Here is a 228,610-nt window from a genome sequence, read left to right as displayed (position 1 = left end):
TGGCCGCCCAGAACAGGAGTACTGATGCCGCAGATCACCGTCGACTATTCCGCCGACCTCGCCGGCGACTTCGACCGGCCCGGTTTCGCGAAGGCGCTGCACGAGGCGACGGTCGAGATCGCGGCCGCCAAACCGGCGGCGTGCAAGAGCCGGTTCCGTCCGACCGAGGACATCGTGGTCGGCCCCGAGACCGAGGGGCACGCTCATGTGCACGTCCACATCGCGCTCCTCGCCGGCCGTACCGACGAGACCAAGGCCCGGCTCACCCAGGCCGCGCTGGAGCTGCTGCGGACCCACCTCAAGCCCGCCGAGGGGCTCGCGCTGCACGCCTCCGCCGAGGTCCGCGACCTGGACCCGTCGTACGCCAAGTTCGAGAGCTGAGTCCGCTCACCCCGCCAGGGCGATGAGCCGGCCGGCCAGATGCGCGAACGGGCCGTCGGCCGGCTCGTCCTTGACGATGCCGCGCAGCAGCGCGGCCATCTCCTCGTCATAGGCGGCACTGACCGCGGCGAGGGCCGCGAAGTCGTTGACGAGCTGGGGCTCCAGCTCCTCGCGCGGGATGCGCCGGCCGTCCAGCCAGATCAGCGCCGTGGACTCGGCGAGCGAGATCCAGGAACGGACGACCAGTTCGAGGCGCGCGGGCGGATCGGTCACGCCCAGGTGCGAAAGGATCTGGACATACGCGGCCTGCCGTACGGAGTCGACGAGCGCGTTGGTCGTCGAGGAGCCGACCGCCGGACCGCCGCGCATCAGGGCGGAGAAACCGGGCCCGTGCTCGTCCACGAAGTCGAAGTAGCGGTGCATCACGCGCAGCAGCCGCGCTCCCAGCGGACCCTCGCGCGGCTCCACGAACCGGGCCGCCAGATCGTCCGAGGCCCGCTGCAACGCGGCCTCGTACAGGCTGAGTTTGCCGGGGAAGTAGTGGTAGACCAACGGGCGTGAAATGCCCGCGGCCGACGCTATCTCGTCGATGGAGACCTCGTCGGGCGAGCGGCGGCTGAACAGTTCGAGGGCGACGCCGATCAACTGCTGCCGCCGCTCCTCGACTCCCATTCTGCGGCGAACCCCGATAGTCATACGAACACCTTACCGATCGATTCCGGCCTCGAACGGGCCGGATCGATCACGGGGTCTTCCCCGGCCTCACCTCGCGGGCCCGGAAACCGCCCGCGTCAGCGCAGTCCGCGCAGCGAACGCCCGTCCTTCAGGGTGCCCTTGAGCTGAGCCTGCGCTCCCTGCTCGGCCGGCACGGTCAGCAGACTGCTCTGCGCGACCCCGTCCACGCCGCCCGTCGCCCGGATCGACGCGGTCTCCCGGCCTCCCGCGGCCAGCAGGTACCAGTCGCCGGCCTTCGACTTCCACAGCACCCCGGCCAGCACATGCGGGTCACGCGCCCCGCACGCCGGGACGTTCTCGGCCTTCGCAGCCGCCGCCCCGTACGCCCCGCCCGGCGTGTGGAACTGCGCCAGCACCCGCGCCCCGCCGCCCCGCCAGGTCTCGGCCCGCGTGCACACCCACGCCGCCGAGCCGCTCGCGTCGGGCAGCGGCTGCTCGTTGAACGCCCAGGCGTTGACACTCCGCACCCCCGCCGAGCGCACCGTGCCCAGCGAGCAGGCGAACGGCTGCCAGGTGCGCAGCGCCGCGGCGCCGGACACCTCACGCGGGGAGCCCGGCCGTCCGGTGGTGAGCCGCGCCGGGACGAGCTCGCCGAGGTCGGTCAGCAGCCGCGTCCTTGCGCCGTCGGTCAGCTGCAGCACGTTCCACGAGGTGCAGGGGCCGGACCGCAGGGCCGGGCTGGCCAGGGGCGCGGTCACACCGTCGGTGAGCGTGAGGTCCATCGCGCCGGAGCCCGGCTTCATCAGGTCCCGCTCACCGGCCTTCTTCACCCAAGGGGCCGTCAGATAGCGGACGTTGCCGTCGGAGCGGCCCAGGACCACCGCGCCCGCCTCGGCCCGGCCGGCCCCGTCGACCCGGGCGAAGTCGAGGGCGGCGCCCTGCGTGCCGTCCTTCGGCTCGGCGTACCGGACGATGCGCAGACCGTCGTAGAGGATCACCACGCGCGCCGCGTCGACCGCCCCCGCGTACAGCAGCTGGGGCGGTCCGGCCGGGCCGCCGGAGAGGGTGCCGGGGGTCACCGACACCTGGACCGTCTCGCCCGGGCGGGCCCACACGGCCAGGGCGCGGCGCAGCAGGGCCTTGTCGCCGGTGAGGTCGCCGCGGGCCGGCCACACGGAGAAGTCGGTGCGTGCCGAGTTGCGCCAGACGGCCGGGGGCATCAGGGTCAGCTTCGAGGGGTCCAGGGCGGCCTGCGCGGCAGGGTTCTGCGCGTACGGTGGTGCCGCGGCACCGTCGGGGCCCCAGCCCTCACCGGGCAGGCCGAGCAGCGCCCCGCACACCAGCAGGGCGGCACCGGCGGCCAGCGCGGCTTTCAGGTGCTGGCGGCGGCGCATCAGGTCGGTGGGGCGGGCCTGGAGCGAGCAGGGGTCGAATTCGGTGGAGTCGAGCAGCCCGTACTCGGCGGGGATCCCGTCGGCCTCCAGCACCGCGCCCTCCGGGTCGGCGACGCCCACCGCGGCGAGGACCTTGCACACCCCGTCGTCCGTGAGCCGCTCCAGACCGCGCAGCGCGTAGGCGGCCCGGGCCGGTCCCGACAGGGTGGACAGCCGCTGGTCCAGAGCGAGTTCGTCGGCGCCGCCGGAGCGCGGGAACAGCTTCAGGCCCCACACGTGCGGCAGCAGCGGCGGCAGCTGGGCCCTCTTGGGCCAGGCCTTCGCCGTCAGCGGCAGCCCCGCCTCCAGCGCCGCGCGCAGCACCTGGAGACGGACCAGGGCATAGCCCGGGTCACCGTCCCGGCCGGTGGACTGGGCGGGGATCACCGGGGCCGGTGTGCGGTTGCGGGGGAGGGCCCGCTGGGTGAGGGCGTGTGCGGTCAGGACGCGGCGGCTGCGGCCCAGCCGGGGCGGCAGCACCAGGTAGGCCAGCCGGACGAGCCGCGGATAGTGCTCGACGAGCGCGGCCTCGGCCTGCTCGACGTCCACGACCGGACCGGCGGGGGAGAGAGGTGCGGGGCGCTGGGCGACATCCTGTGACTGCACGTTCAGCAGAACGAGCGAATCGGTGGATGGTCACCTGGGAGCGGAGCGTCACGCCCCCGGGTGCTGCCCGGGCTCGGGCTCCACGAGCAGCCGGGCGTAGTTCGCCATCGACCGCTGGTAGCGCGGCAGATGCGGGGCCAGGGCGCCCAAGGCCAGCGCCAGGGCCTCCCGGTCGCGGCCGAGGCTCGACAGACACAGGGCGAGACAGGCGCGTACGGCGTCGTCCAGCTCGTCGGACGGCGCGAGAAGCTCGGGCGTCAGCAGGGCCACGCCCTCCTCGGCCCGGCCGACGTTCCGCAGCGAGCTGGCCAGCTGGATCTTCGTCCGGCGGGCCTTGTAGGGGCTCACGTCGGCCAGGCCCAGCCCCAGCGCCTCCTGGTACAGGGGGACCGCCTTGTCGGAGCGGCCCGTGGAGTCCCAGGCGCAGGCCTGCTCGAAGGGGCCGTGCGGACTGCCCTCCGGCAGCTCGGCGACGAGGGCGTCGACGTCGGAGCGGAAGCGGGCCTCGTCCTCCTCCGTCTCGGCGTAGTCGTCGAAACGGTCCCAGAGGGCGGCCACACGGTCTTCCCAGTCCTGATCCACCCGGACACCCTCGCACACGCGTGCACACCGGGGCAGCGGGATTTTGAGCACGGCGGACGCCGCAGCCGTATCGAAGGCGAGAGCCTCTTGCCGGGGCTCCGTGCGGCATGCGTCCGGATCGTGCCGTGGCAGGACCGTGCCGACGAGGACCGGAGGAACAGATGAGGGTGACCCGACCGATGCTCGCACTGAGCGGCGCGGTGGCGATACTGGCGCTGACCGGCTGCGGCGGATCCGGCGGCAAGGACGAGGCGGCCGTTCCGAAGGAGGTGAGCGGCAGCCTGGAGCACATCGCGGCCGAGGCCGACTGCAAGCCGAACATGCAGACCGACGCGGACACCATCCGCCAGGCGCTGTGCAAGAAGGGCAAGGAGAAGTACGTCCTCGCCACCTTCGCCACCGACCGCGGCCAGCGCGAGTGGATCAACACGGCCAAGGACTACGGCGGTTTCTACCTGGTCGGGCGCAAGTGGGTGGCCGTCGGCCACGAGGACGTGCTGCAGACGTTGCGCGGCACGCTGGGCGGCACGGTGGAGGTGGGGCTCAACCACGCGAGTCACGCCCCCGGCGGTGGCAAGAAGAACGAGCCGGCGCACTCCGGTCACCACGACAACTGACCGCTTCGCTTCGGCGGACACGCGAAAGCCGGCGGTGGGATCTCCCACCGCCGGCTTTTCTAGCGGACCGTTACTTGCAGTCCTGGCCGCTATTGATGCACTGAACCACCTTGTTCATCAGGTTCTCGTCCATGACGTTGATGAAGTCGTTGTGGTCGGTGATCGGCTTGTGCAGCTGCTCCGGGAAGCCGTCCACGGCGTACGGGCTCTTGACCTGACCGTTCTCGATGGTCGGGGCGGGAACGTCGTACACCAGGCGGACCTGGAGCTGCGGGATCGCCTTGAAGCCGTTCGCGCAGCTGCCGTCCTGCTGGACGAAGGCCACGTGGTCACGGTGGTTGGCGCTGTCGATGTTCTGTCCGTCCCAGCAGCTCTGGAAGTTGGACGTCCGCACCACCTGGCTGCCCTCGGGGCAGATCACGTACTTGTCCGTCACCTGCCGGTCCTCGAAGCCGGTGCAGCTGAACGAGGTGTTGGCGTTGGCGAGACCGTTGGTGAAGGCCTTGGCGTCACCGGTGATGATGCGCAGGAACTTCGGCATCGCGACGACGTCGCTCGCCTTGTTGCCGACGAACTTCATATCGGCCTGGCTGGCCTTGAGGATCTTGCCGACGTTGCCCTCGGCGCCACCTCCCAGGTCACCCGCGTCGAACTCCTGCGTACCGTCCTGCAGACGCAGCACCGGCCAGTAGTAGGTGGACTTGTCGCCCTGGTTCTGGCACGAGGTGGCGGCGTTGGCCAGGTCCTCGTCGCTGGAGAACGCGTCGTTGTCCTGGTTGCCGACGTAGTCGTGCGTGTGGTGCGCGCCGTTGTCGACACCCGGGGCGACGATCAGGTTGTCACTGTTGAACAGGTTGTTCTCGTTGACACCGCACTCCGCGGTGAACGAGCCGGTGGATCCGGAGTCCCCGTTCGCGGCGAGACCGTTCGGGAGGTTGCGGGAGTTGGGCTGGACGTCGTTGATGTTCACGAAGTCGGCAGCCACCGGACCCGCGGCCCCGTTGCCGTTGTCGCCGGCCTGGCCGCCGCCCTGGCCGCCGCCCTGGTCCTGGCCGCCGCCCTGGTTCTGGTCGCCGCCCTGGTCCTGACCGCCCTGGTTCTGGTCGCCGTTGTTCTGACCACCGCCGTTGCCGTCGTTGGTCTCCGGCTGCTCGGCCCCCATGCCCTTGCACTCGGCGAGCTGTTCGAGGTTGCCCGGGGCGTTGCCGCCCACCCGCCGGATGTTGATCCCGATCCGGTCGATGGCGGCGACGCGCTTGGACTTCAGCGGGCCGAGAATCGCGTTGTTGACGAAGCCCGCGTCACCGGCCTGTGCCTGACGCGTGGAGGCGAGCCGGGTGTACGCCTCGGTGATCTGCTTGTCGAGGTTGGCCAGCTCCTTGTCCACCCCCTGGCGAGCACCGTCCGGCACGTCGGTCAGCTTCTGCCCGACGTCGGGGCACTGGATCGTGGCGATCTGCGCGCCCGCGGACTTCGTCTGGTTCGCCGAGTTCTCCTCGTGCGCCGAGGCATAGAAGTTCGCCCAGATCAGCCCGCCCCCACCGAGCGCTAGGGCCGCCGATGCGGCAATGGCCTTGGTGGCCAGCGGCGTACGGCGTTTTCTTGTGTTGCGTCCCATGGAACTCCTCTGACTTCCTTTTTCGGGGGCATCGAGGCGCCCGACAGGAGTGAAGCGGCTCCCTTCCATACGGAGGGCGTCCCAGGGGTGTTCAGAGGTCTCGGAAATTGATGCGAGATTCGTGAGGACTCTGTGCCCTCAACAGCCCCTTCGGCACCGGGAGTTGTGGATCATCCACAGTGGGTGAGGCGGCCCGTCCGGTTTCACCGCCCGTGGTCGAGATACGCGAGAACCGCCAGCACGCGCCGGTTGTCGTCGTCCGAGACCTCAAGCCCCAGTTTGGCGAAGATGTTGGCGGTGTGCTTGGCGATCGCCCGTTCCGTCACGACCAGCTTCCCGGCGATCGCCGCGTTGGACCGGCCCTGCGCCATCAGCTCCAGCACCTCCCGTTCCCGGGGCGTCAGCCGCGCCAGCGGCCGGTCGTCGCCCGAACGGCGGGCCAGCAGCTGCTGGATGACCTGCGGGTCCATCGCCGTGCCCCCGGCGGCGACACGCCGTACGGCGTCCACGAACTGCTCGGCGTCGAACACCCGGTCCTTCAGCAGGTAACCGACGCCGCCGGTGCCGTCGGCGAGCAGCTCACGCGCGTACAGCTGCTCCACGTGCTGGGAGAGCACCAGCACCGGCAGCCCGGGCCGCTGCCTGCGGGCGCCGAGCGCGCACTGCAGGCCCTCGTCGGTGTGCGTGGGCGGCAGGCGGACATCGACCACGGCGACGTCCGGGTCCAGTTCGGCCAGCGCGGCGGCCAGTTCGGGCCCGGACTCGACGGCCGCCGCGATCTCGAAGCCGTGCGCCTGCAGCAGCCGGACGAGCCCGTCGCGCAGCAGGAAGAGGTCTTCGGCCAGGACTACGCGCAAGGGATCTCCATGGTGACCATGGTGGGGCCGCCCGCGGGACTGCTGACGGCCAGGACGCCGTCGAATGTACCCAGTCGCCGCTCGACCCCGGCCAGTCCCGAACCGGCCCCGATCACCGCGCCGCCCTTGCCGTTGTCGGTGACGGTCGCCCGCAGCATGCCGTCCGCCCGGTGCAGGTCGATCCAGATCCGGTCGGCGCCCGAGTGCTTCACGGCGTTGGCGAGCACCTCGCTCACGGCGAAGTACGCGGCCGACTCCACCGGCGCCTGAGCCCGCCCGGGCAGGTCCACGCTCACCTCGGTGGCCACCGGCAGCCGCAGCGCCAGCGCCCGTACCGCGTCGCCGAGGCCCCGCTCGGCGAGGACCGGCGGGTGAATGCCCCGTACCAGCTCGCGCAGCTCGGACAGCGCCTCCACCGAGGACTTCCGCGCCTGCGCGATCAACTCCTTGGCCTGGGCCGGGTCCTTGTCGAGGAGCGCCTCGATGGTGCCCAGGTCCATGCCGACCGCGACCAGCCGGGCCTGGGCCCCGTCGTGCAGGTCCCGCTCGATGCGACGCAGTTCGGCCGCTGAGGCGTCGACCGCGTCCCGCCGGGTCTCGGTCAGGAACCGCACCCGCTCGGCCAGTTCCCGCTGGTTGCTGCCGAGCACGGCCCGGGTGAGCCGGAAGTGGAAGCCCAGCAGCCGCGGGGTGAGGAAGTGCGCGAGGAACAGCAGCACCGCACCCAGGGCCGCCGCACCGAACGCGGACGCCTGCCCGGTGACCGGCACGAACCCGTACCAGTACCCGTCGGGGAAGACCCGCCACAGCCCGATCGCGAGCGCGAACCCCTCCAGCGGATAGAGGAGCAGAGCCGCCGGCAGCAGTGCCGTGACGAACCCGGCGGTCATGTCGACCGGCAGCCACCGCAGGTCCCGCCAGGTCGCCGGGTCGCGCAGCATCCCGAAGGTGCGCGCCCACGGGTTGGCGTCCTTCGGCAGCGGCCGGTACGCCGGAGTGATCCGCACCCCGCCCCACTCCGCCGCGAGCACCCGCCGTGAGTTCGCGAACGCCCGCACCCCCGTCAGCACGTACGGCGTCGTGACGATACCGATGCCGATGGGTATGAGCGCGATCGAGACCAGAGACAGGCAGAAGCACAGCACCGCCCCCGGCAGGGAGACGAGGGCCAGTGCCAGCCCCCGCATCGCGGCGAGCCCGATGCCCCGCCCTGTCGTCCGCCCGTTGCCGTTCATCGTGTCCGTGGTCATGGCGTCAGTCTCGTCGAGCGCGCGTGCCGGGTCACGGGGCCGGGACACCCGGTCGGGGGGTGGTGCTACGTACACCTCGGGTGGGGAGCTCAGGCACCGGCGCCGGCCGCGAGCACCTTCGCCTCCACCTCCGGGTCGAGGCCCTTGCCGGTCCGGTCCGGGCGTTGCGGCGCCACGCCCCCTAGGTCCTGGAGCCACCGCCAGGTGTCCGCCACGGTCTCCTCGACGGGCCGGCAGACCAGCCCGGCCCCGACCGCCCGGGAGACGTCCGCGCTGTGCAGGGCGTCGTACAGGTCGCTGCCCGGCGGCACCCACACCGGCAGCTCCGTCCACGGCTCGATGCCCGCCTCCAGGATCACCCCGGGCTCGGTCCAGCGGAGTTCGGCGACGCCGCCGGCGACCCGCGCGCAAGCTTCGAGCAACGTGCCCATGGTGGCGTGGCCCTGCGGACTGACCAGGTTGTACGGCCCGCTCAGCTCCCGCTCCACCGCGCCGACGATCCACTCCGACAGGTCCCGGACGTCGATGTACTGCAGGGGGAGGCCCCGCGGCCCCGGCGCCAGGACCGGGCCGCCGCGGGACATCCGGGTCAGCCACCACGGGAGGCGGCCGACGTTCTCGTACGGACCGAGGATCAGCCCGGCCCGGACGAGCAGCGAGCGGTCCGAGCCGAAGGACGCGACGGCGGCCAGCTCGCCGCCCCGCTTGTCCCGGGCGTAGTCGGTCTGCTCCGCGTCGGCCGACGCCCCCTCCACCAGGGGCGCGTCCTCGTCGAACCGGGCGGGCCCCCATGCGTACACCGAGCGGCTCGACACGTAGACGTACCGGCCGGCGCGGCCCCGCAGCAGCCGCGCCGTGTCCCGCACCGCGCTCGGCGCCGCCGACCACGTGTCGACGACGACGTCCCACTCGCCCGGGTCGTCGGCCAGGGCGGACAGCCCGCCGGGCGCGGTGCGGTCGCCGAGCAGCGACCGCGCTCCCGGCGGTGCCTCGTGCCGCCCCCGGTGGAAGACGGTCACGTCCCAGCCTCGCCCCAGCGCCGCCTCCACGACGGCCCGCCCCACGAACTCCGTACCACCCAGCATCAGAAGCCTCATGCCGGTGACTCTGCCCGCTCGGGCGAGGGGGCGGAACAGGATCTGCTGTCAGCAGACGCAGCGCCCCAGTCGCCCGGGACGTCAGTGTCCCGTCGGGGGCACGTACGTGTAGCCGACGCGGCGCACCGTCCGGATCGTGTCGCGGTGCTCCGCACCCAGCTTGCGGCGCAGGCGGGCGATGTGGACGTCGACCGTGCGGCCGTCACCCACGTGCCCGTAGCCCCACACCGTGCCGACCAGCTGGTCGCGGGTGTGCACCCGGCCCGGGTGCGCCACCAGGTGCGCCAGCAGCTCGAACTCCAGATACGTGAGGTCGAGGGGCCGCCCGGCCACCTGGGCGGTGCGCTGCACGGTGTCGACGCGGATCAGCGGCTCGCCGCCCGGCTCGGCAGCGGTCTCCGGCCCGGCGGCCCGCGGCGGGTCCGGCACCGCCGCCGGGAACGGCGGCTGCTGGTCGGCCGGGACGAGTACCAGGTAGCCGACCATCGGCGGCTGCCCCGGCAGCGTGGGCAGGGTGTGCGGCGGCGCCGGCAGCCAGGTGGCACCCGGCAGCAGGTCCGCGACGGTCACCACCTCGTCCCGCTCGACGGCACGCAGCCGGTGCCGGGGGCCGTGCGGCGCGGGGGCGTTGAGAGGGGCGGCGGGGGACAGGGAACGAGTGGTCGCCATGAGAGGTCAGCTCTTTCGCGCGAGGGGTTCGTCGGGGAGATCGACGGCCGCGTTTCGTGATCGGGCTCGCCGAGAGACGTACGCGGTTCGCGCTGGCCGAAGGCCGGGGTGTACGGCTTTAGAGGGCCGGCGCGTTCATCGCGCGGCAACACACCCGGTCGAAGTCGTGATCCTGGCGGGACGGCCAGAAGGGCTCCAGGTCATGACGACCCGTCGCGATGCACTTCTGGTAGCCGGCCATGGCTCCATTGAAGCAGAGCTGATCCCGCACCGGGACCCTTCTCTCACTGCTTGGACACCCGCGCCCCGTCAGGGGGCGCGGGGAACTGCGCGCCGAGCCATGACGGAGCGGCAGACGAAAGGGGGCGCCCACCGCGAACGGTGAGCGCCCCCTTGGGAGCTTGCGGGGACGGATCAGACCTGGCCGGCCTTCTCCAGTGCCGAGCAGCAGGTGTCGACGAGCAGGCGGGTCACCACGTACGGGTCGACGTTGGCGTTCGGACGGCGGTCCTCGATGTAGCCCTTGCCGTCCTTCTCGACCTGCCACGGGATACGGACCGAGGCGCCGCGGTCGGAGACGCCGTAGGAGTACTTGTCCCACGGGGCGGTCTCGTGCAGGCCGGTGAGGCGGTCGTCGATGCCGGCGCCGTAGTTCTTGACGTGGTCGAGCGGCTTGGAGCCCTCGCCGAGCGACTCGGCCGCGGTGATGATCGCGTCGTAGCCCTCGCGCATCGCCTTGGTGGAGAAGTTGGTGTGCGCGCCGGCGCCGTTCCAGTCGCCCTTGACCGGCTTGGGGTCGAGGGTGGCGGCGATGTCGAAGTCCTCGGCGGTGCGGTAGAGCAGCCAGCGGGCCACCCACAGGTGGTCGGAGACCTCCAGCGGGGAGACCGGACCGACCTGGAACTCCCACTGGCCGGGCATGACCTCGGCGTTGATGCCGGAGATGGCGAGACCGGCCTTCAGGCAGTTGTCCAGGTGCGCCTCGACGACGTCACGGCCGAAGATCTCGTCCGCGCCGACACCGCAGTAGTAGCCGCCCTGCGGGGCCGGGAAGCCGCCCTTGGGGAAGCCGAGCGGGTAGCCGTCCTTGAAGAACGTGTACTCCTGCTCGATGCCGAAGATCGGCTCCTGTGCCGCGAACTTCTCCGCGACCTCGGCCAGCGCCGCACGGGTGTTGGTGGCGTGCGGGGTGAGGTCGATGTTCAGGACCTCGCACAGCACCAGGATGTCGTCGCCGCCGCGGATCGGGTCCGGGCAGGAGAAGACCGGCTTGAGGACGCAGTCCGAGGAGTGCCCCTCGGCCTGGTTGGTGGAGGACCCGTCGAAGCCCCAGATCGGCAGCGCGTCCAGACCGGCGGGCGAGCCCGCGATGATCTTGGTCTTGGAACGCAGTTTGGCCGTCGGCTCGGTGCCGTCGATCCAGATGTACTCAGCCTTGAAGGTCACGGGCCACATCCTCGGGTGTGTCTGGGCGCGTATCGCGGGTGCTTGCGGCGCTGCGGCACTGGGGCGCCGCGTCTGCTGCCCGGCAGCCTGGCAACAGGCGATTTCCCGGCCATTGCTCGCATGTGAACCCCGTGTTACCGGGTGACGCTGTGCCGTACTTCACGCCGAGAGGCGCTCTGCGCGGCGCGGCGGCGGTCACCGGCTTCCCTCCGTCAAGCCGGTGACCGGCGCCGCGGGCCCGCACGCGCCGGTCCTGCCGCCCCTGGCCGGGGGCAGCAGGACCGGTGACACGTACGAGGTGGGCGGCCGAGGGGGTGGCCGCCGCCTCATCGGTTCACTGGGTCGTACGGCGTCACCCCACCTTCTCGATCAGGGCCCGGCGGATCAGGAACTTGCCGGGCTCACGGACCTGTTCGAAGGCCGCGTTGTTGAGCAGCGCACAGCTGCCGGAGACCGAAGTGACCTCCACCGTCGTGGACTTGTTGTTGTCCAGGTTGGTGACCTTCAGCTTCGTGCCGGCCGGGAACTGGTTGCTGGACGCGGCAGGCGCACCGCCCTCGCCGGAGAGCGTGACCGTGGAGCCGTTGCACACCTGCTGCCCGGAGGCAGCGGCACCGCCGCCGGTGTTCCCCGCGGGGGCGGACGCGGCGGGTTGCGACGGCTGGGTCGATGCCGCGGGCGGCTGTGCCGACTCGGCGGGCTGCGACGGCTGCGCGGTCTGGGAGTCCTGAGCCGACTCCCCGACGGCGCACCCGGACGCCTCCTGCTTCCGCTCGATCTCCGCGACGACCGCCTCGCGGTTGGCGATCCGCGCCTCGGACTGGGCGTCCGGGTTGGCCCGCTGGTCCGCGATGAACTTCTGGTTGTTGCCGAGGGCGGTGGCGAGACCCAGGCAGACCGTCGACTCCGACGCCGACTTGGGGGTCGGCGCGGCGTTCGACGTGCTCGCCATGACGAAGGCCCCGCCTCCCGCCACCGTCGCCGCGCTCACCAGCAGCGCGATCTTCTTCTTCGTGCCGAGAGTTCTCCTGCGCGACATGCGCGCCTCCTGAAGAGGTAGGGGAGCGTACGCCGCTATGTACGAGATACCGAACGAGGTTACTCAGCGGTTACAGGAGTCACTCAAGTGACCTGCGCCACACGGGCAAGGGTGGCCGGTCAGCGGGACAGGGCGTCCCGTACCGCCTCGTCGGTGCGGCCGACCACCGCCGTCCCGTCGTCCGCGGTGATGATCGGGCGCTGGATCAGCTTCGGGTGCTCCGCGAGCGCCGTGATCCAGCGGCCGCGCGAACCGGCGTCCCGCGGCCACTCCTTGAGCCCGAGCTCCTTGGCGTCCGCCTCCTGGGTGCGGGTGATGTCCCAGGGTTCGAGACCGAGGCGCTCCAGCACGCCCCGGATCTCGTCCTCGCTCGGCACGTCCTCCAGGTAGCGGCGGACGGTGTAGTCGGCGCCCTCGGCGTCGAGCAGCGTCAGGGCGCTGCGGCACTTCGAACACGCGGGGTTGATCCAGATCTCCATGCGCTCACGGTACGCGCCGACCCTCTTGTTCGATTTCCTGACGCCTCACCAGCACCTCGCGGACCTCCTGTGATGCGACGCCAATTCCCTACTCTACCTGGGAGTTTGCCGCTCCTTGCGGACTCCCCGTTGTCAGTGCCGGGCGGTAAACTGTAAGCAGTGTTCGAGGGTGGCGCCGGGATGCCGACGTCTTCGGTGAGCCGCCCTACCGCGACAGGAGGATGCCTGTGCCCGCTGCCGCCCTGAAGTCGAAGCCGTTGCCCACCCAGTCCACCGCGAAGCGTCCCGTCCTGCTCGACCTGCCGTACGCGCCCGTGGAGAAGCGGCCGCTGCCGCCGGGCCGGCCCCGCCAGTGGTACGTGACGCACAACCGCCGCCTCAAGGCGATGCGCCTGGCCATCGCCCTGCTCGACTCGGGCGTCTACATGCCGAACCAGGCCCGCAACGCGACGATCCGCGACACGGCGGAGCAGATCGGCGTCCACCCGCCGTCGGACACGACGTGCCACATGGTGCGGGCGTTCATGCGGTACGCCCGCTGACCCGTTCCGCTGCGAGCGCCGGGCGCCCCGGACGACGGGGCGCCCGGCGCTCGTTCACGCCGCCCGGCCGGGTGCGGGGATCACCGGCGGGTTACGGAAACGCGCGCGTGACGGGCGGGGAGGCGCGGCAAGAAGCCCTGCCTCAGCCCGCCGTCAGCTCCTTCTCCAGCGGTGTGCGGAAGCGCGGTGTGATCCTGGTCGTCCCCACCCACCCGCTGAGCCGCTCCGCCTCCGCCTCGATCGCAGCGAGGGCCTCCCGGCCGACGCCCTCCTCGTCGAGGATCCGCCAGGTGATCTCCCCGTCGGGCCGCTGCGCCCAGCCGCCGACCACCCGCCCGTCCCACCACACCGTCGGCCCGACGTTGCCGCTGCCGTCGAACAACCGGGGCCGCAGCTCCGGCGCGAGATACCAGTCGCGCTGCTGCCACCCCATCGCCGTCGGGTCGAGGCCGGGCAGCAGCGCGGCCCAAGGCTCCTCCGGGCCGGGGACCGGGTCGGCGTCGCTCCCGGCCACATACCCCGTGCCCTCGTCCAGCGCCACCGGCTCCGCTCCGATCGCGGACAGGGCCCTGCGGACCTCCGTCACGCGCCACCCCGTCCACCACTTCAGGTCGGCCTCGGTGGCAGGGCCGCACGCGTCGAGCCACCGTCTCAGAAGCTCCGCCTGCGCCTCGGCCGTGTCCAGATCGGCATGCGCGGGCGCCACGGCCCAGCGGAACCGGCTGGATGTCCAGGAGCCGAGCGGCCGGCCGCGTACGACCCTCCCCTCGACGCCCAGCACCCGCAGCAGCCGGGTCGAGACGGTGTGCATCCCCTCGTAGCTCTTGCCGGCCGCGTACACGAACTGCTCGCGCAGGCGCGGCTCGTCCTGGGCGAGTTCGGCAGCCGTCGCCTGCCCGCGCCGGGCGAGCGCCGCCAGCGCCGACTCCTCGACCTCCTTCAGCCAGGCCGCGTCCGGTGCCCCGGCCGTCGCCATGTGCTGGAGCAGCGCGGCCCTCTCCCGGGCGGCGACCGCGAGCCCCGTCGAGGCGTGCACCACGGCGGTCAGAGCCGTGGGGAACACGAACACCGTGTGCCGCATGCCGTGCATCCGCACCAGGGAACGGTCCTCGTACAGGGCCCTCCCGGTCTCCTCGACGGTCCTGGCGGGGTCCGCGAGCCGGGCGCCCACGGCCAGGTACACCGTCGCCGGGTCCGTGCCGTGCAGCGCGACCAGCGCACCGGCGACCTCCTCGGGCGTCCCCGCCCTGGCCCGCCCGGCCAGCCGCTGGCGCAGCGCGAGCCGGGCCCGCCGCTCGTCCGCGCCGATGTACCGCTGTGCACCCATGCCGGCCTCCACTCGTCGCGTCCCCCGACCCGACCGCATCATCGCGGACACCACCGACAGTCGGCCCCGACCGGCCCGCCGCCTCAGGCGTACCGCTCCATCAGCCCCTCCACATACGCCTCCAGCCGCTCGCCCAGCACCTGCGGCGTCAGATCGGTCCGGCCCAGCTCCCGCCACGGCCCCGCCAGCTTCGCCGCGTCGGGGACGTAGGCCAGGGCGTCGAGCAGCCGCCAGTACAGATGCTCGGGGCCGTCGGCCAGGCGCAGCCCGCCCAGGGCCTCGTAGCGCTCCCGGAAACCGAGGCCGTACTCGGGGCCGAACAGCAGCGCCAGTGCCGTCGAGCAGTGGGCGACGTCAAGGTCGGCGGGCCCCCACGACGTCTCCACCCAGTCGACGACACCACTGATCCGCATATCGGCCCCCGAACCCGTGAACAGGACGTTCCCGGGGTGGAAGTCCCGGTGCAGGAAGCAGCCCTCGTACGGCGGGGGATCGCGGCGGATGACGTCCACGGCCCGCTCCCACCCCGCCGGGACCGCCGCCGGCGACGTCCACGCCTGGTACGCACGCGGACGCTCCCGGGGGACGATCCGGTGGATCCGGGCCAGCTGACCCGCCAGCAGGTCCACCCGCGGGCCGACGTCCTCCTCGTCGACCCGGACCCGCCCCGGCAGCACCGACATCAACAGGGACGGATGGTCGCAGTGCTCACCGGTCGCGTCGACACCGGTCAGCTCGGCGGCCGGTACGCCCTCCTGCTCCGCCAGCAGCGTGAGGATCTCCGCCTCGCGGGCCAGCAGCCCGGGCGCGTGCCGCCGGAAGAAGGGCTTCACGAAGGTCCGCAGCGCCAGCTCGGTGCCGTCGTCGAGGGTGAGCCGCCGCATCTGGGCGCTCCAGCCGCCGGTCAGAAAAGCCGACTTGTCGATGGTGCGGCCCTCCGGGAGTTGCTTGGCCACCCATGCGCGGGTCGCCGTCCAGCCCTGCTCGCCGAGCCCGGTCAGCACAGCGGTGACGAACTCCCGGCGGTCCTCGGGGTGGTCGCGGAACCACGGTCCCAACCGGTGCCCGGCGTGCGGGAGTTCCCAGTGGGTGAACTGGGCGCGCCGGGCCAGCGCCTCGGAGAACGCCTCCGTCACGGCGGGCGGGATCACCTCGTCCGTGCCCGGCACCACGAGCACCGCCCGTCCCTCGAAAGCCCGCAGCACGTCGAGCGCCGGGGCCGCGCGCCAGCTCCCCGGCCTGCGGATGATCTCGCTGAACCGCCCGTCGCCGGCGCCGAACGGCACGTCCCACGCCTCGGCCGCGTACACCGCCGGCGCGCACAGCCCCAGGGCCGCCACCCGGTCCCCGTACCGCCGCACGAGATCCGCCACCGTCTGGCCGCTCATGCTGAACCCGACCAGGACCAGCGGCGCGTCCCCGCACCCATGGGCGTCGATGACGGAGACGGCCTGTTCGAAGCGGCGGCGCAGGCTCAGCTCCGTCAGCAGGCCCGTGCTCTCTCCGTGCCCCGAGAAGTCGAAGGCGAGGGAGTGACAGCCGTGGGCGGCGAACTCCGACAGCAGCGGCACCAGCCGCTCCTTGCTTCCGTTGCCGGCGCCGTGCAGCAGGACGACCGTGGCCCGGGCCGGCCGGCCACCGCCGGTGACCAGCCCGCTGAGCCGTTCGCCGCCGACGACGTGATGGAAAGGGATCAGCTCACTCATCCGGCCATTCACTCACGCCGCCCCGGCCCCCGAGGGGCGCTCACAGCCCTGGCGCCCCCCACACCGGGAACCAGCGGCCCAGGTCCGGCTCCAGACGCAGATCGCCGGAGAGCGCGGCCCGCACCTGGAGTTCGAGCGGGTTGTCCCGCCGCTCCGTGCCGTCCGGCAGGGGCGCGAAGGGGTAGAACGTGCCGCGTTTGTAGAGGTAGACCAGCGCGAGCCGCCGGCCGGAGCGGTCCTCGAACCCGGCCAGGGAGCACAGCAGCTGGGGACCGAACCCGTTGACCTCCAGCTGGCTGTTCACGGCGTGCAGATCGTTCACGAGCGCGGAGAGCTGGTCGGGGGAGCGGCGCGAGACCAGCCACGAGTAGCCGTAGTCGTCCTGCCGCAGCTCCACCGGCCTGCCGTCGCGGTCGGTGTCGGCGTCCAGCAGGGCCTGCACCTCGCGGTGGGACTGCTCGAAGGCCGCGCCCTCGACGGTGGCGAAGCACACCGCGCCCTGCCCGGTCGGTGTGAAGCCCGCGGCGGCCTCCAGCGTCACGGCCGCCGAGGGCAGCGCGAAGAGCCGGTCGAGATCCGCCCCGACCGGTTTCGTCCGGCCGAGCAGGATGTCCAGGAGTCCCATACGCCGGTCACATCCCTCCGGGTGGCGCCGCCTCGCCCAGCTCGGCGGAGATCCGGCCCAACTGGTCGAGCCGCTGCTCCAGGCTCGGGTGGGTCGAGAAGAGCCGCGCGATCCCGGGCTCGCGGCCCAGCGCCGGCGTGAAGTAGAAGGCGTTGAAGGCCTGGGCCGTGCGCAGGTCCCTGGCCGGGATGCGGGCGATGTCGCCGGAGACCTTGGTGAGCGCGGAGGCCAGCGCCGAGGGCCGGCCGGTGAGCAGCGCGGCCGCCCGGTCCGCGGCCAGTTCCCGGTACCGGGACAGGGCCCGGATCAGCAGGAAGCTGATCGCGTAGACGGCCGCCGACACACCCATCACCGCGGCGAAGACGGCCGCCGTGTTCTGGTCCCTGCGGCCTCCGCCGAACAGCTGCGAGTAGAAGGCGAACCGCACGATCAGCCCCGCGATCACCCCGAGGAACGACGCGACGGTGATCACGGCGACGTCCTTGTGCGCCACGTGCGACAGCTCGTGCGCGAGCACGCCCTCCAGCTCGGCCGGCTCCAGCCGCCGCAGCAGCCCGGTCGTCACACACACCACCGCGTGATCCGGATTCCGCCCCGTCGCGAACGCGTTCGGCATGTCCATCGCCGACACGGCGACCACCGGCGCCGGCATGTCGGCCAGCGCGCACAGCCGGTCGATCACCGCGTACAGCTCGGGATACTCCTCCCGCTGCACGACCCGCCCGCGCATGGCGTACAGCGCGATCCGGTCGGAGAACCAGTACTGAGCGCCGAGCAGCGCCGCCGCGATCACCACGACCAGCACCCACGATCTCAGCAGCACCATCAACGCGGCGACGAACCCCACGTACAACAATCCGAGCAGGAACAGCGTGATCCCCATACGGGTGGTCAACCGCCGATCGCTCCGGAAGCGGCTGTGCATCTGCCTCACCCCGCAATCACGCACTCGTCCCACCGCCAGTGTGCACCCGGGCCCTGCCATGAGGGGGTCGTGATCGCTCCCAGGACCGGCAAAGCCGTCAGCCGCCGGCGGTCACCGCGTAGCCGGGCACGGACGGCCACCGCACCGTCAGCACGACCGACTCCTCCTCCGCACGCCACGAGTGATCGACGCCACGCCCTCACACCACGTAGTCCCCCTGCCGCTCCAGCAGCACGCTCCGCCCGGGCAGCTCGACCCGGAAACGCCCGCTGACCAGGACCAGGAGCGCGGTCCGTTCCTCCCCCTTCACCCACTGCGAGCGCTCGTCACCGCGCGGGTGCACACCCCACTTGATCTCCACCGCCTCGCTGTGCCGCGGATCCCCGGCGTCCTTGAAGTGCCCGAGGATCCATCCCCGGTCCAGCGCCGCGTCCTGGCCGGCGTTACCCACGTACACGCTGTCGCTCACGGGGCCGGACGGTAGCAGCCGCGCCCGCGAACGACCCGGAGCCGCCCGGCTCAGCCCCGCGCATCCGCCAGCCGGCGCGCGGCGATCCGCACATGCCGGGGCCGCTCCGCCGAGAGGCGCTCGGCAAGCCACGCCTCCGGCAGCAGCGCCGCGGACGGCAACAAGGCAGCCGTGACCTCGCGTACGACGCAGGGCGCGGAGTCTTCGAGCAGGGGCCGCAGTTCTTCCACGACCGTCACGTCCAGCGTGTGCAGGCCTGCCACCGCCCGGGCCCGTACCGTCGGCACGCGGTGGGTGAGCAGCGGCCGTAGCAACGCGGCGTCTTCTCGCTCACCGCACTCCGCCAGTCCGATGACCGCGCCGGGCTGCAGCGCCGGGTCTGTCGCCTGTGCGCATCGTTGCCGGTACCAGGGCAGGGGATCTGTCCCGCATTGCCGTACGACATACCGCGCACAGGCCCGCACCAGTGCCGACCGGTCGGCCAGGAACTCCAGTCCCCGCTCGGGCTGCCCGGCCCGCCGCAGTGCCGTGACGCCCGCAGACCGGGCACGCGGGTTGCGGGCGGCGAGCAGCGGTTCGAGCACGTCGTCGAAGTCGCCGTCCTCGCGCACGGCGGCCAGTGCCGCCTCGGCACACAGGTCCTGCACGACGATGTCGTCGTCCCAGGCGGCGGTACGGGCGAGCCGGGCGGGGGAGAGCAGCGACTCCTCGGCGGCCAGCCGGTACGCGAACCGTCGTACGGTGCGGTCGGGGTGGATGAAAAGGGTGGAGAGCGGTCCGTGCGGCGCCCGGCGCAGCAGCGCGCCGAGCAGTTCCACGCCGTGCGCTCCTCGCTCGCGACGGCCGATGCGCAGGATGAGGGGCGCGAGCGCGACACCGGTGGACGCGTCCAGGCTCGCCCGCAGCAGGTCTCGGGCCCTGTCCCGTACCGGTGCGGCCCAGTCCGCGGCCCGCACGACGACCAGGGACATCAGAGCGGGGTGGTCCCCGGCCAGGGCGAGGGCCGCTTCGCGGGTCCGGCCGTCCGGGTGGCAGAGCGCCACCGCGAGCCGGGGTTCGATGGAGGGCGCGTCGACGGGCTCAGGCCGCCACCGGGACGACCGGAAGACCCAGCGCCCGTTTCCGATCCGCCGCGGCGGGCCGGTCGCCCCGCCCAGCCCGTCCACCCACGCCCTGTCCGGCAGGTCGGCCCCGTGACAGCCCCACGCCCGCACACCTGCGTCCAGTCCGGTCCAAGCGGCCGGATCCGCGACGTCGAGCACCTCGTCGAGAGGCGCCCCCTGGGCCAGCCGCGCCGCGGCCGCTTCTCCGCTCCGGATGTCCTCGTTCACGCCCGTCCTCGCCCGACTTTCTGTTTCGGGGGATCGTAGGCGTAGCGACAGCGACCGGCTCGCGGATTATCGCGGGGTGCCTAGTACGGCGCCCGGAAGTTGATGTACCCCAGGAGCACGATCACCGCCGCCACGCAGCCCAGCACCACAGCGGTCGAGATCCACGAGGAGCGGCGGCTGGAGCCGACGTGCTCCGGGTCGGGCCGGAAGGGCACGGGCCCGGGCGGGTTGTGCTTCCAGCGGGCGGCGAGCATACGGGCCCGGGCCGAGGGCTCCTTGTGCTCGGCTCCGTCCGCCCATCTGAGATCGAACTCGCGCTCGTGCTCGTCCCGCTCGGACATCCCGTTACCTCTCTCGAACAACAGTGTCAGCGTCAATGATCCCGCCTCCGCGCCCCGTCTGTGAAGCCGGATTCTTCGGAATCACCGCCTCCGCCGCCCAGTTCCCGCCGGACTTCACGCCAGGCCCGGATGATGTGCGGCAGCCTCGACAACACGTCGCTGACCTGAGCCAGCAGGAGTGAGACGGTTCCGAAGAACGCCAAGATCAAGAGGACGATGTCGTCCCAGGACATCAGTGACTCTCCGTTTCCAGAGACTGCGCCGACGTACGGCGCCCGGTGGAAGCCCGAGCGTCGGGACGGTTCGCCGGCAGTACCCGGTCGAGCCACTTCGGAGGAGAGCCGAGATGCCTCAGCGTGGTTCGGGCATCGGAGCCGTACACGGCGTGTCCGTGGCGGAAGCGCAGTTGCAGGCCGCCGAGGGGCTGATCGCGGTGCGTCAGGTGGAAGGTGCACTGGCGGAGGTAGAAGCGATCGTCCGGGTCCCTGAGCGCGTCGCAGGAGCAGTGACAGCGATCGACACGCAGCGCCGGCCCCCATATCGGGTCCAGAAGTCTGTTCAGAAAGTCGTCGTGTCCGGGTGGGGCATCGAGAACCGTGTCCAACTCGAAGATCCATTCGTCACCCGTGATCCATGAGCGGGTGGAGTACGCGGAGCCCGACGTGTGGAAGAGCGCGATGCGGCGCAGCAGAGCGGATCCGATCCAATCGAGGTCCCGCTCGGCCCTCCATGACTCTCCGTAGCTGCTGATGTGGGCCTTTTCGTACTCCGTGAGCGAGCCGCTTCGCCACAGTGGTGGGAACCCCGCTTCCTCGTAGCGGTGCCACCGTTCGTCGAGCAGCTCTTCCCATCGCGTGCCGGGAATGCCGCGCAGGACGATGCGGGAGAAATCGCCGCTCAGGGTGAGGTGGAGGTCTGCTCCCTCGATGCCGGCCACCCGGAGACCGACGATACCGGTCACCTGGACACCTGGCTCCGCGCAGGGAAGGAGCTTGTCCAGCGCATGGGCACTGCGCGGGTACAGCGTTCCGCTGCTGAACGTGGTGTGACCGTCGAGTTCGACGAGAGCCGAGCCGCAGCCCGGACGGACACGGGCGATGCCGAGAGGGTGGGACCACCACTGTCCGCCACCACCCAGTTTGGCCAGGACTTCCGCTTCGAGGCGCGCCTGAGTCCCGGTGGCCCCCGGGATCGGGTGCCGGTTGTCTCCGCCACGCAGAGCATGCCGAGACATCTGAAATGGCTCACCGGTGTACATCTGCCGCGTACGGGCCAGCCTGGTGAGACGTCCACCCGTGGTCATGCGAGATCCGTCCCCGAACGCCGCCGCCCCTCGGCATTCGACAACTGATCTGCGCGCCCATGACGTGGGCGCCGGCGGACAGTGTCATCCAGCGACAGGTGGGGCTATGGCTCCTTCATCCGCAAGGACCCTGCACAGGGGCGGCGCAGGACCGGGATCGGCCGCCTGACGGCCGTCCCTCATTTTGCCCGACAAAAGGAGCTGCCAACAAGAAGGAGCCACCGAGGATCACCGACTAAGCGGGTGGCCGGACAGACGAGGAACATCGAGGCTCATGCCCCGAAGCTCGCTACCGGGTGGCCCAGGTGCATGCCGAGTGGCTGTGCGGCACGACCCTGATGCGGGCGTCTTCCAGCCGGATGCTGGTCTTCTGCCTGGCGGCGGGGTTCCAGAAGTCGACCCGGTCACCGGTCTGCCCGAAGATCACCACCGGGCTGCCAGGGGGAGGCGGAGCCCCGTAGTACGGGACTTCGCGGGAGATCGTCTCCACGCAGGCGTACTCGGCACTGACGCCGAAGTACTCCGGGATGTCCCGGCCTGCCGCAGCGAGCGCGCGGTTCTGGGTGCCGCTGCTCGCCGCCGTGTGGAGGATGAGCAGGCTGAACGCCATGCCCAGCCCTATGCCCATGCTCATCGCCGGCGCCCAGGACAGCCACGGGCCCCTGACGCGCAGGGAGGGAGCGAGAAATCGCATCCACCCCAGGTACGCCACGGGCAGCAGAGCGCCGGCGACGAACACACACAGCATCCACAGCCCTGCTTGAACGGCACCCAGCCCGTCACTCCCGGGTGCGGGGCGCAGCCCGAAGGGGGACAGATACGCCCGCTGGACCAGCGCCCCGAGCCAGGGCACCAAGGGAACGGCGAGAGGGATGGCCAGCGGGACGAGCCACGGGAGGGCACGATGCGTGGGGGTGCGCCGCACTGCCAGAAGCGTTCCGCCCAACAGGTAGCTCCCGGTGAGGACGATGAGCGGAGCACCGACTCGGGGGCTGTCCGCACCGACCGCGGGCCAGAGCCCGGCGCCGAGCAGGCTGATCACGGTCGCGGTGAAGACGAAGGCCAGAAAGGCCAGTACGTGCCCGCCCCGGGACGCCGAAGGCTTGCCGACCTCGTGAATCTGCGGGTCGAGCCGGCGCAGCGGCAACGAGTGGTGGGCAAACTCGGCCCGAGCGGCGCGCCGGGTACGTGCCAGCCGCCGCGGCCGGGGTTCGTCGAGCTCGGTCGGTACCCGGACCAGCCGGACCGTGCCCGCGTGCGGATCGTGATCACCGGTCCGGGCGGCCATGTGGAGGGTGTGGCGGATGCGGTGGCGCACCGTCTTGCGCCTGCCCCGCAGATGCCATTCGATCTGTGGCTGGTGCATGCGCTCGACGAGGGTGGCATCGCGACAGTACAGGGACAACTCGGCGTTCTGGGCCAGCGTGTCCAAGGTGGAGACCGCCTGCTCGACCGCTGTCTCGCGAACTCCGCGGATCCGCACCTCTATCGTGCGCAGCGTCCAGCCCGCGTCCGCGGTCACCGTGGTCTCGTCGGCCAATGGCTCGCGGATGGGCCACCCCATCGCCTCGCACACCTGCTGCAGCAGGTCCACCTCCTCGGGGCGGTCCAGGACTGCGGTGACGACGTGGACGCGGCGGTTGAAGGGAAGCCCGGCCGGGCCGGCGGGCCCCGGGTCCGGCTGCGAGGGGGAACTCTGCCGGGTCGGGCCCGGTGCGGAACTCGGCGTGCTCATAGCTGAATTCTGCCGTCATGGCCTACGCAACCAGCGAGGGCCGCCACCCCATCGGGGTAGCGGCCCTCGTGACGCTGCGTATGGTCGGAGTGTGCTCACGGGCCTGGGCCCATGACATCCGACTCCGCTTCCTAGACGTCGAAGTACAGCTCGAACTCGTGCGGGTGCGGACGCAGCTGAAGCGGCGCGATCTCGTTCGTGCGCTTGTAGTCGATCCACGTCTCGATCAGGTCCGGGGTGAACACGTCACCCTGGAGCAGGAACTCGTGGTCGGCCTCCAGGCGGTCGAGGACGGCCGGGAGGGAGGTCGGCACCTGCGCGACGCTCGCGTGCTCCTCGGGAGCCAGCTCGTAGAGGTCCTTGTCGATCGGCTCGGCCGGCTCGATCTTGTTCTTGATGCCGTCGAGGCCCGCGAGGAGGAGGGCCGAGAAGGCGAGGTACGGGTTGCCGGAGGAGTCGGGCGCGCGGAACTCGACGCGCTTTGCCTTCGGGTTGGAGCCCGTGATCGGGATACGCATGGCCGCGGAGCGGTTGCGCTGGGAGTACACCAGGTTGATCGGCGCCTCGAAGCCCGGGACCAGACGGTGGTAGGAGTTCACCGTCGGGTTGGTGAAGGCCAGCAGCGACGGGGCGTGCTTGAGGATGCCGCCGATGTAGTAGCGGGCGGTGTCCGACAGACCCGCGTAGCCGGCCTCGTCGTAGAAGAGCGGCTGGCCGCCGGTCCACAGCGACTGGTGCACGTGCATGCCCGAGCCGTTGTCACCGAAGATCGGCTTCGGCATGAAGGTCGCGGTCTTGCCGTTCTGCCAGGCCACGTTCTTCACGATGTACTTGAAGAGCTGGAGGTCGTCGGCCGCGGCGAGCAGCGTGTTGAACTTGTAGTTGATCTCCGCCTGGCCGGCGGTGCCCACCTCGTGGTGCTGGCGCTCGACCTGGAGGCCGGAGGCGGCCAGCTGGAGGGAGATCTCGGCACGCAGGTCGGCGAAGTGGTCGACCGGCGGGGTCGGGAAGTAGCCGCCCTTGTAGCGGACCTTGTAACCACGGTTGTTCTCGACCGCACCGGTGTTCCAGGCGCCGGCCTCGGAGTCGATGTGGTAGAAGCTCTCGTTCGCCGAGGTGGAGAAGCGGACCGAGTCGAAGACGTAGAACTCGGCCTCGGGGCCGAAGTACGCGGTGTCCGCGATACCGGTCGACGCGAGGTAGGCCTCGGCCTTCTTCGCCACGTTGCGCGGGTCACGGGAGTACTGCTCGCCCGTGATCGGGTCGTGGATGAAGAAGTTCATGTTGACGGTCTTGTCGCGGCGGAACGGGTCGACCCGGGCGGTCGACAGGTCCGCGCGGAGCGCCATGTCGGACTCGTGGATGGCCTGGAAGCCGCGGATCGAGGAGCCGTCGAAGGCGAGCTCCTCGGCCGGGTCGAAGGCCTCGGCAGGGATCGTGAAGTGCTGCATCACGCCCGGCAGGTCGCAGAAGCGGACGTCGATGAACTTGACGTCCTCGTCCGCGATGTACTTCTTGGCCTCGTCGGCGTTCTGGAACATCCAGCTCCTCCTACTCCCGACCGTCCCGCCGGGGTGGTAGTTCGTTCGTGCGGCCAGTGCGGGTGGCACACGCTGACCTCGACCCTAGGGACGGGTGGTTTCTCGGGCGTGACTCATTTGTTTCGCACAAGTTAACCGGCTCACCCTCCACCGTAGCCCGGACACACCCCGCCGTGCCCTGGTCATTTGGGGGCGCAGTACCGTGGACGGGTGGACAACAGGCAAGCACTCGGATCGTGGCTTTCCGGGCCCCGCGCGGCCGCGGAAGAGGCCGGTGTCGACTTCGGATACCGGGGTGAACAGCTCGGTCTGCCCGAGGAGGGACCCGGCTCGATCGCCCGTCCGGGCCGCCGGCTCGGCGCCCTCGCGGTCGACTGGGGTCTGTGCCTCCTGATCGCATACGGTCTCATCACCCAGAGCTACAACGAGGCGGCCCAGATCTGGGCGCCGCTCATCATGTTCGCGCTGATGGTCCTCACGGTCGGTACGGTCGGCTTCACTCCGGGCAAGCGCCTGCTCGGCCTGCGGGTGCTCGCCCTGGACACCGGCCGGGTCAGCCCGTGGCGCGCCGCACTGCGCACGGTCCTGCTCTTCCTCGCGATTCCCGCCCTGATCTGGGACCGCGACGGCCGCGGCCTGCACGACCGCCTGGCCGGCACGGTCGAGGTCCGCATCTGACCCGGGGAACGAACCGACCGACATGAACGAGGGGCGCCCGGTCACACCGGGCGCCCCTCGTTCATGTCGTGTGCGGGGTGTCAGCGAGCCTTCGGCCCGCCCTTCGGCAGCCGCATGCCCTTCGGCATCGGCCCCTTCGGCAGCGGCATGTTGCTCATCAGGTCACCGAGGGCGCGCAGCCGGTCGTTGGTGGCCGTGACCTGCGGGCCGGTCAGCACGCGCGGGAGCTTCAGCATGGTCGTCCGCAGCTTCTTCAGCTCGACCTGGCCCTCGCCCGTGCCCACGACCAGGTCGTGCACGGGGACGTCCGCGACGATGCGGTTCATCTTCCGCTTCTCGGCGGCCAGCAGGGTCTTCACCCGGTTCGGGTTGCCCTCGGCGACCAGCACGATGCCGGCCTTGCCGACCGCGCGGTGCACCACGTCCTGATTGCGGTTCATCGCCACCGCGGGGGTCGTCGCCCAGCCCCGGCCGATGTTGTCGAGCACCGCCGCCGCGGCGCCGGGCTGTCCCTCCATCTGCCCGAAGGCGGCCCGCTCGGCCCGGCGCCCGAACACGATCGCCGACGCGAGGAAGGCGAGCAGGAGGCCCAGGATGCCGAGATAGATGGGGTGACCGATCAGGAAACCGATCGCGAGGAAGACACCGAAGGTGACGATTCCGACTGCCGCGAGTACAAGACCGATCTTCTTGTCGGCCTTGCGGGTCATCTTGTAGGTCAGGGCGATCTGCTTCAGTCGCCCGGGGTTCGCAGCGTCCGCTGCAGGTTCCTTCCTCGCCATGCCCCGAAGTCTACGTGGCCCCACAAGCGCCGACGACGGCAGTGCCCGCCGGGGGCCCTTTGAGGGAGGGCCGGGGTCAGGGACGGACGGACAGGGACTGCTCGATGACGCGCTGCGTCTCGACCCGGTCCTTGGCCCGACGGCGGTCCTCCAGCACGGAGGTCCAGGCGTTGCGGCGGGCGGTGCGCTGACCGCTGCTCATCAGCAGCGACTCGACGGCACGCAGTGCGGTCGTGAAGGACGGGATGGCGGTGGCGCGGACGGGCGGCGCGGCCTGCATGGGTGAGGTCCCCCCTCAAGTGATGGGTGTACGTGCTGTGAGTTCAGCGTCACTGATTGGTGTTACCAGGGCGTGACCGGCCGGTCAAACACCCATGAAGCGCCGGCGGGGAGTGGTGGAACGCCGACGCGGTCCTGACATGTGCCCTCATCTGCGAGGACGGTCAGGACCGCGTCGAATCGGTCACTACCGGCGAGTAGCCTCTTGTGCGCGAATTCACACGCTTGTCCGCCCCGGGGTGGACAGTGAAGGTGACGGCGTGTCAGACGGCCTGCGCCGCGACGTACCCGTCGCGCTTCTCCACGGCCATCCGGTAGAGCCGTCCGGCACGGTACGAGGAGCGCACCAGCGGCCCGGACATCACGCCGGAGAAGCCGATCTGCTCGGCCTCCTCCTTCAGCTCCACGAACTCGTGCGGCTTCACCCAGCGCTCGACGGGGTGGTGGCGCACCGAGGGCCGCAGGTACTGCGTGATGGTGACCAGCTCGCAGCCCGCCTCGTGCAGCTGCTTCAGCGCGTCACTGACCTCCTCGCGGGTCTCACCCATGCCGAGGATGAGGTTCGACTTGGTGACCAGGCCGTAGTCGCGCGCCTCGGTGATGACCTTCAGGGAGCGCTCGTAGCGGAAGCCGGGGCGGATGCGCTTGAAGATCCGCGGGACCGTCTCGACGTTGTGCGCGAAGACCTCGGGCCGGGAGGAGAAGACCTCCTCCAGCTGCTCCGGGACGGCGTTGAAGTCCGGGGCGAGCAGCTCGACCTTGGTGCGTCCGGCCTCGCGTCCGGAGGTCTGCTGGTGGATCTGGCGCACGGTCTCGGCGTACAGCCAGGCGCCGCCGTCCTCCAGGTCGTCGCGGGCGACGCCGGTGATCGTGGCGTAGTTCAGGTCCATGGTGACCACGGACTCGCCGACCCGGCGGGGCTCGTCACGGTCGAGCGCCTCGGGCTTGCCGGTGTCGATCTGGCAGAAGTCGCAGCGCCGGGTGCACTGGTCGCCGCCGATCAGGAAGGTCGCCTCGCGGTCCTCCCAGCACTCGTAGATGTTCGGGCAGCCGGCTTCCTGGCAGACCGTGTGCAGACCCTCGCTCTTCACGAGCTTCTGCATCGCGGTGTACTCGGGGCCCATTTTCGCCCGGGTCTTGATCCACTCGGGCTTGCGCTCGATGGGGGTCTGGCTGTTGCGGACCTCCAGGCGCAGCATCTTGCGTCCGTCGGGTGCGACTGCGGACACGACCGGCTCCCTAGCGATTGATTCTTCGGCGTCCTCAAGGGTACGCCCGTTGATTTGAATGCCTGTGTGGGCGCTACCCCTCCAGCTCCGCCACGGGCCGATTTATGCCGCCGGCGTCTTCTCGATCTCCCGCGGCTTCAGCTCCGCGTTCGCCAGGACGTCCCGCAGATGGCGCTCGACGACCGGCAGGACCTCCTCGATCGTCACGTCCCGGCCCAGCTCGCCGGCCAGCGACGCGACGCCCGCGTCCCGGATGCCGCACGGGATGATCCGGTCGAACCACTTGTTGTCGGGGTTCACGTTGAGCGCGAAACCGTGCATGGTGACGCCCTTGGCCACGCGGATTCCGATCGCGGCGATCTTGCGGTCCTCCCGGCGCTGGCCCGCGTTGGACGGCGCGTACTCCGGGCCGTTCATGCGCGGGTCGAACTCCTCGTCGTGCAGCCGGGGGGCGAAGTCCAGCGAGAGGCCGCCCGGCGCGGGGCGCTGCTCGACCGGGTCGCCCAGGATCCACACGCCGCTGCGACCCTCGACCCGGCTGGTCTCCAGGCCGAAGTCCGCGCAGGTACGGATCAGGGCCTCTTCGAGGCGGCGTACGTGCGCCACGACGTCCACCGGGCGCGGGAGCTTCTGGATCGGGTAGCCCACCAGCTGGCCAGGGCCGTGCCAGGTGATCTTGCCGCCGCGGTCGACGTCGATGACGGGCGTGCCGTCGAGGGGCCGCTCGTTGTCCGCCGTGCGCCGTCCGGCCGTGTAGACCGGGGGGTGTTCCAGGAGCAGCACGGTGTCGGGGATCTCGTCGGCGAAGCGCGCGGCGTGCACCCGGCGCTGTTCGTCCCACGCCTCCTGGTACTCGACGGCCTCGTCACCGAACCCCATGCGGACGAACCGCAACTCACTCACGGCAAGCGCCTCCCTCGGACGGGTGTATCAGGCACGTAGCGCGCCCAAGCCACTGTACGTCCGGCCCGGACACGTCAGTCCCGGAGCCAATCCTCACACGATCGGATGAATGTCCGGGAAAATGTGTGATGGGGTGCTTACTCTCCGCTACATTCGCGCCGTCCAGCAAGCCAAAAGGCCTGCTCACAGGCAATCCGGCACGTCACCAACACCGGAAGGCAGGAGACCGCACCGCACCATGACGGAACGACCCGCGCAGCGCACCCCCAACCGACAGCTCGCCGCGCTCATCGCAGAAGCGGGGTTCTCCAACGCGGGACTCGCCCGTCGCGTGGACCAGCTCGGTCTCGAACACGGGCTTGATCTGAGATACGACAAGACCTCCGTCACCCGGTGGCTGCGCGGTCAGCAGCCCAGGGGCACCACGCCCGCCCTGATCGCCGAGGTCTTCACCCGGCGCCTCGGCCGCCGCCTCACCGCCCAGGACCTCGGCCTGGACGCCTGCGCCCCGGTCTACGCCGGGCTGGAGTTCGCCGCCACCCCCGAGGAGGCCGTCGACATCGTCAGCGGGCTGTGGCGCAAGGACTCCGGCAGCCACGCCGAGCTCCGCAAGATCGCCTTCACCCCGGCGGGGCTCGTCGTGCCCAGCCGCGACTGGCTGATCGGCCGGGCCGACGAGAAGGTCGCCCGGGGCGAACCGGCCGCCGCCCGCATCCCGGTCCAGGGCCGCCCGGCCCTGCGCCCCACGGCCACGCCCGAGCAGGGCGTGCCGTCCCTGCCCCGCCAGCGCGGCCAGGCCGAACGCGGACCCGGCCAGAAGGTCACCGCCGGCGACATCGCCGCCCTGCGCTCGGTCGGCGAGCTGTTCCGCACCCTCGACGACGCCTACGGCGGCGGTCACGCCCGCCAGGCCCTCGTGCGCTACCTGGAGCACGAGTGCGAGCCCATGCTGCGCGGCACCTACGGCGAGCAGACCGGCCGCCGGCTGTTCGCGGCCGCCGCGGACCTGACCCGGCTCGCGGGCTGGACGTCGTACGACATCGCCGCGCACGGACTCGCCCAGCGCTACTTCGTGCAGGCGCTGCGGCTCGCACAGGCGGCCGGAGACCGGACGTACGGGTCCTACGTGCTGGTCACCATGAGCCGCCAGGCCGTCTACCTCGGGCACGGGCGGGAGGCCGTCCAGCTCGCCCGGGTGGCGCAGCAGGGCGTCGGCACATCCGGGCCCCCCGTCGTCCAGGCCCTGTTGCACGCCTCGGAGGCGCGCGGGCACGGGGTGCTCGGCGAGGTCCGGGCCTGCACCGCCGCCCTGGTCCGCGCGGAACGCGCCCTGGAGACGGCCCGGCCCGGGGACGACGTCCCGCACTGGGCGAAGTTCTTCGACGAGGCCCAGCTCGCCGACGAGTTCGGCCACTGTCACCGCGACCTGCAGCAGTTCCGCGCCGCCGCCCAGCATGCGGAACGCTCACTCCAGCTGCGGGCCCCCTCCTTCGCCCGCAGCCGCCTCTTCTGCCGCGTGGTCCTCGCCACCGCCCGCCTGGGCCTCGGCGAACTCGACCAGGCCTGCCAGCTGGCCGCGGAGGCGGCGGGCCAGGCCGCGGAGATGCGCTCGGTGCGGGCGGTGGAGTACGTGAGGGACTTCGAGCGACGCCTGGAGCCGTACAAGGACGCGGCGCCGGTGCGTACCTACCGCGACAAGGTAGCGGCGTTGGGGTGAGGTTCTCGGGGGCACGGGGCTGTGTCGGTGTGCGGCTCCGCCGCGTGGGCGCGAAACACCCCCACGCGCCCGCACCCGACGAACCGCCTACGCAGCCCGTGGCACAGTCGGCAGCGGATCGGCGACATGCATCGACCGCCCCGCCCCCAAGTCCGCCAAGATCGCCGCCGACGCCCGATGCCCGGAGTGCAAAGCGCCCTGGACCGTACTGGTGTCCCGGTGATCCCCACACACATACAGGCCCGCGAGCAACCGCACCGGCCGCCGCAGATCATGCGGCGGCCGCATCGCCGGCACCGCCTCCACCGTCTGGTGCACGGCCAGCGTCTCCCACCGCGCCGTCGGCACCCCGTACAACCGCGCCAGATGCATCCGCACCGCGGTGTCGACATCGCCCGGCGGCCGTCCCAGCACCGTCGACGACACCAGCGCCCGCCCCGCCGGCGCCCGGGTCGGATCGACGAGACTGACCACCGCCGTGTGCGCGACCGGCCCGCCCAGATCGGCGTCGAGCAGCAGCGACGCCCCCGTCCCCGGCGGCTCGTCGGTCGTGTGGTGCACCACCGTCACCGGATGGAAGTCCGGCACCCGCAAGCCGGGCAGCAGCTCGGCCGCGGCCCGCGCGCCCGTCGCCACCAGGACCGCCCGGCACCGGATCTCACCGTGCTCCGCGGTGGTCACCGAGGTCGTCGAAACGGAGGTGACACGGACGCCGGTGTGCACCGTGCCCGGCGGCAGTGTGCGCGCCAGCGATTCCGGCAGGGCGTCGGCGCCGCCCTCCGGCAGACACAGCCGCCCCCGGGCGAAGGCGCGCAGCGCGAGGTCCGCGCACCGGCTGGACGTCGTCAGACCCGGGTCGCACAGCAGCGCGGCGAGCAGCGGGCGCAGGAAACCGTCGATCGTTCGGGCGGGCAGCCCGCGTGCCGCAAGGGCCTCACCGGCGGGCAACTCCGGGCGGGACAGCAGCCGTTCGGCCGGGGTCCCCGCCAGGCGGGACAGGGCGGCACCCAGCCGGGCCTGGTCGACGGCCGTGCCGAGCGGGGCGCCGGACCGGCTGCGGGGGACGGAGACCTGCCGGCCGGGCACGGCCACCGGCCTCCTGGGCGGCCTCGGTGCGGACGGCGGCCGGGGAGCACTCGCCAGCGTGCGTACCGCGTGCAGTGCGCCCCGTGCGCCCCCTGCGCCCGGCTGGACGCCGGCGCGGTGATGGCGTCCGTCGCCGTGCAGCAGGACACCGGGCGTGAAGGGCCGCAGCACCAGCCCGTCCAGACCGGGTGTCAGCCGTAGTTCGGGATACGCCGTGGACAGCAACTGGCCGATCCGGTCGAGCCGGAAGCCGTCGACCTTCTCCGTCGCCATGCGGCCGCCGACCCCGTGGGCGGCCTCCAGGACCATGGTCGTCACTCCTGCGCTGGTCAGCCGGTGCGCGGCCGAGAGTCCGGCGACCCCGGCCCCCACGACGACCACGTCCGCCTGGTACGCGGGCTCAAGCACGTGCCCCTCCTCGAGGTTGCGCGGGCGCTGGAGACGTCATGCCCTCAACAGGCCGCAGGGATACGCGAGTTCTGGTCGAGGGTAGGACCGTGATCGGTCAGCGGGAGTCGCGCATCGGCAGGGCACGGTCGCACGGTGGTCGCATACGGATGCCTTGTGGGCATGAAGTGGTCGCAGGAGGCTGGTGTGCGGCGCGGACGAGCTGTCTCGGAAAGGCCGGTCGGATCCCGGACAGACGGCCGGTCCGTACCGCTGCCGTCGCCGACCCGTACCCCGAGGCGCCCGCCGGGGCCCGGCCCCGCAGGCCGGGGAGCCGTCACAGCGCGGCCCGGATCGCTCCCTCGATCTCCGGGAAGGCGAACCGGAAGCCCGACTCCAGCAGCCGCGTCGGCAGCACCCGGACGCTGCCGAGGACGTCCCCGGCCATCTCGCCGAGCACCGTCCGCAGCACGGCCGCGGGCACCGGGAACAGCGTCGGGCGGTGCAGCACCCGCCCCATCGCCGCCGTGATCTCACGGTTCGTCACGGGGTTCGGGGCGGTGACGTTGAACGGCCCGGACAGACCGTCGGTGTCGATCAGGTGCCGGATCGCGGCGACCTCGTCGTGCAGCGCGACGAACGACCAGTACTGCCTGCCGTCGCCCATCCGCCCGCCGGCCCCCGCCCGGAACAGCGGGAACAGCCGGGCCCAGGCGCCGCCCTCGCGGGACACGACAAGACCGGTCCGGGTGAACACCGTGCGGACACCGGCCTTTTGGGCCGGCGCGGTGGCCCCCTCCCACTCCACGCACAGCTCGGGCAGGAAACCCTCCCCCGCGGGCGTGCTCTCGTCGGCCGGCCGCTCACCGGTCTCGCCGTAGTAGCCGATGCCGCTGCCGTTGACGAAGACGCGCGGCCGTTCCTTCGCGTCCAGCGACGCCACCGCCCCGGCCAGGGCCGCCGTGCCGTTCACGCGACTGTCGCGGATCCGCTGCTTGTAGGCGTCCGTCCAGCGCCGGTCGCCGACGCCGGCCCCCGCCAGATTGACCACCGCGTGGCACCCGGCGAGCCCGGCCGCGTCCACCCGCCCGCCCTCGGGGTCCCAGCGGATCTCTCCGGCCGCCCGGGGCGTGCCGCGCACCAGACGGCGCACCTCGTGGCCGTCGGCGGTCAGGGACCGCACCAGAGCACCGCCGATGAGACCGGACGCACCCGCCACCGCGATTCTCGAACGCTCCATGAACCCATCCTGCCGCTCGGCTCCGCAAAACCCCTGCAAGGTCGTGATCCGCTCGCCGTAGGGTGACGCCCATGCCCGAGCTCCCCGGACCGCACATCCGTACCGCCCGGCCCGACGACGACGGCGAGCTGGCCCTGCTCGACCGGATCGCCTGGTCGCACCTGCACGCGGTCACTCCCGAGCCCCAGCCGCCCTACGCGCCCTTCTTCAGCGAGCGGCACGCCCCCGAGAACTGCCTCGTCGCCGAACTCGACGGCCGTCTCGCGGGCTACGTCCACCTCGGTTTCCCCACACCGCTCGACTCGAACCGGCACGTCCGCCAGATCCAGGGCCTCGCCGTCGCCGAGGAGGCGCGCGGCCGTGGGGTCGGCCGGGCGCTGGTCCGGGCCGCCGTCGACGCGTCCCGCCGGCGCGGCGCCCGCCGCATCACCCTGCGGGTCCTCGGGCACAACATCCCGGCCCGGGCGCTCTACGAGGCCGAGGGGTTCGTGGTCGAGGGGGTCCTGCCCGGGGAGTTCCTGCTCGACGGGGCGTACGTCGACGACGTGTTCATGGGGCGGTTCCTGTGAGCCGGAGCTACGACGCTGCCAGCTCGCCCGTGTCCACCGGTGCCGTCGCGGCCGCGCCGTCGCGCGCGTCTGAGGCGACCTCGTCCGCCGTCAGGACGTAACCCGTCTCGGCGTCCGTGGTGGAGCGGGCGAAGACCACGCCGAACACCCGGCCGTCCGTGGTGAGCAGCGGGCCGCCGGAGTTGCCCGGGCGGACGGTGGAGCGGATCGAGTAGATCTCCCGTGTGGCCGTCCCGTCGTTGTAGATGTTCTGGCCCGTCGCCCGCACCCGGTTCGCGACCGTCGCCGCCTGGAGGTTCAGGTCGCCGTCCTCCGGATAGCCCGCGACCACCGCCGAGTCGCCCCGCCCGGCGTCGTCGTCGAAGCGCAGCACGGGCGCCTTCAGACCCGGCACGTACAGCACGGCCACGTCCTTCTGCGGGTCGAAGAGCACCACCCGCGCCTCGTACGTCCGCCCGACCCCGCCGATCTGCACGGTCGGCTCGTCGATGCCCGCCACCACATGGGCGTTGGTCATCACGCGCTCGCGCGCGTAGACGAACCCGCTGCCCTCACGGCCCTGTGTGCCCGCCACCCCCTCGACCTTCACCGTGCTCCGCTTGGCGGCGTCGGTCGCGGCGGCCGTGACGCTGTCGCCGGTGGGCTTGGCGACCTCGGCCGTCGACTCGTTCTCGAAGGGGTTGAAGACCTGTGGGAAGCCCGCCTGCGTCAATGCGGACGTGGCCTCCGAGAACCAGCCCGGTGTCGTGTCCGGCATCGTCCGCTGCACGGCGCCGAGCAGGCGTGAGTCCCGGATGGCCGAGGTGACCAGGGGCGACGAGGACGCGCCCAGGACGCTCGCGGCCACCCACGCCACGATCAGCACGGCCACCGCGTTGGCCACGGCCCCGCCGATCCCGTCCGCCACTCTGAGCGGCCCCCGGTCCAGCTCCCGCCGCAGCCGCAGCGCGAGGCGCCCCGCCAGCTCGTGCCCCACGACCGCCGGGAGCAGCACCGTGAACACCGCCGCCAGCGTCGCCCGCGTCGTCCCCGGCTCCACCAGGTCCATCACCCACGGCAGGACCCACACGCCGACGACCGCACCGCCCACGAAGCCCGTCAGCGACACACAGCCGGCCACCAGCCCACGCCGGTACCCGGACGCAGCGTAGGCCAGAACGACCAGCAACAGCAGGATGTCGAGCAGGTCCACGCACGCCGCCTTTCTCTCGGAACCCCTTAATACGCGGGGGGAGGGCCCGGTGATCAGTCACACGCGCGCGCGATGATCGGAATCGGCCACGCGGGCGTGCATTCGGAAAAACGTCGCGGACCGTGACGATGGTTCCACCGGGTGGCACATCACACATCGCGGACGGACCGCATCAGGCCGACAGTGGGACCATGCGTGTCTTCCGAAGACGGCGGGGCAGACGCAGGCACTCCGCCCACGGGACACCCGGCACAGCCGGTCCGCCGCGCGCGGCCCGGGTCCTCCTCGGCTGCCTGCCGGGCGTTGCCGCCTTCGTGGCGCTGGTCCTGTGCGCCCACGGCGTCGAGAACGCCGCCGAGACCGGCTCCCGCGCCGCCCGGCCCCGCTCCGAAGCCACGCCCTACAGCGCCCCGCGCCCGCCCGTCGTGCCGAGGGCGCACTGGCTGGGCGACGCCGCCCGCCCGCAGCCCCGCCCGCGCTACGACGACCGGGTCGCCGCCGTCTTCGTCCACCACACCGACTCGCCCAACGGCTACGCCTGCGCCGACGCGCCCCGCATCATCCGGGACCTCTACACCGGCCAGACCGGCACCCGCGACTGGGACGACATCGGCTACAACTTCGTCGTCGACCGCTGCGGCACCATCTACGAGGGCCGCGCCGGGGGCGTGGAGCGCGCCGTCACCGGCGCCCACACCCAGGGCTTCAACCACCGCACCTCGGGCATCGCCGCCCTCGGCACCTTCACGGAGGGCATGCCCGTGCCACAGCCCATGATCCGCGCGATCGCCGCGCTGTCCGCCTGGAAACTGGGCCTGACCGGCACCGACCCGCGCGCGGACGTCCGCCTGGTCTCCAGCAACGGCCTGAGCCGGTACGCGGCCGGCTCCACCGCCCGGCTGCCCGCCCTCGCCGGCCACAACGACGGCTACATGACCAGCTGCCCGGGCGCCGCCCTGCACGCCCGCCTGCCCGAGATCAGACAGCTCGCGGCCCGGCTCCAGGGCCGCCCGGACGGTCCACAGCGAGGCCACAGCGAACGCGCAGCGTCCTGAGATCCCGGTCTCCTACGGTCGTCCGCACAGGCAGCCGACCGGAGGTGGGGACCATGAACAACGGTCGTACGAAGACCCCGGGGGAGACGCATGTGCGGACGGGGAGCACCCGCGGCCCCTGGGCGGTGCTCTGCGCGGTCGTGGCCGTGGTCCTGGGCCCGGCCGCGGTCACCGCGTCCGCCCTCGACCAGGCCAACGCCGCGCCGATGCGCCACACGGTGCGGGCCGAGCAGGCGCACGCGGACCCGCCGTCCGACACGAACCGCCGCCGCGTCGCCTGATCAGCCCCTGAAGCGCTCCCACAGCCGGGGGTAGCGCTCCGCGAGCAGGCCCTCGTTCTCGAAGTCGAGCGGGGTGCCCTCGGGTTCCGGGGGCGCGGGCGGAATCCCCAGATCGGGGGCGACCGTACCGGTGAGCTGCTCGTAGGCCTCGTCCGCCGCGTAGCCGAGCTCCTCGCCGTCGCCGTCGATCTCCTCGTCGAAGTCGCCCAGCAGCTCGGCGAGCGAGTCCGGATCGTGCACGGCGCCCTCGAAGACATGGCGGCCCTGGCCGATGAGCCAGCACCGGAAGAAGTCGAAGGCGTCGTCGCTCGCCCCGTCGAGCAGCACCCAGGCGGCGCCCCACAGGTCCCAGCGGTAGGCCCGGTTGTAGCGCGACTCGAAGTGCCGGGCGAAGTCCAGGACCGAGTCCGGGTCCAGCTGGGCGAGCCGGTCCACGAGCAGGTCGGCCTGCTCCTCCGGGTCGCCTTCGGCGGCCTCCCGGGCGTCGTCGACCAGCTCCCAGAACTCCGTCTCGTCCATCACGGGTCAAGCATCGGCCCTGGGGCACGGGGTCGCACCCGGAGTGCGCGGGATCGTTATGCGCCGTCCCGGGGCCGGTAGAGCCGGGCCAGCCGCGCCGCGTCCGCGGCGAACCGCTCGCGCAGGCCCGCCGGCGCCAGCACCTCCACCTCCGGGCCCAGGGCCGCCAGCTGCGTGTGGGCGACCTCCTCGGACTCCACCGGCAGCGCGACGGTCACCCAGCCGTCGCCGTCGGGGGCCTCCGCGTCCGCCAGCGCCTCCCGGGCGGTCAGCGCGTCCAGGGCGTACGGCAGTGCGCGCACGCCGTCGGGGGAAAGTCGCACCACGACCCGCGCCCGCAGGATGGACCGCGCGAACTGCTCCGCCCGCTCCTCCCAGAACGCGGGCAGATCGAACTCCGGCTCCCGCTCGAAGCGCTCGGCGCCCGGCTCCACGGCCGTGAACCGGTCGATCCGGTACACCCGGAAGGAGCCCCCGGCCACCCGCGCGCACAGGTACCAGACGCCCGCCTTCAGCACGAGCCCGTACGGTTCCAGCTCCCGGACGACCTCGTCCTCCTCGCGCCGGTAGCGGGCGCTGATCCGCCGGTCGTCCCAGACCGCGTCCGCGACGGCCGGCAGCAGCGCGGGCGTCTTCGGCTCCTTGAACCAGTTCGGCGCGTCCAGGTGGAACCGCTGGGCCGCCGTCCTGGACGCGTCCCGCAGGGACGGCAACAGCGCCGCCGACACCTTCAGCTGCGCCGCCGAGGCCGCGTCCTCCAGGCCCATCTCGCGCAGCGCCCCCGGCACCCCGGACAGGAACAGTGCCTCGGCCTCGCCGCGGTGCAGCCCGGTCAGCCGCGTCCGGTACCCGCCGACCAGCCGGTAGCCACCGGCCCGGCCCCGGTCCGCGTACACCGGCACGCCCGCCTCCGACAGCGCCTGGGCGTCCCGGGTGACCGTCCGCTCCGACACCTCCAGTTCACGGGCGAGCTCGGCGGCCGTCATGGAGGGCCGGGACTGGAGCAGCAGCACCATCTTGATCAGCCGGGCAGCACGCATGACCGCCATTGTGCCGGGCGTGCCACCTGCCTGGGTGTACACCCGGTGTGATCATGCCGTCACCGCTGTTAGCGTCGGTCGCAGTTCAGGTTGCAGAGGTTCGGTGGATCAATCGGAACGTCCCTCGACGAGGACACACATGGCGAAACAGCCTCGCGAACAATGGGCCACACGCACGGGATTCCTGCTGGCGGCGATCGGCTCCGCCATCGGGCTCGGCAACATCTGGCGCTTTCCCGCCGTCGCCTACGAGAACGGCGGCGGCGCCTTCCTCTTCCCCTATCTCATCGCCCTGCTCACCGCCGGTATCCCGCTGCTGATCATGGAATACGCGATCGGGCGCAGATACCGGACGTCTCCCCCGGCGGCGCTGCGGCAGATGGCGCGCCCGGCGGAGGTGATCGGGTGGTGGCAGGTGGCGATCTCCTTCGTGATCGCCACGTACTACGCGGTCATCATCGCCTGGGCGGTCCGTTACATCGGCTTCTCCGCCGACCAGGCCTGGGGCGACGACCCGGAGGGCTTCCTCTTCGGCAGCTTCCTCAAGGCGTCCGAGGAACCGGGCTTCGTCTCCGGCTATGTCTCCGGGGTGCTGTGGCCGCTCATCGCCGTCTGGGTGGCGGTGCTGGGCATCCTGGCGTTCGGCATCCGGCGCGGCATCGAGAAGGCCAACAAGATCTTCATCCCGCTGCTGGTGGTCTTCTTCGTCGCCCTGGTGATCCGGGCCCTCACCCTGGACGGTGCGGCGCAGGGGCTGGACGCCTTCTTCCGGCCCGACTGGTCGGAGCTCACCAACGGCAGCGTCTGGGTGGCCGCCTACGGCCAGATCTTCTTCTCGCTGTCGATCGGCTTCGGCATCATGATCACCTACGCGTCCTACCTGCGACGCCGCGCCGATCTCACCGGCTCCGCCCTGGTCGCCGGGTTCGCCAACAGCTCCTTCGAGATCCTCGCCGGCATCGGCGTGTTCGCCACGCTGGGCTTCATGGCGCAGGCCGCGGGGGTGCCCGTCGGCGACGTGGCGACCGCGGGGCTCGGGCTGGCGTTCGTCGCCTTCCCGACGATCATCTCCGAGATGTGGCTGGGCGGTGCCTTCGGGGTGCTGTTCTTCGTGTCCCTGGTGATCGCGGGTCTGTCCTCGCTGATCTCGATCGTCCAGGTGGTGGTCTCCGCGGTACAGGACCGCACCGGCATGCACCGCATCCCCGCCGTGTTCGGCGTGGGCGGCGCCGTGGCGGTGGCCTCGATCCTGCTGTTCCCGACCAACGAGGGCGTCTTCCTGCTCGACGCCTCCGACCACTTCATCAACCAGTACGGCATCGCGATGGCCGCGCTGGTCGGCGTGATCGCGGTGGCCTGGTTCATGCGCAAGCTGCCCGAACTGCAACGGGACGCCGACGCGACCTCCGCCGTGCGGCTCGGCCACTGGTGGCGCATCTGCCTCGGCATCATCACCCCGGTGGTGCTGGGCTGGATGATGATCGACAGCTTGCGTTCCGAGTTCGACGAGAACTACGAGGGCTACTCCACCGACTTCCTGCTGGGAGCGGGCTGGAGCGTGGCGATCGCGGCGCTGGTGGTCGGTGTGTTGCTCTCCCTCATCCCGTGGAAGGCGGCCGAGGGCGGACTGAGCGACCTGGACATGGAGTCCCCCGACGAGGCCGAGGCCCACCGCAAGCGGCACGGAAAGGAGGACCGCTGATGTCCGGCGGCGCCGTCATCATGATGATCATCGCGATCCTCATCGTCTGGGGCGGTCTGGGACTGGCCATCGTCCAGCTCCGCCGCCACCCCGACCCGGGACCGTCCGCGGAGGAGGCGACGCACCCGCACGCCGAGTAGCGTCCGGGTACCACACAAGCGGCCGCCGGCTCCCGGACAACTGGAGGCGGCGACCGCTTCGTCGTCCCTGCAGAGTCCCTACAGACCGTACTTCGCGCGCGCTTCCTTCACGGCCGTCGCCTGCACCTCGCCGCGCTTGGCGAGCTGGGCCAGGGCCGCGACGACGATCGACTCGGCGTCCACGCCGAAGTGGCGGCGGGCCGCCTCACGGGTGTCCGACAGACCGAACCCGTCGGCGCCCAGCGAGGACCAGTCCTGCTCGACCCACTGCGCGATCTGGTCCGGGACCTGGCGCATGTAGTCGGAGACCGCCAGCACCGGGCCCTCGGCACCCTGGAGCGCCTGCCGCACGAACGGCACCCGCTCCTCGCCGCGCAGCAGCGCCTCGTCCGCCTCCAGGGCGTCCCGGCGCAGCTCGCTCCAGGACGTCGCGGACCACACGTCGGCCGCCACGCCCCACTCCTCGGCGAGCAGCCGCTGGGCCTTGAGCGCCCAGTGGATCGCCGTACCGGAGCCGAGCAGCTGGATCCGCGGGGCGTTGGCCGGGGGCGTGATGCCCGCGGACTCCGCCGTGTTGAAGCGGTACAGGCCCTTGACGATGCCCTCGTCGACACCGGGGACGGACGGCTTCGCGGGCTGCGGCATCGGCTCGTTGTAGACGGTCAGGTAGTAGAAGACGTCCTGGTCCTCGCCCGGGGCCGCCTCGCCGTACATCCGGCGCAGACCCTCCTTGACGATGGCCGCGACCTCGTACGCGAACGCCGGGTCGTACGACAGCGCCGCCGGGTTGGTCGCCGCGATCACGGGGGAGTGGCCGTCGGCGTGCTGCAGGCCCTCGCCCGTCAGCGTCGTACGGCCGGCCGTGGCGCCGACGAGGAAGCCGCGGCCGAGCTGGTCGCCGAGCTGCCACATCTGGTCGGCCGTGCGCTGCCAGCCGAACATCGAGTAGAAGATGTAGAACGGGATCATCGTCTCGCCGTGCGTCGCGTACGACGTCGAGGCGGCGATGAAGTCGGCCATCGAACCGGCCTCGGTGATCCCCTCGTTTAGGATCTGGCCGTTCTTGGCCTCCTTGTAGTACATCAGCTGGTCGCGGTCGACCGGCTCGTACGTCTGGCCCTTCGGCGAGTAGATGCCGAGCGAGGGGAACAGCGACTCCATACCGAAGGTGCGCGCCTCGTCCGGGACGATCGGCACCCAGCGCTTGCCGGTCTCCTTGTCGCGGACCAGGTCCTTCACCAGGCGGACGAACGCCATCGTCGTCGCCACGTTCTGCGCACCGGAGCCCTTGTCGAAGGACGCGAACGCCTTCTCCGCCGGGGCGGGCAGCGGCGCGACCGGGTGCACGCGACGGGCCGGGGCCGGACCGCCGAGGGCGGCACGCCGCTCCTGGAGGTAGCGGACCTCGGGGGAGTCGGCGCCCGGGTGGCCGTAGGGGACCACGCCGTCGACGAAGTCGCTGTCCTTGATCGGCAGCTCCAGCAGGTCGCGCATGTTCTTGAACTCGTCCACCGAGAGCTTCTTCATCTGGTGGTTGGCGTTCTTCGACGCGAAGCCCTCACCGAGGGTGTGGCCCTTGACCGTCTGGGCCAGGATCACGGTCGGCGCGCCCTTGTGCTCGACGGCCGCCTTGTACGCGGCGAACACCTTGCGGGCCTCGTGACCACCGCGCGAGAGGTGGAAGCACTCCAGGATCTTGTCGTCGCTCAGCAGCTTCGCCATCTCCACGAGCGCCGGGTCCCCGCCGAAGAAGTCCTGGCGGATATAGGCGGCGTCGCGGGTCTGGTACGTCTGGATCTGCGCGTCCGGTACCTGACGCAGACGGCGTACGAGCGCGCCCGTGGTGTCCAGCTGGAACAGCTCGTCCCAGGCCGTGCCCCACAGCGTCTTGATCACGTTCCAGCCGGCGCCGCGGAACTGGGCCTCCAGCTCCTGCACGATCTTGAAGTTGGCGCGGACCGGGCCGTCGAGGCGCTGGAGGTTGCAGTTGATGACGAACGTGAGGTTGTCCAGCTCCTCACGGGCCGCCAGCGCGAGGGCCGCCGTCGACTCGGGCTCGTCCATCTCGCCGTCACCGAGGAACGCCCACACGTGCGAACCGGCGGTGTCCTTGATGCCGCGGTTGGCCAGGTAGCGGTTGAAGCGGGCCTGGTAGATCGCCGACAGCGGGCCGAGACCCATGGAGACCGTCGGGAACTCCCACAGCCAGGGCAGCCGCCGCGGGTGCGGGTAGGAAGGCAGGCCGTTGCCGCCCGACTCGCGGCGGAAGTTGTCGAGCTGCTCCTCGTTCAGACGGCCGTCGAGGAACGCGCGGGCGTAGATGCCGGGGGAGGCGTGGCCCTGGATGTAGAGCTGGTCGCCGGAGCCGTCGGTCTCTTTGCCCTTGAAGAAGTGGTTGAAGCCCGTCTCGTACAGCCAGGCGGCGGAGGCGAAGGTGGCGATGTGGCCGCCGACGCCGTACTTGCTGCCCCGGGTCACCATCGCGGCCGCGTTCCAGCGGTTCCACGCGGTGATCCGCTGCTCCATCGCCTCGTCCCCGGGCACGGCCGGCTCGGCGGAGGTGGGGATGGAGTTGACGTAGTCGGTTTCGAGGAGCTTCGGCAGCGCGATGCCGGCGCCCTCGGCGCGCTCCAGCGTGCGGCGCATCAGGTATGCGGCACGGTGCGGCCCGGCAGCCTTGGTGACCGCGTCCAGGGAGGCCTGCCATTCGGCGGTCTCCTCAGGGTCCCGGTCGGGGAGCTGGTCGAGCTCGCTCGGCTGGATGGCGTTGGGGTCGGTCATGTCGCCGCCTTCCTCAGTCGAAGGGGGGTCCCTCACATAAGGGGATCGGGGGTGCCCTTTGTCTTTGGCAGGACAGGGCGTGAGGCTCTGGTGGAAGCCCGTCGGCGACTGTAACCCGCTGATCGATGATCGATCAAAGGGTTGAGGGGCAAAACCTCTTGATCACGAGAAAATAGGCACGGGGTGCCTTCGGCGGTGGCACGCGGTGACTGGCCTTTGAGCGGTTTTCGCAGGTCGGAGGCGTTTGAGCGAGGGTGTGCTCGGGTGTCACGCCCGGGGCGCGCAGCCCAGCACGTGGGCCTTCACGAGCTCGGCGATACGGGGGTCGCGGCGCTTGAACGCGGCGACGAGCTCCTCGTGCTCCTCCGCGTACGACTGCTGCTGGGTGCCCAGCCAGCGGATCGACAGGGCCGTGAACACCTCGATGCCGAGGCCTTCCCAGGTGTGCAGCAGGACGGAGTTGCCCGCGGCGCGCACGAGTTCGCGGTGGAAGGCGACGGTGTGGCGGACCTGGGCCGTGCCGTCGGAGACGCGGTCGGCCTCGTACAGGGCGCTGACGTGGGGCTCCAGGGCCGAGCAGTCCTCCGCGAGGCCCTGGGCGGCCAGCTCGGCGGCGATGGCCTCCAGACCGGCCCGGACCGGGTAGCTCTCCTCCAGGTCGGCGGCCGTGAGGTTGCGGACGCGCACGCCCTTGTTCGGAGCGGACTCGATCAGGCGCAGCGACTCCAGCTCGCGCAGGGCCTCGCGGACCGGGGTCTGGCTGACCTCCAGCTCGGTGGCGATCCGGCGCTCGACGATCCGCTCGCCCGGCTGCCAGCGTCCGCTGATGATCCCCTCCAGGATGTGCTCGCGGATCTGCTCGCGGAGCGAGTGGATGACGGGCGCGGTCATGAGGGCTCCTTACGCGGGATTGACGTTTAGACAATACGGCCGGTTCGCTCCGCGGGCGGGGCGGGTGGGGGTGTCTTGGTGCAGGTGAGACGAGACTTACACGGGGGGTGTGGCTTGTCGTTCGGCTGACTGTTGTGTGGCCGCTCGCGCCCACGCGGCGGAGCCGCACATCGATACAGCCCCGTGCCCCCAAGCAAAGTGCCCCCGCTCGGAGATGATCCGAGCGGGGGCACCGTGCAGCCGTACCGGCGATGGAGGTCAGAGGCCGAGCTCGACCTCGAACTCGCCTGCCTCCAGGATGGCCTTGACCGCCGTCAGGTAACGGGCCGCGTCGGCGCCGTCCACCAGGCGGTGGTCGTAGGACAGGGTCAGGTACGTCATGTCGCGGACGCCGATGACCGTGCCCTCCTCCGTCTCGATGACGGCCGGGCGCTTGACCGTCGCGCCGATGCCGAGGATCGCGACCTGGCCCGGCGGCACGATGATCGTGTCGAAGAGCGCGCCGCGCGACCCGGTGTTGGAGATGGTGAAGGTCGCGCCGGACAGCTCGTCCGGGGTGATCTTGTTGGCGCGGACCTTGCCCGCCAGGTCGGCCGTGGCCTTGGCGATACCGGCGAGGTTGAGGTCACCGGCGTTCTTGATGACCGGGGTCATCAGGCCCTTCTCGGAGTCCACCGCGATACCGATGTTCTCGGTGTCGAAGTAGGTGATGGTCCCCTCGGCCTCGTTGATCTTGGCGTTGACCGGCGCGTGCGCCTTCAGCGCCTGGGCCGCGGCCTTGACGAAGAACGGCATCGGGGAGAGCTTGACGCCCTCACGCGACGCGAACGCGTCCTTGGCACGGGCGCGCAGCTTCATCAGACGCGTGACGTCGACCTCGACGACCGAGGACAGCTGGGCCTGCTCGTGCAGGGCCTTGACCATGTTGTCGCCGATGACCTTGCGGATCCGCGGCATCTTGATGGTCTGGCCACGCAGCGGGGAGGCCTCCAGTGCCGGGGCCTTCTTGCCGGCCGCCGGAGCGGCGGCCGCGGCCGGAGCCGGGGCGGCGGTGGCGGCCTTCGCGGCCTCGGCGGCGGCGATGACGTCCTGCTTGCGGATCCGGCCGCCGACGCCGGTGCCCTTGACGCCGGCCAGGTCGACGCCGTTCTCGGCGGCGAGCTTGCGCACCAGCGGGGTGACGTAGGCGCCGTCGTCGGCCGGCTTGGCGGCGGCCGGAGCGGCCGGGGCCTGGGCCGGAGCCGGGGCGGGAGCAGGAGCGGCCGGGGCCGGCTCGGGAGCCGGGGTGACCTGCTGCTGCGGGGCCGGGGCCGACGGGGCCTGCGGGGCCGGAGCGGCCTGCTGCGGCGCCGGAGCCTGGGCGGGCTCGGGCTGCGCCGGGGCGGCCGGGGCCTGGGCGGGCTCGGGCTGCGCCGGGGCCTCCTGCGCGGGGGCGGCGGCCGGAGCGGCGCCCGCCTCGCCGATGACGGCGAGCTTGGCGCCGACCTCGGCCGTCTCGTCCTCGCCGACCACGATCTCCAGCAGCGTGCCGGAGGTGGGGGCGGGGATCTCGGTGTCGACCTTGTCCGTCGACACCTCCAGCAGCGGCTCGTCGGCCTCGACGCTGTCACCGACCGACTTCAGCCAGCGGGTGACGGTGCCCTCGGTGACGGACTCGCCGAGCGCGGGCAGGACGACGTCCGTGCCCTCGGCGGAGCCGCCGCCGGCGGCGGCGTCGGCGGTGGGAGCGGGCGCCGGGGCGGCCTGCTCGGTGGACGGGGCGGCCGGAGCCGGCTCGGGGGCCGGCTCGGCGACCTGCTCCGCGGCGGGGGCCGGGGCGGCGGCGGGCGCGCCGCTGCCGTCGTCGATCAGGGCCAGCTCTGCGCCGACCTCGACCGTCTCGTCTTCGGCGACCTTGATGGAGGCCAGGACACCGGCGGCGGGCGAAGGAATCTCGGTGTCGACCTTGTCGGTCGACACCTCGAGCAGCGGCTCGTCGGCCTCGACGCGCTCGCCCTCGGCCTTCAGCCAGCGGGTGACAGTGCCCTCGGTGACGCTCTCGCCGAGCGCCGGAAGGGTTACGGAAACCGCCATGGTTTCGGTTGCTCCTTACGGAAAGTGCGGAAGTCTGTGTCGTCGCGTTCGTCGACCGAGGGGTCAGTCGTGCGCGTGGAGGGGCTTGCCGGCCAGGGCCAGGTGGGCCTCGCCGAGCGCCTCGCTCTGGGTCGGGTGGGCGTGGATGAGCTGCGCGACCTCGGCGGGCAGCGCCTCCCAGTTGTAGATCAGCTGGGCTTCGCCGACCTGCTCGCCCATGCGGTCGCCGACCATGTGGACGCCGACGACGGCACCGTCCTTGACCTGGACGAGCTTGATCTCGCCCGCGGTGTTCAGGATCTTGCTCCTGCCGTTGCCCGCGAGGTTGTACTTCAGAGCGACGACCTTGTCCGCGCCGTAGATCTCCTTGGCCTTGGCCTCGGTGATACCCACGGAGGCGACCTCCGGGTGGCAGTACGTCACCCGCGGGACACCGTCGTAGTCGATCGGAACGGTCTTCAGACCGGCCAGGCGCTCCGCCACCAGGATGCCCTCGGCGAAGCCGACGTGCGCGAGCTGGAGGGTCGGGACGAGGTCACCGACGGCGGAGATGGTCGGCACGTTCGTGCGCATGTACTCGTCGACCAGGACGTAGCCGCGGTCCATCGCGACGCCCTGCTCCTCGTAGCCCAGGCCCTGGGAGACCGGGCCGCGGCCGATGGCGACCAGCAGGACCTCGGCCTCGAACTCCTTGCCGTCGGCGAGGGTGACCTTGACGCCGTCCTGGGTGTACTCGGCCTTCTGGAAGAAGGTGCCCAGGTTGAACTTGATGCCGCGCTTGCGGAACGCGCGCTCCAGGAGCTTGGAGGAGTTCTCGTCCTCGACCGGGACGAGGTGCTTCAGGCCCTCGACGATCGTGACCTCGGTGCCGAAGGACTTCCACGCGGAGGCGAACTCGACGCCGATGACACCGCCGCCGAGGATGATCGCGGACTTCGGCACGCGGTCCAGGACGAGGGCGTGGTCGGAGGAGATGATCCGGTTGCCGTCGATGTCCAGGCCGGGCAGCGACTTCGGCACGGAGCCGGTCGCGAGCAGGATGTGGCGGCCCTCGACGCGGCGGCCGTTCACGTCGACGGACGTGGGGGAGGACAGCCGTCCCTCACCCTCGATGTACGTCACCTTCCGGGAGGCGACGAGCCCCTGCAGGCCCTTGTACAGGCCCGCGACCACGCCGTCCTTGTACTTGTGGACCCCGGCGATGTCGATGCCCTCGAAGGAGGCCTTCACACCGAACTGCTCGCTCTCGCGGGCCTGGTCGGCGATCTCGCCCGCGTGCAGCAGGGCCTTGGTGGGGATGCAGCCCCGGTGCAGGCAGGTGCCGCCGACCTTGTCCTTCTCGATCAGGGCGACGTCCAGGCCCAGCTGCGCCCCGCGCAGGGCCGCGGCGTAACCACCGCTGCCACCGCCGAGGATCACTAGGTCGAAAACGGTGCTGGCGTCGTTCGCCACGTCACGTCCTCCATGCATGTGCGCCGTGAGCCGGTCGTCAGAGACCGGCAGGCGGCTGGTGTCCGGCCGCTCGTTCTTCGGCCCTTCGGTGGGGCCCTGTCCTGCCGAGCCCCATCTTCGCACTTGTCGACACACAAAGAGACGCCGGGCTGCTGTGTGAGACGCCCCACGTTCAGATGAGCCACGTCCCCGAAGGGGCGGGTGTCCCGAAGGGGCGCGGGGAACTGCGCGAACAACCCCCACGCCCCCGCACTCGCCACCCAACCGGCGAGATCGAGCCAGGAGGCGGACTCAGCCGAGGTCACCCGCGGCGGTCAGCTCGGCCAGCCGCACCAGGGTCCGCACGGCCGTCCCCGTGCCACCCTTCGGCGTGTACCCGAACGGCCCGCCCTCGTTGAAGGCCGGGCCGGCGATGTCCAGGTGCGCCCAGGTGATGCCCTCGCCCACGAACTCGCGCAGGAAGAGACCGGCGACCAGGCCGCCGCCCATCCGCTCACCCATGTTCGCGATGTCGGCCGTGGGCGAGTCCATGCCCTTGCGCAGGTGCTCCGGCAGCGGCATCGGCCACGCCGGCTCCCCGACCTCCTCGGCGGCCTCGCACAGCGCGGCGCGGAACGCGTCGTCGTTGCCCATGATCCCGAACGTCCGGTTGCCCAGCGCCAGCACCATCGCCCCGGTCAGCGTCGCCACGTCCACGATCGCGTCCGGCTTCTCCTGCGACGCCGCCCACAGCGCGTCCGCGAGCACCAGCCGGCCCTCGGCGTCGGTGTTGAGCACCTCCACCGTCTTGCCGCTGTACATCCGCAGCACATCACCCGGACGGGTCGCCGAACCGGAGGGCATGTTCTCGGCCAGGGCGAGCCAGCCGGTGACGTTGACCTCCAGGCCGAGACGCGCGGCGGCGACGACCGCGGCGAACACCGAGGCGGCGCCGCTCATGTCGCACTTCATCGTCTCGTTGTGACCGGCCGGCTTCAGCGAGATGCCGCCCGAGTCGTAGGTGATGCCCTTGCCGACGAGGGCGAGGTGCTTCTTCGCCTTCGAGGAGGTGTAGGACAGCTTCACCAGGCGCGGTCCCGCCGCCGAGCCGGCCCCGACGCCGAGGATGCCGCCGTATCCGCCCTTGACCAGGGCCTTCTCGTCGAGCACCTGCACCTTGATGCCGTGCTCCTTGGCCGCGGCCTGGGCGATCGCGGCGAACGACTCGGGGTTCAGGTCGTTCGGCGGGGTGTTGACCAGGTCGCGGGCGCGGTTGAGCTCCTCGGACACGGCGACGGCACGTTCGACCGCGGCCTTGTACGCCTTGTCGCGGGGCTTGCCGCCGAGCAGGGCGACCTCGGCGAGGGGAGCCTTGCCGTTCTTCGCCCTGGGGTCCTTGCCGTTGTCCTTGTAGGCGTCGAAGGAGTACGCGCCGAGCAGCGCGCCCTCCCCGATCGCGCCGGCGTCGGCGGCGTCGCCCAGCGGCAGCGCGAAGGCGGCCTTCTTGGACCCGGCCAGGGCGCGGGCGGCGACACCGGCGGCCCTGCGCAGGGCCTCGGTGCCGTACTCGGCGTCCTTCTCCGGGACCGGGCCCAGGCCGACCGCCAGGACGAGCGGTGCCTTGAAGCCGGACGGCGCCGGCAGCTTCGTCACCTCGCCCTCGCCGCCGGAGGCGCCGAGCGTCTCCAGAACGCCGGCCAGCCTGCCGTCGTACGCCTTGTCCACGGCCTCGGCGCCCGGTGCGACGACCGGCCCCTTGGCACCCTTGGCGACACCGATCACGATCGCGTCGGCCCGCAGGCCGGGCGCCGCGGCGGTGCTGAGAGTGAGAGCAGTCACGGTGGTGAAATCTCGCTTCCGATGTGAAGTTGCTGTGGTCGAACGGTGTGGGTCGACCGGGCCCGACAGCCGACCCTATTCCGACCTCAGGGTCTGTGGTTCACGGGGCCTCCCCGGTGCGGCGAACACTCGACGACGAGACTACGCGCGTGGCCCCGTTCGCTCATTCCTGCGGGCGTTCACCTGTCGGTGGCGTAGTGGCCATTTCTTGATCCTCCATGTCGGTGAACTGAGTCACACTCGTCGCGATCAGGTGAGCGCCCTGCTCACCGCTTTGCATGATTTCCACGGGTCCTCCTCTGTTCGAACGCAAGAGGATTCCTGGGATCTTCTGGGGGAGGAACCATGGCGCAGCGTGCGCGCGGATGGAGAAGAACGGCCGCCGCGATGACGGCGGCAGGCATGATCACGGCGGGGGCGACAGCGCCCGGGGCGGCGGCCGCGGAGGCACCACGCATCGATCTGAAGGTGCTGGTGGTGGACAACGGCGACAGCCCCGTGAAGGCCGTCACCGCCCAGCTCAGGAGCACGGGCATCCCGTACACGACCCTCGACCTGAACGACTCCGGCCGGCCGAGGATCACGGCCGCGTTCCTCAGCGACACCGTGAACGGCCGGCCCCGCGCCAAGTACCAGGGCGTCGTCCTGCCCAACGAGGCCCCCTTCGGCGCGGACTCGGCCGAGCAGACCGCCCTGGAGACCTACGAACGGACGTACGGCATCCCGCAGGTCGACGCCTACACGTGGGCGCACCCGGGGGTAGGCCTCGACTACACCAGCGAGGGTGGCTGGGCAGGCACTCTTGACGGCCGCGAGGCATCCGTCACCGCGGCCGGGAAGGCCGGCTCGTTCGGCTATCTCGACGGCGCGTTCCGCTTCGAGGACGGCGCCCCGGCCGTGCAGGAGAGTTACGGCTACGCCGCCCGGCCCCGCACCGGCTTCACCAGCTACGTCGACATCCCCGTGCCCGGCGGCACCGGCCGCGGCAGCCTCGTCGGCGAGTACGCCCACGACGGCCGCCGCGAACTGGTGGTGACCTTCGCCTACAACAACAACCAGCAGCAGTTCCGGTTGCTGGCCCGCGGCATCGTCGAGTGGCTCACCCAGGGCGTGCACCTGGGCCGGACCCGCAACTCCTTCGCGGTGCACGTCGACGACGTGTTCGCCCCGGACAGCCGCTGGGACACCGAACGCAACTGCACCCCGGGCGACTTCGACTGCGCGGGCGGCGACGGCGAGGGCACCACGCCGATCCGTATGACCGCGGACGACGCCGCCTACGCCGCCCGGTGGCAGCGCGAGCACGGCTTCACCATGGACATGGTCTTCAACGCCGGCTCCGGCGAGGAGTGGAAGGCCGAGCACGGCGGCACCGACGCCCTCACCACCCGGCTGCTCGCCGACAAGGCGCAGTACCGCTGGGTCAACCACACCTACACGCACCCGTTCCTCGGCTGCGTGCAGGACACGTCCAGCGTGCCGTGGAGCTGCGCGAAGAACGCCGACGGCTCGACGAAGTACATGAGCCGCGCCGAGATCGCCGCGCAGATCCGCGACAACCACAACTGGGCCGTGAACAAAGGCCTGCCCGTCGACCGCACCGAGCTGGTCACCGGTGAGCACTCGGGCCTGAAGACCCTGCCGCAGCAGCCGGACGACAACCCCCATCTGGCCGGCGCCCTCGCCGACACCGGCGTCAAATGGATCGCCTCGGACAACTCGCGCGAGCCCGGACAGCGGGCGGTCGGCAACGCCCTGACCGTCCCGCGCCACCCGATGAACGTGTACTACAACGTGGGCACGGCGGCCGAGATGGCCGACGAGTACAACTGGGTCTACACCGCGCGCGGCGACGGCGGCAGCGGCGTCTGCGAGGACAACCCGACGTCGACGTGTCTCGACGAGCCGCTCGACCCGGCCACGGGTTACGCCGAGCACATCGTCCCGCAGGAGGCCCGCACCGCCCTCGGGCACGCCCTCGCGGGCGACCCCCGGCCGCACTACGCGCACCAGTCCAATCTCGCCGAGGACCGGTTGCTCTACCCGGTCATGGAGAAGGTGCTCGCCGACTACCGGGCCCTGTTCGCCGACAACACCCCGCTGGAGAACCCCCGGCACAGCGCGATCGGCACCGAGGTCCAGCGCCGCGCCGCCTGGCAGACGGCCCTGACGGACAACCGCGTGACGGCGTACCGGATCGGCGGCACCGTCACGGTCACCGCCCCGTCCGGGACGCAGATCCCGGTGACCGCTCCGGAGGGCACGAAGAAGCAACTCGTGCTGGGCACCTCCGCGTTCGGCACCCCGTACGCCGGAGCCCGCTCGGCCTGGACGACCCCGGCAGCACTCCAGTCGGCTCTGACACTGAAACTGCCCTAGAGGGAGCGCCCGAAGGGGCGCGGGGAACTGCGCGACCAGCCCGGACGAAGTCGCACCCGGCATCCGGGCCAGCAGTTCCCCGCCCACCATCCGCACCACAGGGGGAAACACCGCATGAGGCGAACAGGCCGTCATGTCACCATGCTCACGGAAGGCACCTACCCGCACGTCCACGGCGGCGTCAGCACCTGGTGCGACCAGCTCGTCAAGGGCATGCCCGAGGTCGACTTCCACATCGTCTCGATCACCGGCAACGGCAGAGAACCCGTCACCTGGGAGCTGCCGCCCAACGTCTGCGCGCACACCTCCGTCCCCACCTGGGGGCCCCGCCCCGGCCGCACGAGACCCCCGTACGGCAGGGCCCGCCGCCGCTTCACCGAGAGCTACGAGCGTTTCCTGCTCTCCTTCCTGGACCCCGGCTCGCACGCCGACTTCGGCGAATCCCTGGACGAACTCGCCGAACTCGCCCGGGACGGACTGCTGCCGGCGGCGCTGCGCACCGAGTCGGCGCTGCGGTCCCTGATGTGGATATGGACGATGCCGCATCTGCCGACGGCCGCCGCCCGCCCCACCGTGCACGACGCGCTGACCGCGACCGACCTGCTGGAACACGCCCTGCGCCCGCTGGGTGTCCGCATCCCCGAGGACTCCGTCGCGCACGCCGTCAGCAGCGGCCTCGCGACCCTGCCCGCGCTCGCCGCCCGCCACCTGGACGGCGTGCCGTTCCTGCTCACCGAGCACGGCATCTACCTGCGCGAGCGCTACCTCGGCTACCGCCAGGGCGCCCAGCGCTGGCCCGTGAAGGCCTTCATGCTGGGTTTCTACCGCGAGCTGAACTCCTACGGCTACCGGGCCGCCGACCTGATCACCCCCTGCAACCAGTACAACCGCCGCTGGGAGGAGCGCGGCGGCGCCGACGCCGGCAAGATCCGCACGGTCTACAACGGCGTCGACCCGGCCGCCTTCCCGCACGCGGGCCCCGAGCCCGAGGTCCCGACCCTGTCCTGGTGCGGCCGGATCGACCCCATCAAGGATTTGGAGACCCTGATCCGCGCCTACGCCATGGTGCGCGCCGAGATCCCGGCGGCCCGGCTGAGGCTCTTCGGCCCGGTCCCGCCCGGCGGCGAGGCCTACCGCACCCGCCTGGAGAAGCTCGCCGCCGAACTGGGCGTCACCGACGGCCTGACCTTCGAGGGCCGCATCACCGAGGTCTGGCGCGCCTACGCGGCCGGGCACCTCGTCATGCTGTCGTCGATCTCCGAGGGCTTCCCGTTCTCCATCATCGAGGCCATGTCCTGCGGCCGTACGACGGTGTCCACGGACGTCGGCGGGGTGCGTGAGGCCGTCGGTGACACGGGCCTGGTGGTCCCGCCGCGTGAGCCGGAGAAGATGGCCGCCGCCGCGCTGACCCTGCTCAAGGACGATCAACGGCGTCTCGAACTGGGTGAGTTGTCCCGTCAGCGCGTCATCGACCGGTTCACGCTGCGTCGCTCGGTGGACGCCTTCCGCACCATCTACAAGGAACTCGCGGGCGAGGACGAGGTGTACGAGCCGACCCTGGAGACCGTCGCCGACTGGACTCTGGAACTGCGCGACCCCTGGTACGCCGCCGTCGCGACGGACGGGGCCGGCTGGTGAGCGGAAGCGTCTGGCTGCCCCCGGGCTCCCGCCCGGACACCCTCCCCGGGATCCCCCGGCAGCGCACCCCCAGCTGGGCCCGGCCCGACCCGGTCGACGAACTCGCGGGTCGGCTGGAGGAGTTCATAGCCGCGGCCGTCCACCCCGACGAGATAGCCGCCCTGCTGGAGTCCGACGGCCTCTCCGACGACCAGATACGCGAGCGGTACGGCGTGAAGAACTCCTTCGCGCTCGCCGAGACCCTCTACGAACGCGTCGAACGCCGCTACCCCGAGCCCGACGGCCCCGTCCCCGACCCCTGGCGGACCGGCCTCCTCGGCTGCCTGCTGCGCGGCGTCGTCTTCGCCCTGCCCGGACTCGCCTACGTCCTCGGCGCGCCCCTGTTCACCGGCCCGGACGACCACGGACTCCCCGCGGGCACGGTCCCGTTGCTGGCGGGCGCCCTGTGCGGCTGGACCTGGAACCAGGGGCTCGCCCACCGGGCGTACGCGTGGCTGGGGCTCGGCGACCGGCCGGCCGCCCGGCGCGCCCTGCTGCTCGGCGCCCCGGCGGGCGCGCTGCTCGGTTCCCTGGTCGCCGTGTCGTTCGCCGGCGGCGCCGCTCCGGCGGTGGTCGCCTTCGCCGCCGGGCAGTCCTGCTACCTGGCCGCGGCGACCGTCCTGCTGGTGATGGGCCGTGAGCGGCTCCTGCTCCTGGCCCTCGCACCGATGGCGACGGGCGCGGTCCTGTCCCTCGCCGACCCGCTGCCCGAGACCGCGGGCCTGGCCCTGCTGCTGGGCTCGCTGGCGGCGGTCGCCGTGCTCGGACTGCGCGAGGTGGCGCCCGCCCTCAAGGACGAGCACGGCTGGACGGCAGGCCTCGTCGCCCTGCTCCCGTTCGGCGCGTTCGGTACCCTCCCCGCCCACCGCCGCCCCGCCGGACCCCGGCTCACGGGCTCCCTGCCGTACGCCCTGTTCGGGCTCGCCACCGGTGTGCTCGTGCTGTACGCGGCGCTCGGGGACGTCCTGGCCGGCGAGTCGGCCGGAGCGGTCGCCGCGCCCGCCGCCGTGGCGCTCACCCTCAGCATGGGGCCCGCCGAGTGGCTGCTGTACCGCTTCCGCAGCGGCAGCCTCGCCGGTCTGCGCTCCAGCAGTACCGCCCGGGACTTCCGGCGGACCGCGGTCCGGACGGTCGTGCGGTGCCTGGCCGCCTACCTCGCCGTCCTCCTGGCGCTGAGCCTCGCGGCCTCCGCCCTGTGGCCGCACGCCCCGGTACCGGGCGGTGTCCGCCCGGCCGGGCTGCTCCTGCTGGGCGTGGTCCTGTGGACGGGCCTGCTGCTCCAGTCGTTCGGCGCGGTGACCGGCGCCACGGCGGTGTGCTGCGCCGCGGCCCTCGTCCAGACCCTGCTCCTCGTCACCCGCACCGGTGATCCGCACGTGGCCGGAGCGGTCGTGTACGGCACGGCGGCCGCCGTCCAGGCCGCCCTGGTGTGCCATCTGCTGGGGAGGGCAACCGCCCACCGATGAGTACTCTCCTGGTCCCGTACTACGAGCACCCCTCCGTCCGCCCCGCCGAATGGGACGCGATCGTCGCGGCGGCGCCCCGCCTGTACGGGGTCGTCCTCAACCCGGCCAGCGGCCCCGGCGACCGCCCCGACCCGGCCTTCACCGAGGTCGCCGCCCGGCTGCGGGCCGAGGGCGTCAGGGTCCTCGGATACGCCGACACCGACTACGGCCGCCGCGCCGCCACCGACGTCGTCCGCGACCTCACCCGGCACCGCGACTGGTACGGCACCGACGGCGCCTTCCTCGACCAGGTGCCGTCCGGGCCCGAGGAGTTCGAGCACTACCAGAAGCTGGCGGTCGCGGCCTGGGGGGTCGGCTGCGCCACCCTCGTCCTCAACCACGGCACGGCACCGCACCCCTGCTACGCCCGCATCGCCGACGTCCTCGTCACCTTCGAGGGCCCCTGGGCCGCGTACCGCGCCCTGCCCCCGCAGCCCCGGCCCGGCGGCACGGACGTACGGCTGTGCCACCTCGTCTACGACGTGCCGCCCGACGCCGACCCGGAGGGCCTGGCCCGGGCGCGGGGCGCGGCGGTGCACTGTGCGGTGCCCGGCGCCGGAGATCATCCATGGGGCACGCTCCCGTACACCCTGCACAGGCCGGAGAACACCTCGTGAGACGCCCGTTCCCGCTCGTCGCCCTGCTGGTCCTCCTGCTGGCGGGCTGCACCCAGGAGCCCGACGACAAGCCCGGCCCCCGCTGGCAGCCCCGCCCCGGCACCGCATGGCAGTGGCAGCTGAGCGGACGCCTGGACACCTCCGTCGACGTGCCGGTCTACGACATCGACGGTTTCGACCACTCCGAGGACACGGTCGCCCGGCTGCACCGCGAGGACCGCAAGGTCATCTGCTACCTCTCCACCGGCGCCTGGGAGGAGTTCCGCCCGGACGCCGGGAAGTTCCCGAAGGCCGTGCTCGGGCGCGGCAACGGCTGGAAGGGCGAGCGCTGGCTCGACATCCGCCGCACCGACGTCCTGGAACCGCTCATGGCGGCCCGGATCGACATGTGCCGCGACAAGGGCTTCGACGCGGTGGAGCCGGACAACATGGACGGCTACCGCAACGACACCGGCTTCCCGCTCACGGCCACCGACCAGCTCCGCTACAACCGCCTCATCGCCCGGCTCGCCCACGACCGGGGCCTGGCCGTCGGTCTGAAGAACGATCTGGACCAGATCCCGGAACTGGTCGGGGACTTCGACTTCGCGGTCAACGAGCAGTGCGCCCAGTACGGCGAGTGTGCGGCCCTCAAGCCGTTCGTCGAGGCCGGCAAGGCCGTCTTCCACGTCGAGTACGAGGTCCCCACCGGCCGCTTCTGCGCCGACTCCCGCCGCCTGAAGCTCAGTTCTCTGCTCAAGAAGTACGAACTGGGGGCATGGCGACGGGCCTGCTGAACCCGATGCCGGTGACCGCCGTGCCCGCGACGCGGTCGGCGAGGGACCGGCGGCCGGGGGAGAGGACCGGCAGCGCGTTGATCAGGAACAGCACCACCGCGACCGCCCACACCAGGACCGACAGCACGATCTGCCCCTCGACCAGCAGCACACAGGCCACGGCGTACACGGCGACGTCCGCGGCGGTGGTGACCGCGGCCCGCCGCGCCGCCCTGACCCGGGGCGGGAGGTTCGGTGTGACCCTGAGCCCGGCCAGGGCCTTGCCGATCGTGCGCCCGGCCAGGGCGAGGCACGCCCACTGGTAGAGGAACACCGTCAGCACCAGCAGCCCGAAGGCCTGCTCGACGTACAGCACCGACTTGTCCCACAGCGAGAGCCCCAGGTCCTGGGAGGCGTCGAGCACGTCGCCGCGCGAGGTCAGCAGGTCGAAACCGCCACGGGTGGCCAGCTCGGGCACGTCGGTGACGAGTGCGGAGACCCGGTGGAAGGTGAGCACGGCGAGCGCCGAAGCCAGCGCCACCACCAGCGTGAAATCGACCAGCCAGGCCGTGGCTCGGCGCAGCTTCGGCATGAACGTCCCCCGATCACTTGTGTGTCGGGGCAGGAAGCTAGCGGCTGAGCGGCCCGTGCAGGAGAGGGACGGGAAGATCGTTTCAGCCCAGTGACAGAACGATGAGCGCCGTGGTCGCCGCCGTCTCCGCCAGGCCGCCGAAAACATCCCCCGTGACCCCGCCGAAGCGGCGCGTGCAGTGGCGCAGCAGCGCCTCGGCGGCGGCCAGGGCGAGGGCGACCGCGAGCACGGTGCGTACCGGGCCGTACGGCCCGAAGAAGACACCGGCCGCCGCCACGGCCCCCGCGACGGCCACGGCGGCGAGCACCGCCCCCCGCAGCGGCACCACCCCCGCGACGGCCGCCCCCAGCCCCTCCGGCCGCGCCGCAGGCACTCCCGCCCGGGCCGCCAGGGTCAGGGCCAGCCGGGCGAGGGTCGCCGAGACGACGGCGGCGCACGCGCCCCGGGCCCAGGAGGCGTCGTACGCCTGGGCGAGCGCGGCGACCTGCGCGAGCAGGGTGAGGACGAGGGCGATCACCCCGAAGGGCCCGATGTCCGACTGCTTCATGATCCGCAGGGCGTCCTCGGCGGGCTTCCCGCTGCCCAGCCCGTCGGCGGTGTCCGCGAGCCCGTCGAGATGCAGCCCCCGGGTCAGAACGGCCGGGACGGCGACGGTCGCCACGGCGGCCAGCGGCGCACCCGCGCCGAGGAACAGGAGCACCAGCCCGAGCCCGGCGGCGGCGGCGCCGACCGCCAGCCCGGCCAGCGGAGCGCACAGCATGCCGCCGCGGGCGGCCTCCCGGTCCCACCGCGTCACCCGGACCGGGATCACCGTGAGGGTGCCGAAGGCGAAGCGGAGACCGTCGAGGGGCGGGATTGCGGGCACCGGCGCAGGCTACCGGCCGGTCAGGAGAGCGGGAACTGCGGCCGAGGATAAAGTTCGCGTATGGGATGGTTCGAGCGGAACATCATGGAACCCGGCAAGCTGCCGTTGCTTCTCGCTCTCGTCTCCTTCGTCCTCACCTTCGTGATCACCCGGGGCATCACCCGTCTCATCCGGGCCGGCAAGGGCCCCTTCCGCAATATCAGCGGCAGCGGCGGTGTCCACGTCCACCACGTGGTTCCCGGCGTCATCCTGACGATCATCGGCGGCTTCGGCGCGGTCGCCGGCGGCCAGTACGGCTTCGGCTCGGCGCTGGCCGCGGTGATCTTCGGCATCGGCGCGGGCCTCGTCCTCGACGAGTTCGCCCTGGTCCTGCACCTCGCCGACGTCTACTGGACCCCGGACGGCCGCAAGAGCGTGGAGATGGTCGTCCTCACCGCCTCCCTCGTCGGTCTGCTCCTGATCGGCTTCTCGCCGCTGGGCGTCAACGACCTCGACGAGGACCAGCAGCAGAACCGCGCCGTCGTCCTTGCCAACGTCCTCGTCAACTTCGCGTTCGCCCTCATCGCCCTGTTCAAGGGCAAGGTCCGGATCGCCGTCCTGGGCTTGATCATCCCCCTCATCGCCCTGATCGGCGCCGTACGGCTGGCCCGCCCCACCTCCCTGTGGGCCAAGCGGTTCTACCGGAACCGCCCCCGCGCCCGTGCGAAAGCCGGTCTGCGGGCCTACCACCACGACCGCCGCTGGGCGGGCCCCCGGCGCGCTTTTCAGGACTGGATCGGCGGTGCGCCCGACTCCGAGCCGGCCCGGTCCCTGGAGCGCCGCTGACGCAACTCGCCGACCCCGCACAGCACCAGCACCGCCATGATCGCGGCGAGGTGCTCCTTGCCCGCGAGATTCTCCTTCAGCGCCACCTCGACCACCATCGCCGCGATCACCACCGAGGCCGTGACGTACGCGCGGTAGCGCCACCCGAGAAAGACGGCCAGCCCCACCACCGCCGCCGACGGCCCGGTGTCCACGACCCAGGCGTCCGAGGCGGGCAGGCCGAGCGGGGAGTGCGGGCCCAGCCAGATGCCCAGGCGTGCGTACAGCGTGCCCGCGAGCGTCGCCACGTAGGCGACGGCCGGCGTCCGCCACCGGCCCAGGCACAGCTCGGCGATGCCGAACACCAGCAGGATCTGCACGAGCGCGCCCCAGACAGGCAGGTCCAGAGCGGGCACGAAGAGCGACAGCGGTGTCCGCAGCAGGGACAGCCACAACGGGTCCACGGCCCGCACCCCGCCGACGTCCTGCACGAACTGATAGCCCCACGCCTGGCTGTGCACGAGGTGCAGCACGGCCGTGAGGCACACGGCCGTGACGGCCAACGGCACGGCCCGCCACCGCCGCTCGGCCAGCGGCCCGCGCACCGCGGCGTACAGCCGCCCCCATTCGGCACGGGCCCAGCGGGCGAGCGTGGTCATCCGGCGGTCGTCCTCGTCCGTGCGCGGCGGTGGCTGAGGGTGTCTGCGACTCAGTCAAACCGACACCACGGTGCAAGACCGACCGGAACGGGACGAAGTTGAGCCAGGCGTGAGTGACCTGGATCTCGGGGGTGCTACTGCCCGGTGGGCGACTCCGCCGACTCCGCCGACTCCGCCGCCTCCGGCTCGGCCGGCTCCTCGGACTCCTTCGGCTTCTCGGGCAGCTCCGCCGCCAGCGCGGCCGAGGCCTGCACGAGCGGCAGCGCCAGCAGGCCACCCGCACCCTCCCCGACGGTCACCCCGTGGGCCAGCAGCGGCTCCAGGGCCATCCGGTCCAGCGCCTTCGCCTGCCCGGGTTCCCCGCTGTCGTGCGCGGCCAGCCACCAGTCCGGCGCCCGGAACGCGATCCGCTGCCCGACCAGCGCGCACGCGGCCGTCACGACCCCGTCGAGCACCACCGGCAGCTTGCGCACGGCGCTCTGCAGCAGGAAGCCCGTCATCGCGGCGAGGTCGGCCCCGCCCACCGCCGCCAGCAGCTGCAACTGGTCCCCGAGCACCGGCCGGGCCCGGCGCAGCGCGTCGCGGATCGCCGCGCACTTGCGCATCCACGCCAGGTCGTCGATGGCCAGCCCGCCGCGCCCGGTGACGACCGACGCGTCGACCCCGCACAACGCCGCGACCAGCACGCTCGCGGCCGTGGTCCCGCCGACGCTCACATCGCCGAGCACCACGAGGTCCGTGCCCGAGTCGGCCTCCTCGTCGGCCACCGCGATCCCCGCCCGGAACGCCGCCTCGGCCTCCTCCGGGGTCAGCGCGTCCTCGATGTCGATCCGCCCGCTGCCGCGCCGCACCCGGTGCCGTACGACGTCCTCGGGCAGCGTCTCGGGGTCGCAGTCCAGGGCCATGTCGACGATCCGCACCGGCACGCCCAGCCGCCGGGCCAGCACCGACACGGGCCGGCCGCCCTCCAGCACCTCGCGCACCAACTCCCCGGCGCCGCCCGCCGGACGGGCCGAGACGCCGAGCTCGGCGATGCCGTGGTCACCGGCGAAGAGCACCACCCGCGGCCGTTCGACCGGCCGCACCGGCACGGCCGACTGCGCCGCCGCCAGCCACTCACCCAGTTCGTCGAGGCGGCCCAGCGATCCGGGCGGCACGATCTGTCGCTCCCGGCGCGCCTCGGCGTCACGGCGGATCCCGCCGTCCGGACGCTCGATCAGATCGGTGAAGTCGTCGAGATTAAGCGAGCTCATTCGCCGAACAGTACCGGCCCCGGTCGAACAGCACGGCGCCACATGACCACTCCGTCACGGCGCCACATGACCACTCCGTCACGGCGACGTCGTTGCACCCAAGATCGTCATCCCATACGTTCCGTTTTGCAGCGGATTGTCGTACGTGGCGCGTGCGACGTCCCCGCCGTACGTCCTTCCCGTACGCCGTCGCCCCCGGGAGCCGCCCATGCCCGCACATCCCGCCTCCTCAGCACCCCCCGCCCCCCAGACGACCGCACGGGTCCACGAACCGCGCCGGGAGGACTGCCCCTGGTGCGGCTCCGACCGGCTGCGGAACCGACTGCGCAGCGGCGACCTGCGGCAGTACAAGCCGGGTGGCTTCACCGTCGACGCCTGCCGGGACTGCGGCCACACCTTCCAGAACCCCCGCCTCACCCTGGAGGGCCTGGCCCTCTACCACCGGACCGCGCGCGGTGCGCCCAGGGACCCGGCGAGCGACGGCCTCCTCGCCCTGCGCGGCAGCCCGCGCCGCCACCGCTCGGCAGCGCGCGCCATGCTGCGCTGCGGCGAACCGGAGAGCTGGCTCGACGTCGGGACGGGCCACGCCCGCTTCCCCGCCACGGCCCGGCAGTTCTTCCCGTACACCGCCTTCGACGGCCTGGACCCCACCCCGCGCGTGGTCCGCGCCCGCACGGCCGACCGCGTCGAAGAGGCCCACGTCGGCCGACTGACGGACCCCGCGATCGCCGGCCCCCTGCGCGCCCGCTACGACGTGGTCAGCATGCTCCACCACCTGGAGGGCACCCCGGACCCCCGGGCGGAACTCCGGGCCGCCCTCGCCGTCCTGCGCCCGGGCGGCCACCTGCTCATCGAGACGCTCAGCCCCCGCAGCGTCTTCGCGGCCCTGCTGGGCCGCTGGTGGCTCCCCTACGACCAGCCGCGCCACCTCCATCTCCTGCCCCCGCAGAACGTCCGCGCGGAACTGGAGTCGGCCGGCTGCGCGATCCTGACGCTCGACCACCGCCCGGTCCACGTCCCCCACGACCTCGCGGGCGCCACGTCCCTGGCCCTCTCGCACGCCCTGCCGGCCCCCGACACCCCCTGGCGGGCCATCCCGCCGCCCCCCGGCCGGCGGCACGCCCGAACCGCCCTGCTCCGCGCCGGGCTGCCCCTGGTGGCCGTGGCCGCGCTGGCCGACCACCTCATCGCCCCGGTCGCCCGCCGCACGCGCTTCGCCAACACGTACCGGGTGATCGCCCGCAAAGCTCCGTAACCGGTGGCGGGGCAGCCGCACGGCGCTGTCAGCCCCGCAGCACCACGGCCTGCCCCGCCACCACCAGCAGCACGTGCTCGCACTCGTGCGCGAACCCCGCGTTCAGCCGACCGAGTTCGTCCCGGTAGCGCCGCCCCGACGCCGTCGACGGCACGATCCCCGACCCCACTTCGTTCGACACGGCGACCACGGTCCGCCGGGTGACCCGCACCGCCTCCGTGAGCTCCCGCACCCGCTCCCGCAGCACCTTCTCGCCCCGCTCCGCCCACACCGCGTCGTCCCACGCCCCGGCGGCGTCCATCGCGTCGGTCAGCCACAGCGACAGACAGTCGACGAGCAGGGGCGGCCCCTCCGCCTCCAGCAACGGCACCAGGTCGCAGGTCTCGACCGTCTGCCACGACCCCGGCCGCCGCTCCCGGTGGGCCGAGACCCGCGAGGACCACTCCGTGTCGCCGTTGCGCGACCCGCCCGTGGCCACGTACAGCACGTCCGGAAAGGCCTCCAGCCTCCGCTCGGCCTCCACCGACTTGCCCGACCGCGCCCCGCCCAGTACCAGCGTCCGCCGCGGCACGTCCGGCACGTCCTCGTACGCCCCCACCACCAGCGTCACCCCGTCCGGCACGGCCCGGGCCCCGGCCGCCGCGAGCCGCCGCCCCAGCTCCGGTCCCGGCGGCACGTCGTGGTCCAGGTGGACGGCGACCACATCGGTCGTCGGCCCGACCGACCCCACCGCCCGCAGCTTCGCCAGCGCGTCCGGCCGCCCCACGACGTCCGCCAGCACCATGTCGTACGACTCGTCCGGCCCCTCCAGGCCCGCCGGCGCCCCGCCCGGCGGCAGATACAGCAGCCGCTGCCCCTCCGGCCCGGTCACCGCGTACCCCGTGCCCGGCGCGTCCAGCGCCACCGCCCGCACCCGGTGCCCCGTCAGCAGCGTCAACTCCCGCCCGTCCGGCACCCGTCCGGGCTGCGGCAGCCCCGCGGGCACCTCGACCGCCGGCCCGTCGTGCGGATGCGACAGCAGCACCTGCCGGACGCCGGTCAGGGAACGGCCCGCCCGCGCCGCCGCGAACGCCGCGCCCGGCGTCAGGTCGAGCAGCAGCGCCCCGTCCAGGAGCAGCGCGGTGGCAGCCCGCGCGTCGGGGCCGAGGGCGGCCGCACAGGCCGCGCAGGGACAGTCGGGGCGGGGGAGGCCCGCGGGGGCGCCGGTGCCGAGCAGAGTGAGTTCCACGCCCCGATTCTCACCCGTGAGCATGGAACATGCGTGATGGAGACGCCCCCGAAGGGGCGCGGGGAACCGCGCGACCAGCCCACCACGACCCGCACACGCCCGATCACGCGTACTCCCGCAAGGCCTATAACGCCCCACCCAGCGGAGCGCTTACGCTCTCAGAGGGAGCCGGACCAAGATCCGGCTCTCGCTGTGCAGTGTGCTCACACACATGGGAGGCGTACATGGCGGCATGGACGTGGCGGTTCGAGAAGACCGACGGGACGGAGGTCCAGCCCGCGGTGCCGCCGGAGGAGTTCCCCACCCAGGGGGACGCCGAGTCCTGGATCGGGGAGCACTGGAAAGCCCTCCAGGAGGGCGGTGCCGATCAGGTCCGGCTGTTCGAGGACGCCACGGAGATCTACGGGCCGATGAGTCTGCACGCGGCCGAGGCGTGAGCCAGGGGCGGGGGCCGACGGCCCTCGCCCCCCTCGCGGGATGTCAGCCGCGCACGCCGCACAGATGCAGCAGCGCCGCCACCCCGCGGTACGGATCCGTCCGCCCGGCCTTCTCCTCCACCGCGAGCAGCGTCTCCGCGTCGGCCGGGACCTCCGCGCCGTCCGCCGCCGTGTCGGTGAACACCCGAACCCCGTACCAGGCGTGCAGCGGCGCCCCGATCCCCGCGAGCGTCGACGTCAGGTCCTTCAGCCGGTCGGCCCGCACGTCGAGGCCCAGCCGGTTGCGGTAGGCGGTCGTGTCGAAGGCCGCCAGCGCCCCGGACCAGTCACCGGACAGGCCCGGCCGGATCGCGAGCGCGTCGCCGTTGCGCACGAGCAGCGACAGCAGCCCGCCGTGCGCCAGCATCCGGGCGAGACCCGCCAGCAGCGGGTCGGGCTCCTCGACGTACATCAGGACGCCGTGGCACAGCACCACGTCGAAACTGCCCGGCAGGAAGTGCACACCGGTGTCCCGGCCGTCGCCCTCGATGATCCGCATCCGCTCCCGGATGCCCTCCGGTTCCCCGGCGAGGGACTCCCGGGCCACGGCGACCATCGTCGCGTCCTGCTCCAGACCGGTCACCTGGTGCCCGGCCCGGGCCAGCCGCAGCGCCTGCGTGCCCTGGCCCATCCCCACGTCGAGCACCCGCAGCCGCTTCCCGACCGGGAACCTGGCCACTATCTGCTCGTCCAGCTGGCGGGCCACCAGCTCCTGCCGGACGACATCGCGCAGCCCGCCCAGCCTGTCCAGCCAGGCATCCGCCGCACCCCCGGAGAACGGCGTCGTGGTCAGGGCCGTTCTCCGCGCTTGACCTGCGGCTTCGGCAGCCGGAGCCGGCGCATCTGGAGAGAGCGCATCAGGGCGTAGGCGACGGCGCCGCGCTTGTTCTCACCCGCGAAACGCTCGGCCAGCTGCTTCTTCAGACGGAAGCCCGTGACGAACGAGTCGAGCACGATCAGCACGATCACCACGAGCCACAGCAGCAGCGCGATGTTCTGCAGCGCCGCCACCCGCACCATGCTCAGCACGAGGATGACCACGGCCATCGGCAGGAAGAACTCCGCGATGTTGAACCGGGAGTCGATGAAGTCACGCGCGAACCGGCGGACCGGCCCCTTGTCACGGGCGGGCAGGTAGCGCTCGTCACCGCTGGCCAGCGCCTGGCGCTGCCGCTCCAGCGCGCTGCGGCGCTCCTCACGCTGCCGCTTGGCGGCCTCCTTGCGCGTCATCGACGTGTTGGCCACGCTGCGGCGCTGCGACTGGGCAGAGCTGCGCTTGGGCGTGGGGCGGCCCTTGGGGGCCTCGGGGTGACGGGGCTGACTGGAGTCGGTCACCGGCGCCTTGGCGGCGTCCTGGGCCTTCTCATCCTTCGCACGGCTACGGAACACAAAACCCAAGGGTAAGGGCTTCCGGGCATGGACCCCAGCCCGGTGGGGAACGATCCGGCAACACCAGTCGTCAGTAAGGGGACAGAGGGGACGTTGCGTACGCCTCCGGATGTTTCCCGGGGTGTACGGCTCCGGTAACCCCGGGGACCACCTACTCCCTACGCCGGAGCGGGAGCGCACGCAGTCGTCCTTGGGGATGAGCGCATCCGTCCCCGAACAGTGCGGTAATGGATGCAGGGCCCGTACTGTGGGTTCTGTCGCTGGAGCTGGAACCGGAGTCGGTCAGAAGGGGGCGCGCGAAGCCCATGAGCGGTGTCATGAAGCGTATGGGGATGATCTTCCGCGCGAAGGCGAACAAGGCCCTTGACCGGGCCGAGGACCCGCGCGAGACCCTCGATTACTCGTATCAGAAGCAGCTGGAGCTGCTGCAGAAGGTCCGCCGCGGCGTCGCCGACGTGGCGACCAGCCGCAAGCGCCTGGAACTCCAGCTGAACCAGTTGCAGTCACAGTCCGGCAAGCTGGAGGACCAGGGCCGCAAGGCGCTCGCGCTGGGCCGTGAGGACCTGGCCCGCGAAGCGCTCTCCCGCCGGGCCGCGCTCCAGCAGCAGGTGACCGACCTGGAGACCCAGCACGCGACGCTCCAGGGCGAGGAGGAGAAGCTCACCCTCGCGGCCCAGCGGCTCCAGGCCAAGGTCGACGCCTTCCGTACGAAGAAGGAGACGATCAAGGCGACGTACACGGCGGCCCAGGCGCAGACCCGGATCGGCGAGGCCTTCTCCGGCATCTCCGAGGAGATGGGCGACGTCGGCCTGGCGATCCAGCGGGCCGAGGACAAGACGGCCCAGCTCCAGGCCCGCGCCGGCGCCATCGACGAGCTGCTCGCCTCCGGTGCCCTGGAGGACCCCTCCGGCATGCACAAGGACGACCTCCAGGCCGAGCTGGACCGGCTCTCCGGTGGTACGGATGTAGAGCTGGAACTGCAGCGCATGAAGGCCGAACTGGCCGGAGGCTCGGCCGGCGGGCAGCAGGCCCTCGAAGGCGGCACGGGTCAGCAGCAGGACCGGCAGCAGCCGCAGGACACCCCGCGCTTCGACAAGCAGTAGGGGTCCACGAAGCAGGAGCGGTCCACGCCTAGGAGGGCGACATGATCGTACGGATCATGGGGGAGGGCCAGGTGATCCTGGCCGACGGCCACCTCGCCGAGCTGAACAAGCTGGACGACGAACTCCTGGCGGAAATGGAGAACGGCGACGGCCCCGGCTTCCGCCGCACCCTCCAGGCCCTCCTGACGAGGGTCCGCGAGCTGGGCGAACCCCTCCCGGACGACTCCCTGGAGCCGTCGGAACTGATCCTCCCGTCTCCCGACGCGACCTTGGAGGAAGTCCGGGAGTTCCTCAGCGACGACGGCTTGATCCCGGGCTGACGTGACCGCGGGCGTGCGTGCCCTCACGCCGAGCGCCTCACACAGCCACAGCCGACCCGGCTACCGTAAACAACCGTGAGCACCCTCGCGCGGGCCAGATGCCAGGCCAAAGCGCATCCCCTGGCCATGGACGCCGTCCTGGCCACCGCCGTCCTGGTCTGCATGGTCGCCGGTTCGTTCGTGGAACCCCGGCACCGGGACAGCGTCAGCTGGGTCCTGCGCACCCCCGACCCGCTGAGCCTCCTCCTCATGACCCTCGGCGCCGCGGCCCTGGTCTTCCGCCGCCGCGCCCCCATGACGGTCCTCGCCCTCACCGGCGCGCTCTCCGTCATCGAGTCCGTCACCGGCGACCCCCGCGCCCCCGTCGCGATGTCCGCCGTCATCGCGCTCTACACCGTCGCCTCCACCACCGACCGCCCCACCACCTGGCGCGTCGGCCTGCTCACCATGACCGTGCTGACCGGCGCCGCCATGGCCGCGGGCCCCCTGCCCTGGTACGCCCAGGAGAACCTCGGCATCTTCGCCTGGACCGGCATCGGCGCCACCGCCGGCGACGCCGTCCGCAGCCGCCGCGCCTTCGTCCAGGCGATCAGGGAACGCGCCGAGAAGGCGGAACGCACCCGCGAGGAGGAGGCCCGCCGCCGGGTCGCCGAGGAACGCCTGCGCATCGCCCGGGACCTGCACGACGTCGTCGCCCACCACATCGCCCTGGTCAACGTGCAGGCCGGGGTCGCCGCCCATGTCATGGACAAGCGCCCCGACCAGGCCAAGGAGGCCCTGGGGCACGTCCGCGAGGCCAGCCGCTCCGCGCTCAACGAGCTGCGCGCCACCGTCGGCCTGCTCCGGCAGTCCGGCGACCCGGAGGCCCCGACGGAACCGGCCCCGGGCCTTGACCGCCTCGACGAACTCACCGGCACCTTCCGCAGCGCCGGCCTGCACATCGAGGTGGCCCGCGCCGACCAGGGCACCAGCCTCCCGGCGGCGGTCGACCTGGCCGCCTACCGGATCATCCAGGAGGCACTCACCAACGTGCAGAAGCACGCCGGGCCCCAGGCCAAGGCGGAGGTCAGCGTCGTACGTGTCGGACCGAACATCGAGATCACCGTGCTCGACGACGGCAGCGGCGAGCACGAGACCCAGGACGGCGGCGGCCACGGACTGCTCGGCATGCGCGAGCGCGTCACCGCCCTGCGCGGCACCCTCACCACCGGTCCCCGCTACGGCGGCGGCTTCCGCGTCCATGCCATCCTGCCGGTCAAGAACCGCACACCGACCGGGGAGGACCCCGCATGACCATCCGTGTCCTGCTCGCCGACGACCAGGCGCTCCTGCGCAGCGCCTTTCGCGTGCTCGTCGACTCCGAGCCGGACATGGAGGTGATCGGCGAGGCCTCCGACGGCGCGGAAGCAGTCCGGCTGGCCAAGGAGCAGCGCGCCGACGTCGTGCTCATGGACATCCGCATGCCCGGCACCGACGGTCTCGCCGCGACCCGCATGATCAGCGCCGACCCCGATCTCGGCGACGTCCGGGTGGTCATCCTGACGACGTTCGAAGTCGACGACTACGTCGTGCAGTCGCTGCGCGCCGGCGCCTCCGGCTTCCTCGGCAAGGGCTCCGAACCCGATGAACTGCTGACCGCCATCCGTATCGCGGCCGGCGGCCAGGCCCTGCTCTCCCCGGCGGCCACCACGGGCCTGATCGCCCGGTTCCTCGCCACGGACGACCCGGCCGACGGCGACCGCGACCCGGCCCGCGGTGAACGGCTCGACTCGCTCACCGTCCGGGAGCGCGAGGTGCTGGTGCAGGTCGCCGGCGGCCACTCCAACGACGAGATCGCCGAGCGCCTCGAAGTCAGCCCGCTGACGGTGAAGACGCACGTCAACCGGGCCATGGCCAAGCTGGGCGCCCGGGACCGCGCCCAGCTCGTGGTGACCGCGTACGAGTCGGGTCTGGTCCGCCCGAGGGTGGAGTGAGCTCGACCCGGGTGTACTGCGGCCGGAGTATGCGCCGCATAAGGATGTGGACCTGGGGGCTACGGAACCCCCGTTCTCCATGGCTCAGGGTGTAGGGGCGGGCGCTCATCTGCGCGTCCGCTGCCGCTTCTGCCGCTCAACAGAAGAGAGACCCTCACCCATGTCCTGGCTGTCCAGGTTCAGCCTCGCGCAACGGGCCTTGATCGGGCTGATGTCGATCATCGCGCTCGTCTTCGGGGCGATCGCGATACCCCAGCTCAAGCAGCAGCTGCTGCCCACCATCGAACTGCCCATGGTGTCCGTGCTGGCGCCGTACCAGGGCGCGTCGCCGGACGTGGTCGAGAAGCAGGTCGTCGAACCCATCGAGGACAGTCTCGAAGGCGTCGACGGCATCAGCGGCGTCACCTCCACCGCCAGCGAGGGCAACGCCGTGATCATGGCGTCCTTCGACTACGGCAGCGGCACCGAGCAGCTGGTCGCCGACGTCCAGCAGGCCGTCAACCGGGCCCGCGTCCAACTCCCGGACGACGTCGACCCGCAGGTCGTCGCCGGTTCCACGGACGACATCCCGACCGTCGTCCTCGCCGTCACCTCCGGCCGTGACCAGCAGGCCCTGGCCGACCAGCTCGACAAGACCGTCGTGCCGGACCTCAAGAGCATCGACGGCGTCGGCCAGGTCACCGTCGACGGTGTGCGCGACCTCCAGGTCACCGTCACGCCCGACGACGCGAAGCTGGCGAAGGCCGGTCTGACCTCGCAGTCCCTCTCCCAGGCGCTCCAGGCGGGCGGCGCGACCGTCCCGGCCGGCTCCTTCGACGAGGACGGCGCCAACCGTACGGTCCAGGTCGGCGGCGGCTTCACCTCGACCGGGCAGATCAAGGACCTGATGGTCACGGGCGAACCCGGTAAGGGCAAGCCGGTGCGCCTCGGCGACGTCGCCACGGTGAAGCAGCAGGAGGCCACCGCCGACTCCATCACCCGCACCGACGGCAAGCCCAGCCTCTCCGTCGCCGTGACGATGGACCGCGACGGCAGCGCGGTCGCCATCTCCGACGCCGTCCAGGGCAAGCTCCCGGACCTGCGCAAGGACCTCGGCTCGGGTGCCGCCCTCACGGTCGTCAGCGACCAGGGCCCGGCGGTCTCGAAGTCCATCAAGGGCCTGACCACCGAGGGCGCGCTCGGTCTGCTCTTCGCGGTCCTGGTGATCCTGGTCTTCCTGGCCTCGATCCGCTCGACCCTCGTGACCGCGGTGTCCATCCCGCTGTCCGTGGTCCTCGCCCTGATCGTGCTGTGGACGCGCGACCTGTCGCTGAACGTCCTCACGCTGGGCGCCCTGACCATCGCCATCGGCCGGGTCGTCGACGACTCGATCGTGGTCCTGGAGAACATCAAGCGCCACCTCGGCTACGGCGAGGAGCGCCACTCGGCGATCCTCCAGGCCGTCCGCGAGGTCGCCGGAGCGGTGACGTCCTCGACGCTCACCACGGTCGCGGTGTTCCTGCCGATCGGCCTGGTCGGCGGCATGGTGGGCGAGCTGTTCGGCTCGTTCAGCCTGACCGTGACGGCCGCGCTGCTGGCGTCCCTCCTCGTCTCCCTGACGGTCGTACCGGTGCTGTCGTACTGGTTCCTGCGGCCCCCGAAGGGCACGCCCGAGGACGCGGACGAGGCGCGCCGGATCGCGGAGGAGAAGGAGGCCAGGAGCCGCCTCCAGCGCATCTACGTCCCGGTCCTGCGCTTCGCGACCCGCCGCCGCCTCACCAGCGTGGCCATCGCGGTCGTCGTCCTGGTCGGCACGTTCGGCATGGCGCCGCTGCTGAAGACCAACTTCTTCGACCAGGGCGAACAGGAAGTCCTCACCGTCAAGCAGGAGCTGAAGCCCGGCACCAGCCTGGCGGCCACCGACGCCCAGGCGAAGAAGGTCGAGCGGCTGCTCGCCGGCACCGAGGGCGTGAAGGACTACCAGGTCACGATCGGCTCGTCCGGTTTCATGGCGGCCTTCGGCGGCGGCACGGACAGCAACCAGGCCTCCTACCAGGTGATGCTGGACGACTCGGCGTCCCACGGGGACGTCCAGGACAGCATCGAGAAGGGCCTGGCCGGGCTGAAGGGCATCGGCACGACCACCGTCGCCGCCGGTGACGGCTTCGGCAGCCAGGACCTCAGCGTGGTCGTGAAGGCCGCCGACGCGGGCGTGCTGCGCACCGCGTCCGAGGAGGTCCGCAAGACGGTCGCCTCCCTCGACGACGTCACGGACGTCAGCAGCGACCTCGCGACCAGCGTGCCGCGCATCTCGGTCAAGGCCAACGACAAGGCGGCCGCGGCCGGTTTCAACGACCAGACGCTCGGAGCGGCCGTCGCCCAGGCCGTTCGCGGCACCACCGCGGCCAAGGCGGTCCTGGACGACACCGAGCGCGATGTCGTCATCCGCTCGGCGAAGCCCGCCACGACCCTGAAGCAGCTCCAGGACCTGCGTCTGGGCGGCAAGGTGAAGCTCGGCGACATCGCCACGGTGAAGCTGGTCGACGGCCCGGTCTCGATGACCCGCATCGACGGCCAGCGCGCCGCCACCATCACCGCGAAGCCGACCGGCGACAACACCGGCGCGGTCAGCACCCAGCTCCAGTCGAAGATCAACGCGCTGAAGCTCCCGGACGGCGCCACGGCGTCGATCGGCGGTGTCTCCGAGGACCAGGACGAGGCGTTCGCCAACCTGGGCCTGGCGATGCTGGCGGCCATCGCGATCGTGTTCATGCTGCTGGTCGGCACCTTCCGGTCCCTGGTCCAGCCGCTGATCCTGCTCGTCTCCATCCCGTTCGCGGCCACGGGCGCGATCGGCCTGCTGATCGCCACCGGCACCCCGATGGGCGTCCCGGCCATGATCGGCATGCTGATGCTGATCGGCATCGTGGTGACGAACGCGATCGTGCTGATCGACCTGATCAACCAGTACCGCAAGCAGGGTCACGGCGTCGTCGAGGCCGTGATCGAGGGCGGCCGGCACCGGCTGCGCCCGATCCTCATGACCGCCCTGGCGACGATCTTCGCCCTGCTGCCCATGGCCCTCGGCATCACCGGCGAGGGCGGCTTCATCGCCCAGCCGCTGGCCGTGGTCGTGATCGGCGGCCTGGTCACGTCGACCCTGCTGACGCTGCTGCTGGTCCCGACGCTGTACGCGATGTTCGAACTCCGCAAGGAGCGCCGGGCGAAGAAGCGCGCGGCGAAGAAGGGCCTCCCGGACCGGCGCACCGAGGCGGCGGAGCCGGAGCACGCGGGCGTGTGACGCCCTGACCCGGCGGCGGCCGGGCACCGGACCTGCACGTCCGGTGCCCGGCCGCCGCCCTGTCCCGTTACGTATCCTGTGGCGTCGAACGGCTTTACGGGGGAAGGGGATTCGGCTTGCCGCTGCACAGCGACGACCCGAAATCGGTCGGCGGCTACCGGCTGCTCGACCGGCTCGGGGCCGGGGGCATGGGCGTCGTCTACCGGGCCAGAGCGCGTTCGGGCCGTGACGTGGCCATCAAGGTCGTCCACGCCCAGTACGCCGCGGACACCGTCTTCCGCGCCCGGTTCCGGCAGGAGATCGCGGCCGTCCGCAAGGTCAGCGGAGCCTTCACGGCACCGGTCCTGGACGCGGACCCCGAGGCGGCCCGGCCCTGGATGGCCACCCAGTACGTACCCGGGCCCTCGCTCGCGGGGCGGATCCGTGACCGGGGCGCCCTGCCGGACGCCGACCTGCGCGGGCTGGCCCTGGGCCTGGTGGAGGCCCTGCGCGACATCCACCGGGCGGGGGTGGTGCACCGGGACCTGAAGCCGGCCAACGTCCTGCTGGCCGAAGACGGCCCGCGCGTCATCGACTTCGGCATCTCCCGCGCGGCGGAGAACCACCAGACGCTGACCGAGACCGGCCAGATGATCGGCACACCGCCCTTCATGTCCCCCGAACAGCTCGTCGACGCCCGCGCGGTCGGCCCGGCCTCGGACGTCTTCTCCCTCGGGGCACTGCTGGTGTACTCCGTCACCGGGCGCGGCCCCTTCGACGCGGACAGCCCCTATCTGACGGCGTACCGGGTGGTGCACGACGAACCCGTGCTGACGGGCGTCGACGGGCCGCTGCGCGGGCTGCTGGAGCGCTGCTTGTCCAAGGAGCCCGCGGACCGGCCCCGGCTCGACGAGCTGGCCCGGGAGCTGGCGGACGTCCTGCCCGACCCGGCGGACGGCGACCCGGCCACCATGTCCCTGCGCGCGAACAGGCTCCCGGCCGTCGAGCCGGTCCGTCCCACGACCGTGGCGGACCCGCCGGGCCCCGACCGCCCCCGCCGCCGTATCCGCCCGCTGTTCGCCGCGACGGGCACGATCGGCGCCGCCGTCCTCGGCCTGACGGCCTATCTGACACTCGGCCCCGGCTGGGTGCAGAACGCGGGCCGCCAGGGCGCGTCACCGCCCGCGAACTCCCGGTGGGCGGCACCGCCGGCCGGCTGGAAGCCCTGGCAGACGACCGTGTACGAGACGGCCGGGCGCGGTGTGCGCAAGACGCAGCAGCCGGATTCCGGCGGGCTGCGGGGCGGTCCGGAGTGCCGGACGTACGAGGGGGCCGTCTACTGCGCGGGCGACGGCATCCTCCCCGTCCGCCTGGACGGAAAGACGGGCGCCACGGTCTGGCGCGCCGGCCCGGCGGCGGCCGTCACCGGCGACGCGTTCTCCAGGTTCGTGATCCTCGGCGTGAGGGACGACACGGTCCTGGTGCAGCAGGAGCCCCCGGGCGAAGGGGCGACCCGGGTCTTCGCGTACGACACCGCGACGGGCGACCGGCTCTGGGACCGCGCGGTGAACGACGAGCGCGCGGAGGTGGCCTTCTCCGGCGGCATCGTCGTGATCCCGGAGGGCGACGGCACCTCGGTGACGGCCCGCTCGCCCCGCACCGGCGCCCCGCGCTGGACGGAGCGGCTGCCCGCGAAGCACTTCTGCGGGGTCAAGGACGCCGCCGGGAACCTGTGGCTGGAGTGCGGCTCGGAGGAGACACCGGAAGCCGGTCTCGTCACGGAGCTGCACCCGGCCGACGGCTCGGCACGCCGGCTGAGCGTGCCGAGCAAGGCCGGCCTGGTCGGCGCCCTCGACGGCCGGCTCCTGTTCCTGGACCTGACCCAGGACGAGAACGGGAACGTCCTGATGGGGGAGGACGCGCCGTATGCGGCCATCCGGCTGGTGGACCCGGGCACCGGCGCGCAGAACACGACGAAGCTGGCCGAGGAGTACGAGGGCAAGGTGACGCTGGCGGACGGCACCCTGTGGTTCGCCACCGCCAGCGGACGGGTCACCGCCGTGTCGGCCCGCACGGGCAGACCGCTGTGGCGGACCTCCACCAGCCTGGAACAGCCGGGCGAGGCGACGTACGACCCACGGACCCGGGCCGTGTACCTGGCCAGCGCCAGCGGCCGCGTCGGGGCGCTCGACACGAAGAAGGGCACGCTGCTCTGGGAGACGCCGCCCAGGGCCCAGAGCAACGCCACCGACTGGGGCGCCACTGCGGTGCGGCTCCTCGGAGGAGCCCTCGTCGCGACCACCCCCGGCGGCAGCGTCTTCAGCCTTGCCCCCGCGCACCCCGAGCGGAAACCGCGCTCGGGGTGACGACGGACGGGGCCGGGGTTACGGCAGGGCCAGCATCCGCTCCAGGGCCAGCTTCGCGAAGGCCTCCGTCTCCTTGTCCACCTCGATGCGGTTGACGAGGTTGCCCTCGGCCAGCGACTCCAGGGCCCAGACCAGGTGGGGGAGGTCGATGCGGTTCATGGTCGAGCAGAAGCAGACCGTCTTGTCGAGGAAGACGATCTCCTTGCCCTCCGGTGCGAAACGGTTCGCCAGGCGGCGGACCAGGTTCAGCTCCGTGCCGATGGCCCACTTGGAGCCGGCCGGCGCGGCCTCCAGGGCCTTGATGATGTACTCCGTCGAGCCGACGTAGTCCGCCGCGGCCACGACCTCGTGCTTGCACTCGGGGTGCACCAGGACGTTCACGCCGGGGATGCGCTCGCGCACGTCGTTCACCGACTCCAGGCTGAAGCGGCCGTGCACCGAGCAGTGGCCGCGCCACAGGATCATCTTCGCCGCGCGCAGCTCGTCCGCCGTCAGGCCGCCGTTCGGCCGGTGCGGGTTGTAGACGACGCAGTCCTCCAGGGACATGCCCATGTCGCGCACGGCGGTGTTGCGGCCCAGGTGCTGGTCGGGCAGGAAGAGTACCTTCTCGCCCTGCTCGAACGCCCAGTCCAGGGCCCGCTTGGCGTTGGACGAGGTGCAGATGGTGCCGCCGTGCTTGCCGGTGAACGCCTTGATGTCGGCGGAGGAGTTCATGTACGAGACGGGCACGACCTGCTCGGCTATGCCGGCCTCGGTCAGCACGTCCCAGCACTCGGCGACCTGCTCGGCCGTCGCCATGTCGGCCATCGAGCAGCCGGCGGCGAGGTCGGGCAGGACGACCTTCTGGTCGTCCGACGTCAGGATGTCCGCGGACTCCGCCATGAAGTGCACGCCGCAGAACACGATGTACTCGGCCTCCGGGCGGGCGGCCGCGTCGCGGGCCAGCTTGAACGAGTCACCCGTCACGTCGGCGAACTGGATGACCTCGTCGCGCTGGTAGTGGTGGCCGAGCACGAAGACCTTGTCCCCGAGCTTCTCCTTCGCCTTGCGGGCGCGCTCCACCAGGTCCGGGTCGGACGGCGAGGGCAGGTCGCCGGGACACTCCACACCGCGCTCGCTCTTCGGGTCGGCTTCACGGCCGAGGAGCAGCAGGGCGAGGGGCGTCGGCTGTACGTCGAGCTCCTGGGTCTGGGCGGTGGTCACGACACGCACCCTTTCTGTTTCTGCGACTTTTCGTCGATTTGACGCTATCTATCATAACCGCTTCACGTCACTTTGACGATGGCCATAGCGTCTGTGTGACGTGAATCCCGATGGGCCGCCGTTCATTCCCGGGAAGACCCGGAAAGAGCCGTTTTCCGGTTCCCGATGCGTGTGCGAGCATGAAAAGGAGCCGATATCGAGCGCCCGGCCCCGGAATGATTCCGAGGCCCCGCCGGTTGGAACCGTCGGCAAGCAGTCTCCGTACAACCCGGGAGAGATGTAGATGTCCGTATCGGACGAGACCAGCACCGTCACCGACGGCATCATCCTGACCGACGCCGCCGCGTCCAAGGTCAAGGCGCTGCTCGACCAGGAAGGCCGCGAGGACCTCGCGCTGCGCGTCGCCGTCCAGCCCGGCGGCTGCTCGGGCCTGCGCTACCAGCTCTTCTTCGACGAGCGCGCCCTCGACGGCGACGTCGAGAAGGACTTCGATGGTGTGAAGGTGGTCACCGACCGCATGAGCGCCCCGTACCTGGGCGGTGCCACGATCGACTTCGTGGACACCATCGAGAAGCAGGGCTTCACGATCGACAACCCGAACGCGACGGGCTCCTGCGCCTGCGGCGACTCCTTCAGCTGAGCCTGCCGAGCCGCTTCGGCGGCCGCGGACACGACGAAGGCGGCGGCCCCCTCCGACGGGGCCGCCGCCTTCGTGCCGTACGGCCGCTCCTACCGCTCCCTGGTGGGCGGAGCCGGCAGCCGCGCGCCCTCCTTGGCCAGCGGGATCGCCTTGCCGTCCGCGTTCACGACCGCCCGGTCACCGAGCGGCTCGTCCAGCTGCACGGTCTTCTGGAACTCCTTGGCGATCAGGATGCAGACCTTGTTCGGCCACGGGGTCGACGTCACCGTGACCGTCACCTCGTCGCCCTTCTCGCTCGCCTTCACGTCGTAGTCGGAGCACACCCCGCCCGTGAAGGTCACCGTCAGCTCCGAGCCCTCGGCCCGGTAGCCGTTCACCTTCACCTCGCGCGGACCCGGATCCGCCGTCGGCCGGTCACTCGGCTCGCTCGGCTCGGGGGAGGCCAGGAACTTCGGCTCCACCGCCGGGTACGTCACCGTGAACGGGTCCTTCGCGCCCGGCGCCGTCACCTCGAACAGCCAGGACGGCACCAGCGCCTGCCGCCCGTCCACGACATGCGCGGCCAGCCCGAACACCGCGTTCTCGACCGTGACCGTGTCCCGCTGGGGAGCGCCGCTCGACGGCTGCTCGCAGGGCTGCTCCAGCCGGTCCTTCAGCGGCACGGGACTGGCGCAGCCGCCGACACCCATCCGGTGATCGCTCTTCGGCTGCCCCTCCATCAGGTCCAGCGCCTTCTCCGCGCCGACCACGGGGTACGTGTCGCCCTTCACCGGTTCCTTCAGCTGGCCGCTGCCGCCGACGACCTCGCCGTCGGAGCCGACCGTGATCCCGGTCGTCCAGCCGTGCGTGGGCAGTCCACCGACCTCGGGGGAGGCGTTCACCACCCGCTGGGCGCCCGTGACCTGGCTCGCGTCGAGCTTCGCGTCGTCCTGACCCAACGCCTTCAGCACCGGCGCCGCGGCCTTCACCGCCGCGTCCTCGCCCACCGGTGTGCCGCCGGGCTGCGGGGCGGTGCAGGTGTCGGTGCCCTTGCAGTCGTCGGTGCCCGGGGCGTACCGGCTGAACGTCCAGGCACCCGGCGCCTGCCGGTTCACCTGGAGGCTGGGCCCCGAGCCGTCCTGGCCCCCGATCTTCCAGGCCTCGCCCTGCGCCACCGGCGACCCGTCGATCCCGAGGGCCTGCGCCAGCCGGGCCACCTCCGCCTTCGTGACCTCGCCCTGCGCCCGGTACACCGGAGCCTTGCCGGGGCCGTCGGGGAGGGTGCCGTCGACCCGGTAGGTGGCGCCGTAGGGGTTGGGCTCGCCGGGAGCGATGCCGTTGCCGCCGCCCGCCGTGGACTCCGAGTAGCCGTCGAGTGCGAGCGGCGGGGGAGTGTCGTCCCCTCCGGGCGCACCGGACGACGTCCCGCCGCCCGACCCGCTGGACGCGTTGGAGGCGAGCCAGGCCCCGCCACCGCCGATCAGCAGCACGGCGGCGGCGACGGAGGCGATGATCGCGGGCGTACGGGGGCGGCCGCCGCCGTGACGGACCAGGTCCTCTTCGTCCCGGGAGAGGTCACCCACCGGTACCGGGGCGGCATCGGGGCGGGCTTCTTCCTCGACGCTCCCGGCTTCCGGTGTGCCCGGCTCTTCGGCACCCGCAGCCGCCTCCCCCTCGCTGCCCCCGTCGGCCCGTGCGTCCTCATCCGGCGCTTGAGAGGCCTCGGGGGCCTGGGCCTCTTCGGCCTCGGGGGCCTCTTCGGCCTCGGCAGCTTCTTCGGCTTCAGAAGCCTTGGCGGTCTCAGTGACCTCGGAGGTCTCGTCCGAGTCCGCGGCACCCGGCGACACCTTGGCCTCGGCAGGCCCCCCGGCTTCTGCCGACGCCCCGGCCTCCGCCGAGGTTCCGGCATCCGCCGTACCCGGCTCCTCGACCTCCGGGGCGTCGGCGTCGGCGGTGGCGCCGGCCGCTTCCCTGGCGTCGTCGTCTTTGTCGGGTCGCTCGGTGTTCACCGCATCGCTCCTTCGGCTGCACAGCTGTCCCATGGGACCCGGCCCGTCACCTACGGGCCCGCTGGTGGGTCGTATCCCGCCTCCCCTTTACGGGGGACAGCGATGGGACGCAGCGGGGGAGCACACGGTTCCCGCGTGTGCGCCGTTCAGTCCCCGTAGTCCTCCATGGCGTCGAGCAGCCGCGCCGACGCGGGGGGTACGGACACGCCGTGAATCAGGGCCGGGGAGACCGGCCGCGAGGCGACCCGGTCGGGGACCGCCCAGTGCGGAGCCATCCGCGCCCCGTCCCCGGCCAGCGACGCCAGATCGCCTTCGAGATCGACCGGAACGGGTGCATGGACCTTGAGGTTCGTCATAGCGGCACCGTATGCACGGTCGAGCTCACGGAGAAAGATCTACTATCGGGTAGTTTCGATGCCTTCAGAGCCGCCCCGCCCACCCGATAGCGTGAACTGTCAAGGTCCGCCTCCCTCAGGAGAATCCACGCCGTGCGCATCGCAGTCACCGGCTCCATCGCCACCGACCACCTCATGACCTTCCCCGGCCGCTTCGCCGACCAGCTCGTAGCGGACCAGCTGCACACGGTCTCGCTGTCGTTCCTGGTCGACAAGCTCGACGTCCGCCGCGGCGGCGTCGCCGCCAACATCGCGTTCGGCATGGGGCAGCTCGGCACCCGCCCGATCCTGGTCGGCGCCGCGGGCGCGGACTTCGACGAGTACCGCGCCTGGCTGGAGCGGCACGGCGTCGACACCGACTCCGTCCGCATCTCCGACACGCTGCACACCGCCCGCTTCGTGTGCACGACCGACGCCGACCACAACCAGATCGGCTCCTTCTACACCGGCGCCATGAGCGAGGCCCGCCTCATCGAGCTGAAGACCGTCGCCGACCGCGTCGGCGGCCTCGACCTGGTCTCCATCGGCGCCGACGACCCCGAGGCCATGCTGCGCCACACCGAGGAGTGCCGCTCCCGGTCCATCCCGTTCGCCGCCGACTTCTCCCAGCAGATCGCCCGGATGGACGGCGAGGAGATCCGCATCCTGCTGGACGGGGCCACGTACCTCTTCTCCAACGAGTACGAGAAGGGTCTCATCGAGACCAAGACCGGCTGGAGCGACGAGGAGATCCTGTCCCGCGTCGGCCACCGCGTCACCACCCTGGGCGCGCGCGGTGTACGCATCGAGCGGGCCGGCGAGGACCCGATCGAGGTCGGCACGCCGGACGAGGAGCGCAAGGCCGACCCGACGGGCGTCGGTGACGCCTTCCGCGCGGGCTTCATGTCGGGCCTGGCCTGGGGCGTCTCCCTGGAGCGGGCCGCGCAGATCGGCTGCATGCTGGCCACCCTCGTCATCGAGACGGTGGGGACGCAGGAGTACCAGCTGCGCCGCGGGCACTTCATGGAGCGGTTCACGAAGGCGTACGGGGACGAGGCCGCGGAAGAGGTTCGGGGGCGTCTGGCCTGAGTTCGGCTGCGGGTGCGTGGGGGTGATGCGCGCAGCTCCCCGCGCCCCTGAGCCTTCTCAGCCCGCCCGGCGGATCAAGTACGCCGTTCCTTGGTCCGCCGGCTCCTCGCCCACGTACTCCTGGTTCCTCATCTCGCACCACGCCGGGATGTCCAGGCGAGCCGCCTCGTCGTCGGAGAGGACCCGCACCACGCCACCCACGGGTACGTCACCGATGACCTTCGCCAGCTCGATCACCGGGATCGGGCACCGCTTGCCGAGGGAGTCCACGACCAGGACGTCCTCCTCGCGGACGACCTCGGAGACGACCGGCGCGCCCAGCTTCTCCCGCACGGCCGACACCGCCCCGGGCAGGACGGCCAGGAACCTCTCCACATCCTCCTCGGTCACCCCCGGCGGCAGCGAAACCCGCACATTCCCTTCACTCAGCACGCCCATCGCCCGCAGGACGTGGCTCGGCGTCAGCGTGCTGCTCGTGCAGGACGATCCGGACGAGACCGAGAAGCCCTCCCGGTCCAGCTCGTGCAGCAGCGCCTCCCCGTCGACGTAGAGACAGGAGAAGGTGACGACCCCGGGCAGCCGGCGCACCGGGTCGCCGACGACCTCGACGTCGGGCACCAGCCGCGGCACACCGGCCCGGATCCGGTCCGTCAGCTCCCGCAGGCGCACGGCCTCCTCGGCGGCCTCGGCCCGCACGGCCCGGAGCGACGCGGCCGCCGCCACGATCGCCGGGATGTTCTCGAAACCGGGCGCCCGCCCCGACTCCCGCTCGTCCACCGGCCCTTGCGCCGCGAACCGCACGCCCTTGCGGACCACGAGCAGCCCGACACCGGACGGCCCGCCCCATTTGTGCGCACTGGCCGTCAGCAGCGACCAGCCCCCGTCCACCGGCCCCCACCCGAGCGACTGCGCCGCGTCCACCAGCAACGGCACCCCGGCCTCCCGGCACACCTCGGCCACCGCCCCGACCGGCTGCTCGGTCCCCACCTCGTGATTGGCGGACTGGAGGCACGCCAGCGCGGTGTCCCCGCGCAGGGCATCGCCGTAGGCGACCGGATCCACCGCTCCGCCCCGGTCGACGGGCACCTGGGTGACGGACCCGCCGCCCCTCTCGTGCGCCTCGGCCGAATGGAGTACAGAGGAGTGTTCGACGGCTGACACGATCAGGTGGCGTCCGGCCCGCCGCCGCCCGGCCAGCGCCCCCGCAACGCCCGTGTACACGGCACGGCTTCCGGACGAGGTGAACACCAGCTCGTCTGCCCGGCACCCCACGGCCTCGGCGGCGGCCTCCCGTGCCGCGTCGAGCAGCATCCGGGCCCGACGCCCCTCCCTGTACAGGCGCGCAGGATCTGCCCACCCTTCATCGAGGGAGGCCAGCAGAGCCTGCCGGGCAACAGGATGAAGGGGAGCACCGGAAGCAGCATCGAAGTAACCCACTCGCCAAACCTAAAACGCCCAGCAGGCAAACGTCCTCAAAGGGGCACGGGGAACTGCGCGAACCGGCACAACGAACGCCGCACCCGCCAATCAAGCGAACACCCCACTCCACTAGGCCCCCCTCCCGGAGAACCCCCGGAGGGCGTCGGCTAGGGTTTGGTCCGCATAAACATCCAAACCCCTGCCCGACGCAGGGCCGCGACCGACCAGCGAGAAGGCCAGGCCGCAGCCGATCCGCGCGGGCGAGACTCTCGGGAAGGCGCTACGTGAGTCCCAACGGCTCCGACCGCTCGCCGCGGCGCCCGATGCGGCGGAAGCTGCTGCAGGCACTGACCGCGGGCCTGGTCTTGGCGACAGCCACCGGTTGCTCGTACAACTGGGAAGACTTCCCCCGCCTTGGTATGCCCACCCCGACCACGGAAGAGGCTCCGCGGATCCTCTCCCTGTGGCAGGGTTCCTGGGCGGCTGCGCTCGCCGTCGGCGTGCTGGTGTGGGGTCTGATCCTGTGGAGTGCTTTCTTCCACCGGCGCAGCCGCACCAAGGTCGAAGTTCCTCCGCAGACCCGGTACAACATGCCCATCGAGGCGCTGTACACAGTGGTCCCGCTCATCATCGTCTCGGTGCTGTTCTACTTCACCGCCCGTGACGAGTCCGAGCTGCTCAGCCTCAAGAAGAAGCCCGACGTCACGGTCAACGTGGTCGGCTTCCAGTGGAGCTGGTGCTTCAACTACATCGAGCCGGTCGCCGGTTCCACCGGGGACGCCAAGACCTCGAAGGAACTGGACGCGATCCCGGACCGCTTCAAGAAGGACTTCCCGGCGAACGCCGGCGGCGTCTACGACTGCGGCACCCCCGGCACCCGGAACCCGCAGACCAACAACCCGGGCCCGACGCTCTGGCTGCCCAAGGGCAAGACGGTCCGCTTCGTGCTGACCTCGCGTGACGTCATCCACTCCTTCTGGGTGGTGCCGTTCCTGATGAAGCAGGACGTCATCCCGGGCCACACCAACGCCTTCGAAGTGACCCCCAACAAGGAGGGCACCTTCCTGGGCAAGTGCGCCGAGCTCTGCGGCGTCGACCACTCTCGGATGCTGTTCAACGTCAAGGTGGTCTCCCCCGAGCGCTACGAGCAGCACCTCAAGGACCTCGTGGACAAGCAGCAGAACGGTTACGTTCCTGCCGGCATCGCGCAGACGAGCCACGAGAAGAACCGGGAGACGAACAACCTGTGAGCATCCTCAACGAACCCCAGGGTGCCGCGGCAGCAGGGTCCCACTACCAGGACGAGCTGCCGGTCAGGCGCCAGAACCGCGGCAGTGTCGTGGTCAAGTGGCTGACGACGACGGACCACAAGACGATCGGCACGCTGTACCTGGCCACGTCGTTCGCGTTCTTCGTCATCGGCGGCGTGATGGCGCTGCTCATGCGCGCCGAGCTCGCCCGGCCTGGTCTGCAGATCATGTCGAACGAGCAGTTCAACCAGGCGTTCACGATGCACGGCACGATCATGCTGCTGATGTTCGCGACGCCGCTGTTCGCCGGCTTCGCGAACTGGATCATGCCGCTGCAGATCGGCGCGCCGGACGTGGCGTTCCCGCGGCTGAACATGTTCGCCTACTGGCTGTACCTGTTCGGCTCGCTCATCGCGGTGGGCGGCTTCCTCACCCCGCAGGGCGCGGCCGACTTCGGCTGGTTCGCCTACAGCCCGCTCTCGGACGCGGTCCGCTCCCCGGGCATCGGCGCCGACATGTGGATCATGGGTCTGGCCTTCTCCGGCTTCGGCACGATCCTCGGCTCGGTCAACTTCATCACCACGATCATCTGCATGCGCGCCCCGGGCATGACGATGTTCCGCATGCCGATCTTCACCTGGAACGTGCTGCTGACCGGTGTCCTGGTCCTGCTCGCCTTCCCGGTCCTGGCCGCGGCCCTGTTCGCCCTGGAGGCGGACCGCAAGTTCGGCGCCCACATCTTCGACTCCGCCAACGGCGGCGCCTTGCTGTGGCAACACCTCTTCTGGTTCTTCGGCCATCCAGAGGTGTACATCATCGCGTTGCCGTTCTTCGGCATCATCTCCGAGGTCATCCCGGTCTTCTCCCGTAAGCCGATGTTCGGTTACACCGGTCTGATCGGCGCGACGATCGCCATCGCGGGTCTGTCGGTGACGGTGTGGGCGCACCACATGTACGTCACCGGCGGTGTGCTGCTGCCGTTCTTCTCCTTCATGACGTTCCTCATCGCCGTCCCCACCGGTGTGAAGTTCTTCAACTGGATCGGAACGATGTGGAAGGGCTCGTTGTCCTTCGAGACACCGATGCTCTGGGCGACCGGCTTCCTGATCACCTTCACCTTCGGTGGTCTGACCGGTGTCATCCTGGCTTCGCCGCCGATGGACTTCCACGTCTCCGACTCGTACTTCGTGGTGGCCCACTTCCACTACGTCGTCTTCGGCACCGTGGTGTTCGCGATGTTCTCCGGCTTCCACTTCTGGTGGCCGAAGTGGACCGGCAAGATGCTGGACGAGCGCCTCGGCAAGATCACCTTCTGGACGCTGTTCATCGGCTTCCACGGCACGTTCCTGGTCCAGCACTGGCTGGGCGCCGAGGGCATGCCCCGCCGGTACGCGGACTACCTCGCGGCCGACGGCTTCACCGCGCTGAACACGATCTCGACGATCAGCTCGTTCCTGCTCGGCATGTCGATCCTGCCGTTCTTCTACAACGTGTGGAAGACGGCCAAGTACGGCAAGCCGGTCGGCGTCGACGACCCGTGGGGCTACGGCCGCTCCCTGGAGTGGGCGACCTCCTGCCCGCCGCCGCGGCACAACTTCATCACCATGCCGCGGATCCGCAGTGAATCCCCGGCGTTCGACCTGCACCACCCGGAGATCGCTGCTCTCGACCAGCTCGAGAACGTGGGCCACGGTGACAAGGCCCTCGCTGGCGGCAAGGAGGCCGGCAAGTGAAGATCCAGGGCAAGATGTTCATGTGGCTGAGCGTCTTCGTGCTCGTCATGGCGGTCGTCTATGGCGTGTGGTCGAAGGAGCCGGCCGGCACCACGGCCCTCTTCCTGACCTTCGGCCTGTGCATCATGATCGGCTTCTACCTCGGCTTCACGGCCAAGCGGGTCGATGTCGGTGCGCAGGACGACAAGGAGGCGGACGTCGCGGACGACGCCGGCGAGGTCGGGTTCTTCAGCCCGCACAGCTGGCAGCCGCTCTCCCTGGCCATCGGTGGTGCCCTCGCCTTCCTGTCGATCGCGATCGGCTGGTGGCTGATGTACTTCTCGCTGCCGATCATCCTGATCGGTGTCTGGGGCTGGGTGTTCGAGTACTACCGCGGTGAGAACCGCACCCAGTAACACGCGCCGAGCGCTTCAGGGGCCCGGACACTCCGCAAGGAGCGTCCGGGCCCCTGCTTTTGCCGTAATACGTGTCACTCGTCCGGGTCGCTCGGCGTGCCGCTGTTGACGTTGCTTCCTAGCGTGAGCTCATGAGCCAGACAGTGATATCCCGCCCCCGCACCGTCGTCGGCTGCACGCTGCTGGTGATCGCCCTCTGCGCGGGCGTCACCGCCTGCGGCTCGGACGGCAACCCGCTGGCCGCCCGCCCCTACGACGCGGCGGACCAGGTCTCCTTCAACGCCCCCTCGGAAGGCCGCAAAAAGGCCGACCCGGACAAGCCCCTGGAAGTCGTAGAGGACTCCGACGGGCGCATCACTGACGTCACCGCCCACGACGCCTCAGGACGCTACGTGGCGGGCGAACTCGCCGCCGACGGCAGCCGCTGGCACAGCACCTCCCCGCTCGCCGCAAACGCCAGCTACACGGTCCGTGTGAGCACCGAGGACGAGGACGGGGCACCCGGCCGCAAGGTCGTCACCTTCGACACCGGCAAGCCGACCACCAAGAAGCGCCTGGACGTCACCTTCGGGCCCAAGACGGGCACCTACGGAGTCGGCCAGCCCGTCACGGCCGAGCTGAGCCAGCCCGTCAAGGACAAGACCCAGCGAGCCGTCGTGGAACGCGCCCTCAAGGTCTCCTCGACGCCCTCCACGGACGGCGCGTGGCACTGGGTGGACGACAAGAAGCTCCACTACCGCCCGAAGGACTACTGGCCCGCCCAGGCCACCGTCCAGGTCCGCAGCAACCTGCAGGGCATCAAGATCGGCGACCGGATGTGGGGCGGCAAGGCCAAGCCGCTGACCTTCTCCACCGCCGACAAGCTCATAGCCGTCACGGACGCCGCCGCCCACCAGATGACCGTCTACAAGAACGACGAGATCGTCCGGCAGATACCGGTCACCACGGGCATGCCCGGCTACGACACCCGCAACGGGGTCAAGGTCGTCCTGGCCAAGGAGGGCACCGTCCGCATGACCAGCGCCAGCATCGGCGCCGCGGACTTCTACGACCTGATCGTGCACCACTCGGTCCGGGTCACCAACAGCGGCGAGTACGTCCACGCCGCCCCCTGGTCCGTCGGCTCCCAGGGCTACGCCAACGTCAGCCACGGCTGCACCGGCATGAGCACCGAGAACGCCGCCTGGTTCTACGACACCGTCCGCGAGGGCGACATCGTCAAGGTCATCAACTCCGGCGGCGACATGATGGCCCCCTTCGGCAACGGCTTCGGCGACTGGAACCTCGACTGGGCGAAGTGGCGCACCGGCAGCGCACTCGTGGGCGGCACCCCGGACGGCCCGACGGAGGCCGACAGGGCCCGTCTACGCCCTCAGAGCGTCTAGACGCCCTCAGGGCACGTCCCTCAGGGGCACGTCCCTCAGGGCGCGGGGCTATATCGGACATGCGGCTGCGGGCGCGTGGGCGCGAACAACCCCCACGCGCCCGCAGCCGCCGACGAACAAGGCGAACCGAGCCCCTAGCCGACGAACAAGGCGGACCGAGCCCCTAGGCGTTCAGAGCCGCCTTGTCCCGCAACAGAGAAGCCAGCGCGGAGGCGAACTCCACCGGCTCCACCGGCAGGGTCACCGCGGACTCGGCCCGGCTCCAGGTCGCCAGCCACGCGTCCTGGGGCCGCCCGATCAGCAGCAGCACCGGCGGGCAGTCGAACACCTCGTCCTTGATCTGCCGGCAGACGCCCATGCCCCCCCTCGGCACGGCCTCGCCGTCCAGCACACAGACGTCGATCCCGCCCCGGTCCAGTTCCCGCAGCACCGCGTCCGGAGTCGCACACTCCAGGAACTCGACCACGGGAACGTCCGGAGCAGGCCTCCGTCCCGTGGCGAGCCGCACCTGTTCGCGGGTGTTGGAGTCGTCGCTGTAGACCAGCACCGTGGCGGTCGGCTGCATTGTTCCTCCGTGACGTCAGCGTCGTAAGGACAGGCCCGTTGGGCCGGATGCTACTCCCTTGAACACCACGTCAACACCGGTACGACCGGCTTAGACACTCCGAACGGCACCCCCCGGAGTGAGGGCGGGATAAGCGACCGACATAATGTCGGTCGTGGCGACAGCAACGACAGTAGAAACCGGGCACGCGCACCCGTCGGTCAATCGGCCGAACCTCACCAGCGTCGGAACGATCATCTGGCTGAGTTCCGAGCTGATGTTCTTCGCGGCCCTCTTCGCGATGTACTTCACCCTGCGATCGGTGACGGGTCCCGATCACTGGAAGGAGATGGCTGCCCATCTCAACTTCCCGTTCTCGGCGACGAACACCACCATCCTGGTGCTCTCCTCGCTCACCTGCCAGCTCGGCGTCTTCGCCGCCGAGCGCGGTGACGTGAAGAAGCTGCGGATGTGGTTCATCGTCACCTTCGTAATGGGTGCGATCTTCATCGGCGGTCAGGTCTTCGAGTACACGGAGCTGGTCAAGGAGGCGGGCCTGTCCCTGTCCTCCGACCCGTACGGCTCGGTGTTCTACCTGACCACCGGCTTCCACGGACTGCACGTGACGGGCGGACTCATCGCCTTCCTGCTGGTCCTGGGCCGGACCTACGCGGCCCGGAGGTTCACCCACGAGCAGGCGACGGCCGCGATCGTCGTGTCCTACTACTGGCACTTCGTCGATGTCGTCTGGATCGGTCTCTTCGCCACGATCTACATGATCAAGTAGCAGGGCCCGCATCCGCGCGTGCTCGACGAAGCGCGCATCCCAGAAGCATCGACGCAGAAGATCCTGACACCGGGGTAATCCGTGAAAAAGCTCTCCGCACGACGACGCCACCCGCTGGCGGCGCTCGTCGTCCTACTCCTCGCGCTGGCATGCACCGGGGGGCTGTACGCCGTGTTCGCACCCGCGGACAAGGCGCAGGCCGACGAAACCGCCCAGTCCCTCACCATCGAGGAGGGCAAGAAGCTCTACGCCGTCGGCTGCGCCAGTTGCCACGGCACCGGCGGTCAGGGCACCTCCGACGGGCCGAGCCTGGTGGGTGTGGGCGCCGCGGCCGTCGACTTCCAGGTGGCCACCGGCCGTATGCCGGCCGCCACCTCCCAGGGCCCCCAGGTCCCGGAGAAGAAGAACATCTACTCGCAGGCCGAGATCGACCAGCTCGCGGCGTACATCGCCTCGCTGGGCGCCGGCCCGTCGATCCCGACGGAGGAGCAGTACGGCCCCGAGGGTGCCGACATCGCCAAGGGCGGTGAGCTGTTCCGCAACAACTGCGCGCAGTGCCACAACTTCACCGGCAAGGGCGGTGCGCTGACACACGGCAAGTACGCGCCGAGCCTCGAAGACGTCGCCCCGAAGCACATCTACGAGGCCATGCAGACCGGCCCGCAGAACATGCCGTCCTTCCCCGACACCACACTGTCGGAGAAGAACAAGAAGGACATCATCGCGTACCTCGACGCGGTCAACAGCGAAAAGACCGAGAGCCCCGGCGGCCTCGCACTGGGTGGCCTCGGGCCGGTCAGCGAGGGCCTGTTCGGCTGGATCTTCGGTCTCGGCGGTCTGATCGCCGTCGCCGTGTGGGTCGCCGCCCGGACCGCAAAGGCCAAGAAGTCATGAGTAGCCAAGACATTCCAGAAGAGAACCTGCCTGCCGCGCAGTCCGCAGGACATGACCAGCACGGGCACGACGCGGTGAGCGTCGCGGACGACAAGCACCCGTTCGCCGACCCGGGCCTGCCGCCCCACGAGCACCGGATCCAGGACGTCGACGAGCGGGCCGCCAAGCGGTCGGAGCGCTCGGTCGCCCTGATGTTCACGGTGTCGATGCTGGCCACGGTCGCCTTCATCGCCTCGTTCGTGGCGATCCCGGTCGACAAGGCGGTCTACATCTGGCCGCTCGGCCACATCAGCGCCCTGAACTTCGCGCTGGGCATGACGCTCGGCATCGCGCTGTTCTGCATCGGCGCGGGCGCCGTCCACTGGGCCCGGACCCTGATGTCGGACGTGGAGGTCGCCGACGAGCGGCACCCGATCGAGGCGACGCCCGAGGTCCGCGAGAAGGTCTTCGCGGACTTCAACCAGGGCGCCAAGGAGTCCGCGCTCGGCCGCCGCAAGCTGATCCGCAACACGATGCTCGGCGCGCTCACGCTGGTGCCGCTCTCCGGCGTCGTGCTGCTGCGCGACCTCGGTCCGCTGCCCGGCACGAAGCTCCGCCACACGCTCTGGTCCAAGGGCAAGCTGCTCGTCAACATGAACACGAACGAGCCGCTGCGTCCGTCCGATGTCGCGGTCGGTTCGCTGACCTTCGCCAAGCCCGAGGGCCTGGAGGAGCACGACCACGGGTTCCAGAACGAGATCGCCAAGGCCGCCCTGATGATCGTCCGGATCCAGCCGGAGGACATCAAGGACAAGCGCGAGCTCGAGTGGTCGCACGAGGGCATCGTCGCGTACTCGAAGATCTGCACCCACGTCGGTTGCCCGATCTCCCTGTACGAGCAGCAGACGCATCACGTGCTCTGCCCCTGCCACCAGTCCACCTTCGACCTCTCCGACGGTGCCCGAGTGATCTTCGGTCCCGCCGGTCACGCCCTGCCGCAGCTCCGCATCGGCGTGAACGACGAGGGCTATCTTGAGGCGCTCGGCGACTTCGACGAGCCCGTCGGCCCTGCTTTCTGGGAGCGCGGATGAGCACTGCACAAGAACGACGCAAGGCGCCCGCGGGTGAGCGGGTCGCCGACTGGGCCGACGGCCGCCTCGGGATCTACTCCCTGGCCAAGGCCAACATGCGCAAGATCTTCCCGGACCACTGGTCCTTCATGCTGGGTGAGATCTGCCTCTACAGCTTCATCATCATCATCCTCACGGGTGTGTACCTGACGCTGTTCTTCCACCCGTCGATGAACGAGGTGGAGTACCACGGCAGTTACGTCCCCATGCAGGGCGTGCTGATGAGTGAGGCGTTCGCCTCCACGCTGGACATCAGCTTCGACGTCCGCGGCGGTCTGCTCATCCGGCAGATCCACCACTGGGCGGCGATCATCTTCCTCGCCGGCATGTTCGTGCACATGATGCGCGTCTTCTTCACCGGCGCGTTCCGCAAGCCGCGTGAGATCAACTGGCTGTTCGGCTTCCTGCTGTTCGTCCTGGGCATGTTCACCGGTTTCACCGGCTACTCGCTCCCGGACGACCTGCTCTCCGGCACCGGTGTCCGCTTCACCCAGGGCGCGATCCTGTCCGTGCCGATCGTCGGCACGTACATCTCGATGTTCCTGTTCGGCGGGGAGTTCCCGGGCACCGACTTCATCGCCCGGTTCTACTCGATCCACATCCTGCTGCTGCCGGGCATCATGCTCGGGCTCGTGGTCGGCCACCTGATCCTGGTCTTCTACCACAAGCACACCCAGTTCGCGGGTCCCGGCCGGACCAACAAGAACGTCGTCGGCATGCCCCTGCTGCCGGTCTACATGGCCAAGGCCGGAGGCTTCTTCTTCCTGGTCTTCGGTTTCATCGCGGCCCTCTCCGCGATCGCGACGATCAACCCGATCTGGGTCCTGGGCCCGTACCGGCCCGACCAGGTGTCGACCGGCGCCCAGCCCGACTGGTACATGGGCTTCGCCGAAGGCCTGATCCGGGCGATGCCGGGCTGGGAGATCAACCTCTGGGGCCACACACTCGTCCTGGGCGTGTTCATCCCGCTGGTGCTCTTCGGTGTGTTCCTCGGGATCATCGCCCTCTACCCGTTCATCGAGTCGTGGGTCACCGGGGACAAGCGCGAGCACCACATCCTGGACCGGCCGCGCAACGCCCCGACCCGCACCGGTGTCGGTGTCGCGTGGGTCACCGGCTACGTCATCATGCTGATCGGCGGTGGCAACGACATCGTCGCCACCCACTTCCACCTGTCGATCAACGCGGTGACCTGGTTCGTCCGGATCGGGTTCTTCGTCGGACCGGTCCTCGCCTTCATCGTCACCAAGCGCATCTGCCTCGGCCTGCAGCGCCGGGACAAGGAGAAGGTGCTGCACGGCCGCGAGTCGGGCATCATCAAGCGCCTGCCGCACGGTGAGTTCATCGAGGTGCACGAGCCGCTCAGCCAGGAGCAGATGTACACGCTCACGGCGCACGAGCAGTACCAGCCGGCCGAGATCGGCCCGACGGTCGACGAGAACGGTGTCGAGCGCAAGGTGAAGGGCTCCGAGAAGCTGCGCGCCAAGCTCAGCGACGCCTACTACGGCGAGGGCGCCCAGATCCCGAAGCCCACCGCCGAGGAGTACCGGGAGATCACGAGCGGCCACGGCCACCACTGATCACTGCTTCGCCACGCCACACGAGGGGCCTCGTCCGATCGCCGGACGGGGCCCTTCGTCATGCCCGGGGCTGGATAGGGTGGACCTCGTTGAGACTCTCGTCCCGTAGTGCGGGACGCCTGACCCTGGAGCGGCTTATGAGCGCTGTGACCCCCGCTGGAGGCGACACCGCGGCGGGCCGCTCCTGGCCCCGGCTGCTGAACGGCCTGCTGGACGGCAGGCACCTGAGCGCGGACGACACCGCCTGGGCGATGGACCGGATCATGCGCGGCGAGGCGACCGAGGCGCAGATCGCCGGGTTCGTCGTCGCGCTGCGCGCCAAGGGCGAGACCGTCGAGGAGATCAACGGCCTGGTCCGCACGATGTACGAGCACGCCAACGTGATCGAGGTGCCCGGGGCGACGGTCGACATCGTCGGCACCGGCGGTGACGGCGCGAAGACGGTCAACATCTCCACGATGTCCTCGATCGTCGTCGCCGGGACGGGCGCGAAGGTCGTCAAGCACGGCAACCGGGCCGCCTCCTCGGCGTCCGGGGCCTCGGACGTGCTGGAGAAGCTCGGCGTCAACCTGGAGCTGCCGCTGCACCGCGTCGCACAGGTCGCCGACGAGGCCGGGATCACCTTCTGCTTCGCGGTGAAGTTCCATCCGGCGCTGCGGCACGCGGGCGCGGCCCGCGGCCAGTTGGGCATCCGCACGGTGTTCAACGCCCTCGGCCCGCTCACCAATCCGGCCCGGGTCCGTGCCCAGGCGGTCGGCGTGGCGGACCCGCGCATGGCGCCGATCGTCGCGGGAGTCTTCGCCGAGCGCGGCAACTCGTCCCTGGTCTTCCGGGGCGACGACGGCCTCGACGAGCTGACCACCACGGCCACCTCCCGGGTGTGGATCGTCCGGCACGGCCAGGTGACCGAGGAAGCCTTCGACCCGCGTGACGTGGGCCTGGAACTGGTTCCGGTCGAGGCGCTGCGCGGCGCCGACGCCTCCTACAACGCCGAGGTCGCCCGCCGCCTGCTGGACGGCGAGAGAGGCCCGGTCCGCGAGGCGGTCCTGCTGAACTCGGCGGCGGCACTGGTGGCCCTGGAGCCCACCGCCGCGCCGCTGGCCGAGCAGATCCGCGCCGGGATGGCGAAGGCGGCCGAGTCGATCGACTCGGGGGCGGCGAAGCGGACACTGGAGCGCTGGGTGGCCGCGAGCAACGCGTAGCGGATCCCGTTCTGCGAAAGGACCGGCGTCCCGCGATCCGGACTCGGGTTGCGGGACGCCGATCTTTTCGCGTACGTTCCTGATCAGGTCATGAGTGACAGTCATGAGGCCCCGGCCGACTGTCCGGCAACCCTCCGTCCGTGGCGGGGTGCCCCGGGTGAAGACCAGGCCGCAGGCAGCGAGGTCTGTGGCAAGCGCGGACCCCTCGAGATACCAGGGGTCCTGGTCGTCGAGGAGCCTCCCGTGAGCAAGCGAATGCGATAGGGCCGCAGAGCCCCGCCTCCGCACACCCTTCTTCTCTCACCCCCATGCTTCTCACGGGAGTTCCGCCATGTCCGTCCCCACCCTTGCCTCCGCCCCGTCTGTTTGTGCACCGTTGCCCGTTCTGGGACGGGATGTCACCGTGCCGCTCGTGACCGGCGGCGAGGTCACCTACGCCGCGCTCGACTACGCCGCCAGCGCCCCGGCCCTCCAGCGGGTCTGGGACGACGTCGCCGCCTACGCGCCGTACTACGGCAGTGTCCACCGCGGTGCCGGGTACCTCTCCCAGCTCTCCACCGACCTGTTCGAGAACGCCCGCCGGACCGTCGCCGAGTTCCTCGGCTGCCGCGAGGGCGACCAGGTCGTGTTCACGCGCTCGACCACCGACTCCCTCAACCTCCTCGCCGCCGCCCTCCCCGCCGACTGCCAGGTCTTCGTCTTCGAGACCGAGCACCACGCCGCCCTGCTGCCCTGGCGCAACGCTCGCGTCACCTGCCTCGACGCCCCGCGTACCCCCCGCGAGGCCGTCGAGACCCTGGAACGTGCCCTCGCCGACCGCACTGTGTCGATCGAGGGGGGCCACGGGCCGGCCCTGGTGTGCGTCACCGGCGCCTCGAACGTCACCGGCGAGCTGTGGCCCGTACGGGAACTCGCGGCGGCCGCGCACACCCACGGTGCGCGGATCGTGCTGGACGCCGCCCAACTGGCCCCGCACCACCCGGTGTCCGTCGCGGACCTCGACGTCGACTGGGTCGCCTTCTCCGGGCACAAGCTGTACGCGCCCTTCGGCTCGGGCGTCCTGGCCGGGCGGGCCGACTGGCTGCGCGCGGCCGAGCCGTACCTCGCGGGCGGCGGCGCCAGCCGCAAGGTCAGCCGGCGCCAGGACGGGGGAGTGGAGGTGGAGTGGCACGACAGCGCCGCCCGTCACGAGGCCGGGTCGCCCAACGTCATCGGCGCCTACGCCGTCGCCTCGGCCTGCAAGGCGTTGACCGAGGCCGGCTTCGACACCCTCGTCGCCCGTGAGCAGCACCTGGTCCGCGCCGTGCGGGAGGGGCTCGCCGACGTCCCGCAGGTGCGGTTCCTGTCCCTGTTCGGGGACGACGCGCCGCGCGTCGGCGTGCTCTCCTTCGTCGTCGAGGGCTGGAACAGCTCGCACTTCGCCGCCGCCCTGTCCGCCGAGTACGGCATCGGCGTACGGGACGGGCTGTTCTGCGCCCACCCGCTGGTGCGCACGCTGCTCGGCAGCGACCCGCAGGCGCAGGGCGAGTGCGGGTCGCCGGAGGCGGCGCCCGGGGAGAAGTCGCTCAACGCCATCCGGGTCAGCTTCGGCGCGGGCACGCCGGACGAGCACGTGGAGCGGTTCGTCCGGGCGGTGAAGGAGCTCGTGACGGACGGGGCGAAGTGGAACTACCGCACCGAGGACGGGCGCTGCGTGCCGGACACCTCCGCCTGAACCGGCAGCCGGGTGCCCAGGACGATCATCTTCAGGGCGCGTTCGGTGGCGTCCGTGAGGAGTTCGCTCGCGCGCAGCAGGGCCTCGGCCAACTCCATCGGGGCGGGCAGGATGCCGTGGCAGGCGTCCACGCCCGGCACCTCGCCCGCGCCCTCGCCGAGCGTGCCGGCCAGGGCCAGGACGGGCCGGCCGTAGAGCTTGGCGCGGCGGGCCACCTCGGCGGGGACCTTGCCGCGCGGCGTCTGGAGGTCCAGGGCACCCTCGGCGGTGACGACCAGGTCGGCGCGGGCCAGCCGGGCGTCCAGGTCGAGGTGGTCCAGCAGCACGTCGAAGCGGGGGAGCAGCCGGGCGCCCAGGGCGGCCAGACCCGCTCCCAGGCCGCCGGAGGCTCCCGTACCGGGCCCGGAGCGCAGGTCGCCGTCCGGCACGGCGGCATCACGGGTGAGCACGAACGCCCAGTTCTCCAGGGCCGCCGACAGCTCCTCCACCTGCGCGGGCGTCGCGCCCTTCTGCGGACCGAAGACCCGGGCCACGCCCCGCTCGCCGCACAGCACGTTGTACGGGTTGCAGGCGACGAGCAGCTCCACCTCCGTGAGCCGGGGGTCCAGGCCGATGAGGTCGATGCGGTGCAGGCGCGTCAGCTCCCGGCCCCCGTGGGGGAGTTCGCGCCCCTCGGCGTCCAGCAGCCGCGCCCCGAGTGCCTGGAGGGCGCCCGCGCCCCCGTCCGAGGTGCCCGAGTCGCCGCAGCCGACGAGGATCCGCCGGACGCCCGTGTCCAGGGCGGAGCGGATCAGCTCGCCGACGCCGTACGTGGTCGTGGCGCCCGGGTCGCGCAGGCCGTGCGGGACGAGGGAGAGGCCCGCGACCGCCGCCATCTCCACCACGGCGGTGTCCCCGCCGCCGAGGAGGGCGAAGTGCGCGGCGATGGTCTGCCCGACCGGGCCGGTCGCGGCCGTGGTGACGATCCGGCCCCCGGTCGCGGCGGCCAGGGCGAGAGCCGTGCCCTCGCCGCCGTCCACCAGGGGGACGAGGTCGATGTCGGCGCCGGGCAGGACCCGGCGTACGCCGGCCGCGATGGCGTCGGCGGCGGCCTCGGCCGACAGGGACTCCTTGAAGCCGCTGGGGGCTACGACGACACGGTTCAGCACGGAAGGCTCCTCAACGGGTGACGGACACGCCGAGCAGCGGCCACACCGCGACGGCGAAGAACAGGACGAGCACGGCGGTCAGCGGTGCCAGGACGACGGACAGCCGCAGCAGGTCGCGCGGGGTGTAGGTCGGGGTGCCGGGGATCTGTGCGAAGAGCGTGACCGGCTTGGCCGAGGCGGGCAGGGTGTGGCAGAAGCCCGCGGCGGCGGTCGAGGCGAGGGCGGCGGCGACCGGGTTGACCCCGACGCCGGCGGCGGCCGCCACGACCAGCGGCACCAGCACCGACGAGCGGGCCGAGCGGGACTGCAGAACCAGGTGCGCCGCCGTGCTGACGGTGATCACGATCGTCAGGAACACCATCGGGGACGCGCCGGCCGGCAGCCCGGAGACCAGCCACTTCGCCGCTCCCGAGTCGGCGAGCGCGACCCCCATTGCCATCGTCGCGGCCATGAACAGCAGCAGCGGCCAGGGGACGGTCTTCAGCGCGTCCTTCAGGCGCACGGTGCCCAGGGCGGGCGAGGCGGCGACGACCGCGCCGATCAGCGCGACCAGGGCCGGCGGCACGTGGTGCAGAGGCTCACTGCACCACAGGGCGATCACGGTGGCCAGCAGCAGGACGCAGCGCTTCTCGGCCTGGCTCCAGGGGCCGGTGACCGGCTGCTCGCTGTGCCGCTGGATCTGCTCGGGGGTGATGTGGACGGGGCCGGTGCGGTCCGCGCGCCGGGTCGTCGTCAGCAGCACCAGCTCCGCGGCCAGGTGCGAGGAGGCAATGGCCAGCGGCAGGCCCAGCAGCAGCCACTGCGTGAAGCCGATGTGCTGTCCGGTGGTCTCCCACAACACCGACACGGTGATCAGATGCGCACCCGCGCCGATCAGCGTCGCCACCGCCGACAGAAGGATCACGGTCGGAAACAGCAGGGCAAGCATCACGACCAGTCGCTTCCGGTCGGCCAGGACCTTGGCGAGGGCGAGGAACACCGGCAGCGCGAGCGCGGCCCGGCCGGAGGTGGCGGGCACCGCGAACGCCGTGACGACCAGGGCGGCCGTCGTCAGGTGCACCAGCTGCCGGACGGTACGCGCCCCGCTCACCAGGAACACCGCCGCCCGTCCCGCGAGCCCGGTCCGGCTCACCGCGGCCGCCAGTACGAACGCGCAGATCAGCAGCCACACCGTGGCGTCACCGAGTGTGCCGAACAGGGTGTCGCTGCTGATCACCCCGGTCACCGTGAGCGCGAGCCCGGCGCCGAGCGCGATGTACGTGTCGTCGATCGACGTCCCGATCCAGGCGCAGGTCGCGAGGACGAACACGACGAGCGTTACCCGGGCGTCACCACCGAGGCCCGGGAAGTTCGTGGAGACGGCCAGGAGCGCGCATAGGGACAGGGCGACACACAAGGTGGTGGTGGTTCGGAGGTTCAGCGTCACACCATCGAGGATTTTGCCTGGCGGTGAGTCGTCGATGAGGTCCACATGAAGGAACTTTCAGATGCGGTACCTCAGGGGCGCGGGGCTGTATCGATGTGCGGCTCCGCCGCGTGGGCGCGCCAAGCCACAGACAACCCGCACCCGGCAACGGCGCCCAAGCGGCACTACGGCAGCCGATACCCCATCCCCCGCACCGTCTCCACCCGCTCCGCCCCCAGCTTCTTCCGCAGCGTCCGCACGTACACGTCCACGATGTTGGACCCCGGATCGAAGTCGTAGCCCCACACGTGGGACAGGATCTGCTCCCGGGAGAGCACCTGCCCGGGATGCCGCAGGAAGAGTTCCAGCAGCACGAACTCACGAGCCGTCAGGTCGACTGTCCGCTCCCCGGAGCGGGCACGCCGCGTCCGCAGATCGAGGCTCAGGGAGCCCGACCTGAGCACCGTCACCTCCGGCGCCCGCGCAGCCGTCCGCAGTCGCAGCCGCACCCGGGCGAGCAGCTCCTCGAACCGGAACGGCTTGGTCATCCAGTCGTCGGCGCCGCCCTCCAGGCCGGCCACCGTGTCCCGTACGGAGTCCCGCGCGGTCAGCACGATCACCGGCACCGACACCCGGGCCTCGCGCAGCTCCCGCAGGATCGTGAAGCCGTCCCGGCCGGGCAGCCCGATGTCCAGGACGACGAGGTCGAAACCGCCGGTCAGGGCGTACTCGTAGCCCGCGTCGCCGTCGGTGACGACGGTCGTGGTGAAGCCGTTGGAGCGCAGGCCCTTCTCCACGAAGGAGGCGATGCGCTCCTCGTCCTCGACGATGAGGATGCGGTTCACGTGGGGTCCCCTTCCGGTGCCCGGGGTGCGTTCAGGACGAGGGCGAAGGTGGCGCCGCCCCCGGGTGTGCCGTGCAGCCGGACCCGGCCCCGGTGCCCCTCGGCGATCGCCTTGACGATGGACAGCCCGAGTCCGGCGCCGGAGCCCCGGGCACCCCGGCGGGCCGTGCCGCGCCGGAAGCGTTCGAAGATCACCTCGGCGTCCTGCGGCTGCACACCGGGCCCCGAGTCGGCCACGTACAGCTCCAGGTCCGGGCCGTCGGTGCGGGAGCCGATGCGGATGGTCTGCCCGGGCGTGGTGTGCTGCACGGCGTTCTGCGCGAGCTGCACCATGGCCTGGGTGATCCGCTGCGGATCCAGTTCGGCCTCCAGGTCGGCGACCCCGTCGAGCCGCCAGTCGCGTTCGCCCAGGGTGCGGGCCTTGACGTAGACGTCGGCGGTGAGTTCGGCGACCTGGAACGGCTCGGGGGAGACGAAGTCGGGGCGTTCGGCCTTGGCGAGCAGCAGCAGGTCCTCGACGATGCGGCTCATCCGGTCCAGCTCGTCGGTGACCAGCCGGACGGTCTCCTCACGTTCGGCCGGGTCGTCGCCCATGACCTCCAGGTGCCCGCGCACGATGGTGATGGGGGTGCGCAGTTCGTGGCCGGCGTCGTCGACGAACTCCCGCTGTGCGGCGAAGGCCCGCTCCAGCCGGTCGAGCATGCCGTTGAACGTCTCGGCGAGCGCCGCTATGTCGTCGTGGCCGTGCACCGGGATCCGGCGGGTGAGATCCTGCTCGGTCAGCTGCGCCGCCGCGGCGCGCACCACCCGCACCGGTTTGAGGATCCGTCCGGCGACCGCCCAGGCGATGCCGACGGTCAGCAGCAGGGCCACTCCGGAGATGACGAGCAGCGTGCGGAACACGCTGTTGACCCGGGCCTGCTCGCGCTCCGGGTGGAACGCCACGACGAACGCGGCGTCCGGCGCCCGGCCCGGCTGGGCCACGGTGACCTTCGCCCACCGGATCTCGCCCTGCGGCCGGTCGAGCACGCCGGAGGAGTCGGGCGAGCCGAAGATGCGGGCCCGGGCCCCGGGGTCCTCGTGCAGGGGCAGGGCGACGGGCAGGTCGTGCGGCTGGCGGATCTGCCGCGGGCCGGCGCCCGTCCGGCCGACCAGGCCGATCAGCTCCTCGTCCGCGTCGGGGTACTGCCGCTCCAGGAACACCGTCAGCAGCCGGTCCGCGTCGGTGAACGGGCGGCCGGTCCGCGGGTCCCCGCCGCGCTCCTCGAAGTTCGCGAACTCGCCGGTCTCCTGGGTGAGCAGGCGGTTGATGCGGTGGTCGACATCCCGCAGCAGGAACGAGCGGGTGGTCATGGCCACCGAGGCGAGCGCGAGAGCCATCACGAGCAGCAGCCACAGCAGGATCCGGACCCGGGCGGAGACCCGCCGGCGGCCGGTGTCAGCCGTCGGAGCCGGGGCCGTCGTCGTCGCCCGGTCCGTCGTCCGAGGTGCCCTGGCCGTGGTCGTCGTCGTCATCGTCACCCGCTGAGCTGTCGGTCACCGGAGGCCGTGAGACGACCTCGTCACCCGGTGTGACGCCGGGCGGTGTGGCCTTCTGGGAGGGGGGCCGGAGGGTGGAGGTGGGCGTGGGCGAGCCGTGGTCCAGCTCGACCTGCTGGGAGGGCACCCTGGGCGACTCGGGGCTGTCCGCGAGTGCGTAGCTGGTCGCGGCGATGCCCAGCGGGATCAGCACGACGGCGGACAGGGCCGCCATCCGGCGAGAGAAAACCATGGGCCCGATCCTGCGGACGGAATCCGGGGAGCGGGATGAAGCCCGGATGAAGAACTCCTCATCCGGGACCCGGCGGGCGGGACACGCCTGCTAGTTGTCCAGCCCGATCGCGAACGCCGCCTCCAGGTCGTGCTGGGAGTACGTGCGGAACGCCACGTGCGTGTCGGTCCCCTCCACCCCGGGGATCTTGCTGATCCGGCCCGGGATGACCTCGGCCAGGTCCTCGTGCTCCTTGACCCGGACCATCGCGATCAGGTCGTAGGTGCCCGTGACGGAGAAGACCTCGCTGACGCTGTCCAGCGCCGCGATCGACTCGGCGATCTCGGGGATCCGGTCCACGCTGGTCTTGATGAGGACGATCGCGGTGATCACGGCTGGTTCTCTCCCTCGGGGGCCGGAGCAGGGGCGGCCTTCACTCTAGTAGGGCTGGTGGGACGGCCGTAGCGGACCGACGCATAGCCGAAGCCCAGACCGAACCCGATCAGGTGGGCGAGATAGGCCACCCCCGGCCCGTCCGAGGCCCGCCCCGCCGCCAGCCACTGCAGTGCCGCCCAGAACGGCAGCACCACCCACGCCGGGAAGCGCACCGGCAGGAAGAAGAGGAACGGCAGGAGACTGGTCACCCGGGCACGGGGGAACAGGTACAGGAACGCACCGAGGACCGCGGAGATCGCCCCCGATGCACCGACCAGGGACTGCTCGGAGTCCGCGTTGGCGACGGCGTAACCCAGCAGGGCCAGGTAGCCGCAGCCGACGTAGAACAGGGTGAACTGCAGTCGGCCCATCCGCTCCTCGGTCATCGCCCCGAAGACGTAGAGGAAGAGCATGTTGCCGAGCAGGTGCACCCAGCTGCCGTGGACGAACAGCGCGGTGGCGGGGGTGAGGGCCGAACCCGCGGACCCTTCGAACAGTTCTGCGGGAATCACGCCCCAGCGCCGGAAGTAGGCCCGCTGCACGGCGAGCAGTTCGTCGCCCGTGGCGTACGCCGGATTCAGGCCCGAGGCGGGCCCGGCCAGGAAGGCCAGGCAGCACAGGGCGATCAGTGAGTATGTCACCGGCGCCGACGATCCCCGGGCCGCCCTGCCGGCCCGGACGAGCGACGCACTCCACTTGCGGATCATGAACACAGAGCATGACGTAACCGGACGCAACCACCCAGACCGCCTCGCCGCCGTGGACGCGCGGGCGGCGGGTACCCGCCAGGCCGTAGGGTTACGAGCCACACGCACCGGGGATGCCGGTCGCGTCGCGGACACTAGAAGGAAAGAGAACAGGTCACGATGACGGTTCCCCTGCCGACCGCTGAGACGCGGTGGCGCTGCACCCTCTGCGGCAACCTCACGAGGTTCGACGTGACCCGCTCGGCGAAGGTCGTCGAATACGTTCACCTCGACCTGGCCGGAGAGCCGAAGGTCGAGGAGCGTGAGGTGCTCAGTGAGACCATCGAGTCGGTGCGCTGTCGCTGGTGCAACGCGGTGGACCAGGTGGAACTCGTGGACAGGCCGGGCGCCGGCTCCTGACGGGAGCGGGCCCCGCTCAGACATTGGGGTGTGAAGGATGGTGGAGACCACGGGCGGGGGGCCGGACGACGGCGCCGCCGAGGTGCTCGACCGTCCGCTGCCCGACGGCGTGCGCCGCAGGGTGGTGCAGATCGTCTCCGACGGCTTCGGCGCGCTGACGGTCGGTGAGCTGCCCGCGCAGCTCCGGCAGTACGCCCGGTTCGCACCGAACCGCCGGGCGAAGTTCGCCGGCAACGCGATGGCGGCCGCGCTGGAGACCGATCCGCTGTTCCGGCAGCGCATCGGGGAGAAGCTCAGAGAGGCCCAGCCGGAACTGACCGGTGCCCTGGACTCAGGCTCCCCGCCCCCGGCCGCGGACCCGCTCGACGTGGCGGCCGCGGCCTACGTACTGCGGCCCGCCGGCTGGGTGAAGCAGGTGACCGCCGCCGGCGAGGAGGCCCAGCGGGTCGACGCCGAGCGCGCCGACGAGGAGGGCCGGGCCGAGCTGGAGCGGCTGCGCGCCGAACTGGACCGGGCCCGCGACCATACCCGGGCCGAGACCGAGCGGCTGCGCACGGAACTGGAATCGGCCAAGAAGGAAACCGAGTCGCTGCACCGCAAGCTGCGCGCCGCCCTCAGCGACGTCAAGCGTGGTGAGGCCGCCCTGCGCAAGGCGCAGGGCGAGATCGAGGCCGTCCGCGCCGAGGGGCACGCCCAGGTCTCCGCCGCCGAGAGCGAGACCCGGCGGCTCAAGTCCCGGCTGGGCGAGACCGAGGCCGCCCTGGAGGCCGCGCGCCGGGCCGCCCGCGAGGGCCGCAGCGTCGAGGACATGCGGGTCCGGCTGCTGCTGGACACTCTGCTGGACGCCACCCAGGGGCTCCGCCGCGAACTGGCCCTGCCCCCGGTGTCGGTGCGCCCCGCCGAGACCGTCGACGCCGTCGAGCCGGGCCGGATGTCCCCGAAGGACATCGCCGCCCGCGCCCTGTCCGAGCACGACCCGCAGGTCCTCGACCAGCTGCTGGCGCTGCCGCAGGCCCATCTCGTCGTCGACGGCTACAACGTCACCAAGACCGGCTATCCGCAGATGCCGCTGGAGAAGCAGCGCCTCAGGCTGCTCGGGCAGCTCTCCCAACTGGCCGCGCAGAGCGGCGCCGAGGTGACCTGCGTCTTCGACGGCGCAGAACTCGCCGCGCCGGTGCTGCTCGCGCCGCCGCGCGGCGTCCGGGTGCTCTTCTCGAAGCCGGGCGTCACCGCCGACGAGCTGATCCGCCAGCTGGTGCGTGCCGAACCCCCGGGCCGCCCGGTCATCGTGGCCTCCACCGACCGCGAGGTCGCCGACGGCGTCGCCCGCGCCGGTGCCCGCCCGGTGGCCTCGGCGATGCTCCTCAAGCGCCTTTCGCGGTCCTAGGAGACGTACGCCCCATACGTAACGTCCGGGCTTGATGCCTGAATTGATGTGACCTGTGGGCCACGGTGCGTCAAATGAGGCTCACCGCCCGTGAGTCCTGAGGAAAAGTTGGCCTACCGTGACGCGATTTTTCATCTGAGGATTTGAACTGATCACAGGAAGGTCACTAGGGTCGGGCCGAAACCTCCGCTCGGGTGATCACTCATCGGGAGAGACGGCGGAGGGGCTGAGAAGGAGCTTTTCACCCGTGGCGTCCCACCGTCGTCCCAAGCAGCCGAGCCGCGCACGTGTGACCGTGCTGACCACCGCCGCCGCCGCTGCCGTCGCCTTCAGCTCGCAGGCCGCCAACGCCGCCCCCAGCGAGAAGCCGAGCAAGGACGAGGTCAAGGCCAAGGTCGACAAGCTCTACGAAGAGGCGGAGCAGGCCACCGAGAAGTACAACGGGGCCAAGGAGAAGCAGGAGAAGCTCCAGAAGGAGATCTCCACCATCCAGGACAACGTGGCCCGCGGCCAGGAGGAGCTCAACGAGCTCCGCGACAGCCTGGGCCTCGCCGCCGCCTCGCAGTACCGCACCGGCTCCATCGACCCCTCCGTCCAGCTGTTCCTCTCCGCGAACCCGGAGGACTACCTGGACAAGGCCTCCACCCTCGACCAGCTGAGCAGCCAGCAGGTCGAGGCGCTGAAGAAGGTCCAGGAGAAGCAGCGCGAACTCGCCCAGGAGCGCGCCGAGGCCTCCGAGAAGCTCAAGGACCTCGCCTCCACCCGGACCGAACTCGGCAAGAAGAAGAAGGAAGTCCAGGGCAAGCTCTCCTCCGCGCAGAAGCTGCTCAACAGCCTCACCGCGGCCCAGAAGGCCGAACTGACCGCCGAGCAGAACCGCGCCAGCCGGACCGCCGAGCGCGACGCCCTCACCGCCGACGTCCCGCCCGGCTCGGGCCGCGCCGCCGCCGCCTTCGCCTTCGCCCAGAGCCAGCTCGGCAAGCCCTACGTCTACGGCGCCACCGGCATGAGCTCCTACGACTGCTCCGGCCTCACCTCCCGGGCGTACGCCGCGGCCGGCGTCCAGATCCCGCGCACCTCCGAGGCACAGACCGGGGCCGGCACCAAGATCTACTCGGTCAGCCAGCTCAAGGTCGGCGACTTGGTCTTCTTCTTCAACGACCTGCACCACGTGGGCCTCTACGCCGGCAACGGGCAGATCATCCACGCCCCGCGCACCGGCACGGTCGTCCGCTACGAGTCGATGAACACCATCGGCGGCCCGTTCATGTTCGGCGTCCGGGTCTGATCCCGGCCCCCGTCGCCGCCCCCCGGCGGCTCCCTACGTCCTCAAGATCAGGACACCGTGTCCGCCGTTCGGGCGAATCACGACAGCCCGAGTGAGCCCTCGCCCCGCCATTGACCTGCGTCAGCGGCGGGGCGCCGCGCTGGATACCCACGGATGGTCGTTGGCGGCCCCCTGTCGCGGGGCTACTGTCTGCCGCGTTCCAAGTCCGCCAGCGGAAGGAGAGCGGCTTCCCGTGGGGTCTCATCGCCGCCTTGCACCGTCCGGGTTCGACCGGGGCGCCGGTGCCGCGGTCGGCTTCCTGTCCGTCGCGGCCGCCGCCGTGGCCGTGGTACCGGCCGCCGCCACACCGTACGACGACACCCGGGCCACGGTGGACCGGCTCTACGAGCAGGCCGAGAAGGCGACCGAGGCGTACAACGCGGCCGACGAACGCGCCGACGAACTGCGCGACGAGGTCGGCATCGCCCGGGACCGCATCGCCCGCGGGCAGCAGCGCGTCAACACCCTGCGCGACTCCCTCGGTTCGCTGGCCGGCGCCCAGTACCGCGAGGGCGGCATCGACCCGTCCCTCGCCCTGCTGTTCTCCGACGACCCGGACGACTACCTCGACCACGCGTCCCGGCTCGACCGCCTCACCGCCCACCAGGCCGGTGAGCTGAGGGAACTCCGGCACGCCATGCGCGAACTCGCCCAGGACCGCGAGGAGGCCGCCGGGAAGCTCCGCGAACTGGACCGGAGCCGCAAGGCCGTCGCCGCGCACAAGAAGGCCGTCGAGCGGAAGCTCGCCACGGCCCGGCGGCTGCTCAACTCCCTGCCGGAGTCCGAGCGCGACGCCTACGGCCGGTCCTCCCGCTCCGGCCGCGGCGACCTGCCCGGCATCGGCAGCGCCACCGCCGCCTCGGGACGCGGGTCGGCCGCCGTCGCCGCCGCCCGCAGCGCGCTCGGCAAGCCCTACGTCTGGGGCGCCAACGGACCTTCCGGCTTCGACTGTTCGGGCCTGATGCAGTGGTCGTACGCGCAGGCCGGGGTCTCCCTGCCGCGCACCTCGCAGGCCCAGCGGTACGCCGGCCGGCAGATCCCGCTGTCCGAGGCGCGTCCCGGTGACCTGGTCGTCTACCGGGGCGACGCCAGCCACGTCGGGATGTACATGGGCAACGGCCAGGTCATCCACGCGCCCTACCCCGGCGCGCCCGTGCGCTACGACCCGGTCGGGATGATGCCCGTCTCGTCGGTCACCAGGGTCTGACCGGGGCGGCCCGGCGCCCGTACGATCGGGAACGTGGCTGGTCGAAGGTCGGGGTCCGTGCTCGTGGCGCTCGTCGTGCTGCTCGTCGCCCTGACCGGGTGCGGCGGGCGGCCTGCGGCCGACCGTGCCACCGCCGACGTCCAGCGGCTTCTGGACCGGCGGGCCGCAGCCGTCCTCGACCGCGACGAGCGGGCCTACGAACGGACGGGCAGGGGGACGGATTTCGCCAGACTGCGCGCGGTGCCCGTGGCCGCCTGGTCGTACCGGGTGACCGGACTGCGCCGCACCGGCGACACGGCCACCGCCGACGCCGAACTGCGCTACCGCGTCGCCGGATACGACCGGGCGCCGGTGACCTCCGGGCGCACCCTGCGGCTGAGCCGGGGCGCGGACGGGAAGTGGTCCGTCGACACCGACCGGCCCGCGAAGAAGTCCGCGCAGCAGCTCTGGGACCAGGGGGCGGTGCACCTCGTCCGGGGCCGGTACAGCCTCGTGCTCGGCGTCGGGCAGTCCGGCCGGGCGCTGCGGGACTTCGCGGACCTGGCCGACCGTGCCGTGCCCGCCGTGTCGGACGCCTGGGGCACGCAATGGAGCCGGCGGGTCGTCGTGCTCGTACCGAGGTCGCTGGAGGGGATGGCGGGGCTGCTCGGCTCGCCCGCCTCCTCCTACCGCGGGATCGCGGCGGTCACCACCGGCGAGACGGGTGCGCGGGACCGGGCGTCGGCGGACCGGATCGTCGTCAACCCGGACGCGTTCGCGCTCCTCGGCGGTCTCGGCGAGCAGGTCGTCGTCACCCACGAGACCACCCATGTCGCCACCCGCGCCCGCACCACGGCCGCCACGCCCTTGTGGCTGTCCGAGGGGTACGCCGACTGGGTCGGCTACCGCGACACCGGCCGCACCCCCGCCGAGGCCGCGCCCGAACTGTCCCGGGCGGTCGGTGCGGGCCGGGCCCCCAGCGCGCTCCCGGACGACGAGGACTTCGGCTTCACCGGCGACGCGAGCCGCCTGGCCCGCTCCTACGAGAGCGGCTGGACGGCGTGCCGGCTGATCGCCGACCACTGGGGCGAGGCCCGGCTGCGAGACTTCTACCGGGCCGTCGGGGAGCACCGGGAGCGGCCCGGGGCGGTGGAGGACGCGATGCGGAAGGTGCTGGGGACCACGCCCGAGGCCTTCACGGAGCAGTGGCGGGCCTATCTGCGGGATCAGCTGGGCTGACCCGGAGGTGCCGGTCGCCGTGGGCGGGGCCGCGGCGGTAAGGGCTGATCCTCGCCGTGCTGGCCGGGCTCGCCTGGATCGCCGGACTGCGCTCCCGGGACGGCGTCAAGCCGGTCTTCGTGTCCGCCGGCCACCGGGTGACGCTGGACCCGGACCGTCCGCGGCCTCACTCCGGCCGGTCGAGCAGCTCGATGGCCTCCCGCAGCCAGGCCCGTTCGGCCTCGCCCGTCGCCCGGGCCACGCGCAGCATGCCCTGGCGGAACAGGTCGTCCGCCTCCTCGGCGCGGACCGGCTTGCCGGAGTCGTAGAAGAAGCTCGTCGGCGTCTGAAGGAAGTCCAGCCGGCGGCGCAGCACCGCGGCCTGCTCGTGCCGGTCGGCCAGGTGGCGCAGGAAGGCGAGGACCGTGTTGAAGCGGACGTGGTCGGTGATCTCCGTCTGCTTCGGGTCGCGCAGACGTGCCAGCAGCTCCTCCCGGCCCTCGGCGGTGAGGGCGAGGATCCGGCGCGGGGCCGCGCTCGCGCCCGGCTCGGTGCGCTGGTCGAGCAGGCCCTTCGCGGTCAGCCGGGTGATCGCCGGGTAGAGCGCGCCGTCGCTGACCGGACGGACATGCCCGGTCAGCGCTGTGATGCGGTCCTTCAACTCGTAGCCGTGCAGAGGCTCCTCGGCCAGGAAGCCCAGGATCGACAGCTCCAGCATGGTCCTCCTTGCGGGCGGGTCAGAACGCATGCTACCTCTTACCGAGATACCTCGATCCGAGCTACATCGAATAGATGCGCTCGGATCGCGTCGGCGCGGACGAGGTATTGCCGCATCGCGGTTCATCAGGACTCAGGGGGACCGTCACCGTGAACGCCCACCGCGAACAGCTCATGCTGCTCGCCCGGCCCGTCTACTTCTCGCTCCTCGCCTCCGTCGCCGCCGGGATCATCAACACCGTCTGGGTCGCCCGGCTGGGCGGACCGGCCGTGGCCGCCGTCGCCGTGGCGACCACCACGGAGAACGTGCTGCTCGGTATCGCCCTGGTCTTCGGCTCCGGCACGACCGTCCTGGTCGCCCACGCCCGGGGTGCCCGCGACGCCGCCGCCGTACGGGCCGCGGTGCGCGGCGGATGGGCGCTGTGGGCGCTGGTGACACCGGTGGTGGTGGCCTGCGGCCTGCTGGGGCGCGAACCGCTCGCCCGGCTGGTGCTGGGCGGGGCCGACAGCGCCGCCCTCCCGCTCGCCGTCGCCTACTTCACGCTCTCCATGCCGGGCCTGGCCGTCTTCTTCGCCCAGCAGCTCGTCGACGGCATCCTCAAGGGCACCGGCGACACCCGCACCCCGATGCGCCTCGCCCTGCTGGCAGGCGGCCTGATCCTGGCCCTCGACCCGCTCTTCATCCACCTCTACGGCGTCCGGGGCGCCGCCGCCGCGACGGTGCTGTCCCGGTGTGCGGCGCTCGGAATCGGACTCGTCGCGCTGCGGCGCTCCACCCTCCTGCGCACGGCCCGCCGGGCCGAACCGGGCGAGTCCCTGGACGTCTCCCTGCGGCGCACGCTGCGGACCGGCCTGCCCATGTCCGCCGACTTCACCGTGCGCCAGACCGGCGCCCTGGTCCTGGTCGCGATCGTGGCGCGGCTCGGGGTGACGGCGGTGGCGGCCTACGCGATCGCCTACAAGGTCATGTACGTGGCGACCATGGCCTTCTACGCCGTCCGGCAGGCCGCCTCCATCCACACCGCGCACACGCGGGGCGCCGGCCAGGACGCCCGGCGGGAGATCGGGCGGCAGGCCGTGCTCCTCTCCGGCACCGTCGGACTCGCCGCGGCCGTGCTCCTGGCCGTCACCGCCCCCTGGATCATGGCCACCTTCGGCGCCGGGCCCCAGGTCGCGGGCGAGGGCGTGCTGTTCCTGCGCTGCGTCGGGCCCTACCTGGTGCTGCTGGGCTGTCTCATCGCGCTCGGCGGGGTCTTCGAGGGCAGTGGGCGGGCCCCGGTGCTGCTGCGGGTGACCGTGATCGGGACGGCCGTCCAGCTGGGACTGGCATACGCCCTCACGGGGCTCGGGCTGCCCGGAGTGTGTCTCGCGATGGCGCTCGCGGCGGCCGTGCAGGGTGCGTCGGCGGGGCTGCTGTTCCGGCGGGACCCGGCTCAGGAGGAGACGGGGGTCTCGTCGGTGCGGACGGGCTGAGCGGGCACGGGAGCGGGGAGGGTACGCGGCACCGCCGCACGCCACAGGGCACGGGCACCGAGCAGCGCGGCGGCCACCAGGAGGCCGTTGCGCAGGAACAGCAGGGTGAGGCCGAGGCCGTCGCTGGCGACGACGTTGGCGAAGTAGAACGGGAACTCCAGCACCGTCACGAAGCACGCCACCAGCACCAGGACGACCGGCAGCCGCATCCGGCTCCCGGGGAAGTACAGGCACACCGCCGCCAGCCCGACCAGCCACACCAAGTACTGCGGGCTGATCACCCGGCTGGTGGTGGTGAACATCAGCACCGCCACGAAGGCCGCGTCGGCGAGTGTGTGCTCCTCGAAGCGCCGGGCCAGCAGCCGCCACAGCACCAGCCAGCCGAAGGCCGCCCCGGTCAGGAACAGGGCGCCCGTGCTCACCTCGCTCACGTACGGCCCGAGGAACTCGATCGAGCCGTAGTTCAGCTTCACCTCGCCCTGCCAGCCGAAGTGCCGGGCGACATGGAAGACCAGCGCGCCCAGCGACTCCACCTCGGTGCCCCGGTCGCGCTGGAAGGTCAGGAAGGCGAACGCACCCGGCATGGCCACTGCGAACGCCCCCGTCACCACGATGCCCGTCACCAGGGCCGACACCAAGGCGCTGCGGCGCCGGGCGGCCAGCAGCAGCATCGCCGGCCAGACCTTCAGCAGGGCGCCGAACGCGGCCAGGGCCCCCAGCGCCTTCGGGTGCCGGGAGCCCGCGAGCAGCGCGGCCATCGCCACCGCCGTGACCATCACGTCGTAGCGGGCGTAGACCGTCGGGCCGAGCAGCGGTACGCCGATCACCCACACCCAGGAGCCGCGCAGCGAACGGCCCGGGCGGCGTCCGGCGTACGTCATCAGGGCCAGCACGGCCAGGTCGGTGACGCAGACCAGCACGAAGAACGCGGTCCCGTAGTCCAGGAAGGGCAGCAGGCCGGGGGAGAGGATCGCGAGTGCGGCGGCGGGCGGGTACTGCCAGGTGACGTCGCGCAGCGGGAACGTTCCGGTGCTGAGGACCTCGTACCAGCCCCGGTAGATCACGTGCACGTCGCTCGTGACGTCCGGGCCCGGGAAGACGTACACCTTCAGGACGAACAGCAGCAGCAACAGCCTCGTGAGACACCAGACCACCGGCAGCCATGCCAGGGACCGCCTCGTGCCCGTCGTCTTCACGTGATCCCTGCCCGTTCGTGCGCCGTGTTGATGGGGCCGTGATGGGCCCGTCAGCTGTGAGCGTGCCATACCTGCCGGCGCGTACGGCGGCGAGGGCCGTTGGGTAGGGTCGGCGGCGTGCGCAAGACCCTGATCGTGACCAACGACTTCCCGCCGCGGCCCGGGGGCATCCAGGCGTTCCTGCACAACATGGCGCTGCGGCTGGACCCGCAGCGGCTGGTCGTCCACGCCTCGACCTGGAAGCGGAGCCGGGAGGGCATCGAGGCGACCCGCGCGTTCGACGCCGAGCAGCCCTTCACCGTCGTACGGGACCGTACGACCATGCTGCTGCCCACGCCGGCTGCCACCCGGCGGGCCGTCGGTCTGCTGCGGGAGCACGGCTGCACCTCGGTGTGGTTCGGGGCGGCGGCCCCGCTCGGCCTGATGGCACCGGCCCTGCGAAGCGCGGGCGCCGAGCGGCTGGTCGCCACCACGCACGGCCACGAGGCCGGCTGGGCGCAGCTGCCCGCCGCCCGGCAGCTGCTGCGGAGGATCGGGGACTCCACCGACACGATCACCTACCTCGGCGAGTACACCCGCTCACGCATCGCCTCCGCCCTGACGCCCGAGGCGGCCGCACGGATGGCGCAGCTGCCGCCCGGGGTCGACGAGAAGACCTTCCACCCCGGTTCGGGCGGCGAGGAGGTGCGGGCGCGGCTGGGCCTGACGGACCGCCCGGTCGTGGTCTGCGTCTCCCGGCTCGTCCGCCGCAAGGGTCAGGACACGCTGATCCGGGCCTTGCCGCGCATCCTGGCGGCCGAGCCCGACACCGTCCTGCTGATCGTCGGCGGCGGCCCCTACGAGCAGGACCTGCGACGGCTCGCGCACGAGACCGGCGTCGCCTCCGCCGTACGCTTCACCGGCGCCGTGCCCTGGTCCGAGCTGGCCGCCCACTACGGCGCCGGCGACGTCTTCGCGATGCCCTGCCGCACCCGTCGCGGCGGCCTGGACGTCGAGGGCCTCGGCATCGTCTACCTGGAGGCCTCCGCGACGGGCCTCCCGGTCGTGGCCGGCGACTCGGGCGGCGCCCCGGACGCGGTCCTGGACGGCGAGACGGGCTGGGTGGTGAGGGGCGGAGACCCGGAGGAGACGGCCGACCGCATCACCGTCCTCCTCGGCGACGCCGAGCTGCGCCGCAGGATGGGGGAGCGGGGCAGGGAGTGGGTCGAGGAGAAGTGGCGCTGGGACCTGCTGGCGGAGCAACTGAGGGACTTGCTGTAGGTGCCCTCAGGGGCGCGGGGAACTGCGCGACCGGCCCCAGCGAACCCGCACCCGCCCACGACGAATACGCGGCACCCCACTAGGCGGAACCCCGAATACCGCCGATGCTGCGCCCATGACATCAAACCTGACGCATCGTCACCTGACAAGACGTCAAATCCTCGGCATGGCAGCCCTGCAAACGGCAGCCGCCCTCGGGTTCACCCGCATCGGCCTCCAAAGCGCCCGAGCCGCCCAGCCCGACGCAGTCGACAACGCCCCGGCGATCGTCGTCGGCTCCGGCTACGGCGGCGCCGTGGCCGCTCTCCGTCTCGGCCAGGCCGGCATCCGCACGATCGTCCTGGAGATGGGCCGCCTCTGGAACACCGACGGCCCCGACGGCAAGGTCTTCTGCACCACCAGCGCACCCGACCACCGCTCCATGTGGTTCCGCGACCGCACCGAGGCCCCCCTCGGCACCTTCCTCTGGCTGGACGTCGTCAACCGGGACATCGGCCGCTATCCGGGCGTCCTGGACCGCGTGCACTTCGAGCACATGTCCGTGTACGTCGGCCGGGGCGTCGGCGGCGGCTCCCTGGTCAACGGCAGCATGGCGGTCACCCCGCCCCGGCCGTACTTCACCGAACAGTTCCCGACCGTCGACGCCGGCGAGATGTACGGCACGTTCTTCCCGCGCGCCCGGGCCGCCCTCGGGGTGAACACCGTCGACCCGGCCTGGTTCGAGTCGACGGAGTGGTACCGCTTCACCCGCGTCTCCCGCAAGCACGCCGAGAAGACCGGCCTGCGGACCACCTTCGTGCCCAGCGTCTACGACTTCGGCCACATGCGGCGCGAGGCGGCCGGCACCGCCCCGAAGTCGGCGCTCGGCGGCGAGGTCATCTACGGCAACAACCACGGCAAGCGCAGCCTCGACAAAACGTACCTCGCCGGCGCGCTCGGCACCGGCAAGGTCACCGTCCACACCCTGGAGAGAGTGCGCGCGATCAGCCGCGCGCCGGACGGCACCTACGTCCTGACCGCCGACCGCATCGACGAGACCGGCCGCGTCGTCGAGACCAAGGAGTACGGCTGCACGTACCTCTTCCTCGGCGGCGGCAGCCTCGGCACCACCGAACTGCTGCTGCGCGCCCGGGAGACGGGCACCCTGCCAGCGCTCGACGCCAGTGTCGGGGCCGGCTGGGGCACCAACGGCAACGTGATGCTCGGCCGGGCCAACCACCTGTGGGACACGGTCGGCGCGAACCAGTCGACCATGCCGGTCATGGGCATCGACGACTGGGCGAACACCGCCAACCCGGTCTTCGCCGAGATCGCCCCGCTGCCGACGGGTCTGGAGCACTGGGTGAGCCTCTACCTGGCGATCACCAGGAACCCGGAACGGGCCTCCTTCTCCTACGACACCGGCTCGGACCGGCTCCGGCTAGGCTGGACGGCCGCCCACTCCGCGGTCTCCGTCGCCATGGCCAGGAGGCTCTTCGACCGGATCAACGCGGCCAACGCGACGATCTACCGGTACGACCTGTTCGGCTCGAAGAGCAAGGTCTTCGCCGACGACTTCACCTACCACCCGCTGGGCGGCTGCGTGCTGGGCCGGGCGACGGACGACTACGGGCGGGTCAAGGGATACTCCCGGCTGTACGTCACCGACGGCTCGCTCGTGCCCGGGTCGCTCGGGGTCAATCCCTTCGTGACCATCACCGCGCTCGCCGAACGCACGATGGCGCGGGTCCTCGCCGAGGACACCGCGCCATAGCCGACCCGGCCGTGGGTCACTTCGCGTAGATCGCCTCGACCTCGTGCGCGTAGTCCTTCGCCACCACGTTCCGCTTCAGCTTCAGCGAGGGCGTCAGGTGGCCCGAATCCTCCGTGAACTGGGAGGACAGAATGCGGAACTTCCGCACCGATTCCGCCTTCGACACCGCGGCGTTGCCGTCGTCGATCGCCGCCTGGATCGCGGCCAGCAGATCCGGGTCCTCGCTCAGCGACGCCGCGGTGGAACCGGCCGGCTTGCCGTGGTCGGAGCACCAACGGCCCAGGAACTCCTCGTCGATGGTGATGAGCGCGCCCACGAACGGCCGCCCGTCGCCCACCACCATGCACTCCGCGACCAGCGCGTGCGCCCGGATGCGGTCCTCGATCACGGCCGGGGCGACGTTCTTGCCGCCCGCGGTGACGATGATCTCCTTCTTGCGGCCGGTGATCCGAAGGTAGCCGTCCTCGTCGAGGGTCCCGATGTCACCGGTGTGGAACCAGCCGTCGGCCAGCGCCTCGGCGGTCGCGCCCGGGTTGTTCCAGTACTCCTTGAACAGATGCTCGCCGTGCAGCAGCACCTCGCCGTCGTCGGCGATCCGCACCACCGAGCCGGGCAGCGGCTGCCCGACCGTGCCGATCTTCTGCCGGTCCCACGGGTTGAAGGCGGTGGCCGCACAGGACTCGGTCAGGCCGTAGCCCTCCAGGACCGTGAAGCCGATGCCGCGGAAGAAGTGCCCGAGGCGCTCACCGAGCGGGGCGCCGCCGGAGATCGCGTACTCGCCCCGGCCGCCGAGGACCGCCCGGATCTTGCTGTAGACGAGCTTGTCGAACGTCTTGTGCTTGATCTTCAGGCCGAACGACGGGCCCGAGGGGGTGTCCAGTGCCTTGCTGTAGGCGATCGCGGTGTCGGCGGCCTTGTCGAAGATCTTGCCCTTGCCGTCGGCCTGGGCCTTGGCGCGCGCCGAGTTGTAGACCTTCTCGAAGACGCGCGGCACGCCGAGGATCAGCGTCGGTCGGAACGCGGCCAGCTCGTCGGTGAGGTCCTTGATGTCCGGGACCGTGCCCAGCTTGATCGGCGCCATCATCGGGGCGATCTGCACCAGCCGGCCGAAGACGTGCGCGAGCGGCAGGAAGAGCAGCACCGAGCACTCGCCGGTGCGGAACAGCGGACGCAGTCGCTCCACGATGTTGCCGCACTCCGCGAAGAAGCTGCGGTGGGTGAGCACACAGCCCTTGGGGCGGCCGGTGGTGCCGGAGGTGTAGACGATCGTCGCCGGGTCGTCGGCCTTGGCGAACGAGCCGCGCTCCTCGACCGTCTCGTCGGTGACGTCCTGGCCGAGCCGGCCCAGCTCGTCGATGCCGCCGCCGTCGATCTGCCACACGTGCTTGAGCGCCGGCAGCTTTTCGCGCACCGACTCGATCGCGGCCGAGTGGGCCTGCGACTCCACGACGCAGGCGGTCGCGCCCGAGTCGCCGAGGATCCACTGCACCTGCTCCGGCGAACTGGTCTCGTACACCGGCACGGTCACCGCGCCCGCGCTCCAGATCGCGAAGTCCAGCAGCGTCCACTCGTAACGGGTGCGGGACATCAGGCCCACCCGGTCGCCCGGCTGGACCCCGGCGGCGATCAGCCCCTTCGCCGCCGTGTGCACCTCGGCGAGGAAGGCGGTGGCGGTGACGTCCTGCCAGCTGCCGCCGATCTTGCGGGCGATGACGGCGACGTCCGGGTGCTGCGAGGCGTTTCTGCGGACGATGTCGGTCAGATTTCCGTCCGCAGGGACCTCGTACAAAGCCGGAAGGCTGAACTCGCGCAAGACTGCTGCTCCTCATAGGGCGCCGGCGCCACGACGGTGTGTGCTGCGACGGTGCGGTCCAAGGCTCGGGGAGGTGCTCGCGCATTCACTTGTTGAAATGCAGAGCACGACTGGACTGCCCGGACGTTACCCGCCGGTATGGCTTCTACGACAGGGGGTCCCGTCGAGATGTTCGCTGCGTCACACAGTTGGGTATTCCTTCGCGCACAGTAGTCCACGGCCTAACTGACTGGCCAGTAACCGCAGGTAGGGCCGCCACTGTTCACAAGGGCGGCGCTCGACCTACGCTTGATCGTCATGGCACCCACACCAGCCGGAAAGCAGCGGACGCGCGTCCACGTGGTCAGTGACGTGCACGGCAACGCCCGCGACCTGGCCAGGGCCGGCGAGGGCGCCGACGCCCTGGTATGCCTGGGCGACCTCGTCCTCTTCCTCGACTACGCCGACCACTCGCGCGGCATCTTCCCCGACCTCTTCGGCGTCGAGAACGCCGACCGCCTCGTCGCGCTGCGCACCGCCCGCCGCTTCGAGGAGGCCCGGGTGCTCGGGGCCGAGCTGTGGGCCGGCCTTCAGGAGAACCGCGCCACGGTGATCGAGAAGGCGGTGCGCAAGCAGTACGCCGAACTGTTCGCCGCGTTCCCCTCCCCTACGTACGCCACCTACGGCAACGTCGACATGCCGGCCCTGTGGCGGGAGTACGCGGGCCCCGGCACGACCGTCCTCGACGGCGAGCGCGTCGAGATCGGCGGCCGGGTCTTCGGCTTCGTCGGCGGCGGCCTGCGCACACCGATGCGGACGCCGTACGAGATCAGCGACGAGGAGTACGCGGCGAAGATCGAGGCGATCGGCGAGGTCGACGTGCTCTGCACGCACATCCCGCCCGAGGTCCCCGAGCTGGTCTACGACACCGTCGCCCGCCGCTTCGAGCGCGGCAGCCGGGCCCTGCTGGACGCCATCCGCCGCACCCGGCCCCGCTACTCCCTCTTCGGACACGTCCATCAGCCGCTGGTGAAAAGGATGCGGATCGGGGCGACGGAGTGCGTGAACGTGGGGCACTTCGCGTCGACCGGGACCCCGTGGGCGCTGGAGTGGTGAGGACGGCCCAGGTCGGGTGAGATCCGCGGGCCCCGTGCGCGGTAGCCTTCACGCTGCACACACGTGCGCAGGAAGACGTCTTACCGGCCCGCATCTGGAGGAGCCACGGAGATGGCGGAACACACCAGCTCGAGCATCACCATCGAGGCCGCCCCGGCCGACGTCATGGCGGTCATCTCCGACTTCGCCCGCTACCCGGACTGGACCGGCGAGGTGAAGGAGGCGGAAGTCCTCAAGACCGACGCCCAGGGCCGCGCCGAGCAGGTCCGCCTCGTCATGGACGCGGGCGCGATCAAGGACGACCAGGTCCTCGGGTACACCTGGACCGGCGAGAACGAGGTGTCCTGGACGCTGGTGAAGTCCCAGATGCTGCGCTCCCTCGACGGCTCGTACATCCTCAAGCCGTCCGGCGCGGGCGGCACGGAGGTCACGTACGTCCTGACCGTGGACGTCAAGATCCCCATGCTCGGCATGATCAAGCGCAAGGCGGAGAAGGTCATCATCGACCGGGCGCTGGCGGGGCTGAAGAAGCGGGTGGAAGCGGGCAAGTAGCCCGGCCGCGCAGCCACCCGGCGGCAGCACCGGGCGCTCCGGGGACTCCCGGTACCGTTCAACCCCATGCGCACCATCCTGATCACCGGCCCCGGCGGCAGCGGTCGTACCACCCTCGCGGCCGCGACCGCCCTGGCCGCGGCGGCCGAGGGCACCCGCACCCTCGTCCTCGGCACCGACCGCACGGACACCCTCGGTGCCGCCCTGGGGGTGCCGACCGGCCCGGCCCCGGTCCAGGCCGCCCCCCGGCTCACCGCCTGGCGTCCCGACGCCGCCCAGGACTTCCGCAAGGACCTCACCGCACTCCAGGACCGCGCCTCCACCGCTCTGGACCTCCTCGGCGCCTCCCGCCTCGACCCCGAGGAACTCACCCCCCTGCCCGGCGCCGAGGAACTCGTCCTGCTGCGCGCCCTGCGCGACGCCGCGCTGTCGGAGGAGTACGACACCCTCGTCGTCGATCTCCCCCCGGCCCCGCAAGCCGTCGCCCTCCTCGCCCTGCCCGAGGAACTCCGCCGCTACCTGCGCCGCCTGCTCCCGGCCGAACGGCAGGCCGCCCGCGCCCTGCGTCCCGTCCTCGGGCGCCTCGCCGGCGTCCCCATGCCCGCCGAGTGGCTCTACGAGACGGCCGGCCGCTGGGACCTGGAACTGGCCGCCGTCGAAGCGGTCGTCGCCGACCGCGACACCGTCGTACGCCTGGTCGCCGAGCCCGGCCCGGCCGGTGCCGAAGCGCTGCGCACCGCCGGCCTCGGCCTCGCCCTGCGCGGTCTGCGCACCGACCTCGTGATCGCCAACCGCGTCCTGCCCGAGGCGTCCCCCGACACCTGGCTCGCCGGCCCCGTCGCCCAGCAGCGCAAGACGCTGGAGGAGTGGCGGGAGTCGTACGACGTCCGTACCGCGGCCCACCTCGGACACGACCCGCGCGGCACGGACGACCTCACCGCGCTCGCCGTGCCCGGCGTGCAGCCGGCGCCCCCCGCGGCCGACTGGCCCGTGACCGACCGGCTCGGCGAGGACGGCGTCCTCGTCTGGCGGATCCCGCTGCCCGGCGCCATACGCGAGGAACTGGACCTCGTCCGGCGCGGTGACGAACTCGTCGTCACGGCGGGGCGGTTCCGCCGGATCGTCCCGCTGCCCTCCGCGCTGCGCCGCTGCACCGTCGACGGAGCCGCCCTGCGCGGGGGCGAGCTGCGGATCCGCTTCGTACCCGACCCCGGGCTGTGGCCGCAGAGCCGGTGACCCGGCGGGTGACGGACCGGGAGGAACGGCCGGCCCCGGCCCGTGAACGCGGTACGCCCGTTCGGGTAACGTCGTAAGGACGAACCGTAGTCAGGAGTCCGTCATGAGCGAAGAGCCCTCCCCGTCCGGCGCCCCCCGCGAAGAGGCCGCGGACGAGGTGCGGGCGAGCGACGCCGACGCCTGGGCCACCGCGTGCGCCGAGGACCTCCAGGCGGAGAAGGCCCGCCGCCGCACCGAGTACGGCACGCCCCCGGGCTCCGCGGCCGACGAGCTGAAGAAGCTCGTCGACGCCGTCGCGGAGAAACTGTCCGGCGTCCAGTCCCCGCTGCTCGGCGCGGTCGCGGGGCCCGCCGCCCAGCAGGTCGTCCGGCAGGTCGTCCAGCAGGCCAAGGACGCCGTGGAACCCGTCATCGAACGCAACCCGGACGTCTTCGACCACCTGGCGGCGGCCGGGAACGAACTGCTCGCCGCCTACCGCTCCGCCGTCCAGGCCCAGGAGCGCCGCTGGACCGGCCGCGACGACCAGGACGACCCCCGTGACCAGGGCGGACGCCGGGACGGCGGCGACGACACCGGTCCCGGGGAGCACATCGACCTGGACTGAGCCCCCGGCCCCCGCCGAGCGGCGGGCCCGGTGCGGTCGCCCGGGGTGCCCACCGTGCGGACGACAGCGAAGCCGGGGGCATGGGCTCGGGTACCGTTGGCCGTAGCGGGGCTCGACCGAAACTGAGGGATTCATGGGACTCACCATCGGCGTCGACATCGGCGGCACGAAGATCGCGGCCGGCGTGGTCGATGAGGAAGGCAACATCCTCTCGACCCACAAGGTGCCGACCCCGGGCACGGCTGAGGGCATCGTGGACGCCATCGCCTCGGCGGTGGACGGCGCCCGCGTCGGTCACGACATCGTCGGCGTGGGCATCGGCGCCGCCGGCTACGTGAACCGGCAGCGCTCCGAGGTCTACTTCGCGCCCAACATCCACTGGCGCAACGAGCCGCTCAAGGAGAAGGTCGAGGCCCGTGTGGGCCTCCCGGTGGTCGTGGAGAACGACGCGAACGCCGCGGCGTGGGGCGAGTACAAGTTCGGTGCCGGCAAGGGCCACCGCAACGTCATCTGCATCACGCTGGGCACCGGCCTCGGCGGCGGCATCATCATCGGCAACAAGCTGCGCCGCGGGCACTTCGGCGTGGCCGCCGAGTTCGGCCACATCCGCATGGTGCCTGACGGCCTGCTGTGCGGCTGCGGCTCCCAGGGCTGCTGGGAGCAGTACGCCTCGGGCCGGGCCCTGGTGAGGTACGCCAGGCAGCGCGCCAACGCCACCCCCGAGAACGCCGAGACCCTGCTCGGCCTCGGCAACGGCACGCCCGACGGCATCGAGGGCAAGCACATCTCCATGGCCGCCCGCCAGGGCGACCGGGTCGCCGTCGACTCCTACCGCGAACTGGCCCGCTGGGTCGGCGCGGGCCTCGCCGACCTGGCCTCCCTCTTCGACCCCTCCGCGTTCATCGTCGGCGGCGGCCTCTCCGACGAGGGCGAACTGGTCCTCGGCCCGATCCGCAAGTCCTACAAGCGCTGGCTGGTCGGCGGCAACTGGCGCCCGGTGGCCGAGGTCCGCGCGGCGGAACTGGGCAACAAGGCGGGCCTCGTGGGCGCGGCGGACCTGGCCCGGGAGCCCGACCCGATCATGTAGACGCCGTCAAGGCGCGCGCCCCAGGGGCGCGGGGAACTGCGCGACAAGCCACGGACGACCGGCACTCGCGCACGACCCCGCGTCCCACCCCATGGGGCGTAAATTGATCACATGTCGCTGCTCCCCAACTCGCGTACAGAACCCGACGGTTCCGCAGTCATCAGGGTCCTCGGCTACAACATCCGCTCCATGCGCGACGACACCGACGCCCTGGCCCGCGTGATCAAGGCCTGCGCACCCGACCTCGTCCTCGTCCAGGAAGCCCCCCGCTTCTTCCGCTGGCGCAAGAAACTCGCCCGCCTGGCCCTCGCCTCCGACCTCGTGATCGTCACCGGCGGCGCCACCACCACCGGACCGGCCATCCTCAGTTCGCTCCGCGCAAGCGTCGAACGCACGGAGGACATCCTCCTGCCCCCCACCCCCGGCCTGCACCGCCGCGGTTTCGCCACCGCGGTCGTCCGCATCGCCGGCGCCCGCCTCGGTGTGCTCAGCTGCCACCTGTCCCTCCAGAAGGACGAGCGCTACGAGCAGTCCGGCATGGTCCTGGACCGGCTCGCCGGCCTGGGTGTGGAGCACGCGATCGCCGGCGGCGACCTCAACGAACGCCCCGAGGGGCCGGCCTTCCGCCGGCTGGCCGGCAGCCTGACCGACTGCCGGGCCGCGGCCCCCTGGGGCGGCGAGCACACCTGGACCCCCGCCGACCCCTACCAGCGCATCGACGCGATCTTCGCGACCGACGGCATCGAGGTCCTGGGCTGCGGCGTGCCGACCGGGCAGCCGGGGGTGTCCGACGCGGACCTGAGGGCGGCCACGGACCACCTTCCGGTCCTGGCCGCCCTCCGAGTCCCCGCTTCCTAGACGACCGCACCCCGCCCGGGGTCGTCGTCCTCCTCGTCGTCCGTGCGCATGCGCATCACCAGCGTCGCGAACCCGCCGAGGAACCCACCGATCCCCAGCGTGGCCAGCCACCACGTCATGTCCCAGCCGAGCAGCACGGCCAGCAGGAGCAGCACCGGCCCGCCGAGCACGCCGAGCCAGGCGAACTTGGCGGTCGGGTCGCCGGTCGGCAGCGGGGGCGGCTCCGGGGGCACGAAGTGACCCTCGTCGTCCTCGTCGAAGTCGTCCTCGGCGGGCTCGGGCGGGGTGTAGTCGCGCGGGCCGACGCCGGGCGCGAACGAGACGGAGCCGCCCAAGGGCTGCACGGCCTTGTCCCCGGGCTCCTCGGCCTCCTGCGACTCGGCCGGCTTGACGGTGTCCCCGGACTTCACGGCCGTGTCGCCCCGGTCGCCGTCGATCACGGCGTCATTGGGCCCGGCCGCCGGCAGGGCCAGGTCCTCGATCGCCTTGAAGGGCTTGGCGCCCGGCGGGTCCGGCGGCTCCTCGCCGTACCCGGCGACGATCGCCGCCCAGGCGGCCTCCTCGTCGAAGGGGACGCCCTTCTCCTCCGGCTCCCGGCCCTCGCGGTCGGAGTCGTGCTCAGCCACCTGCGGTCGTCCCTTCCTTGCCGAGCCCGGGCTCCTTGCCGAGGGCGGACGCGATGCGGCCGATGAACGCGAGGCTCTCCTCGTGGATCCGGTCCGCGTCATGGTCCAACGTGGCGACGTGGTAGCTCTGTTCCAGGATGACCTCTTTCACGTCCGTCGAGGAGATACGGCTGAGGATGCGGGCCGAGTCGGCGGGTGGCACGACATGGTCCTGCGGGCTGCGCATCAGCAGCACCGGCTGCGTGACCTGCGGCAGCTCGCGGTCGGTGGCCCGGAAGAACTGCCGCAGGGAGTGCGCCGCGTGCAAAGGCACCCGGTCGTAGCCGAGCTCCCTGCTGTCCGGCCTGGCGATGTCGCTGGCGATGCCCTTCGTCGCGGGGACGAGGTGGCGCACCACCGGGAGGGCGTGCGCGGTCAGGCCGTGCACCTTGTTCGCGGGGTTGACGACCATGACACCGCGGACGGTGTCGCCGTGCCTGGCGGCCAGCCGCAGGGCCAGCGCGCCGCCCATGGACAGACCGGCCACGAAGACCGTCTCGCGGCGCTCGCACAGCAGACGCAGCGCGCGGTCCACCTCCGCGTACCAGTCCTGCCAGCCGGTGATCCGCAGGTCCTCCCAGCGCGTGCCGTGCCCGGGCAGCAGCGGCAGGGAGACGGTCAGGCCGTGCTCGGCGAGGTGCTCCGCCCAGGGGCGCAGCGACTGCGGTGATCCGGTGAAGCCGTGGCAGAGGAGGACGGCGACCTCCCCGCCCTCGTGGTGAAACGGCTCGGCTCCGGCAAGGACCGGCACCTTCGGCCTCCTGGTCGTGAGAAGGGACTGGCACGATCACGGAATGTCACGGAACGTCATGGAAGGGGTTCGCGCATCGTGCGCGGGACCTTCACCGTACGCGACCGCACTGACACCGACCAGGGCCGTCGGCGCCTTTGACAGTGCTCCGGGTTAAGGTCTGATCGACACATACAGGAGGCACTCGGTTGTTGTACGGCGCGATGAAGGTCACCATCGGGGGTCCGCTGAAGCTCGCCTTCAGACCCTGGGTGGAGGGCCTGGAGAACGTACCCGCCGAGGGCGCTGCGATCCTGGCGAGCAATCACCTGTCGTTCTCCGACTCCTTTTTCCTGCCCGCCGTCCTCGACCGCAAGGTCACCTTCATCGCCAAGGCCGAGTACTTCACGACGCCCGGCGTGAAGGGCCGGATGACGGCCGCCTTCTTCAAGGGGGTCGGACAGCTCCCCGTGGACCGCTCCGGTGCGCGCGGTGCGGGTGAGGCCGCCATCAAGAGCGGCATAGAGGTGCTGGAGCGCGGTGAGCTGTTCGGGATCTACCCGGAGGGCACGCGCTCGCCCGACGGGCGGCTCTACCGGGGAAAGCCGGGCGGCCTCGCGCGCGTGGCGCTCGCCACGGGGGCACCGGTCATCCCCGTCGCCATGATCGACACGGAGAAGATCCAGCCGCCCGGGAAGGTCATGCCGAAGCTGATGCGGCCCGGCATCCGGATCGGCAAGCCCCTTGATTTCAGCCGCTACCAGGGCATGGAGCACGACCGGTTCGTGCTGCGCGCGGTGACCGACGAGGTCATGTACGAGATCATGAACCTCTCCGGCCAGGAGTACGTCGACATGTACGCGACGGCCATGAAGCGGCAGCTCACGGAAGCGGCGAAGGCGGAGAAGGAAGCCGAGAAGGCCGCCAAGGCCGCTCTCGCGCGGGCCGCGAAGGAACAGGCCGAGAAGGAAACGCAGCAGCAGGAGCAGCAGGAGCGGCGGCGGACCGAGCCCTAGCCGGGGCTTCGGTCGGGGGGCGGGGGAAATGGCCAAGCGCGAGCGAGTCATGAGGATGTCGGTCGAGCAGCCGCTGTGGCGTGCCCTCACCGGGTACCGGGTGCTCACGATGCTGTACGCGGTCGGCCTGTTCGCCACAGCCTACGACGAGTTCACCCGCCCCTGGGTCGCCGTCGCCTACTTCGCCGTGCTGTGCGCCTGGACCCTGGCCACGCTGACCCGCGTCGCGAACGCCGCCCGCTGCACCAAGCGGTTCCTCGCCGCCGACCTCACCATCGCCGTCACCGGCATCCTGCTCACGCCCGTCGCCGACGCTCACGAGCGGGTCCAGGCGGGCGGCCCGACTCTGCCGTCTATATGGACCGCCGGTGCCGTCCTCGCCTTCGCCATCAAGGGCGGCTGGCGCTGGGCGGCCCTCGCCTCCGGCCTCGTGGCGGTCGCCAACCTGGTCGAGCGCGGCAGCCCGGCCCGTGACACCGTCCACAACGTCATCCTGGTCTGCATCGCCTCCATCGCCATCGGCTACGTCGTCGAGGTCGCCCGCGCCTCCGAGCGCACCCTCGCCCGCGCCCTGGAGATCGAGGCCGCGACGCGCGAGCGGGAGCGCCTCGCCCGGGACATCCACGACAGCGTGCTCCAGGTGCTGGCGATGGTGCAGCGCCGCGGGGCCGTGCTCGGGGGAGAGGCGGCCGAGCTGGGCCGGATGGCCGGTGAACAGGAGGTCGCGCTGCGCACCCTGGTCTCCGGCGGCCTCGTGCCCGTCTCCCGGGTCTCGGAGGACGCCGCCGAGGGCGCGCTCGTCCGGGCCGTCGACGAGGAGCCCGAGCCGAGCGGCCCCGTCGACCTGCGCGCCCTGCTCGCGCCGTACGCCGGGGCCAAGGTCAGCCTCGCGGAGCCCGGCGCGCCCGTGCCGCTGGCACCGGCCGCCGCCCGGGAGGTCGCCGCAGCCGTCGGGGCCGCCCTGGACAACGTCCGCCGGCATGCCGGTCAGGACGCGCGCGCGTGGATCCTCGTCGAGGACGAGCCGGACGAGGTGATCGTCACCGTCCGGGACGACGGCCCCGGCATCCCGGAGGGGCGGCTCGTCCAGGCCGAGGGCGAGGGGCGGCTCGGCGTCGCCCTGTCCATCCGCGGCCGGCTGCGCGACCTCGGCGGCAACGCGGAGCTGATCTCGGTGCCGGGCCAGGGCACGGAGGTCGAGTTGAAGGTACCGAAGGACGAGACGGACACACGGGGGAAGGCGGAGCAGCGATGACGGACACCACCGGGGACCGGCAGGACCCGATCAAGGTCATGGTCGTCGACGACCACCCCATGTGGCGCGACGCCGTCGCCCGCGACCTCGCCGAGTCGGGCTTCGAGGTCGTCGCCACCGCCGGCGACGGCGACCAGGCCGTACGCCGCGCCAAGGCCGCCGGGCCCGACGTCCTCGTGCTCGACCTGAACCTGCCCGGCAAGCCCGGCGTCCAGGTCTGCAAGGAGGTCGTCGGCGAGAACCCCGCGCTGCGCGTCCTCGTGCTGTCCGCGAGCGGAGAGCACGCCGACGTCCTGGAGGCCGTGAAGTCCGGCGCGACCGGCTACCTGCTGAAGTCGGCCTCCACCGGCGAGCTCCAGGACGCGGTCCGCCGCACGGCCGCCGGCGACCCGGTCTTCACCCCGGGCCTGGCCGGGCTGGTCCTCGGCGAATACCGCCGCCTGGCCTCCGAGCCCGCCCCCGCCTCCGACACCGGCGAACCCAAGGCGCCCCGGCTCACCGACCGCGAGACCGAGGTGCTGCGGCTGGTCGCCAAGGGCCTGAGTTACAAGCAGATCGCCGAACGCCTGGTCATCTCCCACCGCACGGTGCAGAACCACGTCCAGAACACCCTCGGCAAGCTTCAGCTGCACAACCGCGTCGAGCTCGTCAGGTACGCGATAGAGCGCGGCCTCGACGACGAGTGAGGCGCCCGTCACACTGACCCTTCGTCAGGCACCTGCGGCGAAGGGACTGTTCCATGCGCGTCGGAGTACTGACCGGAGGCGGCGACTGCCCCGGCCTCAACGCCGTCATCCGGGCCATCGTCCGCAAGGGCGTGCAGGAGTACGGCTATGACTTCACCGGCTTCCGGGACGGCTGGCGAGGACCCCTGGAAAATGCCACCGTCCGTCTCGACATCCCCGCCGTGCGCGGCATCCTGCCCCGCGGCGGCACCGTCCTCGGCTCCTCGCGGACCAATCCGCTGAAGGTGGCGGACGGCATCCGCCGGATCAAGCAGACCCTCGCCGAGCTGGAGGTCGAGGCGCTGATCACCATCGGCGGCGAGGACACCCTCGGCGTGGCCGCCCGCCTCTCCGAGGAGCACGGCGTGCCCTGCGTGGGCGTGCCGAAGACGATCGACAACGACCTGTCCGCCACCGACTACACCTTCGGCTTCGACACGGCCGTCGGTATCGCGACCGAGGCCATCGACCGGCTGCACACCACCGCCGAGTCCCATATGCGCGTCCTGGTCGTCGAGGTGATGGGCCGCCACGCCGGCTGGATCGCCCTGCACTCGGGCCTCGCGGGCGGCGCCAACGTCATCCTCATACCCGAGCAGCGCTTCGACGTCGAGCAGGTGTGCACCTGGGTGACCTCCCGCTTCCGGGCGTCGTACGCGCCGATCGTCGTCGTCGCCGAGGGGGCGATGCCCAAGGACGGCGACATGGTCCTCAAGGACCAGTCGCTGGACTCCTTCGGGCACGTCCGGCTGTCCGGGGTCGGCGAGTGGCTCGCCAAGGAGATCGAGAAGCGCACGGGCAACGAGGCCCGCACCACGGTCCTCGGCCATGTGCAGCGCGGCGGCACCCCCAGCGCCTTCGACCGCTGGCTCGCCACCCGCTTCGGACTGCACGCCATCGACTGCGTGCGCGACCGCGACTTCGGCCGGATGGTCGCCCTGCGCGGCACCGACATCGTCCGCGTCCCCATCGCGGACGCCACGGCCCGCCTGAAGACGGTGGATCCGGCGCTGTACGAGGAGGTCGGGGTGTTCTTCGGCTGACCGGACGGCGACCGGTGCCGACCGGGACCGAGCAGCCCCGGCCGGCACCAGGTCAGACCGAGGGCGCGCCCGTGCCCCGCACCTGCGCCACCAGCTCGCGCACCACCGCCGCGCCGTTCAGTGTCAGCACCGACTCCGGATGGAACTGCACCCCCGCGAACCCACGAGCGCGCAGCGCGTGCACCTCCCCGTTGGCGGCGCGCGCGAGCTCGACCCCGTGCGCCGACAGCTCGGCCGCCGCCTCGTCGTCGCAGCGCGCCACGAAGCTGTTGTAGAAGCCGACGGTCTCCCGCCGCCCGAACAGCCCGATCTCCGTCTGCGCCCCCTGGTACGGCACTTCCTTCCGTACGATGTCCAGCCCCAGCTCGGCCGCGATCAGCTCGTGCCCGAGGCACACCCCCAGCACGCCCTGCCGTTCGCTGCGGATCACCTCGGCGGTGAGGCCGCGCAGGAAGCGCATCTTGGGATCCGCGAGGTCGGACGGGTCGCCCGGACCGGGCCCCAGCACGACCGGTCCCTCGTGTGCGAGCACCGCCTCCCGCAGCCCCGGCTCGTCGTACCGCCGCACGCTCACCTCCAGGCCGCCGGCGCGCAGCACGTGCGCGAGCATCGCCGTGAAGGTGTCCTCACCGTCGACGACCAGGGCGTGCCCGGTCAGTTCCGCGGAGCGCTCCTGCATCCGCAGCCAGAAGGGCGCGAGCGAGGAGCGGCGTCCGTCGAGCGCGGCACGCACCCGGGGGTCGTCGGCCAGCCGCGGCCGCACGGACTCCTCGCGCGGCCGTCCCGGCCGTACGCCCAGGGCCGCCAGGACACCCGCCGCCTTCGCATGGGTCTCCGCGACCTCGCTCTCCGGGTCGGACCCGCGGACGAGCGTGGCGCCGACGGGAACGCGCAGCCGCCCGCCGGAGGAGATGTCGGCGGTGCGGATCAGGATCGGGGAGTCGAGGGTCTGGGCGCCGCCGGAGTCCCGGCCGATCAGGGCCAGCGCGCCCGCGTAGTACCCCCGCCCCCCGGCCTCGTGCCGTTCGATGACCCGGCAGGCGTTCTGCACGGGCGAGCCGGTGACGGTCGCCGCGAACATCGTCTCCCTCAGCACGTCCCGCACGTCCAGCGAGGACTTCCCGCGCAGCTCGTACTCGGTGTGGGCGAGGTGCGCCATCTCCTTCAGCCGGGGCCCGATCACGACCCCGCCCATGTCGCCGACGGTGCACATCATCTTGAGCTCCTCGTCGACGACCATCGACAGCTCCTCGATCTCCTTGCCGTCGGCGAGGAAGCCGAGCAGGTGCTCGGGCGTGGGCCCCTCGGCGGGGTAGCGGTAGGTGCCGCTGATCGGGTTCATGACGACCGTGCCGCCGGACATCCGCACGTGCACCTCGGGACTGGCCCCGACCAGCGTGCGGTCCCCGGTGTGCACCACGAACGTCCAGTACGCCCCCCGCTCGCCCTCCAGCAGCCGGCGGAACAGGGCCAGTGCGTCGGCCCGCCCGAAACCGGGGATCTCTCCCTCGTACGTCCGCCGGATCACGAAGTTCGCGCCCTCGCCCCGCCCGATCTCCTCGCGCAGCACGCGTCCGACGATCTCGCCGTACTCCTCGTCGGCGACATCGAAACCGCCGCCCTCGACGCGCACGTCGTGCGCCGGGAGCTGCTCCAGGGCTTCGGCCAGCGGGACGTCGTACGACTCCTCGGGCGTGAGGGCCAGCAGGGGCGTGCCGTCGTCGCGCACGTCGAAGCCGCGCTCGCGGATCTGCCGGAAGGGCACCAGCGCGAGGCTCCGGTCGGGGAGGTCGGCGAGGCGGTCGTGCGAGGCGACCGGGCCGATCAGGACCTCGACCCGTTCCTGGTCGTGGCCCGGGGTGCGGCGGCGCAGCAGGGCGAACGGACGGGGGTCGTCCGGCAATCCGAGCAGGTTCATGGGTCCGTGCTCCATCTCGGTGAGAGAGGAACGGACCCCGGGAAACACCGAAGGCCGCCCCTCGGGCGGCCTTCGCGAAGTCTTGTGTACGCGCAGTCAGCGGGCCGCCGGATGAGCGGTCCACCACCAGGTCTGGGTCGAGTGCGCGAACATGCGACGCACCCTACCCCACGTCCGAGGAGTGTTCGGGGTGTCTCAATTACTGGTCATGGGTCAGGACGCCCGACACGACCCCGTAGTGTTGAGGTCGTGACCGTGAACGCTAAGACCAGCTCCTCCGCTGGCAACACCTGGCGAGACCTGCCCGCGGCGCAGCAGCCCGAGTACCCCGACACCGAGGCTCTGCGCGCAGTCGTTGCGGACCTCGAGTCGTATCCGCCGCTCGTCTTCGCGGGCGAGTGCGACCAGCTGCGCGCCCGGATGGCGGCCGTCGCCAAGGGAGAGGCGTTCCTCCTCCAGGGCGGCGACTGCGCCGAGGCCTTCGACGCGGTGTCCGCCGACCACATCCGCAACAAGCTGAAGACGCTGCTCCAGATGGGCGCCGTGCTCACGTACGCCGCGTCCGTGCCGGTCGTGAAGGTCGGCCGCATCGCCGGCCAGTACTCCAAGCCGCGCTCCAAGCCGACCGAGACCCGCGACGGCGTGACGCTGCCGACCTACCGCGGCGACTCCGTCAACGGCTTCGACTTCACCGAGGCCGCGCGCATTCCGGACCCCGAGCGGCTGAAGCGGATGTACCACGCGTCCGCCTCCACGCTGAACCTGGTGCGCGCCTTCACCACCGGCGGTTACGCCGACCTGCGCCAGGTGCACGCCTGGAACCAGGACTTCGTGAAGTCGTCCCCGTCGGGCCAGCGCTACGAGCAGCTGGCGCGCGAGATCGACCAGGCGCTCAACTTCATGCACGCCTGCGGGGCCGACCCGGAGGAGTTCAAGACGGTCGAGTTCTACGCCTCGCACGAGGCGCTGCTGCTCGACTACGAGTCCGCGCTGACCAGGGTCGACTCGCGCACGGGGCAGCTGTACGACGTCTCCGGGCACATGGTGTGGATCGGTGAGCGCACCCGGCAGCTGGACCACGCGCACATCGAGTTCGCGTCGAAGATCCGCAACCCCATCGGCATCAAGCTGGGTCCGACGACCACCGCCGAGGACGCGCTGCAGTACATCGAGCGACTCGACCCCGAGCGTGAGCCGGGCCGGCTGACGTTCATCGTCCGCATGGGCGCCGACAAGGTCCGCGACAAGCTCCCCGAGCTGGTCGAGAAGGTCACCGCCTCCGGCGCGACCGTGGCCTGGGTGACCGACCCGATGCACGGCAACACCTTCGAGGCGGCCTCCGGGCACAAGACCCGCCGCTTCGACGACGTGCTCGACGAGGTCAAGGGGTTCTTCGAGGTGCACAAGGCCCTCGGCACCCACCCGGGCGGCATCCACGTGGAGCTCACCGGCGACGACGTCACCGAGTGCGTGGGCGGCGGCGACGAGATCTTCGTCGACGATCTGCACCAGCGCTACGAGACGGCCTGCGACCCGCGGCTCAACCGCAGCCAGTCGCTCGACCTGGCGTTCCTCGTGGCCGAGATGTACAGGGACCAGTGATGTACAGGGACCAGTGACGGGTCCGCCTGTTACCGGGGCATGGACTGGGGCGCGGATCACACGATCCGCGCCCCTCTCCACTTTTGCGCCCCGGACCCGACGGGTAAGGTTAGGTTAGCCTCACCGATCAACGGGGACGGCGCATCTGAGAACGACCCGTCGGAGGTGAACCGCGTGTACGTCTGCAGTTGCTTCGGGATCACCGAGCAGCAGGTAAAGCAGCACGCGGACGGCGGCGCCTGCACTCCCCGCCAGATAGCCTCCGCCTGCAAGGCGGGCACGGACTGCGGGTCCTGTGTGCGCCGCATCCAGGCGATTCTGGGCAGGGGAGCCTGCCCTCGCCGTGATCTGGCCGACCGGGGCGAGCCGGTGCTCACGGAGCTGGAAGACGCCGCCTGACGGCAGGCCCCTAGCTCGGCTGCTCGATCTGCTGTGCGATGTACAGCGCCTCACCCAGCTTTTCGATCAGCTCCAGCTGCGTGTCGAGATAGTCGATGTGGTGCTCCTCGTCCTCCAGGATCGACTCGAAGAGGTTCGCGGACGTGATGTCGCCCTTGCTGCGCATCACCTCGATGCCGCGCCTGAGCCGGTCGATCGCCTCCACCTCGACCTGCCGGTCCGCCTGGAACATCTCGGTGACCGTCTGGCCGACCCGGACGTGGAAGAGCCGCTGGTAGTTGGGCAGGCCGTCCAGCATGAGAATGCGCTCGGTGATCTTGTCCGCGTGCTTCATCTCATCGATGGACTCTTCACGCGTGTACTTGGCGAGCTTGGTCCAGCCCTTGTTGTCCTGGATCCGGTAATGCAGCCAGTACTGGTTGATCGCCGTCAGCTCGCCGGTCAGCTGCTCGTTGAGGAATTCGAGGACCTCGGGGTCGCCCTGCATCGCAGAGGCTCCTTCCACGCGGGGGAACAGGCAGGTTGCGCCGCATGATTCCACTGGCGCGAAAGATCGTCCAGTAAGTCTCCACTTAGTAAGTAAGGGCATGCTTAGTTTAGTTTGTCCCTTTTCGGAGTGAGCCCGGTCAGGGGCATCACCCGGGGTCTGTCAGGATGGAGTCATGGGTCAGCCGCTGGAACACGAATCGGGAGACGGGCGCGATCCAGCAGGAGCGACGCAGCCGGAGCTGCCCCCGGGACAGCGGCTGCAACGCGGCTGGCCGGTCACGCACTACGGGCCCGTCCCCAAGTTCCGGCCCGAGCGCTGGGAGTTCCGGGTCTTCGGCGCCACCGCGGGCGGCGGCAAGCACTGCTGGACCCACGAGGAGTTCACGGCCCTGCCCCACGCCACCGTGGTGGCCGATCTGCACTGCGTGACGAAGTTCAGCATGCTGGGCGCCGAGTGGGGCGGCATCCCCGCGCGCACGCTCCTCGACATCGCCCCGCCCGCCGGTGACGTCACCCATGTGATGGTGTGGGCCGAGTACGGATTCAGCTCCAACCTGCGGCTGTCCGACTTCGCCGACGAGCAGGCCCTCTTCGCCACCCACAAGGACGGCGAACTGCTCACCGCCGAACACGGCTTCCCGCTGCGCCTGATCGTGCCCCACCTCTACGCCTGGAAGGGCCCCAAGTGGGTGCGCGGCGTGGAGTACATGACCGCCGACCGGCGGGGCTTCTGGGAGGAGCGCGGCTACCACAACATCGGCGACCCCTGGCAGGAGCAGCGCTACTCGTACCAGGAGGAGCCCGGGGACGGCCCCGACCTCTGACGGGCTCAGCCGTCGCGGAGCTTCTTCAGCCGTTCCACGTCCGCGGCGTGCCCCTGCTTGCCGCCCGGCGTCTCGATGATCAGCGGCACGCCCGCGGTCGCGGGATGCGTCATCAGCGCCCGGAACGGGTCCTCGCCGATGTGGCCGACGCCGATGTTCTCGTGCCGGTCCTTGTGGGCGCCCACCACGTCCTTGGAGTCGTTGGCGTGGATCAGCTTCAGCCGGCCCTCGCCGACGGTGTCCACCAGCAGGTCCAGCGTCTGGTGCATACCGCTCGGACCGGTCAGGTCGTGCCCGGCGGCATAGATGTGGCAGGTGTCCAGGCACACGCCGAGCATCGGGTGGGCGTCCAGCGCCTCGAAGTACGGGCCGAAGTCCCACGTCCGCGAGCACAGCGAGGCGCCCTGTCCGGCCGTCGACTCCAGCAGCAGGAACGGGTCGTCGTCGTGGGTCAGCTCGTCCAGCAGCGGCAGCAGGTGCTCCCGTACCTGCTTCAGCGCCACCGACCGCTCCCGGCCGCCGGTCGCGCTGCCCGTGTGCACGACCACGCCGAGCGCCCCGATCTCCCGCCCGCGCCGCAGCGAGTGCCGCAGCGACTCCACCGACCGCTCCACGGTCGCCTCGGTGTGCGAGCCGAAGTTGATCAGGTAGGGGGCGTGCACATAGGCCGGGATCGACTCGGCCGCGCAGGCCGCGCGGAACGCCTCGTCCTGCTTCGGGTTCCCGGTCGGCGTGGCCCAGCCGCGCGGGTTGGCGACGAAGACCTGGACGGCCTCCGCCTTCAGGTCACGGGCGTACGACAGGCCCACGGAATGGAGCCCGCCGGCCACGGGGACGTGGCCGCCCACGGGGTTGCGGGAGGGGCCGGACAGCTGACTGTTCACCCGTTCAGGGTGTCATGCGTCCGGCCCTGCTCCGTCCACGGGCCGCCGCCCGGGCCCCTCACCTGATCTTGATGGTGATCGTCGAGCCCTTGGGCGCGGTCGCGCCGCCGTCGACGGACTGGCTCTTGACCTCGTCGCCGAACAGGCCGAGCAGACCGCGGTCCTCCTCGACCTGGAACCCGGCACTCTCCAGCGCCCGTGTGGCGTCGTCGACGCTGTCGCCGACCACGTCCGGGACCTCGACCATCTCGGGGCCCTTCGACAGCGTCAGCGTCACGGTGTCGCCCTCGGCCGCCCGGCCGCCGGACTTCGGCGTCTGCCGGACGACCTGACCCTTGTCGTACTCGGAGGAGTTGACGCGCTCGGTGGCGATCCTCACCTTGAGGCCGGCCTCGGTCAGCTCGGACCTCGCGTCGGCCTCGTCCGAGCCGGTGACGTCGGGGATGTCGATGGGAGCGCCCTTGCTGACGACCAGCGCGACGGCCGTGCCCGCACGCACCTTCGTGCCGTCGGCCGGGCGCGCGGAGATCACCGATCCGCGCGGCACGTCGTCGCTGAACTCCCGGGTGACCATGCCCGGCTCCAGCCCGTCCTCCTGCAGCTGGGCCCGTGCCTGGTCCAGCTTCTGGCCCGCCAAGGCGGGCACGCGAGCGGTCTCGGGGCCGTCGGAGATGGTGAACGACACGGAGTCGTGGAGGCGGATACGGGCGCCCGGCTCCGGGTACATGCCCATGATCGTGCCGCGTTTGACGGTGTCGCTGTGGGCGTGGCTGACCTCGCCCACCTCGAGCCCGGCATCCTTCAGCTCGTCCGTGGCCTGCGCCTCGGTCTTCGACAGCAACGGCGGGACCTTGGTGAACTGGCCGGAGTTGATGTACCAGACGCCCGCGCCCAGGCCGAGCACGAGCAGGACGGCGACGACGATCGCCGCCGGGCCGCGCCGGAACCCCGGGCGGCGTCGGGACCGCGGGGGCGGCGGCGGGGACTCGAAACGGCTGGTGCGGTCGAGGGTGGCCCCGGAGGCCTCGTCGTCCTCGTTCACCGGCAGCGGGCGCGGTGTGGTCAGGGCGCGCGGGATCACGGTCGTCCGGTCGTCGCCGTTGTCGTGGTCCGCCGCGAGCGCCTGCGGCGGCACCGCGTCCAGCTGGTCCTCGCTCAGCCGGCCGCGCCCGTCGCGGACCTGCGCGAGCAGCGCCACCGCGTCGTGCGGGCGGATCGCCGGGGTGCGCGCCGTCGCCGAGGCCACCATCTCGTCCAGCTCGTACGCCAGACCGGGCACGGCGGCCGAGGGCGGGGGCACGTCCTCGTGCAGGTGCTTGTAGAGGATCACGGCGGGGGAGTCCCCGTCGTGCGGCTTGTCGCCGGTCAGCATCTCGTACAGCATCACGCCGCACGCGTACACGTCGACGCGGGGATCGGCGGTGCCGTCCTCTATCTGCTCCGGGGCGAGGTACGAGACCGTGCCGAGGACGGTGCCGGTGGTGTTCGTCACCGTGTCCACGGCCCGGACGAGACCGAAGTCGGCGACCTTGACCCGGCCGTCGTCCCCTATGAGGACGTTCTCGGGCTTCATGTCGCGGTGCACGAACCCGGCACGGTGGGCGGCGCCCAGCGCGGCCAGCACCGGCTCCAGGATGTCCAGGGCGGCGCGCGGCTGGAGGGCCCCGCGCTCGCGCAGCACGTCGCGCAGGGTGCATCCCGCGACGTATTCCATCGCCAGGTACACGTACGAGCCGTCGGTACCCTGGTCGAAGACCTGCACCACGTTCGGATGGGCCAGCCGGGCCACCGACTTCGCCTCGCGGATGAACCGCTCGACGAACGAGGCGTCGACCGCGAGCGCGGGGTGCATCACCTTGAGCGCGAGGACCCGGTCGAGCCGGGTGTCCACGGCCCGGTAGACCGTGGCCATCCCGCCGACCGCGATCCGCGCGTCGATGCGATACCGGCCGTCGAGCACCTGCCCGACCAAGGGGTCCTGAAGGGTCGTGTCCACGCAGGCGAGTGTACGAGCCGCCACCGACAGCTCTCCCGCCCCGCCCGATTTCGGGGCGCGACTGCAGCCGACCTGTGACGTGTGCACGAGCCCCTACCGGAAAGCGGGCCGTTCCGGGTCCAGGGCGGCCATTCCCTCCGCCGGTGACGACGCCTGTGCGAAATGCCGCCTCGGGATCCGCCCCGCCCGGTACGCCAGCCGCCCGGCCTCCACGGCATGCCGCATCGCGTCGGCCATCAGCACGGGCTCCTGCGCCCGCGTCACCGCCGAGGCGAGCATCACACCCGCACACCCCAGCTCCATCGCCAGCGCCGCGTCCGAGGCCGTACCGGCACCGGCGTCCAGGATCACCGGCACGCGCGCCTGCTCGACGATCAGCTGGAAGTTGTGCGGGTTGCGGATCCCGAGCCCGGAGCCGATCGGTGAGCCGAGCGGCATGATCGCCGCACAGCCCGCGTCCTCCAGCTTCCGCGCCAGCACCGGGTCGTCGTTGGTGTACGGCAGCACCGTGAACCCGTCGTCGACCAGTGTCTCGGCCGCCTCCAGCGTCTCGATCGGGTCCGGCAGCAGCGTGCGCTCGTCGGCGATGACCTCCAGCTTGACCAGGTCGGTGCCGAGGGCCTCGCGAGCGAGGCGGGCCGTGAGGACGGCCTCGCCGGCGGTGAAACAGCCCGCCGTGTTGGGCAGCACCCGGATGCCGAGCCTGTCGAGGACGGACAGCACCGAACCGTGCACCGAGGCGTTCACCCGGCGCATCGCGACGGTCGTCAGCTCCGTCCCCGAGGCGACGAGCGACCGCTCCAGCACCTCCAGGCTGGGCGCCCCGCCCGTGCCCATGATCAGACGGGACGTGAACGACGTACCACCGAGGACGAACGGATCGTCGGCCATGGTCAGCCTCCTTGAACGGCCGTGAGGACTTCCACCCGGTCTCCCTCGGAGAGCGGTGTGGCGGGCCACTGCGTGCGCGGGACGACGGTTTCGTTGAGGGCGGCGGCCACGCCCGAGGACGAGGCGGTGAGCGACCTCACGACGGTGTCGAGAGCCGTGCCGGGCCGGACGTCCCGGGGCTCGCCGTTGACGGAGATGTTCATGCGGGCTGCTCCGTGAGTGCGGTGGCGGGACTGAAGCGCTTCGGGGTGAAGGGCCGGGACTCCTGCGGGAGTTCACCCGTGGCCAGGGCGTGCGCCAGGGCGTCGCCGGTCACCGGCGTGAGCAGGACGCCGTTGCGGTAGTGCCCGGTGGCCAGCAGCAGGCCCTCCAGACCGGTCGGTCCGAGCAGGGGCGCGTTGTCGGGGGAGCCGGGCCGCAGCCCGGCCCGGGTCTCGGTGAGCGGCAGCTCGGTGATGCCCGGGACCAGCTCGTGCGCGTCCCGCAGCAGCTCGTACACGCCGCCCGCGGTCACCGTGGTGTCCCAGCCGAGCTCCTCGCTGGTCGCCCCGACGACGAGTTCGCCGCTCTCGCGCGGCACCAGGTAGACATGGCTGCCGCGCACCACCGCGCGCACGGTCCGGCTCAGGAACGGCCCGTGCCGCAGCGGCATCGTCAGCCGCAGGACCTGCCCCTTCACCGGCCGCACGGGAGGCAGCACGTCCTCCGGCACCCCGGCGAGCCGCCCGCTGAGGCTGCCCCCGGCGAGCACCACCTGCCCGGCGGCCGCCTCGGTCCCTCCGGCCAGGACGGCACCCGCGGCCCGGTCCCGTACGACGGCCAGCCGTTCAGCCCACGTCCGGTGGAAGACCACGCCCGCCCGCTCACAGGCGGCGACCAGGGCACCGGCCAGCCGCCGGGGGTCGATCTGGTGGTCGCCGTCGACCCGCAGCCCGCCGCGCACGCCCGGCGCGAGCATCGGCTCCAGGCGCCGGCACTCGCGCCCGGACAGCCACTGCGACTCCAGCCCCGACTGCTGCTGCAGGGCGTGCAGTTCGCGCAGGTGGGCCCGGTCGTCGGCGTCCAGGGCGACGGCGAGCGTGCCGCAGCGGCGGTAGCCGAGGTCCCGGCCGGTCAGCTCGGTGAGCTCGGCGGCGAAGTCCGGGTAGCGCCGGGCCGAGGCGAGGTTCAGGCCGAGCAGGGTCTGCTCGCCGTAGTGCAGTTCCGTGACGGCGGCCAGCATGCCGGCCGCGACCTGCGCGGCCCCGCCGCCCGGCTCGGGGTCGACGACGGCCGTGGCGAACCCGCGCTGCGCGGCCCGCCAGGCCGTGACCAGGCCGATGATCCCGCCCCCGATGACGAGGACGTCTGACGATGTGGACGTAGGCGACATGGGCGTCCAGCCCCTCCCTTCGCCGGCATGACCCGGATCAGGTTCGTACGGTCGGAGGCCGCCAGCCTCCCTCTCAGCCCGGTGCGTCCGGGCTCCCGCGAGTGCTTTACGTTGGCCACCCTAGCCCGATGCCCTGTCCCGCAGTAAGGGAGCCTCAGCCCATGGCCCGGTCCCTCGACGGTCTCGTCCTCGCCCCGGTCGCCGACCAGGCACCGGGCCAGGTGGGCACCCGCACCCGGTTCACGTACCACGAGCGGCAGGGCGAGATCTGGGCCGAGTACGCGGGCGGCGACGTCGTACGCGGCCATCTCGTGGGTACCCGGGAAGGTGACCGGCTGGACTTCCGGTACGTCCAGCTCAAGCGGGACGGGACCACTTCCTCGGGGCACTGCGTGTCGGCGGTCGTGGAACTGCCCGACGGGCGGGTGCGGCTGGAGGAGACCTGGGAGTGGGAGTCCCGGCAGGGCAGCGGCACGAGCGTTGTGGAGCAGGTCACGGCGCACGAGCGCTGACTGACAATGCGTCAGGTGTCTATGGTGATCAGGTGAGCGAGCAGACGCAGGAACCAGGTTCGTCCGCGCCGCGGCGTGTCGTCGTGGCGGGTGCGGGCATGGCCGGGGTGCAGAGCGCCGTCGCCCTGCGCGAGCGGGGCTTCACCGGCGACGTGATCCTGCTCGGCGCCGAGCCCCACCAGCCCTACGACCGGCCCCCGTTGTCCAAGGCCGTCCTGCTCGGCAAGTCCGAGGGGTCCGCCTTCGACGTCGACTTCGAAGCGCTCGGCGTCGAACTGCGCCTCGGCTGCGAGGTGCTGGGCCTGCGCCCCGCCGACCACGAGCTGGACACCGAGGACGGGCCCGTGCCGTACGACGTCCTGGTCGTCGCGACCGGCGCAGAACCGGTCCGGCTGCCCGGCGCCGAGGGCGTGCCCGGCGTGCATCTGCTGCGCACCCTGGACGACGCCGAGCGGCTGCGGCCGGTGCTGGCCCGGCGGCAGGACATCGTGGTCGTCGGCGCGGGCTGGATCGGCGCCGAGTTCGCCACGGCCGCCCGCGAGGCGGGCTGCGCGGTGACCGTCGTGGAAGCCGCGGAACGGCCGCTCGCCGGAGCGCTGCCCGCCGAGGTCGCCACCCCGATGACCGGCTGGTACGCCGACGCCGACGTGGCCCTGCGGACGCACGCGCGCGTGGAGCGCGTCGAGCCGGGCGCGGTCCTCCTGGACGACGGCTCGCGGCTGCCCGCGACCGCGGTCGTCGTCGGCATCGGCGCCCGCCCCGCGACGGCCTGGCTGGCCGGCTCCGGGATCGAGCTCGGCTCGTACGGCGAGATCGTCGCCGACGAGCATCTGCGCACGTCCGTGCCGGACGTGTACGCCGTCGGCGACTGCGCCTCCTTCCCCTCGGGGCGCTACGCCGAGCGCCTGCTGGTCCACCACTGGGACAACGCCCTCCAGGGGCCGCGCACGGTCGCCGTGAACATCGTCGGCCGGGCCACGGGGGAGACGCCGGCGGTGTACGACCCGGTGCCGTACTTCTGGTCCGAGCAGTTCGGGCGGTTCGTCCAGTACGCCGGGCACCACGCGGCCGCGGACACGATCTTGTGGCGGGGCGACCCCGCCGGACCGGCCTGGACGGTCTGCTGGCTGCGCGGTGAGCGGCTGGTCGCGCTGCTGGCGGTGGGCCGGCCCCGGGACCTGGCGCAGGGCCGCCGCCTGATCGAGTCGGGCACCGCGATGAATACGGTGCTGCTGGCGGATCCGGCCAGGCCCATGAAGGCGGCGACGGCTTGAGTTCCGGCGCCCTCGGGGGGCCGCCCGGGCGGCGCTGCCCGGCCCGGCGCGTCCGCCCGCGTGGACCGGGCCGACTTCCGACTGTCAGTGGCAGATGGCAGGCTTGTTTCCGTGACCGAGATTGACGCAAAGATCGATGCTCTCGTCCCCGCCTGGCTCACCCTCCCCGACATCGCCGAACAGTTCGGCGTCGAGGTGACGCGTGTGCGGCAGCTGGTCAAGGAGGGCCAGCTCATCGCCGTACGCCGCGGTGAGAACCGCGCGCTGCACGTCCCCGCCGCCTTCATCGACGGGGACAAGGTCGTCAAGGGCCTGTCCGGGACCTTGACGCTCCTGCGGGACGACGGCTTCACGGACGAAGAGATGCTGGAGTGGCTCTTCACCCCGGACCCCAGCCTGCCCGGCACCCCCGCGCAGGCGCTCAGTGAGAACCGTGGCACGGAGGTGAAGCGCCGCGCCCAGGCGCTCGCGGTCTGACCCAACCTCGACCGGACAACCGTCCGGGCCGGACCTGAACAACCGCCCGAAGTGGGGCCGTGACCCGAGGGGCCGCGGCCCCGGGGGCCCGTGCCTGTCCGAGCCGGTGGCCGTCCCCCGCACAAGCCGCGGGACGGCTACCGGGGGCGTGGCCGGACCAGCAGGCAGGCGTAGGGTTTCCCGGGCGTTCGCAGCGGGACAGGGCGTTCCCGCGCCGCACGCCGCCGGTACCCGCGCGGGCGCTCCCGCACGCCGCCGACGCACGGACGGGCCCACCGGCCCGTACGCCACGACACCCAGGGGGACACGCATGACCGGCACCGCCGCCGCCACCGCCCGGGCCCAGCTCGCCGACGCCCGGGTCTACCTCTGCACCGACGCGCGCAAGCGGCAGGGCGACCTCGGGGCGTTCCTCGACGCCGTGCTGACCGGCGGGGTCGACATCGTGCAGCTGCGGGACAAGGGCATGGAGGCCGGTGAGGAGCTGGAGCACCTGGCCGTCTTCGCCGACGCCTGCGCCCGGCACGGCAAGCTGCTCGCGGTCAACGACCGGGCGGACGTCGCGCACGCCGCGGGCTCCGACGTGCTGCACCTCGGCCAGGGCGACCTCCCGGTCCCCGCCGCCCGCGCGCTCCTCGGCGACGACGTCGTGATCGGCCGCTCCACCCACGCCGAGTCCGAGGCCGCCGAGGCCGCCGTCCAGCCTGGCGTGGACTACTTCTGCACCGGCCCGTGCTGGCCGACCCCCACCAAGCCCGGCCGCCACGCGCCCGGCCTGGACCTCGTCCGGTACACCGCAGCTCTCGGCACCGACCGCCCCTGGTTCGCCATCGGCGGCATCGACCTCGGCAGCCTCGACCAGGTCCTGGAAGCGGGCGCCCGGCGCGTCGTCGTCGTACGGGCGATCACCGAGGCCGACGACCCGGGAGCCGCGGCGGCCGAGTTCGCGAAGCGGCTGCGGGAGGTCTAGGCCCTGCCCGAACGCCAGGCCGTGGCCGAAACGGTTGTCCAAGGGATGGACAACAAGTGGACAATCGGGGCAAATCCCGGCCCACGGTTGGGGGACCGACCTCCCCTGGCTAACCTGCCCGTATGGCCCTCGGCACCGCATCCATCAGGTCGGACCACGCCCGCACCGTCCGCGACATGCTCGCGGCCGGCAAGACGACGTACTCGTTCGAGTTCTACGCCCCCAAGACCCCGAAGGGCGAGCGGAACCTGTGGAACGCGCTGCGCCGGGTCGAGGCGGTGGCACCCGACTTCGTCTCCGTGACCTACGGCGCGGGCGGTTCCACCCGCGCGGGCACGGTCAAGGCGACCGAGGCGATCGCCTCCGACACCACCCTCACCCCGATCGCCCACCTCACCGCCGTCGACCACTCGGTGGCCGACCTGCGCAACATCATCGGCCAGTACGCCGACGCGGGGATCCGCAACATGCTCGCCCTGCGCGGCGACCCGCCCGGCGACCCCATGGGCGACTGGGTGCCGCACCCCCGCGGTCTCGCCTACGCCGCCGAACTCGTCGAGCTGATCAAGGCGTCCGGCGACTTCTGCGTGGGCGTCGCCGCCTTCCCGGCGATGCACCCGCGCTCCCTCGACTGGGACACCGACGTCCGCCACTTCGTCGACAAGTGCCGGGCGGGCGCGGACTACGCCATCACGCAGATGTTCTTCCAGCCGGAGGACTACCTCCGGCTGCGCGACCGGGTCTCGGCCGCCGGCTGCGACACCCCGATCATCCCCGAGGTCATGCCGATCGCGAGCGTGAAGACGCTGGAGCGGATCGGGTCGCTCACCAACGCGGCGTTCCCGGCCGCCCTGAAAGAGCGGATCCTCACAGCACAAGACGATCCGGCCGCTGTACGCTCCATTGGTATCGAATTCGCCACGGAGTTCTGTGCGCAGCTGCTCGCCGAGGGGGTGCCCGGCTTGCACTTCATCACGCTCAACAACTCCACCGCGACACTGGAAATCTACGAGAACCTTGGCCTGCACCGTTCACCGCAGGCCTAGACCGTTCGCACCGGTATACGACACACTGCGTAGCGGCCACTGGGAGAGGGGCGTACATGGGCTGGGCGGTCCTCTACATCGCGTTCGGCATCGTCGCGCTGTGGCTGCTGGGCGAGGTGCTGCTGCAGTACAAGGCGCGGCTGCGCTGGCGGCTGCTGGCCTTCGTCGGGTTCCTCGGTGTCGTCGTCGGTGTCCTGATCCCCTCGGTCGTCGTGATCGGCCTCGGCGCGGCCGCCTTCGCGGTCGGGCAGACCTACGTCACGCTGTCGTTCCGCAGCGGCTTCGCGGCCGGCTGGGCGATGAGCGCGCCCGCGCTGGGCGGCAGCAAGCGCCGCCGCGGTGAGCGCGGCCGCCAGGAACCGACCCTGGAGGTCTCCGGCCTGGAGGCCGAGGGCGGCTACGACGACGAGCCCGGCGCCTACCGCCGCGACGCCGCCGCCTACGGCCAGGACGACGACTACGACCGCGACGACGTCTTCACCCCCGCCCGCCCCGTCCACCAGCCGACGGCCGCCGAGACCACGGCCGTCTACGAGCCGGAGCCCATGCCGGAGGACACCGGCTCCTACGGGACCTACGACAGCGGGTATCAGGCCACGGGCCAGCAGGCCCACGACCAGTACGCCGCCCAGGCCGCCGACCAGTCCTACGCCTACGACTACTCCGGCTACGGCCAGCAGCAGGGCTACGACGACACCGGTCAGCAGCAGTACGCTGCCTACTCCGACCCGTACATCGGCTCGTCGAACTACGGCCAGGGTACGTACGAGGGCACCTACGGCGACCAGCAGTACTACGGCCAGCAGCAGGGCTACGACGCCACCGGTCAGCAGCAGTACGCCGGCACCTATGGCGGCGAGACCCCGCCCGGCGGGGTGTGGGTCCCGCAGCAGCGCAACACCGACGAGTACGGGCAGGAGCTGCCGCCGGAGCAGCCGTACCCGTACCAGGGCGGCGGGCAGCAGCCGCAGGGCAACGGCTTCGACGAGCAGTACCGTTTCTGAGGCTGCGTCTTCTGAGGCTTCGGTCCCGCAGGGGCGTCGCGTTCACTGCGAGCCGCGGAACTCCGGCCCCTCCACGATCAGTCCCGCGACCAGCGCGCCCGACATGCCCGCGTGTGGCAGTCCGCCGCCGGGGTGGGCCCAGCCGCCCACGGTGAACAGGCCGGGCACCTGTGTGCCGTTGGACGGATGCAGCAGCCGCCCGCCGGCCGCCGCCAGGGCCGGCACCGGCACCGCCCCGCCCTCCGCACCCGTCTCGTCCGCGGTGTCGGCCGGGGTGCGCGCCTCGTGCCAGAGGAGGCGGTCGCGCAGGCCGGGTACGGCGCGTTCGGCGGCGGTGATCATGTGGTCCACGAGGTCACCGTGAGGCCGGCCGGGCCGCGCGGGCACCGCCGTCGTGACGGTGACCGCCTCGTGGTCAGCCGGGGCCAGGCGGGGGTCGTCGGGCCGTAGCACCGTGACGGTCGGACGGCGATTCCCGGCGGTCGTGCCGAACAGGGCCTCCAGCTCGGCCTCGCGGTCCGGGGTGTGCACCACCGTGCGGTGTGCCGTGCCTGCGGGGCGGGGGCCGCGCAGGGCGAGCAGGAGCGTCAGCCGGCCGGCCGCCGCGGGCTGTGGCGGAACCTCGCTCTCGCCCCGTACGAGGGTGCCCGCCGTCAGCCGGGCCAGGATGCCGGGTGCGACGCCGGCGACCACGAAGTCCGCCTCCGCGGCCGACCCGTCGGCGAGTTCCACCCCGGATGCCCGGCCGTCCTTCTCCAGCACGCCGGTGACCTCGGCGCCGAAGTGGAACTCGACCCTGCGGGCAAGGCACCGCTCGTACACCGCCCGCGCCAGCTCGCGCAGGCCGCCGCGCACGTACCAGGTGCCGAAGGCGTGCTCCATGTACGGCAGAACGGCCGCGCTCGCCGGGGCGGCCCGGGGGTCCAGGCCGTATCCGAGGGCGTGGCTCTCCAGGAGTGCCGCGAGCCGGGGGTCGCGCAGCTCCCAGGCACCGACCTCGGCGAGTGTGCCGGCCCGCCGGGTGCGCAGCAGCCGCTTGTGCGGCACCGACGGGTAGGGCTCGCGCTCGGCCAGGACCTGCCAGTTCGGCCAGAGGGGCTCCTCCAGCAGCGGCCGGCGGGTCCGGTCCCAGGCCTCGCGGGCCCGGACCAGGAAGTCGCCCCAGCGCTTCCCGGCGCCCTGGCCGAGCCCCTCGTCCAGGGCGGCGACGACGCCCGCGCGCGAGGCGTTCGGCAGCGCCACCTCGGTGCCGTCCGCGAACACGTGCCGGGACGACGGATCGACCTGGACCAGCTCGACGCGGGACTCCAGCGGCTCCTTGCCGGTCTTGACGAACAGGTCGCGGTAGACGGCCGGCAGCGGCAGCAGAGCGGGGCCGGTGTCGAAGGAGAAGCCATCGCGCTCGAAGCGGCGCAGCGCTCCGCCGTAGGTGTCCGTCCGCTCGTACACCGCCACCCGGTGGCCCGCGACGGCCAGCCGGGCGGCGGCCGTCAGCGCGCCCATCCCGGCGCCGATCACCGCAATCCGTGCCATGCGGCGACTTTATCGGCCCCCACCGACAGCCCTCGCCGACGGCCCCCACCGACGGCCCCCACCGACGGCCCTCGCGACGGCCCCTGCCGTCGGCCTCCGAGTACGGGCGCGGAGGTGATCGTGACCAGGCGGCGACACAGCGCTGTGGGGCCCCGTGCGCAGGCCTGAGTATCCGTACCTAGCCGGCGAGTTGAGTACGCGCGCGGATGGGGGACGACCAGCGCGGAAGGGAGAGTGGAGACACGGAGAGGGGCTCGGCTCCGGCACCGGCGACACGGGGCGCCGGAACGGAGCCGGCCCACGATCCGCTCCTTCCGCCGGCGGTGCCGGCGGGAGCGAGGCACGGGGGAGAACCGGGGACGACCGCAACGGGGGTCCTGCGGGGGAACGTACGGGGGAGCAGGAAAACGGGGGAGCACGGAAGGCGCCGGTTCGAGGTGGCCCGCGGGGGACGCGGCCACAGCGGACCGGCGCTTTCGCGCGGTCGCCGCAGGGGCGGGTCAGCGGCAGCCGCTCACCCGCCCCTGGAGCAGCCGCGACAGGGCCGCGTGGACGTCGTCCAGGGAACGCTCCGCCTGGAACGACTTCCAGTCGAGCGCGGCGACCAGGACCATGCCGACCAAGGCCGCCGCCGTCAGCGGCACGTCGATCTCCTCGCTGAACTCGCCGTTGCCGACACCCTCGCGCAGGACGTCCTCCACGACCGCGACGGCCTGCTGCCGGACCACCATCAGCGTGGACTGCCAGGCCCGGTTGGTGCGCCACAGCTCGGCCACGTACAGCTGGGTGAAGGCCGGGTAGCGGTCGATGAAGACCAGCCCCGCGCGGATCATCGCGTCCAGGGCGTCGACCTTGCTGCCGCCCTCCCGCGCCGTCCGCTCGGCCGCTTCCCGCAGGGAGGCGGTCAGCAGACCCACTCCGTGCCGCAGCAGTTCCTCGAAGAGGACGGACTTGCTCGCGAAGTTGTAGTAGACCGTGCCCTTCGCGACCCCGGCACGCTCGGCGATCTCGTCCACGGTCGTGGCGGAGAACCCCTGCTCGGCGATGAGCGTGACGGCCGCCTCGTAGAGCTTCTGCCGGGTGGCCTCGCGGCGCGTGCTGCCGCCCGACGCGGCACTGCTGCTTTCCATGGCCCTGATTGTCACAGGAACCTTTCCGGGGGACGTGACGGCGGGGAGGTCGGCGGGCACGGAGGCGGGGCTCACAGGCTCAGTTCCGGGTGCAGCCGGTCCAGCGTCCACACCTGGCGCCGCCGGGCCGCCACGGCGGTCAGCGCGAGGGCGCCCGCGGTGAACGCCGTCAGCACCACGCACGCGTGCCACACCGGTTCGAGACCACCGCCCGTGATGAGCCGCCTCAGGGCCTCGACGACGTAGCTCATCGGCAGGAACGGGTGGAGCGCGTTGAAGAACCCGGGGCTGGTCTGCACGGGGTACGTGCCGCCCGCCGAGGTCAGCTGGAGCATCAGCAGCGCGAGGACCAGGATCCGGCCCGCCGCCCCGAAGCGCGCGTTCAGCCACTGCACGATCGCCGCGAAGCACGCCGTCACCAGGAACAGGAAGCCCACCGTCCCGGCCGCCCGTGCCATCTCCAGGCCGACCGCCCAGTGCAGCACCGACATCAGCGCCACCGTCTGCAGCACCCCGATCGCCGCCACCGGCAGCCAGCCCGCCAGCGCGATCCGCCACGCCGGGGCGCCCGCCGCCAGCGCGCGCCGGTTCATGGGCGCGATCAGCATGTATGCCACCATCGCGCCCACCCACAGGGACAGGGGGATGAAGTACGGCGCGAATCCGGTGCCGTAGTTGGGCGCCTTGTGCAGGTCCTGGGAGGCGAGCCGGACGGGGTCGGCCATGACCTCGGTGCGCCGGTCGCGGTCCTGCTCGTCGTAGTCGGGGATCTTCTCCGCCCCGTCGTGCAGGCCGCCGGCGAGCTTCCCTGAGCCGCCGACGAGCTTGTAGATGCCGCCGTTGAGGTCGTCGGCGCCCGTCTTCAGCTTGCCGACGCCCTTGTCCAGGCCGACGGCACCGGTCTTGGCCGTGCCGATGCCCTTGTGCAGCTTCTTCGCCCCCGCGGCGACCTCGGCCGCGCCGTCGTTCAGCTTGTTGATCTTCTTGACGGCGTCGGCGAGGTCCTCGGAGAGGTGCGGGGCGCGGTTCGCGAGGGCCTGCGACTGCTTCTGGAGGGTGGCGAGGTTCTTGTCGAGCTTGTCCAGGTCGCCGTCCTGGTCCGCGATCAGTGTGTTGAGGTCGTCCGCGATGAGGGTGACGTCGGCGGCGGCGTCCTTGGCCTTCTTCAGGTCGGAGCAGGCGGCGTCGGGCAGGACGGGGTCGTCGCAGCGCCGGGCGTAGACGTCGTTCAGCGTGCCGGAGGCCGCGCGGGCGCCCTTGGCGGCGGTCGGGGCCGTCTTCACGAGGGTGTCCAGGTGCTTGCGGATCACCCCGGAGGAGTCGGCGACCAGCTGGGCGGTGTCACCGATGGTCTTCTCGTTGCCCTTCAGGAAGGGACCGACCTTGTCGGTGGTGCCGTTGACCCGGTCGGCGAGCTTCTGCGTGCCCTCCGCGACCTGCTTCGAGCCGTCCTCCAGGTCGCCCGCGCCGGTGTGGAGCTTCTTCAGGCCCGTGGAGAGCTTGCCACTGCCGTTCTTGGCCTTCCGCAGGCCGTCGGCGAGGTCCTTGGAGCCCTTCTCGGCCTTGCCGATGCCGCCCTTGAGCCGGTCGGCGCCCTGCGCCGCCTTCACGGTCTTGCCGTGGATGTCGGAGAACGACACGAAGATCTTGTCCAGGAACGACCGGGACGTCTTCGTGGACGCCGCCTGCCGGACCTCGCTGAAGACCGTCCGGGAGATCTGCCCGACGATGTAGTTGTTCGCGTCGTTCGTGTGCACTTGGAGGGCGCCGGTCTCCGGGCTGTTCCCGGAGCTGGAGGCGATCCGCTCGCTGAAGTCGGCGGGCAGGGTGAGCGACAGGTAGTAGCTGCCGTCCTCGACGCCCCGGCGTGCCTCGTCGGCGCTGACCTCCCGCCAGTCGAAGGTCTTGCTGTCGTGCAGGCCCTTCGTGATGTCGTCGCCCGCCGTGATCTTCTTCCCGTCGGCGGTCGCCCCCTTGTCGTCGTTCACGAGCGCCACCGGGATCTTGTCCAGGCGGCCGTACGGGTCCCAGAACGACCACAGGTACAGCGCGCCGTACAGCAGCGGCAGCACCAGCAGCGCGACCAGAGCGGCGCGCGGCAGCTTCCCCCGCCCGAAGCGGCGCAGCTCAAGCGCGGCCAGTCTCGGCGAGCGCATCGGCCTTCTCCTCTCCCTGGTCGGCCTGTTCGGCCTGGTCGGTTCCCTGATCGGCCCGGCCGTCCACGGGGGCCGGCTCCTCGGGGTCGGCGGTGGAGACCTTGACGGCGCCCTCGGGGGCCTCGCTGCACACCGCCACGACCGTCGTCCCGGCATCGGCCAGGGACCTGAGCAGCGCCCAGACCTCCTCCCGCTCACCGTCCGCGAGCTTGAGGTCGGTGTCGTCGATGCCGAGCAGCCGCGGCCCGCCGACCAGGGCGAGCGCCACCGACAGCCGCAGCGCCTCCAGGCGCTCCAGGTCCCGTACGGCTGTGCGCGGCCCCTTGGGCAGCACCTCCAGGTCGAGCCCGGCGGCTTCGAGCGCGGCGTCGACGCGCTGACCGGCCTCGGCCGCCCGCTCGCCACGGGGCCGCAGCAGGCCGCGCAGTGACGCGCCGAACCGCTGCTGGAGCAGCGCCCGCTCCCGCAGGTGCTCACCGACGGTCAGCGCCGGATCGAGGTCGGTGACCCCCGGGACGTGCGCCAGCGCGCTGATGCCGCGCACCGCCGCCATCTGCTTCGGCAGCCTCGCCTCGCCCACCGAAGCCGTGCCCTCCGAGACCTTCATCCGCCCCGTCAGCGCGAGCAGCAGGCACGTGCGGCCGGACCCGGACGGGCCCTCGACCGCGACGAGCGCCCCCGGCCCGGCGTCGACGGAGATCCCGCGGACCGCCCACCCCCGTGGCCCCTTGATCCCGAGGCCCTCGGCGGCGATCCGCACCCCTCCCGCCTGTTCCCCCACGAGTCTCCCCTGAATTTGAACTGACTGGTCAGTGCAAAAACTACTCCGAACCTACGATCGAGGCAAAACAGCAGGTCAGAACGGATTGTCAGTGCCATACCTCACGATGGGTCACATACGGCACTCCGTGACCGGACGCGCCGTCACACAGACGACAGGAGGTTCGTCATGGCCAGCTACCACGCAGCAGCCGCCCGTCGGCGCCGCGCCACCGGCCCTGCCCCCTCACTGAACGGTCCCGCGAGCGACGTGCACCCCGTGCTGCGCCGGGCCACGGCGCCGCCCGCCGCCCTCGATCTGCTCGCCCAGGCCCGCGCGAGCCTCGACGAGGCCACCGCCCTGGAAACTCCGAACGAGCGCTATGCGACGGCCCACCTCGCCGCCCTGCGCACCGCCGCTGCGGTACTCGCCGCCCGGGGACGGCCGGAGACCTCGCCCCGGGCCCGGGCCAAGATCCGGAGCGCCTGGGAAGTGCTCCCCGAGATCGCGCCCGAACTGACCGAGTGGAGCACGCTGTTCGCCGCGGGTGCCCGGCGCCGGGCACGGGCCGAGGCCGGCATCCAGGGCGCCGCCACCGGCCGGGACGCCGACGACCTGATACGGGACGTGGCGATGTTCCTGCGCCTCGTCGAGCGGATGCTGGTCCTCCAGCCCGTCCTCCCGCAGCCCCGCCCGGACCAGGACCGACCGGAGGGCCCCGGCTCAGGGAGGGACATGCCGGACGCGGGCTGACCGGGCAGCGGCGGCCCGGGCCGGTCGGCGGCCTGGAGCGGCCGGCGGCTCCGGTCCGGTCGGCGGCCGGGGTCCGGTGGAGAGCCCGGGTTCGGTCGGCGGCCCGGGGGAAGCGCCTGACCAGAGGGCCGTCCCGGCACCGGGTCATCCGGGCGCCGCGGCGTAGGCAATAGGGTGGGGGGACGCCTGAAGTCTTCCCTCCCCGTTGGCCGGGGCCGGGAAGACGCCCCGTTCACGCCGCCGCGCAAGAGGCGGTGCCGCGCCGAGGAGTCAACTGCCGTGTCGGACCCGATGCGCCCCCGCGCCTCACTCCGTACCGCCGTGGTCTGGGAGGTCCTCCAGGACGCCCTGGACCGCCGGGCCAAGGCCACGGGGCGGGAGTCGCTGGACGTCCTCGACACCGGAGGCGGCAGCGGCAACTTCGCGGTGCCCGCCGCCCGTCTCGGTCACCGTGTCACCGTCGTCGACCCCAGTCCCAACGCGCTGTTCGCCCTGGAGCGCCGCGCCGCCGAGGCCGGTGTCGCCGATCGGGTCGAGGGCCTCCAGGGCGACGCCCACGGCCTGTTCGACGTGGCCGAGCGCGGTGGTTACGACGTGGTGCTGTGCCACGGCGTCCTGGAGTACGTGGACGACCCGGCCGAAGGCGTCCGCAACGCGGTGGCGGCCCTGCGCGCGGAGGGCGTCCTCAGCCTGCTCGCCGCCGGCCTCGGTGGTGCCGTGCTGGCCCGCGCCCTCGCCGGGCACTTCAAGGAGGCCCGGCAGGCACTCGACGACCCGAACGGACGATGGGGCACGGGTGACCCCGTCCCGCGCCGCTTCACCGCCGAGCAGCTCACGGGCCTGGTCGAGGCCGCGGGTCTGCGGGTCGGTGCCGTGCACGGGGTGCGGGTCTTCGCCGACCTCGTGCCCGGCGTCCTCGTGGACACCGAGCCCGGAGCGCTGGAAGCGCTGCTGAAGCTGGAGGAGGCCGCGGCCGAGCTCCCCGCCTTCCACTCCGTGGCCACGCAATTGCACGTGCTCGGTGAGACCGGCGGGACCGGTGCGACAGGTGGGGCCGGCGATACCGATGGGGCTGCCGAGGCCTGAGCCGCTTCGTGAGGCACCACCGCTGATCAGCGCCTTGGCTGCGCATGGAGTACGCCACAGGCCCCCCGAATGGAGGCGGCGCGCCGTATGATCGAGGGAGACCGTTCCGGCATGACGGGTCGGCCGCCGGGGAATGGAAGCCTCAGCGAGCCGGGACGCCATGGCGGGGTCCGGTTGGTCAATTGGCGCAGAGGGGCGGGTTTCACGGGGGCGATTCCCTGCCTATCCTGAAGGGACCCCCCGGGTCGCCCCGGCGACTGCACGATGAGGAGGACTCCGTGCCGCTCTCGGAGCACGAGCAGCGCATGCTCGAGCAAATGGAGCGAGCGCTGTACGCCGAAGATCCCAAGTTCGCGACAGCGCTTGAGGGAAGCGGGCTGCGCACGTACACCCGGCGACGGGTCTACCAGGCGGTCGCCGGCTTCCTCGTAGGTATCGCGCTCCTCATGGCTGGAATGGTCGCCAAGCAGGTCTGGCTCAGCGTCGTGGGCTTCCTCGTCATGCTGGGCTGTGCGGTGCTCGCCGTCACCGGCTGGCGCAAGGCTCCCAAGCCGGGTGAACAGGCCGGCGGTGCCGCCGGGCCCCAGGCCCGCCGACAGGGCCGGCAACGCCGCTCCGTGATGGACCGCATCGAGCAGCGCTGGCAAAAGCGCCGCGACGAGCAGGGCGGCCACTAGCCTTCCGCGCAGCCTCTCCAGGCCTACGTCCGCATACGTACGTCAGGGGGTGACCACCGAGCCGGTGGTCACCCCCTGACGCATGCGTCGGCAGCCGGGGCCAGGCTCTCGCAGCCCTCGCAACGACCGGCCCACCCGACCGGCCATACCGGAGGTCACACCGTCGGCCGTCCCCGGTGGGCGAAGGCTGCCCCGGCCCCCCGGTGGGCGAAGGCTGCCCCCGGGCCCCCGGTTCGTGAAGGCCGGTCCGGCCCCCGGGTACGCGAAGGCCGGCCGGCCCCCTCGCGCCGACCGGCCGGAGCCGCTCGTATCCCTCAGCCCTGCTGGCCCGACGCCTTCCGCCAGGTCGGCCGCATCGCCACGGCGCGCTCCCGGACCCCCGTCCACCAGGCCGACGCCGTCCACACCACCCGCACGGTGGAGCGGGGAGCCACAAGCGCCCGGAGCCGGGCCGGGCGGCCGGCCGCCGCGCTGAGGCCCGCCGTCGCACGGCGGACATCGTCCGTGAGGCCGGCTACCGGGCGGGGATGCGGTGCGTACAGGACCTGCTCCACGGCGTTCGCCACCCGGTGCACCGAGGCCGCGGCCGCCGCGTCGAGGTCGCCCAGCCGGACGATACGGGCGGCCGTCTTGCGCGGTGTCTGCGACTCGTCCGGCGTGATGCCGAAGTCCCACGCCGAGTCGGTCAGCTCCTGCCAGAGGGCCAGTGTGTGCCGCGCAGCGTCCGCCTCGCTGCGGCCGTGCGCCCCGAGCCGTACCGTGCGCGTGCGCAGCCGCCACAGCATCGGCGCCAGGGGGAGTGCGAGGACGGCGAGACCGGCGAGGGCCCACACCAGGAAGGCGTACCACTTCGGGCCGTCGTCGTCCGTGGGCAGCGCCGCCTGCGGTGACTCGCTCGCGCAGCCGCCGTCCAGCTTCTTCTGCTCCGGGGTGCAGGACTCGCTCGCCGACGGCGCAGAGGAGGGCGCGGTGGACGTCGTCTCGGACGGCCGCACCGGGTCCGGCACCGAGCTGTCGGGGCTGTCCGGCAGGGTGTAGGACGGTATCGAGCCGCGGTTCGGGGTGGGCTCGAAGCGGGTCCAGCCCACGCCCTCGAAGTACAGCTCCGGCCAGGCGTGCGCGTCGCGCAGCCCCACCGACACCGAGCCGTCCGCCTGCGGGGAACCGGGCGCGAAGCCCACCGCGACCCGGGCCGGGATGCCCAGGGAGCGGGCCATCGCCGCCATCGCGAAGGAGAAGTGCACGCAGAAGCCCTGCTTGTCCTTCAGGAAGCGGGCGATGGCCTGCGAGCCGCTGCCCACCTGCACCTGCGTGTCGTACTCGAAGCCGCCGGTCACGGCGAACCAGTCCTGGAGCTTGACCGCCTGGTCGTACGGATTGGCGGCGCCCGCGGTGACCTGGCGGGCGGTGCGGCCCACCACCGACGGCAGCGAGTCGGGCAGCTCGGTGAAGTCGCCCTCGATGTCCGCGGGCGGCGGCCCCGCCGCGGCGAGCTGCTTCGCCGTCGGCTGCATCTCCAGGCTCTTGACCTGGTACGTCAGGCCCCGCGTGTTCTGTCCGTGGTCGCCGACCAGGGTCATGCCCACCGGCTCGTAGCGCCAGTTGCCGCTGATGCGCACACCGCTCGGCGGGAACGGCATGGGCAGCCAGTCCTGGGCGTACCAGTCGGCCGCCGTGATCGTGGTGTCGACCTCCCTGCGCTTCACGTCCGGGCTGAGGCCGACCGGGGCCGGGAAGGTGCCGTCGGGGACGGCGGTGATGGACCGCCGGGACGGCTTCCACGTGGTGCCGTCGAAGTCGTCCAGGGACACGATCCGCAGATACAGGTCCGAGACGTCTTCCATCTTCGTCCGCACGGACAGGACCTGCTGGTCCTCGTCCGCGTTCAGGCTGTCCCGCAGCGACACCAGCGGGTTCACGGCGGAGATCGTGCCCCCGCCGCCGGGGCCGCCGCCCGCGCCGGCTCCCACGGAGTCCAGCAGGCCGCCGTTCATCGCGGGCAGGCCGAGCGGCACCACCAGGGCGATGCCCAGCGCGACCACGCCGATGCGCCGTCCGGTGCGAACCGGGGCGACCGCGCCGCTCGGCTCCCCGCCGGACGTGCGCTGAGCACCGCCGAACACCCGGCCCCACTGCGAGAGCCGGTCGCGTCCCTCGGCCAGGAGCAGCATCAGATAGCCGGCCGCCGCCACCACGAACCACAGCCAGTCGGTGCCCCCGTCGGACAGCCCGGCGGCCACGGAGTACAGCGCGAGCAGGGGCAGCCCGGCCGGAGCGGCGCTGCGGAACGTCACCGCGAGGGTGTCCACCAGCAGTCCGATGACCAGGACCCCGCCTATGAGCATCAGCCGGATGCCGTCGGACTCCAGGGGCGCAGGTATCGCGTACCGGGCGATGTCGTCCCCGCCCTGCTGGAGCAGGACCGCGAAGCGGTCGAAGGCCTGCGGCCCGGGGATCAGCCCGGCCAGGGCCTGCTCACGGGCGAACACGAAGGTCAGCAGCGCGACGGTGACCACGGCCTGCGCCGCGACGGTCAGCGGCCGGGCCAGCGGCACCCTGCGGGCAGCGGCACCCACGCCCGACTGCACGGCCAGCAGGAAGGCCGCCTGCACGATCCATGTGGCCGGCTTGACGAGGGGCAGCAGAGCGCACGCGGCCATCAGCGTGGCCGCCCAGGCGCCCAGCGTCAGTCGTACCCGCCCGCTCATCCCGGTCCCTCCCCGCCGCTCGCGACGGCCAGGCCCCTGCGCTCCCGGTCGGCCTGCCGCCACACCTCGTCCACGGAGGCGCCGCGCGGCACCCGCAGGGCCGTCCAGCCGGCCTCGCGCAGCATGCGCAACCGGTCTTCGCTCCTGTCCAACGGACCCGGGACGTCGCTCGGTTCCCGCACCCAGCTCTCACTGTCCAGCACGAAGGCGACCGCGCCCGGGCTGCGCTGCCGCATCCGGCCCAGCACCGCCGCCTGGTCCTCGTCCAGGTCGCCGAGGAAGGCCACCAGCAGCCCCTCGTTCCCGCCGCGCAGCACGTCATAGGCCCGGGACAGGCCCGCGCCGTCGGAGTGGTCGATCACCGCGAGGGTGTCCATCATCAGCCCGGCCGCGTCCGCCGACTCCTGGCTCGCGCCCGCGAAGCCGTCACCGCCCTCACCGGGCACCGCGTTGCCGGTGTCCGTCAACAGCCGCACGGAGTAGCCCCGTTCGAGCATGTGCACCAGCACGGACGCGGCGCCCGACACGGCCCACTCGAAGGCCGAGTCCGGCCCCGCGCCCTGGTAGGCGATGCCCCGGGTGTCCAGCAGCACCGTGCAGCGGGCGCGCTGCGGCTGCTCCTCGCGGCGCACCATCAGCTCGCCGTAGCGGGCGGTGGAGCGCCAGTGCACGCGGCGCAGGTCGTCGCCGTAGCGGTAGCCGCGCGGGATCACGTCGTCCTCGCCGGCCAGCGCGAGCGAACGCTGCCGGCCGTCGCCGTACCCCTTGGCCTCACCGCTGAGGCGCACGGGCGCCAGCGGCTCCACGCGCGGGATGACAGTGAGGGTGTCGTACGTGGAGAAGGACCGGGTCAGCTCGCACATGCCGAACGGGTCGGTCAGGCGCAGCTGGAGCGGGCCCAGCGGGTAGCGGCCGCGCAGGTCGGAGCGCACCCGGTAGGAGACCTCCCGCCGGCCGCCCGCCTCGACCCGGTCCAGCACGAAGCGGGGCCGGGGACCGAGCACGTACGGCACCCGGTCCTGGAGCATCAGCAGGCCCGTGGGCAGCCGCGAGACGTTGTCCATCCGCAGGTGGACCCGGGCCTCGCTGCCCGCGGGCACACGCGCGGGGGAGAGCCGGCGGCTGCCCGCGACCCGGTAGCGCGTGCGGTACAGCACCGCCGCGCACACCAGCGGCAGCACCGCCAGCAGGAGACCCACGCGCAGCAGATCCGCCTGCCCGAGCACGTACGAGCAGATCGCGGCCGCGACACCGGCGGCCAGGAAGGAGCGTCCGCGGGTGGTCAGACCGGCCAGGGCGGTGCGGATGCCGCTCTTCTCGCCCCGGTCGGCTTCCGCGTCCACCGTCCCCGCGGTGGTCATCACAGCCTCCGCGGCGGCTGCTGGGGATAGGCCGGCGCCGCACGGTCGAGGCCGCCGAAGCCGCTCTGCTGCTGCGGCGCCGCGGTCGGCACCGGAGTGCGCTGCAGGATCTCCTCGACGACCTGCTCGGCGGTGCGCCGGTTGAGCTGGGCCTGGGCGGTGGGCAGCAGCCGGTGGGCCAGGACGGCGACGGCGAGGGCCTGCACGTCGTCCGGCAGCGCGTACTCCCGGCCGCTGAGGGCGGCGGACGCCTTCGCCGCGCGCAGCAGGTGCAGCGTCGCGCGCGGGGAGGCGCCGAGTCTCAGATCGGGGTGCGTGCGCGTGGCGCCGACCAGGTCGACCGCGTAGCGCCGCACCGGCTCGGCGACGTGCACGCCGCGCACCGCCTCGATCAGCTTGAGGATCTCGTGTGCGTGGGCCACGGGCTGGAGGTCCTCCAGCGGCGAGACGCCGCCGTGCACGTCCAGCATCTGCAGCTCGGCCTCCGCGCTCGGGTAGCCGACCGACACCCGGGCCATGAAGCGGTCGCGCTGGGCCTCCGGCAGCGGGTAGGTGCCCTCCATCTCGACCGGGTTCTGCGTCGCCACCACCATGAAGGGGCTGGGCAGCTCGTAGGTCTTGCCGTCGATGGTGACCTGGCGCTCCTCCATCGACTCCAGGAGCGCGGACTGCGTCTTGGGCGAAGCACGGTTGATCTCGTCGCCGATCACCACCTGTGCGAAGATCGCGCCCGGCTTGAACTCGAAGTCACGGCGCTGCTGGTCCCAGATGGACACACCGGTGATGTCCGACGGCAGCAGGTCCGGCGTGAACTGGATGCGCCGCACCGAGCAGTCGATGGACCGCGCCAGCGCCTTGGCCAGCATCGTCTTGCCGACGCCCGGGACGTCCTCGATCAGCAGATGTCCCTCGGCGAGCAGTACGGTCAGCGAGAGCCGTACGACCTCGGGCTTGCCCTCGATCACGCCTTCCACCGACTCCCGCACGCGCTCCACCACGGCGGTCAGATCAGTGAGGCTCGCTCGATCGTCATAGGTCGTCACCCGGCCCTCCTCGGCCTTTCCCGCGCCCCCAAGGAGCACGGGATACCCCATTTTCCCGGGCCGACGCCGCATGACGCGGGCCGGCCCACCCCGAACCACGGACACCACACGTGAATGGTTCCGCGCGACGTCACTCCCGCATTCTTGCTGCCGTTACCGTTTCGTGTCACTCGACTGTGGACAACTGGCCGCGATATGTCGGTCTTACGACCATTCGAACGCGTGACTGACAGGCTTTCGACAGCTACAGCAGGTGGCTTTCCGGGGCGGACGGCCCACGGCGCCCAGGCCCGCGGGCCGGGTCAGGAAGCCGGGTCGACCTCGCGCAGCAGGCCGGTCTTCACGTCGAACACGAATCCGCGCACGTCGTCGGTGTGCGGAACGAACGGCGAGGTCCGCACGCGCTGCATCGACTGCCGCACGTCCTGGTCGACGTCACGGAAGGACTCCACGGCCCACGCCGGGCGCTGGCCGACCTCCGCCTCCAGCTCGTTGCGGAAGTCCTCGGTGAGGCTCTCCAGGCCGCAGCCGGTGTGGTGGATGAGCACCACGCTGCGGGTCCCCAGCTTGCGCTGGCTGATGGTGAGCGAGCGGATCACGTCGTCGGTGACGACGCCGCCCGCGTTGCGGATCGTGTGGCAGTCGCCCAGTTCGAGACCGAGCGCCGCGTGCAGGTCGAGACGGGCGTCCATGCAGGCCACGACCGCTACCCGCAGCACGGGCCGGGCGTCCATCCCGGGGTCCGTGAAGGCGTCGGCGTACCGTGCGTTCGCCTCGACGAGGCGGTCGGTGACCGTGCCGCCGGCCGCTATGGCGCTCTCCGAACCTGTGGGAACCGATGCAGAAGTCGTCATAGGTATGACGTTACTGGTCACACCCGGCCCAGGCCTCCTGTGGGAGTGGACAAAGAATGCCGCTGAGAGGCGGTTGTGAGGTAACCCACAAGAGTGGCGTCCCGGTCTCCGTGCGAACGGCGGCGACGCGCAGGCCGGTTGATTGACCGCGCGACAGGGTGGACTAAAGTGACGCGAAGCGGGAGGCGAGACTCTCCCCGCTGGACTGATTTCTTCGGAGACCCCGGCGACGACCGGAGATCTCCCCGCGTGCGCGGCGCGTACGTACGGCTCGGCCTCCTCCCGCTCCCGGCCGGCTGACGCTTCCGGCGCCGGCGGGCCGCCCCTTCACCGGGGCCCCCAGCGAAACTGGGAACGGGCGGGGACCCGGCGGTGCGTACGGCCGCGCCGGACTTGAGAGGGCCCCTTGAGCGAGAGTCGACACGTCCCGGTGATGCTCCAGCGGTGCCTGGACCTGCTGGCACCCGCCCTGGAGGGCCCGGACGCCGTGGTCGTCGACTGCACCCTCGGCCTCGGCGGGCACAGCGAGGCACTCCTGGAGCGGTTCCCCGACGCCCGGCTCGTCGCCCTCGACCGCGACAAGGAGGCCCTGCGCCTGTCCGGCGAGCGCCTCGCGCCCCACGGCGAGCGCGCCACCCTCGTCCACGCCGTCTACGACGAACTCCCCGACGTGCTGCGCAGACTCGGCATCGCGCGCGTGCAGGGCGTCCTGTTCGACCTGGGCGTCTCCTCCATGCAGCTCGACGAGGCCGAACGCGGCTTCGCCTACGCCCAGGACGCCCCGCTCGACATGCGCATGGACCAGACGACCGGCGTCAGCGCCGCCGAGGTCCTCAACACCTACCCGCCGGGCGAACTGGTGCGCATTCTCCGGGCGTACGGCGAGGAGAAGCAGGCCAAGCGGATCGTGAGCGCGATCGTGCGCGAGCGGGAGAAGGAGCCGTTCAGCAACAGCGCGCGGCTGGTCGAGCTGATCCGCGACGCCCTGCCGCAGGCCGCCAAGCGCACCGGCGGCAACCCCGCCAAGCGCACCTTCCAGGCCCTGCGCATCGAGGTCAACGGCGAGCTCTCCGTCCTGGAGCGCGCGATCCCCGCCGCCGTCAAGGCACTCGACGTGGGCGGGCGGATCGCGGTGCTGTCGTACCACTCGCTGGAGGACCGGCTGGTCAAGCAGGTCTTCGCGGCGGGCGCGGCCACCACCGCGCCGCCCGGACTGCCCGTCGTCCCCGAGCGCTACCAGCCGAGGCTCAAGCTGCTCACGCGCGGTGCCGAACTCCCCACGGAAGAGGAGATCGCCGAGAACCGGCGGGCGGCACCGGCGCGGCTGCGCGGGGCCCAGCGCATCAGGGAGGACGTCGAGTGAGGCGTGTGCAGGCCGGACCGAGGGAGCGTGCGTGAGCGGCAAACCCGAACTGAAGGGGAGGGCCGCCCGGCTCGCGCGGCTCCTCCCGACCGGCCCCGGGCAGGCGGCCCGCACACCTTTCGTCCTGCTGGTCGTCCTCCTCCTCGGCGGCGGTCTCATCTGTCTGCTGGTGCTGAACTCGGCCCTCAGCGAGGGCGCGTTCAAACTCGACGACCTCCAGCGCGGGACCAAGAACCTCACCGACGAGGAGCAGGCCCTCCAGCGGGACATCGACGCCTACTCCGCCCCCGACGCCCTGCAGCGCCGCGCCCGGGAGCTCGGCATGGTGCCCGGCGGCGACCCCGCCTTCCTCGCTCCCGACGGCACCGTCAAGGGCGTCCCCGGCGCCGCCCCCGGCGTCCGCCGGTCCTCCGTGCACACCCCCCTGGTCCTCGCGCCCGAGGCCATGACCGACGGCCCTCCTCCGACCCCCGGCAGGTGACGGAAGTGTCCGACAGGGAACCGCCACGCCGCCGCGTGCCCGGCCCCGCCAGGCCCGCCCGCCCCGACGCCCGGCGCCGTCCCGGCCCCGGTGCCCGTCCGGGCCGGCGGCCGGGGCAGGGCCGTCCGGCGGCTGCCAAGCCGCTGCGGCTCGGCAGCCCCCGCCCCCGCCTGCGCCTGGTCGGACTCGCCCTGACCCTGGTCCTGGCCGCCTTCGTCGTGCGGCTCTTCCAGGTGCAGGCCGTCGACGCGAGCACCTACGCCGCCAAGGCCGAGCAGAACCGCTACGTCGGGCAGGTGCTGGCCGCCGACCGCGGCGAGATCACCGACCGGTCCGGTGTGGCTCTCGCGACCAGCGAGGACGCCTACGACATCACCGCCGACCCCACGATGTTCGCCCCGAAGATGCTGAAGGTCGGCGACGGACCCGAACAGGCGGCCGCCCTCCTCGCGCCGATCCTCGGCCAGGAGCAGGAAGCCCTGGTCGAGAAGCTGCGCCCGAAGAACAAGGCCCTGCGCTACGTCAAACTGGCCTCCCGCCAGACCCCGCAGGTCTGGAAGCAGATCAAGGACCTCAAGTCGGCACTCGCCAAGAAGGCGGAGACGGACAAGTCCACGCCCAACGTCCTCTCGGGCGTGTTCTCCGTCGCCACCAGCAAGCGCGTGTATCCCGGCGGTGACCTCGCCGCCGGGATACTGGGCTGGGTCAACGCCGAGGGCAAGCCCGGCGGCGGCATCGAGCTGCAGCTGAACAAGCAGCTCGCCGGCAAGGACGGCAAGATCCGCTACGCCCAGTCCGGCGGCCGTCTCGTGCCCACCGCGGGCTCCACCGAGACACCCGCCGTCCCGGGCAGCGACGTCGAGCTCACCATCGACCGCGACATCCAGTGGGCCGCCCAGAACGCCATCAGCGACCAGGTGAAGGAGTCCGCGGCCGACCGCGGCTACGTCATCGTCCAGGACACCCGCACCGGGCAGATCCTGGCCATGGCCAACTCGCCCGGCTTCGACCCGAACGACCTGTCGGACGCGGACCCGGCCGCCCTCGGCAACGCCGCCCTCCAGGACGCCTTCGAGCCCGGTTCCACCGCCAAGGTCATGTCGATGGCGGCCGTCCTCCAGGAGAACGCCGCCACCCCCGGGACCCACGTGGTCGTGCCCAACCGGCTGCACCGCGGGGACCGGCTCTTCAAGGACGACATCGACCACCCGACCTGGTACCTGACGCTCAACGGCGTCCTCGCCAAGTCCAGCAACATCGGCACCATCCTCGCCACCGGACAGCTCGGAAAGACCCAGGCCCAGGCCAACAAGGTCCTCTACGACTACCTGCGCAAGTTCGGCCTCGGCAGCTACACCGGACTCGGCTTCCCGGGCGAGACCAAGGGCATCCTCGCCCCGCCCGACAAGTGGTCGACCTCGCAGCAGTACACGATCCCTTTCGGCCAGGGCGTCTCCATCAACGCCATGCAGGCGGCCTCCGTGTACTCGACCATCGCCAACGGCGGGGTCCGCATCGAGCCCACCCTCGTACGCGGCACCAAGGGACCCGACGGGCGCTTCACACCCGCCCCGAAACCCGCGGAGAACCGGGTCGTCAGCGACAGGACCGCGAAGACCCTCGCCCAGATGCTGGAGTCCGTCGTGGACGACGAGGAGGGCACCGGCACCAAGGCGCGCATCCCCGGCTACCGCGTCGCGGGCAAGACGGGTACCGCCAACCGTGTGGATCCGGCCACCGGCAAGTACCACGGCTACACCTCGTCGTTCGCCGGGTTCGCGCCCGCCGACAAGCCCCGCATCACCGTCTACTGCGCCATCCAGAACGCCACTCAGGGCAGCTACTTCGGCGGTCAGATCTGCGGACCCGTCTACAAGAAGGTCATGGAGTTCGCACTGAAGTCCCTCCAGGTCCCGCCGACCGGCGCCGAACCCGCGAAGCTGCCCGTCTCCTTCAAGCAGTGATCAGGGCCGACCGCCCTGACCAGTACTCAGCCCCACCGAGCCACCAGGACCGCCTCCGTGACAACGATCACCCCCCAGCCCGGGAACCAGGGCAGCCCCAGCCCCTCACTTCGCCCGGAGGCGGGTACGCCCGGTACGCTCACCGCCGTGCCACACGCTGATCAGTCCCAAACCACCCAGAAGGGCCATCCCGTGACATACCCCGGGCCGCCCAGGCCGGTGCAGGTCTCCGCCACACCCCTCGCGGAACTCGCCGGTCAGCTGGGTGCTTCCACGCCGGAGAGCGCCGCCGAGGTCACGGGCATCACCCATGACTCGCGCGCCGTACGCCCCGGCGACCTGTACGCCGCTCTCCCGGGGGCCCGGCTGCACGGCGCCGACTTCGTCAACCAGGCCGCGGGCCTCGGCGCCGCCGCCGTGCTGACCGACCCGACGGGCGCCGAGCGCGCCGCCACGTCCGGGCTGCCGGTGCTGGTCGTCGACGACCCGCGCGGGCGGATGGGCGAGCTGGCCGCCACGATCTACGGCCACCCCGGCCGGGACCTGCTCCAGATCGGCATCACCGGCACCTCCGGCAAGACCACCACCGCCTACCTCGTCGAGGGCGGTCTGAAGACGGTCAGGTCCACCGGTCTGATCGGCACGGTCGAGATGCGCATCGGCGACGAGCGCATCAAGTCCGAGCGCACCACCCCCGAAGCCACCGATCTCCAGGCCCTGTTCGCCGTCATGCGCGAACGCGGTGTCGACGCGGTGGCCATGGAGGTCTCCAGCCACGCCCTGGTGCTGGGCCGCGTCGACGGCTGCGTCTTCGACATCGGCGTCTTCACCAACCTCAGCCCGGAGCACATGGAGTTCCACTCCGGCATGGAGGACTACTTCCAGGCCAAGGCGCAGCTGTTCACCCCGAACCGGGGCAAACTCGGCGTGGTCAACGTCGACGACGAGTACGGCCGCAGGCTGGCGAAGGAAGCCACCGTCCCGGTCGTCACCTACTCCGCCGAAGGGCACCCCGACGCCGACTGGCGCGCCGAGGACGTCGAGGTCGGCCGGCTCGACTCGACCTTCACCGTCATCGGCCCCAAGGGCGAGCGGATCGCCGCCAAGTCGCCGCTGCCGGGCCCGTTCAACGTGGCCAACACCCTCGCCGCGATCGTCGCCCTCGCCGTCGCCGGCCTCGACCCGCAGGCCGCCGCCGACGGCGTCGCCGCCGTCCCCGGCGTGCCGGGCCGGCTGGAGCGCGTGGACGCCGGGCAGCCGTTCCTCGCGGTCGTCGACTACGCGCACAAGACCGACGCCGTCGAATCGGTGCTGCGCGCCCTGCGCAAGGTCACCGAGGGCAAGGTGCACATCGTCCTCGGCTGCGGCGGCGACCGCGACAAGACCAAGCGCGAGCCGATGGGGGCAGCGGCGGCCCGGCTCGCCGACACCGCCACACTGACCTCCGACAACCCCCGCGGCGAGGACCCCCTCGCGATCCTCGCCACGATGCTCCAGGGCGCGGCGTCCGTGCCCGCGCACGAGCGCGGCGAGGTGCAGGTCTTCGAGGACCGGGCCGCCGCGATCGCCGCCGCCGTCGCCCGCGCCGAACCCGGCGACACCGTGCTGGTCGCGGGCAAGGGCCACGAGCAGGGCCAGGACATCGCCGGGGTGGTCCGTCCCTTCGACGACCGCCAGGTGCTGCGCGAAGCCATCCAGAAGACCCAGGGATGAAAATCCAGAAGACCCAGGGGATGAACTTGTGATCGCCCTCTCCCTCGCCGAGATCGCAGAAGTCGTCGGCGGGCAGACGCACGACATACCGGATCCGTCCGTCCACGTCACCGGCCCGGTCGTCCGGGACTCCCGCGAGGCGGGGCCGGGCAGCCTGTTCGTGGCCTTCGCCGGTGAGCGCGTGGACGGCCACGACTTCGCGGCGGCGGTCGTCGAGGCGGGAGCGGTGGCCGTGCTCGGCACCCGACCCGTCGGCGTACCGGCGATCGTCGTGGACGACGTCCAGACCGCCCTCGGCGCCCTCGCCCGGCACGTCGTACGCCGCCTCGGCGCCACCCTCGTCGCCCTCACCGGCTCGGCGGGCAAGACCAGCACCAAGGACCTCATCGCGCAGGTGCTCCGGCGCAAGGCGCCCACGGTGTTCACGCCCGGCTCGCTCAACAACGAGATCGGGCTGCCGCTGACCGCGCTCAGCGCCACCGAGGAGACCAGGTTCCTCGTCCTGGAGATGGGCGCCCGCGGCATCGGGCACATCCGCTACCTCGCCGGCCTGACACCCCCCAAGGTCGGCCTGGTCCTCAACGTGGGCAGCGCCCACATCGGCGAGTTCGGCGGCCGCGAGCAGATCGCACAGGCCAAGGGTGAGCTGGTGGAGGCACTGCCGTCCGAGGCCGAAGGCGGCACCGCGATCCTCAATGCGGACGACCCCTACGTACGGGCCATGGCCACCCGTACGAAGGCGAAGGTGATCTTTTTCGGAGAGTCCGGCGAAGCGGACGTTCGAGCCGAGAACGTGCGACTCACGGACACCGGACAGCCCTCGTTCAGGCTTCACACACCCTCCGGTGCAAGCGATGTGACCATGCGCCTGTACGGTGAGCACCACGTGTCGAACGCGCTCGCCGCGGCCGCCGTCGCCCACGAGTTGGGCATGTCCGCTGACGAGATCGCCGTCGCGCTCTCCGAGGCGGGCTCCCTCTCCCGCTGGCGGATGGAGGTCACCGAGCGCCCGGACGGCGTGACGGTCGTCAACGACGCCTACAACGCGAACCCCGAGTCCATGCGAGCCGCTCTGCGCGCGCTCGCGGCGATGGGCAAGGGGCGTCGTACGTGGGCGGTGCTCGGCAAGATGGCCGAGCTCGGGGACGAGGCTCTCGCCGAGCACGACGCGGTCGGGCGGCTCGCCGTCCGGCTCAACGTCAGCAAGCTCGTCGCGGTCGGTGGCAGGGAAGCCGCCTGGCTGCAACTGGGCGCATATAACGAGGGTTCGTGGGGTGAGGAGTCGGTGCACGTGTCCGACGCACAGGCGGCGGTCGACCTGTTGCGCAGCGAGTTGCGCCCGGGGGACGTCGTTCTCGTGAAGGCGTCCCGTTCGGTCGGCCTCGAGAGCGTGGCGCAGGCGCTCATCGAGACCGGTGCCGAGGGTGAGGTTTCCGCCCGATGATGAAGCAGATCCTGTTCGCAGGAGTCATTGGTCTCTTTCTCACGCTGGTCGGCACCCCGCTGCTGATCAAGCTGCTCGCACGCAAGGGCTACGGCCAGTACATCCGCGACGACGGCCCGCGCGAGCACGCCAGCAAGCGCGGTACGCCGACCATGGGCGGTATCGCCTTCATCTTCGCGACGGTCGCCGCGTACTTCCTGGCCAAGGTGATCACGGGCTATCTGGACCCGGACGTCGACGCGGCACCGACCTTCTCGGGCCTGCTGGTGCTCGGCCTGATGGTCGGCATGGGTCTGGTCGGCTTCCTCGACGACTACATCAAGATCGTCAAGCGGCGTTCGCTCGGCCTGCGCGCCAAGGCGAAGATGGCCGGCCAGCTGATCGTCGGCATCGGCTTCGCGGTGCTGTCGCTGCAGTTCGCGGACGCCCAGGGCCAGACCCCGGCTTCCACCAAGCTCTCCTTCGTCCACGACTTCGGCTGGTCCATCGGGCCGGTGCTGTTCGTCGTCTGGGCGCTGTTCATGATCCTCGCGATGTCGAACGGCGTGAACCTGACGGACGGTCTGGACGGCCTCGCCACCGGCGCGTCCGTGCTGGTGTTCAGCGCCTACACGTTCATCGGCGTCTGGCAGTTCCAGGAGTCCTGCGTGAACGCGCAGACCCTGACGAACCCGACGGCCTGTTACGAGGTGCGCGACCCGCTCGACCTCGCGGTCGTCTCCTCCGCACTGATGGGCGCCTGCCTCGGCTTCCTGTGGTGGAACACGTCGCCCGCCAAGATCTTCATGGGGGACACCGGTTCGCTCGCCCTCGGCGGTGTGCTCGCCGGCCTCGCGATCTGCTCCCGCACCGAGCTGCTGCTCGCCATCCTGGGCGGCCTGTTCGTCCTCATCACCATGTCCGTGGTGATCCAGGTCGGCTCCTTCCGCCTCACCGGAAAGCGCGTCTTCCGGATGGCGCCACTTCAGCACCACTTCGAACTCAAAGGCTGGTCCGAAGTGCTCGTGGTGGTTCGTTTCTGGATCATCCAGGGCATTTGCGTGGTAGTCGGCCTGGGTCTCTTCTACGCGGGATGGGTAGCGGACAAGTGATCTCCTCGGAGCCCTTCGACTTCCAGGGCAAGCACGTCACCGTCGCCGGGCTCGGCGTCTCCGGCGTCCCGGCGGCCAAGGCGCTGCACGGCCTCGGCGCGACCGTCACGGTCGTCAACGACGGCGCCGACGAGCGCGCGCGGGCGCAGGCGGCCGACCTGGAGGCGCTCGGCATCACCGTGCGCCTCGGCGACGGCGACACCTTGCCGGAGGGCACCGAGCTGATCGTCACAGCGCCCGGCTGGAAGCCGGACAAGCCGCTGTTCGCAGCGGCCGAGCAGGCGGGCGTGCCCGTCTGGGGCGACGTCGAACTGGCCTGGCGCCTGCGCGGCCCCGACGCCGCCCCGTGGCTCGCCGTCACCGGCACCAACGGCAAGACCACCACCGTCCAGATGCTGGCGTCGATCCTGAAGGCGGCCGGCCTGCGCACGGCCGCCGTCGGCAACATCGGCGTCTCCCTGCTGGACGCGGTGCTCGGCGAGGAGCAGTTCGACGTCCTGGCCGTGGAACTCTCCAGCTACCAGCTGCACTGGGCGCCCTCCCTGCGCGCCCACTCGGCGGCCGTGCTGAACCTCGCCCCCGACCACCTCGACTGGCACGGCTCCATGGAGGCGTACGCCGCCGACAAGGGCCGCATCTACGAGGGCAATCGCGTCGCCTGCGTCTACAACGCGGACGCCACCGACAAGCCCTCCACCGAGGACCTGGTCCGCGCGGCCGACGTCGAGGAGGGCTGCCGGGCCGTCGGCTTCACCCTCGGCACCCCGGGCCCCTCCCAACTCGGCGTCGTGGAAGGCATCCTGGTCGACCGCGCCTTCGTCGAGGATCGGCACAAGAACGCCCAGGAACTCGCCGAGGTAGGCGACGTGAACCCGCCGGCCCCGCACAACATCGCCAACGCCCTCGCGGCCGCGGCCCTCGCCCGCGCCTACGGCGTGCCCGCCAGGGCCGTACGGGACGGTCTGCGGGCCTTCACGCCGGACGCCCACCGCATCGCGCACGTGGCCGACGTGGACGGGGTCGCCTGGGTCGACGACTCCAAGGCCACCAACACGCATGCCGCGGAAGCCTCGTTGGCGGCGTACGAGCCGATCGTGTGGATCGCGGGCGGACTCGCCAAGGGCGCGACCTTCGACGAACTGGTCGCCAAGTCGGCGAAGCGGCTGCGGGGCGCCGTGCTGATCGGCGCGGACCGCGCGCTCATCCGGGAAGCCCTCGCGCGACACGCGCCGCAGGTACCCGTCGTCGACCTCGACCGGAACGACACTGGGGCGATGCGCGCGGCGGTCCGGGAGGCGCGGAAACTCGCTCACGCGGGCGACACGGTGCTGCTGGCTCCGGCCTGTGCCTCCATGGACATGTTCGCCAACTACAACAAGCGCGGGGACGCTTTCGCGGACGCCGTCCGTGAGCTCGGCTCCGCCGACGGCTGACCCGGGTCCGCCTCGCCCGGCGGCGGTGCCGGGCGTACCTGGGAGGGACGCGTGACACGGATGTGGCTGGTGCCCGAGCGGCCAGGGGGCGTGCACCGCGCAACGCTCTCCTCCGGCATGGCAGGGTGAGCCGCTATGCCCACCAGCCGCACCGGACGGCCTCCGACCCCGCGCGCCCCCAAGCGCCCCGCCGCGCCCCGGCTCGCGCGGGAGAACCGCGTCCTGAGCTTCTACGTCCGCGCACGCAGGGGCTGGGACCGGCCGCTGACCGCCTACTACCTGATCCTGGGCGGCAGTCTGCTGATCACCGTGCTGGGCCTGGTGATGGTCTACTCGGCCTCCCAGATCACCGCGCTGCAGATGTCGCTGCCCGGTTCGTACTTCTTCCGCAAGCAGTTGCTCGCGGCGGGGATCGGCACCGTTCTGCTGCTCGCTGCCTCGCGGATGCCGGTGAGACTGCACCGGGCGCTCGCCTACCCCATCCTCGCGGGTGCCGTCTTCCTCATGGTCCTGGTGCAGATCCCGGGGATAGGGGTGTCGGTCAACGGCAACCAGAACTGGATCGCCCTCGGCGGCTCCTTCCAGATCCAGCCCAGCGAGTTCGGCAAGCTCGCCCTCGTGCTGTGGGGCGCCGACCTGCTCGCCCGCAAGCAGGACAGGAGGCTGCTGACCCAGTGGAAGCACATGCTCGTGCCGCTGGTGCCGGCCGCGTTCATGCTGCTCGGCCTGATCATGATCGGCGGCGACATGGGCACCGCGATCATCCTCACGGCCATCCTGTTCGGCCTGCTCTGGCTGGCCGGCGCCCCCACGCGGCTGTTCGCGGGGGTACTGTCGATCGCCGCCGTCCTCGGCCTGATCCTCATCAAGACCAGCCCCAACCGCATGGCCCGCCTGCAGTGCCTGGGCGCCACCGAGCCCCAGTCGGGACCCGTCGACTGCTGGCAGGCCGTGCACGGGATCTACGCCCTCGCCTCGGGCGGGATCTTCGGTTCCGGGCTGGGTGCGAGTGTGGAGAAATGGGGTCAACTCCCCGAAGCCCACACGGACTTCATCTTCGCCGTCACCGGTGAGGAACTGGGCCTGGCGGGGACGCTGTCGGTACTCGCCCTCTTCGCGGCTCTAGGCTATGCGGGTATCCGCGTGGCCGGACGCACGGAGGACCCCTTCGTGAGGTATGCCGCGGGAGGCGTGACTACCTGGATCACGGCCCAGGCCGTGATCAACATCGGTGCGGTGCTCGGTCTGCTGCCGATCGCCGGCGTCCCCCTCCCGCTGTTCTCCTACGGAGGGTCCGCCCTGCTGCCGACCATGTTCGCCATCGGGTTGCTGATCGCCTTCGCGCGTCAGGACCCCGCTGCGCGGATGGCGCTTGCGATGCGGCAACCCCGCTTTGGTAGAAAGCGGGGGGCGGGGGGCACCGGTTCCGGTCGGAGTCCCCGGAGATGGAACACGATGCGACGGCGTGCCTCGGCGGCGCGCTCGTCCGGAGAGCGGTGAATTTCGGTGCATGTCGTACTCGCCGGCGGAGGAACCGCGGGCCACATCGAGCCCGCGCTCGCCCTCGCAGACGCCCTGCGCAGGCAGGATCCGAGCGTGGGCATCACGGCCCTGGGCACGGAGCGCGGCCTCGAGACCCGTCTCGTACCCGAGCGCGGGTACGAACTCGCGCTGATCCCCGCCGTTCCACTGCCGCGCAAGCCCACCCCCGAACTGATCACCGTCCCGGGCCGGCTGCGCGGCACCATCAAGGCGACCGAGCAGATCCTGGAGCGCACCAGGGCCGACGCCGTGGTCGGCTTCGGCGGCTACGTCGCCCTGCCCGGTTACCTCGCGGCCAAGCGCCTGGGCGTGCCGATCGTGATCCACGAGGCCAACGCCCGCCCGGGCCTGGCCAACAAGATCGGTTCGCGGTACGCCAGCCAGGTCGCCGTCTCCACGCCCGACAGCAAGCTGCGGGGCGCCCGCTACATCGGCATCCCGCTGCGCCGCTCCATCGCCACGCTCGACCGGGCCGCCGTACGCCCCGAGGCCCGGGCCGCGTTCGGCCTCGACCCGAACCTGCCCACCCTGCTGGTCACCGGCGGCTCCCAGGGCGCCCGCCGCCTGAACGAGGTCGTCCAGCAGGTCGCGCCCTGGCTCCAGCAGGCCGGGATCCAGATCCTGCACGCGGTCGGCCCGAAGAACGAACTGCCGCAGGTCCATCAGATGCCGGGAATGCCCCCCTACATCCCGGTAAGTTACCTGGACCGGATGGACCTCGCGTACGCCGCGGCCGACATGATGCTCTGCCGCGCGGGCGCGATGACCGTCGCCGAACTCTCCGCCGTCGGGCTCCCGGCCGCCTATGTCCCGCTGCCCATCGGCAACGGCGAACAGCGGCTGAACGCCCAGCCGGTGGTCAAGGCCGGCGGCGGACTGCTGGTCGACGACGCGGAGCTGACCCCCGAGTGGGTCCAGCAGAACGTTCTGCCCGTGCTCGCCGACCCGCACCGGCTCTACCAGATGTCCCGCGCCGCCGCCGAGTTCGGCCGCCGGGACGCCGACGAGCTGCTCGTCGGCATGGTGTACGAGGCGATCGCCGCCAGTCGTGCACACCGATAGGACTGTATGACGGAAGGCAGGGGAGCGTGGCCGGATCGACCACCGCCGAACGCGGTGAACGCCAGCAGGAGTCGTCCGGTCCGCCGCCCCTCCTGCGGTCGAGGCGGGCCAGGCTGCGAGCGATCGTCCTCCTGGGCCTCGCCCTGGTCTTCCTCGGCATCCCGACGGCCTGGCTCTTCTACGGCTCCGACTGGCTGCGTGCCGAGCAGGTATCCGTGTCCGGAACCCGGGTTCTGACGCCCGCTCAGGTCGAGTCCGCCGCTGAGGTTCCGCTCGGGAAGCCGCTGATTTCCGTCGACACCGGTGCGATCGAGACACGATTGCGCCGGAAATTGCCCCGAATTGACGCTGTTGACGTGGTCCGTTCCTGGCCCCATGGAATCGACCTGAAAGTGGTGGAGCGGACTCCGGTTCTGATTGTCCACAAGGGCGGAAAGTTCGTCGAAGTGGACGATGAAGGTGTCCGCTTCGCCACGGTTTCTGAAGCCCCGAAAGGCGTCCCGGCACTGGAATTGACGCTCTCCCGGTCCGGCTCCGCCGCCGCCAGCCTGCGCCGCTTCGGGGAGTCCCGGCTGGTGCGCGAGGCGGTCGGTGTCGCCCGTGCGGTTCCGGCCGCCGTCGCGCGCGAGACACGGACCGTCAAGGTCCGTTCCTACGACGACATCTCGCTGGAGTTGAGGGACGGCCGCACGGTCCTCTGGGGGAGCAGCGAGAAGGGCGCCGCGAAGGCCCGTACCCTCACCGCCCTGATGAAAGCAACGCCCGAAGCGGGGTACTTCGACGTGAGTGTGCCCACCGCCCCGGCGTCATCCGGGAGTTGACGCACATCAGCGCAGGCCAGCACCCTGGTTGGGCAGTGCTACGGCTGATCACATAGGGTGAAAAGAAAAACGGGAGGTTCGGCGTGTTCGTTGAACGTGCGCCACTTGTCGACTTAGTGTCCTGTTCAGAAGACTCCAAGGAACAGACACACTGGTAACCCTAAACTTCAGGGTTAGGGTTCGGGTCGGCGATACGGACCGTCCCATTCGGCATCAGTCGTCGGGTCGCGGGGCGCAGGGCGCTCACGGTGATTCGGCGACACGTAACTCGAGGCGAGAGGCCTTCGACGTGGCAGCACCGCAGAACTACCTCGCAGTCATCAAAGTCATCGGTGTCGGCGGCGGTGGTGTCAATGCCATCAACCGGATGATCGAGGTCGGTCTCAAGGGCGTCGAGTTCATCGCCATCAACACCGACGCGCAAGCTCTGTTGATGAGCGACGCCGACGTCAAGCTGGACGTCGGCCGTGAACTCACCCGCGGACTCGGCGCCGGAGCCAACCCGGCCGTCGGCCGCAAGGCCGCCGAGGACCACCGCGAGGAGATCGAGGAGGTCCTCAAGGGGGCCGACATGGTCTTCGTGACAGCCGGTGAAGGCGGCGGCACCGGCACCGGCGGCGCGCCCGTCGTGGCCAACATCGCCCGCTCGCTCGGTGCCCTCACCATCGGTGTGGTCACGCGCCCGTTCACCTTCGAGGGACGGCGCCGCGCGAACCAGGCCGAGGACGGCATCGCCGAACTCCGCGAAGAGGTCGACACCCTCATCGTCATCCCGAACGACCGGCTGCTGTCCATCTCGGACCGCCAGGTCTCGGTGCTGGACGCCTTCAAGTCGGCCGACCAGGTCCTGCTCTCCGGTGTCCAGGGCATCACCGACCTCATCACCACCCCGGGCCTCATCAACCTCGACTTCGCCGACGTCAAGTCGGTCATGTCCGAGGCCGGCTCGGCCCTGATGGGCATCGGCTCGGCCCGCGGCGACGACCGCGCGGTGGCCGCTGCCGAGATGGCGATCTCCTCGCCGTTGCTGGAGGCGTCCATCGACGGCGCCCGCGGTGTCCTGCTCTCCATCTCCGGTGGTTCCGACCTCGGTCTGTTCGAGATCAACGAGGCCGCCCAGCTGGTGAGCGAGGCCGCCCACCCCGAAGCCAACATCATCTTCGGCGCGGTGATCGACGACGCCCTCGGAGACGAGGTCCGGGTCACGGTGATCGCGGCCGGCTTCGACGGCGGCCAGCCGCCCGCCAAGCGGGACAACGTCCTCGGCTCCTCCTCGGCCAAGCGCGAGGAGCCGGCCCCGGCGCGGCAGGCCGAGAGCCGTCCGTCCTTCGGATCGCTCGGCAGCGTGACCCCGAAGGAGGACCCGGAGCCCGCTCCGGAGCCGGTCAGGGACATCCCGGTCGCCCCGCCGGTCACGCCGGCGCCGCGGACCTACTCGGACAGCGCGGCCGAGGAACTGGACGTACCGGACTTCCTCAAGTGATCCTTCAGTCGTGATAGGACAGCGCGAAAGCGCGAGCGGCGCGCACTTCGGCTTCACCGACCGGTGGGGCGGGGTGAGCGCCGCTCCGTATGAGGAGCTCAACCTCGGCGGAGCGGTCGGTGACGACCCCGACGCCGTACGCACCAACCGGGACCTGGCCGCCAAGTCCCTCGGCATCGAGCCGGACCGGGTGGTCTGGATGAACCAGGTGCACGGGGCCGACGTCACGGTGGTGGACGGGCCGTGGGGATCTCCGCACCCGATCCCGTCGGTCGACGCGATCGTCACCACACGCCGGGGGCTCGCCCTCGCCGTGCTCACCGCCGACTGCGTGCCGGTGCTGCTGGCCGATCCCGTCGCCGGTGTCGCCGCCGCGGCCCACGCGGGCCGGCCCGGCATGATCGCCGGAGTGGTCCCGGCCGCGCTGCGCGCGATGGCGGACCTGGGCGCCGAGCCCTCCCGGATCGTCGCCCGCACCGGGCCCACCGTCTGCGGCCGGTGTTACGAAGTGCCCGAGGCGATGCGCGCCGAGGTGTCCGCCGTCGAGCCGGCGGCGTACGCCGAGACGAGTTGGGGCACACCGGCGGTGGACGTCAGCGCCGGAGTGCACGCCCAGCTGGAGCGGCTCGGGGTGCGCGACCGGGAGCAGTCGCCGGTGTGCACGCTGGAGTCGCGCGATCACTTCTCGTACCGCCGCGACCGCACCACCGGTCGGCTCGCGGGTTATGTGTGGCTGGACTGACAGGACATGACGGACCGTAAGGACGAACTCGCCGCGAATCTGGCGAAAGTGGATCGGCGCATCGCCGACGCGTGCGCCGCGGCGGGGCGGGCGCGCGACGAGGTGACCCTCATCGTGGTCACCAAGACCTACCCCGCTAGCGATGTGCGGATCCTCGCCGAACTCGGCGTGCGGCACGTCGCCGAGAACCGCGACCAGGACGCGGCCCCCAAGGCCGAGGCCTGCTCGGATCTGCCCCTCACCTGGCACTTCGTGGGTCAACTCCAGACCAACAAGGTGCGATCGGTGGTCGGTTACGCGGATTTCGTGCAGTCCGTCGACCGTTCCAGGCTCGTCTCCGCCCTGTCGAAGGAGGCGGTCCGGTCCGGGCGTGAACTGGGATGTCTCCTCCAGGTCGCACTCGACGCCGGTGAGAGCGGCCGGGGCGATCGGGGCGGAACCGGGCCCGGCGGAATCGGGGAGTTGGCCGATCTCGTGGCCGGGGCCCCGGGTCTCCGGCTCGACGGACTGATGACCGTAGCGCCGCTCACCGGGGAGTACGCGGGACGCGAACAGGCGGCCTTCGAGCGGCTGATGGTTTTGTCGACCGACCTGCGCCGGAGTCATCCGGCTGCCACCATGGTCTCGGCAGGGATGAGTACGGACCTCGAACAGGCCGTGGCGGCCGGAGCGACACATGTGCGCGTCGGCAGCGCGGTACTCGGAGTCCGCCCCGGGCTCGGGTAACGTCGCCAAGAAGTCGGACCACAGCAGAAAATATGGTCATTGCCGCCGAAAGGCGGATTCAAGGACCTCGTGGATCGCGGGCACTTGGCAGTCGTCAGCCGATCCACCACAGAGCGGAGGACTCAGAGCATGGCCGGCGCGATGCGCAAGATGGCGGTCTACCTCGGCCTCGTGGAGGACGATGGGTACGACGGCCGCGGATTCGACCCCGACGACGACTTCGAACCCGAACTGGACCCGGAGCCCGAGCGGGACCACCGACGGCACGAGCCGTCCCACCAGCCGCACGTCTCACATCAGCCCCAAAGGGACGAAGAGGTACGAGTCGTACAGCCGCCCGCGCCCCGCGAACCGGCCGCCCGCTCCGCTTCGCTCCCCGCGGAATCCAGCCGCCCGGCGCGCATCGCGCCCGTGGCATCCATCACACAAGAACGCGCAAATCTGGAGAAGAACGCACCGGTGATCATGCCCAAGGTCGTGTCGGAACGAGAGCCTTACCGGATCACCACGCTTCACCCACGGACCTACAACGAGGCCCGTACCATCGGGGAACACTTCCGTGAAGGCACCCCGGTGATCATGAATCTGACTGAGATGGATGACACAGATGCAAAGCGACTTGTCGACTTTGCGGCCGGTCTGGTGTTTGGTCTTCACGGCAGTATCGAGCGGGTGACGCAGAAGGTGTTCCTGTTGTCGCCTGCTAACGTCGATGTCACGGCGGAGGACAAGGCCCGCATCGCAGAGGGCGGGTTCTTCAACCAGAGCTGAGACGCACCACCGGAAACAGCAGTACCGAGCAGGGCACAGGGGAGAGGGAAGCAAGAGGTCATGAGCGTGGTTCTGGATGTCGTCTACATCGCGCTGATGTGCTTTCTCATCGTGCTCATCTTCCGGTTGGTCATGGACTATGTCTTCCAGTTCGCCCGCTCATGGCAACCCGGCAAGGCGATGGTGGTCGTTCTGGAGGCCACCTACACTGTCACTGATCCACCGCTCAAGCTTCTGCGGCGGGTCATTCCGCCGCTGCGTCTCGGGGGCGTGGCGCTCGACCTGTCCTTCTTCGTACTGATGATCATCGTCTACATCCTGATCACACTCGTGCGGAACGCGATGTGAGCGATGTGACAGATACGGTCTTGCCGACTGCCGACGACTACGTTGAGGTGAAGAGATGCCGTTGACCCCCGAGGACGTGCGGAACAAGCAGTTCACGACCGTCCGCCTCCGAGAAGGCTATGACGAGGACGAGGTCGATGCCTTCCTCGATGAGGTCGAAGCCGAACTGACCCGCCTGCTCCGGGAGAACGAGGACCTGCGCGCCAAACTGGCCGCGGCCACGCGCGCTGCTGCGCAGAACCAGCAGAACATGCGCAAGCCTCCGGAGCCGCAGCAGGATCAGCAGCAGCAACAACAGCAGCAGCAGGGTATGCGCGGTCCGGGTGGTCCTGTCCCCGCCGGCATATCGGGCCCGCCGCAGCAGCAGATGGGTGGCCCCATGGGTGGTCCGCCCCAGCTGCCGAGCGGTGCCCCGCAGCTGCCCGCCGGTCCCGGCGGTCAGGGTGGACCCCAGGGTCCCGGCCCGATGGGCCAGGGTCCCGGTCCGATGGGCCAGCCCCCGATGCAGCAGCAGATGGGCGGCCCCATGGGCGGCCCCGGCCCCATGGGCGGTCCGATGGGCGGCCCCGGTCAGCAGGGCCCCGGTGGCGACAGCGCCGCCCGTGTCCTCTCGCTGGCCCAGCAGACCGCCGACCAGGCGATCGCCGAGGCCCGTTCCGAGGCGAACAAGATCGTCGGCGAGGCGCGTTCGCGTGCCGAGGGTCTGGAGCGTGACGCCCGTGCCAAGGCCGACGCCCTGGAGCGGGACGCGCAGGAGAAGCACCGCGTCGCGATGGGCTCCCTGGAGTCCGCCCGCGCCACGCTGGAGCGCAAGGTCGAGGACCTGCGCGGCTTCGAGCGCGAGTACCGCACGCGCCTGAAGTCGTACCTGGAGTCGCAGCTGCGTCAGCTGGAGACGCAGGCCGACGACTCGCTGGCCCCGCCGCGGAGTCCGGCGGCCGCGTCCCTCCCGCCGTCCCCGGCGCCCTCCATGGCTCCGGCCGGCGCGAGCGCCCCGTCCTACGGCGGCGGCAACCCGACGATGGGCGGCGGTCCCGCCCCGGCTGCTCCGTCCTACGGCGGTCAGCAGCAGATGTCGCCGGCGATGACCCAGCCGATGGCGCCGGTACGCCCGCAGGGCCCGTCGCCGATGGGCCAGGCGCCCTCGCCCATGCGGGGCTTCCTGATCGACGAGGATGACAACTGACGGCCTGATGGCCAGTAGTACGGCCTAGACGTCGGCAGTGTTCAGGGCGGGGCCCCGGGTGTGAACCCGGGGCCCCGCCCTTTTGCCACGCGCGTTCGTGCGTACGCAACGCCGAAGGCCCGGTCCCGCCAAGATCTTTGGCAGGACCGGGGCCTTCGGTCTGTGGGTTACTCCTTGCGCAGGCGGAACGTCAGGGTGAGGCCCTCGTCCGTGAACGGGGCGCCGTAGCCGTCGTCCGCCGCGCCCTGGCCGAAGTCGGTCGCCAGCACCTCGTCGGCGATCAGGCCGGCGTGGTCGGTCAGGGCCGCCACCGTCGCCTGGTCCGTGGCCGTCCAGCGCAGCGCGATGCGGTCGGCCACGTCGAGGCCGCTGTTCTTGCGGGCCTCCTGGATCAGGCGGATCGCGTCACGGGCGAGGCCCGCGCGGCGGAGCTCCTCGGTGATCTCCAGGTCCAGGGCGACCGTCGCGCCCGAGTCGGAGGCCACCGACCAGCCTTCGCGGGGGGTTTCCGTGATGATGACCTCGTCCGGGGCCAGCGTGATGGTCTCACCGTCGACCTCGACCGACGCCGTGCCCTCGCGCAGGGCCAGCGACAGGGCGGCCGCGTCCGCGTTCGCGACGGCCTTGGCCACGTCCTGGACGCGCTTGCCGAACCGCTTGCCCAGAGCGCGGAAGTTGGCCTTCGCCGTGGTGTCGACCAGGCTGCCGCCGACCTCGCTCAGGGTCGCCAGCGACTCGACGTTCAGCTCCTCCGTGATCTGCGTGCGCAGTTCGGAGTCCAGCGTCTCGAAGCCCGTCGCCGCGATCAGCGCGCGGGACAGCGGCTGGCGCGTCTTGACGCCCGACTCCGCGCGCGTGGCACGGCCCAGCTCCACCAGGCGGCGCACCAGCACCATCTGCTTCGACAGCTCCGGGTCGATGGCGGCGAGGTCGGCCTCCGGCCAGGACGACAGGTGGACCGACTCCGGAGCGCCCGGGGTGACCGGGACGATCAGGTCCTGCCAGACCCGCTCGGTGATGAACGGGGTCAGCGGGGACATCAGCTGCGTGACCGTCTCGACGACCTCGTGCAGTGTGCGCAGCGCCGCCTTGTCGCCCTGCCAGAAACGGCGACGCGAGCGGCGCACGTACCAGTTCGACAGGTCGTCGACGAACGCGGACAGCAGCTTGCCGGCGCGCTGGGTGTCGTAGGCGTCCAGTGCCTGGGTGACCTGGTCGGTGAGGGCGTGCAGTTCGGACAGCAGCCAGCGGTCCAGGACCGGGCGGTCGGCCGGGGCCGGGTCGGCCTCGGAGGGGGCCCAGTTCGTCGTACGGGCGTAGAGGGCCTGGAAGGCGACCGTGTTCCAGTACGTCAGGAGCGTCTTGCGGACGACCTCCTGGATCGTGCCGTGGCCCACTCGCCGGGCCGCCCACGGGGAGCCGCCGGCCGCCATGAACCAGCGGACCGCGTCGGCGCCGTGCCGGTCCATGAGCGGGATCGGGTCCAGGGTGTTGCCCAGGTGCTTGGACATCTTGCGGCCGTCCTCGGCGAGGATGTGGCCGAGGCAGACGACGTTCTCGTACGAGGACTTGTCGAAGACCAGCGTGCCGACCGCCATCAGCGTGTAGAACCAGCCGCGGGTCTGGTCGATGGCCTCGCAGATGAACTGCGCCGGGTAGCGGGCCTCGAACAGCTCCTTGTTCTTGTACGGGTAGCCCCACTGCGCGAACGGCATCGAACCCGAGTCGTACCAGGCGTCGATCACCTCGGGCACGCGCGTGGCCGTCTTGCCGCAGCCGCCCTGCGGGCAGGCGAAGGTGACGTCGTCGATGAACGGGCGGTGCGGGTCCAGGCCCGACTGGTCCGTGCCGGTCAGCTCGGACAGCTCCGCGAGGGATCCGGCGCAGGTGAGGTGGTCGTCCTCGCAGCGCCAGATCGGCAGCGGGGTGCCCCAGTAGCGGTTGCGGGACAGGGCCCAGTCGATGTTGTTGTTCAGCCAGTCGCCGTACCGGCCGTTCTTGACCGTGTCCGGGAACCAGTTGGTGCCCTCGTTCTCGGCGAGGAGACGGTCCTTGACCTCCGTGGTGCGGATGTACCAGGAGGGCTGCGCGTAGTAGAGCAGCGCGGTGTGGCAGCGCCAGCAGTGCGGGTAGCTGTGCTCGTACGGGATGTGCTGGAAGAGCAGGCCGCGGCTGCCGAGGTCCTCGGTGAGCTTCTCGTCGGCCTTCTTGAAGAAGACGCCGCCGACGAGCGGGACGTCCTCCTCGAAGGTGCCGTCCGGGCGGACCGGGTTCACGACCGGCAGGCCGTAGGCGCGGCAGACCTTGAGGTCGTCCTCACCGAAGGCGGGGGACTGGTGGACCAGACCCGTGCCGTCCTCGGTGGTGACGTACTCGGCATTGACGACGAAGTGGGCCGGCTCCGGGAACTCCACCAGCTCGAAGGGGCGCTGGTAGGTCCAGCGCTCCATCTCGGCACCCGTGAAGGACTGGCCGGTGGTCTCCCAGCCCTCGCCGAGGGCCTTGGCGAGGAGCGGCTCGGCGACGACGAGCTTCTCCTCGCCGTTCGTCGCGACGACGTAGGTGACCTCGGGGTGCGCGGCGACGGCGGTGTTGGACACCAGGGTCCAGGGGGTCGTCGTCCACACCAGGAGCGCGGCCTCGCCGGCCAGCGGGCCGGAGGTGAGCGGGAAGCGGACGAAGACCGACGGGTCGACGACCGTCTCGTAGCCCTGCGCCAGCTCGTGGTCGGACAGGCCCGTGCCGCAGCGGGGGCACCAGGGGGCGACACGGTGGTCCTGGACGAGCAGGCCCTTGTTGAAGATCTCCTTCAGCGACCACCAGACCGACTCGATGTACTCGGGGTCCATCGTGCGGTACGGGTCCTGGAGGTCGGTCCAGTAGCCCATGCGGGTCGTGAGCGCCTCGAAGGCGTCCGTGTGCCGGGTCACCGACTCGCGGCACTTCTCGTTGAACTCCGCGATGCCGTACGCCTCGATGTCCTGCTTGCCGGAGAAGCCGAGCTCCTTCTCGACGGCGAGCTCCACCGGGAGGCCGTGGCAGTCCCAGCCGGCCTTGCGGGCGACGTGGTAACCGCGCATGGTGCGGAAGCGGGGGAAGACGTCCTTGAAGACGCGGGCCTCGATGTGGTGGGCACCCGGCATGCCGTTGGCGGTGGGCGGGCCCTCGTAGAACACCCATTCGGGGCGGCCCTCGGACTGCTCCAGGGTCTTGGCGAAGATCTTCTGCTCGCGCCAGAAGTCGAGCACGGCGTGCTCGAGGGCGGGCAGGTCGACCTGGGCGGGCACCTGGTGGTACGTCGGCGATGTCATCAGCGGGCTTCCTCCGGCGGACTTGCTGCCTTCCGTCCGGAGGGACGAGAGCTACGTCTGCCTGCGCCGCCTTCGGCGCGCTCCCGCGGTACCACCCTCCTTGGCCCTCCGGCACGGGGTGTGCGCCGGTGAGCCCCCTCATTGGGGTCGCGATACCGGTTCTACTGGCCGTCGCTCGCTGGCTCCGGCGTTCTTCCGGCGGCTCCGGGGTGATCTTCACGTCGCGCTCGCCCCCGGGCTCACACCGTCCCCGGGTCGCTCTGGGCTGCGTACGCCGCTACTCGTCCCCATCCACGCCTTTTCGCTCCGCCCAGTGTACGGCGCCGCGCGCACGGCGGCCGACCGGTTTTCCGGGCGCCGGGCCGGGCGGGGACCCGGCGGGCGCCGGGCGGGGGCCGGGCGGGGGCGGGCGGGGTGCGAAATGGGTTTGATAACCCCAATGGGGTGGTATAGGTGTTCGGATCCTGGGACGTCCGGCTCGGCGGATTACCGGGCGGGGAGCTGGGCACAACGGATGCAGGTTCGCCGCGGCGTGCGCGAGGCGGGCGAATCAGGCGGTGTGCCCCGTTGCCGCGGGACTCGAGTCGATTTATCGTCCCAGCACGATTCGCGAGCAAGATCACAATATGTGAAGGGGCCGCGGCCATGGTGGCGAAGAAGACCGCCGTACAGCAGCCGGCGTCCGGCAGGTCCGCGGAGGCCTCCGGCGGCGCGGCCAAGGACGTGGGCGGGAAGAAGTCCATGCAGGGGGGCTCGGCGCGGCGGGCGGCGAAGGAGGGCCGTGGGAAGGCGGCCGGGGTCACGTCATCCGGGGCCAGGTCGTCCGAGGCCGAATCGTCCGGGCCTGAGCCGCCAGGCGCCGAGCCGCCCGGCGCTGAGGTGACCAGGGGCGAGCAGAGCGCTACCCAGGCGGCATCGGCCGGAACGGCCGGTCGGAAGAGGGCCGCGGCCAAGGCATCGGCGGATACGGCACGGGCCGGGGCACCGGCGGAGAGGGCATCGGCCACGGCACCGGCCGGGAAGGCGCGGGGCAAGGCGGCGGCGGACGCCAAGGCGTCGGCGCACGGGGCGTCGGCCAAGGCGTCGGCGCACGGGGCATCGGCCAAGGCGTCGGCGCACGGGGCATCGGCCGGGGCGCCGGCGGAGAGGGCACCGGCTGAGAAGGCGGCAGGAAGGAAGCCGGCGGGGAAGAAGGCGGCCGTGAGGAAGACCGCCTCGGCCGAGAAGGCCACCGCCAGGAAGACCGCCCCGACCCGAAAGACCACTGCCCGGAAGACCGCCCCGGCCGAGAAGACCGCCGCCGGTAAGACCGCCCCGGCCGAGAAGGCCGCCGTCGGGAAGGCGGCGGGCAGGGCGGGGAGCAAGGCGGTGGGCGTCGAGAAGGCCGCCGCCAAGAAGGCCCCGGCCCGGAAGGTCGCCGGAGGCAAGAGCACCACCACCAGGAGCGCGGCCGGGAAGGGCGCTGCCCGGACCGGCGCGGTCACACAGGACACGGCCGCGAGCAGCACGGCCAAGAAGGCGGGTGCGGCCGAGGCCGCGCAGCAGACGGGAGCGACGACGGTGGTTGCGAAGAAGACTCCTGGCACGGCCACGGCGGCGAAGACCGCCGTACCGAAGGCACGCGTCGCCGCGGCGGATCCCGGTGAGCTCGCGGTCCGCCCGGGCGAGGACCCCTGGACGGTGGAGGAGGTCGAGGAGGCGCGGTCCGAGCTGACGTCCGAGGAGACCCGGCTGCGCGAGGAGATCTCCTCGTCGGAGCGCTCGCTCGCCGGTCTGATGCGGGACTCCGGGGACGGCGCGGGCGACGACCAGGCGGACACCGGCACCAAGAACATCACCCGCGAGCACGAGCTGGCCCTGGCCGCCAACGCGCGCGAGATGCTCCTCCAGACCGAGCGCGCCCTGGAACGCCTGCACGCGGGCACCTACGGCCTGTGCGAGAACTGCGGCAACGCGATCGGCAAGGCCCGCATGCAGGCCTTCCCCCGGGCCACACTCTGCGTGGAGTGCAAGCAGAAGCAGGAGCGCCGGTACTGACCGGCCGCCGAATGCCTCCTGAGCACGTGCGACGTATGGGGTGTGCCGTACCCTCGTCCTCAGTCAGGCACCTAGGTTGAGGGACTCACGTGGCAGAGGCGGAGCGCATCATCGGTACGCCGGACACACCGGACGCGGCCGGGGGCGGCAAGGAACGGCCCGACTCGGAGGGCACTCCGCCCGACGAGTCCGGCGCCGGGCGGCCCCGGGGCCGGCGCCGGATCGCGGTGCTGTTCGCCGTCGCCTCGTTCGCGTACGCCCTCGACCTGATCAGCAAGCTGATCGTGGTGGCCAAGCTGGAGCACCACCCGCCCATCGAGATCATCGGGGACTGGCTGAAGTTCGAGGCGATCCGCAACGCGGGCGCGGCCTTCGGCTTCGGCGAGGCCTTCACCGTGATCTTCACCATGATCGCGGCGGCGGTGATCGTGGTGATCGCCCGCCTCGCCCGCAAGCTCTACAGCCTGCCCTGGGCGATCGCGCTCGGCCTGCTGCTCGGCGGTGCGCTGGGCAACCTCACCGACCGGATCTTCCGGGCGCCGGGCGTCTTCGAGGGCGCGGTCGTGGACTTCATCGCGCCCAAGCACTTCGCCGTCTTCAACCTGGCCGACTCGGCGATCGTGTGCGGCGGCATCCTGATCGTGCTGCTGTCGTTCAAGGGCCTCGACCCGGACGGGACCGTCCACAAGGACTGAGCGCGCGTACGGCCCTGTCGGAGCCGTCCGGCATACTCGACGGGTGAGCACGCTTCCCGAGATCCGTACCCTGCCCGTGCCCGACGGCCTGGAGGGCGAGCGCGTCGACGCCGCCATCTCCCGCATGTTCGGCTTCTCCCGTACCAAGGCGGCCGAGCTCGCCGCCGCGGGGAAGGTCACGGTCGACGGGTCGGTGGTCGGCAAGTCGGAGCGCGTGCACGGCGGCGCCTGGCTGGAGGTCGAGATGCCGCAGGCGCCCGCGCCGGTGCAGGTCGTCGCCGAGCCGGTCGAGGGCATGGAGATCGTGCACGACGACGATGACGTGGTCGTGATCGTCAAGCCGGTCGGCGTGGCCGCGCACCCCTCGCCGGGCTGGTCCGGGCCGACCGTCATCGGGGGCCTGGCCGCCGCCGGGTACCGGATCTCCACGTCCGGCGCCGCCGAGCGCCAGGGCATCGTGCACCGGCTCGACGTGGGCACCTCGGGCCTCATGGTGGTCGCCAAGTCGGAGCGTGCCTACACGTCGCTGAAGCGCCAGTTCAAGGAGCGCACGGTCGACAAGCGGTACCACACGCTCGTCCAGGGCCACCCCGACCCGACCAGCGGCACCATCGACGCGCCCATCGGCCGGCACCCCCAGCACGACTACAAATGGGCGGTCACGGCCGAGGGCAAGCCGTCCGTCACGCACTACGACCTCATCGAGGCGTTCCGCGCGGCCTCCCTGCTCGACGTGAAGCTGGAGACCGGCCGCACGCACCAGATCCGCGTCCACATGGCCGCCCACCGGCACCCCTGTGTCGGCGACCTCACCTATGGCGCCGACCCGACGCTCGCCAAGCGTCTGGGCCTGACCCGCCAGTGGCTGCACGCGGTGCGGCTCGGCTTCGAGCACCCCGGGGACGGGCAGTGGGCGGAGTTCTCCTGTGACTACCCGGAGGACCTGGACAAGGCCCTGGAGCAGGTCCGCGAGGAGACGTACGCGTGAGCACCCCGTACGTGGTGCGGGTCGCCGAGGACCCGGCCGACCGTGAGGCGTGCTTCGCGGTGCGCAAGGAGGTCTTCGTCGGCGAGCAGGGCGTACCGGAGGACCTGGAGTACGACGCCTACGACGCCGGCGCGGTCCATGTGCTGGCGGTCCGGGAGGACGGTGTGCCGCTCGGGACGGGGCGGCTGCTGCACGGGGAGGCGGCCGTGGCGCAGACCGGCGCCGGCCCGTCCGTGGGCGCCCTCGGCCGGCTCGCCGTGAGGGGATCCGCACGCGGGCTCGGCGTCGGTGCCGCCCTGGTGCGGGCCATCGAGGACGCGGCCCGCGCGCGGGGACTCACGGCCGTGGACCTGCACGCGCAGACGCACGCGCTCGGCTTCTACGCGCGGCTCGGCTACGAGCCGTACGGGCCCGAGTACTTGGAGGCGGGCATTCCGCACCAGGGGATGCGGCGTTCGCTCTAGCTCCTCGTGCCGGGTGCCGAAACGGTTTGTCCCGGGAGTTGCGTGGCAGGCTTGAGGTCAGTCGTGTGAACGTCTGACCTCCCGGAGCGCTGACCGTGGATCAGTTGGCCCTGCTGTTCGTACTGCTGCTCGGGGCCGTGATCAGTGTCCCTGTGGGCGACCGGTTCAAGGTGCCCGCGCCGGTGCTGATGACGCTCCTGGGGATAGTCCTCGCGCTGCTGCCGTTCGTGCCGAACGTCGAGATCGCGCCGGACCTGATCCTGCCGCTGCTGCTGCCGCCCCTGCTGTACGCCGCCGTGCGGCGCACGTCCTGGCGGCAGTTCGCGGCCAACAGGAGGCCGATCTTCCTGCTGGCCGTGGCGCTGGTGTTCGTCACCATGGCGTGCGTGGCCGCCGTCGCCGACGCGATCGTGCCGGGGCTGCCGCTCGCCGCGGCCTTCGCACTGGGCGCGCTGGTGGCGCCGCCGGACCCGGTCGCGGCGACCGCGGTGGCCGGGCAGCTGGGACTGCCGCGCCGGCTGGTGTCGATCCTGGAGGGCGAGGGTCTGTTCAACGACGTGACGGCCATCGTCCTCTACCACGTGGCGATCGCCGCCGCCGTCAGCGGGACGTTCTCGCCCTGGAAGGCCGGGCTCGATCTGGTGCTGTCGGCCGTGGTGGCGGTGGCCGTGGGCCTCGCGCTGGGCTGGGGCGCGAACAAGCTGATGGAAGTGCTCGGCGATGCCACCCTGCAGGTCGGGCTGACCCTGCTGGTGCCGTACGCCTCGTACGTCATGGCCGAGGAGCTGCACGGGTCCGGCGTGCTCGCTGTGCTCACCACCGCGCTGTTCCTCGCGGAGTACGGCTCCGACGCCGACGACGTCATGACGCGGCTGGCCGGGCACACGTTCTGGAACATCGTCGACACGCTCGTCACCGGCGTGGCGTTCGGGCTGGTCGGTCTGGAGCTGCACAACGCGATCCAGACGGCGTCCGGCCGGTGGGGCGAGCTGCTCGGCTGGGCGGCGGTGGTCGTCTGCGTGGTCGTGTTCGCCCGGCTGCTGTGGCTGTTGCCGGCGACCTGGCTGACCAAACGGCTGCACGCGCGGCGGGACTACGACGAGGACATCCCGGTGAGCTGGCGCGAGACCGTGGTGATGTGGTGGTCGGGGATGCGCGGGGTGGCCTCGGTCGCGCTGGTGCTGGCCATTCCGCTGGAGACCGACACGGGCGCGCCGTTCCCCAGCCGGGACGAGATCATCTTCATCGCGTTCGGGGTGATCATGGCGACGCTGGTGCTGCAGGGCATGACGCTGCCGTGGCTGGTGCGGTGGCTCGGGGTGAAGGCCGACACGGACAAGGAGAAGGAGCTCGCGAAGGAGCTCGCGATCCGCGCGGCCAAGGCGGCGAAGCAGCGGCTGCGGGAGATCGAGGGGACCGAGGACCTGCCGGAGGAACTGTCCGAGCAGATGCTGCGGCGGGCCTACGACATCGGGGTGCGGATCAGTCCCGAACTGGCCGAGGACGAGCGGCGGGAGGCCTACCGGGAGGGGGCCCGGCGGGTGAAGCGGGTGCGGCGGATCCAGCAGGAGATGCTGAGCGCCGCGCGGCACGAGGTACTGGCGGCGCGCAGCGAACCCGGGGCGGATCCCGAGGTGGTCGACCGGGTCCTGCGGCACCTCGACGTCCGTAGCCTGCGGTGAGTCACCGGCGACCGCGGCCGCGGGTTTGACGGCGGGCGGCCGCGGAGTCGTAGGGTCGGCCGTATGGCACGGAACGTGGTAATCAGTGGTGGCGGAACGGGAATTGGGCTCGCGGCGGCCCGGGTGTTCGCCGCGGACGGGGATCGGGTGCTGCTGCTCGGGCGGCGGGCCGATGTGCTGGAGAAGGCCGTGGTACCCGGCGCGCTGACGTACGCCGCCGATCTCGCCGAGCCGGAGGACGTGCGCGGTGTCGCCGCCTTCGTGGAACGGGAGTTGGGGGCTGTGGACGTGCTCGTGCACAGCGCCGGGGGCAACGGGCTGCTCGAACCGGATGCGCCGGGTGACGATCCGCTCGCGGCCGTCGCGCACACCTGGAGCGTGAACTTCCGGCTCAACACCCTGACGGCGGTGCTGCTCACCGAGGCGCTGAAGCCGCGGCTCGCCGAGCCCGGCGGACGGGTGCTGTTCCTCAGCTCCATCGCCGCCTACCGCGGGTCCGGGAGCGGGGCGTACGCGGCGGCCAAGGCGGGGCTGCATCCCTACGCCCACGACCTGGCCCGGGAGCTGGGACCGCGCGGCATCACCGCGAACGTGGTGGCGCCCGGGTACATCGAGGACACCGAGTTCTTCGGGGACGCGATGGCGGAGGAGCGGCGGGCGCGACTCATCGGTGAGACCTCGAACGGCCGGGCCGGCACCCCGGGGGACGTCGCCGAGACCCTGCACTGGCTGGCCTCCACTGGCGCCGGGCACATCACCTCGCAGATCATCCAGGTCAACGGCGGCGCCGAGCGCGGCCACTGACCGGCGGAAGGCAGGAGGGGCTCCCCGCGCCGCTGGAGCCCCTCCTGCCTTCCGTGCGCGGGGTCAGCGCTCCGGCCGCCCCGAGTGGTGGTTGCCGTGGTAGCGGCGCTGCTGGGCCGGTACGCCGTCCGGGGACGAGCGGTGGCCGTTGCCGTTGGAGGACGGCGGAAGGACCGCGTCGGCCGTGTTGACCCGGGGCAGGGCGTACGGGTGCTCGTCGGCCAGCCAGCCGACCATCTGCTCGCGGACCGTGACCCGCACCGTCCAGATGTCGTCCGCGTCCTTGGCGGTCACCAGGGCCCGTACCTGCATGGTGTTCGGGGTGGTGTCCGTGACCGACAGGTTGTAGGCGCGGCCGTCCCAGGCCGGGCACTCGCGCAGGATGTCGCGGAGCTTCTCGCGCATCGCGTCCAGGGGAGCCGTGTGGTCGACGTGCCAGAAGACGGTGCCGGTCATCTGCGGGCCTCCGCGCGACCAGTTCTCGAAGGGCTGGGACGTGAAGTACGACACCGGCATGGTGATCCGGCGCTCGTCCCAGGTGTGGACGGTCAGGTACGTCAGGGTGATCTCCTCGACCGTGCCCCACTCCCCGTCCACCACCACCGTGTCCCCGATGCGCACCATGTCGCCGAAGGCGATCTGGAACCCCGCGAACATGTTGCTCAGCGTGGACTGCGCGGCGACACCGGCGACGATGCCGAGGATGCCGGCCGAGGCCAGCAGCGAGGCGCCCGCCGCCCGGAACGCCGGGAACGTCAGCAGCATGCTCGCCGCGGCCACCACGCCGACGATCGCGGACACCACCCGCATGATCAGCGTCACCTGGGTGCGTACCCGGCGGACCCTGGCCGGGTCGCGGTGGGCCCGGGCGTTGGCGTACCGGCTGTACGACGTCTCGACGATCGCCGCCGCGATACGGATGACCAGCCAGGCGGCCGACCCGATCAGTATCAGGGTCAGCGTCCGGCCCACTCCGTCGGCGCGGCTCTCCAGCAGGTCCGCCTCGTCGTAGGACCCTCTCAGCAGGGCCGCGAAGAGGACGAGCATGTAGGGGATGCGGCCACGGCGGAGCAGACCCCACAGCGGGGTCTCGTGGTGCCGTGTGTCGGCCTTGCGCAGCAGGAAGTCGGTGGCCCAGCCGATCACCAGCGTGAGCACGACCGAGCCACCGACCACGATCAGCGGTCGTAGCAGGTTCTCCATGCCCCCGAACCTAACCGGCTCCCGGGGTGCATGAACATGTGACTTCCGCTGCGTCCTGGGTAGTGCCGGGATCCCGGCTCGTCACACCCGGCTGGCACCATGGCCTCATGAACATCATGCTCTTCCACTCGACCCAGGGTCTGCGGCCCGCGGTGCTCCAGGCCGCTGACAGACTGCGCGCGGCCGGACACGAGGTGTGGACGCCCGACTTCTTCGAGGGGCATACCTTCGACACGGTCGAGGAGGGCATGGAGCACCAGGAGAAGATCGGCAAGGAGGAGCTCCTGAAGCGTGCCGTGCTGGCCGCCGCTCCCTACTCCGAGCGCGGACTGGTGTACGCGGGGTTCTCCCTCGGCGCCTCGATCGCGCAGACCCTCGCCCTCGGCGACGACAAGGCGCGCGGCCTGCTGCTCCTGCACGGCACGTCGGACATCGCGCCGGACGTCACGGCCGAGGACCTGCCGGTCCAGCTGCACGTGGCCGAGCCGGACCCCTTCGAGACGGACGACTGGCTCAGCGCCTGGTACCTCCAGATGGGCCGCACCGGCGCCGACGTCGAGGTGTACCGGTACTCCGGGGCCGGCCACCTCTACACCGACCCCGACCTGCCGGACTACGACGAGGAGGCCGCCGAGGCCACCTGGCGGGTGGCGCTCGGCTTCCTCGAAACCCTGTAGCGGCGGTTACACCGGGTCGTAGGAGCGCTCGACCTTCTGCGTCCCGCTGCGGGTGCGGTACGAGCGGGACCACTTGGCGGTCGCGTCGCGCTTCGTGCGGTCGGAGACGACGTAGAAGTCCATCTGCGCACGCTCGGCCGTGATGTCCAGGACGCCGAAGCCGTGCCGGTCGGTGTCGACCCAGTGGACATGGCGGTTGGCGGCGCGGATGACCGGCGCGGCGACCGCCGAGACCGTGCCCTCCGGGACCTTCACGATGTCGTCGAGGTTGTCCGAGGTGACCGAGGTGACGACGAACTCCGTGGCGGCCGACGGGGACAGCGGGTACGTGCCGGCGTCCACCGGCACGTCGTTGGCCCAGGCCATGTGGATGTCGCCGGTGAGGAAGACCGTGTTGCGGATCGCGTTCGCGCGCAGGTGGGCCAGGATCTCGCGGCGGTCGTCGGTGTAGCCGTCCCACTGGTCGGTGTTGAGGGCGAGACCCTCCTGGGGCAGGCCCAGCAGCTTGGCCAGCGGCTTCAGCAGGTCGGCGGAGAGCGAGCCGATGGCGAACGGCGAGATCATCACCGAGTTGCCGACCAGCCGCCAGGTGGTGTCGGACGACGCCAGCCCCGTCTTGAGCCAGTCCAGCTGGGCACGGCCGGTGAGTGTGCGGTTCGGGTCGTCGACCTCGCCGTTGCCGACCTTGACCTGCTGCGAGCGGAAGGAGCGCAGGTCCAGCAGGGAGAGGTCGGCCAGCTTGCCGAAGCGCAGCCTGCGGTAGGTGGTGCCCGCGATGGCCGGGCGCACCGGCATCCACTCGAAGTAGGCCTGCTTGGCGGCGGCCTGACGGGCGGACCAGGTGCCCTCCGCGCCCTCCGTGTGGTTCTCGGCGCCGCCCGTCCATGCGTCGTTGGCGAACTCGTGGTCGTCCCAGATCGCTACGACCGGGGCCGTGGCGTGCAGCGCCTGGAGGTCCGGGTCGGTCTTGTACCGGGCGTGCCGGGTGCGGTAGTCGGCGAGCGTGACGATCTCGTGGGCCGGGGCGTGCGGGCGGACGACCTTGCCGCGGGTGCCGTACTCGCCGGTGCCGTACTCGTAGATGTAGTCGCCCAGGTGCAGCCACGCGTCCAGGTCGCCGCGGGCCGCGAGGTGCCGGTACGGGGAGAACCAGCCGGCCTCCCAGTTGGCGCAGGAGACCACGCCGAAGCGCAGGCCCGCGACGGCGGCGTCGTGCGCGGGGGCGGTGCGGGTGCGTGCGGTGGGGGAGTCGGTGCCGCCGGCGGAGAAGCGGAACCAGTAGTCGGTGCCCGGCTTGAGGCCGCGGATGTCGGCCTTCACGGTGTGGTCGGAGGCGGCCGTGGCGGTGGTCGAGCCCTTGGCGACGACGGTGGTGAACGCCTTGTCCTCGGCGACGGTCCAGCTCACCTCGGTGTCCGGGCCGGCTCCGGAGCCGGGTATCGCCTCCGGTACCGGGGTGACGCGGGTCCACAGCAGGACGCCGTCCGGCAGCGGGTCCCCGGAGGCCACGCCGTGCAGGAAGGCGGGAGCCTGCTCTACGGCGCGCGCAGGCGGGGTCGCCGCCAGCGGCCCGGCCAGGACAGCGGTCGCCGCCGCGGCCTTGACGACCGAACGGCGGCGCGGGGTGAGGGAGTTGATGCCCTCTGACGTATTCGATGATCTGTATCGACTGGTCACGACCGATCAGGTTACTGGTCGGTATGGGCCGGAGCGGGCGAACTCCGGAAGTTCGCCCGCTCTTCACATGCCGACCGGTCCCTGACCAGCCGTCACTTCTTGAGGGCCTCGCCCACGACCCGGTTGAAGTCGGCCACCGTCATCAGCGGTGTGCCCTGGCTGTCGGCGGTGAGCTGCTTGCCGTCCATGACGAAGCCCGGAGTGCCCTTCACGCCTTCCTTGTTGTCGTCGAAGGCCTTCGACATGGCCATCGCCCAGGCGTCGTAGGTGCCCTTCTCGACCGCGTCCTGGAACTTCTTGTTGTCCTTCAGCTCGGGGACGGTGTTCGCGACCTTGATGAGGTAGCTGTCGTCCTTGAACTTGTCGGTCGTCTCCTCCGGGTGGTACTTCGCCGAGTACAGCGCGGCCTTGTAGTCGAGGAACGCCGCGTCGCTCACGTTCAGCGCAGCGCCCAGGGCGCTCAGCGCGTTCTTGGAGCCCTCGCCGTTGTCCCTGTCGTCGATGAAGGTGGCGCCGATGAACTGCATCTTGTACTTGCCGTCGTCGATGTCCTTCTTCACGGTCGGGCCGACGGTCTGCTCGAACTGGGCGCACACGGGACAGCGCGGGTCCTCGTAGATCTTCAGCGTCTTCTTCGCCGAGTCCTTGCCGATGACGACCGTGGTGCCGTCGGTGCCCGTGGTGTTGGCCGGCGTGACGACCTTCTCGTCCTTGACCGCCTCCCAGTGGGTGGGCTTGTTGGCCTGGACGACGGCGTAGCCGATGCCGCCGGCTATCGCCAGGACGCCGACGATCGAGCAGGCGACGATGACCTGCCGCTTCGTCTTCGCCCGCTTGGCCTCGCGCTCGCGCTCGATGCGCAGCCGCTCACGGGCCGCAGTCTTCGCCGACTGGCTGTTCCGCTTGCTCATGGTGATGTTCTCCGTGGGGGAGGCGCACAGCTGTGTGTGCGGGATACGTATGAAGGACTGCTGGTGCTCGAAAGGGCCGCGGGGGGCGCAGGAGCCTCCCGAGACGGCGAGTGCCTTACGCGAAGGCGGACGAGCACGGCGGTCCGCGCCGCCCCAGGGAGTACGCGAGGATCCGGTCGCGGGCGGTAGGGGTGCGGTCCGCGGCACGCGCGGGCAGGCGGCGCCCGGCCGGGGCCCGCTCCACCGCGACCGCGGCGACCGCCAGCAGCAGCGGCCGGAACGTCGTCGCCGTCACCGCCCGCAGCAGCTGGGCCAGGGCTCGCTCGCCGCGGCGCAGCCAGAGGGCGGCGAGGAGCCCGACGCCGACGTGCGCGCCGAGCAGCAGCCAGGCGGTGGCCGGTTCGGCATGGGCGACCGCGGCCGCCAGCCGCTCGGTGCCGGTGGCCCCGGCCATCCGGGCGAGGGGCGTGCCGACCTCTCCGCCGCCGCAGAGCACATCCAGGCCGACCGAGCGCAGGGGCCCGGCGACCGGGCCGCCCGCGCGGCCGTAACAGGCGTGCTGGCCCGTGGTGAACACCGTGTCGGCGGCCAGTTCCAGCGGGATCAGCAGGGCCGCGATCCGCCCGAAGGAGCGCTCCCGGCCCGCCAGGGCGAACGCGATCACGAACACGGCGGCGGCGACCGCTGCCACCGTGCCCACCGGCAGCGGGGCGCGGGACAGCAGCACGTGCGACGCGGTGCTGAGCGTCACGACCACGGCCGTGAACAGCGCCGCGCGTACGGCTCTGAGGCGGATCGCGGATATGTCCATAGCAAAAGGAGAGTCTGTCACGGGGGCCGGTAAGGGACCCCTAAAGGATGCCTGTGAGAGACCTTGCCGTCACAGCCCCGGAATCCGTCCGTTGCGGAACAGGTCGACGAAGGTCTGGTGGTCGGCACGCGCGCGTGCGCCGTAGGTGTGCGCGAAGTCGACCAGCAGGGGGGCGAAGCCCTCCTCGTCGGCCGCGATCGCCGCGTCGATGGCCCGCTCCGTGGAGAACGGCACCAGGGACTCGCCGGACTGGTCGTCCGCCGCCGAGTGCATCGTGGCCGTCGCCCGGCCGAGGTCGGCCACCACCTGCGCGATCTCCTCCGGGTCGTCGATGTCACCCCAGTCGAGGTCCACCGCGTACGGCGAGACCTCGGCCACCAGCTGGCCCGCGCCGTCCAGCTCGGTCCAGCCCAGCCAAGGGTCGGCGTGCGCCTGCAGGGCGCGCTGGGAGATGACCGTGCGGTGCCCCTCGTGCTGGAAGTAGCCGCGGATCTCCTGGTCCGTGATGTGCCGGGAGACGGCCGGGGTCTGGGCCTGCTTGATGTAGATCACGACATCGTTCTCCAGGGCGTCGCTGTGTCCCTCCAGCAGGATGTTGTACGACGGCAGCCCCGCCGAGCCGATGCCGATGCCGCGCCGGCCGACCACGTCCTTCACGCGGTAGGAGTCCGGGCGGGCCAGCGAGCTGTCCGGCAGCGTCTCCAGGTAGCCGTCGAAGGCGGCGAGGACCTTGTAGCGCGTGGCCGCGTCCAGCTCGACCGAGCCGCCTCCGGAGGCGAAGCGGCGCTCGAAGTCGCGGATCTCCGTCATCGAGTCCAGCAGGCCGAAGCGGGTCAGTGAGCGGGCGTCACGCAGCGCGTCCAGCAGCGGGCCCTGTGCGGTGTCCAGCGTGAACGGCGGCACCTCGTCGCTCTTCGCGCCCGTGGCCAGGGCGTGGATCCGCTCGCGGTAGGCGACCGCGTAGATCGTCACCAGCTCGGAGATCTGCTCGTCGCTGAGCGCCTTCGCGTAGCCGATCAGTGCGATGGAGGCGGTGAGACGCTTGAGGTCCCAGGTGAAGGGGCCGACGTAGGCCTCGTCGAAGTCGTTGACGTTGAAGATCAGGCGGCCGTTGGCGTCCATGTACGTGCCGAAGTTCTCCGCGTGCAGGTCGCCGTGGATCCACACGCGCGAGGTGCGCTCGTCCAGGTACGGCCCGCCCCGCTTCTCATCGTCGAGGTCGTGGTAGAACAGGCCGGCCGTGCCCCGGTAGAAGGCGAAGGCCGAGGCCGCCATCTTGCGGAACTTGACGCGGAACGCGGCCGGGTCGGCGGCCAGGAGCTCGCCGAAGGCGGTGTCGAAGACGGCGAGGATCTCCTCACCGCGGTGCTCGCCGTCGAGCTGCGGGAACGACATCGCTGGGTGCCTCCTGGTGCATGCGTGTCAGGGCGGCAGGTCCGCCCTCTGCCTAACGTGCGGCGGTCCGCGGGAGTGCCCGCGAACCCCCGCACGAAGGTACGCGGGTCAGCCCTCCGGGTGTCAGTGCCGAGGCATAGACTTCGACGCTGTCCCCCAGACTGTCCGCAGCCTGCCGGGCCCCATTCGACCCCTGTTCTCTCTGGAGGCCGCAGCCGTGTCAAAGCCGCCGTTCACGCACCTGCACGTCCACACCCAGTACTCGCTGCTGGACGGTGCCGCGCGGCTGAAGGACATGTTCAACGCGTGCAACGAGATGGGCATGACGCACATCGCCATGTCCGACCACGGCAACCTGCACGGGGCGTACGACTTCTTCCATTCCGCGCAGAAGGCCGGGGTCACCCCGATCATCGGGATCGAGGCGTATGTCGCCCCCGAGTCCCGGCGCAACAAGCGCAAGATCCAGTGGGGCCAGCCCCACCAGAAGCGGGACGACGTCTCCGGTTCCGGCGGTTACACCCACAAGACGATGTGGGCGGTGAACAGCACCGGACTGCACAACCTCTTCCGGCTGTCCTCCGACGCGTACGCCGAGGGCTGGCTGCAGAAGTGGCCCCGGATGGACAAGGAGACCATCGCCCAGTGGTCCGAGGGGATCGTGGCCTCCACGGGCTGCCCCTCCGGCGAGGTCCAGACCCGGCTGCGCCTCGGCCACTTCGACGAGGCCCTGAAGGCGGCCGCCGACTACCAGGACATCTTCGGCAAGGACCGCTACTTCCTGGAGCTGATGGACCACGGCATCGAGATCGAGCACCGGGTCCGCGACGGCCTCCTGGAGATCGCCAAGAAGCTCGGCATCCCCCCCCTGGTCACCAACGACTCGCACTACACGTACGCGCACGAGGCGACCGCCCACGACGCCCTGCTGTGCATCCAGACCGGCAAGAACCTCTCCGACCCCGACCGCTTCCGGTTCGACGGCACCGGCTACTACCTGAAGTCCACGGACGAGATGTACGCCATCGACTCCTCGGACGCCTGGCAGGAGGGCTGCGCCAACACCCGCCTCATCGCCGAGATGGTCGACACCACGGGCATGTTCGAGAAGCGCGACCTCATGCCCAAGTTCGACATCCCCGAGGGGTACACCGAGGTCAGCTGGTTCCGCGAGGAGACCCTGCGCGGCATGCACCGCCGCTTCCCGGACGGCATCCCGGACGACCGCATGAAGCAGGTCGAGTACGAGATGGACACCATCATCTCGATGGGCTTCCCGGGCTACTTCCTCGTGGTCGCCGACTTCATCATGTGGGCCAAGAAGCAGGGCATCGCCGTCGGCCCCGGCCGAGGCTCCGCGGCCGGCTCGATCGTCGCCTACGCCCTCGGCATCACCGACCTCGACCCCATCCCGCACGGCCTGATCTTCGAGCGCTTCCTCAACCCCGAGCGCATCTCCATGCCCGATGTCGACATCGACTTCGACGAGCGCCGGCGCGTCGAGGTGATCCGCTACGTGACGGAGAAGTACGGCGCCGACAAGGTCGCCATGATCGGCACGTACGGCACCATCAAGGCCAAGAACGCGATCAAGGACTCCGCACGCGTGCTGGGCTACCCGTACGCGATGGGCGACCGCCTCACCAAGGCCATGCCCGCCGACGTCCTGGGCAAGGGCATCAACCTCGACGGCATCACCAACCCCGAGCACCCCCGCTACTCGGAGGCGGGCGAGATCCGGGCGATGTACGAGAACGAGCCGGACGTGAAGAAGGTCATCGACACCGCCAAGGGCGTCGAGGGCCTGGTCCGGCAGATGGGTGTGCACGCCGCCGGCGTGATCATGTCCAGCGAGACGATCACCGACCACGTCCCCGTCTGGGTCAGGCACACGGACAAGGTCACCATCACCCAGTGGGACTACCCGAGCTGCGAGTCGCTCGGCCTGCTGAAGATGGACTTCCTGGGCCTGCGCAACCTGACGATCATGGACGACGCCGTCAAGATGGTGAAGTCCAACAAGGGGGTCGACATCGACCTCCTGAGCCTCCCGCTCGACGACCCCACGACCTTCGAACTGCTCCAGCGCGGCGACACCCTCGGCGTCTTCCAGTTCGACGGCGGCCCCATGCGCTCCCTGCTCCGGCTGATGAAGCCGGACAACTTCGAAGACATCTCCGCCGTGTCGGCCCTGTACCGCCCGGGCCCGATGGGCATGAACTCCCACACGAACTACGCGCTGCGCAAGAACGGCCAGCAGGACATCACGCCCATCCACCCCGAGCTGGAGGAGCCGCTCAGGGAGGTTCTGGACGTCACCCACGGCCTGATCGTCTACCAGGAGCAGGTGCAGAAGGCCGCCCAGATCATCGCCGGCTACTCACTCGGCGAGGCCGACATCCTCCGCCGCGTGATGGGCAAGAAGAAGCCCGAGGAACTGGCGAAGAACTTCGTCCTCTTCCAGGAGGGTGCCCGCAAGAAGGGCTTCAGCGACGAGGCCATCCAGGCCCTGTGGGACGTGCTGGTCCCCTTCGCCGGCTACGCGTTCAACAAGGCGCACTCCGCCGCGTACGGACTCGTCTCGTACTGGACGGCATACCTCAAGGCGAACCACCCCGCCGAGTACATGGCCGCGCTGCTCACGTCCGTGAAGGACGACAAGGACAAGTCGGCCGTCTACCTCAACGAGTGCCGCCGCATGGGCATCAAGGTGCTCCCGCCGGACGTCAACGAGTCGATGGCCAACTTCGCGGCCCAGGGCGACGACGTGATCCTCTTCGGCCTCTCCGCCGTCCGCAACGTCGGTACGAACGTGGTCGAGTCGATCATCAGGTGCCGCAAGGCCAAGGGGAAGTACGTCTCCTTCCCGGACTACCTCGACAAGGTGGAGGCGGTGGTCTGCAACAAGCGCACCACCGAATCGCTGATCAAGGCCGGCGCCTTCGACGCGATGGGCCACACCCGCAAGGGCCTCACCGCGCACTACGAGCCGATGATCGACAACGTGGTCGCGGTCAAGCGCAAGGAGGCCGAGGGGCAGTTCGACCTCTTCGGCGGCATGGGCGAGGCCGAGACCAGCGAGCCGGGCTTCGGGCTCGATGTGGAGTTCTCGCCCGACGAGTGGGACAAGACCTATCTGCTCGCCCAGGAGCGGGAGATGCTCGGTCTGTACGTCTCCGACCACCCGCTGTTCGGCCTGGAGCACATCCTGTCCGACAAGGCCGACGCCGGTATCTCCCAGCTGACCGGAGGTGAGCACTCCGACGGCGCGGTCGTCACCATCGGCGGCATCATCTCGGGCCTGCAGCGCAAGATGACCAAGCAGGGCAACGCCTGGGCCATCGCCACCGTCGAGGACCTCGCCGGTTCGATCGAGTGCATGTTCTTCCCCGCGACGTACCAGCTCGTCTCGACCCAACTCGTCGAGGACGCCGTGGTGTTCGTCAAGGGCCGCCTCGACAAGCGGGAGGACATCCCGCGGCTCGTCGCGATGGAGCTGATGGTGCCGGACCTGTCGAACGCGGGCACCAACGCGCCCGTGATCCTCACCATCCCGGCCACCCGGGTCACCCCGCCGCTGGTCAGCCGGCTCGGCGAGGTCCTCAGCCACCACAAGGGCGACAGCGAGGTCCGGATCAAGCTCCAGGGACCGACCAAGACCACCGTGCTGCGGCTGGACCGGCACCGGGTGAAGCCGGACCCGGCGCTCTTCGGAGACCTGAAGGTGCTGCTCGGGCCGTCCTGCCTGGCCGGGTGACGCACGGATCTTGATGCGCTTGAGGGGCGTACCCGGAATCGGGTACGCCCCTCGTGCGTATGCGTGGGCTCAACAACCCGTCACGCAGACGTCAGTTGTGGCCGAAGCTGCGCTTTCGCTTGCCGGACGGGGCCATCTCGCCGGGGGTCACCTCGACCTCGGTCTGGGGCTCCGTCTGCGAGGCGGGGCTGCGGTCGGCCCGCTGGCCACGCTCGGTCGGACGCTGCTGCTTACGGTCACGGTTCTTGTTCTTGGCCATGGTGATGCCTCCTGTGGGGGACTAGGGGCCAGGGCCGGGACCAGATTCACACAGGCCGACAACGATCGCATGTCGGACAATTACCGTGTGTGACAGGGGTGGTCGGAGCAGCGCGTCCCGAAACGCCACGCCGAAGATCGAGTTCCGGCCGTTAACCTCCGCGCCGTCGGGCAGACTCGAAGCAAGCCCGAAGCAAACCTCCTGGGAAGAGGGTGAGTCGCGTGGACCGCTGCATCGTCCTGGTGGACGCTGGGTATCTGCTGGGAGCCGCGGCGAGTCTCCTCGCCGGAGAGCCCTCGCGCTCCCGGATCACCGTCGACCACACCGCCCTCATTCAGGGGCTGCGTGAGCGTGCCGAATCCGACACACAGCAGCCGCTGCTGCGCATCTACTGGTTCGACGGCGCCCCCGACCGCGTCCCACAGCCCGAGCACCGCAGGCTGCGCGTGATGCCCCGGGTCACCGTCCGGCTCGGCGCGCTGACCCGCAGCGACGGCCGCTGGGCGCAGAAGGGTGTGGACGCGGCGATGCACGCCGAGCTGACCGAACTGGCCCGCAACCGCGCCTGCTCCGACGTCGTCCTCGTCACCGGCGACGGCGATCTGCTGCCCGGCATGATGGCTGCCAAGGAGCACGGCGTCGCCGTCCACCTGTGGGCCGTGCAGGCCGCCGACGGCGACTACAACCAGTCCGAGGACCTGGTCGCCGAGGCCGACGAGCGACGCGTCCTGGACCGCACATGGATCACCAAGGCCGTCCGCGCCAAGGACTACACCGGGGCGTGCGCGCCGCAGCCCGCGCCCCGGCCCGAGATCGCCGCGATCCTCTCCGCGCCGCTGCCCGAGTCCGCGCTCGGCGCCGCGACCGACCGGCCCGCCCCGCAGCCCCGCCACCCGGTGCCCGGCACCGGGCAGAACGGCACCGAGGAGCGGGTGCCCGCCGCCAAAGGGGTCCCCACGCCCAAGGACCTGGCCGCCCTGCGGGCCCCCGGCCCCCAGCCCGCCCAGCAGCCCGCCTCCGCCACCCTCCGGTGGTCCTCCGACAAAGGCTGGGTCGACCGGCCCACGGCCGAGCCCCCCGAGGCCGCCTCGATGCCGACGCTCGCCCAGCTGACCACGGCAGAGCAGCGGTGGGCCGACCGCGAGGAGGACATCACCACCGTCGGCGGTGACCCCTCCGAGGTGGGGCAGGTATTCGCGGGGCGCTGGGTGGAGCGCCTCGGCGACCAGAACCACCTGCAGAAACTGTCCGGGATGTACCCGCGCATCCCGCACCGCGTCGACGGGGAGCTGCTGCGCTACGCCGCCCGGTTCGGCCTGCTCGCCCACAAGGACGACCAGATCGACGAGCGGGACCGCTACGCCATCCGGGCAGGCTTCTGGCGGGAGATCAGTGTGCGCACGGGCGTCGAGCACCCACCCCTCGACGACTGACGGACCCCTGAGTCCTTTGCCGGCGGATTTCCCGGTATGGACCGACCCGAGAGCGGACCTGGGTCGCCGACCCCGTAGTCTCGTCCCTTGTGAGTAAGCGCGCGGCACAGGCATTTCGGCACGATGGTGGCGTCGTGTGCGCGGTGCGCGGGCTGACCAAGACCTATCCGGCGGTCCGGGGCCGGCGCGGCACTCCCGGAACACCCGAGGTCCGGGCCACGGACGACGTGACGCTGGACATCCGCCGCGGCGAGATCTTCGGCCTGCTCGGGCCGAACGGCGCCGGCAAGTCCACCCTCGTACGCCAGCTGACCGGGCTGATGCGGCCCGACCGCGGCGGTGTGGAGATCCTCGGGCACGACATCGTGCGCCACCCGGAGCGGGCCTCGCGGATCCTCGCCTACCTCGGGCAGGAGTCGACCGCCCTCGACGAGCTGACCGTGTCGCTCGCCGCCGAGACCACCGGGCGGCTGCGCGGCCTGGACATACGGCAGGCGCGGGTCGAGCGGGACGCCGTCCTCGACGAGCTGGGGCTCGCCCCGCTGGCCGGGCGGCCGCTGAAGAAGCTCTCCGGGGGCCAGCGGCGCCTGGCGTGCTTCGCCGCGGCCCTGGTGGGGGAGCGGCCGCTGCTCGTGCTCGACGAGCCGACCACCGGCATGGACCCGGTGGCGCGGCGGGCCGTGTGGTCCGCCGTCGACCGGCGCCGGGCCGAGCGCGGGACGACCGTGCTGCTCGTCACCCACAACGTCATCGAGGCCGAGACGGTGCTGGACCGGGTGGCCGTCCTCGACCGGGGGCGGGTGATCGCCTGCGACACCCCCGCCGGGCTGAAGGAGCAGGTCGCCGGTGAGGTGCGCGTCGACCTGGTGTGGCGGGAGGCGGCCCCGCTGCACGTGCCCGAGGTGGCCGCGCTGAAGGACCGTGTCGTGGAGTCGGGGCGCCGCTGGACGCTGCGGCTCGGGCCCGAGGAGGCCCGGGCGGTCGTCGCGACCGTCACCGGCGGGGCCGCCTTCGCCGCCCTGGACGACTTCACCCTGGCCACGCCGAGCCTGGAGGACGTGTACCTCGCCCTCGGCGGTGCCGTCCAGCAGGGGCTGGTGAAGGTGTGAGCACGAGGGTGCCGGGCGCGCGGGCCGTGAGCACAGCGGCCGCCGTATACGTACCGAACAGGCGACTGCCGCAGTGGACCCGAGCGAAGGGAAGCAGCGCGACGTGAGTGTCGTACCCGCCGATGTCCTGCCGGGCAGTGCCCTGGCCGTGGAGGAGCCCGCCGCGTGCGCGGCCGAGCTCGGACCTCGGGCACGGCTGTGGCCGTCGCTGGCGGCCGTGTACCGGGCCCAGCTGTCCCGGGCGCGGGTGGCGCGGATCCCGCTGCTGTTCGTGGCGACCTTCCAGTCGGTCGGGATCATGATCCTGATGCGCGGGGTCGTGGACGACGGGGCGGAGGCACAGGCCGTCGTCGCCGGGTCGTCGGTCCTGGTGGTGGCCTTCGTCGCGCTGAACCTGCTCGCGCAGTACTTCGGGCAGCTGCGGGCCAGCGGCGGCCTCGACCACTACGCGACGCTGCCGGTGCCGCCGGCGGCCGTGGTGCTGGGCGCGGCGGGCGCGTACGCCTCGTTCACCGTGCCCGGGACCGTCGTGACCGCGGTGTTCGGCTGCGTGCTGTTCGGGCTGCCGATGGCCCATCTGTGGGTCCTCATGGCCGTGATCCCGCTCGCGGGCGCGGCGCTCGCCGGGCTCGGTGCGGCGCTGGGACTGCTCGCGCCCCGGCCGGAACTGGCCACGCTGCTGGGACAGCTGGGCATGTCGGCGGCGCTGCTGCTGGGCGTGCTGCCGGCGGACCGGATGCCGGAGGTCGTGCGCTTCACGAGGGACCTGCTGCCGTCGACGTACGGTGTGGAGGCCTTCGCGCGGACCTTCGGACCGCATCCCGACTGGGCCTTCGTGCTGGGTGACCTCGCCGTGTGCGGGGTGGTGGGCGTCGTCTCGCTGGCCGTGGCGACCTGGGCCTACCGCCGGGCGGCCGTCCGGTGAGCGAGGAGGGATCGTCCGGTGACGCGGCACACAAGCGGGCCTGGCACGATGGCAGGGTGACCGCACCACTGACTCCGCCACCGCCGCCGCACGAACACTCCGCACAGGGTCCGTGGCAGCCGCCGGCCGCCGGGCCTCAGGCTCCGGGGTCGCAGCACGCCGAGTACGCCGGGCACGGCTGGTACGGACAGGACGGCCCCGGGATGAAGACGGAACTGCGGGAGTCCGCCGTGATCACGGTGGCCGTGGCGCTCGGCGGGGTGCTGCTCGGCGTTCTGTGGTGGTGGCTCGCGCCGCACGTGCCGCTCGTCGGCGACGTGGTGGAGAAGAGCTGGGTCGTCTACCTCAAGGACACCGAGGGGGAGCAGGCCATCGGGGTCGACGGCACGTTCACGCTCCTCGGGCTGGGCTTCGGGGCCGTCAGCGCGCTGGTCGTCTTCCTGCTGCGACGGCGCGGAGGTGTGCCGCTGGTGGTGGGGCTGGCCCTCGGAGGGCTGCTCGGGTCGTTGCTCGCCTGGCGGGTCGGGGTGTGGCTCGGACCCGCCCAGGACGTGATCGCGCAGGCTCAGGCCGTCGGGCAGGGCGTGACGTTCGACGCGCCCCTGAAACTGGGCGCGAAGGGGGCGTTGCTGGCCTGGCCGCTCGCCGCACTGGTGCTGCACCTCGGGCTCATGGCGCTGTTCGGACCCCGGGACCCGGAACCGGAGTTCGCGGCCGGGCCGTACCAGGAGTCCTCCCGCGGCTAGGGGGCTTCTGATGGATCTCCGCGGCGTCACGACGCCCGGCGCGCACTCCCCCACGCTCGGCTTCGTTCGAGCGGGGGGACCCCCACGCCGCACGCCGTGAACGGGCAGGTGGCTTCGCCACATGACCGTTCCCGACGCACGCCGGTCGCACGCACCGGACGCTGCTCCTTCTTCCACGGAGATCCATCAGAAGCCCCCTAACGGCCGATGGGCGCCAGGACCGCCTCCGTCAGCTTCTGGAGATCCTCCGGAGCGAGTTCCACCTCAAGGCCCCTCCTGCCCGCCGAGACGCAGATCGTCGCGTGCGCCGCGGCCGAGGCGTCGAGGACCGTCGGCAGCTTCTTGCGCTGGCCCAGGGGCGAGATGCCGCCCCGGACATAGCCCGTCGTGCGCTCCGCCAGGGCCGGGTCGGCCATCGCAGCGCGCTTGCCGCCCACGGCCGCCGCCAGGGCCTTCAGGTCCAGTTGGCCCGCCACCGGGACCACCGCGACCGTCAGCGTGCCGTCGACGTCCGCGACCAGGGTCTTGAAGACGCGGTCGGGCGAGACACCCATCGCCTCGGCGGCCTCCTCGCCGTAGGAGGGGTGCGAGGGATCGTGGTCGTAGGCGTGGACGGTGTATGTGACGCCCGCAGCGGTCAGGGCCACGGTCGCGGGTGTGCCGCCGGACTGCTGCTTCTTCGACTTCTTCGCCATGGAGCGGCATCCTTCCAGACGGTGGAACGCGGACCGCCCCGCCCGGAGAGGTTCCCGGGCGGGGCGGCACACGAGGACGCGAGGTCCTGCTGAGCCTGGGTCAGCAGGTCGCCCACGGGGTCTCGAAGGTTCCCTGGCCCTCGACCTTGATCAGGCCCTTCCAGTCCACGTCACAGCGGTAGCTCATCGTCCAGGTCTGGACTTCCCGGTCGCCTGTCGAGATGCTCTCCGTCGGTCCGTACGTGCTTCCGCCGTTGGTGGTGCGGTAGCCCAGCTTCGCCCTGATCTGCCCGCCGGACTTCTTCGTGTAGAAGACCTCGACGCGGCTGGGGCTCGTGTTCAGCGATATGCACAGCTGCCCGTTGCTCAGGCTGGTGCACTCGACGCGGTCCTGGGCCTTGGCGGGCGCCGCTTGCGCGGGCGCGACCAGGAGCGTGGAACCGATGGCGACACCGGCGGCGACGGTGAGAATGCGCGCACGACTCATTGTGAATCCCCCTTGATGCGGTCATGGCCATGATCATGGCCGGTCGGGCTTGATCATAGGCAGGTCGATCACGGGGGCCCCACAGGTTTTCAGTCGTCCCGGTGGCCGGATCCGTCCCTTGCGTCCCGGCGGGAAATCGTCCTCCTCGTTTCCGTCGAGACGTGTCTTTCCCTCAGTTGAGGCTCATCGGGCCGCGCGTCAGCTCCGACGCCGGCAACGACGGCAGACTACGGATGATCGCCGTCTCGGAGCGGAGGAGTTTCAGCTCGTCGCGCAGGCGGGACGCCGTGTCGGGGGCCTGGAGCAGACGCTGCTTGGCCGGGGTGTCCAGCATCATCGCGGCCGCCACGAGGTACGACACCACGCCCGGCTCGTCCGGCAGTTCGGCCCCCGTCGCAAGGGACCGCTCCCGCGCCCCGGCCAGCCGCTTCTGGTACTGGCGGAAGGACCTCAGCACCCCTTCGGCCAACGGCGCGGCCTCGTCGCCCGGTTCCTCCTCCAGCGGCTCCAGTTCGGCCGTCAGGAAGGGCCCGGACGCCTCGACCGACAGCAGCTTCACCCGGGTCGTGCCGGTCGCGAGCACCTCGAAGGAGCCGTCGGTGCGTTCCCGGATCGTCGCCGCGTCCGCGATGCAGCCCACCTTGTGGAACGCCTTGACCGGGTCCGGGCCGAAACCGGCAGCCGGTCCCCGCTCGGGCACGGCCGTCGGGTCGGGCATGCCGGGCGAGGTCGAGGCCACCTCGTGGCCGTCGCGGATCGCCACGACGGCGAACCGGCGCGGCTCGTCCTCGGGCGTCTTCAGCAGCTCGCGCATCATGGCGCGATACCGCTCCTCGAAGACGTTGAGCGGGAGCACGAGCCCCGGGAACAGCACCGAGTTCAGTGGGAAGAGGGGGAGCCGGACGGTGGTCACGACGCAAAAGCCTAATGGTCGCCGGGGCGGACTCGCCCGCCCCGTTCATTCCGTGGATGCCCGGACGGGTCCCCGGCCGCCCCGACCCGGATGTCCTCGCGCACCCGCAGGAAGTGCCCGAGAGGGTCGTCCGACAGCCGGTCCCAGGGGAAGGAGGTGGCGTACGGACCGTTCAGGCGCAGTTGCTCGGTGGCGTCCGGCCAGCGCTCCAGGCACACCAGGACGAAGATCAGCAGGTTGCGCATCCGGGCCGGCCAGGGGTCGGCCGCCGGCAGCCGCGGGGACAGCGCGATCGCCCGGTCGGCCGCCGCGTCCAGCCGCTCGCGCGGGATCTCGGGCCCGCAGTCGTCGGTGAGGTAGCCGAAGGCCGCCCGCAGCGGCAGGGCCTGGACGAGCGCGCCGGCGGGAGCGTCCTGGGCGGCCCGGTCGGCGAAGTCGAAGCACTCGTGGTGCGAACCGTGCCAGTACGTGGCCAGGTAGCGCAGGGCCGCCACATGGCACCCGTAGTGGTGCGGGGCGCGGCGGACAGCCGCCGCCCACAGTTCCTCGAAGTAGGTGTGCCCGGCCTGTGCGCCCCGGGCGTGGTCGAGCGCGAGCCGCCACGGCACGGGGTCCCGCTGGTCGCCCCGGGCCGCTGCCGTGATCAGCGGGCTCACCTCGCGCAGCAGCTCGGCCCGGGCCGGTGACTGCCAGGCGCGGTCCACCGCCAGCTGGGCCCCGACCAGCAGCGCGTCGGGGTCCTGCGGGGCCGTGGCGAGCCAGGCGTCCAGCCACTCGGGCCGCGAGCGCGCGAAGGCGGCCAGCCGGGTCACGTACCGGTCGCGCCGCTCCCACTCCGAGGCCACGCGGGTGGCCAGGAGCAGCGAGGCGGCCGGGACGTGGTCACCCCGGGCCGCGGCGACCAGCGCCGGACTCAGCCGGGAGTCGGGCGCGTCGAGCAGCACCTCGTCGTCGGCGCACGGCTCGCCGACGAGGTGGGGGGAGGTCCTTGCCATCCGGCTCGCACGGATGAACGGGAGCTGCATTGCCATGGTGCCGACCATTGAAAGTCCGCTGCTCATGACGGCGCCAGACTGTTCATGGAACCTGCGGAAAGTTGTACATCCAATGGTCAAGAGAACGTAAAACCGCGACACTTCGATAACTGTGGTCACACCAGCACCATCAGTTGCGGCGAAGCAGCCGCGTCGCGCCCGCCGCCACCGTCGTCGCCAGGATCCAGCCCAGCAGGATCATCGCCGTCGCCAGCCACTGCCAGCCCCCGTGCAGCTGCCAGAAGCCCACCTGGCCCAGGTCGATGACCGGCAGCAGTAGATCGAGGGTGAAGAGCGTGGGGTTCCAGTCCGGGTGCTCGCCCCGCTTCATCGGCGGCTGCCCGGCCCGCGCGAAGGCGAGGGACCCCGCCGCCCACAGCACCGCCATCCACACCGCGGCCCGGCCCGGACGGTATCCGTAGGCGACCGTCCAGTCCTGCGCGTACCCCCACAGCTTGGCCGCCATCGGCAGGCTCTCGCGACGCCGGCGCTGCTTGGCGAGCAGTACCTCCCGGGCGTCCTCGTCCTCACCGCCGGCCCGCAGCACGGCCGCGAGCCGCTCGTACGGCTCCGGGTTGTACTCGGCGGTCGCCGCAGCCACCCAGTCCAGCCGCTCGGCCAGCGGGAACGGCCCGCGCGGCACGAGGTTCTCGTAGGTGAAGCCGCCCATGTGCAGCCGCCCGGGGCCCGGCCAGGCATCCGCCCGGTCCATCAGGTTGATCACCTTCGCCCCGGACAGCACCACCCGGCCGCGCACCGGCTGCTCCCCGAGGAAGCGCAGCTCCGGCGTCTGCACCCGGCGCAGCGACAGCTCCTGGTCGTCCGTGAGGGTGAATCCGGCCGCCTCGAAGTCGACGGCGTCACCGAACCGGCCGTCGTCCAGCCGGATCCCGCCCACGCACGCGAAGCGCTGGATGCGCGTTCCCTGCGCCGGGGTCATCCCGCTCATCGCCTGGGCGCCGACCCCCGCCGGCGTCAGATACAGACTGCGCTCCACGGTCAGCTGCGGGGCGTTCAGCGCGAGCCGCTCGTAGGGGTTGGACAGACGGGCACCGCGCAGGCTCAGGGAGACACCGACGGTGGCGGCGCGCAGGCTCAGCTCGCCGTGCGACTCCAGCAGCTCGGCCTGTAGGTCCTGGCCGACGGTCAGGCCGTCCGCCGCGATCGACCGGCCGCTGTGATCCCGGTGCACGATCGCCTGGTTGAGCATCAGGTCCGTGCCGATCTGCGCGTCCGTGAGCCGGATGCCGTGGTGGAAGCGGCAGCGCGGCAGATGGAGATCGCCCTCCGTCTGCACCCGGGCCGCCTCCAGCCGCGGCACCGAGCAGTCCACCATCCGCAGGGTGGTGAAGCGGGCCTCCGGCAGCAGCACGTCCTGCTCGAACCGGCACCGGCGCATCTCGGCGTACGGCACCACGGTGCCGCCCGCCAGGTCCAGTGAGCCGCTGACCTGCACGCCGATCAGCTTCAGCGACGACACGCGGCCGGCCAGGGCGGGTGGGCCGTCGAGGAGCAGCCAGCACACGATCCGGGCCCGGACCGTCCGCTCCTCGCCCCACGGACGGCCGCCGTGCGGATCGTCCTCCAGGGCGTCGCCGCTGCTCAGGTCGTACACGGTGCCGTTGCGGAAGGCCTGCCACATGCCGGCCTCGGTCGCGGTCAGGTCCTCGGGCACATCCCCGGCACGGACGCCGGCCCCCTCGGTCACAGCTCTTCCGTCCTCCCCAGGTACTCGCGGGTCACTTCCCTCGTACACCAGTTCATGCCCGCTGTGTGACCCCCCGAACACACCACGTGAAGGTGATCTTCCGGCGTCCCGCGGCGTTCTGTATCAGCCATTGATACGCGCGAACGACGCCTCACCCCGGTCTGAGAGAATTGACCACGTGATCTCCCGAATCGATCTGCGCGGCGACGCCCTCGTCGAGGGCCCCGCCCTGCGCGACCTGCTGCCCCGAGCCGACTTCGACGTAGCGGCCGCCCTGGAGAAGGTGCGTCCGATCTGTGAGGACGTGCATCATCGGGGCGACGCGGCGCTGATCGACGCCGCCGAGCGGTTCGACGGGGTCAGGCTCGATCAGGTACGGGTGCCGGCCGCCGCGCTCGAGCGCGCGCTGGAGGAGCTCGACCCGGCCGTGCGCGCGGCCCTGGAGGAGTCCATCCGCCGCGCCCGGATCGTCCACCGCGTGCAGCGCCGCGAGACGCACACCACCCAGGTCGTGCCCGGCGGCAGCGTCACCGAGAAGTGGGTGCCGGTCGACCGCGTCGGGCTCTACGCGCCCGGCGGCCGGTCCGTGTACCCGTCCTCCGTGATCATGAACGTGGTGCCCGCGCAGGAGGCCGGCGTCGGGTCCGTCGCGCTCGCCTCACCCGCCCAGGCCGACTTCGGCGGCCTGCCGCACCCGACGATCCTCGCCGCCTGCGCGCTGCTCGGCGTCGACGAGGTGTACGCCGCCGGCGGCGCCACGGCCGTCGCGATGTTCGCCTACGGCACCGAGTCCTGCGCGCCCGCGAACATGGTCACCGGCCCGGGCAACATCTGGGTCGCCGCCGCCAAGCGCTACTTCACCGGCCGGATCGGCATCGACGCCGAGGCCGGCCCGACCGAGATCGCCGTCCTCGCCGACGACACGGCCGACCCGGTGCACGTCGCCTCCGACCTGATCAGCCAGGCCGAGCACGACCCGCTGGCCGCCGCCGTCCTCGTCACCGACTCCGTCGAGCTCGCCGACGCGGTCGAGAAGGAGCTGGAGCCGCAGGTCGCGGCCACCAAGCACGTCGATGACCGGATCGTCCCGGCCCTGTCCGGCAGGCAGTCCGCGATCGTGCTGGTCGACGGTGTCGACGAGGGCCTCAAGGTCGTCGACGCGTACGGCGCCGAGCACCTGGAGATCCAGACGGCCGACGCCGCCGCCGTCGCCGACCGGGTCCGCAACGCCGGCGCGATCTTCATCGGCCCCTGGGCCCCGGTCTCCCTCGGCGACTACGCGGCCGGCTCCAACCACGTCCTGCCCACCGGCGGCTGCGCCTGCCACTCCTCGGGCCTGTCCGTCCAGTCCTTCCTGCGCGGCATCCACATCGTCGACTACACGCGGGACGCGCTGGCCGACGTCGCGCACCACGTGGTGACGCTGGCGGAGGCGGAGGACCTGCCGGCCCACGGCGCGGCGATCAAGGCGAGGTTCGGCTGGAAGGTGCCCGAGAGCAAGTGAACGACGTACGCATCGACGATCTCCCCGTACGCGACGAGCTGCGCGGCAAGTCCCCCTACGGCGCGCCCCAGCTGGACGTCCCCGTACGGCTGAACACCAACGAGAACCCCTACCCGCTGCCCGAGCCGCTGGTCGAACGCATCGCCGAGCGGGTCCGGGAAGCCGCCCGGAACCTCAACCGCTACCCGGACCGCGACGCGGTCGAGCTGCGCACCCGCCTGGCGGAGTACCTGACGGACACGTCCGGCCATGAAGTCGGCGTCGCCAACGTCTGGGCGGCCAACGGCTCCAACGAGGTCATCCAGCAGCTGCTGCAGACCTTCGGCGGACCGGGCCGCACCGCCATCGGCTTCGAGCCGTCGTACTCGATGCACGGCCTCATCGCGCGCGGCACCGGCACCGGCTGGATCTCCGGCCCCCGCAACGAGGACTTCACGATCGACCTCGCCGCCGCCGAGAAGGCCATCGCCGAGAACCAGCCGGACGTCGTCTTCGTCACCACCCCCAACAACCCCACCGGCACCGCCGTCCCGCCCGAGACGGTCCTCGCGCTGTACGAGGCCGCACAGGCGGCGAAGCCGTCGATGGTGGTGGTCGACGAGGCGTACATCGAGTTCAGCCACGGCGACTCGCTGCTGCCGCTGATCGACGGCCGCCCGAACCTGGTCGTCTCCCGCACCATGTCGAAGGCGTTCGGCGCGGCCGGCCTGCGCCTCGGCTACCTCGCGGCACACCCGGCCGTCGTCGACGCCGTCCAGCTGGTCCGGCTGCCCTACCACCTGTCTGCCGTGACCCAGGCGACCGCCCTGGCCGCCCTGGAACACACCGGCACCCTGCTGGGCTACGTCGAGCAGCTCAAGACCGAACGGGACCGCCTGGTCACCGAACTGCTCGCGACCGGATACGAGGTGACCGCCTCCGACGCGAACTTCGTGCAGTTCGGCCGGTTCGAGGACTCCCACGAGACCTGGCGGAAGATCCTCGACCGGGGCGTCCTGGTCCGGGACAACGGCGTGCCCGGCTGGCTCCGGGTCACCGCCGGAACCCCCGAAGAGAACGACGCGTTCCTCGACGCGGTACGTGCACTGAAGAAGGAGCAGAGTTCATGAGCCGCACCGGACGCGTGGAGCGGACGACCAAGGAGACCTCGGTCCTCGTCGAGATCGACCTCGACGGCACGGGCAAGACGGAGATCTCCACCGGCGTCGGCTTCTACGACCACATGCTCGACCAGCTCGGCCGCCACGGTCTGTTCGACCTCACCGTGAAGACCGAGGGCGATCTGCACATCGACTCGCACCACACCATCGAGGACACCGCCCTCGCCCTCGGCGCCGCCTTCAAGCAGGCCCTCGGCGACAAGGTGGGCATCTACCGCTTCGGCAACTGCACGGTCCCGCTGGACGAGTCCCTCGCCCAGGTCACCGTCGACCTGTCCGGCCGCCCCTACCTCGTGCACACCGAGCCCGAGAAGATGGCGCCGATGATCGGCGAGTACGACACCACCATGACCCGGCACATCCTGGAGTCCTTCGTGGCCCAGGCGCAGATCGCGCTGCACGTGCACGTGCCCTACGGACGCAACGCGCACCACATCGTGGAGTGCCAGTTCAAGGCGCTCGCCCGGGCCCTGCGCTACGCCTCCGAGCGCGACCCGCGCGCGGCCGGCATCCTCCCGTCCACGAAGGGCGCCCTGTGAACGGCATCTCCACCCTGCTGATCGTCGTGGGTCTCTTCCTCGTCGGCGGGATCTACTCCTTCATCAAGCAGAAGATGCCCAAGGGCCTGATCGTGCTGCTGTCGATCGGCGCCGCGATGTGCCTGGTGGCCGGCGTCGTGAGGCTGGAGGTGTGGAATTGAGCAGCCCCCTGAAGCAGAAGAAGGTCGTCGTCTTCGACTACGGCTTCGGCAACGTCCGTTCCGCCGAGCGCGCCCTCGCGCGCGCGGGAGCCGACGTGGAGATCACGCGTGACTACGACAAGGCCCTGAACGCCGACGGCCTGCTGGTGCCCGGCGTCGGCGCCTTCGCCTCCTGCATGACCGGCCTGCGCGAGGCGCGCGGCGACTGGATCGTCGACCGCCGGCTCTCCGGCGGCCGCCCGGTCATGGGCATCTGCGTCGGCATGCAGATCCTCTTCGCGCGCGGCATCGAGCACGGCGTTCAGAGCGAGGGCCTCGACGAATGGCCCGGCTCGGTCGAGCCGCTCCAGGCCGACATCGTGCCCCACATGGGCTGGAACACCGTCGAAGCGGCCCCCGGTTCGCAGCTGTTCGCCGGCCTCGACCCGGACGCCCGCTTCTACTTCGTGCACTCCTACGCCGTCCACGACTGGTCGCTTCAGACGCACAACCCGGCGATGACGGCCCCCAAGGTCACCTGGTCCACCCACGGCAAGCCGTTCGTCGCCGCCGTCGAGAACGGTGCCCTGTGGGCCACGCAGTTCCACCCCGAGAAGTCCGGCGACGCCGGAGCCCAGCTCCTCACCAACTGGATCGGAACACTGTGAGCAAGCTCGAACTCCTCCCCGCCGTCGACGTCCGCGACGGCCAGGCCGTCCGCCTGGTGCACGGCGAGTCCGGCTCGGAGACCTCCTACGGCTCCCCGCTGGAGGCAGCCCTCGCCTGGCAGCGCTCGGGGGCCGAATGGCTGCACCTGGTCGACCTCGACGCCGCCTTCGGCACCGGGAACAACCGCGAGCTGATCGCCGAGGTCGCCGGCGCCATGGACATCAAGGTGGAGCTGTCCGGCGGCATCCGCGACGACGACACCCTCGCCGCCGCCCTCGCCACCGGCTGCAAGCGCGTCAACCTGGGCACGGCCGCCCTGGAGACCCCCGAGTGGGTCGCCAAGGTCATCGCCGAGCACGGCGACCAGATCGCCGTCGGTCTCGACGTCCGCGGCACGACCCTGCGCGGCCGCGGCTGGACCCGCGACGGCGGCGACCTCTACGAGACGCTGGCGCGCCTCGACAAGGAGGGCTGCGCCCGGTACGTCGTCACCGACATCGCCAAGGACGGCACGCTCCAGGGCCCCAACCTGGAACTGCTGCGCAACGTGTGCGCCGCCACCGACCGCCCGGTCGTGGCCTCCGGCGGGGTTTCCTCGCTCGACGACCTGCGCGCCATCGCCGACCTGGTCCCGCTCGGTGTCGAGGGCGCCATCGTCGGGAAGGCGCTGTACGCGAAGGCGTTCACCCTGGAAGAGGCCTTGGAGGCTGTGTCGTCATGACCGTACGGCGTGTGCAGAGCGGAAGTCCCTGGGAAGAGTCCTTCGGTTTTGCACGCGCCGTAGCGGCGGGCGACCGCGTGCTGGTAGCGGGCACGACCGCCTTCAAGGGCGACGTGCTCTACGGCGAGGGCGACCCGTACGAGCAGGCCAAGGTGGCCTTCACCACCGCCCTGGAGGCGATCGCCGAGTTCGGGCTCACCCCCGAGTCCGTGATCCGCACCCGTGTGTGCCTGGCACACGCCCGGGACGTCGACGCGGTGGGCCGCGCCCACAAGGAGCTGTTCGACGCCGTACGCCCGGTCACGACCCTGCTGATCGTGCAGGGCTTCATGGACTCCCGGGTCCTGGTGTCGGTGGAAGTGGAAGCATTCAGAGGGACACCCTCAGAGGAACACTAGAGGAGCACGATTCATGACCCTGGCGGTCCGAGTCATCCCCTGCCTGGACGTGGACAACGGCCGGGTCGTCAAGGGCGTCAACTTCCAGAACCTGCGCGACGCGGGCGACCCCGTCGAGATGGCCAAGGTGTACGACGCCGAGGGCGCCGACGAGCTGACGTTCCTGGACATCACCGCCTCGTCGGGCAACCGCGAGACCACCTACGACGTCGTGCGCCGCACGGCCGAGCAGGTGTTCATCCCGCTCACGGTCGGCGGCGGCGTCCGCACCCCCGAGGACGTGGACAAGCTGCTGCGCGCGGGCGCGGACAAGGTCGGCGTCAACACCGCCGCCATCGCCCGCCCCGACCTGATCCGCGAGATCGCCGAGCGCTTCGGCCGCCAGGTCCTGGTCCTGTCGGTCGACGCCCGCCGCACCGAGTCGGGCTCCTTCGAGGTCACCACCCACGGCGGCCGCAAGGGCACCGGCATCGACGCCGTCGAATGGGCCCACCGGGCCGCGGAACTCGGCGCGGGCGAGATCCTGCTCAACTCGATGGACGCCGACGGCACCAAGGACGGCTACGACCTGGAGATGATCCGGGCCGTACGGAAGCACGTCACGGTCCCGGTCATCGCCTCGGGCGGCGCCGGCCGGCTCACCGACTTCCCCCCGGCCGTCGAGGCCGGCGCGGACGCGGTGCTGGCCGCGTCGGTGTTCCACTTCGGGGACCTGCGGATCGGCCAGGTCAAGGAGACGCTGCGGGGGGCGGGTCACCCGGTGCGGTGACACACCCCACGGGGAGCCCCGGCCCGCGCGATGCGGCCGGGGCTTTCCCCTGTCCCTCAGATCCCGAGCTGCTTCGTCTCGTGGAGCTTCGCGATCGCGTTCTCGTCGCCGTCCAGGTCGACCTTGGCCGCGCTCTGACGGCCGTAGGAGAACAGGACCAGTTCGGACGGCTCGCCGGTCACGGTGACCACCGGCGTGCCGCGGTGCGCCACCGCCGTCTGGCCGTCCGGGCGGCGCAGCACCAGGCCCGTCGGGACCCCGCGGCCCATCAGGCGGGCGGTGCGCTCCAGACGGGACCACAGGGCGTCCTGGAACACCGGGTCGAGATCGCGCGGCGACCAGTCGGGCTGGGCGCGGCGCACGTCCTCGGTGTGGACGTAGAACTCGATGATGTTCGACGCCTCGTCGACCGGCTTCAGGGAGAAGGGCGAGAAACGCGGCGGGCCCGTACGGATCAGCTGGATCAGCTCCTCGTACGGCTTGTCGGTGTACTCCGCCATCACCTTGTCCAGACGTGGCGCGAGCTGCTTGATCAGCATCCCGCCGGCGGCGTCCGGGCGGCGTTCGCGCACCACCACGTGCGCGGCGAGGTCCCGGGTGGTCCAGCCCTCGCACAGGGTGGGCGCGTCCGGGCCCGCGGTCTCCAACAGGTCGGCGAGGAGAAGTCGTTCACGCTTGGCATGGGTCGACATGCGGCCCAGCCTACGGCCGGCTCCCCGGTCCGCCCAGTGGACACTCCACCAGGCACCTCAGTGGCGCGCGGCACAATGGTCGGCATGACCAGCAAGCCCGCCCGTCGCCCGGCCACCGCCCCTCACGGAGGCGCTTCGCACCACAGTGCTCCATCCGGCCGCCTCGACCCGGAGATCGCCGCGCGCCTCAAGCGCAGCCCCGACGGTCTCCTGCCCGCCATCGCACAGCAGTACGACACCGGAGAGGTGCTCATGCTCGGCTGGATGGACGACGAGGCGCTGCACCGCACCCTGACCACCGGCCGCTGTACCTACTGGTCGCGCAGCCGCCGGGAGTACTGGGTCAAGGGCGACACCTCCGGCCACTTCCAGTGGGTGAAGTCCGTCGCCCTGGACTGCGACGCCGACACCGTGCTCGTCAAGGTCGACCAGGTCGGCGCCGCCTGCCACACCGGCGCGCGCACCTGCTTCGACACCGACGTGCTGCTCAAGGACGGCGGTTCCGACGGCTCCGCCACGGATCAGTAAGGTCAGCCGCCATGGACCTCGAGACCTTCCGCAAGCTCGCCACCGACCGGCGGGTCATCCCCGTCACCCGCAAGCTCCTCGCCGACGGCGACACCCCGGTCGCGCTCTACCGCAAGCTCGCCGCCGAGCGCCCCGGCACCTTCCTGCTGGAGTCCGCGGAGAACGGCCGCTCATGGTCCCGGTACTCCTTCGTGGGCGTGCGGTCCGCCGCGACACTGACCGCACGCGACGGGCAGGCCCACTGGCTCGGCGCCCCGCCCGTCGGCGTCCCCACGGACGGCGACCCCCTCGCCGCCCTGCGCGCCACCATCGAGGCCCTGCACACCCCCCACCAGGAGGGCATGCCGCCCTTCACCGGCGGCATGGTCGGCTACCTCGGCTACGACATCGTCCGCCGCCTGGAGAAGATCGGCCCCGGCGAGCGCGACGACCTGAAGCTGCCCGAGCTGACCATGCTCCTCACCAGCGACCTGGCCGTCATGGACCACTGGGAGGGCTCGGTCCTGCTGATCGCCAACGCGATCAACCACAACGACCTGGACACCGGCGTCGACGAGGCACACGCCGACGCCGTCGCCCGCCTCGACGCCATGGAGGCCGACCTCTCCCGCCCGGTCGCCCAGCCCCCCGCCGTCCTGCCGCCCTCCGAGCTCCCCGAGTACACCGCGCTGTGGGGCGGCCCCGACTTCCAGGTGGCCGTCGAGGACATCAAGGAGCGCATCCGGGCCGGCGAGGCCTTCCAGGTGGTCCCCTCCCAGCGCTTCGAGACACCGTGCACGGCGAGCGCGCTGGACGTCTACCGGGTCCTGCGGGCCACCAACCCGTCCCCGTACATGTACCTGTTCCGCTTCGACGGGTTCGACGTCGTCGGCTCGTCCCCCGAAGCCCTGGTCAAGGTCGAGGACGGCCGGGCCATGGTCCACCCCATCGCCGGCACCCGCTGGCGCGGCGCCACCCCGCAGGAGGACCAGGCCCTCGCCGACGAGCTGCTCGCCGACCCCAAGGAGCGCGCCGAGCACCTCATGCTCGTCGACCTCGGCCGCAACGACCTGGGGCGGGTCTGCGAACCCGGCTCGGTCGAGGTGGTGGACTTCATGTCCGTCGAGCGGTACTCGCACGTCATGCACATCGTCTCGACGGTGACGGGCCGCGTGGCCGCCGGGCGCACCGCCTTCGACGTCCTCACCGCCTGCTTCCCGGCCGGCACCCTCTCCGGTGCCCCCAAGCCCCGCGCCATGCAGATCATCGACGAACTCGAACCGTCCCGGCGCGGGCTGTACGGCGGCTGCGTCGGCTACCTCGACTTCGCCGGCGACTCCGACACGGCCATCGCCATCCGCACGGCCCTCCTGCGGGACGGCACCGCCTACGTTCAGGCCGGGGCGGGCATCGTCGCCGACTCCGACCCGCTCGCCGAGGACACCGAGTGCCGCAACAAGGCGGCCGCGGTCCTGCGGGCCGTCCACACGGCGAACCGGCTGGGAAAGGCCTGAGATGAACCCCGGGTGACGGTTCGCCCGGGGTTCAGGCGATAGTGGGGTACGTGACTGCTGTACCTCACCCCCGTTCCGAAGCCCCCGGATCCGCCCGGGCCGGCCGCCTGAGCCTCGCCGTCGCCCTGCTGAGCGGCGCGCTCGGTGCCGCCGTGGCGCTGCTCGCCACCCGGCAGCAGTGGTCGCAGGGCACGGCGACGGTGGCCGGTGGCGCCTTCCCCCTGACCGCCAAGGGCAGCGACGTCACGGGCGTGCCCGCGGCGCTCGCCATAGTGGGCCTCGCCGCGCTCGTCGCCGTCTTCGCCGTGCGCCGCGCCGGCCGCCTCGCCGTCGCCGCGCTGCTGGCGCTCTCCGGCGCCGGCATCATCACCACGGCCCTGCTCGGCGCCTCCGACAGCTCCGCGCTCGACGAGCAGGCCGCCCAGGCCTCCGGTGACACCTCGGCCGCCGTCGACACCCTCAGCCACACCGCCTGGCCGTACGTCGCGGTCGCCGGCGGTGTCCTGATCCTCCTGGCCGGGCTGCTCGCCCTGCGCTACGGCCGGCTGTGGCCCGCCATGTCCGGCCGCTACGAGCGGGGCGGCACGCCCCAGCCGCGCCGCAAGGCCCCCGCCGTCGACCCCGACCGGCCCGAGGACCTGTGGAAGGCGCTCGACCGCGGCGAGGACCCGACCGGGGCCTGAGCCCACACGGGGGACCGGGCCGGCCGGGGGAGTACCCCCGCTCACCGCGCGGGCGTGCGTGCGGGACAATGGGCCCGAGCGTCCTGCTCAGACACGCACACAGCAACGAGGAGCAAGCAATGGCGGGCAGCAGCCACGGTCACACCCCGGCCGCCTGGACCGGTGTCACGATCGCCTTCATCGGTTTCTGCGTCTCGGGCGCGTTCATGGTGCTGGACCAGCCGGTGGGCTTCTGGGCGGGCATGGTGGTCGTACTGCTCGGCGGTGTCGTCGGCGGCATCATGCGGATGATGGGCCTCGGCCAGCCCAAGGAAGCGCACCAGCCGCACCGGATGACCGGCGACCGTGAGCCGGCCGGCGCCGGGAGCTGATCCCGCGCCACGGCACGTCCTCGCGTGAGGGGCGGCCGGCACAGGAGTGCCGGAACCGCCCCTCACGCGTGCGCGGGGCACAATGCGTACCGTGAACGTCGAGAGCCGAAGGGTGACGCCGAGCGTCCCGAGCCGCCTGGCCGTCCCCGCCGGGGTGCTCGCGGCCGCCGCCGCCGCCTTCGCCTACGTGGGCACCGTGGACCCCAACGAACCCGGCCACTACCCCGCCTGCCCGCTGCTGCGCTACACCGGCCTCTACTGCCCCGGCTGCGGCGGCCTGCGCAGCGCGCACGCCTTCGTCCACGGGGACCTCCTGGCGGCGCTGCACGCCAACGCCCTCGCGACCCTCGGCTATCTGGGCTTCGCCGTGCTGTGGACCGTATGGGTGGTGCGCGCGGTCCGCGGGCGGCCGCTGCGGATCGACCCCCGTCCGGGGCTGGTGTGGAGCCTCGGAGCGTTGCTGCTGGTCTTCACGGTTGTCCGGAACCTGCCCTTCGGTGGCTGGCTCCATCCTTGATCAACAGGCTGATGTCCGAGTAGTGGGACCGGCGTCAACCGGATGCGAGGCCTACGCCCCGCTGCGGATACCATCGCAGTGGCCATCGGTTTCCTGATCGGTCGCTGGAACGGTCAAGAGTCTGGAAGGGGGCCGCTCGCGTGAGTGTGCTCGACGAGATCATCGACGGAGTCCGTGCCGACCTCGCGGAGCGGCAGGCGCGCGTCAGCCTCGACGAGCTCAAGGAGCGCGCGGCGAAGGCGCCCGCGGCCAAGGACGGCGCGGCCGCACTGCGCGGCGACGGCGTCAAGGTCATCTGCGAGGTCAAGCGCTCCAGCCCGTCCAAGGGCGCGCTGGCCGCGATCGCCGACCCGGCCGGACTCGCCGCGGACTACGAGGCGGGCGGCGCGGCCGTCATCTCCGTCCTCACCGAGGAGCGCCGCTTCGGCGGCTCGCTCGCCGACCTGGAGGCGGTCCGCGCCCGGGTGGACATCCCGGTGCTGCGCAAGGACTTCATCGTCACGTCGTACCAGCTGTGGGAGGCCCGCGCCTACGGCGCCGACGTGGTGCTGCTGATCGTCGCCGCCCTCGACCAGCCCGCCCTGGAATCCCTCATCGAGCGCGCCGAGTCCATCGGGCTCACGCCGCTCGTCGAGGTGCACGACGAGGACGAGGTCGAGCGCGCGGTCGACGCCGGCGCCCGCGTGATCGGTGTCAACGCGCGCAACCTCAAGACCCTGGAGGTCGACCGCGGCACCTTCGAGCGGGTGGCGCCGGAGATCCCCGATCACATCATCAAGATCGCCGAATCCGGCGTCCGGGGTCCGCACGACCTCATCGCCTACGCCAACGCCGGCGCCGACGCGGTGCTGGTCGGCGAGTCCCTCGTCACCGGCAAGGACCCGAGGACGGCGGTCTCGGACCTGGTGGCGGCCGGCGAGCACCCCGCACTCCGGCACGGCCGGAGCTGATCACCCGCTAGGCTTGCCCCGATGACTGCCACCCTGACGACCGTGGACCGGTACGCCCGCCTCGCGCGCGGCTGCCGCCCCCGCGGCTGCCGCGCGCCCGCGCGCCGTGTCCACGGCCGCCGCGTCCGGTACGTCATCGGTGACGAACCCGGGCAGGTCAACGGCATGCGATGGCAGCGCGCCCTCTAGGGGCGCGGGGAACTGCGCGACCAGCCCCGACGGGCCCGCAGCCGACAGACCGTCCTCGCCCCCACGGCGATCAGTGATCAACACACACTCACCGTGAGGTATTCGCATGCCCAGCCAGTTCTTCATCCCCGACCCCGAGGGTCAAACCCCCAGCCCCGAAGGCTACTTCGGGGCGTTCGGCGGCAAGTTCATCCCCGAGGCCCTCGTCGCAGCCGTCGACGAGGTGGCCGTCGAGTACGACAAGGCCAAGCACGACCCCGAGTTCGCCAGGGAACTCGACGACCTCCTGGTCAACTACACCGGCCGTCCCTCGGCGCTCACCGAGGTTCCCCGCTTCGCCGCGGAAGCGGGCGGCGCCCGGATCTTCCTGAAGCGGGAAGACCTCAACCACACCGGATCCCACAAGATCAACAACGTCCTCGGCCAGGCCCTGCTCACCAAGCGCATGGGCAAGACCCGGGTCATCGCCGAGACGGGCGCCGGACAGCACGGCGTCGCCACGGCCACCGCCTGTGCGCTGTTCGGCCTCGACTGCACGATCTACATGGGCGAGATCGACACCCGGCGCCAGGCTCTCAACGTGGCCCGGATGCGCATGCTCGGCGCCGAGGTCATCGCGGTGAAGTCCGGCAGCCGCACGCTGAAGGACGCCATCAACGAGGCCTTCCGCGACTGGGTCGCCAACGTCGACCACACCCACTACCTCTTCGGCACCGTCGCCGGACCGCACCCCTTCCCGGCCATGGTCCGCGACTTCCACCGGGTCATCGGCGTCGAGACCCGCCGCCAGCTCCTGGAGCGCGCCGGACGCCTGCCCGACGCGGCCGTCGCCTGTGTCGGCGGCGGTTCCAACGCCATCGGTCTCTTCCACGCCTTCATCCCGGACGCCGACGTCCGTCTCATCGGCTGCGAGCCGGCCGGGCACGGCGTCGAGACCGGGGAGCACGCCGCGACCCTCACCGCCGGCGAACCCGGCATCCTGCACGGCTCCCGCTCCTACGTCCTCCAGGACGAGGAGGGCCAGATCACCGAGCCGTACTCGATCTCGGCCGGTCTGGACTACCCGGGCATCGGCCCGGAGCACTCGTACCTGAAGGACTCCGGCCGCGGCGAGTACCGCGCGGTCACCGACGACGCGGCGATGCAGGCCCTGCGCCTGCTGTCGCGCACCGAGGGCATCATCCCGGCCATCGAGAGCGCCCACGCGCTGGCCGGGGCCCTGGAGGTCGGCAGGGAGCTGGGCGAGGACGGGCTGATCGTGGTCAACCTGTCCGGCCGCGGCGACAAGGACATGGACACCGCCGCGCGCTACTTCGGCCTGTACGACACCGACGCCGAGGTCGCCGAGGACGCCTCCGGCACCGCCGAGATCGAAGGGGACGCCAAGTGAGCGGGAACATCCAGCTGTTGAGCGACACCCTCGCCGCGGCGAAGTCCGAAGGGCGCTCCGCCCTCATCGCCTACCTCCCGGCCGGGTTCCCGACCGTGGACGGCGGCATCGAGGCGATCAAGGCCGTCATCGACGGCGGCGCCGACGTCGTCGAGGTGGGCCTGCCGCACAGCGACCCCGTCCTCGACGGCCCGGTCATCCAGACCGCCGACGACATCGCCCTGCGCGGCGGCGTCAAGATCGCCGACGTGATGCGCACGGTCCGCGAGGCGCACGCCGCCACCGGCAAGCCCATCCTCGTCATGACGTACTGGAACCCCATCGACCGCTACGGCGTCGAGCGGTTCACCGCCGAGCTCGCCGAGGCGGGCGGCGCCGGGTGCATCCTGCCCGACCTGCCCGTGCAGGAGTCCGCACTGTGGAGGGAGCACGCGGAGAAGCACGGTCTCGCCACCGTCTTCGTCGTCGCGCCCAGCAGCAAGGACGAGCGGCTCGCGCAGATCACCGCGGCGGGCAGCGGCTTCGTCTACGCCGCCTCCCTCATGGGCGTCACCGGCACCCGCGCCAGCGTCAGCAATCAGGCCCAGGACCTGGTGGAACGCACCCGGGCCACGGGGACGGGCCTCCCGGTCTGCGTCGGGCTCGGCGTCTCCAACCCCGCCCAGGCCGCCGAGGTCGCGGGCTTCGCCGACGGCGTGATCGTCGGCTCGGCCTTCGTCAAGGCCATGCTGGACGCCCCGGACGACGCGGCCGGTGTGGAGGCCGTGCGCGTCCTCGCCGGTGACCTCGCCAAGGGCGTGCGCGGACAGGCGTAAGAACGCCGGAAGTCATACAGGTCCCTCGTACGGGTGGACCTGGGGCCGGGGAGGCGCGGTGCGCCTCCCCGGTTCGTTTCCGGGGTGTGAGCGAGAAGAACCGTGAGGGAAAGCGCACCGCCCGGGAGAAGCTGGCGGTCGAGCGCGAGAAGCAGAAGTCCGCGGACAAGCGCCGGCGCGCGCTGATCGTGGGCGGCGCCGTCGTCGCCGTCCTGGGACTCGCGGCGGTGATCGGCGTCGTCGCGGCCAACGTCGGCAAGGACGACGACAGCGAGGCCTCGGGCCCGGTCGTGGCCCCCTCGGGAGCGCAGGGCAAGGACGGCCTCGCGATCCCGGTCGGCAAGGACAGCGCCAAGTCCACGCTCACGGTGTGGGAGGACTTCCGCTGCCCCGCGTGCAAGTCCTTCGAGACGGCGTACCGGCCGGTGATCCACGAGCTGACGAACGCCGGTCAGCTGAAGGTCGAGTACCACCTGGTCACCCTCATCGACGGCAACATGCGCGGCACCGGCTCCCGCAACGCCGCCAACGCCGCCGCCTGCGCCCAGGACGCCGGGAAGTTCCCCGCGTACCACGACGTGCTCTTCGACAACCAGCCCCCGGAGGTCGACGACGCCTACGCGGACAACGGCAAGCTGATCGAACTGGCCGGCAAGGTCGACGGCCTGGACACCCCGGCCTTCCGCGCGTGCGTCGAGGACGGCAAGCACAACGGCTGGGTCGCCAAGTCCCACCAGGCCTTCGACAAGGGCGACTTCTCGGGCACGCCCACCGTGCTGTTCGACGGCAAGAACATCTACCAGGACCGGACGATGACGCCGGCCAAGCTGAAGCAGATGGTGCAGGAGGCGAACCAGGGGTAAGAACTTCTCACGCCCCCGTTATGGACCCGTAGCCGGGCCGCCCGCCCCCGGCCCGGCGCGGCACGGTAGCGTCGACCTTGCCATGGAACTTGCCTTCATTCCCAGCCCGTCGCGCGGGGTGCTGTATCTCGGCCCCATTCCGCTGCGCGGCTACGCGTTCTGCATCATCATCGGCGTCTTCGTCGCGGTCTGGCTCGGCAACAAGCGCTGGATCGCCCGGGGCGGGCGGGCCGGCACGGTGGCCGACATCGCTGTCTGGGCCGTGCCCTTCGGCCTCGTCGGCGGCCGCCTCTACCACGTGATCACGGACTACGAGCTGTACTTCAGCGAGGGCCGCGACTGGGTGGACGCCTTCAAGATCTGGGAGGGCGGCCTCGGCATCTGGGGCGCGATCGCGCTCGGCGCGGTGGGCGCCTGGATCGGCTGCCGCCGCCGTGGCATCCCGCTGCCCGCTTACGCCGACGCCATCGCCCCCGGCATCGCCTTCGCCCAGGCGATCGGCCGCTGGGGCAACTGGTTCAACCAGGAGCTGTACGGCAAGCCCACCGATCTTCCCTGGGCCCTGGAGATCACCTCCTCGGCGGACGGGCGGGTCCCGGGCACCTACCACCCGACGTTCCTGTACGAGTCGCTGTGGTGCATCGGCGTGGCGTTCCTGGTCATCTGGGCGGACCGCCGCTTCCGGCTGGGGCACGGCCGGGCGTTCGCGCTGTACGTCGCCGCGTACTGCACGGGCCGGGCGTGGATCGAGTACATGCGGGTCGACGACGCCCACCACATCCTGGGCCTCCGGCTGAACGTGTGGACCGCGATCCTGGTGTTCCTGCTCGCGGTGACGTACCTGGTGGTGTCGTCGAAGAAGCGGCCCGGGCGGGAGGACGTCGTGGAACCGGGTGCCGCGGCCTCCGGTGAGGACGCCGGCAGCGATGAGAACTCCGGGGACACCGGCAAGGACGAAGAGGTCGCGGACGGGCCCGCGACGGACCCGGCCAAGAACGAGGCCGGGTCCGGGAAGAAGACCTGACGGCCCGCCCCATGTGACATGCCGAGAGCGCCCGGGAGTCCTCCCGGGCGCTCTCGGCATGTCAGCGGCGGCGCGCCAGGGACAGGGTGCGCCGGGCGGCCGTCACCACCGCCGCGTCGACGAAGCGGCCGTCCGGGAGGGCCTGGGCGCCCTGCTCCGCGGCGGCCGCCTTGAGGACCGTCTCCGCCCGCTCGATGTCCGCCTCCGTGGGCAGGAAGGCGCGTTCGATCACCGGGAGCTGGCGGGGGTGGATCGCGGCGCGGCCGAGGAAGCCCAGGGCACGGCCGTGGGCGCAGGAGGCGGCCAGCCCGTCCAGATCGCGGGTGTCCGGGTGGACGGACTGGGGCGGCGGGGGCAGACCGGCGGCCCGGGCCGCCACGACCACCCGGGAGCGGGGCCAGTCGAGGCCCGTGTCGTCGCGCATGCCGAGGTCGGCCTGCAGGTCGGCCTCGCCGAGGGCGATACCGCGCAGGTTCGGATGGGCGGACGCGATGGCGTACGCCCGCTCCACGGCGAGGGCCGTCTCCAGCAGGGCGTACAGGTCGGTCCGAGCGGCTCGGCGTGCCACGTGGGTGATGCCGGCGGGTGAGGTGATCTTGGCGAGGCGGAGACCGGAGAGCCCGGGGGCCGGGGCCAGGGCCGCGATGTCCTGCTCGCCCCAGGGGCCGTCCAGGGCGTTGACGCGTACGTGGACCGGGACGGCCGGCGGGCCGGCGAGCAGGTCGGCGGTGGCCGCGCGGGCGTAGGCCTTGCGGTCGGGGGCGACCGCGTCCTCCAGGTCGATCACGACGACGTCGGCGCCGGAGGTGAGGGCCTTCGCCACCACGTGGGGGCGGTCGCCGGGGGCGTAGAGCCAGGTGAGCGGGAACGCCGTCACAGGGCGCCCTCCGCGCGCAGCGCCGTGACGTCGTCCGGGGTGAGGCCCAGCTCGGTCAGGACCTCGTCGGTGTCGGCGCCGTGCGGGCGGCCGGCCCAGCGGATCGCGCCGGGCGTGGCGGAGAGCCGGAAGAGGACGTTCTGCATGCGCAGCGGGCCGAGCTCGGGGTCGTCGACGGTGGTGATGGTGTCCAGGGCCTGGTACTGCGGGTCCGTCATCACGTCCCGGACGTCCTGGACCGGGGCCACCGCCGCCTCGGCCTTCTCGAAGGCGGCCAGGACGTCGGTGCGGGTGCGCGCGGCGATCCAGCCGCCGACCGCCTCGTCCAGGACGTCGGCGTGCCGGGCGCGGTCGGCGCCCGAGGCGAACCAGGGCTCGTCGATCAGTTCCGGGCGGCCGACCAGGCGCAGCACGCGTTCCGCGACCGACTGGGCCGAGGTGGAGACCGCGACCCAGGTGCCGTCCGCGGTGCGGTAGACGCCGCGCGGGGCGTTGTTGGGGGAGCGGTTGCCGGTGCGGGGCTGGACGTGCCCGAGCTGGTCGAACCAGAGGGGCTGGGGGCCGAGGGCGGCCAGGATCGGTTCGATCAGGGCCAGGTCGACGACCTGGCCCTCGCCGGTGCGCTCGCGGGCCGCGAGGGCCGTCATCACCGCGTACGCCGTCGTCAGGCCCGCGATGGAGTCGGCCAGGCCGAACGGCGGGAGGGTCGGGGGCGCGTCCGGTTCGCCGGTGATCGCGGCGAAGCCGCTCATCGCCTCGGCGAGGGTGCCGAAGCCGGGGCGGTGGGCGTAGGGGCCGAACTGGCCGAAGCCGGTGACGCGGGCCAGGACCAGGCGGGGGTTGACGGCCGACAGCTCCGGCCAGCCCAGGTCCCACTTCTCCAGGGTGCCGGGGCGGAAGTTCTCGATGATCACGTCGGTGCCGGCGGCCAGGCGCAGGAGGGTGGCGCGACCGCCGGGCTTCGACAGGTCGAGGGTCATGGTGCGCTTGTTGCGGCCGAGCATCTTCCACCACAAGCCCACGCCGTCCTTCGAGGGGCCGTGGCCGCGGGAGGGGTCCGGCTTTGTCGGGTGCTCGATCTTGACGACCTCGGCGCCGAAGTCGCCGAGCAGGGTGGCGGCCATCGGGCCGGCGAAGAGGGTGGCGAGGTCGAGGACGCGCAGGCCGGTGAGGGGCGCTGTCGTGGGCGCGGTCATGGGCGGAGGGTCTCCCGGTGCGTGAGGTGGGCGAGGGTGTCGAAGCCGATGCCGTTGAAGTCGCCGACGGATGTCGACAGCCGGTTCTTCAGGGGCGCCGTCCAGCGGTCGGGGAGTGCCGCGGGGTGTCCGGCCAGCAGCCCGGCGACACCGCCGGCCGTCGCGCCGCCCGAGTCGGTGTCCCAGCCGCCGCTGACGGCACGGCAGATCGAGCCGGTGAAGTCGCCGTCCGCGTGGGTGAGGGCGGCGGCGACGAGGGCGGTGTTGGGGACGGCGTGCACCCAGTGGTGGGTGGCGGTGTAGGTGGCGTGGAGTGCGTCGACGACCGTGTCGAAGTCCGGCTGTTCGTTCGCGAGTTGAACGGCGTGGCGGACGGCACGGGCCAGGCGGGAGCGTGGGGGGACGACGGTGAGACCGGTGCGCAGGCACGCGTGGACGTCGTGGTCGCCGGTCGCCGCCGCGGCGATGACGGCCGCCGTGAACATCGCCGCGTAGACGCCGTTGGCGGTGTGCGTGAGGGTCGCGTCCCGGTGGGCCTGCTCGGCTGCCGCGGCCGGGCGGCCGGGGTTGGTCCAGCCGTGGACGTCGGCGCGGATCAGGGCGCCGATCCACTCGCGGAACGGGTTGCGGTGGCGGGCGGTGTGCGGGGGTTCCAGGCCCTTGAGCAGGTTGCGGTAGGCGACGCGCTCGGCGGTGAACGTGCGGCCGGCGGGGAGTTCGTCGAGCCAGGTACGGGCCACGTCCGTGGTGGTGAAGTTCCTGCCGTGGCGCTGGAGGAGGACGAGGTTGAGGAGGGGGTAGTTGAGGTCGTCGTCCTCGGGCATGCCGTCGATGTTCTCGGCGAGGGAGGTGGATGCCGAGCGGCGGTTCCAGGGGTGTTCTTCGAGGAGTTCCGCCGGGACGCCCCGGGCGGTGAAGAAGGTGGTGAGGGGCCAGTTGCCGGTGGCCCGGGCGAGTCTGCGGATGGCGTCGAGGGGGAGCTTCTCGACCGGTTTGCCCAGGAGGCAGCCGGTGGCGCGGCCGAGCCAGGCGGCTTCGAGGCGGTGCGGGGTGATGCCGGCCGGGGTGCCCGCGGGCTCCGGCCAGTCGGGGCAGGCGGAGCGGATCCTCCCCAGGTCCGTCGGTTCGTCGTCCGCCAACGCGCTCGGGAGATCGGCCAGTTCGTCCAGAAGGTCTTCCGCCAGCCGGCGCAGGTAGCGGGATGCCGGGGTGGGGGACGCGCCCGCGGTGGCCGGGGCCTCCGGGCCGCCCGCCGCTCGCCAGCGGGCTGCGACGGCCTTCGGTTCGCGGCCGTCCTGGGCCGCCTGGCGGAGTTCGTGGCCGATCAGGTCCTCCGGCTGGACCCAGGTCAGTCGGAGCATTGCCGGCCTCCGAGGGATGCGAAGGCCTGCTCGTGGGTGCGTCGGCGGGCCACGTCCCGGGCGAAGATCTCGCGGGCCGCGGCGGTGAGGGCGGTCGCCGGCTCCCAGAGGTCCAGGCGGCTGGCTTCCGCGACCGTCTTGGCCCAGTCCTCCGGGACCGGTGAGCCCAGGGCGCCCGCCAGGGCACCGGCCATGGTGGCGATGGAGTCGCAGTCGCGGCCGTAGTTCACCGCGCCGAGGATCGCGTGCCGGTAGTCGCCCCGGGCCACGAGCAACATGCCCAGGGCCACGGGGAGTTCCTCGATCGCGTGCACGCGGGAAGGGCGGCGGGCGCCGAGGGAAGGGGACCGGTAGTCGGGGCCGACCGTGTCGTAGGGGGCGACCGCCTCGCGCAACGGGCGCAGTGCCGACTCGAAGTCCGTGTGGCGGGACGCCTCCTCGCAGACCCGCTCGATCGCGGCCCGGGTGCCGTCCTTCGCGAGGGAGAGGCACGCCGAGACGACCGAGTCGGGGGTCGCGCCCGGCGTGCACGCCGCCGCCACCGCCGCCGCCAGGACGCCCGCCGCCTCACGGCCGTACGACGACTGGTGCGCGCCGGCGACGTCGAGGGCCTCGGCGTACGCGGCCCGCGGGTCCGCCGCGTTGACCAGGCCGACCGGGGCCATGTACATCGCCGCGCCGCAGTTGACGATGTTGCCGGTGCCGGCCTCGCGCGGGTCGGCGTGGCCGTAGTGGATCCTCGTCACCAGCCACTTCTCCGCCAGGAAGATCCGCTGGAGGGGGAGGGCCTCGGCCTCCAGTTCCGGGATCCAGCGCGGCTCGGTCATCAGGTCGGGGACCAGGTGGTCGGCGATCGCGTAGGCGTCGAGGTGGTCACGGACCCGCGTGTAGACGCGGACCAGGGCGTGGGTCATCAAGGTGTCGTCGGTGACGTGGCCGTCGCCCTTGTGGTAGGGGGCGAGGGGGCGGGCCGTGCGCCAGTCGTCGCCGTGCCAGGGGCCGACGATGCCGTGGACGCGGCCGCCGTGGCGTTCGAGGATCTGCTCGGGCGAGTAGCCCTCGACGGGACCGCCGAGCGCGTCGCCGACCGCTGCTCCGACCAGTGCTCCGGTGACCCGCTCGTCCAGGGTGGCATTTTGATGCGGTTTGGGCTGCATGGCCGCATCATCCACCCGGACGGGCCGGTTGTACGGCTTCCAGGAGTCCGGCGAGTTCCACGAGGTCCGTGCCGGTGAGGCGGGGCAGGACGCAGCCGGAGAGGGTGCGGCAGGTCTCCCGCCAGGCGGCGGGGATCGACGCGCCGCCGCCCAGGGCGCCGGTGAGGGCGCCCGCCAGGGCCGGGGCGGAGTCGGCGACGCGGGACAGGCAGGCCGCCGCGGGGATCGCCTCCGCGATGCGGCCGCGGGCCGCGGTGGCCAGGGCGAGGGCGACCGGGACCGTCTCGGCGGCGGCGATGCCGTAGCTGTAGACGTGGTCGACGATCTGGTGCTCCAGAGGCGGGACGAGGGCGAAGGCGCTGTCCGCGTCGGCGGCGAGCCGCAGGGCGTGCCGGGCGTTGCGGCCGATCTCCGTCTCCTGGGGGAGTTCGGCGAGCGCGGCGGTGACACAGGCGTCGGTGTGCGCGCCGGCCAGGGCGAGGGCGAGCGCCGCCGCCATCGCGCGGGCGCCGTGGACGCCGTCGCCGTCCTGGGTGTATCGGGCGTCGAACTCGGCGAGGTCGGCGGCGCGGCGGGGGTCGCCGGGGTGGGCCACGGCCAGGACACAGGCGCGTACGCAGGCCGCGTCGTCGAAGTAGTGCGGGTTGTCGTGGCCGGTGGCGGGCGGGCGCAGGCCGGTGGCGAGGTTGCCGAGGCCGGCGCGGACGGAGATGCGGGCGCGCAGGGGGAGGACGGCGGACTCGATCTCGGGGGCGCGGTCCGCTGCCGCGGCGACCTCACTGGCGAGGGCGTTCCAGGTGAGGTCGATGGCGGCGCGGGTGCGGCGTTCCCGGCTGAGGTCGTTCAGGACGGTGTCGTCGCCTGCGCGGAGGAGGGCCTCCGCGGCGAACGCCGCCCACTCGGCGTCGTCCGAGGGGCCCAGCCGGAGGGGCTCCGGGGACTGGTTCAGGGCGATGGGCACGGGCAGGGTCGTTGTCGCGTTGTGTTCGGCGAAGGTGTCCAGTTCGCGGGTGAGGCGGCGGGTCCAGTCGGGCATGCGGGCGGCTCTGTGGCGGGCCGCGGGCCAGCCGGCGGCGTCGCCGGCGGCCAGGCCGAGCAGGAGACCTTCGGGCCGTCTTGTGGCCTCGGCTTCGCCTTCGGCCGGTTTGTCTCCCACCCGCGCACCGCCCGGAACTGTCACCCGAGGGGCCCTCGTCTCCCGTGGGGCGATGTCGCCGTCGGCGGCTTCCGCTTCGTACGTCGTCACGGGAGAACCTCCGTCGGTGTCAGCAGGTCCGCCACGTCCAGGACGTGGTAGCCCGCCATCGCCGGGAGGCATCTGCCGTGGACCGGGCCGATGGGGGCCCTCCAGGCCTGCGGGATCGCCGACACTCCCCGGGTCGCACCCGCCAGCGCCCCCGCCACCGCCGCCGTCGTGTCCGCGTCCCGGCCCATGTTCACCGCCGTCAGGACGGACTGTTCGAAGTCGCCGTCGGCCGCCGCGTACGCGCCGAAGGCGAGGGCGACCGCCTCGGGGGCCAGGTCGGTCCAGGGGTAGCCGCCGATGACGACCGCGGAGCGCACCGCGCGTTCCCCGCGGTGCGCCACGACCACCGCGCGGCGCAGGCTGCGGGCCGTCCAGGAGTCGTCGGGTACGACCGCGAGGGCCGCGGCCACGACCGCGGTCGGCGGGGCACCGGCCATCGCCGCCGCGACGCCCGCCGCCACCGCCTGGCCGCCGTAGATGCCCTCGCCGTCGTGGCTCACCGAGCCGTCGATCGCGACCAGCCGGGCCGCCTCCGCCGGACGGCCCGCCGCGAACACCCCGGAGGGGGCCGCGCGCATGGCCAGACCGTCGCTCCAGGCGTGCCGGTGCTGGGCGGAGATGGGGGCGGCCAGGCCGCGGCGCAGGTTCTCCAGGGTGCCGCGTTCGCTGAAGCCGGCGCCCCGGAAGGGCCCCTCGTCGCGGTCGGCGATCCACTCGTGCCAGGCCGCCTCCACATGGGCCGGGGTCAGCGCGGAGCCGTGCCGGGCCAGCAGGAGGCCGGAGAAGATCGCGTACTCGGTGTCGTCCGTGCCCGCCGGCTTCTCGGCGACGTACCCGGTGATCCGGCCCCACCGGGCGCGGATCTCCGAGGGCTTCATGTTCTCGGCCGGTGCCCCGAGGGCGTCACCGACGGCCAGGCCCAGCAGCGCGCCGCGGGCCCGTTCGCGAAGTCCGGCGGCGTCACCGGGCGCCGGCACGGAGGGGATGCAGGCGATCGATGCCATACGGCATGTGTCCCACTCCGGTGGCGCCGCCGAGCCTCACGAGCCCCAGCATCACCCGGTCGACATCTGCGCACACTGATCATCAACTGAGCGTGAAACGGCAAAACCGCAGGTTAGCGCAGCCTTTCCTTGCTGGCGACGACGGGATTCTGGGCGTAGTTTTAGTGTTGTAAAACTCTGGAACCTGTCCAAAGAACGGGGAGTGGGGATCTTCCATGGCCATCATCGAGACCGAGGCGACGCTGCACGAGGCGCACCGGGACAACCACACGCACCGGGACGTGAACGGCGGCTGGCTGCGTCCCGCGGTGTTCGGTGCGATGGACGGCCTCGTCTCCAACCTCGCCCTGATGACCGGTGTCGCCGGCGGGGCGGCAGGCCAGCACACCGTCGTCCTCAGCGGGCTCGCGGGCCTGGCCGCCGGCGCCTTCTCCATGGCCGCCGGCGAGTACACCTCCGTCGCCTCGCAGCGCGAGCTCGTCGAGGCCGAGCTGGACGTGGAGCGGCGCCAGCTGCGCAAGCACCCCAAGGACGAGGAGGCCGAGCTCGCCGCCCTCTACGAATCGCGGGGCGTCGAGCAGCGACTGGCCCGCGAGGTGGCCCGGCAGCTGTCGAAGGATCCCGAGCAGGCGCTGGAGATCCACGCCCGCGAGGAGCTGGGCATCGACCCCGGAGATCTGCCCTCGCCGACCGTGGCCGCGGTGTCGAGTTTCGGGTCCTTCGCGCTGGGCGCGCTGATTCCCGTCCTGCCCTATCTGCTGGGAGCGAGCAGCATGTGGCCCGCGGTGCTGCTGGCGCTGCTGGGGCTCTTCCTGTGCGGTGCGGTGGTGGCCAGGGTGACGGCGCGCACCTGGTGGTACAGCGGTTTGCGGCAGCTGTTCCTGGGAGGCGCGGCGGCCGGTGTGACGTACGCCCTGGGCACCTTGTTCGGAACGGCCGTAGGATAGCGCGGCTCGGATCTATGCGAGGGGCCGCATAAGTAGCCGTTACTCGTGGGTTTCGGATGTGTGGCCACCGGGCATGAGCCCCAAGCGCTGCGGGCAACGACGCCCGCCGCGCGCCCCAGCGGTCGGGCGAAGACGCCTGTCCCGCTCCCCGGGCCGACGGAAACCGATCTGACCCGGTCGTTCCGTGCGGTCCCTCCATAGCTTCCGCTGCTGGTGCGGCACCCCCGCCGCGAACCCGCAGTGTCCGCATGCTGGAACGGATTATCCCGGTTCCCGAGAACCGCTCCATCATGTAACCTGCACGAAATTTTGCGATCACGCGAGGGCCAACGTCGTCCCTCGGCACGTGCACATATGCCAGATGACGACGACGGGAGAGCCGATGCGTACGCCGCGCCAGCCGTCCCAGCATTCCGCGAATGGCCAGAACTGGTCCTTCATGGATGCTCGCCCTGCTGCGCAGGGTATGTACGACCCCCGCAACGAGCACGACGCCTGCGGCGTCGGCTTCGTCGCCACTCTTACCGGCGAGGCGTCCCACACCCTGGTCGAGCAGGCCCTGACCGTCCTGCGCAACCTCGAACACCGCGGCGCCACCGGCTCGGAGCCCGACTCCGGCGACGGCGCCGGCATCCTGTCGCAGGTCCCGGACGCCTTCTTCCGTGACGTGGCCGGATTCGAGCTCCCCGATGCGGGTTCCTACGCCGTCGGCATCGCCTTCCTGCCGGAGGACACCGCCACCGACGCCGTCTCGCAGATCGAGACGATCGCCGCCGACGAGGGCCTGACCGTCCTCGGCTGGCGCGAGGTGCCCGTCGCTCCGCAGCTGCTGGGCGCCACGGCCCGGTCGACCATGCCGGTCTTCCGCCAGATCTTCGTCAGCGACGGCACCTCGGAGGGCATCGCCCTCGACCGCAAGGCCTTCGTGCTGCGCAAGCGCGCCGAGCGCGAGGCCGGCGTGTACTTCCCCTCGCTGTCCGCGCGGACCATCGTCTACAAGGGCATGCTGACCACCGGCCAGCTGGAGCCCTTCTTCCCGGACCTGTCCGACCGCCGCTTCGCCTCCGCGATCGCGCTCGTGCACTCCCGGTTCTCGACGAACACGTTCCCCTCGTGGCCGCTGGCCCACCCCTACCGCTTCGTCGCGCACAACGGTGAGATCAACACCGTCAAGGGCAACCGCAACTGGATGGTCGCCCGCGAGTCGCAGCTCGTCTCGGACCTGTTCGGCTCCGACGACAAGGCCATCGACCGGATCTTCCCGGTCTGTACGCCGGACGCCTCCGACTCCGCTTCCTTCGACGAGGTCCTGGAGCTGCTGCACCTGGGCGGCCGTTCGCTGCCGCACTCCGTGCTGATGATGATCCCGGAGGCGTGGGAGAACCACGACTCCATGGACCCGGCCCGGCGCGCCTTCTACCAGTTCCACTCCACGATGATGGAGCCCTGGGACGGCCCGGCCTGTGTCACCTTCACCGACGGCACCCAGGTCGGCGCGGTCCTCGACCGCAACGGCCTGCGCCCCGGCCGCTACTGGGTCACCGACGACGGCCTCGTCGTCCTCGGCTCCGAGGTCGGCGTCCTGGACATCGACCCGTCCAAGGTCGTCCGCAAGGGCCGCCTCCAGCCCGGCCGCATGTTCCTCGTCGACACCGCCGAGCACCGCATCATCGAGGACGACGAGATCAAGGCCGAGCTCGCCGCCGAGAACCCGTACGCGGAGTGGGTGGAGGCCGGCGAGATCGAGCTGTCCGACCTGCCCGAGCGCGAACACATCGTGCACACCCACGCCTCGGTCACCCGCCGCCAGCAGACCTTCGGCTACACCGAGGAGGAGCTGCGCGTCATCCTCGCGCCGATGGCCAAGGCCGGTGCCGAGCCGATCGGCTCGATGGGCACCGACTCGCCGATCGCCGCGCTGTCGGACCGCCCGCGTCTGCTCTTCGACTACTTCACCCAGCTGTTCGCGCAGGTCACCAACCCGCCGCTGGACGCCATCCGCGAGGAACTGGTCACCTCCCTGCGCTCCTCGCTGGGCCCCCAGGGCAACCTGCTGGAGCCGTCGGCCGCGTCCTGCCGCAGCGTCCTGCTGCCCTTCCCGGTGATCGACAACGACGAGCTGGCCAAGCTCATCCACATCAACGCCGACGGTGACATGCCCGGCTTCAAGGCCGCGACGCTGTCCGGCCTGTACCGGGTGCACGGCGGCGGTGACGCGCTGGCCGCGCGGATCGAGGAGATCTGCGCCGAGGCCGACGCCGCCATCGACAACGGCGCCCGCCTGATCGTCCTGTCGGACCGCCACTCGGACGCCGAGCACGCGCCGATCCCGTCGCTGCTGCTCACCGCGGCCGTCCACCACCACCTCATCCGCACCAAGCAGCGCACCCAGGTGGGCCTGCTGGTCGAGGCCGGTGACGTCCGCGAGGTCCACCACGTCGCCCTGCTCATCGGCTACGGCGCCGCCGCCGTCAACCCGTACCTGGCGATGGAGTCCGTCGAGGACCTGGTCCGCGCAGGGACGTTCCTGCCCGGCATCGAGCCCGAGCAGGCCATCCGCAACCTGATCTACGCCCTCGGCAAGGGCGTGCTGAAGGTCATGTCCAAGATGGGCATCTCGACCGTCGCCTCCTACCGCGGCGCCCAGGTCTTCGAGGCCGTCGGTCTCGACGAGGCCTTCGTCGCGAAGTACTTCAACGGCACGGCCACCAAGATCGGCGGTGTCGGCATCGACGTCGTCGCCAAGGAGGTCGCCGCCCGGCACGCCAAGGCCTACCCGGCCTCCGGCATCGCCCCGGCGCACCGCGCGCTGGACATAGGCGGCGAGTACCAGTGGCGCCGCGAGGGCGAGCCGCACCTGTTCGACCCGGAGACGGTCTTCCGCCTCCAGCACTCCACGCGCTCCGGCAAGTACGACATCTTCAAGAAGTACACCGAGCGCGTGAACGAGCAGTCCGAGCGGCTGATGACGCTGCGCGGCCTGTTCGGCTTCACCTCGGACCGGCAGCCGATCTCCATCGACGAGGTCGAGCCGGTCTCCGAGATCGTCAAGCGGTTCTCGACCGGCGCCATGTCGTACGGCTCCATCTCGCAGGAGGCGCACGAGACCCTCGCCATCGCCATGAACCAGCTGGGCGGCAAGTCCAACACCGGTGAGGGCGGCGAGGACCCGGAGCGCCTGTACGACCCGGCCCGCCGGTCGTCCATCAAGCAGGTCGCCTCCGGCCGCTTCGGTGTGACCTCCGAGTACCTGGTCAACTCCGACGACATCCAGATCAAGATGGCCCAGGGCGCCAAGCCCGGCGAGGGCGGCCAGCTGCCCGGCCACAAGGTCTACCCGTGGGTCGCCAAGACCCGGCACTCGACCCCGGGCGTCGGACTGATCTCCCCGCCGCCGCACCACGACATCTACTCCATCGAGGACCTGGCCCAGCTGATCCACGACCTGAAGAACGCGAACCCGCAGGCGCGGATTCACGTGAAGCTGGTCTCCGAGGTCGGCGTCGGCACGGTCGCCGCGGGTGTGTCCAAGGCCCACGCGGACGTCGTGCTGATCTCCGGTCACGACGGCGGCACGGGCGCCTCCCCGCTCACCTCGCTGAAGCACGCCGGCGGCCCGTGGGAGCTCGGCCTCGCCGAGACCCAGCAGACGCTGCTGCTCAACGGCCTGCGCGACCGCATCGTCGTGCAGACCGACGGCCAGCTGAAGACCGGCCGTGACGTCGTCATCGCCGCGCTGCTCGGCGCCGAGGAGTTCGGTTTCGCGACCGCGCCGCTCGTCGTCTCCGGCTGCGTCATGATGCGCGTCTGCCACCTCGACACCTGCCCGGTCGGCATCGCCACGCAGAACCCGGTCCTGCGCGAGCGGTACAACGGCAAGGCCGAGTACGTCGTGAACTTCTTCCGGTTCATCGCCGAAGAGGTCCGCGAGATCCTCGCCGAGCTGGGCTTCCGCTCCATCGAGGAAGCCGTCGGCCACGCCGAGGCCCTCGACGTCACGCGGGCCGTCGACCACTGGAAGGCGCAGGGCCTGAACCTGGAGCCGCTGTTCCACGTGCCCGAGCTGCCCGAGGGTGCGGTGCGCCACCAGGTCATCGCGCAGGACCACGGCCTGGAGAAGGCGCTCGACAACGAGCTGATCAAGCTGGCCGCCGACGCGCTCGCCGCGTCCGGCGCCACCGACGCCCAGCCGGTGCGCGCCCAGGTGCAGATCCGCAACATCAACCGCACGGTCGGCACCATGCTCGGCCACGAGGTGACGAAGAAGTTCGGTGGCGCGGGCTTGCCCGACGACACCATCGACATCACCTTCACCGGCTCCGCGGGCCAGTCCTTCGGCGCCTTCGTGCCGCGCGGTGTCACGCTGCGCCTGGAGGGCGATGCCAACGACTACGTCGGCAAGGGCCTCTCGGGCGGCCGGATCGTCGTCCGCCCGGACCGCGCGGCCGACCACCTCGCCGAGTACAGCGTCATCGCCGGCAACACCATCGGCTACGGCGCCACCGGCGGCGAGATGTTCCTGCGCGGCAAGACCGGTGAGCGGTTCTGCGTCCGCAACTCCGGCGCGACGGTCGTCTCCGAGGGCGTGGGCGACCACGGCTGCGAGTACATGACCGGCGGCCACGCCGTGGTGCTCGGCGAGACGGGCCGCAACTTCGCGGCCGGCATGTCCGGCGGCATCGCGTACGTGATCGACCTGGACCCCGACAACGTCAACGCCGGCA

209 protein-coding genes, 2 pseudogenes and 2 riboswitches (1 of these 213 only partly in view) are annotated in these 228,610 nt (G+C 71.6%); of the genes and pseudogenes, 115 read left to right on the top strand and 96 right to left on the bottom strand.

Annotated features, from left to right (window positions below):
• Window positions 1-24 precede the first annotated feature (24 nt).
• Entirely contained in the window at window positions 25-381 is a 357-nt protein-coding gene (locus A4E84_RS11500; protein ID WP_062926472.1) for a 5-carboxymethyl-2-hydroxymuconate Delta-isomerase, read from the top strand.
• A 6-nt stretch (window positions 382-387) separates the two neighbouring features.
• Here the strand turns inward: A4E84_RS11500 and A4E84_RS11495 are convergent, their stop codons facing one another.
• From A4E84_RS11495 to A4E84_RS11485, 3 genes are all read right to left on the bottom strand, one after another.
• A complete protein-coding gene (locus A4E84_RS11495) occupies window positions 388-1,077 on the bottom strand; it encodes a TetR/AcrR family transcriptional regulator (RefSeq protein ID WP_079128940.1) in 690 nt (229 codons plus the stop codon).
• A gap of 95 nt (window positions 1,078-1,172) precedes the next feature.
• Window positions 1,173-3,095, bottom strand: a complete 1,923-nt coding sequence (locus A4E84_RS11490) for a hypothetical protein (protein ID WP_062926470.1) — start codon at window positions 3,093-3,095, stop codon at window positions 1,173-1,175.
• Window positions 3,096-3,143: 48 nt separating this feature from the next.
• Complete coding sequence (locus A4E84_RS11485) at window positions 3,144-3,677, bottom strand: tetratricopeptide repeat protein (RefSeq protein ID WP_062926469.1); 534 nt, start codon at window positions 3,675-3,677, stop codon at window positions 3,144-3,146.
• Window positions 3,678-3,838: 161 nt separating this feature from the next.
• On the opposite strand from A4E84_RS11485, the gene A4E84_RS11480 reads away from it, so the two are divergent.
• On the top strand, window positions 3,839-4,294 hold the full coding sequence (locus A4E84_RS11480) for a hypothetical protein (protein WP_062926468.1): 456 nt from the start codon (window positions 3,839-3,841) through the stop codon (window positions 4,292-4,294).
• Between the two features lie 70 nt (window positions 4,295-4,364).
• On the opposite strand, the gene A4E84_RS11475 is transcribed toward A4E84_RS11480, so the two are convergent.
• The 8 genes from A4E84_RS11475 to A4E84_RS11440 all read right to left on the bottom strand — a co-directional run bounded on the left by A4E84_RS11475 (window position 4,365) and on the right by A4E84_RS11440 (window position 12,749).
• The gene (locus A4E84_RS11475) at window positions 4,365-5,912 is read right to left on the bottom strand and encodes a DUF1996 domain-containing protein (RefSeq protein ID WP_062926467.1); all 1,548 of its coding nucleotides are present in this window, start codon (window positions 5,910-5,912) and stop codon (window positions 4,365-4,367) included.
• Window positions 5,913-6,115: 203 nt separating this feature from the next.
• Window positions 6,116-6,769, bottom strand: a complete 654-nt coding sequence (locus A4E84_RS11470; protein WP_062926466.1) for a LuxR C-terminal-related transcriptional regulator — start codon at window positions 6,767-6,769, stop codon at window positions 6,116-6,118.
• On the bottom strand, window positions 6,760-8,019 hold the full coding sequence (locus A4E84_RS11465; RefSeq protein ID WP_062926465.1) for a sensor histidine kinase: 1,260 nt from the start codon (window positions 8,017-8,019) through the stop codon (window positions 6,760-6,762). Before A4E84_RS11465 ends, A4E84_RS11470 begins: the two co-directional genes overlap by 10 nt.
• A gap of 89 nt (window positions 8,020-8,108) precedes the next feature.
• Window positions 8,109-9,116: an SDR family oxidoreductase gene (locus tag A4E84_RS11460; protein ID WP_107308300.1), complete on the bottom strand. Its 1,008-nt coding sequence runs from the start codon at window positions 9,114-9,116 to the stop codon at window positions 8,109-8,111.
• A gap of 81 nt (window positions 9,117-9,197) precedes the next feature.
• Window positions 9,198-9,785, bottom strand: a complete 588-nt coding sequence (locus tag A4E84_RS11455) for a winged helix-turn-helix domain-containing protein (protein WP_062926463.1) — start codon at window positions 9,783-9,785, stop codon at window positions 9,198-9,200.
• A 414-nt stretch (window positions 9,786-10,199) separates the two neighbouring features.
• Window positions 10,200-11,231 (bottom strand): glutamine synthetase, encoded by a 1,032-nt coding sequence (glnII, locus tag A4E84_RS11450; RefSeq protein ID WP_062926462.1) that lies wholly within the window; start codon window positions 11,229-11,231, stop codon window positions 10,200-10,202.
• A gap of 352 nt (window positions 11,232-11,583) precedes the next feature.
• Window positions 11,584-12,270, bottom strand: coding sequence for an RlpA-like double-psi beta-barrel domain-containing protein (locus A4E84_RS11445; protein WP_062926461.1), 687 nt, complete (start codon window positions 12,268-12,270; stop codon window positions 11,584-11,586).
• A 119-nt stretch (window positions 12,271-12,389) separates the two neighbouring features.
• Complete coding sequence (locus tag A4E84_RS11440) at window positions 12,390-12,749, bottom strand: arsenate reductase family protein (protein WP_062926460.1); 360 nt, start codon at window positions 12,747-12,749, stop codon at window positions 12,390-12,392.
• Between the two features lie 227 nt (window positions 12,750-12,976).
• On the opposite strand from A4E84_RS11440, the gene A4E84_RS11435 reads away from it, so the two are divergent.
• Complete coding sequence (locus A4E84_RS11435; protein WP_062926459.1) at window positions 12,977-13,291, top strand: hypothetical protein; 315 nt, start codon at window positions 12,977-12,979, stop codon at window positions 13,289-13,291.
• A gap of 142 nt (window positions 13,292-13,433) precedes the next feature.
• Here A4E84_RS11435 and A4E84_RS11430 read toward each other — a convergent pair whose 3' ends face one another.
• From A4E84_RS11430 to glnA, 11 genes and pseudogenes are all read right to left on the bottom strand, one after another.
• Complete coding sequence (locus A4E84_RS11430; RefSeq protein WP_062926458.1) at window positions 13,434-14,618, bottom strand: winged helix DNA-binding domain-containing protein; 1,185 nt, start codon at window positions 14,616-14,618, stop codon at window positions 13,434-13,436.
• An 83-nt stretch (window positions 14,619-14,701) separates the two neighbouring features.
• Complete coding sequence (locus tag A4E84_RS11425; protein WP_062926457.1) at window positions 14,702-16,324, bottom strand: alpha/beta fold hydrolase; 1,623 nt, start codon at window positions 16,322-16,324, stop codon at window positions 14,702-14,704.
• Between the two features lie 40 nt (window positions 16,325-16,364).
• Complete coding sequence (gene pspAB / locus A4E84_RS11420; RefSeq protein ID WP_062926456.1) at window positions 16,365-16,949, bottom strand: PspA-associated protein PspAB; 585 nt, start codon at window positions 16,947-16,949, stop codon at window positions 16,365-16,367.
• A gap of 7 nt (window positions 16,950-16,956) precedes the next feature.
• Window positions 16,957-17,874, bottom strand: a complete 918-nt coding sequence (gene htpX, locus A4E84_RS11415; RefSeq protein WP_062926455.1) for a zinc metalloprotease HtpX — start codon at window positions 17,872-17,874, stop codon at window positions 16,957-16,959.
• 97 nt (window positions 17,875-17,971) lie between these two features.
• Window positions 17,972-18,343, bottom strand: a pseudogene (locus A4E84_RS11410) (cupin domain-containing protein).
• A 50-nt stretch (window positions 18,344-18,393) separates the two neighbouring features.
• A complete protein-coding gene (locus A4E84_RS11405) occupies window positions 18,394-19,674 on the bottom strand; it encodes a hypothetical protein (RefSeq protein WP_062926454.1) in 1,281 nt (426 codons plus the stop codon).
• A gap of 80 nt (window positions 19,675-19,754) precedes the next feature.
• Window positions 19,755-20,015 carry an SCO2583/SCO2584 N-terminal domain-containing protein gene (locus tag A4E84_RS11400; protein WP_062926453.1) on the bottom strand — a complete coding sequence of 87 codons (261 nt, stop codon included), beginning with the start codon at window positions 20,013-20,015 and terminating at the stop codon, window positions 19,755-19,757.
• A gap of 32 nt (window positions 20,016-20,047) precedes the next feature.
• The gene (locus A4E84_RS11395) at window positions 20,048-20,248 is read right to left on the bottom strand and encodes a hypothetical protein (RefSeq protein WP_062926452.1); all 201 of its coding nucleotides are present in this window, start codon (window positions 20,246-20,248) and stop codon (window positions 20,048-20,050) included.
• Complete coding sequence (locus tag A4E84_RS11390; protein ID WP_159029563.1) at window positions 20,248-21,273, bottom strand: hypothetical protein; 1,026 nt, start codon at window positions 21,271-21,273, stop codon at window positions 20,248-20,250. Before A4E84_RS11390 ends, A4E84_RS11395 begins: the two co-directional genes overlap by 1 nt.
• Before the next feature lie 334 nt (window positions 21,274-21,607).
• Entirely contained in the window at window positions 21,608-23,053 is a 1,446-nt protein-coding gene (locus A4E84_RS11385; RefSeq protein WP_062926450.1) for a hypothetical protein, read from the bottom strand.
• 131 nt (window positions 23,054-23,184) lie between these two features.
• A complete protein-coding gene (glnA, locus tag A4E84_RS11380) occupies window positions 23,185-24,594 on the bottom strand; it encodes a type I glutamate--ammonia ligase (protein ID WP_062926449.1) in 1,410 nt (469 codons plus the stop codon).
• Window positions 24,595-24,804: 210 nt separating this feature from the next.
• Between glnA and A4E84_RS11375 the strand changes: the two genes are divergently transcribed.
• Entirely contained in the window at window positions 24,805-25,272 is a 468-nt protein-coding gene (locus A4E84_RS11375) for an RDD family protein (protein WP_062926448.1), read from the top strand.
• 80 nt (window positions 25,273-25,352) lie between these two features.
• Here A4E84_RS11375 and A4E84_RS11370 read toward each other — a convergent pair whose 3' ends face one another.
• The 4 genes from A4E84_RS11370 to lipB all read right to left on the bottom strand — a co-directional run bounded on the left by A4E84_RS11370 (window position 25,353) and on the right by lipB (window position 28,465).
• The gene (locus tag A4E84_RS11370) at window positions 25,353-26,054 is read right to left on the bottom strand and encodes a DUF4191 domain-containing protein (protein ID WP_062926447.1); all 702 of its coding nucleotides are present in this window, start codon (window positions 26,052-26,054) and stop codon (window positions 25,353-25,355) included.
• Window positions 26,055-26,130: 76 nt separating this feature from the next.
• The gene (locus A4E84_RS11365; RefSeq protein ID WP_030837456.1) at window positions 26,131-26,334 is read right to left on the bottom strand and encodes an SCO2195 family GlnR-regulated protein; all 204 of its coding nucleotides are present in this window, start codon (window positions 26,332-26,334) and stop codon (window positions 26,131-26,133) included.
• A 262-nt stretch (window positions 26,335-26,596) separates the two neighbouring features.
• Window positions 26,597-27,562, bottom strand: a complete 966-nt coding sequence (lipA, locus tag A4E84_RS11360) for a lipoyl synthase (RefSeq protein WP_062926446.1) — start codon at window positions 27,560-27,562, stop codon at window positions 26,597-26,599.
• 102 nt (window positions 27,563-27,664) lie between these two features.
• Window positions 27,665-28,465: a lipoyl(octanoyl) transferase LipB gene (gene lipB, locus A4E84_RS11355; protein WP_062926445.1), complete on the bottom strand. Its 801-nt coding sequence runs from the start codon at window positions 28,463-28,465 to the stop codon at window positions 27,665-27,667.
• A 238-nt stretch (window positions 28,466-28,703) separates the two neighbouring features.
• On the opposite strand from lipB, the gene A4E84_RS11350 reads away from it, so the two are divergent.
• Window positions 28,704-30,182 (top strand): hypothetical protein, encoded by a 1,479-nt coding sequence (locus A4E84_RS11350; RefSeq protein ID WP_062926444.1) that lies wholly within the window; start codon window positions 28,704-28,706, stop codon window positions 30,180-30,182.
• An 87-nt stretch (window positions 30,183-30,269) separates the two neighbouring features.
• On the opposite strand, the gene A4E84_RS11345 is transcribed toward A4E84_RS11350, so the two are convergent.
• Together A4E84_RS11345 and A4E84_RS11340 are read right to left on the bottom strand one after the other, a co-directional pair.
• Window positions 30,270-31,676, bottom strand: coding sequence for an NAD(P)/FAD-dependent oxidoreductase (locus A4E84_RS11345; RefSeq protein ID WP_062926443.1), 1,407 nt, complete (start codon window positions 31,674-31,676; stop codon window positions 30,270-30,272).
• A 316-nt stretch (window positions 31,677-31,992) separates the two neighbouring features.
• Window positions 31,993-32,895: a TIGR01777 family oxidoreductase gene (locus A4E84_RS11340; protein WP_062926442.1), complete on the bottom strand. Its 903-nt coding sequence runs from the start codon at window positions 32,893-32,895 to the stop codon at window positions 31,993-31,995.
• A 71-nt stretch (window positions 32,896-32,966) separates the two neighbouring features.
• Between A4E84_RS11340 and A4E84_RS11335 the strand changes: the two genes are divergently transcribed.
• Entirely contained in the window at window positions 32,967-33,464 is a 498-nt protein-coding gene (locus A4E84_RS11335) for a GNAT family N-acetyltransferase (protein WP_062926441.1), read from the top strand.
• A 7-nt stretch (window positions 33,465-33,471) separates the two neighbouring features.
• Here the strand turns inward: A4E84_RS11335 and A4E84_RS11330 are convergent, their stop codons facing one another.
• A complete protein-coding gene (locus A4E84_RS11330) occupies window positions 33,472-34,656 on the bottom strand; it encodes a MarP family serine protease (RefSeq protein WP_062926440.1) in 1,185 nt (394 codons plus the stop codon).
• 191 nt (window positions 34,657-34,847) lie between these two features.
• Between A4E84_RS11330 and A4E84_RS11325 the strand changes: the two genes are divergently transcribed.
• Together A4E84_RS11325 and A4E84_RS11320 are read left to right on the top strand one after the other, a co-directional pair.
• Complete coding sequence (locus tag A4E84_RS11325; RefSeq protein ID WP_237304891.1) at window positions 34,848-35,711, top strand: peptidoglycan recognition protein family protein; 864 nt, start codon at window positions 34,848-34,850, stop codon at window positions 35,709-35,711.
• A gap of 53 nt (window positions 35,712-35,764) precedes the next feature.
• Window positions 35,765-35,992 carry a hypothetical protein gene (locus A4E84_RS11320; RefSeq protein WP_062926439.1) on the top strand — a complete coding sequence of 76 codons (228 nt, stop codon included), beginning with the start codon at window positions 35,765-35,767 and terminating at the stop codon, window positions 35,990-35,992.
• Here A4E84_RS11320 and A4E84_RS11315 read toward each other — a convergent pair whose 3' ends face one another.
• Both A4E84_RS11315 and A4E84_RS11310 read right to left on the bottom strand, forming a co-directional pair.
• Window positions 35,993-36,511 carry a DUF4240 domain-containing protein gene (locus tag A4E84_RS11315; RefSeq protein ID WP_062926438.1) on the bottom strand — a complete coding sequence of 173 codons (519 nt, stop codon included), beginning with the start codon at window positions 36,509-36,511 and terminating at the stop codon, window positions 35,993-35,995. It lies immediately after the preceding gene.
• Window positions 36,512-36,567: 56 nt separating this feature from the next.
• Window positions 36,568-37,551, bottom strand: a complete 984-nt coding sequence (locus A4E84_RS11310; RefSeq protein ID WP_062931400.1) for a helix-turn-helix transcriptional regulator — start codon at window positions 37,549-37,551, stop codon at window positions 36,568-36,570.
• A 139-nt stretch (window positions 37,552-37,690) separates the two neighbouring features.
• Here A4E84_RS11310 and A4E84_RS11305 point away from each other — a divergent pair, with 139 nt between their 5' ends.
• Window positions 37,691-39,253, top strand: coding sequence for a sodium-dependent transporter (locus A4E84_RS11305; RefSeq protein WP_062926437.1), 1,563 nt, complete (start codon window positions 37,691-37,693; stop codon window positions 39,251-39,253).
• Window positions 39,253-39,393 carry a methionine/alanine import family NSS transporter small subunit gene (locus A4E84_RS40530; protein WP_079128938.1) on the top strand — a complete coding sequence of 47 codons (141 nt, stop codon included), beginning with the start codon at window positions 39,253-39,255 and terminating at the stop codon, window positions 39,391-39,393. Before A4E84_RS11305 ends, A4E84_RS40530 begins: the two co-directional genes overlap by 1 nt.
• Window positions 39,394-39,471: 78 nt before the next feature.
• Here the strand turns inward: A4E84_RS40530 and aceE are convergent, their stop codons facing one another.
• The 6 genes from aceE to A4E84_RS45210 all read right to left on the bottom strand — a co-directional run bounded on the left by aceE (window position 39,472) and on the right by A4E84_RS45210 (window position 48,697).
• Entirely contained in the window at window positions 39,472-42,174 is a 2,703-nt protein-coding gene (gene aceE, locus A4E84_RS11300) for a pyruvate dehydrogenase (acetyl-transferring), homodimeric type (RefSeq protein ID WP_062926436.1), read from the bottom strand.
• Between the two features lie 267 nt (window positions 42,175-42,441).
• Window positions 42,442-43,065 carry a GntR family transcriptional regulator gene (locus tag A4E84_RS11295; RefSeq protein WP_033312601.1) on the bottom strand — a complete coding sequence of 208 codons (624 nt, stop codon included), beginning with the start codon at window positions 43,063-43,065 and terminating at the stop codon, window positions 42,442-42,444.
• Window positions 43,066-43,323: 258 nt separating this feature from the next.
• Window positions 43,324-45,138, bottom strand: a complete 1,815-nt coding sequence (sucB, locus tag A4E84_RS11290; protein WP_062926435.1) for a 2-oxoglutarate dehydrogenase, E2 component, dihydrolipoamide succinyltransferase — start codon at window positions 45,136-45,138, stop codon at window positions 43,324-43,326.
• Between the two features lie 63 nt (window positions 45,139-45,201).
• Window positions 45,202-46,590, bottom strand: coding sequence for a dihydrolipoyl dehydrogenase (gene lpdA, locus A4E84_RS11285; protein WP_062926434.1), 1,389 nt, complete (start codon window positions 46,588-46,590; stop codon window positions 45,202-45,204).
• A 291-nt stretch (window positions 46,591-46,881) separates the two neighbouring features.
• Complete coding sequence (locus A4E84_RS11280; RefSeq protein ID WP_062926433.1) at window positions 46,882-48,408, bottom strand: leucyl aminopeptidase; 1,527 nt, start codon at window positions 48,406-48,408, stop codon at window positions 46,882-46,884.
• Window positions 48,409-48,571: 163 nt separating this feature from the next.
• Window positions 48,572-48,697: a hypothetical protein gene (locus A4E84_RS45210; protein ID WP_257784335.1), complete on the bottom strand. Its 126-nt coding sequence runs from the start codon at window positions 48,695-48,697 to the stop codon at window positions 48,572-48,574.
• Window positions 48,698-48,753: 56 nt separating this feature from the next.
• Here A4E84_RS45210 and A4E84_RS11275 point away from each other — a divergent pair, with 56 nt between their 5' ends.
• The 5 genes from A4E84_RS11275 (at window position 48,754) to A4E84_RS11255 (ending at window position 55,362) form a co-directional block, all read left to right on the top strand.
• On the top strand, window positions 48,754-50,787 hold the full coding sequence (locus A4E84_RS11275) for a hypothetical protein (RefSeq protein WP_062926432.1): 2,034 nt from the start codon (window positions 48,754-48,756) through the stop codon (window positions 50,785-50,787).
• Between the two features lie 114 nt (window positions 50,788-50,901).
• Window positions 50,902-52,425 carry a GT4 family glycosyltransferase PelF gene (gene pelF / locus A4E84_RS11270; RefSeq protein WP_062926431.1) on the top strand — a complete coding sequence of 508 codons (1,524 nt, stop codon included), beginning with the start codon at window positions 50,902-50,904 and terminating at the stop codon, window positions 52,423-52,425.
• Window positions 52,422-53,930, top strand: a complete 1,509-nt coding sequence (locus tag A4E84_RS11265) for a hypothetical protein (RefSeq protein WP_062926430.1) — start codon at window positions 52,422-52,424, stop codon at window positions 53,928-53,930. The genes pelF and A4E84_RS11265 overlap by 4 nt, the downstream gene beginning before the upstream one ends.
• Window positions 53,927-54,586, top strand: coding sequence for a spherulation-specific family 4 protein (locus A4E84_RS11260; RefSeq protein WP_062926429.1), 660 nt, complete (start codon window positions 53,927-53,929; stop codon window positions 54,584-54,586). The genes A4E84_RS11265 and A4E84_RS11260 overlap by 4 nt, the downstream gene beginning before the upstream one ends.
• Window positions 54,538-55,362, top strand: a complete 825-nt coding sequence (locus tag A4E84_RS11255; RefSeq protein WP_418082195.1) for an endo alpha-1,4 polygalactosaminidase — start codon at window positions 54,538-54,540, stop codon at window positions 55,360-55,362. The genes A4E84_RS11260 and A4E84_RS11255 overlap by 49 nt, the downstream gene beginning before the upstream one ends.
• Here A4E84_RS11255 and A4E84_RS11250 read toward each other — a convergent pair.
• Entirely contained in the window at window positions 55,322-55,933 is a 612-nt protein-coding gene (locus tag A4E84_RS11250; protein ID WP_062926427.1) for an RDD family protein, read from the bottom strand. The genes A4E84_RS11255 and A4E84_RS11250 overlap by 41 nt on opposite strands.
• Window positions 55,934-56,015: 82 nt before the next feature.
• Window positions 56,016-56,798 carry an adenosylcobinamide-GDP ribazoletransferase gene (locus A4E84_RS11245; protein ID WP_062926426.1) on the bottom strand — a complete coding sequence of 261 codons (783 nt, stop codon included), beginning with the start codon at window positions 56,796-56,798 and terminating at the stop codon, window positions 56,016-56,018.
• A 60-nt stretch (window positions 56,799-56,858) separates the two neighbouring features.
• On the opposite strand from A4E84_RS11245, the gene A4E84_RS11240 reads away from it, so the two are divergent.
• Window positions 56,859-57,623 (top strand): hypothetical protein, encoded by a 765-nt coding sequence (locus A4E84_RS11240; RefSeq protein WP_062926425.1) that lies wholly within the window; start codon window positions 56,859-56,861, stop codon window positions 57,621-57,623.
• On the opposite strand, the gene A4E84_RS43705 is transcribed toward A4E84_RS11240, so the two are convergent.
• Complete coding sequence (locus tag A4E84_RS43705; protein WP_062926424.1) at window positions 57,563-58,261, bottom strand: hypothetical protein; 699 nt, start codon at window positions 58,259-58,261, stop codon at window positions 57,563-57,565. The two genes, A4E84_RS11240 and A4E84_RS43705, sit on opposite strands and share 61 nt — an antisense overlap.
• 134 nt (window positions 58,262-58,395) lie before the next feature.
• Window positions 58,396-59,514: a nicotinate-nucleotide--dimethylbenzimidazole phosphoribosyltransferase gene (cobT, locus tag A4E84_RS11230; RefSeq protein WP_062926423.1), complete on the bottom strand. Its 1,119-nt coding sequence runs from the start codon at window positions 59,512-59,514 to the stop codon at window positions 58,396-58,398.
• 208 nt (window positions 59,515-59,722) lie between these two features.
• Here cobT and A4E84_RS11225 point away from each other — a divergent pair, with 208 nt between their 5' ends.
• Entirely contained in the window at window positions 59,723-60,769 is a 1,047-nt protein-coding gene (locus tag A4E84_RS11225; protein WP_062926422.1) for a class I SAM-dependent methyltransferase, read from the top strand.
• Between the two features lie 28 nt (window positions 60,770-60,797).
• Here the strand turns inward: A4E84_RS11225 and A4E84_RS11220 are convergent, their stop codons facing one another.
• Entirely contained in the window at window positions 60,798-61,997 is a 1,200-nt protein-coding gene (locus A4E84_RS11220) for a bifunctional adenosylcobinamide kinase/adenosylcobinamide-phosphate guanylyltransferase (protein WP_062926421.1), read from the bottom strand.
• A 224-nt stretch (window positions 61,998-62,221) separates the two neighbouring features.
• Between A4E84_RS11220 and A4E84_RS11215 the strand changes: the two genes are divergently transcribed.
• Window positions 62,222-62,434: a hypothetical protein gene (locus A4E84_RS11215; protein WP_062926420.1), complete on the top strand. Its 213-nt coding sequence runs from the start codon at window positions 62,222-62,224 to the stop codon at window positions 62,432-62,434.
• A gap of 43 nt (window positions 62,435-62,477) precedes the next feature.
• Here the strand turns inward: A4E84_RS11215 and A4E84_RS11210 are convergent, their stop codons facing one another.
• Window positions 62,478-63,179, bottom strand: a complete 702-nt coding sequence (locus A4E84_RS11210) for a class I SAM-dependent methyltransferase (RefSeq protein WP_062926419.1) — start codon at window positions 63,177-63,179, stop codon at window positions 62,478-62,480.
• A gap of 83 nt (window positions 63,180-63,262) precedes the next feature.
• On the bottom strand, window positions 63,263-63,862 hold the full coding sequence (locus A4E84_RS11205; RefSeq protein WP_062926418.1) for a DUF3043 domain-containing protein: 600 nt from the start codon (window positions 63,860-63,862) through the stop codon (window positions 63,263-63,265).
• A gap of 317 nt (window positions 63,863-64,179) precedes the next feature.
• Between A4E84_RS11205 and A4E84_RS11200 the strand changes: the two genes are divergently transcribed.
• The 6 genes from A4E84_RS11200 to A4E84_RS11175 all read left to right on the top strand — a co-directional run bounded on the left by A4E84_RS11200 (window position 64,180) and on the right by A4E84_RS11175 (window position 72,883).
• Window positions 64,180-64,965, top strand: a complete 786-nt coding sequence (locus tag A4E84_RS11200; protein WP_261340623.1) for a PspA/IM30 family protein — start codon at window positions 64,180-64,182, stop codon at window positions 64,963-64,965.
• A gap of 41 nt (window positions 64,966-65,006) precedes the next feature.
• Window positions 65,007-65,285, top strand: a complete 279-nt coding sequence (gene pspAA, locus A4E84_RS11195) for a PspA-associated protein PspAA (protein WP_062926416.1) — start codon at window positions 65,007-65,009, stop codon at window positions 65,283-65,285.
• A 75-nt stretch (window positions 65,286-65,360) separates the two neighbouring features.
• Window positions 65,361-66,578: a sensor histidine kinase gene (locus A4E84_RS11190; RefSeq protein ID WP_062926415.1), complete on the top strand. Its 1,218-nt coding sequence runs from the start codon at window positions 65,361-65,363 to the stop codon at window positions 66,576-66,578.
• The gene (locus A4E84_RS11185) at window positions 66,575-67,258 is read left to right on the top strand and encodes a response regulator (protein WP_062926414.1); all 684 of its coding nucleotides are present in this window, start codon (window positions 66,575-66,577) and stop codon (window positions 67,256-67,258) included. The genes A4E84_RS11190 and A4E84_RS11185 overlap by 4 nt, the downstream gene beginning before the upstream one ends.
• Window positions 67,259-67,418: 160 nt before the next feature.
• Complete coding sequence (locus tag A4E84_RS11180) at window positions 67,419-70,538, top strand: efflux RND transporter permease subunit (RefSeq protein WP_062926413.1); 3,120 nt, start codon at window positions 67,419-67,421, stop codon at window positions 70,536-70,538.
• Between the two features lie 116 nt (window positions 70,539-70,654).
• On the top strand, window positions 70,655-72,883 hold the full coding sequence (locus tag A4E84_RS11175) for a protein kinase domain-containing protein (protein WP_062926412.1): 2,229 nt from the start codon (window positions 70,655-70,657) through the stop codon (window positions 72,881-72,883).
• 18 nt (window positions 72,884-72,901) lie between these two features.
• Here A4E84_RS11175 and nadA read toward each other — a convergent pair whose 3' ends face one another.
• Complete coding sequence (gene nadA / locus A4E84_RS11170) at window positions 72,902-74,086, bottom strand: quinolinate synthase NadA (RefSeq protein ID WP_062926411.1); 1,185 nt, start codon at window positions 74,084-74,086, stop codon at window positions 72,902-72,904.
• A gap of 283 nt (window positions 74,087-74,369) precedes the next feature.
• On the opposite strand from nadA, the gene erpA reads away from it, so the two are divergent.
• Window positions 74,370-74,726 (top strand): iron-sulfur cluster insertion protein ErpA, encoded by a 357-nt coding sequence (erpA, locus tag A4E84_RS11165; RefSeq protein WP_030837535.1) that lies wholly within the window; start codon window positions 74,370-74,372, stop codon window positions 74,724-74,726.
• An 89-nt stretch (window positions 74,727-74,815) separates the two neighbouring features.
• Here the strand turns inward: erpA and A4E84_RS11160 are convergent, their stop codons facing one another.
• Window positions 74,816-76,714: a hypothetical protein gene (locus A4E84_RS11160; RefSeq protein WP_062926410.1), complete on the bottom strand. Its 1,899-nt coding sequence runs from the start codon at window positions 76,712-76,714 to the stop codon at window positions 74,816-74,818.
• Window positions 76,715-76,860: 146 nt separating this feature from the next.
• Window positions 76,861-77,070 (bottom strand): hypothetical protein, encoded by a 210-nt coding sequence (locus A4E84_RS11155; protein ID WP_062926409.1) that lies wholly within the window; start codon window positions 77,068-77,070, stop codon window positions 76,861-76,863.
• 132 nt (window positions 77,071-77,202) lie between these two features.
• Between A4E84_RS11155 and A4E84_RS11150 the strand changes: the two genes are divergently transcribed.
• The gene (locus A4E84_RS11150; protein WP_062926408.1) at window positions 77,203-78,177 is read left to right on the top strand and encodes a carbohydrate kinase family protein; all 975 of its coding nucleotides are present in this window, start codon (window positions 77,203-77,205) and stop codon (window positions 78,175-78,177) included.
• A gap of 57 nt (window positions 78,178-78,234) precedes the next feature.
• On the opposite strand, the gene A4E84_RS11145 is transcribed toward A4E84_RS11150, so the two are convergent.
• Window positions 78,235-79,614, bottom strand: coding sequence for a cysteine desulfurase/sulfurtransferase TusA family protein (locus A4E84_RS11145; protein WP_079128936.1), 1,380 nt, complete (start codon window positions 79,612-79,614; stop codon window positions 78,235-78,237).
• Window positions 79,615-79,880: 266 nt separating this feature from the next.
• On the opposite strand from A4E84_RS11145, the gene ctaC reads away from it, so the two are divergent.
• The 4 genes from ctaC to A4E84_RS11125 all read left to right on the top strand — a co-directional run bounded on the left by ctaC (window position 79,881) and on the right by A4E84_RS11125 (window position 84,359).
• Window positions 79,881-80,846, top strand: coding sequence for an aa3-type cytochrome oxidase subunit II (gene ctaC, locus A4E84_RS11140; protein ID WP_062926406.1), 966 nt, complete (start codon window positions 79,881-79,883; stop codon window positions 80,844-80,846).
• On the top strand, window positions 80,843-82,579 hold the full coding sequence (ctaD, locus tag A4E84_RS11135; RefSeq protein WP_062926405.1) for an aa3-type cytochrome oxidase subunit I: 1,737 nt from the start codon (window positions 80,843-80,845) through the stop codon (window positions 82,577-82,579). The genes ctaC and ctaD overlap by 4 nt, the downstream gene beginning before the upstream one ends.
• Window positions 82,576-82,974 carry a cytochrome c oxidase subunit 4 gene (locus A4E84_RS11130; protein ID WP_062926404.1) on the top strand — a complete coding sequence of 133 codons (399 nt, stop codon included), beginning with the start codon at window positions 82,576-82,578 and terminating at the stop codon, window positions 82,972-82,974. Before ctaD ends, A4E84_RS11130 begins: the two co-directional genes overlap by 4 nt.
• 131 nt (window positions 82,975-83,105) lie before the next feature.
• Window positions 83,106-84,359, top strand: coding sequence for a L,D-transpeptidase (locus A4E84_RS11125; RefSeq protein ID WP_062926403.1), 1,254 nt, complete (start codon window positions 83,106-83,108; stop codon window positions 84,357-84,359).
• A gap of 163 nt (window positions 84,360-84,522) precedes the next feature.
• Here A4E84_RS11125 and A4E84_RS11120 read toward each other — a convergent pair whose 3' ends face one another.
• Complete coding sequence (locus tag A4E84_RS11120; protein ID WP_062926402.1) at window positions 84,523-84,924, bottom strand: hypothetical protein; 402 nt, start codon at window positions 84,922-84,924, stop codon at window positions 84,523-84,525.
• 145 nt (window positions 84,925-85,069) lie between these two features.
• Here A4E84_RS11120 and ctaE point away from each other — a divergent pair, with 145 nt between their 5' ends.
• The 6 genes from ctaE (at window position 85,070) to A4E84_RS11090 (ending at window position 92,189) form a co-directional block, all read left to right on the top strand.
• Entirely contained in the window at window positions 85,070-85,690 is a 621-nt protein-coding gene (ctaE, locus tag A4E84_RS11115; protein ID WP_033312739.1) for an aa3-type cytochrome oxidase subunit III, read from the top strand.
• Window positions 85,691-85,771: 81 nt separating this feature from the next.
• Window positions 85,772-86,584: a cytochrome bc1 complex diheme cytochrome c subunit gene (qcrC, locus tag A4E84_RS11110; protein ID WP_062926401.1), complete on the top strand. Its 813-nt coding sequence runs from the start codon at window positions 85,772-85,774 to the stop codon at window positions 86,582-86,584.
• Entirely contained in the window at window positions 86,581-87,654 is a 1,074-nt protein-coding gene (gene qcrA, locus A4E84_RS11105; protein WP_062926400.1) for a cytochrome bc1 complex Rieske iron-sulfur subunit, read from the top strand. The genes qcrC and qcrA overlap by 4 nt, the downstream gene beginning before the upstream one ends.
• The gene (gene qcrB, locus A4E84_RS11100) at window positions 87,651-89,273 is read left to right on the top strand and encodes a cytochrome bc1 complex cytochrome b subunit (protein WP_062926399.1); all 1,623 of its coding nucleotides are present in this window, start codon (window positions 87,651-87,653) and stop codon (window positions 89,271-89,273) included. The genes qcrA and qcrB overlap by 4 nt, the downstream gene beginning before the upstream one ends.
• 137 nt (window positions 89,274-89,410) lie before the next feature.
• Window positions 89,411-90,475 (top strand): anthranilate phosphoribosyltransferase, encoded by a 1,065-nt coding sequence (gene trpD / locus A4E84_RS11095; protein ID WP_062926398.1) that lies wholly within the window; start codon window positions 89,411-89,413, stop codon window positions 90,473-90,475.
• 86 nt (window positions 90,476-90,561) lie between these two features.
• Window positions 90,562-90,678: riboswitch (SAM riboswitch) on the top strand.
• A gap of 128 nt (window positions 90,679-90,806) precedes the next feature.
• Entirely contained in the window at window positions 90,807-92,189 is a 1,383-nt protein-coding gene (locus A4E84_RS11090; RefSeq protein WP_062926397.1) for an aminotransferase class V-fold PLP-dependent enzyme, read from the top strand.
• Here A4E84_RS11090 and A4E84_RS11085 read toward each other — a convergent pair.
• The 7 genes from A4E84_RS11085 to A4E84_RS11055 form a co-directional block, all read right to left on the bottom strand.
• A complete protein-coding gene (locus tag A4E84_RS11085; protein ID WP_062926396.1) occupies window positions 92,144-93,337 on the bottom strand; it encodes a glycerate kinase in 1,194 nt (397 codons plus the stop codon). The two genes, A4E84_RS11090 and A4E84_RS11085, sit on opposite strands and share 46 nt — an antisense overlap.
• Before the next feature lie 10 nt (window positions 93,338-93,347).
• Window positions 93,348-94,763 carry an SLC13 family permease gene (locus A4E84_RS11080; protein ID WP_062931399.1) on the bottom strand — a complete coding sequence of 472 codons (1,416 nt, stop codon included), beginning with the start codon at window positions 94,761-94,763 and terminating at the stop codon, window positions 93,348-93,350.
• A gap of 164 nt (window positions 94,764-94,927) precedes the next feature.
• Window positions 94,928-95,587, bottom strand: coding sequence for a response regulator transcription factor (locus A4E84_RS11075; protein ID WP_062926395.1), 660 nt, complete (start codon window positions 95,585-95,587; stop codon window positions 94,928-94,930).
• The gene (locus A4E84_RS11070) at window positions 95,584-97,101 is read right to left on the bottom strand and encodes a sensor histidine kinase (RefSeq protein ID WP_079128935.1); all 1,518 of its coding nucleotides are present in this window, start codon (window positions 97,099-97,101) and stop codon (window positions 95,584-95,586) included. Before A4E84_RS11070 ends, A4E84_RS11075 begins: the two co-directional genes overlap by 4 nt.
• Complete coding sequence (locus A4E84_RS11065) at window positions 97,025-97,357, bottom strand: hypothetical protein (RefSeq protein ID WP_062926394.1); 333 nt, start codon at window positions 97,355-97,357, stop codon at window positions 97,025-97,027. The genes A4E84_RS11070 and A4E84_RS11065 overlap by 77 nt, the downstream gene beginning before the upstream one ends.
• Before the next feature lie 90 nt (window positions 97,358-97,447).
• On the bottom strand, window positions 97,448-97,729 hold the full coding sequence (locus A4E84_RS11060; protein ID WP_031106128.1) for an Lrp/AsnC family transcriptional regulator: 282 nt from the start codon (window positions 97,727-97,729) through the stop codon (window positions 97,448-97,450).
• Entirely contained in the window at window positions 97,726-98,478 is a 753-nt protein-coding gene (locus tag A4E84_RS11055; RefSeq protein WP_062931397.1) for a rhomboid family intramembrane serine protease, read from the bottom strand. The genes A4E84_RS11060 and A4E84_RS11055 overlap by 4 nt, the downstream gene beginning before the upstream one ends.
• Before the next feature lie 159 nt (window positions 98,479-98,637).
• Between A4E84_RS11055 and A4E84_RS11050 the strand changes: the two genes are divergently transcribed.
• From A4E84_RS11050 to A4E84_RS11030, 5 genes are all read left to right on the top strand, one after another.
• Entirely contained in the window at window positions 98,638-98,877 is a 240-nt protein-coding gene (locus A4E84_RS11050) for a hypothetical protein (RefSeq protein ID WP_033312729.1), read from the top strand.
• A gap of 37 nt (window positions 98,878-98,914) precedes the next feature.
• Window positions 98,915-100,264, top strand: a complete 1,350-nt coding sequence (locus tag A4E84_RS11045; protein WP_062926393.1) for an NYN domain-containing protein — start codon at window positions 98,915-98,917, stop codon at window positions 100,262-100,264.
• Window positions 100,265-100,511: 247 nt separating this feature from the next.
• A complete protein-coding gene (locus A4E84_RS11040) occupies window positions 100,512-101,552 on the top strand; it encodes a C40 family peptidase (protein WP_062926392.1) in 1,041 nt (346 codons plus the stop codon).
• A gap of 232 nt (window positions 101,553-101,784) precedes the next feature.
• Entirely contained in the window at window positions 101,785-102,798 is a 1,014-nt protein-coding gene (locus A4E84_RS11035; RefSeq protein WP_062926391.1) for a C40 family peptidase, read from the top strand.
• A gap of 33 nt (window positions 102,799-102,831) precedes the next feature.
• Window positions 102,832-104,016, top strand: a complete 1,185-nt coding sequence (locus A4E84_RS11030) for a hypothetical protein (protein WP_062926390.1) — start codon at window positions 102,832-102,834, stop codon at window positions 104,014-104,016.
• Window positions 104,017-104,182: 166 nt separating this feature from the next.
• Here A4E84_RS11030 and A4E84_RS11025 read toward each other — a convergent pair whose 3' ends face one another.
• Complete coding sequence (locus tag A4E84_RS11025) at window positions 104,183-104,713, bottom strand: PadR family transcriptional regulator (protein WP_062926389.1); 531 nt, start codon at window positions 104,711-104,713, stop codon at window positions 104,183-104,185.
• Window positions 104,714-104,862: 149 nt separating this feature from the next.
• On the opposite strand from A4E84_RS11025, the gene A4E84_RS11020 reads away from it, so the two are divergent.
• Window positions 104,863-106,185: an MATE family efflux transporter gene (locus A4E84_RS11020; RefSeq protein ID WP_062926388.1), complete on the top strand. Its 1,323-nt coding sequence runs from the start codon at window positions 104,863-104,865 to the stop codon at window positions 106,183-106,185.
• Here the strand turns inward: A4E84_RS11020 and A4E84_RS11015 are convergent.
• Complete coding sequence (locus A4E84_RS11015; RefSeq protein ID WP_062926387.1) at window positions 106,146-107,381, bottom strand: glycosyltransferase family 87 protein; 1,236 nt, start codon at window positions 107,379-107,381, stop codon at window positions 106,146-106,148. The two genes, A4E84_RS11020 and A4E84_RS11015, sit on opposite strands and share 40 nt — an antisense overlap.
• Window positions 107,382-107,498: 117 nt before the next feature.
• On the opposite strand from A4E84_RS11015, the gene A4E84_RS11010 reads away from it, so the two are divergent.
• Window positions 107,499-108,641 carry a glycosyltransferase family 4 protein gene (locus tag A4E84_RS11010; RefSeq protein WP_062926386.1) on the top strand — a complete coding sequence of 381 codons (1,143 nt, stop codon included), beginning with the start codon at window positions 107,499-107,501 and terminating at the stop codon, window positions 108,639-108,641.
• Between the two features lie 115 nt (window positions 108,642-108,756).
• On the top strand, window positions 108,757-110,394 hold the full coding sequence (locus A4E84_RS11005; RefSeq protein ID WP_470661496.1) for a GMC oxidoreductase: 1,638 nt from the start codon (window positions 108,757-108,759) through the stop codon (window positions 110,392-110,394).
• A gap of 16 nt (window positions 110,395-110,410) precedes the next feature.
• Here A4E84_RS11005 and A4E84_RS11000 read toward each other — a convergent pair whose 3' ends face one another.
• The gene (locus tag A4E84_RS11000) at window positions 110,411-112,207 is read right to left on the bottom strand and encodes an AMP-dependent synthetase/ligase (protein WP_062926384.1); all 1,797 of its coding nucleotides are present in this window, start codon (window positions 112,205-112,207) and stop codon (window positions 110,411-110,413) included.
• 297 nt (window positions 112,208-112,504) lie between these two features.
• On the opposite strand from A4E84_RS11000, the gene A4E84_RS10995 reads away from it, so the two are divergent.
• The 6 genes from A4E84_RS10995 (at window position 112,505) to A4E84_RS10970 (ending at window position 117,639) form a co-directional block, all read left to right on the top strand.
• The gene (locus tag A4E84_RS10995; protein ID WP_079128934.1) at window positions 112,505-113,302 is read left to right on the top strand and encodes a metallophosphoesterase family protein; all 798 of its coding nucleotides are present in this window, start codon (window positions 112,505-112,507) and stop codon (window positions 113,300-113,302) included.
• A 111-nt stretch (window positions 113,303-113,413) separates the two neighbouring features.
• Entirely contained in the window at window positions 113,414-113,854 is a 441-nt protein-coding gene (locus tag A4E84_RS10990; protein ID WP_062926382.1) for an SRPBCC family protein, read from the top strand.
• A gap of 66 nt (window positions 113,855-113,920) precedes the next feature.
• The gene (locus A4E84_RS10985; RefSeq protein ID WP_062926381.1) at window positions 113,921-115,090 is read left to right on the top strand and encodes an ArsA family ATPase; all 1,170 of its coding nucleotides are present in this window, start codon (window positions 113,921-113,923) and stop codon (window positions 115,088-115,090) included.
• A 103-nt stretch (window positions 115,091-115,193) separates the two neighbouring features.
• Window positions 115,194-115,694 carry a DUF5304 domain-containing protein gene (locus A4E84_RS10980; RefSeq protein WP_062926380.1) on the top strand — a complete coding sequence of 167 codons (501 nt, stop codon included), beginning with the start codon at window positions 115,194-115,196 and terminating at the stop codon, window positions 115,692-115,694.
• Between the two features lie 133 nt (window positions 115,695-115,827).
• On the top strand, window positions 115,828-116,781 hold the full coding sequence (locus A4E84_RS10975) for an ROK family glucokinase (RefSeq protein ID WP_062926379.1): 954 nt from the start codon (window positions 115,828-115,830) through the stop codon (window positions 116,779-116,781).
• A gap of 111 nt (window positions 116,782-116,892) precedes the next feature.
• Window positions 116,893-117,639 carry an endonuclease/exonuclease/phosphatase family protein gene (locus A4E84_RS10970; RefSeq protein WP_062926378.1) on the top strand — a complete coding sequence of 249 codons (747 nt, stop codon included), beginning with the start codon at window positions 116,893-116,895 and terminating at the stop codon, window positions 117,637-117,639.
• Here the strand turns inward: A4E84_RS10970 and A4E84_RS10965 are convergent.
• Both A4E84_RS10965 and A4E84_RS10960 read right to left on the bottom strand, forming a co-directional pair.
• Window positions 117,636-118,265, bottom strand: a complete 630-nt coding sequence (locus A4E84_RS10965) for a hypothetical protein (RefSeq protein ID WP_062926377.1) — start codon at window positions 118,263-118,265, stop codon at window positions 117,636-117,638. The two genes, A4E84_RS10970 and A4E84_RS10965, sit on opposite strands and share 4 nt — an antisense overlap.
• Complete coding sequence (locus A4E84_RS10960) at window positions 118,258-119,055, bottom strand: alpha/beta hydrolase (protein ID WP_062926376.1); 798 nt, start codon at window positions 119,053-119,055, stop codon at window positions 118,258-118,260. The genes A4E84_RS10965 and A4E84_RS10960 overlap by 8 nt, the downstream gene beginning before the upstream one ends.
• Window positions 119,056-119,258: 203 nt before the next feature.
• Between A4E84_RS10960 and A4E84_RS10955 the strand changes: the two genes are divergently transcribed.
• The 4 genes from A4E84_RS10955 to A4E84_RS10940 are packed head-to-tail and all read left to right on the top strand — an operon-like array spanning window position 119,259 to window position 123,073.
• Window positions 119,259-120,050, top strand: coding sequence for a lysophospholipid acyltransferase family protein (locus tag A4E84_RS10955; RefSeq protein ID WP_062931396.1), 792 nt, complete (start codon window positions 119,259-119,261; stop codon window positions 120,048-120,050).
• Between the two features lie 28 nt (window positions 120,051-120,078).
• Window positions 120,079-121,305, top strand: a complete 1,227-nt coding sequence (gene macS, locus A4E84_RS10950) for a MacS family sensor histidine kinase (RefSeq protein ID WP_062926375.1) — start codon at window positions 120,079-120,081, stop codon at window positions 121,303-121,305.
• Window positions 121,302-121,991, top strand: a complete 690-nt coding sequence (locus A4E84_RS10945; RefSeq protein WP_062926374.1) for a response regulator — start codon at window positions 121,302-121,304, stop codon at window positions 121,989-121,991. The genes macS and A4E84_RS10945 overlap by 4 nt, the downstream gene beginning before the upstream one ends.
• A gap of 53 nt (window positions 121,992-122,044) precedes the next feature.
• The gene (locus A4E84_RS10940) at window positions 122,045-123,073 is read left to right on the top strand and encodes a 6-phosphofructokinase (protein ID WP_062926373.1); all 1,029 of its coding nucleotides are present in this window, start codon (window positions 122,045-122,047) and stop codon (window positions 123,071-123,073) included.
• A gap of 52 nt (window positions 123,074-123,125) precedes the next feature.
• Here A4E84_RS10940 and A4E84_RS10935 read toward each other — a convergent pair whose 3' ends face one another.
• On the bottom strand, window positions 123,126-124,991 hold the full coding sequence (locus tag A4E84_RS10935) for an anthranilate synthase family protein (RefSeq protein ID WP_062926372.1): 1,866 nt from the start codon (window positions 124,989-124,991) through the stop codon (window positions 123,126-123,128).
• A gap of 96 nt (window positions 124,992-125,087) precedes the next feature.
• Window positions 125,088-125,144, bottom strand: a complete 57-nt coding sequence (locus A4E84_RS45710) for a trp operon leader peptide (protein WP_078625594.1) — start codon at window positions 125,142-125,144, stop codon at window positions 125,088-125,090.
• A 96-nt stretch (window positions 125,145-125,240) separates the two neighbouring features.
• Between A4E84_RS45710 and A4E84_RS10930 the strand changes: the two genes are divergently transcribed.
• Window positions 125,241-126,593: a class II 3-deoxy-7-phosphoheptulonate synthase gene (locus A4E84_RS10930; RefSeq protein ID WP_062926371.1), complete on the top strand. Its 1,353-nt coding sequence runs from the start codon at window positions 125,241-125,243 to the stop codon at window positions 126,591-126,593.
• 165 nt (window positions 126,594-126,758) lie between these two features.
• Window positions 126,759-126,992: a (2Fe-2S)-binding protein gene (locus A4E84_RS10925; RefSeq protein ID WP_062931395.1), complete on the top strand. Its 234-nt coding sequence runs from the start codon at window positions 126,759-126,761 to the stop codon at window positions 126,990-126,992.
• Window positions 126,993-127,002: 10 nt separating this feature from the next.
• Here the strand turns inward: A4E84_RS10925 and bfr are convergent, their stop codons facing one another.
• Window positions 127,003-127,479, bottom strand: coding sequence for a bacterioferritin (bfr, locus tag A4E84_RS10920; RefSeq protein ID WP_033312705.1), 477 nt, complete (start codon window positions 127,477-127,479; stop codon window positions 127,003-127,005).
• Window positions 127,480-127,654: 175 nt separating this feature from the next.
• Between bfr and A4E84_RS10915 the strand changes: the two genes are divergently transcribed.
• Entirely contained in the window at window positions 127,655-128,305 is a 651-nt protein-coding gene (locus tag A4E84_RS10915; protein WP_062926370.1) for a sulfite oxidase-like oxidoreductase, read from the top strand.
• Window positions 128,306-128,310: 5 nt separating this feature from the next.
• On the opposite strand, the gene A4E84_RS10910 is transcribed toward A4E84_RS10915, so the two are convergent.
• From A4E84_RS10910 to thiO, 5 genes are all read right to left on the bottom strand, one after another.
• The gene (locus tag A4E84_RS10910) at window positions 128,311-129,189 is read right to left on the bottom strand and encodes a deoxyribonuclease IV (RefSeq protein WP_062926369.1); all 879 of its coding nucleotides are present in this window, start codon (window positions 129,187-129,189) and stop codon (window positions 128,311-128,313) included.
• Window positions 129,190-129,247: 58 nt separating this feature from the next.
• Window positions 129,248-131,185 (bottom strand): Stk1 family PASTA domain-containing Ser/Thr kinase, encoded by a 1,938-nt coding sequence (gene pknB / locus A4E84_RS10905; RefSeq protein WP_062926368.1) that lies wholly within the window; start codon window positions 131,183-131,185, stop codon window positions 129,248-129,250.
• 93 nt (window positions 131,186-131,278) lie between these two features.
• A complete protein-coding gene (locus tag A4E84_RS10900) occupies window positions 131,279-132,076 on the bottom strand; it encodes a thiazole synthase (RefSeq protein ID WP_062926367.1) in 798 nt (265 codons plus the stop codon).
• Between the two features lie 2 nt (window positions 132,077-132,078).
• Window positions 132,079-132,279, bottom strand: a complete 201-nt coding sequence (gene thiS, locus A4E84_RS10895) for a sulfur carrier protein ThiS (protein ID WP_062926366.1) — start codon at window positions 132,277-132,279, stop codon at window positions 132,079-132,081.
• Window positions 132,276-133,448 (bottom strand): glycine oxidase ThiO, encoded by a 1,173-nt coding sequence (gene thiO / locus A4E84_RS10890; protein ID WP_062926365.1) that lies wholly within the window; start codon window positions 133,446-133,448, stop codon window positions 132,276-132,278. The genes thiS and thiO overlap by 4 nt, the downstream gene beginning before the upstream one ends.
• Window positions 133,446-133,557: riboswitch (TPP riboswitch) on the bottom strand. (Overlaps the previous gene by 3 nt.)
• Window positions 133,558-133,609: 52 nt before the next feature.
• Here thiO and A4E84_RS10885 point away from each other — a divergent pair.
• The 6 genes from A4E84_RS10885 to A4E84_RS10860 all read left to right on the top strand — a co-directional run bounded on the left by A4E84_RS10885 (window position 133,610) and on the right by A4E84_RS10860 (window position 138,731).
• Complete coding sequence (locus tag A4E84_RS10885; protein ID WP_062926364.1) at window positions 133,610-133,960, top strand: avidin-fold protein; 351 nt, start codon at window positions 133,610-133,612, stop codon at window positions 133,958-133,960.
• A 32-nt stretch (window positions 133,961-133,992) separates the two neighbouring features.
• On the top strand, window positions 133,993-135,234 hold the full coding sequence (locus A4E84_RS10880; RefSeq protein WP_079128933.1) for an NAD(P)/FAD-dependent oxidoreductase: 1,242 nt from the start codon (window positions 133,993-133,995) through the stop codon (window positions 135,232-135,234).
• Between the two features lie 111 nt (window positions 135,235-135,345).
• Complete coding sequence (locus tag A4E84_RS10875) at window positions 135,346-135,711, top strand: Rv2175c family DNA-binding protein (protein ID WP_039932287.1); 366 nt, start codon at window positions 135,346-135,348, stop codon at window positions 135,709-135,711.
• Between the two features lie 310 nt (window positions 135,712-136,021).
• Window positions 136,022-136,681, top strand: coding sequence for a thiamine phosphate synthase (gene thiE / locus A4E84_RS10870; protein WP_062926363.1), 660 nt, complete (start codon window positions 136,022-136,024; stop codon window positions 136,679-136,681).
• Between the two features lie 122 nt (window positions 136,682-136,803).
• On the top strand, window positions 136,804-137,727 hold the full coding sequence (gene metF, locus A4E84_RS10865) for a methylenetetrahydrofolate reductase [NAD(P)H] (protein WP_062926362.1): 924 nt from the start codon (window positions 136,804-136,806) through the stop codon (window positions 137,725-137,727).
• A 56-nt stretch (window positions 137,728-137,783) separates the two neighbouring features.
• A complete protein-coding gene (locus A4E84_RS10860; protein WP_062926361.1) occupies window positions 137,784-138,731 on the top strand; it encodes an SCO2102 family sporulation regulator in 948 nt (315 codons plus the stop codon).
• Window positions 138,732-138,773: 42 nt separating this feature from the next.
• Here A4E84_RS10860 and A4E84_RS10855 read toward each other — a convergent pair whose 3' ends face one another.
• The 4 genes from A4E84_RS10855 to A4E84_RS10840 all read right to left on the bottom strand — a co-directional run bounded on the left by A4E84_RS10855 (window position 138,774) and on the right by A4E84_RS10840 (window position 144,331).
• Window positions 138,774-140,264, bottom strand: coding sequence for a phytoene desaturase family protein (locus A4E84_RS10855; protein WP_062926360.1), 1,491 nt, complete (start codon window positions 140,262-140,264; stop codon window positions 138,774-138,776).
• 500 nt (window positions 140,265-140,764) lie between these two features.
• Window positions 140,765-141,394, bottom strand: a complete 630-nt coding sequence (locus tag A4E84_RS10850; RefSeq protein WP_062926359.1) for a TetR/AcrR family transcriptional regulator — start codon at window positions 141,392-141,394, stop codon at window positions 140,765-140,767.
• A 71-nt stretch (window positions 141,395-141,465) separates the two neighbouring features.
• The gene (locus tag A4E84_RS10845) at window positions 141,466-143,550 is read right to left on the bottom strand and encodes a YhgE/Pip domain-containing protein (RefSeq protein ID WP_062926358.1); all 2,085 of its coding nucleotides are present in this window, start codon (window positions 143,548-143,550) and stop codon (window positions 141,466-141,468) included.
• Window positions 143,522-144,331, bottom strand: coding sequence for an ATP-binding cassette domain-containing protein (locus A4E84_RS10840; RefSeq protein ID WP_335340827.1), 810 nt, complete (start codon window positions 144,329-144,331; stop codon window positions 143,522-143,524). Before A4E84_RS10840 ends, A4E84_RS10845 begins: the two co-directional genes overlap by 29 nt.
• A gap of 168 nt (window positions 144,332-144,499) precedes the next feature.
• On the opposite strand from A4E84_RS10840, the gene A4E84_RS10835 reads away from it, so the two are divergent.
• From A4E84_RS10835 to A4E84_RS10825, 3 genes are all read left to right on the top strand, one after another.
• Window positions 144,500-145,063 (top strand): SAV_6107 family HEPN domain-containing protein, encoded by a 564-nt coding sequence (locus A4E84_RS10835; RefSeq protein WP_062926356.1) that lies wholly within the window; start codon window positions 144,500-144,502, stop codon window positions 145,061-145,063.
• A gap of 279 nt (window positions 145,064-145,342) precedes the next feature.
• Window positions 145,343-146,149 carry a methyltransferase gene (locus A4E84_RS10830; RefSeq protein ID WP_062926355.1) on the top strand — a complete coding sequence of 269 codons (807 nt, stop codon included), beginning with the start codon at window positions 145,343-145,345 and terminating at the stop codon, window positions 146,147-146,149.
• Between the two features lie 278 nt (window positions 146,150-146,427).
• Window positions 146,428-146,826 (top strand): DUF3040 domain-containing protein, encoded by a 399-nt coding sequence (locus tag A4E84_RS10825; protein ID WP_031108527.1) that lies wholly within the window; start codon window positions 146,428-146,430, stop codon window positions 146,824-146,826.
• Window positions 146,827-147,140: 314 nt separating this feature from the next.
• Here A4E84_RS10825 and A4E84_RS10820 read toward each other — a convergent pair whose 3' ends face one another.
• The 4 genes from A4E84_RS10820 to A4E84_RS10805 form a co-directional block, all read right to left on the bottom strand.
• On the bottom strand, window positions 147,141-149,534 hold the full coding sequence (locus A4E84_RS10820; protein WP_062926354.1) for a transglutaminase TgpA family protein: 2,394 nt from the start codon (window positions 149,532-149,534) through the stop codon (window positions 147,141-147,143).
• On the bottom strand, window positions 149,531-150,895 hold the full coding sequence (locus A4E84_RS10815) for a DUF58 domain-containing protein (protein WP_062926353.1): 1,365 nt from the start codon (window positions 150,893-150,895) through the stop codon (window positions 149,531-149,533). The genes A4E84_RS10820 and A4E84_RS10815 overlap by 4 nt, the downstream gene beginning before the upstream one ends.
• Window positions 150,895-151,938, bottom strand: coding sequence for an AAA family ATPase (locus tag A4E84_RS10810; protein ID WP_062926352.1), 1,044 nt, complete (start codon window positions 151,936-151,938; stop codon window positions 150,895-150,897). Before A4E84_RS10810 ends, A4E84_RS10815 begins: the two co-directional genes overlap by 1 nt.
• A 302-nt stretch (window positions 151,939-152,240) precedes the next feature.
• Window positions 152,241-152,792: a beta-class carbonic anhydrase gene (locus A4E84_RS10805; RefSeq protein WP_062926351.1), complete on the bottom strand. Its 552-nt coding sequence runs from the start codon at window positions 152,790-152,792 to the stop codon at window positions 152,241-152,243.
• Between the two features lie 406 nt (window positions 152,793-153,198).
• Here A4E84_RS10805 and rsmH point away from each other — a divergent pair, with 406 nt between their 5' ends.
• From rsmH to A4E84_RS10725, 16 genes are all read left to right on the top strand, one after another.
• A complete protein-coding gene (rsmH, locus tag A4E84_RS10800) occupies window positions 153,199-154,155 on the top strand; it encodes a 16S rRNA (cytosine(1402)-N(4))-methyltransferase RsmH (protein WP_079128932.1) in 957 nt (318 codons plus the stop codon).
• Between the two features lie 31 nt (window positions 154,156-154,186).
• On the top strand, window positions 154,187-154,636 hold the full coding sequence (gene ftsL, locus A4E84_RS10795; RefSeq protein WP_062926349.1) for a cell division protein FtsL: 450 nt from the start codon (window positions 154,187-154,189) through the stop codon (window positions 154,634-154,636).
• 5 nt (window positions 154,637-154,641) lie between these two features.
• Window positions 154,642-156,600, top strand: coding sequence for a peptidoglycan D,D-transpeptidase FtsI family protein (locus A4E84_RS10790; RefSeq protein WP_269465892.1), 1,959 nt, complete (start codon window positions 154,642-154,644; stop codon window positions 156,598-156,600).
• Between the two features lie 192 nt (window positions 156,601-156,792).
• The gene (locus A4E84_RS10785; protein ID WP_062926347.1) at window positions 156,793-158,313 is read left to right on the top strand and encodes a UDP-N-acetylmuramoyl-L-alanyl-D-glutamate--2,6-diaminopimelate ligase; all 1,521 of its coding nucleotides are present in this window, start codon (window positions 156,793-156,795) and stop codon (window positions 158,311-158,313) included.
• A gap of 28 nt (window positions 158,314-158,341) precedes the next feature.
• Complete coding sequence (locus A4E84_RS10780; protein WP_062926346.1) at window positions 158,342-159,757, top strand: UDP-N-acetylmuramoyl-tripeptide--D-alanyl-D-alanine ligase; 1,416 nt, start codon at window positions 158,342-158,344, stop codon at window positions 159,755-159,757.
• Window positions 159,757-160,848 carry a phospho-N-acetylmuramoyl-pentapeptide-transferase gene (mraY, locus tag A4E84_RS10775; protein ID WP_062931393.1) on the top strand — a complete coding sequence of 364 codons (1,092 nt, stop codon included), beginning with the start codon at window positions 159,757-159,759 and terminating at the stop codon, window positions 160,846-160,848. The genes A4E84_RS10780 and mraY overlap by 1 nt, the downstream gene beginning before the upstream one ends.
• Entirely contained in the window at window positions 160,830-162,281 is a 1,452-nt protein-coding gene (gene murD, locus A4E84_RS10770; protein WP_174569419.1) for a UDP-N-acetylmuramoyl-L-alanine--D-glutamate ligase, read from the top strand. The genes mraY and murD overlap by 19 nt, the downstream gene beginning before the upstream one ends.
• A 135-nt stretch (window positions 162,282-162,416) precedes the next feature.
• On the top strand, window positions 162,417-163,781 hold the full coding sequence (gene ftsW / locus A4E84_RS10765) for a putative lipid II flippase FtsW (protein ID WP_062926344.1): 1,365 nt from the start codon (window positions 162,417-162,419) through the stop codon (window positions 163,779-163,781).
• A 6-nt stretch (window positions 163,782-163,787) separates the two neighbouring features.
• Complete coding sequence (murG, locus tag A4E84_RS10760; RefSeq protein WP_062926343.1) at window positions 163,788-164,885, top strand: undecaprenyldiphospho-muramoylpentapeptide beta-N-acetylglucosaminyltransferase; 1,098 nt, start codon at window positions 163,788-163,790, stop codon at window positions 164,883-164,885.
• A 26-nt stretch (window positions 164,886-164,911) separates the two neighbouring features.
• Window positions 164,912-165,706, top strand: coding sequence for a cell division protein FtsQ/DivIB (locus A4E84_RS10755; RefSeq protein ID WP_062926342.1), 795 nt, complete (start codon window positions 164,912-164,914; stop codon window positions 165,704-165,706).
• Between the two features lie 289 nt (window positions 165,707-165,995).
• A complete protein-coding gene (gene ftsZ, locus A4E84_RS10750; RefSeq protein WP_062926341.1) occupies window positions 165,996-167,189 on the top strand; it encodes a cell division protein FtsZ in 1,194 nt (397 codons plus the stop codon).
• A 10-nt stretch (window positions 167,190-167,199) separates the two neighbouring features.
• Window positions 167,200-167,931: a peptidoglycan editing factor PgeF gene (pgeF, locus tag A4E84_RS10745; protein WP_062926340.1), complete on the top strand. Its 732-nt coding sequence runs from the start codon at window positions 167,200-167,202 to the stop codon at window positions 167,929-167,931.
• 6 nt (window positions 167,932-167,937) lie between these two features.
• The gene (locus tag A4E84_RS10740) at window positions 167,938-168,657 is read left to right on the top strand and encodes a YggS family pyridoxal phosphate-dependent enzyme (RefSeq protein WP_062926339.1); all 720 of its coding nucleotides are present in this window, start codon (window positions 167,938-167,940) and stop codon (window positions 168,655-168,657) included.
• 129 nt (window positions 168,658-168,786) lie between these two features.
• Window positions 168,787-169,428 (top strand): cell division protein SepF, encoded by a 642-nt coding sequence (locus A4E84_RS10735; protein WP_062926338.1) that lies wholly within the window; start codon window positions 168,787-168,789, stop codon window positions 169,426-169,428.
• A 60-nt stretch (window positions 169,429-169,488) separates the two neighbouring features.
• Complete coding sequence (locus A4E84_RS10730) at window positions 169,489-169,776, top strand: YggT family protein (protein WP_062926337.1); 288 nt, start codon at window positions 169,489-169,491, stop codon at window positions 169,774-169,776.
• A gap of 55 nt (window positions 169,777-169,831) precedes the next feature.
• Window positions 169,832-170,962, top strand: a complete 1,131-nt coding sequence (locus A4E84_RS10725; protein ID WP_062926336.1) for a DivIVA domain-containing protein — start codon at window positions 169,832-169,834, stop codon at window positions 170,960-170,962.
• A 167-nt stretch (window positions 170,963-171,129) separates the two neighbouring features.
• On the opposite strand, the gene ileS is transcribed toward A4E84_RS10725, so the two are convergent.
• Window positions 171,130-174,273: an isoleucine--tRNA ligase gene (gene ileS, locus A4E84_RS10720; RefSeq protein ID WP_062926335.1), complete on the bottom strand. Its 3,144-nt coding sequence runs from the start codon at window positions 174,271-174,273 to the stop codon at window positions 171,130-171,132.
• Window positions 174,274-174,918: 645 nt separating this feature from the next.
• Between ileS and A4E84_RS10715 the strand changes: the two genes are divergently transcribed.
• From A4E84_RS10715 to A4E84_RS10690, 6 genes are all read left to right on the top strand, one after another.
• Window positions 174,919-176,310 carry a TraR/DksA family transcriptional regulator gene (locus tag A4E84_RS10715; RefSeq protein ID WP_174569418.1) on the top strand — a complete coding sequence of 464 codons (1,392 nt, stop codon included), beginning with the start codon at window positions 174,919-174,921 and terminating at the stop codon, window positions 176,308-176,310.
• An 89-nt stretch (window positions 176,311-176,399) separates the two neighbouring features.
• Window positions 176,400-177,005 carry a signal peptidase II gene (gene lspA / locus A4E84_RS10710; protein ID WP_062926334.1) on the top strand — a complete coding sequence of 202 codons (606 nt, stop codon included), beginning with the start codon at window positions 176,400-176,402 and terminating at the stop codon, window positions 177,003-177,005.
• Window positions 177,006-177,048: 43 nt separating this feature from the next.
• Complete coding sequence (locus tag A4E84_RS10705; RefSeq protein WP_062926333.1) at window positions 177,049-177,993, top strand: RluA family pseudouridine synthase; 945 nt, start codon at window positions 177,049-177,051, stop codon at window positions 177,991-177,993.
• Window positions 177,990-178,457 carry a GNAT family N-acetyltransferase gene (locus A4E84_RS10700; protein WP_062926332.1) on the top strand — a complete coding sequence of 156 codons (468 nt, stop codon included), beginning with the start codon at window positions 177,990-177,992 and terminating at the stop codon, window positions 178,455-178,457. The genes A4E84_RS10705 and A4E84_RS10700 overlap by 4 nt, the downstream gene beginning before the upstream one ends.
• A 95-nt stretch (window positions 178,458-178,552) precedes the next feature.
• Entirely contained in the window at window positions 178,553-180,139 is a 1,587-nt protein-coding gene (locus A4E84_RS10695; protein ID WP_062926331.1) for a Na+/H+ antiporter, read from the top strand.
• 63 nt (window positions 180,140-180,202) lie between these two features.
• Window positions 180,203-180,943, top strand: a complete 741-nt coding sequence (locus A4E84_RS10690; protein ID WP_062926330.1) for an SDR family NAD(P)-dependent oxidoreductase — start codon at window positions 180,203-180,205, stop codon at window positions 180,941-180,943.
• A gap of 63 nt (window positions 180,944-181,006) precedes the next feature.
• Here the strand turns inward: A4E84_RS10690 and A4E84_RS10685 are convergent, their stop codons facing one another.
• Entirely contained in the window at window positions 181,007-182,146 is a 1,140-nt protein-coding gene (locus A4E84_RS10685; RefSeq protein ID WP_062926329.1) for a mechanosensitive ion channel family protein, read from the bottom strand.
• A 62-nt stretch (window positions 182,147-182,208) separates the two neighbouring features.
• On the opposite strand from A4E84_RS10685, the gene A4E84_RS10680 reads away from it, so the two are divergent.
• Window positions 182,209-182,823 (top strand): dienelactone hydrolase family protein, encoded by a 615-nt coding sequence (locus tag A4E84_RS10680; protein WP_261340625.1) that lies wholly within the window; start codon window positions 182,209-182,211, stop codon window positions 182,821-182,823.
• 6 nt (window positions 182,824-182,829) lie between these two features.
• Here A4E84_RS10680 and A4E84_RS10675 read toward each other — a convergent pair whose 3' ends face one another.
• The 4 genes from A4E84_RS10675 to A4E84_RS10660 all read right to left on the bottom strand — a co-directional run bounded on the left by A4E84_RS10675 (window position 182,830) and on the right by A4E84_RS10660 (window position 187,617).
• The gene (locus tag A4E84_RS10675) at window positions 182,830-184,500 is read right to left on the bottom strand and encodes an alkaline phosphatase D family protein (protein ID WP_062926328.1); all 1,671 of its coding nucleotides are present in this window, start codon (window positions 184,498-184,500) and stop codon (window positions 182,830-182,832) included.
• A 92-nt stretch (window positions 184,501-184,592) separates the two neighbouring features.
• Window positions 184,593-185,411 carry a thioredoxin domain-containing protein gene (locus A4E84_RS10670; protein ID WP_062926327.1) on the bottom strand — a complete coding sequence of 273 codons (819 nt, stop codon included), beginning with the start codon at window positions 185,409-185,411 and terminating at the stop codon, window positions 184,593-184,595.
• 115 nt (window positions 185,412-185,526) lie between these two features.
• Window positions 185,527-186,222, bottom strand: a complete 696-nt coding sequence (locus A4E84_RS10665) for a hypothetical protein (protein ID WP_062926326.1) — start codon at window positions 186,220-186,222, stop codon at window positions 185,527-185,529.
• A gap of 69 nt (window positions 186,223-186,291) precedes the next feature.
• On the bottom strand, window positions 186,292-187,617 hold the full coding sequence (locus A4E84_RS10660) for a DUF2252 domain-containing protein (protein WP_062926325.1): 1,326 nt from the start codon (window positions 187,615-187,617) through the stop codon (window positions 186,292-186,294).
• Between the two features lie 217 nt (window positions 187,618-187,834).
• On the opposite strand from A4E84_RS10660, the gene dnaE reads away from it, so the two are divergent.
• Window positions 187,835-191,374: a DNA polymerase III subunit alpha gene (dnaE, locus tag A4E84_RS10655; protein WP_062926324.1), complete on the top strand. Its 3,540-nt coding sequence runs from the start codon at window positions 187,835-187,837 to the stop codon at window positions 191,372-191,374.
• 91 nt (window positions 191,375-191,465) lie between these two features.
• Here the strand turns inward: dnaE and A4E84_RS43375 are convergent, their stop codons facing one another.
• Complete coding sequence (locus tag A4E84_RS43375; RefSeq protein WP_167455405.1) at window positions 191,466-191,633, bottom strand: hypothetical protein; 168 nt, start codon at window positions 191,631-191,633, stop codon at window positions 191,466-191,468.
• Window positions 191,634-191,854: 221 nt separating this feature from the next.
• Here A4E84_RS43375 and A4E84_RS10650 point away from each other — a divergent pair, with 221 nt between their 5' ends.
• The 4 genes from A4E84_RS10650 (at window position 191,855) to A4E84_RS10635 (ending at window position 195,846) form a co-directional block, all read left to right on the top strand.
• On the top strand, window positions 191,855-193,066 hold the full coding sequence (locus A4E84_RS10650; RefSeq protein ID WP_062926323.1) for an NYN domain-containing protein: 1,212 nt from the start codon (window positions 191,855-191,857) through the stop codon (window positions 193,064-193,066).
• Window positions 193,067-193,200: 134 nt separating this feature from the next.
• Window positions 193,201-194,175 carry an ABC transporter ATP-binding protein gene (locus A4E84_RS10645; protein ID WP_062926322.1) on the top strand — a complete coding sequence of 325 codons (975 nt, stop codon included), beginning with the start codon at window positions 193,201-193,203 and terminating at the stop codon, window positions 194,173-194,175.
• A gap of 103 nt (window positions 194,176-194,278) precedes the next feature.
• A complete protein-coding gene (locus A4E84_RS10640; protein ID WP_062926321.1) occupies window positions 194,279-195,100 on the top strand; it encodes an ABC transporter permease in 822 nt (273 codons plus the stop codon).
• A gap of 56 nt (window positions 195,101-195,156) precedes the next feature.
• The gene (locus A4E84_RS10635) at window positions 195,157-195,846 is read left to right on the top strand and encodes a hypothetical protein (RefSeq protein WP_062926320.1); all 690 of its coding nucleotides are present in this window, start codon (window positions 195,157-195,159) and stop codon (window positions 195,844-195,846) included.
• 197 nt (window positions 195,847-196,043) lie between these two features.
• On the opposite strand, the gene ybaK is transcribed toward A4E84_RS10635, so the two are convergent.
• The 5 genes from ybaK to A4E84_RS10610 form a co-directional block, all read right to left on the bottom strand.
• Complete coding sequence (gene ybaK / locus A4E84_RS10630; RefSeq protein ID WP_062926319.1) at window positions 196,044-196,541, bottom strand: Cys-tRNA(Pro) deacylase; 498 nt, start codon at window positions 196,539-196,541, stop codon at window positions 196,044-196,046.
• 100 nt (window positions 196,542-196,641) lie between these two features.
• Complete coding sequence (locus A4E84_RS10625; RefSeq protein ID WP_062926318.1) at window positions 196,642-197,028, bottom strand: hypothetical protein; 387 nt, start codon at window positions 197,026-197,028, stop codon at window positions 196,642-196,644.
• 172 nt (window positions 197,029-197,200) lie between these two features.
• Complete coding sequence (locus tag A4E84_RS10620) at window positions 197,201-197,941, bottom strand: LON peptidase substrate-binding domain-containing protein (RefSeq protein ID WP_062926317.1); 741 nt, start codon at window positions 197,939-197,941, stop codon at window positions 197,201-197,203.
• 11 nt (window positions 197,942-197,952) lie between these two features.
• On the bottom strand, window positions 197,953-198,984 hold the full coding sequence (locus tag A4E84_RS10615; RefSeq protein WP_062926316.1) for a hypothetical protein: 1,032 nt from the start codon (window positions 198,982-198,984) through the stop codon (window positions 197,953-197,955).
• Window positions 198,985-199,105: 121 nt separating this feature from the next.
• Window positions 199,106-200,683: a hypothetical protein gene (locus A4E84_RS10610; RefSeq protein WP_062926315.1), complete on the bottom strand. Its 1,578-nt coding sequence runs from the start codon at window positions 200,681-200,683 to the stop codon at window positions 199,106-199,108.
• A gap of 178 nt (window positions 200,684-200,861) precedes the next feature.
• On the opposite strand from A4E84_RS10610, the gene hisD reads away from it, so the two are divergent.
• Genes hisD through hisF form a run of 8 tightly spaced genes read left to right on the top strand, consistent with a single transcriptional unit; the run spans window position 200,862 to window position 206,583 of the window.
• Complete coding sequence (hisD, locus tag A4E84_RS10605; protein WP_062926314.1) at window positions 200,862-202,187, top strand: histidinol dehydrogenase; 1,326 nt, start codon at window positions 200,862-200,864, stop codon at window positions 202,185-202,187.
• Window positions 202,184-203,296, top strand: coding sequence for a histidinol-phosphate transaminase (locus A4E84_RS10600; RefSeq protein ID WP_062926313.1), 1,113 nt, complete (start codon window positions 202,184-202,186; stop codon window positions 203,294-203,296). Before hisD ends, A4E84_RS10600 begins: the two co-directional genes overlap by 4 nt.
• A complete protein-coding gene (hisB, locus tag A4E84_RS10595; RefSeq protein WP_003989586.1) occupies window positions 203,293-203,886 on the top strand; it encodes an imidazoleglycerol-phosphate dehydratase HisB in 594 nt (197 codons plus the stop codon). Before A4E84_RS10600 ends, hisB begins: the two co-directional genes overlap by 4 nt.
• Window positions 203,883-204,047, top strand: a complete 165-nt coding sequence (locus A4E84_RS43370; RefSeq protein ID WP_033310524.1) for a hypothetical protein — start codon at window positions 203,883-203,885, stop codon at window positions 204,045-204,047. Before hisB ends, A4E84_RS43370 begins: the two co-directional genes overlap by 4 nt.
• Entirely contained in the window at window positions 204,044-204,694 is a 651-nt protein-coding gene (gene hisH, locus A4E84_RS10590) for an imidazole glycerol phosphate synthase subunit HisH (protein ID WP_062926312.1), read from the top strand. The genes A4E84_RS43370 and hisH overlap by 4 nt, the downstream gene beginning before the upstream one ends.
• The gene (gene priA, locus A4E84_RS10585) at window positions 204,691-205,416 is read left to right on the top strand and encodes a bifunctional 1-(5-phosphoribosyl)-5-((5-phosphoribosylamino)methylideneamino)imidazole-4-carboxamide isomerase/phosphoribosylanthranilate isomerase PriA (protein WP_033310528.1); all 726 of its coding nucleotides are present in this window, start codon (window positions 204,691-204,693) and stop codon (window positions 205,414-205,416) included. The genes hisH and priA overlap by 4 nt, the downstream gene beginning before the upstream one ends.
• Complete coding sequence (locus tag A4E84_RS10580) at window positions 205,413-205,814, top strand: RidA family protein (RefSeq protein WP_062926311.1); 402 nt, start codon at window positions 205,413-205,415, stop codon at window positions 205,812-205,814. Before priA ends, A4E84_RS10580 begins: the two co-directional genes overlap by 4 nt.
• Window positions 205,815-205,827: 13 nt before the next feature.
• Window positions 205,828-206,583 (top strand): imidazole glycerol phosphate synthase subunit HisF, encoded by a 756-nt coding sequence (hisF, locus tag A4E84_RS10575; RefSeq protein WP_062926310.1) that lies wholly within the window; start codon window positions 205,828-205,830, stop codon window positions 206,581-206,583.
• 56 nt (window positions 206,584-206,639) lie between these two features.
• Here the strand turns inward: hisF and A4E84_RS10570 are convergent, their stop codons facing one another.
• The gene (locus A4E84_RS10570; RefSeq protein WP_062926309.1) at window positions 206,640-207,275 is read right to left on the bottom strand and encodes a TIGR03085 family metal-binding protein; all 636 of its coding nucleotides are present in this window, start codon (window positions 207,273-207,275) and stop codon (window positions 206,640-206,642) included.
• A gap of 84 nt (window positions 207,276-207,359) precedes the next feature.
• On the opposite strand from A4E84_RS10570, the gene hisI reads away from it, so the two are divergent.
• The 11 genes and pseudogenes from hisI to lgt all read left to right on the top strand — a co-directional run bounded on the left by hisI (window position 207,360) and on the right by lgt (window position 216,098).
• Window positions 207,360-207,803, top strand: a complete 444-nt coding sequence (hisI, locus tag A4E84_RS10565; RefSeq protein WP_174569417.1) for a phosphoribosyl-AMP cyclohydrolase — start codon at window positions 207,360-207,362, stop codon at window positions 207,801-207,803.
• 11 nt (window positions 207,804-207,814) lie between these two features.
• Window positions 207,815-209,296, top strand: a complete 1,482-nt coding sequence (locus A4E84_RS10560) for an anthranilate synthase component I (protein ID WP_062926308.1) — start codon at window positions 207,815-207,817, stop codon at window positions 209,294-209,296.
• A gap of 41 nt (window positions 209,297-209,337) precedes the next feature.
• Window positions 209,338-209,979, top strand: coding sequence for a TIGR02234 family membrane protein (locus A4E84_RS10555; RefSeq protein WP_062926307.1), 642 nt, complete (start codon window positions 209,338-209,340; stop codon window positions 209,977-209,979).
• Window positions 209,980-210,098: 119 nt separating this feature from the next.
• Window positions 210,099-210,350 carry an HGxxPAAW family protein gene (locus A4E84_RS10550; protein WP_062926306.1) on the top strand — a complete coding sequence of 84 codons (252 nt, stop codon included), beginning with the start codon at window positions 210,099-210,101 and terminating at the stop codon, window positions 210,348-210,350.
• A gap of 82 nt (window positions 210,351-210,432) precedes the next feature.
• A complete protein-coding gene (locus A4E84_RS10545) occupies window positions 210,433-210,867 on the top strand; it encodes a DUF2752 domain-containing protein (protein ID WP_062926305.1) in 435 nt (144 codons plus the stop codon).
• A 140-nt stretch (window positions 210,868-211,007) separates the two neighbouring features.
• Entirely contained in the window at window positions 211,008-211,817 is an 810-nt protein-coding gene (trpC, locus tag A4E84_RS10540; RefSeq protein ID WP_030848367.1) for an indole-3-glycerol phosphate synthase TrpC, read from the top strand.
• A gap of 21 nt (window positions 211,818-211,838) precedes the next feature.
• Window positions 211,839-212,103: pseudogene (gene trpM / locus A4E84_RS45705) on the top strand (tryptophan biosynthesis modulator TrpM).
• 9 nt (window positions 212,104-212,112) lie between these two features.
• On the top strand, window positions 212,113-213,396 hold the full coding sequence (trpB, locus tag A4E84_RS10535; protein ID WP_062926304.1) for a tryptophan synthase subunit beta: 1,284 nt from the start codon (window positions 212,113-212,115) through the stop codon (window positions 213,394-213,396).
• Complete coding sequence (gene trpA, locus A4E84_RS10530) at window positions 213,393-214,211, top strand: tryptophan synthase subunit alpha (RefSeq protein ID WP_062926303.1); 819 nt, start codon at window positions 213,393-213,395, stop codon at window positions 214,209-214,211. Before trpB ends, trpA begins: the two co-directional genes overlap by 4 nt.
• Before the next feature lie 86 nt (window positions 214,212-214,297).
• Window positions 214,298-215,074 carry a DsbA family protein gene (locus A4E84_RS10525; RefSeq protein ID WP_062926302.1) on the top strand — a complete coding sequence of 259 codons (777 nt, stop codon included), beginning with the start codon at window positions 214,298-214,300 and terminating at the stop codon, window positions 215,072-215,074.
• 82 nt (window positions 215,075-215,156) lie between these two features.
• Window positions 215,157-216,098 (top strand): prolipoprotein diacylglyceryl transferase, encoded by a 942-nt coding sequence (lgt, locus tag A4E84_RS10520; protein WP_062926301.1) that lies wholly within the window; start codon window positions 215,157-215,159, stop codon window positions 216,096-216,098.
• 61 nt (window positions 216,099-216,159) lie between these two features.
• On the opposite strand, the gene A4E84_RS10515 is transcribed toward lgt, so the two are convergent.
• Genes A4E84_RS10515 through A4E84_RS10490 form a run of 6 tightly spaced genes read right to left on the bottom strand, consistent with a single transcriptional unit; the run spans window position 216,160 to window position 222,939 of the window.
• The gene (locus tag A4E84_RS10515; RefSeq protein WP_062926300.1) at window positions 216,160-216,975 is read right to left on the bottom strand and encodes an HpcH/HpaI aldolase/citrate lyase family protein; all 816 of its coding nucleotides are present in this window, start codon (window positions 216,973-216,975) and stop codon (window positions 216,160-216,162) included.
• Entirely contained in the window at window positions 216,972-218,171 is a 1,200-nt protein-coding gene (locus A4E84_RS10510) for a CaiB/BaiF CoA transferase family protein (RefSeq protein ID WP_062926299.1), read from the bottom strand. Before A4E84_RS10510 ends, A4E84_RS10515 begins: the two co-directional genes overlap by 4 nt.
• Window positions 218,168-219,532 (bottom strand): ADP-ribosylglycohydrolase family protein, encoded by a 1,365-nt coding sequence (locus A4E84_RS10505; RefSeq protein ID WP_062926298.1) that lies wholly within the window; start codon window positions 219,530-219,532, stop codon window positions 218,168-218,170. Before A4E84_RS10505 ends, A4E84_RS10510 begins: the two co-directional genes overlap by 4 nt.
• Window positions 219,520-220,689, bottom strand: a complete 1,170-nt coding sequence (locus A4E84_RS10500) for an ADP-ribosylglycohydrolase family protein (protein ID WP_062926297.1) — start codon at window positions 220,687-220,689, stop codon at window positions 219,520-219,522. Before A4E84_RS10500 ends, A4E84_RS10505 begins: the two co-directional genes overlap by 13 nt.
• Window positions 220,690-220,696: 7 nt before the next feature.
• The gene (locus tag A4E84_RS10495; RefSeq protein ID WP_418082194.1) at window positions 220,697-222,007 is read right to left on the bottom strand and encodes an ADP-ribosylglycohydrolase family protein; all 1,311 of its coding nucleotides are present in this window, start codon (window positions 222,005-222,007) and stop codon (window positions 220,697-220,699) included.
• The gene (locus A4E84_RS10490; RefSeq protein WP_062926296.1) at window positions 221,932-222,939 is read right to left on the bottom strand and encodes an ADP-ribosylglycohydrolase family protein; all 1,008 of its coding nucleotides are present in this window, start codon (window positions 222,937-222,939) and stop codon (window positions 221,932-221,934) included. The genes A4E84_RS10495 and A4E84_RS10490 overlap by 76 nt, the downstream gene beginning before the upstream one ends.
• 215 nt (window positions 222,940-223,154) lie before the next feature.
• On the opposite strand from A4E84_RS10490, the gene A4E84_RS10485 reads away from it, so the two are divergent.
• Together A4E84_RS10485 and gltB are read left to right on the top strand one after the other, a co-directional pair.
• A complete protein-coding gene (locus tag A4E84_RS10485) occupies window positions 223,155-223,886 on the top strand; it encodes a VIT1/CCC1 transporter family protein (protein WP_062926295.1) in 732 nt (243 codons plus the stop codon).
• A 382-nt stretch (window positions 223,887-224,268) separates the two neighbouring features.
• A protein-coding gene (gene gltB / locus A4E84_RS10480; protein WP_079128928.1) for a glutamate synthase large subunit crosses the window boundary here: on the top strand, window positions 224,269-228,610 show its 5' portion. The gene runs 257 nt beyond the window's last position; the window shows 4,342 of its 4,599 coding nt (coding positions 1-4,342); it begins with the start codon at window positions 224,269-224,271; its stop codon lies beyond the right edge, outside the window.

The organism is Streptomyces qaidamensis (genome assembly GCF_001611795.1).
Classification (GTDB): domain Bacteria; phylum Actinomycetota; class Actinomycetes; order Streptomycetales; family Streptomycetaceae; genus Streptomyces; species Streptomyces qaidamensis.
This window is presented reverse-complemented; position numbering and strand designations above follow the sequence as displayed.

What these genes read in the sequence shown, in the direction of transcription:
- ftsW (WP_062926344.1), top strand. Translation starts at nt 162,417, where the DNA reads ATGCCCACCAGCCGCACCGGACGGCCTCCGACCCCGCGCGCCCCCAAG.
- glnA (WP_062926449.1), bottom strand. Translation starts at nt 24,594, where the DNA reads ATGTTCCAGAACGCCGACGAGGCCAAGAAGTACATCGCGGACGAGGAC.
- hisF (WP_062926310.1), top strand. Translation starts at nt 205,828, where the DNA reads ATGACCCTGGCGGTCCGAGTCATCCCCTGCCTGGACGTGGACAACGGC.
- ctaE (WP_033312739.1), top strand. Translation starts at nt 85,070, where the DNA reads ATGTCGGTCGTGGCGACAGCAACGACAGTAGAAACCGGGCACGCGCAC.
- A4E84_RS11225 (WP_062926422.1), top strand. Translation starts at nt 59,723, where the DNA reads ATGCCCGCACATCCCGCCTCCTCAGCACCCCCCGCCCCCCAGACGACC.
- A4E84_RS11425 (WP_062926457.1), bottom strand. Translation starts at nt 16,324, where the DNA reads ATGAGTGAGCTGATCCCTTTCCATCACGTCGTCGGCGGCGAACGGCTC.
- A4E84_RS10510 (WP_062926299.1), bottom strand. Translation starts at nt 218,171, where the DNA reads ATGACCGCGCCCACGACAGCGCCCCTCACCGGCCTGCGCGTCCTCGAC.
- A4E84_RS11050 (WP_033312729.1), top strand. Translation starts at nt 98,638, where the DNA reads ATGACGGTTCCCCTGCCGACCGCTGAGACGCGGTGGCGCTGCACCCTC.
- pelF (WP_062926431.1), top strand. Translation starts at nt 50,902, where the DNA reads ATGAGGCGAACAGGCCGTCATGTCACCATGCTCACGGAAGGCACCTAC.
- A4E84_RS10505 (WP_062926298.1), bottom strand. Translation starts at nt 219,532, where the DNA reads ATGCTCCGACTGACCTGGGTCCAGCCGGAGGACCTGATCGGCCACGAA.
- A4E84_RS10995 (WP_079128934.1), top strand. Translation starts at nt 112,505, where the DNA reads ATGGCACCCACACCAGCCGGAAAGCAGCGGACGCGCGTCCACGTGGTC.
- htpX (WP_062926455.1), bottom strand. Translation starts at nt 17,874, where the DNA reads ATGCACAGCCGCTTCCGGAGCGATCGGCGGTTGACCACCCGTATGGGG.
- hisB (WP_003989586.1), top strand. Translation starts at nt 203,293, where the DNA reads ATGAGCCGCACCGGACGCGTGGAGCGGACGACCAAGGAGACCTCGGTC.
- A4E84_RS11295 (WP_033312601.1), bottom strand. Translation starts at nt 43,065, where the DNA reads ATGACCGCGCCCGTCATCCACTCGCTCCGCGAGCAGATCCGCGAGCAC.
- hisI (WP_174569417.1), top strand. Translation starts at nt 207,360, where the DNA reads ATGACCAGCAAGCCCGCCCGTCGCCCGGCCACCGCCCCTCACGGAGGC.
- A4E84_RS11340 (WP_062926442.1), bottom strand. Translation starts at nt 32,895, where the DNA reads ATGGAGCGTTCGAGAATCGCGGTGGCGGGTGCGTCCGGTCTCATCGGC.
- A4E84_RS10820 (WP_062926354.1), bottom strand. Translation starts at nt 149,534, where the DNA reads ATGAGCGGGCGGGTACGACTGACGCTGGGCGCCTGGGCGGCCACGCTG.
- murD (WP_174569419.1), top strand. Translation starts at nt 160,830, where the DNA reads ATGGGTAGCGGACAAGTGATCTCCTCGGAGCCCTTCGACTTCCAGGGC.
- A4E84_RS11120 (WP_062926402.1), bottom strand. Translation starts at nt 84,924, where the DNA reads ATGCAGCCGACCGCCACGGTGCTGGTCTACAGCGACGACTCCAACACC.
- A4E84_RS40530 (WP_079128938.1), top strand. Translation starts at nt 39,253, where the DNA reads ATGTCCGGCGGCGCCGTCATCATGATGATCATCGCGATCCTCATCGTC.
- A4E84_RS11465 (WP_062926465.1), bottom strand. Translation starts at nt 8,019, where the DNA reads ATGACCACGGACACGATGAACGGCAACGGGCGGACGACAGGGCGGGGC.
- bfr (WP_033312705.1), bottom strand. Translation starts at nt 127,479, where the DNA reads ATGCAGGGCGACCCCGAGGTCCTCGAATTCCTCAACGAGCAGCTGACC.
- A4E84_RS11260 (WP_062926429.1), top strand. Translation starts at nt 53,927, where the DNA reads ATGAGTACTCTCCTGGTCCCGTACTACGAGCACCCCTCCGTCCGCCCC.
- A4E84_RS10985 (WP_062926381.1), top strand. Translation starts at nt 113,921, where the DNA reads ATGCGCACCATCCTGATCACCGGCCCCGGCGGCAGCGGTCGTACCACC.
- A4E84_RS10805 (WP_062926351.1), bottom strand. Translation starts at nt 152,792, where the DNA reads ATGACGACTTCTGCATCGGTTCCCACAGGTTCGGAGAGCGCCATAGCG.
- qcrB (WP_062926399.1), top strand. Translation starts at nt 87,651, where the DNA reads ATGAGCACTGCACAAGAACGACGCAAGGCGCCCGCGGGTGAGCGGGTC.
- erpA (WP_030837535.1), top strand. Translation starts at nt 74,370, where the DNA reads ATGTCCGTATCGGACGAGACCAGCACCGTCACCGACGGCATCATCCTG.
- A4E84_RS10850 (WP_062926359.1), bottom strand. Translation starts at nt 141,394, where the DNA reads ATGGAAAGCAGCAGTGCCGCGTCGGGCGGCAGCACGCGCCGCGAGGCC.
- A4E84_RS11365 (WP_030837456.1), bottom strand. Translation starts at nt 26,334, where the DNA reads ATGCAGGCCGCGCCGCCCGTCCGCGCCACCGCCATCCCGTCCTTCACG.
- A4E84_RS11310 (WP_062931400.1), bottom strand. Translation starts at nt 37,551, where the DNA reads ATGCGTGCTGCCCGGCTGATCAAGATGGTGCTGCTGCTCCAGTCCCGG.
- A4E84_RS11315 (WP_062926438.1), bottom strand. Translation starts at nt 36,511, where the DNA reads ATGGACGAGACGGAGTTCTGGGAGCTGGTCGACGACGCCCGGGAGGCC.
- thiE (WP_062926363.1), top strand. Translation starts at nt 136,022, where the DNA reads ATGACCGGCACCGCCGCCGCCACCGCCCGGGCCCAGCTCGCCGACGCC.
- A4E84_RS11025 (WP_062926389.1), bottom strand. Translation starts at nt 104,713, where the DNA reads ATGCTGGAGCTGTCGATCCTGGGCTTCCTGGCCGAGGAGCCTCTGCAC.
- macS (WP_062926375.1), top strand. Translation starts at nt 120,079, where the DNA reads ATGGCCAAGCGCGAGCGAGTCATGAGGATGTCGGTCGAGCAGCCGCTG.
- A4E84_RS10615 (WP_062926316.1), bottom strand. Translation starts at nt 198,984, where the DNA reads ATGGTCGGCACCATGGCAATGCAGCTCCCGTTCATCCGTGCGAGCCGG.
- A4E84_RS11460 (WP_107308300.1), bottom strand. Translation starts at nt 9,116, where the DNA reads ATGAGGCTTCTGATGCTGGGTGGTACGGAGTTCGTGGGGCGGGCCGTC.
- A4E84_RS10935 (WP_062926372.1), bottom strand. Translation starts at nt 124,991, where the DNA reads ATGAACCTGCTCGGATTGCCGGACGACCCCCGTCCGTTCGCCCTGCTG.
- A4E84_RS11250 (WP_062926427.1), bottom strand. Translation starts at nt 55,933, where the DNA reads ATGCCGAAGCTGCGCCGAGCCACGGCCTGGCTGGTCGATTTCACGCTG.
- A4E84_RS10970 (WP_062926378.1), top strand. Translation starts at nt 116,893, where the DNA reads ATGTCGCTGCTCCCCAACTCGCGTACAGAACCCGACGGTTCCGCAGTC.
- A4E84_RS11430 (WP_062926458.1), bottom strand. Translation starts at nt 14,618, where the DNA reads ATGGGTGCACAGCGGTACATCGGCGCGGACGAGCGGCGGGCCCGGCTC.
- A4E84_RS11185 (WP_062926414.1), top strand. Translation starts at nt 66,575, where the DNA reads ATGACCATCCGTGTCCTGCTCGCCGACGACCAGGCGCTCCTGCGCAGC.
- A4E84_RS10740 (WP_062926339.1), top strand. Translation starts at nt 167,938, where the DNA reads ATGACGGACCGTAAGGACGAACTCGCCGCGAATCTGGCGAAAGTGGAT.
- A4E84_RS11305 (WP_062926437.1), top strand. Translation starts at nt 37,691, where the DNA reads ATGGCGAAACAGCCTCGCGAACAATGGGCCACACGCACGGGATTCCTG.
- A4E84_RS10625 (WP_062926318.1), bottom strand. Translation starts at nt 197,028, where the DNA reads ATGAGTCGTGCGCGCATTCTCACCGTCGCCGCCGGTGTCGCCATCGGT.
- A4E84_RS11275 (WP_062926432.1), top strand. Translation starts at nt 48,754, where the DNA reads ATGGCGCAGCGTGCGCGCGGATGGAGAAGAACGGCCGCCGCGATGACG.
- A4E84_RS10915 (WP_062926370.1), top strand. Translation starts at nt 127,655, where the DNA reads ATGGGTCAGCCGCTGGAACACGAATCGGGAGACGGGCGCGATCCAGCA.
- A4E84_RS11090 (WP_062926397.1), top strand. Translation starts at nt 90,807, where the DNA reads ATGTCCGTCCCCACCCTTGCCTCCGCCCCGTCTGTTTGTGCACCGTTG.
- A4E84_RS11500 (WP_062926472.1), top strand. Translation starts at nt 25, where the DNA reads ATGCCGCAGATCACCGTCGACTATTCCGCCGACCTCGCCGGCGACTTC.
- thiS (WP_062926366.1), bottom strand. Translation starts at nt 132,279, where the DNA reads ATGAACATCTCCGTCAACGGCGAGCCCCGGGACGTCCGGCCCGGCACG.
- A4E84_RS11445 (WP_062926461.1), bottom strand. Translation starts at nt 12,270, where the DNA reads ATGTCGCGCAGGAGAACTCTCGGCACGAAGAAGAAGATCGCGCTGCTG.
- A4E84_RS10730 (WP_062926337.1), top strand. Translation starts at nt 169,489, where the DNA reads ATGAGCGTGGTTCTGGATGTCGTCTACATCGCGCTGATGTGCTTTCTC.
- ybaK (WP_062926319.1), bottom strand. Translation starts at nt 196,541, where the DNA reads ATGGCGAAGAAGTCGAAGAAGCAGCAGTCCGGCGGCACACCCGCGACC.
- trpB (WP_062926304.1), top strand. Translation starts at nt 212,113, where the DNA reads ATGCCCAGCCAGTTCTTCATCCCCGACCCCGAGGGTCAAACCCCCAGC.
- A4E84_RS11350 (WP_062926444.1), top strand. Translation starts at nt 28,704, where the DNA reads ATGACGGAACGACCCGCGCAGCGCACCCCCAACCGACAGCTCGCCGCG.
- pspAA (WP_062926416.1), top strand. Translation starts at nt 65,007, where the DNA reads ATGATCGTACGGATCATGGGGGAGGGCCAGGTGATCCTGGCCGACGGC.
- A4E84_RS10660 (WP_062926325.1), bottom strand. Translation starts at nt 187,617, where the DNA reads ATGTCGTTCCCGCAGCTCGACGGCGAGCACCGCGGTGAGGAGATCCTC.
- A4E84_RS10715 (WP_174569418.1), top strand. Translation starts at nt 174,919, where the DNA reads ATGGTGGCGAAGAAGACCGCCGTACAGCAGCCGGCGTCCGGCAGGTCC.
- A4E84_RS10545 (WP_062926305.1), top strand. Translation starts at nt 210,433, where the DNA reads ATGCGTACCGTGAACGTCGAGAGCCGAAGGGTGACGCCGAGCGTCCCG.
- A4E84_RS10570 (WP_062926309.1), bottom strand. Translation starts at nt 207,275, where the DNA reads ATGTCGACCCATGCCAAGCGTGAACGACTTCTCCTCGCCGACCTGTTG.
- A4E84_RS10940 (WP_062926373.1), top strand. Translation starts at nt 122,045, where the DNA reads ATGCGCGTCGGAGTACTGACCGGAGGCGGCGACTGCCCCGGCCTCAAC.
- A4E84_RS11370 (WP_062926447.1), bottom strand. Translation starts at nt 26,054, where the DNA reads ATGGCGAGGAAGGAACCTGCAGCGGACGCTGCGAACCCCGGGCGACTG.
- A4E84_RS10495 (WP_418082194.1), bottom strand. Translation starts at nt 222,007, where the DNA reads ATGCCTCCCGGCGATGGCGGGCTACCACGTCCTGGACGTGGCGGACCT.
- A4E84_RS11180 (WP_062926413.1), top strand. Translation starts at nt 67,419, where the DNA reads ATGTCCTGGCTGTCCAGGTTCAGCCTCGCGCAACGGGCCTTGATCGGG.
- A4E84_RS10885 (WP_062926364.1), top strand. Translation starts at nt 133,610, where the DNA reads ATGGCCCGGTCCCTCGACGGTCTCGTCCTCGCCCCGGTCGCCGACCAG.
- A4E84_RS11070 (WP_079128935.1), bottom strand. Translation starts at nt 97,101, where the DNA reads ATGACGACGACGACCACGGCCAGGGCACCTCGGACGACGGACCGGGCG.
- A4E84_RS11125 (WP_062926403.1), top strand. Translation starts at nt 83,106, where the DNA reads ATGAGCCAGACAGTGATATCCCGCCCCCGCACCGTCGTCGGCTGCACG.
- A4E84_RS10975 (WP_062926379.1), top strand. Translation starts at nt 115,828, where the DNA reads ATGGGACTCACCATCGGCGTCGACATCGGCGGCACGAAGATCGCGGCC.
- A4E84_RS10500 (WP_062926297.1), bottom strand. Translation starts at nt 220,689, where the DNA reads ATGCAGCCCAAACCGCATCAAAATGCCACCCTGGACGAGCGGGTCACC.
- A4E84_RS10845 (WP_062926358.1), bottom strand. Translation starts at nt 143,550, where the DNA reads ATGCGCTCGCCGAGACTGGCCGCGCTTGAGCTGCGCCGCTTCGGGCGG.
- A4E84_RS10670 (WP_062926327.1), bottom strand. Translation starts at nt 185,411, where the DNA reads ATGAGCAAGCGGAACAGCCAGTCGGCGAAGACTGCGGCCCGTGAGCGG.
- A4E84_RS10835 (WP_062926356.1), top strand. Translation starts at nt 144,500, where the DNA reads ATGGCCAGCTACCACGCAGCAGCCGCCCGTCGGCGCCGCGCCACCGGC.
- A4E84_RS10725 (WP_062926336.1), top strand. Translation starts at nt 169,832, where the DNA reads ATGCCGTTGACCCCCGAGGACGTGCGGAACAAGCAGTTCACGACCGTC.
- A4E84_RS11215 (WP_062926420.1), top strand. Translation starts at nt 62,222, where the DNA reads ATGGCGGCATGGACGTGGCGGTTCGAGAAGACCGACGGGACGGAGGTC.
- A4E84_RS11325 (WP_237304891.1), top strand. Translation starts at nt 34,848, where the DNA reads ATGCGTGTCTTCCGAAGACGGCGGGGCAGACGCAGGCACTCCGCCCAC.
- A4E84_RS11005 (WP_470661496.1), top strand. Translation starts at nt 108,757, where the DNA reads ATGACATCAAACCTGACGCATCGTCACCTGACAAGACGTCAAATCCTC.
- A4E84_RS11320 (WP_062926439.1), top strand. Translation starts at nt 35,765, where the DNA reads ATGAACAACGGTCGTACGAAGACCCCGGGGGAGACGCATGTGCGGACG.
- qcrA (WP_062926400.1), top strand. Translation starts at nt 86,581, where the DNA reads ATGAGTAGCCAAGACATTCCAGAAGAGAACCTGCCTGCCGCGCAGTCC.
- sucB (WP_062926435.1), bottom strand. Translation starts at nt 45,138, where the DNA reads ATGGCGGTTTCCGTAACCCTTCCGGCGCTCGGCGAGAGCGTCACCGAG.
- A4E84_RS10855 (WP_062926360.1), bottom strand. Translation starts at nt 140,264, where the DNA reads ATGGCACGGATTGCGGTGATCGGCGCCGGGATGGGCGCGCTGACGGCC.
- A4E84_RS10685 (WP_062926329.1), bottom strand. Translation starts at nt 182,146, where the DNA reads ATGGAGAACCTGCTACGACCGCTGATCGTGGTCGGTGGCTCGGTCGTG.
- A4E84_RS11155 (WP_062926409.1), bottom strand. Translation starts at nt 77,070, where the DNA reads ATGACGAACCTCAAGGTCCATGCACCCGTTCCGGTCGATCTCGAAGGC.
- A4E84_RS10665 (WP_062926326.1), bottom strand. Translation starts at nt 186,222, where the DNA reads ATGGACATATCCGCGATCCGCCTCAGAGCCGTACGCGCGGCGCTGTTC.
- A4E84_RS11400 (WP_062926453.1), bottom strand. Translation starts at nt 20,015, where the DNA reads ATGTCCGAGCGGGACGAGCACGAGCGCGAGTTCGATCTCAGATGGGCG.
- A4E84_RS10955 (WP_062931396.1), top strand. Translation starts at nt 119,259, where the DNA reads ATGAAGGTCACCATCGGGGGTCCGCTGAAGCTCGCCTTCAGACCCTGG.
- A4E84_RS11045 (WP_062926393.1), top strand. Translation starts at nt 98,915, where the DNA reads ATGGTGGAGACCACGGGCGGGGGGCCGGACGACGGCGCCGCCGAGGTG.
- thiO (WP_062926365.1), bottom strand. Translation starts at nt 133,448, where the DNA reads ATGTCGCCTACGTCCACATCGTCAGACGTCCTCGTCATCGGGGGCGGG.
- A4E84_RS43705 (WP_062926424.1), bottom strand. Translation starts at nt 58,261, where the DNA reads ATGACCACGCTCGCCCGCTGGGCCCGTGCCGAATGGGGGCGGCTGTAC.
- trpD (WP_062926398.1), top strand. Translation starts at nt 89,411, where the DNA reads ATGAGCGCTGTGACCCCCGCTGGAGGCGACACCGCGGCGGGCCGCTCC.
- A4E84_RS11240 (WP_062926425.1), top strand. Translation starts at nt 56,859, where the DNA reads ATGGGATGGTTCGAGCGGAACATCATGGAACCCGGCAAGCTGCCGTTG.
- A4E84_RS10735 (WP_062926338.1), top strand. Translation starts at nt 168,787, where the DNA reads ATGGCCGGCGCGATGCGCAAGATGGCGGTCTACCTCGGCCTCGTGGAG.
- A4E84_RS43375 (WP_167455405.1), bottom strand. Translation starts at nt 191,633, where the DNA reads ATGGCCAAGAACAAGAACCGTGACCGTAAGCAGCAGCGTCCGACCGAG.
- A4E84_RS11255 (WP_418082195.1), top strand. Translation starts at nt 54,538, where the DNA reads ATGGGGCACGCTCCCGTACACCCTGCACAGGCCGGAGAACACCTCGTG.
- A4E84_RS11385 (WP_062926450.1), bottom strand. Translation starts at nt 23,053, where the DNA reads ATGAGCACGCCGAGTTCCGCACCGGGCCCGACCCGGCAGAGTTCCCCC.
- A4E84_RS10550 (WP_062926306.1), top strand. Translation starts at nt 210,099, where the DNA reads ATGGCGGGCAGCAGCCACGGTCACACCCCGGCCGCCTGGACCGGTGTC.
- pspAB (WP_062926456.1), bottom strand. Translation starts at nt 16,949, where the DNA reads ATGGGACTCCTGGACATCCTGCTCGGCCGGACGAAACCGGTCGGGGCG.
- aceE (WP_062926436.1), bottom strand. Translation starts at nt 42,174, where the DNA reads ATGACCGACCCCAACGCCATCCAGCCGAGCGAGCTCGACCAGCTCCCC.
- A4E84_RS10490 (WP_062926296.1), bottom strand. Translation starts at nt 222,939, where the DNA reads ATGGCATCGATCGCCTGCATCCCCTCCGTGCCGGCGCCCGGTGACGCC.
- A4E84_RS11475 (WP_062926467.1), bottom strand. Translation starts at nt 5,912, where the DNA reads ATGGGACGCAACACAAGAAAACGCCGTACGCCGCTGGCCACCAAGGCC.
- A4E84_RS10690 (WP_062926330.1), top strand. Translation starts at nt 180,203, where the DNA reads ATGGCACGGAACGTGGTAATCAGTGGTGGCGGAACGGGAATTGGGCTC.
- A4E84_RS10990 (WP_062926382.1), top strand. Translation starts at nt 113,414, where the DNA reads ATGGCGGAACACACCAGCTCGAGCATCACCATCGAGGCCGCCCCGGCC.
- A4E84_RS11390 (WP_159029563.1), bottom strand. Translation starts at nt 21,273, where the DNA reads ATGTACACCGGTGAGCCATTTCAGATGTCTCGGCATGCTCTGCGTGGC.
- A4E84_RS10815 (WP_062926353.1), bottom strand. Translation starts at nt 150,895, where the DNA reads ATGACCACCGCGGGGACGGTGGACGCGGAAGCCGACCGGGGCGAGAAG.
- cobT (WP_062926423.1), bottom strand. Translation starts at nt 59,514, where the DNA reads ATGAGCTCGCTTAATCTCGACGACTTCACCGATCTGATCGAGCGTCCG.
- A4E84_RS11455 (WP_062926463.1), bottom strand. Translation starts at nt 9,785, where the DNA reads ATGGCGACCACTCGTTCCCTGTCCCCCGCCGCCCCTCTCAACGCCCCC.
- metF (WP_062926362.1), top strand. Translation starts at nt 136,804, where the DNA reads ATGGCCCTCGGCACCGCATCCATCAGGTCGGACCACGCCCGCACCGTC.
- A4E84_RS10860 (WP_062926361.1), top strand. Translation starts at nt 137,784, where the DNA reads ATGGGCTGGGCGGTCCTCTACATCGCGTTCGGCATCGTCGCGCTGTGG.
- A4E84_RS11055 (WP_062931397.1), bottom strand. Translation starts at nt 98,478, where the DNA reads ATGATCCGCAAGTGGAGTGCGTCGCTCGTCCGGGCCGGCAGGGCGGCC.
- A4E84_RS11495 (WP_079128940.1), bottom strand. Translation starts at nt 1,077, where the DNA reads ATGACTATCGGGGTTCGCCGCAGAATGGGAGTCGAGGAGCGGCGGCAG.
- A4E84_RS10900 (WP_062926367.1), bottom strand. Translation starts at nt 132,076, where the DNA reads ATGGCCGACGATCCGTTCGTCCTCGGTGGTACGTCGTTCACGTCCCGT.
- A4E84_RS10560 (WP_062926308.1), top strand. Translation starts at nt 207,815, where the DNA reads ATGGACCTCGAGACCTTCCGCAAGCTCGCCACCGACCGGCGGGTCATC.
- lgt (WP_062926301.1), top strand. Translation starts at nt 215,157, where the DNA reads ATGGAACTTGCCTTCATTCCCAGCCCGTCGCGCGGGGTGCTGTATCTC.
- ileS (WP_062926335.1), bottom strand. Translation starts at nt 174,273, where the DNA reads ATGACATCGCCGACGTACCACCAGGTGCCCGCCCAGGTCGACCTGCCC.
- A4E84_RS11440 (WP_062926460.1), bottom strand. Translation starts at nt 12,749, where the DNA reads ATGGAGATCTGGATCAACCCCGCGTGTTCGAAGTGCCGCAGCGCCCTG.
- A4E84_RS11480 (WP_062926468.1), top strand. Translation starts at nt 3,839, where the DNA reads ATGAGGGTGACCCGACCGATGCTCGCACTGAGCGGCGCGGTGGCGATA.
- A4E84_RS11335 (WP_062926441.1), top strand. Translation starts at nt 32,967, where the DNA reads ATGCCCGAGCTCCCCGGACCGCACATCCGTACCGCCCGGCCCGACGAC.
- mraY (WP_062931393.1), top strand. Translation starts at nt 159,757, where the DNA reads ATGAAGCAGATCCTGTTCGCAGGAGTCATTGGTCTCTTTCTCACGCTG.
- A4E84_RS10945 (WP_062926374.1), top strand. Translation starts at nt 121,302, where the DNA reads ATGACGGACACCACCGGGGACCGGCAGGACCCGATCAAGGTCATGGTC.
- A4E84_RS10580 (WP_062926311.1), top strand. Translation starts at nt 205,413, where the DNA reads ATGACCGTACGGCGTGTGCAGAGCGGAAGTCCCTGGGAAGAGTCCTTC.
- A4E84_RS10980 (WP_062926380.1), top strand. Translation starts at nt 115,194, where the DNA reads ATGAGCGAAGAGCCCTCCCCGTCCGGCGCCCCCCGCGAAGAGGCCGCG.
- A4E84_RS11065 (WP_062926394.1), bottom strand. Translation starts at nt 97,357, where the DNA reads ATGGTTTTCTCTCGCCGGATGGCGGCCCTGTCCGCCGTCGTGCTGATC.
- A4E84_RS11395 (WP_062926452.1), bottom strand. Translation starts at nt 20,248, where the DNA reads ATGTCCTGGGACGACATCGTCCTCTTGATCTTGGCGTTCTTCGGAACC.
- A4E84_RS11200 (WP_261340623.1), top strand. Translation starts at nt 64,180, where the DNA reads ATGAAGCGTATGGGGATGATCTTCCGCGCGAAGGCGAACAAGGCCCTT.
- A4E84_RS10485 (WP_062926295.1), top strand. Translation starts at nt 223,155, where the DNA reads ATGGCCATCATCGAGACCGAGGCGACGCTGCACGAGGCGCACCGGGAC.